Genomic DNA, 230686 nt, shown 5'->3' on the forward strand with positions numbered 1-230686 from the left:
CTCAGCCAATTCAAAAATATGAGGAAATTACGTTTCAACAATTCGTATTGTTTATCAAAACTCACAGCAAACAGATTGAAGAAAATAGCAATACCTATCTAAATCTAGAAGCTTCCATTTCGGAGACAGATCGAAAAATTATTGAGGCACTGCTGCAATCATTTTTACAACTATTAACTCATCCTAACACGGAAGTTAGCAAGGAAAATTATGCGGACCACTTAGATATTTGGCTTCAATCCCAGCTGTCCATTTTAAATAGGAAAAGTTTTAACCTGTTTCAACTGCTTTTCGAAAAGTCGCTAATTACATTAATGATTCAAATAAAATATAACCGAATCTCTGCTGTATTAATGTTTTTATTATCTATTTTTACTTACCTTGTCCAGAGTTACAACAAGTGGGCAGATGAGAGTTTTTCAGTCATTACCAATAAAAATCCCCATGAAAATAGGGAACTTAAAAGACTCCAACTGTTAGACAAATTAAATAAGCTCCTGATTCGCTCTTCAGGAGTTCAAGACTTGCCATATATATTAAAAAAGTGTGAAGACTATTTTCATTATAAACGATGTGTTTTTTACGCTTATATTCCCTGGTCAAATCAGTTCTATGGCGTCATAGGTGCCGAACTTCCAAAGGTGCAAAGCATGAAAGGACAAATAACCGAGGAGAATATCTTTTTAGTTAAAAAAACCAATTTATTTAAAGAGCCCCCAAAATTATATAAAAAAAGAGCATATCAAATTATTTAATCTGTCTTCTATTATTTTTTTACCGCTCACTCATAAAAATCAGTTGTTTGGGTGGCTTACTTTTGATAAGCTAGGGGAAGAATTTGATTGTTCGAAAGAGGAATTAGCTTTACTCGAGCAAGTGGGGAAACGTCTTGGATTATTTTTATCAAGAAAAGGAGACGCGGCAGCAAAAAACAGGACCCAAGTGGTTGCCTCTGCTTTTCGGTTAGGATTATTACATTAATTCTCAACCTATTTAGTATTTTTATCATTAAATGAGCGTTAAAAGAAGAGAAAATTGTAGATTTGAATTAATAAACATTTAGGTTTTAATATAGTTGTAGAATAAGTATAATTAAAGAGGTTGTTCAAAAAGAATTCTTAACACTTCAATTTATTCATCAATTGAAAACTATCTATTTTTGCCATGTTTTGTTTAAAATATATGTACTTACTGTATATTTATACTTTGTTTTTGACATCTAAAGAATGATCGCACCAAAAGAGGAGTGGAGAGATAAGTATGGAAAGAATTAAAAAATTCCTTTTATTATTGTTTCTGATGGTGTTTACTTGTTTGACAGTTGCTCCAACTGTTAGTTTTGCAGTTCATGGTAATGAGATAACAGCAAAAAATGGGGTACTTGATTTACGTGATATAAATTTTGAAGAGCACAATTATATAGAGATGAGTGGGGAGTGGGGTTTATATTGGAACAAATTCCTCAACCCAGAAAAAGTACCAGATAATCCCTCAACTTTTGTTTCATTTCCTCATATCTGGATGGGTTCTGAAATGAACAATGAGACATTACCAGGTGAGGGACATGCCACATATACACTTAAAATAAAAGTAAATGAAGAGAGCTTATCAACTCATAAGGGCCTTTATGTACCGCTTATTTCGAATGCATCGAAACTATGGATCAATGGGAAATTAGTGAGTCAAATTGGTGAAATTGGTATGAGCTCAAAAGATGAACGTCCAACCTATAATCCACAAGTCATCACTCTTGATTTAGATAAGCCAGAATTTGATCTAGTTTTACAGGTTTCCAATTACTCTGCACGAAACGGTGGAATTTGGGGAGAGTTTTTATTCGGAAATGCAGAAGAATTAATAAGTATGGCTGAGAAACGAATGCTTAAAGAAATGTTTATTATTGGTGGTTTAACTATTGTCGGATTTTACCATTTTGTTATTTATATTCTACGTAGAAAAGATCGAGCTGCTCTCTATTTTGGGATTCTTTGTTTACTAATTGCTCTTCGCTCGCTGATAGTCGGCGAGGTAATTTTAACCGATCTACTCCCTAATTTCTCTTGGGAATGGCTCAGAAAAATCGAATATTGGACGATTTCAATCGCGTTTCCAGTATTTTTATTGTTTCTTAATGCAATGTTTCTTAACTATATAAAAAAATCCATTTTACAAATGTTCCTTTTTATAAGTTTACTTTATTCTTTATTTGTCTTATTTACACCTGCTAAAGTTTTTTCGTATACGATTAACTTTTATCAACTGATCATGACAGCGATGATGTTGTATGTGTTTTTTGAATTGACCAAAGCGTGGAAGCGAAATGTTCCAGGTGTAAAGATTTTATTGATCTCAACCGTCATTTTTACTGGTACAGCCTTAAATGATGTCCTTTATTACAATGAATGGATTCATACAGGTGATTTTACAAGTGTTGGATTATATATCTTTATCCTTGCTCAGTCCATCGTTCTTGCTATTAAATATGCATCTACCTTTCAAAAAGTTGAAACCCTGTCTATTCGTCTAGGAGAACTAAATAACACCCTTGAGGAAAGAGTGCAAATAAGAACTTCTCAACTGGAGCGATCACAAAATGAACTAAAACAACTGAATCAGAAGCTCGAAATTCTTTCAAACATTGATACTCTAACAAATGTTCCGAATAGACGGTCACTCAACCAAAATTATGAAGAGGTTTGGGAGATGAACAAGGATTTATTGAAACCAATTACGGTAATTTTGATCGATATAGATTGTTTTAAGCTTTTTAATGATACATATGGTCATCAAAAAGGTGATGAGGTACTAAAATTAGTCGCTCAATCATTGAAAAATAGATTGGATATGGTTGGAGGATTCTTTGCAAGGTATGGTGGAGAAGAATTCTTTGCTTTATTAGATGGGAAATCCGTTGAAGAAGCCGTTGATATAGCTAAAGATATGAATGATGTCATTCATAAATTAAAAATCCAACACAAAACTTCAACGGTTACAGATACAGTAACAATTAGTATCGGAATTGCCCATTCTACTTCTGCAAATCTAGTAGAAAAAGAGCAACTAATCAGAAAGGCTGACGAAGCTCTTTATCATTCAAAACAAATTGGCGGAGATTCGATATCATTGTTTTATCAGAATGAAATTAAACATCTGTAAGCATCTCGATATTGTGGAGAAAATCTAACATAACAGACTAAATTATATTGGAATTCACAAGTATATCCCACAATATCTCGCTTGAAAAAGCATAGAGTTTATGGATCTGAGCTTTTCCAAATCTCTATCCTAATCTTTATATGGTATACTTTAATGGAATTTGAATATTGGGTAGTACTTTCTAAGTAGTGTTGATTCGTAAATGAAGAGCCTAACCCATTTTGATTAAGATTTAGGCTCTTTCTAGAATTGTTCTGTTAAATTATACGATGGCGTGCTAGTTCCTATGCATCATGTTCACTCAGTATTAACTATATTTCTATCCCCATCTAATTTAAATTCACTACATACCTGATATAATAATAATTTTAATGACCTTAAAAAAACTCATTTACTTATGGTACGGTTCTCCGTATGGATGGTAACTGCGGTTTTTTAATCGCTATTAAATCGTTACGGATGTCTTAACAAACATTGATTTTTTTATATTTAATTTAGCAACATGAATATTCGTTTTTTTTTATTCATCTCAATCAATATTTCTTTAAAATCTCTAAAATAGCAGCTCCGTATTTCTCTACTTTTCTTTCCCCAAATCCATTGATTTTAAGTAGCTCTTCTTTGTTTTTAGGCATAGCAGTAATAATATTCTCTAATTCACTGTTAGTAAATATATAATACGCTTTAATTTTTTCTTTGCGACTTTCTTTTAACCGGAAATTTTTTAAAGTCTTGTAAATTTCCGTTTCCTCTATAACATTGCTTTCTAGTTCCAGATTATTTAAATCATCCTCATCATCAGTATTTCTCAGATAAGCTTTATATTTTTGAGTGTAATCTTTTTCGATATCCTTATGAAAATATTTAAGGAAAGCTTCTGCCCACTCTCGCATTTCCTTATCAGATCTTTTTGGTTCCTTAGATGCTTTGTAAGTATCTTTAATATATGTAACTAGCTGATCGGATCGAATAACTTTCTCTTTAACTTCTTTTTTTGCATACCTTGTTTTCAAAATTGTTTTTGGGTTAGCCAATACAACAATTGAATTATAGCTATTGTCAAATAATTTATCTGCACTTATTTTCATCAAAAAACTCTTCTTGCGGCCTATTAAAAGCTTTCTAATTAAGTCCATGTGCCGTTGGTTCTGAGTAATTGGAGAGTAAATTCCTTCTCTTTTCTTATATCCATTAAATTCCATTGTCCTTATGAAATCACCATTATTGTTGATTTCAATATCTCCATATAAATTTTTACACTCAATAACAAAACAAATTTTCTTGGTAAACACTAGATAATCAATCTGAGCACCCAATCCTTTATGTTCAAGATATACATCATGGAGGACGTACATTGGCATATGACTATTTTTTAATTCAAATTCAATATTCTTTTCCCCCGCCATACCGTACTCTAAAAAATTAATATCACGATCAATCAATTTTTGGCCTTTTTTATTAAGTGTTGGCCTTAGTGCTTTCAAAGAATCAATCTTACTTTCTATATTACTATTCTGTTTTAGAAAAACTGGTTCCTTTTTTCCTATCAACCACTGCATATTCTTCCCTTCCTTCCACTTGTAATTTATTTTTTCTTCCACATTTAATTAAATCAATTTTAGGGAAGATATTCACTAACCCATTTAAACATGGGTCTTGTTTTAAAATCGTCAAAAGGTAAATAGAACTTTATATTTCCTCGATTGTCTGCTAAATCATTTATGATACGGCTCATTCATTGCCATTGAACACAATTGTCACAAGCTTTTAAAATCATAAAGCGAACCCGCATCAGTTTGAGCTGTGGTTTTACGTAAAAACCTCACTTATTTGTGGTAAGGCTCATTCTTCATAATCCGAAACGCACGATACACCTGCTCTACCAACACCAACCGCATCAACTGATGTGGGAATGTTAATTTTCCAAATGAAATCTCTTGGTTGGCTCTCTTGAGTACAGCCTTGCTTAATCCGAGTGAACCACCGATAATAAAGGTGAGGTCACTTTTGCCAGAAATGCCGAGTTGTTCGATGGTTTTGGCAAAATCGACGGAATCGTATTGTTTGCCGTTAATGGCAAGCGCGAAGACATAGCTTTGATCGCTTACTTTAGCTAGTATGCGTTCGCCTTCTTTGTCTTTGACCATTTCCATTTCTTTATCGCTGAGGTTCTCTGGTGCTTTTTCGTCGTTAACTTCGATGATTTGCATTTTGCAATAGCTACCGAGACGTTTGGTGTATTCGGCAATGCCTTGCTTCAAATACTTTTCCTTTAATTTTCCAACTGTTATAATCTTTATATTCATGTGCCTTGCCCCTTTTATATTTTCATCTTCATGTTAGTGAAAAACAAAGATAAGTGCAATCTATTTTTTGAAAGGAGTGGTTTTGTGCGCGACTGGATCTCTCGCTGGGGTATTTCTCAGAAGATTGTGGCGAGTTTTATTATATTGATTATGATTGGAACCTTTCTATTATCACTGCCAATCAGTCAACATCTGGGTTCTCAAGCAACTTATTTTGATCATTTCTTCCACGCTGCTTCTTTAGTAACGGTAACGGGGCTTGTGGATACGCCTATCGCTCATACGTATTCGTTTTTTGGGCAGGTGATTTGTTTAATTTTAATGCAAATTGGTGGGTTAGGAATTATGACCATTGTAGCTAGTGTGGTCACTGCTTTTGGTCGGAAGATGTCATTGAGTGAGCGACTGGCGGTTCAGGAAGGGTTGAATCGTGAGGATGCAACGGACTTTCGTTCTTTTCTGATTACCATTTTAAAATATGTGTTTGTAATTGAAGCAGTTGGTTTTTTTATTTTATCATTCCGATTTGTACCTGATTTTGGCTGGGCTGAAGGCTTATTTACAGCCTTATTCTTATCTATTTCTGGCTTTACGAATGCAGGTTTTGATACGTTAGGAAGCAATTCTCTCGTTTCTTATGTTCATGACCCCTTAGTTAACCTTGTTATTTCGATTTTAATTATTCTAGGTGGGATTGGCTTTCACGTCTGGTTCGATTTTGCTTTGGTATCGCGTAATTGGTTAAAGCGTAAGGGGAAAAAGAGAATACGTTACTTCTACCGTAAATTATCGCTCCACAGTCGCTTGGCTATTATGGTGAGCCTTATCTTAACAGTAGTGGGAACGCTGATGTTTTTAGTTGTCGAATATCAAAATCCTCATACCATTGGTAATTTTTCCTTTGGTGAAAAGTTATTGGCTAGTTTTTTCCAAACGGTTACTATGCGGACGGCTGGTTTAACTACGGTTGATTTTACGCAAGTTTATCCTTTTACTCTATTCTGGTTTGTCATTTCTATGTTTATCGGGGGATCACCGGGTAGTACGGCTGGTGGTGTGAAAACAACGACCATCGCTATGATTGTCATTTTGGTTTACAACGTCTTCCGCGGGCAGAAAAATGTGAACATTTGGAACCATACAATTCCTGAAACGACTGTTCGAAATGCCTTTGTTATCTTTTCAGTTTTCTTTTCGGCCTTCCTTTTAGGAACGGGCGTATTGTCACTATTGAACCCAGATGTGGACTTTATTATTTTGATGTTTGAAGCTGTATCGGCGATTACAACGGTTGGGATTAGCGCCCATCTGACGCCGACATTAGGGATTGCTAGTAAAATAACCCTGATTATCTTAATGTTTGCTGGACGGATTGGACCGATTACCATGGCTGAGAGTTTAGCGCGTAAAGATAAAGAAACAAAAAATATTACCTATGCTGCTGGGAAAATAATTATCGGATAGAATGGAGTAAAACTCATGAAACGAACGATTGGAATTTTAGGGTTGGGGATTTTCGGGAGAAGTATTGCCCGCACCCTTGCAGAATTTGATTATGATGTCATTGCCGTGGATAAAAGTGAGGACAACGTCAACGATTTGGAGACTCTCATTACAAAAGGCGTGATTGGTGACATTACTGACCGTGATTTATTGGAAACCATCGGCATTGGAGACTGCGATGCAGTTGTGATTTCTACCGGTACTGTATTAGAAGCGAGTGTACTTGCAGTGATGCATTGTAAAAAACTAGGTGTACCAAAAATCATTGCTAAAGCAAAAAATAATATGTATCGCGATGTTCTTCAAGAAATTGGCGCAAACGAAGTGATTTTGCCTGAACGTGAATCAGGAGTCCGTCTCGCAAAAAAATTGATGCGAAACAAAATTGAAGATATTGTGGAACTAGACGACCACACTTCCATTGTAGAATTTTCACCTCCTAAAAGCTGGGTTGGGAAGACGATTCAAGAACTGGATTTACGCAAAAGATATGACATCAACTTGATCGGCATGCGTGAATCAAAAAATGCGCCGTTAAACGTTAGTGTATTAGCAAATACACTTGTTCGAGAAGATTTAATATTTTTAGGAATTTCTGAGTCTGATATATTTGAGCGTCATGACTATTTGAAAGAACCTTATGAATAGAAAATAAGAGAAATTTAAAGAAGTTATTTCTTACACAATCTATGGAAGGTGATCTTGGTAACTATTTAGGTCATCTTCTTTTTTCCATTTTTTTACTTGAAGATTGATAATAACAACTGACTATATTATTTCTTATAAATTGAAAGAGGAATGAACAATATGAAAGAGCGGTTTTATACGTGGACAACTTCAAAAAAAATAGTAGCTAGTTTTTTGTTTTTAATTCTAGTTGGCTCTATTCTACTATCTATGGAGCAACTTCTTTAAACAATTATGATCATGATGTTTGCAGGCAGAGTTGGACCGATTACATTAGTTGATAGTCTGTTAAGAAAAGATGAATTCACAAAAAACATTACTTATGCAAAAGGAAAAATCATCATTGGTTGATGTAATGAAAGAATAGTACGAATGAATACTACCTAAGAAAAGCGGACAAGTCCGCCTTGACCTATGAAAAAAGGGGCCGGAAAAAAACTCCCGGCCCTCTAGTATTAACGAATAATAGTGGTGTAAACGTGCTCAAAAAGGCAGATCCGACACCCACTTCACGAATCATGCGCGGATGGTCTTCGTCCATCCTGTGCTTATTCCTTCCAGTGATTCGGATCTAAACGCCTTTTTTCCCACTCTTTTTTTTCTTATAAATGAATTTTTGCTTCTTTTGCAAGTGCCAAGCAACCGATTGTCCCGGCATTGTCTTCTAATTCCGGTGTAACAATGTAGTTTGTTAAATCAGGCGTTTTTACATAACTTTGCATTAAATCTTCGAATGCTTGATGAACTTTTTTAAGCATGTGGCGCTGTTTCATTACGCCACCGCCAAAAATTATGACATCCGGGGAGAGCATGAGTGTTGTGTTATAAGCACATTGCGCTATATAATAAGCCAGCATGTCCCATAGTTCATCATCTGGAGAGATATCTTGCCCTTTTTTACCGGTTCTTTTCTCAATTGCGGGGCCCGCAGTCATTCCTTCCAAACAATTACCATGGAATGGACAATTTCCTGTAAAAGAATCATTTTTGTGAGGTACTACCATCATATGTCCCATTTCCGGGTGGCTAAATCCTTCAACGAAACGACCTTCTTGTATAGCTCCTCCGCCCACTCCGGTTCCAATCGTATAATAAACGACACTCGACAACCCTTTTCCCTTACCAAATACGTATTCTCCGTAAGCTGCAGCATTAACATCGGTTGTCCAAGCGATTGGCAGAGAAAAATGTTTTTTCATTGTGCCAACGAAATCAAAATTTTGCCACAGTAATTTAGGAGTAGATGTAATAAACCCATATGTTGGAGAATTTCGATGAATATCAATGGGGCCGAAAGACCCAATCCCAATCCCTTCCAGCTTATCTTGATAGCCTTTAAAAAATTGAATAACCAACTCCATCGTTTCCTCTGGTGTTGTTGTAGGAAAGCTCACTCGGTCGATAATTTCTAAACTTTCATCAGCAACTGCGCAAACAAATTTTGTGCCACCTGCCTCTATTGATCCGTACATAATACACTCACTCCTCATTATATTTTTTTACTTTCTTTATACTCTGTGGGGGTCATTCCCATCTCTGATTTAAAAACTTTTGCGAAATAATTACCGTTGGAAAACCCAACCGCATGAGCGACATGATCAATCGTTTTATAATCCCATAATCGCTCTAATGATTTTAGAATTCTTATTTTTCTCAAGTAAGCCATCGGTGTGTATTGAAAAGCTTCTTCAAAAGATCGGATAATCTGAAACTTAGACATGTGGAAGTGGTTTTCCATTAAATCTAAACTGATGTCTTGCTGGTAGTTTTCTTCAATAAATGACCGAAGCACTTGAACTTCAGGATCCATTTTCTCTTTTTGTTGGGCAACTTCTTCTTTTATTTGTAAAAATAAATCAAAAGAGAGTTTCGCATTCTCATATAAAGACACTTCTTCATTTTCTAAAAGGAGAATCAGTTCAATTAATTTCTTTGAAAAACTTTCACTGCTTGAAGGGCAGGCTTGGTTAGGTAGTGCCAGCCATTGCTTTGTGATCGGCGAAAACTCTATATAAATAAATTTCCAATCTTCTCCAAAATAAGTAAATCTTCCGGGAATATCTGCCAAGAAAAAACTTCCAGCTTTTTGAACGTATTCTTTTCCGCCACTTTCAAAAATCCCCTTCCCGCTTAAGGTATACTGCATAACTACTAATTGATCTTTTCTTCTCATGCCGTCCCATATATAATCCGCATGTCCTGTCCCTACACCCAGACCTTGGATATAAGGTAGATTCTGATAATCCATATAATGAAAGCGGCGAATGAATGGATGCAATTTATTACCCGCTCTTACAATTTTTTCTTCTTGTTTCATTTCATCAGACTCCTTATGCTTGTTGTAACAAATAAGAAAGAAGGAATAATATGCCGATAACATTTGATTCTCAACAGAATATCTTTCATCTTAAAAATGATTACATAAGCTATATCATCGGGATTGAAAAAGGTAAATATATTACCCACCGTTATTTTGGAAAAAGTCTTACTAGCTACCATGGCAGCAATGAGCTGCAATTCATTGATCGTGGATTTGCCACAAATCCGATTCCTGACGAACGTACCTTTTCATTAAATGCCCTGCCTTTAGAAACGAGTACACAGGGAAATGGCGATCACCGTATACCAAATTATCAAATCCGTAACCAACAGGGTTTCAATATTACGGACTTCACCTATAAAGAACATCGAATTTACGAAGGGAAACGCGAATTAGAAGGACTCCCATATTTGCGAAAGGACAACACTACTTCGTTAGAAATCGTTCTAGAAGACGAAAGACAAACTATTCAAATGATCCTGACCTATAATCTCTATGAAAATGATGCGGTTCTCACTCGAAACGCGCGCTTTATCAACTCAGGTAATCAAGCAATCTTTTTAGAAAACGCGGGATCACTTTTGGTTGATTTCCCTCGTTGGGACTTGGATATGGTTACTTTGAATGGCTCCCATACAAACGAGGCCAATCTGCATCGTCAATCTCTGCATCCCGGAATCCAAAAAATCGAAAGCAGTCGCGGCACCAGTAGTCCGCAACATCAGCCGTTTCTTGCTCTAGCAAATCGAGAGACAACAGAATTCTCAGGAGAAGTTTTTGCTTTTCATTTTGTTTACAGCGGGAACTTCGTTGCCCAAGTAGAAGTGGAACAGTATGGCTCCAGCCGGGTACAGATCGGTATTCAACCGGATACTTTCAAGTGGAAGCTTGATAGTGGACAAAATTTTCAGACGCCCGAAGTTGTGATCAATTACAGTGATCAGGGATTCAATCAAATGTCTCAAAACTTCCATAAAATTTATCAAAAAAATCTCATTCCTAATCCCTTTACAGATAAAGCTCGCCCCATTCTTTTAAATACATGGGAAGCAAATTACTTTGACTTATCTGAAGAATCTCTTGTACAACAAGCCGAGTTGGCAAGCAAACTAGGTATCGAGCTGTTTGTGCTTGACGACGGCTGGTTTGGTGAAAGGAATGATGACACTTCCTCTTTAGGTGACTGGCAAGTAAATCCTGCAAAATTACCCAATGGAATTGCTCATCTCGCTGAAAGGATTCATCAACTCAATATGCAATTTGGACTATGGTTCGAACCCGAAATGGTCTCAAAGAACAGTGATTTATTTCGCAAGCATCCTGACTGGGCTCTACAAGTTCCGGGCTACCACCTTACAGAAGGACGCCAGCAATTGGTTTTAGACTTAAGCCGCGTAGAAGTGCAAAATTATTTGATTGATGTTCTTAGTGGATATTTAGCCACCGGTAAGATTGATTATGTGAAATGGGACATGAACCGACACCTAACCGAAGTTGGCAATCAAACATTGCCTTCTGACCAACAAAAAGAACTTTATCACCGCTATGTCCTCGGTCTTTATCGAATTTTAAAAACCGTGACCGAACGTTATCCTTATGTGCTTTTCGAAAATTGTTCAAGTGGCGGCGGACGTTTCGATCCAAGCATGATGGCTTATATGCCACAAACTTGGACAAGTGACAACTCTGATGCACTTTGTCGATCTGTTATTCAATACGGTTATAGCTATCTCTATCCGCCTGTTATGATGGGTGCTCATGTTTCAGACATTCCCAACCATCAAGTAGGACGCAATACTCCACTTGACACTCGTGGTTGGATTGCAATGAGCGGAAATTTCGGATTTGAATTAGACATAACAAAACAAACTACAGAAAATCTCCAAAAAATTACAGAACAAATTTCCTGGTATAAAGAACATCGCGAGCTTATTCAATTTGGTGATTTTTATCGTATTCAAGCACCATCCGAAACGGGTGCAACGGCTTGGCTATTCAAAAACCAAGAGGAAGCTTTATTGGTTTATTCCAATGGTCTCGCTCGGCCAGCCGTTCCCGTTCAGTATCTTCAGACTAAATTTTTAGATGAAAATGCTATTTACCAAGATTCTACCACAAAGAAATACTATAGTGGATCGGAATTAAATCATGCAGGTATTCTCGTTCCCCGTATTAAAGGCGATTTCGAAGTGATTGCTTACCATTGGAAAAAAACTGAAATTTCGAATAAATAAGTAAACTGAAGTATGTATCTCGAGATACATACTTCAGCTATTTTTATAGACTAGGGGATTATAAGTTCAGCCATCAATGTCTAGCTCCCAAGTCCTGACCTAGTGAAAAAAAGATAAATTTGCCCCATTGCGCGCTTCGCTGCTCATTCAGGGTCAAATTTCCTATTTTTTCATAGGCCAAGGCGGACTTGTCCGCTTTTTTTATTTTATTTTTATTGCAAAAGCTTCGTATGGAGCCAGGCTACTAGAGAGTTCTTCCGAATAATTTGTGATTAACCATTTTTTTACGCTAGGAACGAAATCTAACTGATATCTTTGATTGCTAGGACTAAAATTAACCATAACCAGCAATTTTTCGCCAGCCAATTCGCGCAAATAAGCTAATACATTGGTATTTCCAGTCTCTACCTTTGTGTAATCACCATCGACTATAACTGGTTCAGTTTTCCGTAAATCGATTAACTTTTTGTAAGTATACAGCAAAGAATTGCTATCTTCCAAAGCAGCTTCCACATTAATAGTCTCTGTGTTTCCTGTCGGAAGCCAGGGAGTTCCTTTCGTAAAGCCACCTTGAACGCCATTATTCCACTGCATCGGATGCCGTGCATTATCTCTTCCTTTTGCGTTTATCGACTTCATGATTTCTTTTTCAGAATAGCCCTGTTGAATTCTTTCTTTATACATACGTATGCTTTCGATATCGTCCACTTCAGCAATACTGGATACGGGATAATTGATCATCCCAATCTCTTCTCCTTGGTAAATATAGGGAGTGCCTTGCATAAAATGAAGATAGATCGCCAGCATCTTGCCACTCAGTTCACGATAACTTCCATCATGTCCCCAACGAGAAATAATCCTTGGCAAATCATGGTTGTTCCAAAATAATGAATTCCATCCTTTTCCAGATAGTTCCGTTTGCCATTTTGAAAAAACATCATGCAGTTCTTGAGGTTCGAGCGCCTTCAAATCCCATTTTCTTTTTCCCGTTTGCTTATCTAAGTTAATGTGTTCAAATTGAAAAACCATCGACAATTCTTGACGGTTCTCATCTGAATAGAGTTGCGCAATTTCAGGAGTCGCTCCCCATGTTTCGCCTACCGTCACGACATCATATTGTCCAAATGTTTTTTGATTCATTTCGCGAAGCAATTCATGAAGCTTCGGTCCATTTTTAGTAATTTCTTGGTCTGGTATTTTACCAATCAAATCAATCACATCCAGACGGAAGCCACCAATCCCTTTTTCTAGCCAAAAATTCATCATATCCCAAATGGCTTCTCGCATTTTCTCATTTTCCCAATTTAAATCGGGTTGCTTTTTAGAATGGAGATGCAAGTAATACTCGCCTAATTCTGGAACATAGGTCCAAGCTGAACCACCAAAGTTAGAAATCAATCCATTCGGTGGTCCTCCATTCTGGCCTTTTCTCCAGACATAAAAATCATGATAAGGATTGTCTGGACCTTTTAAAGATTCTTGAAACCAGCGATGTTCATCGGATGTATGATTCACTACTAAATCCATAATAATACGAATGTTCCGTTTTTTTGCTTGTAAAATCAGCTCATCCATATCTTCCATGGTTCCGTACTCTTCACCAATTTGTTCGTAATTACTGATATCATAGCCATTATCATCATTAGGGGACTCATAGACTGGACTCAGCCATAGAGCGTCTACCCCTAAAAAGGCCAGATAATCTAACCGTTGAACTATTCCCTTTATATCTCCGATCCCATCATCGTTCGTATCTTGGAAACTACGCGGATAAATTTGATAAATAACCGCTTTTTTCCACCAATTAGTTTGCATCCATCTTGCTCACTTTCAAAATGTCTTCTCCAGTTTGAACGCTTGTTTTTTCAAGTGCTTCGATTTGTTCGAATGAATCTGAGTTTGTAACAACCATGATTACTGTATCATCATAACCTTCATCTAAGATTCCTTCACGATTAATGATTGCTAACACATCTCCTTTTCTTACTTGCTCTCCTTGCTTTCTAGAAGTCTCGAAGTGTTTTCCATTCAAGTTAACCGTATCGATTCCAATATGGATAAGTACTTCAGCACCGCTTGCGGTCTGCAAACCGTATGCGTGTTTTGAAGCATTTACCACAGTAAGCAATCCATCAGCAGGAGCATAGATTTTATTCTCATTTGGTTTGACTGCGATTCCTTTTCCCATCATTCCAGAAGAAAATACAGGATCATTCACATTTTCCAAAGCAACAACTTCACCACTTACTGCTGTTCCAATTACTTCTTCTTTTGCTGATGCATGGACAGTTTCTGACACTGCAACTACAGAAGAATTGCTTTCTACACCTTCTGCAAGCGGCTCGCTCATTTTATTTTTTCCATAGACATATGTCATTCCAAAAGACAACACCAAACTTACAACTACACCGATCATGAAATAAGGAATAGATGCTGATGCAATAGAGATAAACCCAATAACACTTGCTGGTCCCATTGCAACCGATAGGACGTGGAAGAAACCAATTACCGCACAAGCAATACCTGAAGCAATCATCCCAATAATGAAAGGAAATTTAAGTTTCAGATTTACCCCAAAAATAGCTGGTTCAGTGATTCCCAGTAATGCTGAAGCACTGGCAGAAGAAGCTAAACTCTTTTGCTTTTTATCTTTCGTCAAGAAGAAGACTGCAAGCGCTGCTCCCCCTTGCGCAATGTTTGCCATAGCTGCAACCGGGAAAATGAAAGAACCTCCTGTGTTGGCAACATCAGCTAGTAATGTTGTTTCAATAGCTGGGAAACTTTGGTGTAGACCAGTAATAACCACTGGTGAGTAAATCAGGCCGAAAACGCCTAAACCAATTGCTCCTGTTGTATCATACAGCCAAACCAATCCATTGGTCATTCCATCAGAAACCATGCGCATAATGGGTCCCACTACAATAAATGTTAAAAATCCGGTAATAATGATTGCTAACATAGGGGTAAAAGTAAAGTCAAAGGCTTTATGTATTCTCTTATGGAAGAATTTTTCAAGATTTGCCAATATCCACGAAACAGCTAACACAGGCAAAACAGAACCTTGATAGCCTGCTTGTGCAACATTTAGACCAAACACATTCCAATAAGGCATACTGCCGTCCGCAATTGCATTCGCAACTCCGTAACCGTTCACAAGATCTGGCATTACCATTACCATACCCATTGCAGCTCCCAGATATGGATTCCCTCCAAAACGTCTGGTTGCAGAAAAACCAACTAAAATAGGGAGAAACGCAAATGGCGCAGAAGCTAACAAGTTAATAATACTCGCTAAATCCGTAATGCTTGGAAACATCTCTACTACTGATTGAGGTCCAAACAGATTAGGGGATGTTAAAACATTATTGATAGCCATCAATAAACCACCAGCAACTAATGCTGGAACAATTGGCACAAAAATATCAGACAGAACTTTAATGAGTGCCATTACTGGATTTACTTTTTTTCCATCAGCTGCCACGGCTTTTAAATCTTCTGTTGAAGCCTCTTTCACTCCAGCAAGTTTTACAAGCTCATCGTAGACATTATTCACATCTCCAGGACCAATAATAATTTGATATTGATTATTAGCTAAAAAAGTCCCTTTCACATCATCATTGTTATCCAATGACACTTGATTGATATTGTCATTGTCTTTTAAAACTAAACGTAACCTTGTAGCGCAATGAGCAGCTGCCTGGATATTGTCCTTCCCTAATGCAGCCAATATTTCCTCTGCGACTTTTTTGTGATTCATAAATTTTTCCTCCTTAATTTGAAATCGCTTTTTTCATCAATAGTATTACATGCTAAAACAAGAATGTCAAACGTTTATCAAAATATTTTTAGAATAAAAATAAATTAACTACTAACACTGATATTATAACTTTTGCATTGTTATACGTTTGACAATTTGCTTTGAAAAATGTATGATGTGGGCAAGAATACGCTTACGAAAAGGAGTAATTTTATGACTCTTATTAAAAATTGGACAACAGAGTTACGCTATCAACATTACGACAAATGGCCCGAGGATTATATAAAACAACTAAAGAAGCAAGTATCTCAATCGAAATGGCGCTTAAATTATCACGTTCAACCAGAAACTGGATTATTAAACGATCCAAATGGCTTTTCCTTTTTTAATGGAAAATGGCATCTATTTTACCAATCCTATCCAATGGGAGCTGTCCATGGACTGAAATCATGGTTTCATCTTACTTCCACTAATTTAATCGATTGGCAAAAAGAAGGAGCTGACTTGCTCCCTGATAGTCCATACGACAGCCATGGTGTCTATTCAGGTTCTGCGTTTCCACTAGACGATCGACTTTTTTTAGCTTATACAGGCAATGTTCGAGACAACGATTGGAATCGATTCTCTTATCAAATGGGAGCATGGATGGATCAAAACAATCAAATCGAAAAAGTACAGCTACCATTAATAGAACAGCCTCCAAAAGGATATACACAACATTTTCGTGATCCACAAATTTTTGTTTATCAAAATAAATATTTTATGGTAATCGGTGCTCAAAACGAAGCACTGGAAGGAAAAGTTTTGACATATATGAGTACAGATTTACAAAATTGGGAATTACAAGGAGAGCTGGATTTCTCTGAGCATCAAATGGGCTTTATGGTTGAATGTCCGAATCTAGTATTCGTTGATGGAAAAGCTTTGCTCCTTTTCTGTCCTCAGGGCTTGGAAAAAGAAATTTTACCGTATCAAAATATCTATCCGAATACGTACGTAGTCGCTAACGAGTTCGATTCAGAGAATAACCGTTTAACCAATCCTAGCAGTTTAAAAAATCTGGATGAAGGGTTTGATGTCTATGCAACTCAAGCCTTTAACGCTCCGGACGGACGGGCTCTAGCAGTTAGCTGGATTGGATTACCGGAGATTACTTATCCAACTGATCGTGAAGGCTGGGCTCATTGTTTAAGTCTCACAAAAGAGTTAACCATTAAGGACGGTATGCTTTTTCAAAATCCTGTTGCTGAAACGAAAGATTTGCGAGAAAAAGAATACAAGCTGCACGGACAGCTTCATGCTGAACCACAAGCAATCAGCACTTCAATAGAAAATCAATATGAACTGAATATAGAGTTCGAACAAGGTGCAAAAGGAAAACTGACACTGTTAGCAGACCAAAAAGAAAATACAGGATTAGAACTTTCTTTTGATACCGAGCGTGGTACAATGATAATCAACCGAGAAAATGTTGGAATCAGTTTTGGTGAAGAGTATGGTAATCAACGAGAATTCTCCATTCCACAAGGGCCGCTTTCATTGCGAGTATTTGTTGACTCGTCGGTCGTTGAAATTTTTATAAATGATGGAGAAAAAACCGCTACTGCTCGTGTGTTTCCTAAAGAATCAAAAAATGATATTTTGCTATCTGGCAGCCAAAGTTCATTTTCCGGTAAATTATGGACCTTGCGTTCAACGAAATGAGAGACAGAAATCAATGACAATCAAGTTAACAGACGTGGCAAAAAAAGCTGGTGTCTCTCCAACTACCGTCTCACGTGTGATTAATAATTACGGTTCACTCAGCCAAAAAACGATTGATAAAGTCCAAGCCGCTATGAAAGAATTAAATTATCAACCGAATTCCTTGGCACGCTCTTTGCAAGGAAAGAATACTCAATTAATCGGTTTAATTTTTCCTACTGTTGCCAATCCATTTTATGGAGAGTTAGTTGAAAAAATTGAAACCAAACTTTTTGAATTAGGTTATAAAACGATTCTATGCGACAGTGCAAATAATAAAGAAAAAGAACGAAGCTACATTAACATGCTTTCTGCTAACAAAGTAGATGGAATCATTGCTGGTGCTCATAATTTAGGCATTACAGAATATGAAAATATTGGACTGCCGATTGTTTCTTTTGACCGTTATCTTGCAGACGGAATTCCAATTATCGGTAGTGATAATTTTCGCGGAGGCTATTTAGCTACAGAGAACCTTTATCTCCATGGCGCTCGTAAAATAGCGATTTTGACAGGTAGTCAAGAGTCAGACTCTCCTACAAACCAGCGATTAAATGGATATTTATCATTTTTAGAAGAAAAAAATATAGATTCCCATATTTTTCAGTTCCATACAAAAGCGCGATCAACAATCCTTAAAAATCTTGAAATCAAACGTATTCTAGAGACAGAAGATATTGACAGTATCTTCTGTACAGATGACCTTACTGCTATCCTTGTCTATAATCTCTGCCAAGAATTGGATATCAATGTTCCTGAAGAAATGAAAATTATTGGCTATGATGGCACGAAGTTTATTCAGAATTACTTTCCATACTTATCAACAATCGCTCAACCGATAAGTGATTTCGCTGATTTACTAGTGGACCTGTTACTTCAACGAATCCAATCGCCTGATAAACCTTTAGCGAACAATTACGAGCTAGCTGTTAAATTAATCCAAGGAAAAACTTCTTAAAAATCTTGAGTTCAATTCAATTGTGAATTGAACTCTTTTTTTGCGAAAAAAGATTCTCTGTCAAATAAAGTTAGTGTGCTTAAAAGTATTGGCTTTACAATTTTTGATACGAATGGATTTGCTTGCTTTGTTAAGAGCCCGGAGAAGACCATCTGAATAGCTCGATTTGTCCCAACTTTGTTTTTTATCAGATAAAGATACCGATTAAAGTGGACACTTTCCTTGATAAAAATAACTTATCAGCTAAAGTCTTCTTTTTTACAACCCTCTTTCCTTGATAAATAATTCCTATCTTCCTAGTTGGGTTATGCACAGCATTTCAAATATATTTTCAGCCTTGATTTTAATGTTTACATTTAAGTAATTCGCATTTTCCATGAGTCTACAACAAGCACTCTTTGAAAGATGCGTTTTTTGGAATTATCTCTTTATTTTTTCTCTCTATTTCGTTTTTCTTTCTTAATTTTAGAAGTTATCCCAAGTATTGACACTCATATCACAGCTTATCCACAAAAGTTATCCACATGTACACATGTTCGCTCCCATATTTAGTGCTTTTTGAATTGTTAAGACTAAATGTAGGTTTTGTAAAAAAATTGTTAACTGGACAATTCGCCTACTTATCAACACAACAGATTCACAATTAAAATCCTTATTTAGATGCTTTTGTAGTCTTTTTTTCACAATCACATTAAAGTTATCCCCACAAACTGTGGATAAGTGTGGATAAGTCTCTATCTAAAAAAGGACGGTTTAACACCTTTCTTCTGACTTATCGACAAGAGATTTATTTTTCCCCAGTTTTTATCCACAATTTTTGACTTTCATCTTTATTTCCAAAAAAAGAGCGCCGAGATAAGCTCGACGCTTTAGTTGATCTTCATTAAATCACTATTTCTTGAACTTGGCCTGTTTCATCTTTTTGATAATATTGGGCTTGTGCCTGCCACAAGTCATAATATTTCCCTTCGGATTGGCGAACAAGCTCTTGATGGGAACCTAATTGAACCAATCTACCTTCGTCAAAAACAGCAATGCTATCACAGAAACGACAACTGGATAATCGGTGAGAAATATAAATAGTTGTTCGACTGCCCGTTACATCCGCAAAGCGTGTATACATTTCATATTCAGACAAGGGATCTAAGGCTGCTGTTGGCTCGTCTAAAATAACGATCGGTGCTTGTTTATAAATAGCTCTCGCCATTGCAATTTTTTGTGCTTCGCCACCGGATACCTCAATCCCATTTTCATCGTATTCTTTGTATAGATAGGTTTTGAGGCCATCCTTCAATGAAGCAAGTCGTTTAGAGAAACCAGAATGGTTTAGAGAAGTCACGATGCGGTCTTCATCTATCTCGCTACTTGCAGCGACATTCTCCCCTAACTTAAAGCCGTATAAATGGAAATCCTGGAAAACAACCGATAGTAACGACAAATATTCTTGCTCATTGTATTTTCGAATATCAATGCCATTGAGTAGAATTTGCCCTTCTGTTGGGTCATACAAGCGACAAATCAGTTTGATAAAGGTTGTCTTTCCAGATCCATTCATCCCCACAATCGCTAACTTTTCGCCGGCAGATAAACTGAGATTGATATCTTTTAAAATAAATTGATCGGTGCCTGGGTATTTAAAGGAAACATTTCTTGCTTCTAGTGTGTACTGATTGTCTAAGCGTTTTTCAACAGGGAGTGTCCCTTGGTGGCGCGTACTCTTCATGTCTAAGAAATCAAATAATTGTTCTAGCCCAACTGAATTATTAATAAATTCGGTTAGTTTTTCTAAGAAGGCTGGCATTTCACGAATTAACAAGCTTGAAGCGCCTGTATATTGGATGACAGCGCCCGTTGAAATTGCGCCGTTTAAGGTTTTGCCTATAATCCATAGGTAAGTGAATGACAGAATCAAATAGGATAAAACAACTGAAATGACGCTAACTCTGTTCACCGTTTGATTGATGTCACCCATGGTTTTTTCCACTTGATATTCACTTTTTTTGAAAAAAGAGTCATAAATCGGGCCTTGATGGTACATTCTAATTTCTTTTCCTGACCTGAAATTATTGAGAATGGGATAAATGGCACCCATTAAATTGTTAATTTGAACGCCATCTTGAATAAAGTTATTAAATCGTTCAAGCGACCATTTGTTAACGTATAGCACAATCATAATAAAGCCAATAAGACTTAAAAAGAACAAGACGATCAACCATGGTGAATCGACATTGATAAAAAAGCGTTGGATCGTTGACTGTGATCGGATTAAAGGGATGATGAATAGCAGACCAATTAAAATGGTAATGGTGTGTTTAACCATATCCTTGGTCGAGCCAAACAGGCGAAACATCCCGATACCACCCGTCATTTCGTTCATTCGAATGCTACTTAGTTTCTCTTGAACAGCGATATCTTCAACAAATTGGTAGTCCATATGAATCATCTTTTTATTCAATAGCATTTCTTTTTTGTCCATCGCACGGTAAATTAAACTCTCTCTGGTGTGAGCTAAGCCATTAGCGATGGCTGAGACGACAAAATTAATCAGTAAGGCTGCCACAACATAAGCCAGCAAGCGCTGATTAAACTGGCCGGTCATAAGTAAGTCTAAAATTCGGCTTGTAAAAAAGAATGGTAGGAAAGGAATGATTGCTTCTAGCGCTCCCTGTGACACACTTACCCACAGTAATTTGGGTTCTAATTGATGCATAAGCGCAATTCCTTTTTTATTAAGCAGTAGTGATTGAGTCATTTACTTTTCCCTCCCATTCTTCTTGATAGTATTGACTTTGGACTTGGTACATATCTGCATATTTTCCTTTTTTAGCTAGTAGCTCTTGGTGGCTGCCCTCTTCATAAATACTGCCGTTTTCTAGATACACAATCCGGTCACAGAACCGCGTTGAAGAAAGGCGATGTGAAATAAAGAGAGATGTTTTATTTTGAGAAATAGCGTTATAAGCCAAGTAAATCTCATTTTCAGCAACAGGATCAAGCGCAGCTGTTGGCTCATCCAAAATCAAAACGGGTGATTGTTTGTACAACGCACGAGCGAGCTGTAGTCGTTGCTTTTGACCGCCTGATAAATCAACAGCTTTTGGATGGACGCGCTTCACTAGTGGCGTTTTCCCGCCTAATGGTAATTTAGCCAAAATCTCCGCCATACCAGCTTGCTCGACAGCTTCTTCATAAGATAGACTATATTTTGTTTTCGCTTGTTGGATCGTTTCTTCAATCGTAATCGGTAGTTCAAAATAATCCTGAAATACAGCTGAAAAAAGATCGAGGTAGCTGTCTTGATCAAACTCTTGTTGCGGAATGCCATTGATTAGTATTTCCCCAGAAGTCGGTTGGTACAAACCGCATAACATCATAATAATAGTTGTTTTACCTGCGCCATTCACACCGACTAAGCCTACTTTTTCGCCTGCTGTAATTTTTAGGTTCAAATCATGAATGGTATCGCGGTCGGCATTAGGATAACGGTAGCAAACCTGACGAAATTCAATGTCAATCGGCAAGCTTAAATCATCTGTCTTACGGTCGCCAGTCGATTGAACTAAATCTAGCTCCATAAAATCACGGTAGTCTTGAACTTCACTGCTAAGATGGCGAAAGTCCGCTAAGTCAATAAACAAGCCATTTGTCCACTGTGAGATGCTAGCAATAATCCCAATGTAAAAGGAAAAACTAGCGACAGACAAACTGCCATCAATCACTTGATTAATCAATAACCAATAAGCTAATGCGTCACGAATCATGCCAAATAAAGAGGATAATAGCGTTCCCTTAAATTGACGTTTCACTAACTGACTCATCAGTGAAAAACGAGCCGCATAAATCCGTTGAAACTCATCCTCAAACCAACTTTCCATATGAAACAGTCGCATATCTTTAACTGCTTTAAAATCACCTGTATGGTCTACAAGGTATTTGGTTTTCTTTGATAAAGGTGCTTGTTGGCGTCTAATTGATTCTGATAGGCGGTTAGTGCCTAAACTATAGCCGTACATTAGGAGCGAGAAAATCGTGATAACCGCAATAATGAGCGGATGAAGTTGCCCAATTAAATAGCCATAAATAAGCAATCCTAAACTATCTCTTAAAAAATGATAGGATACCGTAAATATTTTTTGGAAAGCACCATTATTATTCTGAGTAGGCTCGCCTGCCTTTTGAAGCTTACTGATATTTTCAGGTTGCTCTAATTTTTGGAAAGGCAAATACAATAACTTGCGACTAAGTCCCATCATGTTCGAAACTCGAAACATGTTCCCGCCTGAATTTTCATAATTGCTCATCGTCTCTGAAATAATCATACAAACAGCCGTTAAAGCAAGTAAGGCGTAAAAAATAAGTTGTGCCTGATTCCAGCTTTGGTTACCACTGACAATCGAAATGATTAGGGCAATAGTTGCTGATGTTAATAGTGGCAGTAACATATCGGCAATAGCTCTCAAAACGAAGCTAATAATATGTTTAGGCCCTTCCCGCCACATTTTTTTATATAAGTAAGTCACATTTTGTAAAACAGAATATGTTTGTGTTTCTTCCATTTCTCTCACCTCTGCTATAGTTTACCAACAATTCTCGCTTAAATTAAAAAATGACCTTGAACGGTCATTTTTTGGGTATGAGTGGTTAAAGGGGTAAAAGAATCTCTGTCGCAAACACGCCTTCTTCATGCTGGCGATTGACATAACCGTTATATTTTTTCGCTGTTTGATCAATTCTCTTTAAGCCAAAACCGTGCTCTTTACCTGTTTTTGTTGTTGAATAACCACCAGCTATTTTTTTCAACACTTGATTCATACTATTGGTAACAGAAATATAGAGTTGCTGTTTCATCACCGTAATATAAACCCGGATAAAGCGTTCGTCCGCATCTTCAATGGTCAAACAGCCTTCTATCGCATTGGACAGCAAATTACCAATCAACACCCCTAAATCCACATTACTAACAGCTAAATTTGAAGGGATTTCGGCAGTGACATTTAATTGAATGTCGCGCGCTTCAGCGAGGGATAACTTACTATTTAAAATCGCATCTGCCATAACGTTGCCCGTACGAATGGATAAATCAATAGTTACTAGATCTTCATCCAAATCAGCTAAATAATTCTCCAATTGGGGTAATTGATCTAGTTCTAAATAGGCCTTCATCGACTGGATATGATTCTTATAGTCGTGGCGCCAGCCCCTCATCTGCCGATAAATATTTTCAACTTCTTCTGCATGCTGTTTAAGCATATCGGTTTGCGTTTCGACCAACTGCTCTTGGCGTTTTTTCTGAAGAAAATAAAGGGTTATCGTTAATACAATCAGGAGCACAACAAGTAGCATTAAAATAAGTTCTATTTTAGTCATTGGGCATCCTTCCTAAAGTAAGAAATGAAGGCTTGAGCCACGTCTTTTGAGTTCCTTCTCGAAATCGGAATGACCAGCTCATTAGCCATGATTACTTCTGACTTTTTTACACGTTCAATATGCTGGCAGTTAATTAGCCAGTTTCGGTTTGTTTGAATAAATTGCTTGTTGTCTAACTGCTTCATAAAATCCTGCATACTTGTTTTAAGGCTATAAGTGCTAGTTGTGGTGGTTATGACTAGTTCTTTACCGACGATTTCTGCACAAATTAGGCTAGATAGTGGGAGTTTTACTTGTTCATCCTCAATCGGTAAAATGATAACCGCTTCTTCCTTGGGGATGGTCGTCAGCACCCGATCCAATACGGCATAAAGCTGGTCTTTTTTGACGGGTTTAATTAAAAAGTCGCTAGCAGAAACACGGTAGCCTTCGCCGATACGTTCTGTCATTCCGGTAATAAAGACAATTTTTAATTGGTCTACTGTCTCGCGAATTTTTTCGGCTAAAGCAACACCATCCAGCTCTTCCATTTGAATATCGAGAAAAAGTAAATCGACAGCCTTATTTTCTGCGTATTCAAATAAAAATGCTTCCGCACTTTCAAAAATAGGTAAATGAAACTGAATACCACGCTCGGCCGCATAGTCTGCTAATATTTTTTGAATAAATTTGGCTTGAATCAACTCATTCTCACAAATCGCCAATGTATATGTCTGCAAAATGGTCACCTCTTTCTATTATTATAATGAACTAGGCTGATTTTTGACATGACTATTTTTAAATAGTAGATACAGCTCATTTTTACGAGCTGTATCGCACATGAGGCATAAAAAATAAGCAGGCTGAGTGTATCTCAACCTGCTTATTGAATCCTTTAATTAAAGTCGGGCTTGTCCATCGGTCAGGGTGACATCCAGTGTCTGCAATTCGCCATCTCGGTAGAAGGAAATGCTGACTGTGCTACCAACTTCTAAACTATAGAGAACTTTTCTCAGCTCAACCATGTTATTAACTTCTTCGCCGGCAATCTCAACAATAATATCGTATTGCTCAATCCCTGCTGCTTCTGCGGCAGAAACTGGTTGAACATCAGCAACGACAACACCTGACGTCACGTCAGCTGGCACTTTCAGAATAGCTTGTTGTTGAGAAACAGAAACTTGCGTCAAGTCTAGCATGCTAACACCTAGAACAGGACGGATGACTTCACCATGTTGTTCCAACTCGCTAATAATATGAACAACATCATTACTTGGAATGGCAAAGCCCATTCCTTCAACATTGGAATCAGCAATCTTCATTGAGTTGATTCCAATGACTTGTCCGGTAATGTTAATCAAGGCACCACCAGAGTTCCCTGGGTTAATGGATGCATCGGTTTGAATAGCTGTTACGTCCCAATCGACTACGCCGTCGCCGTCAATATCCGTTTCAACCGTCCGTTCTGTTGCAGAAATAATCCCTTGTGTAACCGATGTTGCAAATTCTGTTCCGAGTGGTGAACCAATCGCAATAGCTGGCTCGCCAACATTCAAGTTATCAGAGTTTCCGAACTCAGCAAGCACGCCAATATCTTCAGCTGGAATCGTCAAAACAGCCAAGTCAGTCCAGACGTCGCTACCGACTACTTGGGCTTCTTTTTTAGTACCATCTTTCATCATGACTTCGAGTGCGTCGGCACCATCAATCACGTGATTATTAGTTACCACATAGGCCAAATCGCCTTCAACTTTGTAGACAACCCCACTACCTGTTCCATTAGTCACCAGGTCACTTTCAGCTGTTTCAGATTGTGGAATCGTAAAACCAAATAAATTGCCTGAACTTTCGACCAAATTAATAACCGATACAACCGCTTCTTGAACAGTCTCTACTGCTTGTGTCGTACCTGTTTGCACATCCACATTAATGGTAGTTGTTTTAACGCCCGTCTCTTCATCAACGATCGTTGTCGATTCTGTGGGTGTTTGCCCAGTTTGATTAAGGTCTACAATGCCACTGCCTACTAGTACGCCCGTACCCAGTAACGCAACTGTAGCTCCCCCAATTAACCCTCCAAAAATACCACTTTTAATGGTGGACTGTTTTTTTATCTTTGGCTCTTGTTGCGGTTGACGACTGGTTTGTTGCTGTCTCATTCGCTCTCTCCTTTCCTCTTTTTTATCTGTCACTTCTTCAAATTCTGCTTCTTGTTCTTCCGTTCTAAATACATCTTCTGGATCTTTGTTTTCCCATTCATTCTTGTCCATATGCTCACATCCTCTTAGTTATCTTCTCAAAGAAATTATAGATTTTCTTTTTGAAAAAAATATGAAGAATTTAGGTATTTTTATTCTCTCTTACCTCTTATTATAGCAAAAAAGCAGGAGTTAGGCCTATTAGGAGCCTCTCCTGCTTGCTTACACTGTAAAAAGTTCTGTTGGTTGGTCTGGATCTGTATCGTAAACGTGAAAAGCCTCGTTGACACCCAGGCCTTTTGAACCTAGAATACCAACTGCCGTTTCGTGTGCCAACTGTTTAATATTATTATCACGGCTCAGGTGACCAAGGTAAATCCGTTTGGTCTTATCCCCCAGCATTTCTGCCACCGCAAGTGCACCGTCATCATTCGATAAGTGACCTTCATCTCCGAGTATACGTTGTTTGAGGGACCATGGATACCTTCCCATGCGAAGGAGTTCCAAATCATGATTGCTTTCAATCAAGTAAGCGTCAGCGTTACGTAATAATGCTCGCAAACGATCACTGACATAACCTGTATCGGTCAGCATGGCAAACTGTTTGTTTTCATAATGGAATGAATAAAATTGAGGCGCTGCTGCATCATGAGAGACGCCAAAGCTTTGAATATCAACGTCACCGAGTGTCATAACTTCGCCCATTTCAAAGATATGCTTTTGTTCGACTTTTATTTTCCCAACTGCATCTGGCATGGCGCGCCAAGTGGCTTCATTGGCATAGATATCAATATCATATTTTCGTGCTAAAACACCTAGGCCGTGAACGTGGTCGCGGTGTTCATGTGTCACTAAAATACTATCGACATCAGCCAGGTCTCGTCCAATCCCTGCCATCAGTTGTTGAATTTTTTTACCGCTTAATCCGCAGTCAACGAGTATTTTTCTTTCTGGTGTTTCAATATAAGTGCAGTTGCCCGAACTACCACTAGCCAACATACTCACACGAAATTGATTTGTTTGATCTAACTCTATCACTTACATTCCCTCCAATGTCTTCACTAGTTTAACGCATCTGAAGAGAAAAATCAGTAAGAAGATCTTAATTCTTAAGAAAAGCGGACAAGTCCGCCTTGGCCTATGAAAAAATAGGAAATTTGACCCTGAATGAGCAGCGAAGCGCGCAATGGGGCAAATTTATCTTTTTTTCAGTAGGCCAGGACTTGGGAGCTAGACATTGATGGCTGAACTTATAATCCCCCTAGTCTATAAAAAAAAGAGGCCTCTCAGCCTCTCCTTCTTTATTCATCTCTTTCAATATAAACCCGTTCGTTTGCTGCTTCCACATCAATCATGGTTTCATTCATAAAGGCTTCAATGGCTTTTAAATTCTGGAATCCATCTGCCACGTCTGCCTCCGACACCTCTGCTCCATTTGAGCTTTGAGAAGCTGGATCGGCTTCAGGTTCTACCATAACAGGCGCAGTAATCACACTTCCCGTTAAAGCATCCACACGTTTGATTTGAATCGGTATATTTTCACGGACAATCTCTACATACCACATTGGGCTGTAAATATTCATGTCATTCAAATTTAAGGTTTGGAAATAAGATAAGGTAATATTAGTCACCTTAGAATTATTCGGAATCTGATTGTTCAAATAGAGCGATTCAATCGCTGCCTTTTCTGAAATAACAGTCCGGTCCTTCCCTTGTGCTTCTGAAGCACCAACATGTGTCTGGTCATAGGAACTCACTTCACCATCTGAATTAATGTAGAAAATCAATGAAGCTGTCCCATCTGTAATGGGAATGTTGTTATGCTTTTGCACAAAAATAATCCGTTGGTTGATTGGTTGGTAAGAAAAATACGTATACTCTTCAGCCTTTAAAACATTACCATCTGACATAAATTTCAACAGAGGGGCTAGTTTGTCTAGTATCGTTCCTGCACCAGCCATATCTAACTCAATGGCTTCGGTCAGCACACTGATTAGCTTGCCATCTTCCATTTGAGTCGTCTGATTAGACAAATTTTTCATGTTTTCTTCTAAATAATTATCTTTTTCGGTTTTGATGACGGGTATTTGCTGCTGCACATTGCTGAGTTCATCGGCTTGGATACTATCATTCCGCATCCCTTCTTCCAAGTTTACCGAGGTACTGGGATCACCGAAATTAAGCTCATCGTTTTTTTCCAGTAAAACGGTAATTAAATAGATATTTAAAATAGAGAAAACGATGATTAAGGTGGTTTGTATTCGTTTATAATCCAACGTTTTCACCTTCCTCTAACGACTTCAGCCACGCATCAACTGTCCGCCAAGTATCATTCATTTTGACATACCAGGCGGGCGTTAATTCGGCAATCCGACTACTTTCCTCACTGCTCTTCCACCCGTAACCTACACGGACTGATTGGATGTCATTAAATAGGTAGCCTGCCTTTGTCAAACGATCAATAACATCAACGCCACTAGGTAACACAACTAACTCTTCTCGGTCTTCTAAAGGTGTTTGAATCACTTCAGTTGGATATTGAATTTCAACAGGACGCGTATTAGACATCGTTATTCTAATTAAACCACGGTCAGAGCTATTCATAATCGGATAACCATTCATATAGCGGTAGTAAGTAATCTCACCACTTTCTTCATCATAGCCATTAAAATAAGTGACACGTGTCCACGTATCAATAAATTTTAAGGCATGGAAACTGTCACGAATCTGTTGGTATGAGGAGCTCTCCACTTGATCCAAGCTATTTCTCAAATAAGAGAGAATACCGGTTTCCTTATGAATTTGTAGCTTGGAAATATTATCACTGTAAGCTGTATAAAATTCACTACTGTCATCCCGCAACTCAGTCGTATCATCAAATAACTCGTTAATGAAAAAACTGTTGGGCTGCTTTTCAACAAGATAAACAATGCGTTTTAATTCAAAGGAATCACGCGGTAAGAATTTAATGCCATTTTCAAAACCAAAGGCATCTGCTAAAGCAAAGGAATTTTTATTTTCCATATAAATAGCAACTAAATCATCCATCGCTGTTTCAGGTCTTCTAGCTGTATACACATGTTTATTGTGGTCATCTACTAAATAAATTGATTCCGATTTATCAGTAGGAATCAAAATCCGGGAAATGGTTTCACCATACATATCTTCAGATAGATTTTCAAAATAACGGGAAATTAATCCCAAAAGAATTGAAGCAGGAAACTTAATTTCAACTTTATTTAGCTCTAACACCAATTCACGGAACAGCTCATCAGAATAAACTGATTCAAAACGCGGGCTGCTCATTTTCCATTTGGCTAAAAAGTCATTGGCTTGACCGACCACTGTTTCATTTTGTGTGATAAAGGTACTCGAGCTCGTATGAACCAACATTTGATAAGGGGCGAAAATATCTTCAATATTTTTTACCGATGTTGCGGTTGAGGTTGATAGTTGAGTCGTGCTAATCGTCTGCATACTCGAATTATTAGATGGCACACTGAGTATTCGCCACGTTAAAATCAAACTCAACACAACCATACCATACAGGAGGATTGTCACTCGATTTGATTCAGTTTGTTTCATTCCCACTCCTCCTCATCGTCAAATGATTCATACGGCAAGGAAATAAAGAAGGTTGACCCTTTATTTTCCACACTCGTTGCCCAAATACGGCCACCATGGAGACCAAGAACTTCTCTAGAAATAGCCAATCCTAAACCAGTTCCTCCCATTGACCGAGCACGCGCCTTATCAACCCGATAGAAGCGTTCAAAGATGTGGTTCAAGTCTTTAGGTGGAATACCCATTCCTTCATCCGTCACGCTAAGAACAACACTGTTATGGGTTTCCATCAACCGACAGGTCACAGAGCCACCGTCTGGCGAATATTTAATGGCATTATTCATAATATTATCAATCACTTGTGTTATTTTATCTTGGTCAATCTCTACCCACAATGTCCGTTGGGTAAAGTCTCTAACAATTTTATAGTTCTTCTCTCGGTAAGCTTCAGATAGCAACATCATGTCAAAGCGGTCCAAAATATGCGTAAAGAGGTCGTTCATACTTACGTATTCTAGCTCTAGCTGCATATTTCCTTGGTCCATTCTGGATAGATGAAGTAAATCGGTTACCATCCGAATCATCCGGTCGGTTTCAGTTGAAATAACTTGCAGGAAGTTCGGCGCCACATCTTCATCTTTCCAAAAACCATCTTGCAAGGCTTCCGTATAACTCTTTACACTGGTTAGTGGTGTCCGCAGTTCATGAGAAACATTGGATACGAAGTTACGACGTTCTTGTTCCACTTTTTCTTGCTCGGTAATATCCGTTAGAACGCAGACTAAGCCGCTAATAAAGCCTGTTTCACGCTGGATAATGGAGAATTCACCTTGGAGGATACTCTCATCTTTCTCTTCTTCTTCAGGAATATGAAGAATGAGTTCTTCCTTAGTTTCTAGTAATTGACGGAAAGTAAACTCCCTTCCTAATTTCAATACCTTCATAATTGACTTACCGACAGCATCTTCTTGGGGCAAGCCTAGCAATTCCGATGCACGATTATTAATAATCATAACCTTACCACGACGATCAGTTGCAATAACCCCATCAGACATATGTTTCAAAACACTATCCAAGCGTTGACGTTCTGATTCGGTTGTTTCTTGGGCATCCCTTACCTTTAAGGACAAGTCATTAATGGTATCTGCCAACTGACCCAACTCGTCATCTCCGTAAATGCGAACCTTGCCCGAATAATCACCTTGAGCAATACTCATGGTTTGGCTTCTCATTTCTGAAATAGGTTTGGTAATCCCTCTCGATATAACAAAGGCCAAGGTAATGGTAATAGCAATAGCAAAGAAGGAGGCATTTAAGAAAATGGTCACGACATCACGAATTTGTGAGTAGACCGTTTCAATATTTGATTCCATCATAACAACACCAATAATTTCACCAGAGTTACTGGATGAGAAAATTGGTGAAACATTTTTTAATACTCGGCTGTTTTTATCTTCATCCAAGTATTGGTATTTACGATTACTTTCCAACAAGAGTGCTTGTTGAACATCACGGTCAGTTGACTTTAGGCCCACCACCGCTTGTCTCGTCTGGTCATTTGTACCCAAAATATAACCTTGATCATCAACGACTTGAATTTCCAAAAAATCCCCACCGATATAATCACGCAGGATATTTTGGATTAAACTCTCCGTTGTATCTTGGTCTTCATCCTCCAAGATTGGTGTTAGCGAGTTTTCCAAAAAACGGATATTCAAACTCATCTGATTATCAAAGTTATTAATCAATTCTGTTTCGAGCTGGCGAATAAAATACGCCCCAATAATTTGTAAAGATACCAATAGCAGAAAAATAAACAGCATTGGTATCTTAAAGTGAATGGATTGAAACCATTTAATTTTTTTATTCATGTTTTATTACTCCTGGTCTGGATTTTTCAAGAAGTAACCTACTCCTCTACGAGTAATCAACCATGTTGGATGACTTGGTGTATCTTCAATTTTTTCACGAAGACGACGAACGGTTACATCAACTGTACGAACGTCACCAAAGTAGTCATAACCCCAAACCGTTTGAAGTAAATGTTCGCGTGTCATCACTTGACCAATATGTTTGGCAAGGTAATGTAATAATTCAAACTCACGGTGGGTCAGTTCAATTTCTTCGCCACGTTTAGAAACAACATAGGCGTCCTCATGAATGGTGATCGCACCAATGTGAATGTCATTGCTTTTTTCTTCTTCTGGTTCAACAACTGGTGCTGCACTAACACGACGCAAGTTCGCTTTTACACGAGCAACAAGCTCACGGTTTGAGAAAGGTTTTGTGATGTAATCATCTGCCCCTAATTCTAGGCCAAGAACTTTATCAATTTCCGAGTCTTTTGCAGTCAGCATAATAATCGGCACTTCGCTTGTCTTTCTAATTTGACGGCATACTTCTAGGCCATCCATCTTCGGTAACATTAAATCTAATAGAATTAAATCGGGATTTACTTCCGCAAACTTCTCAACGGCTTCTTCTCCGTCAAATGCGGTATGAACTTCAAAGCCATCTTTGGCAAGATTGAAGTTGATAATATCTGAAATTGGCTTTTCGTCATCTACTACTAATATCTTTTTCATAAGCTTTTTATCTCCTTAAAGGGTTTACTCGACCTTTATATTCTCTCTAATTATACATGGGAAAATTAACAAGTGCAAAGCCCTTTTTGAAAGCGCTACAATCGCTTGAGTGGAAACTGATTAATCATCAATACATGAAAAGCTGAGATAAAATCCCAGCTTTTTTATAATTAAAACATTATAACTGGCATACCTACTTCTACAAGTTGGAAGAATTTCGTCATTGCTCCAGGTGGTGTATTAATACAACCGTTTGATCCGTTAGCTGCCCATTGATCAGATGCAAATGATGTTTGCCAGTTGGCATCGTGAATCCCTACACCATTCCAATCAACCGGAACCCAGTAGTTAACAGGCTGGGCATAGTCATTACCGCGACGTGGGTTATAGCCCACAAGTGTCGCATTTTCTTCTTTATTCCAAGCATAGAATACGCCAACTGGTGTTGGTGTTGTTGCATGACCGGATACAATCGGTGATTCAAATACCCGTGCACCATCTTTGTACATATACATCACTTGCGCTTGTAAATCGATTTCTACATAAGAATTGCCAATATCTGTACCGTCAGCGTGGTAGCCTGTTCCATTAATTTCTGGTTCAACCGTTACATCTTTACCAGCTAGGACATATTGGACAAGACTCTCTGCTTCGGCAATTGTTCCAATTGACCAACCATATGTACCCGGTGGGATTTCAACTGTTCCACGATTCGTACTATTAAATGTGCGTGTCTTATCATGGGTTGCATATTTATCATGCAACTGGTCTAAGTAAGCTTCTGCTGCAGCTTGATCAACAACGGGATTGCCTTCAGCGTCGATACTCATCCAGCTTCTAATTTGCTCAACTGGTACCACTTCTTCTTGACCAGCGATTTTATAAGTAATTACTGTACTTGCTAAGTCCTCTAGACGATCGATGATGGTTGTTAATTCTTCGCTGTCTGCTGTTAAAGTTGGCTTAATATAAGCTTCTTCAATTGTAACTGTTTCTTTTCCTTCAGAAAAAGCAGCTAGTAAACTTGCTTTGAGCGCCTCAATATCAACTTGTGTGCCTTGAACCTCGTCTTGAATGACGAAATTTCCAGCCTCAGTTACTACCTTGGCATTTTGAGAGGCAGCACGTTCTTTACTATCTAAATCCAAAGAAGCAAGTAAGTTGTTCAAAGCTTCTTCATTGTAATCAAATGTTGCTTGGCTTGTTTCTAAATTTTTGTCTTGGAAAGCCTTAATCGGCCAAATCCAGTTTCCTTGCTCTTGTTTAACTGTTTTTAAATAGGCGCTAATATCAACGCTTGCTTCCAATTCTAATGGTGTGATACTCGTTAATGTTTCACCGTTTTCGGTAATGGTGATGGTCTGGCTGTGCAGGTCTTTAGCAAACTTACGGTTTGCTTCTTCAACAGTGTCACCTGCTATACTAATCTTACCGACTTTAGTTTGTGGTAAGAAATGATCTTTAAAATAAATGCCGCCACCGATATATGCGATGAGAACAACTGCCAATACACTGATTCCCACCACGACTAATGATTTCTTTTTCAACAGAAACCCTCCATTTCTCTATTTCTTACAATTTATTACTGTTATGTTACATTTTGATTACATTGTGGATTTCTTTGCTTATTGTAACGCAAAATAATGCCTTTGGCTATATTTTTGCTCAAATTTATGAAAAACACATACTTTTTTCATATAAAAAAGAAGGATGAGGCGCGATACCTATCCTTCTATTGATTCACTTCTTCTATAATATATGAAAAATCATACTCTTCTTTTTTAACAATCATCAGCAAGCCATCACCTAACGGCACGACAGATGTTTCAAGGGCTGGATGATTAAGAACAGTCTCCATTAATTTATTCAATCGACGATGGATTTTACGCACGCGCTTAGGAATTTCTTTTTCATCATCTAAAATTGTTCCGCCTTGGAAGACGTCATCAATGACTAACATACCGCCTACCTTTAAGACATCCATACAATAAGGAAGAAACTCATAATACTTAGCTTTGGCACTATCCATGAAAATAAAATCATAGGGACCAGTTAAGGTCGGCAAAATATCAGCAGCGTCACCTTCTAGTAAGGTAACTTGATCTTTTAAGCCCATTCTTTCAAAGTTTGCTTTTGCGCGTTCAATCATAATGTCAAAACGGTCAATAGTCGTCAAGTGTCCGTCTTTACCAATATGCTGCGCCATCAAACTTCCTGAGAATCCAATCGCTGTTCCGATTTCTAGAATATGTTGTGGCTTAATTTGGCCAACAATCATATTTAAAAAAACAGCTGTTTCGTGAGGGATAATCGGAATCCGTCTCTCATTGGCATAGGCTTCAATGTCACCTAATTTCCCTGTAAATGGTTTTAACTCTTTACGCATGAAATCGACAATCTCTTCTTTAACAATTGGTCGATCCATCATTTCATTTTTCTTCATGACTCTTATCTCCTCAAAAAATCAATCCAACCTATTGCGCATCAGGGCGACATAGGCTGGATTGGTCGTTTATTCTTCCTCAGTTTTATCTTGCTCATCGTCTTCTTCAGCAACATGTTCCAAGTGAACCGATAAAACACGGCCACTCTCAACACGGGCTGTTGTCAGCATAAAGCCATTGATGCGAACAGTCACGCGTTCATTGTCAGCTGGGAAATAACCGATTTCTTCAATCATCAAGCCACCGATTGTATCCACTTCGTTGGATGATAACTCTGTTTTAAAAAGCTGATTGAATTTCTGCAAGGTCATTTTACCGCTAATAATATAATTTTTATCGTCCATCTTGCGTGATAGACGCTGAATTTCGTCATACTCATCTTCAATGTCACCAACAATCTCTTCTAAGACATCTTCTAGTGTAACAATCCCTTCTACACCACCATACTCATCCTTTAAGATTGCCATATGGGTTTGTAGTTTCCGAAACTCTACTAAAAGGTCATCAATAAAAATCGTTGCTGGCACAAACAATGGCTCATTTACTAAACTTCTTAAATTGAGTTGATCAAAACCTACTTCTTTTGAAGCTTTGAGGACATTCTTCATATGAAGGACACCAATTACTTCATCCTTATCGCCTTCATAAACCGGCATACGTGAATAAGGACTATTTAATATAATTTCCAAGTTTTCAGAAAGGTCATCTTCTAAATCAAGCATTAAGGTATCCGTACGTGGCACCATTAATTCACGAGCCAAACGCGTGTCTAAGGATAACACACCTTCCATCATTGTAAATTCTGATGGGTCAATTGCACCCTGTCCACGACTCTGTGCCAAAATCTGTCTCATTTCATCACGTGTTAACTTTTCTTCTTGTTTTGAAAAATCAATTGGTGATAACTTTTTCAAAATGTTAGTTGAAGCGGATAACAACCATACGAATGGTTTTACTACAACTTTAACGACAGAGATGGTTCCTGATGTCATTCGCGCCAGTTCTTCTGGCATTTGCAAGGCGATTTGCTTTGGATAAAGTTCACCTAGTACAAGTGTAATGTATGATAATAGAATTGTAATAATAATCGTAGCAATGGTTTGCCATCCTGAGATGCTACCTAACAAAGGCTCTAAATAAGGAACAAAGTTAGATGATGCGGAAGCACTGTTGAAGAATCCTGCTAGGGTAATGGCAACTTGAATCGTTGCTAGGAAATCGTCCGGCTCTTCCAGTAATTTTAGCACTCGTTTCGCTGTTTTGTCTCCTTCATCCGCCATATTTTCGATTTTCTGGCGATTGATTGATACATAAGCTAGTTCTGCGGATGCAAAAAAAGCATTTATTACGGTTAAAATGATGACGACCAAAATATTCATTAAAAAACTCTGGGCCTCGGGGTCTGCGTTCATATTTCTTTTCTCCTCTTTGATTATAAATTTAAGATACAATATCTCTATTTTATTTTTATGATAGTCAAATTTGCGCAAAAAATCAAGGATTTTTTTATTATTCGTGAACTATCACCTTCGCTGTTTCTATCATTTTTTTTTAATTATTTTAATTTAAAAAATAATTACGTAAGCGCTTATTTAGTTGTTATAAAGATGTTTATCTGTTTTTTATTTCATATTTTTTGCATTGCATTTTCTCATTTTAGTGTTATGATTTTACTGGTATAATTATTTATTCATAATTAGGAGGAAATACTCATGCTTATTCGTTCGCTTGCCATTGCAAAAAGAGATCTTACGGTGGTAAAGGAATCGGCGACTCTTCAAGAGGCAATCGACATCTTGGAAGAATCCGGTTTCCGCTGTGTACCGATTCTTGACGAGACTGGTACTCTTTTCAGAGGAAATATTTATAAAATGCACATCTATCGTCACAAGGCAAATGGCGGAGATATGTCTTTACCAGTCACTCACCTATTAAAAAATGCGACAAAGTTTATTTCAATTGACAGCTCATTCTTTAAGGTCTTCTTTACGATTAAAGAATTACCTTATATCGCTGTTCTAAATAAAGACAATACATTCTTCGGTATCTTGACCCACAGTAGCTTGTTAAATATGCTGTCACAAGCGTGGAGTGTAGATATGGGTAGTTATGTATTAACTGTTGTAGCACCGAGCCGTAAAGGTGATCTGTACCAAATTACAAAAATCATTAACAAGACATCTAGTATCGCTAACATCTTAACATTGGACGCGACACGCGATGATGTCCTACGCCGAGTCCTCGTGACATTGCCTGCTAGCGCGACAAAAGAACAACTTAAAACGATTGTTCAATCCTTAGAACGTCAGGACTACAGCGTCATTTCGATTGAAGATTTAAGATCAGAATAATCATATCACTAAAAAACAGTGCGTCTCCTTTTTTTAGGAGGGCACTGTTTTTGATTAGTTCTTTAAGAATGGGTTGGTTTCTAGTTCTGCTTGTACAGTTGTTGGGTTACCATGACCAGGGAATAAGACCATTTCAACTGGTAGTGGCATAATGTGCTCACGAATCCCCTTTAAGAGGCTCTCCTGATTACCGTATCCCGGGAAGTCTGTTCGACCAATACTTCCTTGAAAAATCACATCACCAACAATCGCAAAGCCGTTCTCTTTAAAAAGATAAACTAAGCTTCCTGGTGAGTGACCGGGAATGTGTTGCAATTCAAAGGTAAATGTTCCGATCGTATGAGTTCCCATTATATCTAAGTAGACGTCAGCTGGCTTATCGATGATAATATCGCCTATTTCAGGATGTCTGCCCGAGCCATTTAACATTGGATTTACTAGCCAGTCTTTTTCAATTGAGCTTTGGTAAACCGGAATGTCGTAAGCATCGCGCACTTGGTTCAAAGCACCAATATGATCATAGTGGGCGTGGGTTAAGGCAATAGCAATTGGTTTCAAGTTATTACTCTCAACAACGGCCATAATTTCATCTGCTTCAGCACCCGGATCAAAAATAAGCGTCTCACGATTATCATCGATTAAAAAATAACAATTTTCTTCAATGGGTCCAACTGTCAATACAAGTAGTTCCATTCTACTCCCCCCTCGGTTCCTTTTGTCTTCTCTATCATAGTCTAAATGTTTGTCTTGATACAACTAAAACCATGCTGACGAATGCGCATGGTTTCTTTACTTATGCATTCATACGTTCTGCAAACCCAATCAACTTATTCAAATAAGTCATTAGTGGGGCAGAAACAAGTAACACGACAACTTCACCAAAGGCAGTTGTTAGGAAGCTAAACCAAAACGGTAGCCCTAATACAAAATACAATTCAACTGCGACAAATACCATAGTGGCTGTAAAGACAATAGTGGTTAACATCATCCGTTTCATTTCAGAATCACCCGGTTTAAATAGCTTATCTAAAATAAAGAAAGCAATTAATGTCTGGCCAAATCCAAAGATAAGATCCCAGACTCCTAGTGTTGAAAATATAAGGTTTGAAATAAACACACCTGCCAACACGCCATATCGATATGAGCGGTGGTAGCCAAATAGATGATTCAACATTTCCGATAGCCTAAATTGGACTGCCCCAAAAGACATAAATGAGAAAATGCCGGTCATGGCTATATATAAGGCCGCTACGATGGTATTGGTTACCATTCTTCTTGTTTTCATAATTTCCTCTCCTCCTAGTTTTTTTACGTGGGATGGTCAACGAACCACGTGCTCACTCGTTTGCAAGCCTGACTAGTTTACCACACTCACAAGAGAGGAACAAGATGCTTATTGAATGGTTAGAGCTAGATCTTTATTTAAGAAGAAGGGACGGTAGTAAGCTAACGTACTCGCTAAGGGTAATAACTCTTCTGATAATTGAATATTCAACTCTGTTTTTAAGTAGTTGCGACGCTCTTGAATTCTTTCCCATAGTTCTGGATAATCTTCTTGAATGTTATGGCGCAAGTCCTCGTCTGCTATGGCGACAGTACTTTCAGCTGAGACGCCATTGTGACCAGCTTGGGATGGAATAAAATCTACTTGGAAAATCATACCCGATTGAACAGTCGCTTTTGACCCTGGGTAAAATGGTGACGACAACCACTCTTCGTTAGCCGTTAAATGACCTGGGCACAATTCCCAGCCATAGTTTGATTGAGGGTAAAAATCATTAAATTGTTTGAAGAAGTCGCCACCCTTTTGCCCAATTCGAATGGTCGTTAACCAATAGTGGTAGGCTGCAAAATAAGGTTTAACAACTTCTTCCAAATAAGCCGGATCAATTGATTCCATCTGCTCGTTTGTTTCTACCGCATAACCTGACCGACTAGACAATCCCCCACGATAAGCAACCGTTAAGGCAACTTTATCTGACAACTTTAATGGCTTATCTAACGGATAAAGATTGGCATTTAAAAACCGTTGGCCAAATGCCGCAATCGTGACTACTGTTTGATACTGGCCTTCTTTCGTTAGCAATTGGCCAATTTCCGTTTCACTTTTCCCTACACTTAGCTGGTTCATCGCATCCAAAACTGCATCTGACGCTAGTGATGAACCATATTCATAGTGAGCAATTTCATTAGCATTATTAGTTACACGGGCACCGTAGGCCGGATCAATATACAAGCCAGTAGCATTCACCAAGTTTTCTTTTCCAATACGGTTTTCTAAGGCATTGACGATAAAATGCGGCAGGTCATACTGATCGGTCATTGTCGGAATTAATTTCCAGCCGACTAGTCCTACTTTTTGACTGGTATCAATGGTTGTGTCTGCTAATAAGTTGTCCAGCTCGCTCACCTCTTGCATCGGTTGGTTAGGTAACGAAAAGAGGCTACATTTTTTTCCTTCCGATGGTGTACGGGAATAGCGTACCTTATTGTAGTTCTCATTTCCTAGGATGAGAGTGGATGAGCCATCTTGGTTGAGAATTTGCAGTCCTTCCTCAAAACGTGGGATAAAACCGGTTAAGTATTCAAAGTTACTGCCGTGCTCCTTATCGGCATAAATAACGAGGGCAGACAATCCTCGTTCCCCCATCCGATTTAAGAGAGCTTGCTTTCGCTCTTCCATCGTTTGATCCGTTAAGTGAACGAGTTGGCTGGAATGATCAGCTATGGGTTGCTTTACCTTATTTATTTCAACAGTCATTATTATCTTCCTTTCTTTTATTGACTTACTTAACTTGAGTATAGGCTAAAATGAAGCATTTTTCGAATAAAGAGAGGTTCAAACTATTTTTTAGGGCTGTATCAAAAAAAGGGGTTCTGTTGCAAAGTTGTAAAATAAAATACAAATGTTTTACCCAGTCTTGGGTTTATGCCGGAATTCCCAACAATACCTTGATTTCCGTGCAGACCGAAAAGTCGAAAAGAGTGCCTTCTTTTCGACTTTTTTATATAGTCCTCGAATGGTTTCCATGCCTTTAATCGTGGTAGAGGCCGTGCGTAAACTTCGATAGAATTTATTGCGTCGTTTGATTGGGCGGTGGTCTTGTTCAATCAAATTATTCAGATATTTAACGGTACGATGTTCCGTTGCTTGATAAAATCCCTGTTCTTTCAACTTCTTGAAGGCGCTCTTAATAGATGGTGCTTTATCCGTAACGAGAACTCTTGGTTCACCAAATTGTTTGACTAATCGTTTAAGAAAAGCATACGCTGCTTGTGTATTCCGTTTTTTACGTAACCAAATATCCAAGGTTAAACCATCTGCATCGATGGCTCGATACAAATAATGCCATTCCCCTTTAATTTTAATATAGGTTTCGTCCATTTTCCACGAATAAAAGGACTGTTTATTTTTCTTTTTCCAAATTTGATGGAGTAGTTTGCCGTATTCTTGTACCCAAAGATAAATCGTCGTATGAGAAACGTTAATGCCACGATCATATAGGATTTCTTGAACGTCTCGATAGCTTAGGTTATAACGAAGATAATAGCCAACGGCTACAATAATCACATCCTGTTGAAATTGTTTCCCTTTAAAATGATTCATCGTTATTCCTCCCACTATCTTTTTCTATCATTCTACCTTATTTGAAGCAGATTTTAAAACTTTGCAACAGAACCAATGGCTGTACTCCTGGAAAGGAATAGCTTTGACAGTATATGAAGCATTAACGCTAGCGATTCTACTCGCTACGTTGGTTGTCGAGATACTGAAATTTAACAAAAAAAAATAATCATCTTTTAACTTTGATCGGTTAAGATGATTATTTTTAATCTATTTAATTCAGTCACCGTCTTTAACGGTTCTGCTTGAGGGGATACGTTACAGCGTATCTCCTTTTCGTTTATATTGTAGCACAATCTGCTGTTTTTATTCAACTAATGAAATATCAACTATGTTCATAGGATCTATATAAAATTACATAATGATTTATATTAGTTGTGGGGTTATTTTTTTTTTATTGAATACATAAGTAACCAACAAACCGTGTATATTAGAATACCAATAATAGTTATTAAAAAATTATTACTGGTAGGAAAAGAATTTTTGCTTAAAATAATTAAAATGAGAATAATGACTTTCAAGACGCCTTCTTCCCAGGATGATATTAAATTTTTTTCATTCATTAATTTCCTCCTATATTTAAGTATTACATCAATAATAATAGACTGTTTTTTGTCCCAGCAAGCTTGTTCTGCTACTATTGGAGTACTGCTTTATAATCACCATTTCACCCATTATGGTAGGAACAGGAGTAGAATAATCAAAAATTCTATACACATCTTCAGAATTATATACGTATGTTAGATTCATAGAATAGGCTAAAGCTGCAACGTCGATTAAGTAAGCTGATATTTGCGTATATATATTTGGAATAGCACTAAGTACCTTTGAAATTGCTAGTGCAATTGCTCCCACACTTAAGCCTTTTATGTATGTATTTGTTTTAAATGTCTTTAAGTATTCCCAAGTACTATCCATAGCAGGGGTAACTAGCCCATTCTCTGATTTTTTCCCAATATCTTCTTTAGCTTCTCCCAACTCAATTACTTGACTAAATTCCTCACCGTTAAAAATTCCTTCTTGATGTAAAGAGTTATCTATTAACTCCGTTTTAACTGTAGATACCGTTATAGATTTGGTAGAATCATTTATTTCATAAGTGGTACTGTTTACTTCACCAGATTCAAAGTCAATTTCTTCAATTGTTTGATAATCTGTATTATTTTGAGAATAGTTATAAACTATTTCCGAATCACTTTGGCTAACAAGTTCAAAATTAGTTATATTATCATTAAAGTCTTCAAAAGTACTGTAGGTACTTTCTAAATCATTTTGAGTTGCAGATACTGTCACTGGTGTTGTTAAAATTGGTGCCGCTACTAATGTAACAATAGAACTTATAATTATAGTTTTTGACAACTTCATGTTTATTACCTCCATATTTAAATGATTTTTTAGAAAAAATTGATAGATCTGGCACACAGATATACTGATTAATCACAATTTAAAATAAACCACTATCCTCCTTTCCCTACTTTTACCAAAAAAATAATAACGCCTACACCTTTATTGTAGCATATATAATTTAAATTCTTACAAAATAGTCATATATGACTATTTTGTAACTTCACTATTAATTTTTTATGTAATATAGAGCCTATCTGAATATCCTAAGCATGAATAAATTATCCATTCATTCATCTGAAATGAGCTTAGAATACGCTACAAAAACGCCCTATAGATAATATAGGACGTTTTTTGTGATTAGAAAATTTTCTCAATAAACATGACTACCCAACCGATAATAGCTAGCATAAATGTAAACGAAAGTAGTCCTAAAACTATTCGAAAAAGAAATGCTCCAGTTGAAAACATAAACCTAATTGCCAACTTAAATCCGAAATATAGGACGATAAGCAGGAGGGTTCTGTTGCAAAGTTGTAAAATAAAACACAAATGTTTTACCCAGTCTTGGGTTTATGCCGGAATTCCCAACAATACCTTGATTTCCGTGCAGACCGAAAAGTCGAAAAGAAGGCACTCTTTTCGACTTTTTTTATATAGTCCTCGAATGGTTTCCATACCTTTAATCGTGGTAGAGGCCGTGCGTAAACTTCGATAGAATTTATTGCGTCGTTTGATTGGGCGGTGGTCTTGTTCAATCAAATTATTCAGATATTTAACGGTACGATGTTCCGTTGCTTGATAAAATCCCTGTTCTTTCAACTTTTTGAAGGCGCTCTTAATAGATGGTGCTTTATCCGTAACGAGAACTCTTGGTTCACCAAATTGTTTGACTAATCGTTTAAGAAAAGCATACGCTGCTTGTGTATTCCGTTTTTTTACGTAACCAGATATCTAAGGTTAAGCCATCTACATCGATAGCGCGATATAAATAATGCCACTTTCCTTTAATTTTGATATAAGTCTCGTCCATTTTCCATGAATAAAAGGACTGTTTGTTTTTCTTTTTCCAAATTTGATAAAGAATCTTTCCGTATTCTTGCACCCAACGGTAAATTGTGGTGTGACAAACGTGAATTCCTCGGTCATACAGAATTTCCTGCACTTCACGATAACTCAGGTTGTACCGAAGATAGTAGCCGACGGCTACGATAATCACGTCTTTTTGAAATTGTTTTCCTTTGAACTGAGTCATCTTCATTCCTCCAAGCTATCTTTTTCAATTATTTTACCTCAAAATGAGCTTATCGGAAACTTTGCAACAGAACCCATAATAGAGCGTGGCGTAAGGTCTACCAGTTGGGCAAGATATTCCTGTGTCCACCCTTTTGCTTCCCGAGCTTTTTTTATCGCTATACCTAACGGCTTAAAATCAAGTTTTCTTTCATCTTGGTACATTTTAATATCACCCTATATCATTGTACATTTCGGGTGATGATATTTGAACGAAGTATGATTTTATGTTTAGTAGTGTATAATTTCGTATTAGTGGAGAGAAACTTGCTATTATTCGTCATTCCGTATATAATAATTATATACTCTTTGCGAAAGGAAGTTGATATTATGGATTACATTTCTGTGAAAGCCGCTTCTGAAAAATGGGGCATATCGGAAAGACGGATACAAAAATTATGTGAGGAAAATCGCATTGACGGAACTGAAAAATTTGGTCGTGCATGGATGATACCAAAAGATGCAGAAAAACCCGTTGATGGACGTATGAAAACAAGGAACAAACAGGAGGAGAATCATGGAATTTAATGAAAAGCTACAACAGCTTAGGACTGGAAAGAACTTAACGCAGGAACAACTTGCGGAGCAATTATATGTATCAAGAACAGCCATTTCAAAATGGGAAAGCGGCAAGGGTTACCCTAACATTGAGTCGCTCAAGTGTATTTCTAAATTCTTTTCTGTGACCATAGATGAACTACTATCGGGCGAAGAACTGATTACACTTGCCGAAACTGAAAATCGTTCCAACTTGAAAAAGATTTACAACTATATTTATGGAATATTGGATATGATGGCAGTTGCGTTTATATTTCTTCCGTTATATGGAAACTCTGTTGGCGGTTATGTTTATGCGGTCAATCTACTATCATTTACAGCCACCACACCATTCAATCTTGCAGTCTACTGGAGTGCTTTTGCCGCCTTGATTGTAATAGGGATTGCTAAAATAATACTTACCCATTTAGATAAAGAAACATGGGGCGGCATTGCTACAAAATGCTCCCTTGGACTCACTGCTTTGGCTATCTGTTTCTTAGCAGCAGCAAGAGAACCATATATAACAGCACTTATGTTTCTGCTGTTTGTCGCAAAAATAGTTGTTTGGATTAAGCAGAACGGAACAAAGTAAAAACGATATAAATCCCTTGAAATAGGCTCTGACACGATAAGTGTCGGGGCTTTTTTTCATGTTGACATGATAGATGTAGGCGATGTGACGGTAGGTTTCTTGGCTTTTGATATAGCTCCTGTGATAATAAAATTGTGGTCAGTGAAAACAAGAACAGCAACCAACGGAAAGGAAAATCAAATATGGATTATATCATTGAAACAGAAAATCTTACGAAGCGATACGGAACAGCCACCGTTGTCGATAAGGTCAATCTTCATGTGCCAACGGGCAAAATTTATGGTTTGCTCGGCAGAAACGGAGCAGGCAAAACCACAGCAATGAAAATGATGTTGCAGCTTGCTCTCCCAACGGATGGAACGGTACGCTTGTTTGGCACAAACTATAAGGAAAATATCCATACCCTTTATAGCAAAGTAGGCTCTATTATCGAAACACCGGGATTTTACAGTAATTTAACAGGGTATGAGAATTTGCAAATTCTCGCTAAACTGCGAGGGGGAGTATCTAAAAGTGGAGTAGAAAAAGCTCTTGAAGTTGTGGGGCTGCATAAAGAGAAAAGAAAAGTCTTTTCCGATTATTCCCTCGGAATGAAGCAACGGCTTGGTATTGCCGCCGCCATTATGCACGAGCCGGAGCTTTTAATACTTGACGAACCGATTAACGGACTTGACCCCATTGGAATAGTTGAAATACGCTCATTTTTATCTGAACTTAGTCACAATCATGGCATTACCATTTTTATCTCAAGCCATGTTTTAAGCGAGATTGAACAGATAGCAGATATTATCGGCGTTATGCACGAGGGGCATTTAGTAGAGGAAGTGAATATATCCGAGCTTCACAAAAGGAATCGAAAATACATTCAATTTGATTTATCTGACAGTGAGATAGCTGGAAAGATTTTAGAAAGCCACTACCACATGACGGATTTTACAGTGCAGGACGGTACGGTGAGAATTTATGACTTTAGCCAAAGTGTTGGAGAAATCAATCGAGAATTTGCACGAAATGGACTGCTCGTGACAAGGATAGATGATAGTGAGGAAAACTTAGAGGACTACTTTTCTAAACTGATTGGAGGTGGCGGTATTGCTTAATCTTATTTCTTGTGAATTATTAAAACTAAAGCGTTCAAAAATGGTGCTAATTAGTGTGGCAGGGGTATTATCTACCCCACTTTTGATGTTAATAGAAGCCTTGCAAACACATTTTGATAAGCCGGAGATTATCTTTACCTTGTCTGACATATACAGCGACAGTGTACTGTATATCATGCTGCTGGTAAACATTATGATATATGTGGCAATTGCAGCTTACTTGTTTAGCAGAGAGTACACAGAAAGCACACTCAAAACCATATTGCCCATACCCATTTCAAGGACAAAACTATTAATTGGAAAATTTTGCACCCTGCTTCTTTGGATTGTTATGCTCACCCTTGTAACATGGGCAGGTATATTTATCGCTTGTGGGCTATATCACGCTGTCTTTACATTGGAGGGATATAGCTTACTAGTGGCAATAGTATGGCTCCCCAAGTTTTTGTTTGGCAGTATCCTGATGTTTTTAACAGTTTCTCCTTTTGTGTTTGTTGCTATGAAAACAAAAGGATTTGTCGCCCCGATGATTGGCTCTGCCGTGATTGTCATGGGAAGTGCCGCACTTTCAAATCAAGAATGGGGAGCGTTGTATCCGTGGACAGCCACCTATTTCTTGGTGCAGGGTAAACTTCAGAGTACCGGCTATCCTACACTGCTGTCTGTATCTATTATTATTCTTGTATCAGCAGTTGGTTTTCTTATGACCTTTCATCATTTTAAAAAGGAGGATTTGAAATAATGGTACTTGATTTTATAGAAATTTTAAAAGTTATTTTTCTTGGAATTGTTGAGGGTATTACTGAGTGGCTACCTATCAGCAGCACAGGACATATGATTCTTGCGGACAAATTTATCACACTTAATATGAGCGAAGCATTTAAAGAAATGTTTTTTGTTGTTATTCAACTTGGAGCTATACTCGCAGTGGTTGTAATGTTTTGGAACAAGATGTTTCCATTTCAGCTAAAGGATAAATCGCAGCCACTTGTTAAAAAGGATACTTTCTCGTTGTGGTTCAAGGTTGCAGTGGCTTGTATACCGTCAGGTATTATGGGGATTTTATTTGATGATTATTTGGATGCTTACCTCCAAACCCCCATTGTGATTTCAATCATGTTAATCTTTTATGGTTTGTTATTCATTCTCATAGAAAATTGGAATAAAAAGCGTACTCCTACTACTATGGCACTTTCTGACATCAGCTATAAAACAGCAATCTTGATAGGGGCATTTCAAGTGTTATCACTTATACCCGGCACATCACGGTCGGGAGCAACGATTATAGGTGCTTTACTCATAGGAGTTTCACGAGTGGCAGCAGCAGAGTTTACTTTTTTCCTCGCAGTACCTACTATGCTTGGAGCAAGTGCTTTTAAGCTGTTAAAATTCGGGTTTGATTTTACAAGTGCAGAACTGCTCGCTCTTGTTCTCGGTATGGCTGTGGCATTTGCGGTATCTGTCTTAGTAATTAAATTCCTAATGAACTTTATCAAAAAACATGATTTTAAGGTGTTTGGTTGGTATCGAATTGTGCTTGGTATACTTGTTGTACTTATAACAGTAATGTGATAGAAAAACAATTCCATAAGCAATAATCTGCCGCACGACGGCAAAAGAAAAAAGCCGTCGTACAGCAGACATATTTTCACGCCTATGAAACGGTGGCTTTGATTTTCAGAGCCGCCGTTTCTTTGCGTTTACACAAACCAATGGGTTCTGTTGCAAAGTCTCAAAAAGGTCATTAGTTTTTCAAGATGATTCTTATTTAAGCAGGGATTCCTAATAGTCCTTTGATTTCTGTACAGACGGAAAAGCCAAAAAGAGACCCTTCTTTTCGGCTTTTTTTATAAATTCCTCGAATCGCTTCCATGCCTTTAATCGTGGTTGAGGCTGTTCGCAAACTTTGGTAAAATTTGTTTCTTCGCTTAATTGGACGATGGTCTTGTTCAATCAGATTATTCAGATACTTGATTGTTCGATGTTCTGTTGTTATATACAGTCCATTTTTCTGAAGCTTTCTGAAGGCACTCTTAATAGAGGGTGCTTTATCCGTTACTAGAACCTTTGGTTCTCCAAATTGTTTGACTAATCGTTTAAGAAAAGCATACGCTGCTTGTGTATTCCGTTTTTTTACGTAACCAAATATCCAAGGTTAAACCATCTGCATCGATGGCTCGATACAAATAATGCCATTTCCCTTTAATTTTAATATAGGTTTCGTCCATTTTCCACGAATAAAAGGACTGTTTATTTTTCTTTTTCCAAATTTGATAGAGTAGTTTGCCGTATTCTTGTACCCAAAGATAAATCGTCGTATGAGAAACGTTAATGCCACGATCATATAGGATTTCTTGAACGTCTCGATAGCTTAGGTTATAAAGAAGATAATAGGCAACTGCTTGATTTAGCAGCTGCCTCCCTAACCTTATTGAACAATTGAATAGTAAATGCGTGCCGTCAGACGGTAAATCAGCCAGTAAAGAAGGCTGAATGCTACGATAACGACTGCCAAACAACTCAGCAAGGTCACATGAGATGTGACACCAAAGATAAAGAGTAATTTATGAACCATCGGATAGGCAAATGCGATATGGATAGTTGCGACAATGACAGGCAACATGAACATCCAAACCACTTGGCTACGACTGGTGCTACGAATCATGTCTTTATCCAATCCGACTTTCTGCATAATCTGGAATCGTTCTCTGTCATCATAACCTTCAGAAATCTGTTTGAAATAAGTAATCAAAATGGTTCCTAGCATGAAAAGTAGACTCAAGAAAATACCTAAAAATAGGAAACTACCATTCATAGCAAACCATTCTGCGCGACCTTCTTGACGCGTTTCATACCGAACAATAATCTCAACCGTTTCAAGGAGTGGGCGCAAACGGTCAGCGTAGGCCGCTTTTTGTTGGTCATCACCTGTTGTATTCCATTGAACCAAGCCAGACACACTTACCGATGTTGAGTCATCCACTTGATAGGCTTGAACCACTTGGTCAACAGCTTGACGGTTTGGTAAGATGACGAATAAACTCATACCGAAGTCTTGGTCTAAACCAAAGGACTCTACAGAATCATTAAAACGTAAAACCTCAAAGTCAATACCTGCTAAATCAAGATGACTATCAACTGGATAATCAATTTTTTCATGAATATAGACTTGGTTCGCTGACAAAGTTAAGTTTAATCCTTCCATCGCATTAAAATCGTCTAGTGCTACTAAAACAAGTGTCTTAATATCAGACGCAAAACTTCTAGAGCCTTCAAAACGCCCATCTATCAGGTATCCAAAAATATTCGCATAAGGATAACTCTTAAAATCAGTAATCTCTAAATCCTCTTTTTCAGCAACAATCATATCAATAGCTGTTGCCATATCCGCTTCAATAGCAGGAACAGAAATTTCTTCATCGTAATAAATCGTCGCGGCATTATCTGTTGGGTAGCGACTAGCCAAGACTGTTTCAGCTCCCACATATATAGACACCGTCGTCCCCAAAGCAATCATCACCATACAAGACAAAATCGTAATATTAGCCAACCCTGCAGCATTTTGTTTCATACGGTAGAGCATACCTGAGATTGAAATAAATCCGCGAGGCTGGTAGTAGATTTTTTTGTTTTTCTTCATGGCTTTTAAAATAAAGATTGATCCCGAGGTGAATAATAAATAGGTACCAATGATTACTAATAGTACCGCTAGGAAAAACTGAATCAGCGCAGCCAATGGATCCGATATCGTTACGGATATAAAATAACCCGCCCCTAATGTTACTAGTCCTAATAGAAAGAGAAATAGGTTACTTTTAGGCTCTTTCTCTCCCTCTTTTTGCCCCTTCAATAAATGAATAGGATTCGAAAAGGTCACTTGGCTCACATTATACAAATAAGCCAATAGGAAGATAGCCATAAATAATCCGATCGTTAGTAACAAGTTGGGCCAGTGGAAATGATAAGCCATTTCAGCCGGCATCCGTAAGAGATAATTTAATAGGAAGAAACAGAGTCGGCCAAACACCAGTCCAACAACTGTTCCTAAAGCAAGCGTCGCTAGAGTGACGAGAATCGTTTCAACAAACAGAATTTTAGCAACGTGTTTTTTCTCTAGTCCCAAAATCCCATAAAGGCCAATTTCCTTCTTTCGTTTCTTAATCAAAAAACTATTTGCGTAGAGCAAGAAAATAACTGAGAAGATGGCGATAACGATACTCCCAAATGACAGCATTTCCTTGACCGCATTGCCACCTCTAAATTGCGAAAAATCGTTGCTCATCACTGTCATCATTTGTAAAAACATGCCGACTGTTGCGACTGCCGACACCATATAGGGCACATAGAGCTGGCGGTTAGCCTTAATATTGCGAACAGCCATTTTATAAAAATAACTAAAGCGCATTGTGCTCACCTCGATTAGTCACCACTAACATGGATTGGGCGATTTTATCATGAAATGCTTCAGGGCTTGAATCTCCTCTGTAAACTTCATGGTAAACAACCCCATCTCGAATAAATAAAACACGATTTGAATGACTGGCAGCTTGCACACTATGGGTCACCATCACAATCGTTTGACCAGCTTGATTGATTTCTTCAAAGGTCTCTAATAAATTTTGAGAAGCCTTTGAATCTAAGGCGCCCGTTGGCTCATCGGCTAGTAGTATCTTTGGCTCGGTAATGAGGGCACGCGCCACAGCTGCACGTTGCTTTTGTCCACCAGACACTTCATAAGGGAAGTTTTCCAATTGATTTTCAATTCCTAAACGCTTAGCCAGTGGTTGTAAGCGACTTTCCATTTCACTAACTGCTGTCGATGATAATACAAGTGGCAAGAAAATATTGTCTTTTAAGTTAAAAGTGTCGAGTAAGTTAAAGTCTTGGAAAACAAAGCCTAACGTATCGCGGCGGAAACGAGAAATCTCTTTGTCTTTAATGTGAGAAATCGGTTGACCGTCTAAATAAACTTCACCCTCTGTTGGGCGGTCTAATGTCGATAGAATATTTAAAAGAGTTGTTTTTCCTGAACCCGATTCACCCATAATTGAGATAAATTCACCTTTTTCAACTGAAAAATTAACGTCAGATAGTGCCTCGGTTCCTTTTAAACTTTGTTTCGCACGGTATACTTTTTTTAAGTGTTTTACTTCTAAGAATGTCATCTTCATTCCTCCTCCCTTATAGTCTATGCGATTTTATCTTTTTTAGCCTGTACCTATCCTTACAATCAAAAAGTGGAACCTTACATTTTTGTAAGCTTCCACTGTTAGTCGTATAAAGAGAGGTTTTCTTGGTCAAGCGTCACACTCACACGCGTATAATCGCCAAGCGCTGATTCAACCTTAATCGAATGACCCAATCGCTGGCAAATGCGTTTCGATAAAAAGAGACCTAGTCCGGTTGATTTTTCCGTCAACCTACCATTTGTCCCACTATAGCCCTTTTCAAAAATCTTAGGTAAATCTTGGCTGCTAATTCCCATCCCATTATCCCAAAAGACCAGTGTCTGGCCTTCTTTATAAATATGAAGTTTTCCTTGCGTGGCATATTTTAAACTGTTTGAAATAATTAATTCAACTAAAACTTCTAACCATTTGCCATCACTGACAACCTTTAAATTTAAGGGCTGATAATCCAGTTGAACCTGATTATAAATAAACAAGACGGCATACTTTTTAATCACTTTTTTAACCACTAGGTCGACATCAACGACGCCTAAATCCAGCTCCTGACTGTGTTCGGATAGCTTGAGGTAGCTGAGCGCCATGTGAGTATAGTCTTCTACCCGAATCAGTTCTTGTTGAAACTGACGTTTTTGCTGGGCATCCGTCATACCTTGGTTTAACAAACTCATAGCTGCAATCGGCGTTTTAATCTGATGAAGCCACAAGGTAAAATAATCCAATTGTTCTTGTTGGACTTCCCGATTGGCTTGCATATCGCGGTAATACAGATCGGCTAATTCTAATAACTTAGCTTGATAGACCGATTCAATGGGGTCGTTCCCCTTGGCTAAAGCTTCCCATTCTGCACGTTGCGATACGTCTAAAGACTCTAAAGACTGGTAGTGTCGGTAGTAACCAATGGCTTGGTAAGTGAAATAAGCAAGATTGATAGCTGTAAAAACTAAGCTACTATACCAAAAAAATGATGATGAAAATCGTGTGAGAAAAGCAACTAAGCCAAAGCTTAAGAGTGCCACTAAATAAACAACTACAGCAGGCCGCATACTACGCCAAAAGGCTTTTAAAATTGTTAACTTTAGGCCCTTCTTCATTGCTCATCCTCCTGAACCGAATAGCCCAATCCTTTTTTAGTCACAATAAACTGGTCTAAGCCCACTTGTTTTAACTTTTTTCGTAAACGAGCGATTAAAACGGCTAGCGTATTGTCATCAATAAAGGATTCATCTTCCCACAAATGGACCATAATATCTTCGCGAGAAACATAGCGGTTCTTTTGTTGGAACAGCAACTCCATGACTTTAAGTTCATTGCGTGTCAGGTCAATACTGTGGTCGTGGAAAACCACTTTCGATTCGCCACTTCTCAAAACAACATCGCCTACTTTTAAAAAATTATCCAATTCATTAAAATCATAAGTCCGGCGCAAAACAGCTTGAATTTTAGCAAGGACTACTGATAGATCAAATGGTTTTTGAATGTAATCATCGCCGCCCATTTGAATCGCCATCACCACATCCATATTTTCTGAGCGACTGGAAATAAAAATAATCGGCACTTGCGATAGTTTTCGAATTTCCTGACACCAGTGGTAACCATTGAAAGCGGGCAGTTGAATATCCATTAACACAAGTTGTGGCTATTCTGCTTGAAATTGCTCTAAAATCGTTTGAAAATCAGTCACCTGATAAGGCGTATAGTGCCACTTTTCAAGTTCAGACGCCAAGATACCTGAAATCGTTCGATCATCTTCTACAATCAAGATTTTCAACAGTCATCACCTTCCTTACTCACTATCGATGTAATGTCTCGGAACACGGTGGCTAATACCACACAAAATTTCATAACCAATCGTACCAATATCAACTGCCATATCAGAGGGGCTATTGACTTGGCCATGGTTTTCACCTAATAAGGTTACTTTTGTGCCAATTGGGAATTCCTTCGGCAAACTAATCATACATTGGTCCATACAAATCACGCCTCGAACAGGACACGGGTGTCCTTCAACCAATAAGGTCTGTCCGCCTAAATCACGGCGCCAACCATCTGCATAACCAATTGGCAGCGTCGCTAACCATTCACCTTCATAAGCACGGTAGCGGGCACCATAACTGATGGTGTCACCCTCATGCATTTGTTTCACATAGCTCAATTCAGTTTCAAGTTTAAAGGCAGGTTTTAGCGGATATGGTAGTGAGATTGTTTTGTCAGATGGGTTGTAACCATACATAGCGATTCCTATTCTAACAGCATCCGTTTCAAAGTCTTCATGCCATAAGGTCATGGCTGAGTTTGCTAGATGAACAATTTCTGGACGCTTTTCCAAGGCAGCAACCTGCTCTTTAAATGTTTCATATTGAGTAGCTACTTGGCTGTCGTCCTCCCCATCTGCTGTTGCAAAATGAGTGAAGATTCCTTCTAGCAGTAGTTCATCATGGTCGTTACAAAATGCTTCAAAAGCCAAGATGTCTTGCTTTGTTCGTAGGCCTATACGCCCCATACCGGTATCAACGGCTAAATGGATCCGAAGCGGGTTGTCCGTTTTACGTAGTTTCAAGAGCGGTAAGGCTTGTTCTAGCCACTCGGTTGAAGACACGGTCGCAGAAATATTTTGATCTGCCATCAACGCAGCATCGCGGAGTTCCGTTATCCCCATAACGAGTAAGAAATCTTCTGTAAAGCCGCTATCACGAAGCTCCAAAGCCTCATCTAAAATAGCGACACAAAAGCCATCAACGCCGGCTTCCTTAGCTGCGTTAGCAATCGGGATAGCGCCATGGCCGTAACCATCTGCCTTAACGACTGCTAGTAGTTTTTTATCTGCTTTAATATGTGTTCGTATTGTTTTTATATTTGATTTAATGGCTCCTAAATCAATGGTTGCCACTGTCGGTCGGTGCACGCCTCTTACCATAAAATTCTCCTTACTTTTCTAAAATAACTTGCGCAATCACGATATTGGTTGAATGGGAAATCGATACCCACGCGTTGCCTTCAAATGGTGCTGCTGTGATCTCTGGCTTACCTATTTCGTCAGGCAGCACTTCAATATCACGAAAGCCCAATTTACCAATCCCTGTTCCATAGGCTTTTGAAAAAGCCTCCTTGGCTGCAAATCGCCCTGCTAAAAACTCCATCTGTCGGCTTCCTTTTAGCTGGTTAAAAATCATTTTTTCATTATCTGTTAAGACGCGATCTGCAAAGGTCGATCGTTTCTCATATGCTGCTGTGATACGATCTAACTCTGTCACATCGAGCCCAATACCTACAATCATACTTGTTCATCCCTTCTTATACACTGGGTTTATTTTACCATACATTCTTAGCTAGTCAGCTGCTTAACGTCAGCTAGCCATTTAATGGGGAATCACAATACTCAAATCATTCAAGTTTGTATCCTTTAACAATTGTTGGCTGTAGCGTTTTAAGAAATTGTTGCTGTTTTCTTGAATGACTCGGTAGCCGTCATGTTGGATATAGGCTGCTATTTCTGCGTCATCTTCTACATAATCTTCACCGGAAAAATAGCGCACATTCATTTGGCCAACATAATCCATAACTGCTTCCGCATAACTCTCGTCATACCATTGTTCTTCAAACATTTGCTGCAGAGCTAAGAGCTCGCCGTCTTCTTTAAAAATTTGGTAGCTTGTTTCAGAATAATTTAGCAATTCATCTTGAATTTGGGCTGTCTCATTCGCCCATCCTTCAACATCTAATGTCAAACGGTCGTATGCTAATTCTTCATTAGATAGCCTTATTTGACCAATGGCATTAGGGAAAATAGACAAGGCACCCGTTACAATTTCATAAAAAGGTTGGTTAGCTGTTAATAATTGGCTAATATTTTGAGCATGAATATGTCCTGCAAAGGCTGTTTTTATATGGTGATTCATAAAATAATCGATTGCTTGATCAGCTTCTTCCATTACTAAGCGACTACCTTCATTACCGCTATGGTTTAAGAGTGGGTGATGGCCTACTAAATAGATCTCTTCTTTTTCACCTTCTACCATTTGGAAATAACGGTCCAGCCACTCATAGGTTTGGGGGCGGATTTTACCTTCCGCGACGGGAGCCTTACTACTTTTCTCTTCTGGATAGGCATTGGTATCTACCATTAAAATCGGATAGCCCGCTTTTGGTTCAAAAATATAGCTGAGCGAGTTTGGGTCTTTGAAAACTGCTAGGTCATAGCCGTAATCGGCAAATAAGTCTTGGAAGTCAGCCGGCGTCACTTGGTCTACAACGGTCATCTGATCGCCTTCAAACTTACGAGCCCAACCGCTATGAATATCGTGGTTGCCCGGCATAACAGCAACTTGCGTACCGATTGCTTCTATTTGTTTAAAATAATCCGTTAGTTCGACCATACTTTGATATTCACCGTTAAAGGTCAAGTCGCCACTAACAATCAACAAATCGGGCTGCTCTTTTGCCACTTGCCAAACTAATGCTTCCATAATAGCTGGCATATTGGCTAAGTCTTTCCCCGCTGATGTGGCCTGCATTTTGCCAAAAGCCTCGCCATCATCAAAATAAAGCGGCGATAAATAGTGAATATCGGTTACCATCCAAATAGTGACTTCTTCTTCGTCTGTCACTAGTGGTGGCACAGTTATTAGTTCGGGACTAGCATCTATTTGATCGTTTTGAGTGGTTAATCCATATAAAAAAATACCTACTATGATTACACTGGCTAATAGAATGATTTTTTTCATATTCAGCCCTCCTTTATCATCTGTTTTATTATAAGACGACAGAGCTGGGCTTGTCGAATGGATTTTTAGCGAACAAATCTGATTTACTATAGGAGCGAGAGCTCGGTCATGTGAGATACAGCTAACTTTAATAGGCTGTATCTTACAACTAGAAAATAAGCACAAAAAAGAGGCCTCTTTCGAGACCTCTTTATCATTAATTAGTCGTTGTTACGAATTGTAAATCCTGGTTTTTTACCTTTGTTTTGGCCTTTATAACCAGATGATGAACGGTCATCGCGTTTGCGATCGTCACGACGTTTGCCGCCGCCTGAACGGTTTTTGCTACCTTCATTGTTACGTGAACGGTTGCCGCCTCTATCATTTCTGTCGCCTCTGTCACGACGGTCATTAGAACGGCCGCCGCCTTTACCTTTATATCCGCCACCGCTCTTACCACGGTAACCGCCTTTGCCACCTTTACGAGATGGTAATGGACGTTCTGGAGTGATATTTACAGGTACTTCAGACGCTTCTTTTGTTTGGCTCTTAAGGAATGCTGCAGCTAATTCTTCTGCTGTATACTTGTCCAATAAATGTTTAATGGCATTATCGTATTTATCAGCTTCTGTATCCTTAATAATGTCTTCGATTGTATCAATCGCATTTTTCAATTGTCCAACCATTGCTTCTTTATCTGAAGGTGGACGTAATGGTGACATTTCTTTACGTGTTAATTTTTCAATTGTACGTAGGTAGTCCATTTCGTTTGGTGTAACAAATGTTACTGACATACCTTCTTTACCAGCACGGCCTGTACGACCAATACGGTGAACATAGCTCTCTGGATCTTGAGGAATATCGTAGTTATAAACGTGAGTAACACCAGAAATATCTAGTCCACGAGCTGCAACGTCAGTCGCAACAAGAATATCTAGATTCCCATTTTTGAAGTCGTTTAGAACGCTCATACGTTTTTTCTGAGTTAAGTCACCGTGAATTCCTTCAGCGCGGTAACCACGTAGTTCTAATCCTTTAGCTAACTCATCAACACGACGTTTTGTACGTCCGAAGATAATTGTCAATTCTGGATTTTGAACATCGAATAAACGAGTCATGTTATCAAATTTCTCGAAATCTTTACATTTAACGAAATATTGATCGATCAAATTAGCAGTCATTTCTGATGCTTTAATTTGAACGTGCTCAGGATTTTTCATAAATTGTACACCGATACGTTTGATAGAAGGTGGCATTGTAGCTGAGAACAATAGTGTTTGACGAGTTTCAGATGGTGTTTCCGAAATAATTGCTTCGATGTCTTCCAAGAAGCCCATGTTTAGCATTTCGTCTGCTTCGTCTAAAACTAATGTTTCGATATTTTGCAATTTAAGAGCTTTACGACGGATAAGGTCTAATAGACGACCAGGTGTTCCAACAACGATGTGTGGATTATTTTTCAAGCCACGAATTTGGCGGCTAATATCAGCTCCACCGTAAACAACTTGTGTGGTAATACGTTTTTCGCGACCTAGGCGGTATAGCTCTTCTTGAGTTTGGATAGCAAGTTCACGAGTTGGTGCAATTACTAACCCTTGAATAGTGCGGTTGTTACGGTCGATTTTTTCAAGCATTGGTAGACCAAATGCAGCAGTTTTACCTGTACCTGTTTGTGCTTGACCAATAACGTCAAGCCCTGTTAGTGCCAACGGAATTGTTTGTTCCTGGATTGGTGTTGCTTCTTCAAAGCCCATAGCTTCAACGGATTTTAATAGTTCGGGAGATAATCCCAGTTCTGAAAATTTCATGTTTCCTCCTAATTTTTGAGAAACAATGGAGAGTCTTTTTTAACCCTATAAAAAATTTTTAAAAAAGCTTAGCAACAATCGCCAGCCTTTTTTAATCCTCTAGTCGGTAAATATCAAATTATATACAAAAGATATCTTATCGTTTTAAACCGGACACTTGTCGCCGGTCTGTTCGTTCATCTATGAAGAAAAACCCTCTTTTATTCCTCGTGATTTTTAACATCTGTAATCATAGCATGGTTTTCACTATTTTACAAATTTATTAGCCTCATTTTGAAAACTATTTTCCTCATCTAAATCTTATGAACCTTATTAAATAAATAAAAAAGAAGCATCTAGAGCCTTTCAGCCCGACATTTCTTTTGAAATCAACCAATCAATATTGTGCACCTTTTTTATATGGTTTTCTCTAGGCGCTTGGAGAATTTAGAAAGCGAGTAGCAGACAATCCAATACATTAACCCCATCATAAGAAACATCGGAATCACATAATTGGTATTTTGCCCGTATACAATACGTACATGGTGCGTTAATTCTGGCAAGGTAATAATCGTTGCCAATGACGTATCTTTAATCAAGGATACAATTTGACTGACAATCGGTGGCACCATCGCACGAAGCGCTTGGGGAATAATGATATACCATAATGTTTGAGCGTAAGTTAAGCCCGTCGACACACCCGCTTCTGTTTGTCCCTTTGGAATTGAATTCAAGCCACCACGGATAATTTCCGACAGCATTGCTGATTCAAAAATGGTTAACGGATGTCCTCATCAAATGGAAGGGATAGTTGGCATCTTGGATATGAAAGGCATTCAGACCTAAGTTGGCAAATTGACGCGCCGCGTAAGAAGCAATATCACCTGATGTACCTATACCAGCAGGATTGGTAAAGTTAATTAACCATGCATCGGGACATTGCACCTTCATATCGGCAATAATTTGACCAATAATTGGAATCGTTCGAAAAGCCTTAAAGATTCCACCGGCACCATTGGTTTCTTGACCTAAAACCCCGTGGGACAAAGGAATGCGTTCATCCTTTACCCGAGCATTGAGCAGACCGACCCGGAATTGCGTTGTAACAAAGTCTGCATCTTTCAAAGCCTCAAAGCGATCTAATGTTAAGTGGACTTCCCAATCGAGTCCGGCTGCACGAATTTGGCGTTTAGCCATCTCCCCTACAATTTCTAGCTTGTGGCGTCCTTCTTCAATATCAACCAACCAAATTTCTTTAATCGGTAATTGGTCTTTCCTCATAATATAGCCTTCAATTAATTCGGGTGTATAGCTGGAGCCACCGCCAATGGTGACAATCTTCAATCCTGTTCGAGTCATCTCTTTCCCTCCGTTTTTTGATAAGGTTTTCATAGCTTTACTTTAGCATATCAATACTGGCAAAAAAGCTTTTCGAAGTGGATTGAGACAAGTGTCTCGCCTTTGATTTTTGTTTCAGCTTTGAAACAAAAAAGCAGCCCTTTTAGGAGCTGCTCACAGGTTTAATCGACGCGGAGTTCTTTCACGACAGAAAGTAAATCCGTTCCGAAGCTTGATTTAATTAAAACTTGATCATGTTGCTTTAACTCTTTTTTCAAAGCAGTAATCAGCGGTGCTTTATCGCCACTAAAGTGGTGGATATCGCTTGCTTCGTAGGTATTGCTTAAAACATCAAACAAAGCAGTCATTTCTTCACCGTATAAATAAAGGCAATCAAAGTCGTGCGGTGTCAAAGATGGTGCCAACGATTCATGAAGTTCTTTAGACTGGTCACCTAGTTCACGAATATCGCCTAAGACAACAATACGACGTCCCTCCGCTTCACGCGGTACTTGACGAAAGGCATCTAAGACAGCACGCATAGCCGTTGGACTAGCATTATAAGCATCATTTAAAATATGTGACCCATTCACACCGTCTAACCATTGTGTGCGGTTTTCAGTCAGTGTGAAATTTTCTAAGTAAGCTTTCACTTCAATCATTGAGATGTCAAAATAAGCGGCTACTGAAAGAGCGATCAAGGCATTTTGAACGTTGTAATCACCTAAAACTGGAATCGATAATTCAGCTGTATCATCGAAATTCACTTTAAAATTAGTATGATCTTTGTGACTATCAATGCCGTAAGCAAATAGAGTAGCCGTTTTATCAATACCAAAAGTCGCTTTTTTATAACTGCCATCAATTGGCATTTCTTCACGAATCAGCGGCTCGTTGATCGGATAAATAAATAAACCATCATCCTTCAAGCCTTCTAAAATTTCCAGCTTAGCTTTCGCAATATTTCGGCGTGAACCAAGGTGCTCCAAATGACTCTCACCAATTAGAGTAATAGCTGCCACGTCTGGCTGAGCGATTTTGCTCAAGCGAGAAATTTCGTTAAAGCCTGACATGCCCATTTCTAATACAATAACTTCTGTGTCTTCTGGCATATCTAAAATGGTGCTTGGTAACCCAATATCATTGTTATAGTTACCTGCTGTTTTATGAACGCGGTAGCGAGCAGATAACACAGCTGCCGTCATGTCTTTAGTCGTTGTTTTCCCATTGCTACCAGTGATAGCGACCACCTTCGGATTAACCATCGCTAAATAAGCTTTTGCTAAATCTTGGAAAGCTTGTAAGGTGTCATCAACTAAAATAATGGCAATACCTTCAGGTGCTTCTGATTCTGGACGGCTCCAAAGCGCAGCCGTTGCTCCATTAGCAATGGCTGATTGAATGTAATCATGACCGTCTGTTTCGCCTTCTGTCAGTGGCACAAACAGGGTATTTTCTGTTGCTTTTCGTGAATCGAACACAACTGATTCGATTTCAGCAAAGCGGTTAGGTGAACTATAATCAATGGCATGGACAGCTTTTACAACGTCTATAATACGAATAGGCTTCATGTCTCGTCCTTCTTTCTGATGTGATAAAAGAAAATGCCGCCTCTCAAAGAGGGCAGCACCTATTCTTTTTTATTAGTCTAGTTCAGTAAAATCAATTTTTTCAGCATGGCGTTTTAAAGCAAGCTGGATCAGTTCTTCAACTAAATCGCTGTACTTCAAGCCTGTGTATTCCCATAGTAGTGGATACATCGAGAATTTAGTAAAGCCAGGTAAAGTATTGACTTCATTTAAATAAATTTCATGGTTGCTCGTTACAAAGAAATCACAGCGGCTCAAACCAGAACCATCTAAGGTACGGAAGGCTGTTGCAGCATAGTCTTGTAGCTTAGCAATCAAGTCTTCTGGTAGCTCTGCTGGAATTTGTAAATCAACAGAGTTGTTGATGTACTTTTCTTCATAGTCATAAAATTCAGTGGTTTTAACAATTTCACCAGGAGCTGATGTGTGAACATCGGCATTTCCTAAAATAGCAATTTCGATTTCACGCGCTTCGACGCCTTGTTCAACCACAATACGGTGGTCATAAAGGAAGGCTTTATTAATCGCCTCTGTTAATTCTTCGCGGTTGCTAGCTTTCGTAATCCCAACACTTGAGCCCATGTTTGCCGGTTTCACATACATCGGATAAATGAGTGAACCTTCACAGCGAACAAAGGTTGCTTCTTGGTTGCTGTCCCAATCAAACTTAAAGACTGGCACATAAGGCACTTGCGGTAATCCTGCTTGTTGGAACAATTGCTTGCTGACAATTTTGTCCATTCCTGCTGCACTAGCTAAGACGCCACAGCCAACATAAGGCATATCTAATACTTCAAATAAGCCTTGGACTGTTCCATCTTCACCATTTGGTCCATGTAAAACAGGGAAAATAACGGCATCGTCAGATTGGATAGCACCAGGATTGATTTTCTTACCATAAGAAGTAGCACCTTCTTCGCTAGCCATAACAGCTGCTTCTCCAGCAGTGAATCGTAACCATTCTGACTCTGCTACTGGTGCTTTTAGTGTTTCACCCTGTAACCAGTCACCTTTACGAGTGATGTAAACAGGAACAACGTCATAATAATCATAATAAATTTCTTTTACAATTGAGTGGGCAGTTAGGATTGAAACATCATGTTCCGCACTTTTGCCTCCATAGATTAGAAAAACTTTCATACTTTTTCTCCTTAGCATTGAATATAGGTATATTCAAATCTTTTTCATAGGTCATTGTATCACATCACAAAGAGCCATGACATCATAAAAAGAGCCCGACACTCTTTTTTTGCCAGACTCTAATCAAAATCATAGATAAGGGTCCATTCCCCTTTTTCTGCATGGTATTCGATGTAACCGACTGCTTCATCCTCGTCAAACAAGCGGTCAACCAAGGATAATTTATCCTCAGCAATAAAAATTGGAACACGGTAAAGGTTATCTTTAATGATAATTTGACGAAAAGAGAGACAGACACCTTCTCGAAAAACGAGTGCCAACTGGTCCATTTTGGTGATCGCGAACGGCGCCGCTATTCTGTCTTTTTGGAAAAATCGTTTCTTCTCATTCAGCTTATTAGTCATGCGTTGGGTGATAGAACCAACAAATTGATCAATAAACTCTTCCAAATAGCGATAGTAAACTTTATTAAAGCCATTTGGCAATGAAAGAAAAATATAATTATTCTGCAATTTGTAATAGAATGGCGAATGTAAATAGTTATGTGCATGAGCCAGGTATAGAATTTCAGAAATTTCAACTGGGGTTAATTGGTGTAGCATTTCCAGATTGGTGAAATCAATCCATGATGTTGTCCGCGCAACCGCTGATTGGCTATTTTCTAAAAAGGCTCTGACATTCTCTTGTCCTTTAATGACTTGAAAACCACTATGGTTATCGTAGTCACCAACACTGCCATCACTTTTAATCAACAACAGGTTATTCGGTGTTCGTTTTAGTAAGCTTTTTTGATTGATATTAACAATACCTTTACTTAGTACATTGTTTCCAACTGTATCGTAATAAATATAAACAACTTGACTTGGCACTTTACATCCTCCCTTCTTCTTTCTTTCCGAACTTATTGTACTACCTTCTGAAAATAGGTAGGTATCAAATCCGTGTTAATATTATTACAATCATATATCTTTTTTTAAATAAAAGCTCTAAGTTTTCTTTAATATTCTCCTAAATATTTTTATTATAAGACAAAAGTGATAAAATGTCGAAAAGTTGTCTTATACGGATACACTATTTTTGAAAAATAGTTTACACTATTCCTATCAAGCGTTTACAAAAGGAGGTTATTTTATGACAGTCATCAATTGCCCCATGGGAATCAACCGACCACTACTAATTGATTCTGCCACCCTAACCAATCGTTTAACAACGGAGGATTTGCCAGCAGCCTATTTGGACTTATTAGCTGAAAAAAATGGTGGCTATCTTCAAAATATGTGGCTGCCTACTCCTGAACCAACATCTGACGGTCTGGATTACGGTCTCATCCATTATATTTTCGGTTTACATCACGATCCTGAAACAAGTATCCTTCACCAGCAACGCCATGACTTCCCTGATTACTTTGTTATTTTTAGCGCCAACGAGCAGCAATTATTTGCCTTTGACTATGCTAACCAAGATGTCCAAAACCAACCTGCTATTCGTCATTTAGATATTGAAACTGATAATTGGCAAATTGTCGCTCCTAATTTCCAACGTTTTTTAGAGATGCTACAGCCTTATCAACTGACTATTCCTCTTGAAGGAAAACTGACGCGTCACGAAACAAATCACGCTTTTTTATTAGTTGACGATGCAGACTTTTTGGAAGAGTTATGGCTCCATGTGGAAGACTGGGAAGACAAGGAGTGGTTGTTGGGTTGGTTGGAACATTTCACCAAGCACCCAAAGCTTGCCTATCGCCGAGTCACATTAGCTGCCCTTGAGGTTCAACTGCTCTATTTTCGTTTATCTTTCCCTTCCTCCGGCGTTGATCTCCTCAATCGTTTCTTAGCGGACGAGGACGAGGGCTTGCGCAAGCAGGCAGAGGCCTTGATCACAGAGCTAGCTGAAGTGTGATAAAGTTGTGATAAAGTAATGTTAGACTAAATAGAAAGAAGGTTGATTCATGTTTTTAAGTGATGATTTGTTAGAGGCGATTCATAGTCGCGCAGCAAAATATGATAAGGAAAATACATTTCCTCATGAAGATTATGCGGCTTTAAAGGAAGCGGGCTATTATAAGGCATTTGTTCCAAAAGAATATGGCGGTTTCGGGCTTAATCTTAAAGAGATTGCTCACGAGCAAACACGGCTAGCTATGGCAGCACCTGCGACAGCTCTGGGGATTAATATGCACCAAATTATTGTTGGTGTTGCTCGCCATATGGTCAAGCACGGTAATCTGAAGGGTGAACAAATTTTAAGGGATGCTGCTGAAGGACATTTACTTTCCTTTGCAATTTCAGAACCAGCGAATGACCGTGTGTTGTTTGGCTCGATTTGTGAAGCCAAAGCTAACGAGGACGGAGGCTACCGCTTTTATGGTCCCAAAGTTTTCATTTCCATGGTCGGCGAATGTTCGCGGATGGTCACTTATGGCATGGACAGCCAAGGCGAGCAGCCACAATCTGTGTTTGCCTATCTCGAAAAAAATCCAGAAACTATTAAAATCAAACCAGATTGGGATACGTTAGGTATGCGTGGTACCCAATCCTATAGCGTTTTATTAGATGGTGCCTACGCAACCAGTAAGCAAATTCTAACAACAGTCAAGCCTGGTCCAAGCTTTGACCCGGTTGTCTTTGGGATTTTTTCTCACTTCGAATTATTGCTAGCTGCAACCTATCACGGGATTGGAAAACGTGCCTTGGAGTTGGGAATCGAAACGGTGAAGAAACGTCGATCCATTGCACAAGGGAAAACGTATGATCAAGATAAAAACATCCGCTGGCGGATTGCAGAAGCTGCCATCATTTTGGATAGTGTTCAACCACAAATTAATGTTTTAGCAACTGATATCGAAGAGGACGCTGATCATGGTAACCTTTGGCTGCCGCGTTTGTCAGCTATTAAAAATACAGCGGTCGAAGCCTCTATCAAAGCGGTCGAGGAGATGGTTCGTGCTAGTGGCGGGCGTTCTTACTATAATGATACCGAGCTATCTCGCTTGTTGCGGGATGTCTACGCAGGATTGTTCCAACCTTCTGACCAAGAATCGCTTCACGACGCCTGGGCAAGTTTATTATTAGGTCCGATTGAGTAGTTTTTATCCGATACAGCTTCTAAAAATTGGCTGTATCTTACATTCGGAGGTCTAAATGTAAGATACAAATGGACTTTATAGCGCTGTATCTTACATTCCAGCTACTAAATGTAAGATACAGCACCTTTATTTATTCTGTATGGTACAGCAAGACATAAAAAGACGGCGCCGGGACAAATTCCCAGCACCGTCTTTATTTTTTATCTTAGTGTTTTTAAAGCTGTTGCCCAAGCAACTGTTGTATTTAATACCGCTTGGATTGTTGGTTCGTGAACGTCTGCTGGTGCAAATGTTCGAACAGATACTGGTTTTATTAGTGTCATTCTTTACACTCCCTTCATATATATAATCCGCAAACAAAGTCCATTTCTGTTTTTTTAATTGCACTATTTTACCTCTAAAAATCATTGCATTTTGGAATGTGTAGTGGTATTATCTTAATGTTATGGGCGAGTGACCAATTCGTGTATAATAATCAACTCTGATTTAGGAAATATCTCAGGGCATAAAGGAGAGAAAATAGAATGAAACAAGAAATTCATCCAAGTTACCAACAAGTTGTCTTCATGGATACTACAACAGGTTTTAAATTCTTGTCAGGATCTACTAAAGGTTCTAGCGAAACTGTTGAATGGGAAGATGGAAATACATACCCATTAATCCGTGTTGAAATTTCATCTGATTCACATCCGTTCTATACTGGCCGTCAAAAATTTGCACAAGCAGAAGGACGCGTTGGTCGTTTCAACAAAAAATACGGTTTCAAAACAGAAACAGAAGAAGCTTAATTTCACAAACAAAAGAGCTGAGACAGCATTGTCTCAGCTCTTTTTGTCGTTTAGGGAGTTAGCATTGTAAGATACAGCTCTTCTTTTTGGTCTGTATCTTACATGGGATGGCTGATATGTAAGATACAGCCTCCCAATGACTAGCTGTATCTTACATTTTGACTAACAAATGTAAATTACAGCCGTATTTTTAGAGCTGTATCTACCATCTAGACACAAAGAACCCCTTCTAGGCACAGCCGAGAAGGGGTTCTTCCATTTAGTTAGCTAGTAATTCTGTTAGTCTTTCTTCAGAAGCACCACTATCAATGTTTAAGTTTGTAAAGGCATTTTCGCCATCAATCGTAACCACTTGAGGTACCAAAGGCACAGTCATTTTATCGCGTAATGCTTTCAATTCTGGATCACTCGGTGTATTCAAGCTATTCAAGTAGTGGACAGTTAAGCCATTTTGTTGGCGAACATTTTCCAATTTCGGTACAAACTTTTGACAGTATGGACAGGTTGGTTTTCCAATAAATAGGATTGTTTTTTCACCTTTAGCTAAACGGTTTTCAACGTCTTGCGCTGTAATTTCAATAAAGTTGTTAACAACTTCTTCGTATTGATCTTGACTCATTCCTATCTCTCCTTTAAATCATGCTACAGTCATCATAGCATGGATCATTATTTCATTAAAGAAATGCGGGTTGAGAATTCCTCATTATTTTTAGTCGTACGTAACTGTTTCAAGAATTCTTCTGTATATTCTAAGGCATCGCCACGCATGGTCTTACGCAACTTCCAAATGCCTTCCATTTCCTTGGTCGTCAGCAGCGATTCCTCACGGCGCGTTCCTGATTTCTTAATATCAATAGCCGGGAAAATACGACGCTCAGCCAATTCACGCGATAAGACAATCTCTGAGTTCCCCGTTCCCTTAAACTCTTCGTAAATCATATCGTCCATGCGGCTACCTGTATCAACAAGGGCCGTTGCTAAAATAGTCAAGCTCCCGCCATCCTCGATATTTCGTGCCGCCCCAAAGAAGCGTTTCGGCCGGTAAAGTGCAGCTGGATCAATCCCACCGCTCAATGTACGTCCACTTGGCGGAATCACTAAGTTATAAGCACGCGCAAGACGGGTAATACTATCCATTAAAATAACGACATCGCGTTTATCTTCGACTAGACGCATGGCACGTTCCAAAACTAATTCACTAACGCGAACATGGTTAGATGGTTGCTGGTCAAAGGTTGAATAAACCACGTCACCATCTACACTTCTTTCAATATCAGTTACTTCTTCTGGACGCTCGTCAATCAAGAGCATAATCAATTCGACATCAGGATAATTGGTCTTGATACCATTGGCAATAGCCTTCAATAAGGTTGTCTTTCCTGCCTTAGGTGGCGCGACAATTAAGCCACGTTGACCAAAGCCGATTGGCGAAATCAAATCAATCATGCGGTTGGATAGATTTTTTTGACTGGTTTCAATGACAATTTTTTTGTCGGGATAAATAGGCGTTAAGCCTGGGAAATGCGAGCGTTCCTTAGCTTCTTCTGGGTTTCTACCATTCACGCTATTAACTTGCATTAGTCCATAATAACGTTCAGATGCTTTGGGTGGCCGCGCTTTACCGCCTACTTTGTCACCATTTCTCAAATCAAATCGGCGAATTTGGGAAGACGATATATAAATATCTTCTTGGCTCGGCGAATAGTTGATTGGTCGCAAAAAGCCATAGCCCTCTTGAGAGATAATATCCAGAACACCTTCTGTCATAAAGAAGCCTTGTTTTTCTTCTTGAGCACGAATCACCGCATGGGCAAGTTCTTTTTTGGTCATCTGGCTATAATAAGGAATTTTATATTCCTTGGCATAGGTATAAATCTCTTTCAAGGTTTTCTGTTCCAGTTCTTGAAGGGATAACATATCTTCCATTTGTGGTCACCCACCTTCCTTTTCCTTCTATAGTCAACAGTTTTAGTCTTCAATCATTTGAATGTCTGCACCTAAAGCTGTTAGTTTATCAATAATATTGTCGTAACCTCTTAATATATTTTCAACACCTGAAATGGTGGTTGTTCCCTTAGCCATCAAGCCGGCAATAACAAGACAAGCTCCCGCACGCAAGTCAGTCGCTTTCACTTCTACACCGGTCAATTGATTTGGTCCTGTTAAAATAATGGTGTCACTTTCTACTTTTGCACGGGCACCCATGCGAACAAGTTCAGGAATATGGTTGATTCGTTTGGGGTAAATGGTATCGATAATCGTGCCATCACCATGAGCCTTCAGCATCAATGGGGTTAGTGGCTGTTGTAAGTCAGTTGCAAAGCCTGGGTAAGGTAATGTTTTGACATGTGTCATTGTTAGATCATCTGATTTGTGGACAAGAATACTATCTTCTCCAATTTCCATCTTAACGCCCATTTCTTCCATTTTTGCAACAAGACCTTCGATGTGCTCCACGATCACATTTTTCACGTGAACACGTTCGCCCATCGCTGCAGCTGCAGCTAGATAGGTCCCTGCTTCAATGCGGTCAGGAATGACGGTATGACGGCAACCACTTAGGCGACTCACACCTTCAATTCGAATCACGTCAGTACCAGCCCCACGGATTTTAGCACCCATATTGTTTAGTAGGGTACAAACATCAATAATTTCAGGTTCCTTAGCAGCATTTTCAATAATGGTTTTTCCCTTTGCCTTAACGGCAGCTAAGATGGTGTTGATGGTTGCGCCAATGGAAACAACATCCAAGTAAATGCGATCGCCAACTAACCCTTCTTCTGGTGTTGTTAAGTAAATGGCCCCTAATTCATTGCGGACATTAGCACCAAGCGCTTCAAATCCCTTGATGTGTTGGTCAATCGGACGAGGCCCTAAATAACAGCCACCTGGTAATCCAATAACGCCTTCACCAAACTTAGACAAAACTGCTCCCATGAAGTAATAGGATGCTCTTAAGTTCTTAATTTTCCCAGTTGGCATTGGAATAGAAACCATGTTTGATGGGTCAATGGTTAGGACACCACGATCGGCTTCAAAAGTCACTTCAACATTGAAATCACGTAAAATATCAATTAAAGAATGAACATCTTGAATATCAGGGATCCCCTCAAGAGTTACCACTGAATCTGCTAAAATTGATGCAGGAATAAGGGCAACCGTACTATTTTTCGCACCACTGATGGTGACTTCTCCATTCAATGGTCTATCACCATTGATGACTATCTTTTTCATGAAAAGACCTCACTTTATGATTTATCTCTTATTATAACGCTCTTTGCTTTCGCTATCTTATTCTAACAAAATAAGACAATGCTTGGCTATGATTTCGCAATTTATCCAGCAGAAAGGCGCCTTTTTTATTTATTTTTAAAGAAATGTCTCATTTCATCAGTCAAAGGTTTATTCTCAGTAAATAAATCACTGTTATGTCGAATCATTGGTTCAAGAACGTCATATAACTTCGCAGCATCACAAACTCGAACGGTTGCATCGCCGAACTTACCGATGGTCATAGCACCTTCTTCTACGAGAAGGTCGTCTACTTTCCAATAGTGCTCAGACCAAGATGGTCCAATATGACGCCTTGAAGGAACGGAATGTTTTACACCATCTGGTGAAATGCTATAGAGTTGCTGATGACTATCAGAAATGCGTCCCGGTACATTCAACCACTCTTCAATACCATGAATATAAGTATTTTTGGTTAAGTCGACACCCAACAAAACAATTTGGGCTTGGCGATCTAGCAATTTACCCCAAACAGAATCTCTTGCACAAGGGGTATCAAATGTTTCTGCCCCTTCTACAAAACTACTAGCTTCTTTACCCATAGCAGCCACCGAATGAGTGGGATGCCATGAACGAATAGCACCGTCACGCTTACGAAACAACTCCGTTAAAACGCCTACATTTGTCTTCGAATCTTCAACAGAAAAAACGGGATTATCTTCCTTAATGTATGCCCAAGTATGAGTCGGCAAAACAAGTAGCCCATCCTTCATATACTCAATAAAGCTATCCAAAACGGTATCTGGTCCGCCGTCGACGTCACCGATACTCTTATATGATGAATGAATTAAAACAGTACCATTTCTATCAATACCTAGGTTTTCGAGTTGCACCATGAAATCATTTTTTGTATACATAACAATTCCCCTTTAAACTCATCATTAATAAAAAAAAACCAGGGCCTAAGCCCCGGCTTTTGGATAGTTGCTATTACGCTTTTTGGCTTGATCCAAATACATTCATTGTATTTTTAACCAATTTAACGATTGCATCTTTTCCTGGCCCAATAATTTTACGTGGGTCATATTCTTTAGAGTCGTTAGCTAATTTTTCGCGAACTGCAGCTGTCCAAACTTGTTGACATTCTGTGTTTACGTTAATTTTGCTGTGACCGTATTCGATTGCTTGTTGGATTTGGTGTTGTGGAATTCCTGAACCACCATGCAATACTAATGGTGCATGTGTTAATTCAGAGATTTCTTTCATTTCGTCAAATCCAAGGTTTGGTTCACCTTCGTATGGTCCGTGAACTGAACCTAAAGCTGCTGCTAGAGCATCGATTTTTGCTTCTGTTACCATACGTAGACATTCTTGAGGATCTGCGTATTGGATTCCGCCTGTTACGCCATCTTCAGTACCACCCACAGTACCTACTTCTGCTTCAACTGAAGCACCTTTTGAATGAGCGTATTCAACAACGCGAATTGTTTGAGCGATGTTTTCATCGATTGGGAACTTAGAATTGTCAATCATAACTGAAGAGTATCCAGCGTCGATTGCATCTTTACAGTTCTCGTAACTTGATCCATGGTCTAAATGAAGTGCAACTGGAACAGTAATATCCATTGTTTCTAACAATGCACTTACCATTGAAGCAACAACCAAATGACCTCCCATATATTTTGCTGCACCTTCAGATACACCTAAAATTACTGGAGAGTTTTCTTCTTGTGCTGCTTGCAATACTGCTTGTGTCCATTCTAAGTTATTGATGTTGAATTGACCTACAGCATATTTACCTTCCAATGCTTTATTTAACATTTCTGTCATACTTACTAACCGACTCATGTTTTTTTGCCTCCTTGGAACTACCCATTTTGTTTGTTTCTTAGACTCACTAACAAGACTATTGTAACAAAATTTGTCCCGGATTACTACCAAATGAGCCTATTAAAATACAAAAATGAACACTTTATTACCGATTTATATGATTGATTTAATAAAACCGCTAAATAACGGGTGGGACGAATTAGGACCACTTAGAAATTCCGGATGAAATTGGGTTGCTAGAAAGTAAGGATGATTGTTTAATTCAATTATTTCAACTAATTGGCCGTCAGGTGATAATCCAGAGAACTGAAGGCCTGCTTGTTGGCAACTATCACGGTAGTCATTGTTAAATTCGTAGCGATGACGGTGGCGTTCTTCTATCAATTCTGCTTGATAAAGCGAGTAAGCGAGACTATCCGCTCTTAATTGACAAGGATAGAGTCCTAATCTTAAACTGCCGCCTAAATCACCGTTTTTCTCTTGATGATCCATTAAATCAATAATTGCGTGAGGCGTTTGAGGATTAAGTTCGCTTGAGTGGGCCTCCGAAAGACCCACTACGTGCCGTGCAAATTCAATACAAGCTAGCTGCATCCCTAGACAAATTCCTAAGAAGGGTAATTGTCGTTCTCTGGCATAACGGATAGCATCAATCATCCCTTCCGTCCCTCTCTCGCCAAAGCCACCAGGCACTAGCAAGCCGTCAACATCATCCAATTCACTGCTAATTGTTTCTGCAGTCACTGACTCTGCATCAATCCATTTGATGTCTATCTGTCGATCATAGCTATATCCAGCATGCTTTAGTGCCTCAACAATTGACAAATAGGCATCCGGCAACGCCACATACTTGCCAACAATACCAATGCGAATAGATTGAGTCGTTTGTTCTACCTTTTCAACAAAACCTTCCCACTCACTTAAAGTCCCCTCTAGAGCATTTAGTTTTAAACGACTTAAAACAGCATCATCCATCTTCTGATCTTTCAATAGCAAAGGGATACGATAAATATTGGCTGTGTCTGGCGATTCGATAATAGCATCTAAATCGACATCACAAAAAGCAGCTAATTTTTCTTTTGTAGACATCGGAAGAGGCTGTTCTGTACGTAAGACTAAGAAGTCGGGCTGAATGCCTAAGCTTCTCAGCTCTTTCACACTGTGCTGAGTCGGTTTAGTCTTAAATTCGCCCGCTGCCTTCAAATAAGGAACAAGGGTAACGTGAATGTATAAGACATTATCTGGACCAGCAGTTTTCTTCATCTGTCTTAAGGCTTCCCAAAACGGTAATGATTCAATATCCCCAACGGTTCCACCCACTTCGGTAATAACGATATCCGCATCTGTTGATTGGCCAGCTTTGACAATTTTTTCCTTAATCGCATCCGTTATATGGGGAATCACTTGAACGGTTTTACCTAAGTAATCACCCCTGCGTTCTTTTTCAATGACTTCTTTATAAATACGGCCACTGGTGACATTGGAATAGCGGTTCAGGCGGATTCCCGTAAATCGTTCATAGTGGCCCAAATCAAGATCAGTTTCCGTTCCATCATCAGTGACATACACTTCCCCATGTTGGAAAGGGCTCATCGTACCAGGGTCGACATTCATATAAGGATCAAATTTTTGAATGGTTACCTTTAATCCTCGTTCCTTCAATAATTTAGCTAACGATGCTGCGATAATTCCTTTCCCAATTGATGAGACAACGCCACCTGATACAAACACATACTTTGTCATAAGTAAAACCTCCTTTGATTTAGGAGGGAAAAATAAAAAAATCCCCATTCCAAAACTGGAACAGGGAGAATTATCATTTTATGTGCGCCTACGTAACCGTTTGGTTTGTAGTGAGCCCATCAATTATTTTACTCGCATTTAACTGTGAGGTCAATCAAAAGATTATAACTCTTCTTCTTCCTCTTCTTCATCAGCTTCAATATCATCGTCATCAATGAGCGTTAAGTCTTCTTCGATGCTTTCAGGCACATCATCTAACTCATCATCTAGATTATCTGCTAAATCATCGTCAATCTCTGCCTCATCATCTTCGATAACATCATCCGCTTCACTCTCGTCCTCTTCTTCATCTGAGACAAAAGTATCTTCTGGATCATCATCGTTGTAATCAATCACGTCATCATCTTCAGATGTCGCAAAGGCATTTAGTTTCTTACGTTTCTTACGACGTACACGTACTTCATCTTCATCAATAGAAGAAAGGATTTCCTCATCAATAGAATCAATCGGATACCAAGAACGTAGTCCCCAGCGGTTTTCTCCTAAAGAAATAAAGCTTCCGTCAACGTTTAAATTGGTATAGAAGCGAACCATACGGCCTTCCAATTCTTCTTCAGACAACTCAAGATACGCTTGAATACGTTCAAGCAAGTGGTTGAATTCCAACACTTCGCCGGTCTCTTCTAAAATCGCATGTGCCACTTCAATCATCGATAATTCATTTTTATTTATTCCGTCTAATTCCGCCAGCCTCACCGTGCCACGTCCTTTCAAAAATCTACTCTTTATCATACAATATTTAGGTAGTAAATTGCAACGTCATTCCGTAATTTCCCAATACTTCTTGATTTGATTCTAACGCATAATCTAATTGAATTGTACCAGAAAAAGGTTGATCATGATAATTTTGTAATAATCGTTTGGTTACTGTCTCTAATTCCAACAATCCAGCTGGTGTTGGCAGTAGCGCATTCCCCTTTTCACCGGCCTCAAAAGCCATACGTGTTGCTATGCCTTCCTCTGAACGTCGGATAATCGTTACTTTTCCTGCCTTAGACACTTTTAGGGTCACCTTATGCTTGGTTTCAGCTTCTTCATAACGTAAATAGAGCCATTCACCCATTTGCACCATTTGCCCATTGCCTTCGTAAAGGAAAATCTCACGTTCTCCTTCTTGTTCAATGATTGTTTCTAATCGGTACTCTACTACTGTACTCTTATCAATTGGCAAGTCTGTCACTCCTTTCTTGCCATTATTCCATTTTCACTCCTAGTATAACTTTTTCTTTCAAACAAGGTCAACTCTCCTTTATTAATAATTAGCTTAAAAATCTGCTATAATTAACTTATATATACTACTGATTTCACATAGATTGGACGCATTTTTATGACAGACTTTTTACATGAATCTATTTTTGAGTTATTTGACTCGTCAACAACACCTTTACGCTCACAAACTTATGCTCACTTTGCGCTCGGTGATGCCTTCATTCGGCGTGTTAACCAGCCTAATAGATCAGCAATCGCCCATTTTTGGCCAATCGAAAATATGGTTATTTTAGGCATGATGGATACCAAGCTACCTTACTTGGCTGATGGGGTTTCCTTTTTAGAAAACAAAGGCGCTCAAGTCGTCGTTCGGCCGGCAGGCGGATTAGCTGTTGTGGCCGATCCAGGTATTCTTAATTTTTCGCTTATTTTACCAGAAGCTGACGATGAAAAAATCAGTATTGATGATGGCTATCAAGTCATGGTTGATCTGATTAGCCAAGTTTTTGCGCCTTATGGCAAAGCAATTGAGGCTTATGAAATCGTTGATTCTTACTGCCCAGGTAAGTTTGACCTCAGTATTGATGGCAAAAAATTCGCTGGAATTGCCCAAAGACGATTTAAAAAAGGAATTGCTATTATGATTTATATGAGTGTCGAAGGCGACCAGAATGGCCGCGGCAAACTAATCCAAGTCTTTTATGAAGTAGGTTTAAAGGGTGAAGAAACCCAGTGGAGCTTCCCTCTCGTTAATCCAGATTCAATGGCTAACTTGTCCGATTTACTCGATACGCCACTGACAGTCGCTCAAGTGAAACAAATGATAATCGACACCTTAATAAAACAAGGCAATCACTTAGTTGAAGGTGACTATACAGCAGACATTATGACAGCCTACCATGACGCCTACACTAAAATGGAAAAAAGAAATCGCCAATTGTTTGGAAAATAAGAAAACGAGGTGACCCTATGCAAACCTATTATGTAACTGACATGCTGGCCAAAGAAAAAGTATTTCGTGATCCTGTTCACGGCTATGTCCATATCCAACACCGTGTCATCCTTGATTTAATCAATACAAAGGAATTCCAGCGCCTACGCCGGATTAAACAATTAGGAACAGCTTCCTTTACCTTTCATGGTGCAGAACATTCTCGCTTTAACCATTCTCTAGGCGTGTATGAAATTGCTCGACGGATTTGCGATAAGTTTATCCGTAATTACCCAAGTGTCGAAGACGGCGATGGTCTATGGGATGACCGCGAACGTTTAGTTACCCTTTGTGCGGCTCTACTGCACGACTTGGGACATGGTCCGTTCTCTCATACCTTCGAGAAAATTTTCGATACAAACCACGAAGAAATCACAGTTGCGATTATTACATCGCCTGAAACAGAGGTTAACCGGGTTTTGCGCAGTGTCGGACAAGATTTTCCAGAGCAAGTAGCATCGGTCATTGCCAAAACCTATCCTAACCCTCAAGTGGTTCAAATGATTTCTAGTCAAATTGATGCTGACCGAATGGATTACTTGTTGCGTGATGCTTATTATTCTGGAGTAACTTACGGAACCTTTGATTTAACGCGTATTTTACGGGTTATTCGTCCCTATGCCAATGGAATTACCTTCGACATTTCTGGAATGCACGCTGTTGAAGACTATGTGGTGAGCCGTTATCAAATGTATATGCAGGTTTATTTCCATTCTGTTTCACGTGGTATGGAAGTGGTCTTATATCATTTGATGAAACGCGCTAAGGATATTTACCTCAATGACCAGACCGACTTGCACCATTCGGCGACTTTTTTACAACCTTTTTTCAAAAACAGTTGGAGATTGGAGGATTACTTGCGTTTAGATGATGGCGTGTTAATGACTTATTTTAATCACTGGTGTGAAGATAGCGATCCAACCCTAAGTGATTTGGCTGGTCGTTTCTTAAATCGGAAACCATTTAAGTCTGTGCGCTTTAAACGGGATACTGATTTACCGACCATTGAACATTTGCAAGCTTTAATTGAAAAGATGGGCTACAATCCTGATTATTATACATCAACAAATAATAGCTTTGACTTGCCTTATGACCTTTACCGCGCAGGTGAAGCTGGTAGCAAAACGCAGATTGAATTTATTCAGAAAAATGGCGATATCATTGAACTGTCTCAAGTTAGTGCTATTGTCTCTTCTCTGACTGGAAAAATGCGTGGCGACGAGCGACTATACTTTCCTCGCGAAATCACACATGGTTTTTCTTCTGAAGGCGTCAATTTATTCGATAATTTAGCAGAGCAATTCCGCTCTTATATCGAAAATGAAGAGATTATTCGGTAAATAATCAGCAGCAACTTGAATCTTATGGATCAAATTGCTGCTGATTTTTATTTGTATCTCTAATCTTTTCAATAAGCGGACTATTCATTTAAAACTATCTTAAGGTATAATAGTTTTAAATGAGACTAAAGGAGTGATTGTTTTGGGTAAAAAAATGCCAATACTTGTTACCATCCTAAGCTCTTTCCTACTCGTTGCTTGCAGCGGAACGACTAAAGAAGTAAACAAAATTGAATCCGCTTTCGCTAAAAACGACACCTTAACGAGCGGGGCTTTTACGATTAGCTTAAATCAGGGTAACCATAATGAAGGCATCAAGCAAGAAACAAACGGTGTCTTTATCCAGACTGATAGCGACCCTGTTTTTTATTCTGAAACGATTTATAGTGATCGTATGTCAACAAAAGTCCTTTACCAAGACAAACAACGCTACGAGCAAGTCACTAGCGGCGACTTAGATTCGGAATGGTCGCTAACAAATAAAGATAGTGACCAGGAAATGAGTGACTTATTACCTAGCCTATTTGATAGTGATCTTGAAGAAAAACACATTCAAACCCTTGAGAAAGATGGCCAGATTTATACAGTCACCTTAAATGACCAATTTATTACTGACCAGATTGCTGACCTAAAGGAAGAAATGGCAGATGCCATGGATGATATTCGAGACTCTGATCTTGATTCCAAAGAAGATATACTCGCTGCTTATGAGCAGTCCTTAGAGTTCTCATTGCTACTACTAGAAAATACCAGCTCTTATACTATCACCTATACCATTGACCAAGACGGTTACTTAACAGAAACAAAAATCGAGCACCATTACCAAATTGACGACCAGGATACTTATCTCATTCATACAACTAGCCTAACCGACTATCCACTCGACAAGCCAGAATCACTTATTCCACAAATAGAAGGATGATTGTCATGCCCGCTTTTTTTAAGCAAACCATTGCCTGCTTATTACTGTTACTACTGCTACCTAGCCCAATACAAGCAGTCACAACTGAAGACATCACAATCAATGTTGTATCAGAGACAACTGTTGATGACATCGAACAGTTTGGTGAAAACGTAAGCCCGCCTAAAGATGGCTACTCTTATCTACCGCTTTATTATAAACAAGATAGTATTTCTTTAATTGAGCGTTATAAGCTCATTGACCAACTATCGGTAACCAATCAATCGTCTGGCGATGTAACGGTTCAATATTCTCAAATGACATTGGTTCCTGTTAACTGGCAAGTCGGTAGCGTCATGAAGCAATCTGCCTTTCAAAAACCGCTTCTCAAGCAAATCAGTGATGCCTTAGAACAAACTGCCAAAGATACGATTGTAACCAATCTTGACCAAGCCTATCCGCTTGATCCCGAAATTTTATTACCCGACGAAAATATTCGCATAGCCGTCTATCAGCAAGCAGCCGTTTCTAGCGGCACCCTTTATTGGAAAAAATACACACCTTCTGGCTCGCTGGTAGGCATTTACTCGCAACCTTCTGGACGACAGGCAGCACCTATTGATGCGATAACCATTGATATTGTGAAGTAGAAAAAGCTGAGACAATTTGCGTCTCAGCTTTTTTATAGTTCATTTTTTAAATAAATGGTTTTACTTTGTTTTTTCTTAGAATGGTGCAAGTGGATTTCGTTAATATCATCATAGTTAGATAGGCCTGTTAAAGGAATTTCAATGAAGAGATCTTTAGATGGATGGGCAAAAGAAAAATCTTTGTAGAGCTCAACTCTTGCAATTCGCTTGTCAACCGAACATTCTACTTCGTATCCGCCATAATCATAAAATCGATTGAAACCAACATGGAGCGTCACTATACTGTTCTCACTCAATGAATCCCCATTTAAGGAAACAGCAGCATTTTCCACATTGCCCAAATCAACAATCAAATTGCTCTCCCAACTTTGAACAATAAGGTAACCGATAGTCGGCACCGCAAATAGACATAATAGGGCAATCATCATTATTTTTTTGCTTACTCGATTTGTCATTTTCTCTGCCTTTTTCACTACCATCTTCTCCATTCTAAACTATTAGCTCTAGTGTATCACTCTCTTAGCAAAAACTCACAAAATAGTCATATATGAATACTTTTTATAAAAAAGGTGTAAATCATCCAAAAGCAAAGGTAAAAGAGATAGCCTGATTTAATCAAAAAACGGTCTGCTTTTTCTTCGGATAAGACTAACCGCAAGATCGCATAAAGCGCTAGACCAATGATGCCCCCAGATAGATTAGTGATGACATCGGTAATGTCACAGGCTCCTAGTGAAAATAAATACTGTGACCCTTCTAGCGCCATTGTGGTCGCCAGCATAATAATGATTTTTTTAAAGGTGGATAAGTGCTTGCTAACAACTGGAAACAACAAGCCATATGGAACGAAAATCAAAATATTGTAAATAATTTCCGTATAATCAATGCGGCCATTAATGCGTTTAGGCGCCTGAAACGGCTCTAAATTAACTGTGCCAAAATTTTCATCGCTCAATAGTTTAATGTCATCTGGATGAAGCTGAAATTTAAATAAAATAATCCAGATAATTGCGATGAGATAGAGAACGAATAGCCACTTCCCTAATTTTTCTTTATTCTTCAACGCGGCCACTCCTCGAATGTTTTCATTGCTTTAAAATAACAAAAAATACCTCTGATTTCTAGTATAGTCACTAAGATGTAACCTTTTTTTAAAAAAGGCAGGACATTTTGTTTGAAATTGTCGATACAGCTAGGTTAGAACTATTTTTTCTAAACTGTATCTTACATTGCTAGCAAAAACAGCCAAGGTGCAGAGCACCTTGGCTGTTTGAAAAGCTATTTATTGTTTGATAGGTCTTCCCCATTTGTAGCTATAACCTTTTTATACCAGTCAAATGATTTTTTCTTACTGCGTTTTAGCGTTCCGTTACCTTCATTGTCTCGGTCAACATAAATGAAGCCGTAACGTTTCTTCATCTCACCTGTTCCAGCTGAAACTAAATCAATACAGCCCCAAGTGGTGTAGCCCAATAAGTCAACACCATCCAAATCAACAGCATCTTTCATGGCTTTAATATGGGCTGCCAAATAATCAATCCGATAATCATCTTCGACATAACCATCTTCATCTGGCACATCAACTGCACCTAAGCCATTTTCGACAATAAATAATGGTTTTTGGTAGCGGTCGTACAAGTCATTCATAGTAATTCTTAAGCCCAATGGATCAATTTGCCAACCCCATTCGCTCGCTTCTAGATAGGGGTTTTTAACTGACGCAAAAATATTGCCTTCTGTTTTCGCTAACAATTCTGGGTCCGCAGTTGCTACACGAGAGGAGTAGTAAGAGAAGGAAATGAAATCAACGGTATGGGCTTTGAGAAGTTCCAAATCGCCCGCTTCCATTTCAATCTGAATACCTTGTCGTTCTAGCTCTTTCAATGCGTAGGCAGGGTATTCTCCGCGTGATTGAACATCAATAAAGAAATAATTTTCCCGATCTTTTTTCCGACTTTCAAAGACATCTTCGGGGTTTGAGGTGTAGGGATAGTAGCCGCCAGCTGCTAGCATACAGCCCACTTGGTTCTCCGGATCCACTTCATGAGCAATTTTGGTCGCAATGGCGCTCGCCACTAGTTCATGATGGGCTGCTTGGTATTTGACTTGCTCTTTGTTGTCACCTTCTTCGAAATAAAGGCCTGCCCCCATAAAAGGTGCGTGTAAAATCATGTTAATTTCGTTGAAAGTCAGCCAATACTTCACTAGCCCCTTGTAGCGGGTAAAAATAGCTCGGCATAAATTCTCGTAGAAGCCAACTAGCTTGCGGTTGCGCCAAGCCCCATAGTTTTCCACTAAGTGAATCGGACAATCAAAGTGGGTAATGGTAACGAGCGGCTCGATGCCATACTTGCGGCATTCGTTAAAGACATCTTCATAAAACTGCAAGCCTGCTTCGTTTGGCTCCGCTTCGTCCCCTTTTGGAAAAATCCGCGACCACGCAATCGACAAACGATAGGTCTTAAAGCCCATCTCCGCGAACAAGGCAATATCCTCTTTATAACGGTGGTACATATCAATGGCTTCTTTAGCTGGATAAAAATGCTCATCGTCAAAATCAACCATCTTCATCTGACCCGTGATAATGGGGTAGCGGTCCTTACCAATCGGCACCACATCCACATTGGCTAACCCACGGCCACCTTTATCATAACCGCCCTCGCATTGATTGGCCGCTGTTGCGCCGCCCCATAGAAAATCATGTCTAAATCCCATTCTTACAGTCTCCTTTATTGGATGAAATCGTTATCTCTCTTCCTTATAACCTAGATTTCAACAAAGGTCAATCGATTATAATCGGCTTTTATTTAAGAATTGAAACCGTTATACTATAAAAAAAGAGAAGGAGGTGTCCTATGTCAACGTTAATCGATCATTTGACTGTCGTATTCATTTTTTTAGTGATTTATTTTATAGTGTGTGTATTGATTGCGTTTATTGTCGCTCTCATCAAATGGCGCAAACACGGCTTCCTCTTAAGTTTCAAAGATACCTTTTGGACTTTTTTTCTCGAATTGCTCAATCCTTTTCATTATTTATAATAATCAAGCGAATCGAATCCTACTTAAAACTAATACGCCCTCAAAGTTAGACTATACACGCTAACTTTGAGGGCGTATTTTTTTGTTGGCAAAGTTTGTCGATACAGCCTAAAAATTTTCGCTGTACCGTACATTGCTAACAAAAAACCAAGGCGCTTTGCGCCTTGGTTTCAGAAATGGTTAATCCATATGTAGGATAAATGTTTTTTTGTCCATAATATCTTCGGTTTTTGGTCCGTAAGAAATATAGTCGACTTCCAAACCAAGTTCTTGTTCGATAAAGGTAATGTATTTCAAGAAATGAATATCAAAGACGTTTTTCCAACCTTTTAAGGTTTTGTAGATTGGTTTTGCGTGACGGAATTCGTCAGCAATCATCGGCATTGCCTTCACTTCGCCGTTGATTTCGTAGCCTACACAAACTTTCACAGTATCGTAACCGTCTAAAACGTCACCTTTTGTCAATACAATGCCATTTAATTTAGACTTGCGGATGGCATAGCGCAGCTGTGGTAAGTCTAACCAGCCTACGCGGCGATCTCGACCAGTCGTTGCACCGTATTCATTCCCTAATTGTCTCAATCGATCTGCTTCTTCACCATCAAGTTCAGTTGGAAACTCACCTTCACCAACGCGAGTGGTATAGGCTTTAACAACACCCATAACATTGTCGTCTTCGGTTAGAGTTAAATCAACTGTTGATGCACCATGTGCTGTTGTCTGGCTACTCGTCACAAATGGATAGGTACCAGAGTCGATATCGAGCATAATACCTTGCGCGCCTTCTAGTAAAACTTTTTTGCTTTGCAAGTCTTCATACAGTTCAGAACTAGATGTCAGCTGGCATCCCAATTCTTGAATACGGCGAAATTGCGCTAAAATGGTTTGATAAACCGTATCGGTATCCAAATTCAATTTACCTTGGTAGACATTATTTTTTAAGTAAATAATATTTTCTAGTCGTTCATAGAGACGGTCTTCGTCAAATAAATCAATTAAGCGAATGTTTTCACGGGAAACTTTGTCCGCAAAGCTAGGGCCAATCCCACGTTTGGTTGTGCCGATTGGGTATTTACGCATATCTTCTAAAACAGCATCTTCCTCTTTGTGATAAGGCAAGACTAAGAAGATTTCTTTATCAATGGCAAAGCGTTTTGAAATACCTTTAAAATCAGCTTCCAAGACTTCTAACTCTTTAATCATTTGTTCTAAATCTAAGGCCATACCTTTCGATAAGACTCCGATTGAGTTTGTTTCCGGTGAAATGGATGGCAACAAGTGGTTGACATATTTTTTACCGTTAAAGTAAATCGTATGGCCAGCGTTGGCTCCCCCTGAAAAGCGGATAATATAATCGTACGCTTTGGAAAAGTGGTTAACAATTTTCCCTTTCCCTTCGTCTCCCCATTGTGCTCCTACAATCGCTAATTTTTTCATTTGGTTTCCTCAAACTTTCTATAAACAGAGTGGATGTTTCTTGTATAAAATGTTGGATCAAATAAGTGATCTAATTCAGATTCCGTCAAGATTCCCATGATGTCTTCATCCTTCAATAAATAGTCTTTAAAGGATGATCTGCTATCCCAAGCCTGGAGGGCATTTTTTTGAACTAGTGTGTAGCTATAGTCACGACTGTGTCCCTTATCAATGAGTGCTAGCATAACGCGTTGCGAATAGACAAGCCCATAAGAGGCATCCAGATTCTCAAGCATACGGTCTTCATTAACAATCAGATTTTGGAGTAAGTCTTGTGCTTTTTCCGTCATATAAAACACAATCTGAGTAGCATCTGGGAAAATAAAGCGTTCGGTTGATGAATGCGAGATGTCGCGTTCATGCCACAAGACAATATTTTCATAAGCAATTGGCACCATCGAACGAACCATGCGAGACAAACCTGTTAAACGCTCTGACAAAATCGGGTTCTTTTTGTGCGGCATAGCTGATGAGCCACGTTGGCCTTTTTTAAAGCCTTCTTGAGCTTCTAAGACTTCTGTTTTTTGAAGGTGGCGTATTTCTACCGCAATACGTTCAATGGATGACGCTACAAGAGCTAAGACATGGATAAACTCCGCGTGAGTATCACGAGCAATCACTTGAGTGGCCGCCAATGTTGGCGTTAAGTCAAAGTATGCTAATGCCAATCGTTCAATTTCTGGGTCAATATTCGCGTAATTACCAACTGCGCCTGATAAAGTTCCAACAGAAAGGGCGGTGCGAACAGCTTTCATGCGGTCAATATTCCGGTCACATTCAGCCACATAGCCTAACAGCTTGAATCCAAAACTCGTTGGCTCGCCGTGAATTCCGTGTGTGCGTCCGACTGTAATGGTGTCTTTGTATTGACTGGCTTTTTGATACAAAACTTGGCGGTAATCGCTAAGAGATTTTAAAATAATGTCCAAAGCATCACGTAACAATAGACTAGTTGCGGTATCTTCCACATCTGAACTGGTTAAACCTAAGTGGAAAAAGCGACTTTCATCCCCCATTGGGCTTGTCACACAGTTAACGAAAGCGATGAAATCGTGGTTGACGATTTCTTCTTCCGCTAAAATAGCAGTTACGTCAATGGTTGCAGCAGCTTTGGCCTTATCGTGCGTGCCTGGTGGGCAGATTCCCACTTCCTCAAAAGCCGAGATAACTGCCAATTCCACATCCAACCATTTTTGGTACTTAGCTTCCAAATCCCATAATTCTTTTATGGGTGACAACGAATAGCGTTCAATCATTTGACCACTCCTTTTCGCAATTAGTTTACGTCAATTTAGGACCATTTTCAATGAAAAAATAATTCTGGTCAACATTCCAGTATTTTTTTCACATCCTTAACAGATGATTGATAAGTCGTATCTGCCTCAAACCGCCTTTGCTTAGATATTCATTTATTAAATAAATTAATTTATGAAAGAGTGATATTTTGTAAGAAAAAAGAGCTGGGAAAATTCTCCCAGCTCTCGTCTTATTCATGACTATTCAAAATCATATTCCAATCCCCATTGTGAACGAACCTCATCCATAATCGCTAAAACATCTAAGGAATAATCGATGTATGGATTTCCTTCTTTACTGATAATCAGTTTGGAAATTGCCTCTGCTTCGTAAGCCAGCCCTTCTTCCGATTTACCTTGTTCAAAGACACTCACTTCACCTGTGTTACGTGTTAGAACGGCGCGGTTTGAGCGTGGGTAATCCGTAATGGTAACATAACCTTCTTCGTAAGCGACAATCCCTTGCTTGGGCAATTTCGCTCGGAAAGTTAATGAAATATTAGCAAGTTCATTTTCTTTGTTTTTCAGCATAATGACAGAACTTTCATCAACACCTGATTGATGCAAGTGAGCCATCGACTGGATCTCTGTCGGCTGACTCGATAAGAACCAACGCGTAAAATGCAAAGCATAAACCCCAATATCAAAGAGTGCACCGCCCGCTAATTCTTTATTAAAGTAATAGTAACTTGGATCAGTGTCCTTGTAGCTACCAAAATTAACTTGCACCATTTTTAGAGGACCTAATTTTTCTTTCGCTAACCAATCAAAGAGGTTTTGGTAGAGTGGCATATAATGAATGGTCATTGCCTCAAAGAGGTAGACTTGTTTTTCTTTGGCTAATTGGTAGGCAGCATCTAACTGCTTTTTATTGATTGTAATTACTTTTTCACAGACGACATGTTTACCTGCTTCAAGAGCTGCCATCATGTAGTCGTAGTGGGTATTGTGGGGTGTCGCAATATAAACGACATCCACCGCTGGATCAGCTAGCAAGTTCTCAAAACTGCTATAAGCTTTTTCAAGTTTGAACTCTTGAGCAAATGCTTGGGCTGTTTCCTCACGACGCGAAGAGACGCCATATAAACGGGCATTAGTTGCCGAAAATTGTCCTGCGAACTCTTTGGCAATCGTTCCTGTTCCAACAATTGCCCAGTTTAGTGTTTGATTCGTCATCATTATTCCTCCATTATTATTGTAATTGTTGCCACTCTTTAATTTGATAATTTAATTCTCCCATAAATTCATCGACATTTTCTAATCCGTACGTTAGAACGACTAAAAGGTAAACTGCCTCTTCGTCTTCATAATAAATGCCTGTATCGTGCTGCCATGCGCCGTAACTCCCATATTTTGCTGCCATACCCGTCGTAACATATTGCTTTAAGCGGAAACCATCCTGCGCCTGTAGCATCACATCAATAATTGGTTGGTAACGCTCATCTTCTGTCAGGCGTTTTAAAATGGCGGCTAAAATATCAGCTGTCGTTTCGTTGTTCTCAAAGGCTTCTAGCGGAATATCTGTTTCACCACTGAAATCTAGAATTGCTTGGCGGTAGTCACTAAATGTGTCGCGATAGTAAAAGGCCAGTATATTGGTTGCTGTATTATCAGAATAGGTTAGCATTTGGTCAATTAATTCTTCAACCGTATAGGCGTATTGTTTCTCTGAATTGGTAATCGCGCCATCACCTGACTCATAGTAACTGTCGTAGTAAGGCAACTCGCTATCCCACGTTAAGTTTCCAGCCACAATTTGATCAACAAAAATCGCTGCAATACCTACTTTTATCGTACTAGCGGCTGTTACCAAATCGTCCTCATTCAACCGATAATCGTTACCTTTTTTAAGATCCTCATACACAATGGAGACTTGATCATCTTGAACATTAAATTCTGCCATAATTCCTTGAACGACATCTTCTATACTTGCAACTACTGGGTAGTCACCGTCTGACATTTTATTATGATCGATCATAATTTTAGCCGATGCGACTAGCTCATTTTTACTGTTTCCCAGTACTAAACTTTTCTTATGTGATAAAGCGAAAATAATGATTACTGATATGACTATCATCATTCCAGAAAATATAACATGGAATTTCCTTTTTTTACTCATAATTTACTCCTAAGATCGTTCTTCTATTAAAACGATACCATAAATCCCTTAATTCTACCTTAAAAACGATTATCTAATCATAAAAACTAGCCATATTCAAAATATGACTAGCTTTATTTATTCTATTTAATTTATCCAGTGAATCGGATAGCCTTTCATTGCCCGTCTAATCGAGGCATTTTTCATTACCCAGTACATAATCCCTACTTCGATAGGGAGGGTAATGATATTTTGAGCTAAACGAATCGGTAACATACCCCAGAAAGCTTGGTCGTATAAAATACGCAGCCATAATGAGTTCATACCAACATTGACGATAACCGTTACTGCCAAACACGCCATCATAATGCGTTTGAGAGTCAGTGGTTTACGATATAAAATCATACCATAAATAATCGGTGCTACCGCAGCTGAAATTGTAAAACCAGGTGAAAAGGCAAATCCTTTTGGAAAAAGGAAAAAGCCAGCAACATCAGCCAAGGCACCAGAAAAAGCTCCTACCCAAGGCCCATACATAATAGCCAACAAAATGGTTGGTATAAAGCTAAACCCAACTCTTACAAACTGGGTTTCGACTGCTAAAAAGCGTGTTAATACCACTTTCAAAGCAATCATTAAGCCAATGACAGCAATGTCTCTGGCCATGAACATGGACACGGATTTTTTATTTTCCATGAACCGCAACTCCTTTATAGAGCCGCTACACGATTTCTCATATGCAGCGAATGCAAGAACAAAACCGCAAATAAAGGTCTCCCTTTACTTTTCGTTCGGAGGCAACATCCCATCCATCCGACACTTAACGCTTCATTCTCTACTCTGATTTATTTCCCATATCGGGATTACATGCATTTTACAACGGATAGAGCTGAAATACAACCGCAAGATAGCAAACGGCGATGGATGAGTGAATAGAACCTACTTTTCCGATTCTATTCACTCTTTCCCATATAATTCGTTATCCGTTTCATCGCTTCTTCAATGCCTTCTTGCGACAGGGCGTAACTCATCCGAACATAGCCCTCTCCGCCAGGACCAAACACGCTTCCTGGAATCAAACCCACTTTTCCCTTTTCTGCTAAATCGCGACAAAAGGCCTGATCGTCCTTACCAAACTGTTGGGGTAATTTAATAAATAAATAAAATGCCCCGCTTGGTTTTGCTAATTCGAAGCCTAGATTGGTTAAGGCACCGACGCAATAATCTCGTCGTTTCTCATATTCTGCCTTCATCAAGGCAACGGCTTCTGCCCCATGATTGAAAGCTTCTTCTGCTGCTTTATAAGAAACAGTCACACCTGTCGTAATCGCCATTTGGTGTGTTTTAAAAATAGGTGGCAACCATTTTTCCTGAGTGGCAATAAAGCCGACACGCCAGCCTGTCATCGCAAAAGCCTTCGAAGCACCACTAATTAAAATAGTTTGTTCCGGCAACAAGCGGGCAATGGATAAATGCTCTTGGTCGTAAGTTAGTTCACTATAAATTTCATCACTAATGACAAAAACCTCATATTGACGAATGGCTTCAACCAGCGCTTGTAATTCATCCGGCGTATAAGTCACACCGGTTGGATTACTCGGATAGTTCAAAATAATCGCTTTCACATCATCATGGTCAGCCATTACTTGATGAACCTGATCAGCCGTTAATAGAAAACCACTCTCAGAAGTATTCACCTCAATCGTCTCACCATAAGCAATGGTTGCCGACAATTTGTATAAAGGAAAGCCTGGCGTTGGCACAATAATTTTCTCACCTGGATTCAAAATCGCTTTTAGAACGGTCGAGATTGCTTCGGTTGCGCCAACAGTCATTAAAATTTCACTTTCTGGATTATAGTCTAACTGATAGCGACGTTTTAAATAGTCAGCGACAGCTTGACGGACACCAATCGCACCCATCGAGTGAGAATAATGAGACTCATCTTCTTGGATTGCTTTAATAGCAGCATCCTTAACGTGTTCGGGCATACTAAAATCGGGTTCGCCAATGGTCATTAGAATACAATCGTCAATACTTCTGAACAGCTGGTCAAATACCCGAATTGCTGACGGTTGAATTTTATCTAATTGTTGATTAGTAGTTAGTGTCATAAGCATCGCCTCCGTATTTTTTTAAAGTTTCACCAGATAAACGGTGAACCGTCCAGTCAGTCATCCCAACTGCCCCTTGCGATTCATAGAATTGAATGCTCGGCTTATTCCAATCCAAACACGACCATTCCATCCGCTCACAGTCACGCGCAACAGCAATTTTAGCAACTTCTTGAAAGAGCGCTTTGCCGTAGCCTTTACCACGCTCATCCTCTAAAACAAAAAAGTCTTCTAAATAAATGCCTGCTTTACCTAAAAAGGTTGAATAATTATGGAAAAACAGTGCAAATCCTACCGCCTTTCCATCTCTTTCTCCGATTAAGACTTCTGCATGCTTGTCATCGAATAAGGACTTCTCCAAACTTTCAGGTGTTGCAACAACCTCATCTGACATTTTTTCGTAGTCAGCTAATGCTTTTATAAAGTTAAAAATAATATCTACATCCTGACGCTCTGCCAGTCGAATATGGAATGCTTGTTCTACCAACGTCTTCACTCTTTTCATCAAATTCTCATTTTTGTTATTTTTTCATTGTAGCAGTCTTTCCATTATTTTTAAATGATTAATTTTAATTGCTATATAATAAGGTTTAGACGTGCTTTTTCTGAAAAAGAAAAAAGATTTGAAAAATGATGTTGACAGTAAATGAGAAATTGGTTATAGTAAGCACATCGCAAAAACACTTTGAAGAGAAGAGTAAGGTATTCTTTCCTTTTTTAGAGAGCTTGGTTAGGTGAAAGCAAGCAAGGAACAGGTAGCTGAAGATGGTCTCTGAGTGGCTTATCCGAGTAGGGAAACCTTTAGGGTAGGACGGGAACGCCCGTTACAGTGTCCCAGTATCAGTCATGGCAATTCGTGGCGGTACTGATAGAGGCAAGAGTAGTGATACTTTTGTAAATTAAGGTGGTAACACGAGATGAAACGTTGACTCTCGTCCTTTCAGCACAGTCTATTTGTGTTGATTGGACGAGATTTTTTTATTATATTGATTTGACGCGTAGAAAAGGTAAGTACCGTTTAAGATGTTTCAAAGAGAGCCTGGGGTGGTGAGAACAGGTAGCAGAAAAACGAGAAAATGGCCTTGGAGCGGCAAAGGTGAGCGGAGACGTTAGCCTTTGGAGGGTTCGCCCTTTACAGCGATGAAGTGGCACAGCCACTTCCTAAGAGCTTTTCTGTGAGGAAAAGCTAAAACAAGGTGGTAACACGGTGCATCAGACACGCGTCCTTGGTATACTTCATATAACATATAGAAGGTACCAGACGGGTGTCTTTTTCATTAAACAGGAAACGAGGAACATATATGATTGACTTAAAAGATGTCTCAGTCATCTTCCAAGGTGACAAACAAAAAAAAATTAAAGCCGTACAAAATGTTTCACTACACGTTAATAAAGGTGACGTTTACGGGATTGTCGGCTACAGTGGTGCTGGAAAGAGTACACTCGTTAGAACGATTAACTTACTCCAACGTCCAACTAGTGGCAAAGTGGTGATTAATAAGAAAGTTATCACTGATTTGAGTGAAAAAGAATTACGACAAGCTCGTAAAAAAATCGGGATGATTTTCCAACACTTTAACTTGATGGGATCTCGAACTATTTTCGATAACGTGGCTTTCCCCCTAAAACGGTCGAAGCTCACAAAAAGCCAAATCAGTAAAAAAGTGCTCGAACTATTAGACCTTGTTGGGCTAGGCGATAAAGCAGATGCTTATCCGTCTCAACTCTCTGGTGGACAAAAGCAACGGGTTGCCATTGCGCGTGCCTTAGCGAATGATCCAGAAATTCTACTATGTGATGAAGCAACAAGTGCCCTAGATCCTAAGACAACTTCTTCTATTTTAGAGTTGTTGAAAAAACTAAATAAAGATTTAGGTCTGACGATTGTAATCATTACTCATGAAATGCAAGTGGTGAAAGAAATCTGTAACAAGGTTGCGGTTATGGAAGATGGCCATGTCATTGAAGAAGGCAGCCTACTAGAAATCTTTACTAGCCCACAAAATCAACTAACAAAAGACTTTATCAATACAGCGACTCATGTGGATCAAGGAATCGATACAGTATTAGCTCATCCAACCCTTCTTAACTTGAAGGAAAACGACGTATTAGCAAAACTGTCCTTCGTTGGCGGTTCAACGAGTGAGCCACTCATTGCTAAGTTGAATAATAGCTTCCAAGTTCAAGGAAATATTCTCTTTGGAAATGTGGAAATTTTACAAGAAACACCGGTTGGAACATTATTACTCGTTTTATCAGGATCAACTGAAAAAATTGCTGAAGCCATCGACTACTTGCAATCGAATGATGTGACTGTTTCAATTATTTCTGCAGAGTCTATCGAAGAACGTCAAAAGAAAGAAGATGGTGAATAACAATGACTGAATTTATTAATAACTTACTACCGAACGTTTCAAACATTTGGGATGTTGTTTGGGAAAGCTTATGGCAAACCCTTTATATGACAGGTATTTCTGGTGCAATTGCTGGATTTTTAGGTATTATCCTTGGTGTTATCCTATTAATAACAGATGAGGGCGGCTTAATACCAAATGCCCTTCTCTATAACATTTTAGACAAACTGGTTAATGTCTTCCGGTCACTGCCCTTTATTATTTTACTGACACTGATTTATCCAATCACGCGTCTAATTGTCGGCACAGCAATCGGAACAACCGCTGCACTTGTACCGCTTGTCTTCTCAACTGTTCCCTTCTATGCCCGTCAGATTCAAAATGCCTTGCTTGAAGTAGACCCTGGTGTCGTTGAGGCAGCTCAAGCAATGGGAACAAGCAAATTGGACATTATTTTCCGTGTTTATTTAAAAGAAGGCCTAGCTTCAATCATCCGTGTATCTGCTGTAACAATTATTAACTTAATTGGGTTAACAGCCATGGCTGGTGCGGTTGGTGCCGGCGGACTTGGAAATCTAGCCATCACAAGAGGTTATAACCGATTCCAAACAGATGTCATTTTTGTTGCAACAATCTTAATCTTAATCATCGTCTTTATCAGCCAAGCAATTGGTAATGCATTAGTTAAGAAAGTAAGCCACTAAAAAAAGAACAGCGGGACAAACCCGTACAAAAAAACTATATTGGAGGAATTTATCATGAATAAAAAATTAATTTCATTATCATCAGCAGCTTTGGTTTTATTTTTAGGAGCATGTGGCAACACATCAGACGCAGACTCAGCTTCATCAACAGAAGAAGTTGTCGAAGTATCTGTTGGGGTTGTTAGTGAAGTCGAAGTTGATGTTTGGGAAGACGTAAAAGAGCGTCTTGTTGCTGAAAATATCGATTTAAAAATTGAACAATTCACAGATTACGTGCAACCAAACGTTGCTCTATCAGATGGCAGCTTAGATTTAAATGCTTTCCAACACGTTGCTTACTTAGAAGAATTTAACGCTAATAATGGTTCTGACATTGTGCCGATCGGCTTTACTTATGTGTCACCACTTGGTCTATACTCAGATTCAGTTGACGATTACGCTGATATTCCAGAAGGCGCTGAAATTGCTATTCCAAATGACGTTACAAACGGTGGACGTGCCCTACTATTACTTCAAGCGATTGACTTGATTACATTAGATGAAGCAGCTGGTACAAATGCAACAGTTAGCGATATTACTGACAATCCAAAAAATATTACCTTTACTGAATTAGATGCTAGCCAAACAGCTCGTTCATTAGGTGATGTGGATGCAGCGATTATCAATACAAACTACGCAACAGACTCAGGTCTAAACCCAAGCGAAGATGCGTTATTCTTAGATACTGACAACATTGCAGAAGTTAGCGAAATCTACAAAAACGTTGTTGCAACGCGTTCTGAAGATAAAGACAACGCAACTTACTTGAAAGTTGTTGAAGCTTACCAATCAGAAGAAACAGCAGCTAAGCTTGAAGAAGTTACAAAAGGTAATGACGTTCCTGCATGGGAATAAGATAAGCTTTGAATAAACCGGGTTCCAGCTGTGTTGCAGCATAGCTGGTGTATCACCCACTATTCGATTTAATATTAGGAGGATATGGTTATGAGTTTAAAGAAATATTTAGGTGGATTTGTGGCAGCGAGTGCCCTATTATTAGCAGCATGTGGTGGTGGAAGTGGAACAACAGCTTCTGATGATGCAACAAGCGAAGCAGCAGCTAACGAGCCTATTCAGGTTAAAGTAGCGGTCGTTGGAGAAATCAACGAACCGTGGGAATATGTAGCGGAACAATTGAAAGAAAATGAAAATATCGAGATTGAGTTAGTAAAATATACTGACTATGCAACACCAAATAAATCATTAGCAGATGGAGACGTTGATTTGAACGCTTTTCAGACAGAAATTTTCATGGATAGCTTCAATGAAGATACTGGTTCAGACTTAACGACTTTGGGTTATACCGTTATTGCTCCACTTGGTATTTATTCATTAACGTATACTGACGTGGCGGATATTCCGGATGGGGCAACTGTAGGAATTCCAAACGACCCAACAAACAATGGCCGTGCGCTGCGACTGTTGCAAACAGCTGGTTTAATTACAGTTGACCCAGATACTGGCTTAACACCGCAAGTTGACGATATTACAGACAATCCAAAGAACCTGCAAATTACTGAACTTGATTCATCGCAAACTGCACGTGCTCTTCAAGACTTGGATATCTCTATCGTGAATAGCGGTATGGCTGTAGATGCTGGTTATATTCCAACAGAAGACGCAATCTTCTTAGAGCCAGTAAGTGACGATTCTCAACCTTACTACAACGTAATTGCATCACGCGCTGAAGATGCTGATAGTGAGTTGTATAGAACAATCGTTGAATATTACCAATCAGAAGGAACTGCTCAAGTAATTGAAGAATCTTCTAAAGGATCATCAATTCCAGTTTGGGACGAAGAGTAATTAAAAACAGACAGCCAACCGTGTTCGTTTAAGAACGCAGTTGGCTGTTTATTTTTTTATTAAACTTAAGTCATCCAACGTTTTTCCACACTCCTATCGCAATAATTACAATCCATCAGATTGAAAACTAAATCACTCAACTAGCCACTTTGTCAGTTGAAATACTAGTATTAACCTTTATCAATATAGAATCATTTCTTAATGACCGCAATCTTTGGTATGATTTAACTAACGATAAATAAAGGAGGAAAATCAATGACATATAAAGGAAAAGGAACTCTTTCTTTAAAAGATTCCTTATTTTTAAATTTAACACTAAGCACTAATAAGTATTTGATTTACGCTAGCTTCACGATGTTCCTTTGTTTCATTATTTTTATGCTCTTCATGGGAGACTATACAGTAAGTAGACAAATTGGTTTAAGTATTTTGATTTTTTTATTCATCTTCTCTTCTTTTATTCTTAACGAAGCGATCAGTTTAATAAAAAGTGTCAAAAAATTTCCTGAATCTATTGGGCATAGAGTATTCATCATTGATAATGAGGGCCTTCACATAACACAACCTAGCAATGATGAAACAAATTTTTTCTCGTGGAACGAAGTTGAGAGCCTGATTAATCGAAAGAACTTTTGGCTCTTACGATTAAATAATCAGCAAATTAAAGCAATTCCTCATGCTGCTTTCAAAGAGAATGAACTTCAGGAAATTAACCATTTTTTAGTGAATAAATTAGAATCTAAAACTAGGTTTTGAATCGTTTGTTCTTAACTAAAAAGGTAATGTACAAAGCTACTGATAAAAAGAGAATAACAATTCCTACTTTTCTATTATCTGGAACAATAAAGAATAACAGAAGATTCCAAATTTCAAAAAAAATAAGAAAAGAAATAAGCAATACAAAGGTTCTTTTCTTCAAAAAAATCTCTCCTTTCAACATATTTAATCTCTCTATCATTCATTTTACTACTTAGATAGTATGTCAGATAAAATGAAATAGTAATGAAAGAAAAAGTGACAAATTCAAAAAATAGACTAACGATATCAGAACTGCCATATCGATAAAGATTCTGGTTCTAGGACTTTAGAAGAGCTTAATAAGAAGTATCAAGAAAGCTGTCTGTCTAAACCAAAAAGTGTGATCTTAGTTGATTTGATAAATATACTTGGCAAAGAATACTATACTTGTGTTATTAACTTATCTCAGGTGGAATTAAACGAACGCACATAAATTCTAATCCACCAAAAATTAACAATCCCTACACGTTTTTGGTATGATAAATTTACAACAATAGAAGGGGGAGCTCAAAATGTATCAAGGAACAGCTAATTTTTCTTTAAAAGATTATCTCTTTATAAATTTAACAGTAAACACGAAAAAATATATAGCATATGCGGGGGCCACTTTAGTGATTTGCTTGTGGTTTATTCTTCTATTTATGAAAGGATATACATTGGAAAGACAAATTATTTCTACCATTTTTATTTTTATATTTATCTTTCTATCTTTTGTGGTTGCTGAAATCATTACCTTGATAAAGAAACTAAAAAAATACCCTCACTCTATAGGAGTTAGAGAATTCATTATTACCAAAGAAGGCTTTCAAACAAAGAACCTTGAAAAAAATGAAGCTATTTTCTTCATTTGGGATGAATTTCAATGCTTGATTAACCGAAAAAAATTTTGGCTATTAAAAATCAACGATCAGCAAATTAAAGTCATTCCCCATGCTGCTTTCAACGAAACCAAAATAAAGGAAATTACCCAATTTATAAGCGACAACATTGACATTTAAAAACAAAATAAATATTTACGGTTTTTTATAGTATTTAATTAACCATATCGAATAGGATATCGAAAGCAAGGCAATAATAAAATTAGCTAACTTTTCATTTTCTGGCATTATAAACATGACACTGGCATTATATATCCCATACACTATGAGAAGGAATATTAGTATCAGCAAACCTATTTTTTTCAATTTAATCTTTCCTCTCGTTATATATCTTCTTATACTTTAAAAGAAAAATGGTCCATCAACAAGATGTTTTTATTTCGTCGATTGTAAGATTAAGTTAGACAAATAAATAAGTCATTCATGGTACACTCAAATTGTAATTCCGACCAAAGAATACAGAGGAGTGATCACGAATGACCTGGTGATGATAGAATCTTATTACCACAAAAACGTCAAAGTTTGTCTCTTCAGTTGCGAATAAGCGAAACAATATCCCACGAAAATCGTTGAATTACCAGACACCACTGGAAGTGTTTTTGAGTTACTTAGATGAACCAATTTTGTCTAGCTTAAATTGACAAATTTTTTAATCTATTTAATTCAGTGACCGTCTTCAAAGGTTTTGCTAGAAAATATTTACTTTTCATTTGTATTGTAGCACAAGATGCAATTTTTTATTCAACTACTGAAATATCAATTATCCTAATAAAATAAATATCAGATTACATAACAATATATATTAGTTGTGGTATTGTTTTTTTATTGAATATATAAGTAGCCAACAAATTGTATATATTAGAATACCAATAATCGTTATTAAAAAATTATTATTGGTCGGGAAAGTATTTTTGCTTAACAAAATTAAAATGAAAATAATAACTTTCAAAATACCTTCTTCCCAAGATAAGATTAAGTTTTTTTTATCATTCATTAATTTCCTCCTACATTTAACTATTACATCAATAATAATAGACTGTTTTTTGCCCTAGTAAATTTGTTCTACCACTATTTGAGTACTGCTTTATAATCACCATCTCTCCCATTATAGTAGGAACAGGAGTAGAATAGTCAAAAATTCTATATACATCTTCAGAATTATATACATATGTTAGGTTCATAGAGTAGGCCAAAGCTGCAACATCGATTAAGTAAGCTGATATTTGTGCATATATATTTGGAACCGCACTAAGTACCTTTGAAATTGCTAACGCGATTGCTCCAACACTTAATCCTTTTATATATGTATTTGTTTTAAATGTCTTTAAATATTCCCAATTGCTATCCATAGCAGGAGTAACTAGGCTACTCGTTGATTTTTCCCCGATATCTTCTTGAGTTTTTCCCAAATCAATTATCTGACTAAATTCCTCACCGTTAAAAATTCCTTCTTGATGTAAAGAATTTTCTATTAACTCTGTTTTAACTGTAGACACCGTTATAGAATTAATGGAAGAATTTTTTTCATAAGTAATACTGTTCACTTTGCCAGATTCAAAGTCAATTTCTTCAACAGTTTGATAATCTTTATTATTTTCTGAATAATTATAAACTATTTCTTTATCACTTTGACTGACAATTTCAAAGTTCGTTATATTATCATTAAATTCTTTAAAAGTATTTCCCATACTTTCTAAATTATTTTGAGTTGCAGATACTGTAATAGGTGTTGTTAAAATTGGTGCCATTACTAATGTAACTATAGAACTTATAGTATAATTTTTGACAACTTCATATCTATTCCCTCCATATTTAAATAATTTTTTAGAAAACCTGATAAATATTGAACACCAATATATTAATTACTCACAAGTTCAAATTAACCACTATCCTCCATTCCATACTTTTACCAGGTTATAACAATACTTACAATTTGATTCTATCATATATAAATTAAAATTTTACAAAATAGTCATATATGACTATTTTGTAACTTATTTATTAATGTTTTATATACTAAAAAATTTCACTATAAATGATAAATAGCAAAGATTACTATATATATTTATATAAAAATAAATTCATAAAGTAAAAAGTAATATTGACTATGTCTGTCAAATAACCTAGCAGAGGTGAGAGAAGGAGCAAGTGGGCATAGTTGTACCCTAGCCATGCAAAATTAAAAAAATAATTCTGCAAACTAGGGTACAACATGTTTGTTCTTTAATTTCTAGCGTCGGATCAGTCAGTCGCTGCTTCACATCTGTATGCGTTGGTGTTGTCTAAAACCCTCTTAAAATCCTCCCTAAGAGCTTTGTTTTAGGTTACCAGGCTTTCGGCCCACCCGCCTTTCTGCTATACTTCTATTCAATAAGGAGGTTTTTAAATGGGCTTAGTGACTATGGTTCTTACTCTCAATGTCTTCATTTTATTCATTTTTCTTATTTACAGTATTCATACCCTATTAAAAAAGCGAGCGACTATGCTTACTCGCCCGCATCCTCTAACTATATTCTCGTTTTGCCTACTTGTATTACAGTGGATTTTATTTCTTATCGGCTTTTACACATGGCTACCTAACTCATGGTCTCTTTTTTTCTTTGACCTCGTTTGGATCTCAGCGTTTCTTATTTCAGTAGGAGCTCTCATAAAAGACAAGCGTTCGAATCCATGGTTTTGGAGGTTAAATGGCTTACTGACTATTTTCAGTTTTGAATTCTATCTACTCGCTTATTTTATTGGGCAAATGTAACTTAAAATGCTAGCTGCCATTTCCCATTTGTCTTCGTGAGTCTGTAAATTGCGACTTGTTGATGGGAAGCTTGAGATATTGAAATTTCAACATTAACGTTGCTATCATCTAGTTCATCTTCTAGTATTCTAACATCATCATAGTAGCGGTAAAGCAAAACAGCCTCTAAATCTTGCTCCGCTTGTCGACTTGTTACATAGGTATTCTGGAACTCTTCTAGTGTTTGTTGGGTATTTGTTAAGGCATATAATCCTTCTAAATCATTGTTACTCGCTAGATGTAAGTAAACTAATAACGTTTTTTCTGCAGATAGCTCTAATACTTGAATATCCTTACTAGTTTGAAATTGCTTATAAGCTGCGCGTTCTTCTTCTGACAAGTCATCTAAATAGGTAAATGGTTTTTCCAACGTCTGAATAGTCTTTTCTTGAACCGCTAACTCTTCTTTTAGTTCCTTGCGTTGTTCAATGAGATCAGCGATGATTTGCTGGTCTCTATCACTTTCCATACGAATCGTATCTACAATCACAGCCATATTGATAACTAAAACAACAGTAGCGAATATTTGCCATTTATCAGCCTTCATTTGTTCAGCTCCTTATTTTTCTCCTCTAATCTCACAATCCAATTGCTGTAGGAATGACTGCATAAAGGCAGTCCGTTCCTTGGCTAGTTTCTTGCCTTCAAGGGTATTCATTAAGCACTCTAAATGAAGTAATTTTTCATAAAAATGGTTAACTACATTATTCGATCCACGATAGCTATCTTGGGTTAGTTCTGTCACATGAACGGGCTTAGTATCGTCATACATAGCATGTCCTTTTGAGCCGCCATAATAAAAAGTCCGTCCGATTCCGATGGCACCAATGGCATCCAATCGGTCTGCATCTTGGACAATTTGTCCGATTTTAGTGAGTTCGTGCTTTTCAATTAGATTTTTAGAATAAGACATATGGTCAATGGTATCTAAAATAACCCCCTCTTGTTGGTCGGTGGCACCACTTGCCTGTAAAGCAGCAATGACTTGCTTTCTCGCTGTTTCGACATCATCGGTCAGTTTGTCATCGATTACATCGTGAAGTAAAACAGCTGCTCGGATCGTTGTGATATCAGACGCTGACATGCCTTCTTTTTGGGCAATGGTTATGGCTGATTGTTCCACTCGTCTGATATGGCTAAGGTCGTGTCCGGTGGTGTCTTGGCCTAATTTTTCTGCTACAAACGCTTCTAAATATGATAAGTCCATCTTAGTCTCCTTTATACTTTCATAAACGATACACACTTGAGGTCTTGCATCGTTTTAAATCCTAATGATTGGTAAAATTGGATGGTTCTTTCGGTATCATCTGTTGTTAAAATGATTTGTTGCATATCTTTAGCTCTCTCCAACATCTGCTTGACTAAGCTCGTCCCAATCGCTCGGCGTTGATAGTCAGGATGGACAAGAATATCTTGAATATAGAGAATATAACAGCCATCACTAATGGTTCGAATCAGGCCAACTAGCTGGTCATCTTCCCACGCACTAATGTAATGCCAAGCCCCTGGAAGAAGTTGGTTCATTATTGCGGGATTATTATAGTAATTTCGCCAACCAACACTTTGGTAGAGTTGCGTTAAGCTGTCGATTGAGATGGGTGTATTGTCTTTATAATGAATAGTCATTGGCTCACCTACTTTTTCATTGTTTCTTCATCTTATCATAAACTGCTAGTTAGTTAACTGTTGTTTTTCACATTATATTGCTATACTATACTCAAATTTATAAAAAATTAAGAGACAGAAAGAGGGAATTCAAATCGGACAACTATTATATATCGATGTCACAGACAAAACAGAATGGTTTGGTATCATTTCGCCTGATCAAGAATTCGTCTTTGCAGGAAGTCAGTTTGTGTTCCTAGATAAAGATGATGATATGTCAGTTATTGAGACATTTGCACATGACTATGACTGCCATTTTTTTCTAGAGGGTGACCAGCCTGCTCTTCCTTTTTACTCTGTTCCAGCTGTCGACATCGTGGCACGGGACAGCCAAGCTGGCTATATTTGTTTAGCAGCTGACAAGGTTCTGTATGTTAATAGTGACCATGCGGCATTTGAGATTGCTGAAAGTTGGGATGCTTTTCTTAGCAATCCTCATGATTGGCAAAAACGACTCGTTCCCTATGACGATATGCGTCTCTACCCCTCTAAAGAAGCTGCTGAAAAAGACATCCAGTTCTTTGACTTAGATGAATGGACTAAACAGCAGTAAAAATAACAGTAGCTATATACAAAAAAAGATTAAGCCACCACGGCTTAATCTTTTTTTCATACTAATAAGCGTAATCTTCATCCTTCATCGGCTCTACGTCGGATAATAGGTAACCATTTCCAACTGAACTAAAGAAGTCCATGTTACTTGTTGTTGTTGAAATACCGTTCATTACAATCGGATCAACATCTTCAACCGTTTCAGAGAAGAATGGCTCCAGTCCCAAGTTCATTAATGCCTTGTTTGCATTGTATTTCAAGAAGACTTTCACACTTTCCGTCCAACCAATCTCATCATACAATTCTTCTGTATAACGCGACTCATTGCGGTAGAGGTCTAGCATTAAATCATAAACCCAGTCTGTTAACTCTTGTTGCTCATCTTCTGGCAATTCCTCTAAACCAAGGCGGAACTTATAGCCAATGTAAGTGCCGTGGACACTCTCATCACGCAAAATTAAACGAATAATTTCGGCCACATTGACCATCTTCCCATTCCCCATATAGCGTAGTGGTGTATAAAATCCTGAATAAAACAAGAAGGATTCTAACATGACACTGGTTGCTTTCTTTTGTAGGGCTGTGCCGTTTAGATAGATGTCGCGAATTTTATGCCCTTTATATTGTAGGAACTCATTTTCTTCCGTCCAACGGAAAATATCACTAATTTCTGCCGGCGAACAAAGGGTACTAAAAATAGTCGAATAACTTTTAGCATGAACCTGTTCCATAAATTGAATGTTGGTCAGTACGGCAATTTCATGTTGGGTGCGAGCATCCTTCATGATTTCAGCATTACCGTCTTCTCCTTGCAAGGTATCTAGCATCGTTAAGCCACCAAACACTTTATTATAAAGGGTCTTTTCAACATCATTTAATTTGGACCAGTCTGCCTTGTCGTTTGACGGTACCATACGGGTATCTAGCCAAAACTGAGACGTTAGCTTCTCCCATGTTAATTTGTCGACCATGTCTTCGACAACATTCCAGTTGATTGATTTATAAGAAGCACTTGCATCGTACTCTCGTGTATTCATTCTAGCCATTGCGTTCTCGTCTCCTTATCTCTTCTTAAATTGAGCAGCTCTCACATTCGTTTACTGAACTGATTTCTGCATCATCCGTAAAGGTACGAACGTAGTATAAAGACTTAATCCCTTGTGTCCAAGCGTAGTTACGGAACATATTCAAGTCACGGGTTGTCTTTTTGGTTAGATACTTTGGATCTGTTTTCCATTCGTACATGCCTGGTTTAAATTCAGAACGAGTAAACAAGGTTAAACTCATTCCTTGATCCACATGTTTTTGAGCAGCAGCGTACACATCAATGATGCGACGTTGGTCAATATCATAAGCAGACGTATAGTAAGGAATGGTATCTTCAGACATATATGGCGCTGGATAATACACTTTCCCACGTGATCCTTCTACCCGTTCTTCAATCTTTTGAATGATTGGGTGAATAGATGCTGTTGATTCGTTAATGTAGCTGATTGATCCTGTTGGCGCAATCGCTTGTCGGTAGCTGTTATACAAACCATGTTCGCGAACGTTAGCGGCCAATGTTTCCCAGTCCTCACGACTTGGAATGTAAACATGGTCAAATAAAGCTTTGACACTATCATGTTTAATATCGTCACGTGTCGTAATACGATCTTGGTAACGAGCGAAGTAGTTGCCGCTATAGTAATCTGATTTTTCAAAATCGACAAAGCTCTCGCCTCTCTCGATTGCGATCTCATTTGAACCGACTAACGTCCAGTAGTTTAAGAGCATAAAGTATAAGTCAGTAAATTCAATCGACTCTGGCGAACCGTAATGAATCTTATTTTTAGCTAAGAAACCATGCAAGTTCATCGCACCTAAACCAACAGCGTGGTTACGCTTGTTACCATTTTCAATGGTCGGTACAGAAGCCGTATTTGTTTTCAAGCTCACATTAGTCAATGCGCGCATCGCCACTTTTACTGACTTACCAAAATCAGGTGATGCCATTAAGTTGGTCACGTTAGTGGATGCCAAGTTACAAATCACATCTGTCCCTAGAACATCATATTCCTGACGGTCGTTAATAACTGACGGTGTCATACTTTGGAAAATTTCAGAACACAAGTTACTCATCACAATACGGCCATCAATCGGATTCTCACGATTGGCTGTATCAATATTAATAATATAAGGGTATCCTGCCTCATTTTGAAGGTTTGAAATTTCTGTTTCAAGTTCACGGGCATTGATTTTTGATTTACGGATTTCTGGATTATTCACCATATTGTCATACTCAGCAGTAATATCCACATAAGAGAATGGTTGGCCGTAAACACGTTCCACATCATATGGGCTGAAGAGATACATCTTCGCATTTTGCTTGATTAATTCATAGAATTTATCCGGTACAACAAGGCCTAATGACAATGTTTTAATACGAACTTTTTCATCAGCGTTTTCCTTACGAGTTGCTAAAAAGTCCACAATATCGGGGTGGAAAACGTTCAAGTAAACCACACCAGCTCCTTGGCGCTGACCAAGTTGGTTTGCGTAAGAGAATGAATCTTCATAGAGCTTCATAATCGGAACGACACCTGCTGCGGCATTCTCAATCCCTTTGATCGGGTCATTTTTGGCACGGATGCTGGATAAGTTAATCCCTACACCGCCACCACGTTTTGATAACTGCAAGGCAGAGTTAATCCCGCGCCCAATAGCATTCATGTCATCTTCCAATGAGATTAAGTAGCATGATGATAATTCCCCACGACGTTTACGACCGGCATTTAAAAAGGTCGGTGTCGCTGGCTGAAGACGTTGTGAAATCATCTCATCTGCTAAGTCATTCGCTAAGTTCTCGTCTCCATCGGCTAGATACAAGGCATTAAAAGCAATACGGTCTTCGTAACGTTCTAAAATACGCTTGCCGTCATTTGTTTTTAAGGAGTATTGTTGGTAGAACTTGTAGGCTCCCATAAAGGTATTAAAGCGGAATTTTTTAGCGTAAATGCGCTTAAATAGACTTTTAATAAAATCAAAGCTGTACTGGTTAACCAATTCTTCTTCTATATAGTCATTATCTACCAGATAATCGATTTTTTCTTTTAAGTTGTGGAAGAATACCGTATTCGGATTCACATAAGTTAAGAAGTAAGTCCGTACGGCTTCTTTATCTTTGGCCAATTGGATTTTATTATCTTTTGGGATGTTCAATTGGTTATTTAATTCGAAGTAGTTGGCTTCTACTTTTTTATTTGCTGGAATAATTTTAGGCGATTGCATTGATCTTCTCCTTTACTCGTTCAATATCTGTGCTCGTTCCAAAATACTCAAAACTGTCTAGCAATGGTAATTGGTAATCTCTCGCTAAATCTTTTGCGGTATAGATATAGAGCGCATCAAAATTTAAGTTGCCACTGCCAATAACGCCCTTACAATAGGAGGCATTTTGGCCAGTCGACATAAAATCCCAAGCAATTTCTGTCACATCTTTTTCATAAGCTGGTACGATAAAGACGAATGGTTCATTGACTTCGATAAATGGGTTGGTTTGGGTAATTTCTAGTGATGGGTAATCCGCTAGTTTCTTAACGAAACGTCTTACATTGCCGGTTAACGAGAAAAAAACAACTTTCATAGGCTACCGAATAATGCTTCCAATTTATCAGGTTGGTGGCCGCTAAATACATCCTCTGCTGTTTTAATAATCGGCAATGTGGTAAAGCCTGTTTCACGGGCTTCATCCATATATGTTTCGTTTTCTTCAATGTTCTTTTCTACAAACGGAACACCCACCATTTTTAAATAACGTTTTGTATTTTTGCACATACCGCAATTGTTTTTTGTGTATAAAGATACTTCCATGATAAATTCCTCCTCTAATATCCTTGCCAGAGAACGACTTGTCCGCTAGCTAAGCTTTCTTTTACATTTATAATTCGTTGGTTTGAACTCCCTCTGAATTGAAGGGTCAAATCCATTTTATCTTGTTCAAAACGACCGTCTACTAAAACATCAATCTGAGCTAGTAGCTCTTTTTTATCAGCCGTTTCTACCATCATTTCTTCCCAACGGTAACCCGTCCAACTCCAAATGTCCTTTTGATCGCCGTAGATTTGGCGGACTTTTTGGACTAATGGGTTGAGAATAGTGGTGTTTAAAAATGGCTCTCCACCTAGCAAGGTCAAGCCTTGCACATAATCATGAGCTAAGTCAGCCAGTATTTGGTCTTCCAGCTCTTTTGTGTAGGGTTTGCCATAAGTAAAGGACTGGGCCGCCTTGTTATAACAGCCTGGACAGGCAAAAAGGCAACCACTCACATACAGACTATTACGAACACCTTCCCCATCAACAAAGTTAAACGGCTTATAATCAGCAATGTAGCCACGAGAGTAGGCTTCAGCCGTCCACTCGCCGGGCGCTGGATTTCTAATCATCACTCCCGCCCCCTACATGTGCTTTTCGCGTGCCGTAATTTCCTTATGACGGCCGCGTACCATCGGGCGTTTTTGTGGATTACCAAGATAACCACATGTCCGTTTAACGACATCACAACTATCTGGATTATGATTGCCACATTGTGGACACTCAAAACCGCGTTCAGTTGGATGAAACTCGCCGGCATAATCACATTCATAACACTTATCAATCGGTGTATTGGTTCCCAGATAGCCCACTTTATCGTAAGAGTAGTCCCAAACAGCCTCTAGTGCCTTGGGATTCTGACGAATATTAGGATACTCACAATAATGAATAAAGCCACCTGAACAGTATTTCGGATAGTCTTTTTCAAAATCAAGTTTCTCAAAAGGCGTTGGTTTTTTACGGACATCATAATGGAAACTATTAGTGTAATACTCCTTATCCGTAATGTCTGTTATTGTACCAAATTTTTCCTTGTCAAGACGACAAAAACGATCGGTCAAACTTTCACTTGGTGTGGAATAAACACTAAAATGGTATCCCTGTTCGATTCCCCACGCATCACAATTTATTTTTAGTTGTTTTAAAATATCTAGCGTTAATTGTTTCGCTTCTGGATTTGTTTCCCAATTAGGTCCGTAGAAGGTCGTTGCAACTTCATAAAGGCCAATATACCCCAGTGAAATGGTCGCCCGCTTCTGTTTAAAGAGTTGATCAACATCTTCGTCTGCTGCCAGTTTATGACCCCAAGCACCATTCATATATAAAATAGGTGCTTGATCAGGCTTAGCTTCCTTCACTCTCTCAATACGGTAAAGTAGAGCATCCTTTACAATCGCCACACGTTCTTGGAACAATTCCCAAAAGGCTGTTAAATCACCTTTTGATTCCATGGCAATGCGAGGTAGATTCAGAGTCACAACGCCCAGATTCATACGACCGCTATTGACTTCTCTTCCCTCTTCATCCTTCCAACCTTGTAAAAAAGAACGACAACCCATTGGTGCCTTATAAGAACCGGTTAACTCAACCAATTTATCATAGTTTAAAATATCCGGATACATCCGTTTTGTCGCACATTCCACTGCCAGTTGCTTAACATCGTAGTTAGGATCTGTTGGTCGGTAATTAATCCCTTTACGAATACCAAAAACAAGTTTAGGGAAAATAGCCGTTCGTTTCTCCTTGCCGAGCCCATCTAAACGGACGCGTAAAATCGCTTTTTGGATTTCACGTTCATAACGGTTGGTTCCTAAACCAAAGCCAAATGTAACAAATGGTGTTTGCCCATTAGAGGTGTAAAGAGTATTCACTTCATACTCTAAACTTTGCATCGCATCGTAAATATCTTTTTTGGTCTTTTCCCAACTATAAGTTTCACGTTGTTCAGCTAATACCCATTTTTCAGCATCTTCCATATGCTTGTTGTAATTTAATTCAGCGTAAGGAGCCAGTAATTCATCCACTCGGTCCGCACTCGTTCCACCATATTGGCTACTTGCCACATTGGCAATAATTTGGGCCATTTGAGCAGCTGCTGTTTGGATTGATTTTGGTTGTTCAACTTCAGCATTTCCAATTGAAAAGCCCGTTTCAAACATATATTTAAAATCGATCAAGCAACAATTGGTCATCGGTGAGTAGGGATGGTAATCTAAGTCGTGGAAGTGAATATCGCCTCTCAAGTGAGCATTTTCTACATGAGCTGGTAGCATTCTGAGTCCAATCGCCTTTGCCGTTACGCCCGCTGTTAAATCACGAATTGTATTAAAGACACGACTATCCTTATTGGCATTCTCATTTAAAATCGTTTCATCCGCTTGAATTAATTGTTGAATACGTGATTCAATATCACGTTGCGCAATACGTTGTTCTTGTTTACGGATACGATAGGCGTGATAAGCTTGTGCGACATCTAATTCATCTTGTTTAATGAGCGCTTGTTCAACCCATTCATGGATATCTTCCGTTGACGTCATCGACACATCTTGCAGATAAAGTTGCTCAATAACAGCCGTTAACAACTCTTTCATCCGCTCTGGCGACGATAATGACTTTCCCTCATTCGCTTGTAAAACAGCATCCACAATCTTCTGTTTATTAAAAGAAACAATTCTCCCGTCTGATTTCTTCACACTTAGCTGCTGGATAAACGCTTGTATTCTAGACTGATCTACCACACTTTCCACTTGCTTGCCCTCCTTATGTTAAAACCGCTTGTCTATACTATATATAGTGTCAATTAAAAACAATCATCCTATATATTGTGCTGAAACCAGTTTATCATACTCTCTTAAATGAGTAAACGATAATAAATTGCTAAGGAAAAGCATTGAGGAATGGGCTAGTCCCATAGCTTCAGAGACATTCTATTAATTTATTAGTTATTTAATCCTCTACTCTTGACAAATTCTCCAACATAAAGACGGTTAGGATTTATCAAGCCTTTACTAATTTGAGTGGTCCATTTATCTTGGCGATTACCATTTGTTCTTTCTTTGTAGTAATCCATAGTTGTTTGGTTATAGTCTTCTAGTTGGTTTTTATAGTGAGTTGGATCAGACTCATAGCTATTTTCATGATAGACATTTACTCTCGGCAAACGTGGTTTTTTATCATTAATAACAGCTGGATAACCAACTGCTAAGCCAAATAGCGGCACACAATGGTTCGGAAGGTTTAGAATTTCGCTCACCAAGCCCATGTCATTGCGAAGTCCACCAATATAACAAATACCCAGTCCCATCGACTCTGCTGCCAAAGCCGTATTTTGTGCTGCTAAGGCTGCATCAATCGAGCCAACCATAAACATTTCGGTACTTTCAATTGATGGTGTTACGTCAACCTCTTCCATTTCACCAATCATTTGGTGGCGGTACATATCCGCACAAAAAACAAAGAAGTGGCCACTATCGACAACGGTGTTACTATTAATCGCTAATTTAGCTAAGGCTTGTTTTTTATCCGGGTCGGTTACTCCAACAATCGAGTACGCTTGTAAATAGGACGATGTCGAAGCTGCCTGCGCGCAATCAACTAGCGTTGCAATTTGATCCTTAGTTAATGCCTTATCTTCAAAATCTCTCACTGATCGGTGATTTAAAATAGTTTCAATCGTTTGATTCATTCTATTTCCTCCCTATAAATTAAAAAGCTGAGAACAGGTTCCCAGCTCGCTTTATTTTTATTAAACGTATTCCAAAGGCAGCCCCACGACGTTGTTTCACGAATAATGCTCGGATGTTCTGCGACATCCTGTGCTGATTCGTTCCAGTTGCCATAGCCGTTGTAGCTTTAGCTGCTTACGGATATGGTATGCGTTAGAAGATTCGGGGCTAAACGCCTTTTTTCCCACTCTCTTGTTAATAACCTGGTGTTAAGTCATCACGGTCAACGCTATTATAAAAATGACGCCAATCCATATAGCCGCTATCTAAACCGCGAAGCAATACTTCAGCCGTTCCAATATTAGTTGCTAATGGAATTTCATACACATCTGACAAGCGAATAAGGGCTGTCACATCAGGCTCATGAGGCATCGCTGCCAATGGATCACGTAAGAAGATCACTAAATCCATTTGATTTTCAGAAATCATGGCACCAATTTGTTGGTCTCCGCCCAAAGGTCCAGACTTGAAGCGTGTCACTTCTAAGCCAGTAGCTTCAGAAATTTTTGACCCTGTTGTGCCGGTAGCATACAATTCATGCTTTTCCAAAACAGGTTTATATGCTGTACATAAACGAATGATTAAATCTTTTTTTCTATCATGTGCAATTAATGCGACTTTCATAAATACCCTCCTTAAAATGACCTTCCTTACAATTAGTATAACATGTTCTTAAACGTTGCAACCGAAGAAATATTTCTTACAATCATTACAAACAATTCATATTTTCTTCATATTTAGGGGTTACTATACAAATAAGCCAATCACAAACAATCTTTTTATTCTTTGCTCCTCCAAGTAAAGAAAACTCCTTAAGAAAAGATGCTGGGTTCTATCCCAGCATCTTTTTTAGTGTCGTCTATTTATAGTGAAAACGTGCTCCAAAAGTCAGCCCCGACATGCGTTTTGTCGCACTCTCTCTTTTTGTGTCTATCTGTATCGTCTTTTTTGTTTAAATTGTAAGGCGGGTATGAGTGTTAATCCTGCTACGAGAGCGAGTAAATCACCGGTATTTAAGGTGGTTACTAACCATTGAACCTCTTCTGGTAAAACTAATGGCAGTTGTTGAACCACGACTGGTAATAAAGATAATACTAACGCCGGTATCGCAATAACCGCTAAAAGAGAGACGTCAACAGCTTTAAACCCACTCCAATAGAATAACAGAGAAAGGTATAAGCCTGTCAAAAATGGCAAGAGAAATAATAAAATGGCCTGCAGAAATAATTCTTTATTTTCGAGTCGAAGTTGCCACAGAATATGATTCTCGACATAATCTCTCCCCAATATGACTAAAATTAATCCTGCTAACCAAACAATCTTTCCAAGCCACGATGAAAAATCAATCTTTCCCATTTTGTCCCCTCTTTAGCTGTTTTTATTATCAATCATCATCCACACTGATTTGACTATCGAGCATCTCAGCTCTACCAGTAGATGTTATCACATTTGACTGCATAGCGTCTGTCATATCGACTATTGTTTCCGCTGAGTGATCCTGAACGACTGCTTCTTTTTCTTTATTGGGTTGGTACTTTGCGCCATTCACTAATAAAACGATGCAACCACTCTCTACTTGTTCTTGATAATGATAGAGCGGATCATCGTCGGTTTTATAATCAGGGTCCGTTCGTTGAGCAATTTGCTTTTCAGAAGAACTAACTAAAACGTCCTTTTCTGTTTGAATCGGAATACCTAATTTTTCCGAATAGGCCAATACCTTATCTTCACGAGTGACCAGTGTCATGTCCGAATTTGTAAACTGTTTTGACCGAAGTTCTTCTATGACAGCAGCAACATCATCCACACTATCGTAGCAACCGTAAACGAGTCTATTTTGTTCAGTCATCTTTCTTCCTCCTTCGTCATGCCTAACTCTATTATACCGCCTCATAAAAACCAACCCAAATAATCTTACTATTTCTTTATCAAAAGCTTCATATTTTTTTCATATTATTGGATTATTATATCCTTAAGCCAAAAGAAATAACCATCTTTTTTATTCTTTACTCCTCCAAAATAAAGAATAACTCCTTTGAGAAACCCCTGCTGAACAGCCAATCAGTAGGGGTTTTTATTTCTTTCGTATTACTTTTTCCATGTGCGTGGTGTGAAAAGAATAAGGATTGGAAATAGTTCTAAGCGCCCTGCTAGCATAGCAAATGACAATGTCACTTTCGATAAATCACTTAGTTCAGCGAAACTGAAAAGTGGCCCCACTTGTCCCAATCCAGGGCCAATGTTATTAATCGTTGCGGCAACTGCACTAAAGGTTGTTAAAAAATCAAACCCCTCCAAACTCACAATCAGAACTAGAAAAGCAAATAATACCATATAGACGACAAAGTAATTCGCTACAGCATGTTTCACAAGTTTATTTAATGGTTTTTTATCATATTGAACACTTATAATTCGATTGGGTTGACCAACACGCTTAATTTCCGCCATAAAAAGCTTCCCAAAAATAACAATCCGTGAAATTTTCAGACCGCCTGCTGTAGAACCCGCACTTCCCCCGAAAAACATTAACAACAGAAGAATCATTTGGGAAAACATCGGCCATGATCCAAAATCAGCCGTAGAAAAACCAGTTGTTGTTATAACAGAAGAGACCGAGAAGAATACGTCACGCACCATTGTTGAAAATGATGTATAGGAGTTTGCTAGATTTAAACAGATCATTCCTACTGCACCTCCTACAATGAGTAGATACCATTTCAATTCTTCGCTCTTGAAGACTTGTTTAACTTGCCCAATTAAAATCAAATAGTACAAGTTGAAATTAACCCCAAACGCGAGCATCCCCCATCCAATCACCCATTCACTATAAGGGCTTTGATAAGGAGCCACGCTACCGTTCTTAATCCCAAATCCACCGGTACCTGCCGTTCCGAATGCATGAAGTAATGCGTCAAATAAATCCATGCCCCCAAGTAGTAATAAAACGACTACCACAGCTGTCATTGCAAGGTAAATAATATACAAAATCCGTGCTGATGAAGACAATTTGGAAACCAACTTTCCAAAAGTTGGACCCGGAGTTTCGGCTCTCATAATATTAACCGACTGAGAATCCATTTGCGGTAAGACTGCTAAAGCAAATGCCAAAATCCCCATCCCACCGGTCAAATGTGTGAAACTCCGCCAAAACAAACTTGAGTGCGCGAGCAACTCGACATCGACCAAAATACTTGAACCTGATGTGGTAAACCCACTACTTGTTTCAAAAAAAGCGTCAACTAATGACGGGATATCACCATTAATAACGAACGGTAACCCGCCGAAGAAGGAAAATAATATCCAGGACAAAGCCACGATAACTAATCCTTCGTGGGCCGTTAACCGTTTACTCTCTGGTTTCTTCCAACTTAATAGTTGCCCTAACACTATTAAGAGTAAGGTAACTGACAAAAAACTCCACTTATAATGCCACGTTTCTTGATAGATAAAGCTGACTAAGAGAGGAAAAAGAAGAAGGACTGCTTCAACCTGCAATAGTCGAGCCGTAACGTATCGAACCATTCCAATATTCATATACATTCCCTCCTATTTCAAAATATCATCGATATCATCAAAGTATTTCTCTTTGGTAATAATAATGATACGGTCATTTGGTTTAATGATATCTTGACCAGAAGGAATAATTAATTTTTTATCGCGAATGATATACGCAATTAACAAGTCGTCTCTTGTTTTTAATTGTTCAATTGGTTTATTCGTCACGCGACTCGTTGCTTTAACTTTAAACTGAATGGCTTCAGCTTGATTGTCTGCTATGCGGTACAATGCTTCTACATCAGAAACAGACGTATTCCCCAAGCTACGAACAAAATGAAGAATGGTATTAGCAATCACACGTTTAGGTGTTACGATACTTTCCATACCAATTGTGTCGAATATTTTCAACAATAACTCGCGGTTTACTTTTGTGACGATTTTACCGACTTTTTGTTGCGCAGCATATAGCGAAGCAATAATGTTCTCTTCATCCACGCCTGTCAGGGAAATGAAGGCATCATAGTTCTCAATTCCTTCTTGTTGCAAAAACTCTTGATCAGTTCCGTCTCCTAAAATGACTTCTACGTTCGAGAAACCAGCACCTAACCCTTCAGCAACTTCACGATTATGTTCAATCACCTTGATGTCCATCCGTGACTCTTCTAGCAGCTCCAGTAAATAATAGGTCAAACGTCCACCACCAATAATGAGTACCGATTGAACTTGGTTCTTTTTGGAACGGACTTTTCGATAAAACTTCCGCAAGGTTGTTGCTCCACCAATTAAGTAAACATGGTCACCAACTCTTATTTGATTCTGTCCAGATGGAATAATCGTTTCACCTTGACGGCGAATAGCTCCCACTAAAATATCACCATATTTTGGTCGGAAATCATTTAAGGGTAGATTCGCTAACGGACTTCGTTCGGTAACTTCAATTTCAATTAATTCAACCTGATTATCCCCAAACGTCTGAATACTCAGAACTGTTGGATATTTAATAATCCGAGCAATGCTACGAGCCGATTCTAGTTCTGGGTTAATCATCAAGTTTACTCCCAAACTCTCCCTTACATATTGGAAATGATTAGAGTACTCTGGGTTCCGTACACGTGCGATTGTATAACGAGCCCCTAAACTCTTCGCTAAAATACAAGCCATGATATTTACTTCGTCTTGGGGCGTTACCGCAACAAAAATATCACAATTACTTACACCAGCTTCTTGTTGGATATCATAACTAGCGCCATTACCGACAATACCTGATATATCATTCATATTAATTAAATTCTCTAAGCGAGTCTCATCTTTTTCTATTAAAATAATATCATTTTCACCTGTAGATAATTCTTCACAGAGAACTGAGCCAACCTTACCACCGCCTGCAATGATAATTTTCATGTCAAACGTCCTTTCTATTACAATGCTATTATTATGATACAATTAGCGTATTTTTGCACATGATACCTTCTTTTGCAACAACATAATATTAACTGTCAAAAAACAGCTACTAATTCCGATTATTAATAACAAAATTTATTTATTTCATTATACCTCATCAACCTGAATTATCTTCATTAATGCTGTCATACGGTGCTCAAGTATTCCAGCGTCAGTTGTTCGTAGCAGTTTAATGTTTAAACTAAAACAACAAATACCAATCCGTTTTAAATAACGAATTGGTATTTGCTGTCGTGTTCTTTTTTACCATTTAGATAAAAATCATATTGAAATAATCCTTTCTGAGATAAAACAAAAAAGCTATTTTTTGTCACAATCCTACCCGCTTCTCCAATTCTGGTGTGTAGCGGTTCCCAACAATCGTAATTTGGCGGGTCGCTTCATCAATCTGCGTTAACTCCTTTGCTCGCCGCAATTCCCTTTAATAACTCTACGAAGGCTTGGTTTGCTTTCAGCGCCTCGGGTTTGAAACGCGGGTAGATACGACGGCCATCCTTTTCGTCAAACTGAGTATGTTCATCAAAGCTCCCCGTCAAGAATCCTTTACCCAAAGGACTGAAGGTTACTAGGCCGATACCCAATTCTTCTAAAACCAGAAATAGTTCTTTCTCAGGCTCCCGCCACCAAAGTGAGTATTCGTTCTGTACAGCCGTAAGTGGCTCTACTTGATGGGCTTTGCGAACAGTCTGCACACCTGCTTCAGATAACCCCCAATGTTTGATTTTGCCTTCTTTCCGAAAATCTTGCATGGTCTGAGCTACATCCTCAATTGAGACATTTGGATCCACTCGGTGCAGGTAATAGAGATCAATAGCTTCCACCTATAGTCGTTTCAAGGAACCCTCAACTGACTTCCGAATTTCTTCCGGCCGACCGTCAACTACTTGCTCACCGTTGACTAGCTTAATCCCACACTTAGTGGCAATCTTGACCTGTCCTCGGTACGGCGCCAATGCCTCGCCCACGAGTTCCTCATTCACAAAAGGACCATAGATTTCTGCCGTGTCGAAAAAGTCTACACCCCTGTCTACCGCTGCACGACTCAAAGAAATCATTTCATCCCTATCACCAGCAGACCATGTCCGTGGCTCATCCCCATACAGCCTAACCCTAGTTCCGAAATGGTAAAGTCGTTCCCAAGTTTACGTTGCTTCATCAGCTTCTCCCTTTCCTTGTTTACTCCTAGTTACATTTATATCCCGATTTTCCGACTAGCCATGCGCCTGATGGTTTCAGGATCGGTATGGGAGAAGAACTGGCTCTCACTCTCATCCAAACTAGCGATTTCAACTCGGTCCTCTTCTGTCAATTCAAAGTCGAAGACCTCAATGTTTTCAACCATCCTTTTTGGACTGACCGATTTAGCCAAGACAATAATGTCTTGCTCAACTAGCCATCTGATAATGACCTGTGCTACCGATTTCCCATACTTTTGGCCAATTTTCATCAAAATCGAATGATTAAAGATATCATTCTTCCCTTCGGCAAAGGGAGCCCACGCTTCAGGAGCAATTCCTTCTTGCCTCAAATTCGCAATCGCTTCCATTTGCTGGTGAAAAGGATTAATTTCTATCTGATTGACTTGCGGAGTAACACGATTGAACTCGGCCACATCGACGGCCCGATCCACACTAAAATTCGAAACACCAATGGCTCTTACTTTTCCTATTTTCTGTAATTCCTCCATGGCCCGCCATGCACCATAGATGTCATTATAAGGCTGGTGAATAAGCAATAGGTCGACATAGTCCATTCCCAATCGCTTCAAAGAACGGTCAAAAGAAGACAATACACCTTCATAGCTCACATTTTCCACCCATATTTTAGTTGTGATAAACAGCTCTTCGCGGGGCACTCCCGACTTGCTAACACCCTTACCGACTGCCTCTTCGTTCATGTAGCTCTGGGCGGTATCGATATGACGGTAGCCCGCTTTAATAGCTTCCATCACTGCTTGCTCGGCATCGGTACCGGTGATTTGGAAAGTACCAAATCCTAAAATTGGAATCTCTACTCCATTATTCAACCGAATTGTTCTCATTTGATTTTCCTCCTCTGCTTCGTGTTTTCCAGCTTACCTACTACTATAAACGTTGGAGTTCAGTCCATAGCAAGCGTTTTCCTACTATTTTTTTATTTCTTCCCAGAGCTTCTCTAGGTCGTCATCGGTTCTCTCTCCCGACCTGAACTTTGCCATGTGGTCATCGTAAGTAGCTATTTTGTACTCGAGAACCGCTCTCGCTTGCTGAAGTTCTGCTAAACGTTCATCCAACTCCTCTAATTGCTCATTCAAAATCTGTTTTTGTGCCTCTTCGACATACTGCGTGTCCCTCACTTGTGACAGTGCGCAGAATGAAATCAGGGATTCGATAGGAAGTCCGACTCCTCGCAAGTTTTTCACCAAGTAAATCCAGTTCAAATCTCTGGTCTGATAATCCCTATAGCCCGATTTGTTGCGTGTTACAGGTGGGATAACACCTACGCGCTCGTAATAGTGCAAGGTATCTGGGGTAAGATTAAATAATTCAGCAGCTTGCTTGATATTCATTGTATTCATTCCTCCATTCATATAGTTACAGTATAGACTACAAAACGGTCTCTAAGGAATCGCTCCTCTTATTGGGGTATATTATCACAAAAGAGATATATGATTTATAATTATGCTATATTATTAGTTTGAAACGAAAGGAGTGTAAAAATGAAACAGTCTAACAATGAATATATCCCTAACCAAGGATGCGGGATTTTATTCTTATTGGTTATCTCAGTATTTTTTCTTGTGAGCATCCCTATTTTCAAATTTACACATGATATATTCCTTTATTATACTGAAACACAAATTCTTCTAACCAGTGATTCTCCCGATGAAACCTATCATATAGAAATATCAACAACAGGACCTTCAACCACCATTTTAATTGAAGAAGATACAACTTCTTCCGAGTTTACTACCGATATTGTGAAAGATGGGAAGGCAGATGTTCAGCCTCGAGATATTGAAATCAAATGGCTTAATGATACCGTTGCTGAAATAATTGTGGAAGGTAGCAGAGACACCTTTTATTATTTTTTGTTTGACGCTAACGGTGAGGGAGATAAAATAGAAAGAGTGCTTGATTATTCTACTGATTAGGCAAGATTTTCAGAAAATATATTGCGTTTATCTTAACAACTGATTTGCTATTCTCATTTTTAATATGTTGTAAATAAGCACTAATATTAGTAAATACTTAAACGAAAACCTCAATATGACTCATCAAAGTTAGATGGGTCTGTTGAGATTTTTCCTTTAACAAGGATTACGATAAGGGCATTTTCATGCAAGTAATCACGCGATTTATGCAAGTTACCCAAATTAGGTTGATTCACATGAAACTGATTTGTAAACTACATTTAAGTCATACGAAAAGGAGGACCGACATGAAATTAATTTTACAAGAAAATAAAAATCTAAAAGAGACTATTATTGATATCACTTACAACGTATTGGACAGACGTGTTAAAAAAATTATTGAAGTGATAGAAACACAATCTGTTCAATTGGAAGGTAGAAAAGAGGAACAAATCTATCTTCTGAATAGTTCTGATATTTACTATATTGAGAGTGTTGATAGTCTTTCATTTCTGTATAAAGAGTCCGATGTTTTTGAACGCTATAATGAGACAGCAACGGCTCAATCAGTTAGCTAATGCTATAAATGAGCATCTCTCCAGAAGGGAACGCCTGTAAGTAAAATACCCCTGAAAAGTTAAACTCTAACTTTTCAGGGATATTTTATGACTTAACTTAGTTCCTGACTACCTTCTTCTTGGCTCTTTAAATAAGCCTCTCTCGTTATGCCATAAAAAAGGGTATCTACCATCTCGCCGTTTACTTCATGAGTATTTTCCGTGAGATGCTCGAAGGACATACCGATTTTTTTTAATACATTTCCTGAAGCCGTGTGCCCTTTATCATGTCCAGAATTAATATGTTCTAAACCGAGTGTATGGAAACCAAGCGATAAGATTCGTAAGCAGGCTTCTGTGGTGAAGCCTTGCCTCCAATATTTTTTATTCAACATGTAGCCAATTTCACCTTCATGCTCTTTATCATCGATTCTAAACTCAACAACACCAATCATTTTTTTGTCATCTTTATGTTCGAGTGCGTAAAAACCTAATAGCGATGCTAAGTAATAATTCGCAATAAACTCTGCTGTTTGCTGCAAGTTTGTATGTGGTTTAAAAATATATCTCATCGTTTCTTCGTCACTAACATATTCAAAAACATCTGCGGTGTCTTCTAACGTTAGTGGTCTTAAAATTAAACGGTCTGTTTCTAATACAGCATGTTCTGCTAATAATAATTTACGGCTTTTTTTATTCATAAATTCTCCTCGTCCAGCCTATCTGATTCATCAATAGGGGTGTGTTATTTTTAAATCATAGCATGTTTTTTTAACATAGAAAATAACCCCCAAAAACTAATTTTGGGGATTAACTTATTCATTTTTATTCAGTAAATCCAGCTGGCATATCTAGTGTGCTTGTTTCAGCAACAGTCTTGAACCAGTGACCTGATTTTTTAATTGTACGAACTTGTGTATGAATGTTAACTGAGATGAAGCCGTAACGGTTACGGTAAGCATTCATCCATGACCAGCAGTCAATTGGTGTCCACAGGTGGTAACCAAAACAGTTTGATCCTTCTTCCATCCCTTTATGAACCCAGTATAAATGTTCTTGGATAAAGCGGATGCGGTAGTCATCTTCAATAACGCCTTCTTCGTTCAAGTAACGTTCTTCGCGTGACACACCCATACCATTTTCAGATACGAACCAAGGAATATTGCCATAGTTTTCTTTGATGTTGATAGCAATGTCGTACAATGCTTTTGGATAGATTTCCCATCCTTTATCAACGTTCATACGGCGACCTGGCATATCGTAATCGTCATAATATTTTGTTGGCATCCAATCAACCGTTAAGCTGTTTGGTGAAATTTCAGGTTGCTCTACACGGTGTGGGTGGTAGAAGTTAATCCCTAATACATCAACTGTATTTTCGCTTAAGATAGTCGCTTCATCTTCTGTTGCTTCCCACATCACGCCATCAGCTTCTAGTACAGATGTTAATTCTGGGTCAAAGTGACCTTTAACAGCAGAATCTAAGAACAAGCCATTTAGCCATAGGTTAGCAAATTTAGCAGCTGCTTCATCTTCCGGGCTATTTGTTGCTGGGTATGATGGTGTTAAGTTTAAAATAATCCCAACACGGCTATTTGGATTTTGGTTAATTTGGCGGAATGAGCGAACTGCTTTCGCCGACGCCACTGTAATGTTATAGGCTACCTGCACTGCTTTCTTTCCGTCTACAATGTTTGGGTAGTGGAATTGGTGAAGGTATTCGCCCTCAACGATAACCATTGGCTCGTTAAAGGTAAACCAGTCGTTGATGCGGTCGCCAAATAGACGGAAACATTGCTCCGCAAATTTTACGAACAGATCCCCAACGTGTTTTGATTCCCAGCCACCGTATTTGTGGTAAAGCTCAACTGGCAAGTCAAAGTGGCACAAGTTAATAACCGGACGGATGCCATTTTTAATAAATTCGTCGATAACTTCGTTGTAGAAACGTGCGCCATCTTCGTTAACTGTTCCTTCTTCTAAATCGTCGATTAAACGTGTCCATTGAATCGATGTGCGGACAGAGTTCAATCCGATTTCTTTCATTAAAGCAATGTCTTCTTTAAATGAGTGATAGAAGTCAGATGCGGTATCAGGTCCAACTTGGTTGTAGAATTTCTCAGGTTCGATTTCGTACCAGTAGTCAAAAACGTTAGCATGTTTCTTGTTGAAACGGCCTTCGCTTTGCGGGCCTGATGTTGCTGCGCCCCACCAGAAGTCTTTAGGGAATGTTAGTGTCATGGTTCTGCTCCTCTTTTTTAAAAGTATATATTTTATAGGTCTTTTTCACTAATAAGTATAGGCATTGTAACTTGTTTTGTAAAGTCTTTTCATTGAAATAGCACGGATGGTTAAAAAATAGCTAGCCGCTGCTTTAAATTCCAAGCTTTCCTCTTATAATTTGTTAGTTTCCGTGTTAGTATAGGCAATGATAGAGTGGTTTATTAAAATCCATTAAGAGAAAAATGAGGAATTAATATGACGATTAAACGAGAAACAATAGGAGCTAGTAAGCGTATCGTCATCAAAATTGGCACAAGCTCGATTATGATGGCGGATGGAACGGTTAATTACCAACAGTTTGACCGCCTCGCTTATGTCTTAAGTAGCTTAAAACAAGCAGGAAAAGAAATTATTTTAGTGTCTTCAGGTGCTATCGGTGTGGGGATGGATAAGCTTTATCTAGCAGAGCGTCCTAAAACGATTCGCCAGCAACAAGCTGTTGCTGCTGTTGGACAAAGCGAGATGATGAATCTATACAGTCGCTTCTTCTCACACTACAAACAAACCGTTGGGCAAATTCTGATGACCCGTGACATTGTGGAGTTCCCCGAAAGTCATAAGAATGTCGTCAACACCTTTGAAACACTACTCGATATGGGCATTATTCCTGTCGTGAATGAAAACGATGCGGTAGCTGTTGATGAATTGGAACATGAAACCAAGTTTGGCGACAATGACCAATTATCAGCCATCGTTGCGGAGATTACTCATGCTGATTTATTAATTATGTTATCGGATGTGGATGGCTTCTATGATAAGAACCCGTCTAAGTTCGCTGATGCAACACTATTCCATACGGTTCATAATGTCGATGATTCAGTCATGGCACTAGCTGGTGACGTGGGATCAAACTTTGGTACAGGTGGGATGATCACTAAATTGAAAGCAGCAAAACATTTGTTAAAAAATAACCAGTCAATGGTGCTGGCTTCTGCTGCAGACCCCACGATTTTATTTGATATTCTAGCCGGCCTTGAAATCGGCACGTACTTTACCCCTCAGTCAAAATAAGGAGGCATTAGGATGATCGAAACCTTACATACAATGGGACAGCAAGCAAAAACAGCTGCTAACCAACTTCGAAAAACAAAAGCAACTATTAAAAATCAAGCTTTGCTAGCCATGGAGGCAGCACTTTACAAGCACGAAGCTTTGATAATCAAAGCCAACCAAGACGATATTAATCGCGCCAAAGAAAACGGCCTAACAGCGCCAATGATTGAGCGACTCACTTTAACCCCCGACCGGATTAAAGGAATGGCAGATTCCATTCATCAGATTGCACAGTTGGCTGACCCTGTTGGCTATATCGAAGAAATGAAGCTATCGGAAGATGGGCTTAAAATCGGTAAGCAGCGTGTGCCTCTCGGCGTTATCGGTATTATTTATGAATCACGTCCAAATGTGACGGCAGATGCGGCAGCGCTTTGCTTTAAGTCGGGGAATGCTGTGATTTTAAGGGGTGGCAAGGAGGCCTTGCAGTCGAATCAAGCGATTTTGGCTGCTCTTCAAGAGGGCTTAGTTTCGGCAGGTCTTTCGGCAGACACGATTCAGTTGATTACGGATCCGTCTCGTGAATTGGCAGCTGAGTTTATGCGACTAAATCAATACTTGGATTGTTTGATTCCTCGTGGTGGTGCTGGCTTAATTCAAAATGTGTTGAAGAATGCGACTGTTCCTGTCATTGAGACAGGCGTTGGTAACTGCCACCTTTATATTGATAAGGATGCAGATTTGAAGATGGCGACACGGATTTTGGTTAATGCGAAAGCAGACCGCCCTTCTGTGTGTAATGCCATTGAAAGTTTAATTGTTCATCAATCTGTAGCTGATAAGTATTTGCCAGTATTTGCTGAGGCTTTGTCTGCATACCATGTTGAGATTCGTGGCGATGAAAAAACGTGCGCGCTTCTCCCAAATGCGATTGCAGCAACCGAAGAAGATTACGATACTGAATTTTTAAGTTTCACTTTAGCTGTTAAAGTGGTGGATGATTATGATCAAGCGATTGCGCATATCCAAGCTCATTCGACTGGGCATTCAGAAGTCATTGTGACCGATAATTATCAAACAGCCCAAGATTTCTTACAAGACATTGATGCTGCTGCAGTTTATGTTAATGCATCATCTCGATTTACCGACGGCGGCTGTTTCGGCCTAGGTGGCGAAATTGGAATCAGCACACAGAAATTACACGCGCGCGGACCAATGGGCCTAGAAGCGCTAACCTCTTACAAATATATTATTTTCGGCGAAGGCCAAATTAGAGGGACAACTGGTAACGAAAGCTGTTAATAGCTGATTATAGAGAGGTTCACGTTCATTTTGAGCGTTGAACCTCTTTTTTGTGTCTGATTTAAGAGGTTCGAGGAGGTTTTTGGTGTTGAAGCTCTGGATTCTTAGAAAATTAAGAGCTTCAAGATACTTTTCGACACTGAACCTCTCGATTCTTGGAAAATTAAGAGGTTCAAAGTACTTTTCGATGCTGAACCTCTCCATTATTAGAAAATTAAGAGGTTCAAGACACTTTTAGGCTCTGAACCTCTCCATTATTGGAAAATTAAGAGGTTCAAAGTACTTTTCGATGCTGAACCTCTCCATTATTAGAAAATTAAGAGCTTCAAGGTACTTTTCCGTGCTGAACCTCTGCATTATTAGAAAATTAAGAGGTTCAAGATACTTTTAGGCTCTGAACCTCTCGATTCTTGGAAAATTAAGAGGTTCAAAGTACTTTTCGACTCTGAACCTCTGCATTATTAGAAAATTAAGAGGTTCAAGGTACTTTTAGGCTCTGAACCTCTCCATTATTGGAAAATTAAGAGGTTCAAGCCACTTTTTAGCGCTGAACCTCTCCACTTTAAACAAATAATGCAACAACTAGCTCTCTTATTTTTCCGCTACAATCAAAATGGTATAATAAAGCTACTATTTTCGAAAAGAGGACGATTCATGACACAATCTATTGCAATTATCGGTGGCGGCATCGTTGGCTCAACGGCTGCCTACTATCTCAGTCGTTTTGGTCATCAAGTTACTGTTTATGACGAGGGCACTGGGCAAGCGACTTCTGCGGCGGCAGGTATTATCTGCCCCTGGCTATCTAAACGTCGCAACAAACCTTGGTATCGCTTAGCTGCAGGCGGCGCTGCTTTTTACCATCAAATGTTAGCCGATTTAAATGCTGACGGACAAGACACCTCATTTTACAAGCAATCAGGTGCCGTCTTACTAAAGAAAAAGGCAAAAGCAACCCAGGACCAATACCACCTTGGCGTCAGCCGACGACAAGATGCGCCTCAGATTGGCGACTTAACTATTTTGTCAGAAGAAGAATTAGAACAGCTTTTACCTGGCTTAAAAGAACAAGAACATGCACTCTATGTTGCTGGCGGTGCACGAGTAGATGGCCAGCAACTCGTTGCTACTCTTCTTAACTACGTTGTTGAAAATGGTGGCAAACGATTAAATGAGCGCGCTCATTTAATGGCAAACAATATTGTGGAATCAGCTAGTGGACAGCACTCTTTTGACCATATTATTTTAGCAACAGGTGCATGGTTGCCGCACATCTTACAGCCACTTGGTTTTGAGGTCGACATTCGTGGGCAAAAAGGACAGCTAGCTGTTTTACAAACAGCCGATTTAGATAATAGAAATTTGCCTGTTATTATGCCCGAAGGCGAAATTGATATTTTGCCACTTGGTAATGGCCGTGTTTTCGTAGGAGCTAGCCATGAAAATGACCTGGGCTATGACTTAACCAAAGACGATACCATTATCCAAAGCATGATTCAAAATGGACAAGCGTTATTTGATGACTTGAAAGATGCTGAATTAATAGAAGTAAAAGTTGGTACCCGCGCCTATACCTCCGATTTCAGTCCATTTTTTGGTTATCTGCCAACTAGTGAGACCATATTAACAGCCAGTGGTCTTGGTTCATCTGGTTTAACAACTGGGCCGTTAATCGGTTACCAATTGGCGCTTTTAGCAAGCGGCCAGGAAGCTAGCTTGCCGCTAGATGATTATTCGCCGGCACCTTATATAAAGCTAATGGGATAATTTATTTTTTTCCTACCTTTTCCTTTGCTTGTTGATAGGTTCATTGTCTATAATGAAGATAATTATAGGAGGTGAAAAAATGATTAAAGAATTTAAAGAGTTTATTATGCGTGGTAATGTTCTTGATTTGGCTGTAGGGGTTATTATTGGGGCTGCCTTCTCAGCAATTGTGAATTCACTTGTTGAAGATTTGATTTCTCCGATTATTGTATCATTGACTTCTCAAGCAGCAATCGAGGACCTATCCGTGAAGATCGGAACAGCGACATTACGATACGGAAACTTCCTACAAGCTATTATTGATTTCCTTATTATTGCACTAGTGCTATTCCTTATCATCAAAGCTGCTAACAAATTCAAACGTCAAAATCCAGAAATGGATGTTGAAGAAGTTGAGATTCCTGCAGCTGAACTATATCTAAAAGATATCCGTGACTTACTTGCAGCAGAAAAAGTTGAAACAGTTGGGACTGTAGACGAAGATCAGTTAATATAATCATTAAAACATCCAAGCCCTATGAACTGCCCCCTGTCAAGTAGACAGGGGGCAGTTCACTTTTTCACCGAGAGGATTTTTTAAAACGGCGCGACCTTGGTTCAAGTCTGTAAAATGTAAGCCGTCTTTACTGATACTAAAATAAACTTGTTCACTATCCGGTTGTTCACCAATAAAATGTGCAAATAGGTATGCTGTCATCATTATCCTCTTTCTATTCTCATTATCCGATGATACTTACCTTTATTGTAAACGGATTCTTTTAAAATGGTATCAGTTATTGAACATTCTTCTATAAGATTTTGAAACAATTGGCTGGTGCTTGTAAGACCATAAGAAAAGCGGACAAGTCCGCCTTGGCCTATGAAAAAAGGACTGAGCAATGGCTCAACCCCTAGAAAACACATAAAAATATCCCAAACAAAAAACCAGCTACAACCGCATGATAGTAGCGGTAAATCAATAATAAGGCGATGTACTCTCTGCCAACTGAATAAGGAAATTGCATCCATGGTGTTGGTGCGCCAATACCATCAGCCGCAATGCCAGCCTGGCGAGCATAGAGTTGACTACGAGGAACATGAAAATCATTAGTCACAAATAAGCCATTTTTGCCAATTTGGTAGCGATCAATCATTCGACTACTAAAAAGAAAATTTTGGTGGGTATTGATGGAATCTTTTTCTAACAAGATGTCGTCAGATGGTATACCCTTGGCCATCAAATAATCTCGCATGACCTCTGCCTCAGAACAAGGTGCAGTAGGCCCCCTGCCACCACTCACAATCAGTTTAGCGGGTTTTTTATGCTGACTTTTTTGCTTATTGTAAAAAGTTAAGGCCTTATCCAAGCGGTATTGGAGAACTAAGCTCACAGTGCCATCTGGCAAGACGCCGGTTCCTAATATTAGCAAATAATCTTGGTTTAAAGAAACTGGGCGCCATTGGAGCATAAAGACATATAGAACAAATAATCCAAATGATAGCATCAAATACAGTAATAAATAAACTAACCCTTTCTCCAACAATACAAGTGGATAAGGATTACCCCTCATCTTATTCCATATAACGAGTCCTGCTAAGCCAGCCAATAAGCTACTCAGCACTGCTAGTGCCATGTATTTTCGTGACCAACCTCTTTTAATAATACGATTGACACCATGGGTTGCAGCAAACAAGCTTAAGGTAAGCAAGACATAAGGTGAGATGGTATGAAGCCCGTTTAAATTCATCCGATCTCCCCCTTTTAAATCTGGTGGTAAGCTTGGTAAACCTCTTGTTTTTTAATATTACGTTGCTTAGCAACTTGTTTAATGGCATCTTTCGACGACAATTGTTCTGCTGCCATTACTTCTTCAACATGTTCTTTTAAGTCTTCTGGAAAATCAACTACTTCGGCAACTTCCTCAGCGTCCGGGTTGCCTCCAACCATCAGACAAATTTCGCCTTTAACGACGTTTTGGTCTAGCCATTCGAGGACTTGTCCTGCTGTTCCACGAATAAATTCTTCGTAACGTTTCGTTAATTCACGACAAATAACAATCTGTCTATCCGTTCCTAATTCGGCGGCTAGATTTTCAACAGTTTCTTTCAAGCGATAAGGTGATTCGTAAAAAATCATCGTTTCTTGCTTGTTCTTCAATAATTGCCATTGTTGACGTTGGTCTTTTTTCTTACGTTTTAAAAAGCCAATAAAGGTAAACGGCTGTGGTGATAAACCGGATGCAATTAGAGCTGTAATCCCTGCGTTGGCACCTGGTAGTGGGACAACAGGAATAGCCGCTTCGATACAGGCAAGGACCAATTCATGTCCTGGGTCACTAATGGATGGCATGCCGGCATCACTAACTTGAGCGATGGAATCGCCTGCATGTAAGAGCGTGATTAGATGCGGAATGCGTTCTTTCGTATTATGTTCATGGAAACTAAGTTGCTGGGTGTCGATGTCAAAATGGGTCAATAGCTTTCTCGTGTTGCGTGTATCCTCTGAAGCAATCCAATTCACTTCTTTTAATACTTCAACCGCGCGAAAGGTCATATCACCCAAATTACCAATCGGTGTTGGGACCAGATAAAGGGTTCCAGTTGGGTGTGTTTCATAACTTTTCTGTGTTTCCATTTCTTCCCACCTTCTCTTCCTTTTGTTTGCGTGTTAGTTTTTTAAAGGCTGCTTCTGCCTTTGTGGCTTCGCTGCGCGTGGCAAAGTCTTCATGGTAAATCATATTGACTGGTCGTCTACTCTTTGTGTATTTACAGCCGATACCGGCGTTATGTTCTTTTTCCCGGCGAAGTAAATCTGTTGTATAACCGGCATAAAAAGACTGGTCACGGCATTCTAAAACATAAAAGTAGTGACGGCTCTCTTCTTTATTCGCCAAACAAAATCGCCTTCACTTCTGTTGAATAATCGCCCGTCTCATCATGAACATAAAATGGTGGTAGTATCTTCAAGCCATCTGGTTTCCCGTCTTTAATCGCTTCAATTAAGATCATATTAGCGTCTTTATTTGTCTTTGGATAAATAAATTGCAGGCGTTTAGGTGCTAAACGGTTCGCTCGCATCGTATCTAAAATCTCCAATAAGCGGTCTGGTCGATGAACAAAATAGGCTTTACCATTCATCTTCAATAAGTGGCTTGTTTTTTTCATTAGTTGGTCTAAATTCAGCTTCACTTCGTGGCGCGCAATGGTGTAGGCTGAATGGGTATTTTTCGTACTCGATGGGATGTCCTTAAAATAAGGAGGATTACAACTAATCACATCCACTGAGTCAGCTGGAATGTGGTCAGTAATATTATTAATATCGGCGTGTACGAAAGAGACACGCTCTTCCAATTCATTTAATTGAACAGTACGTCTAGCCATATCGATTAAACGGTCTTGAATTTCAACTCCAATAATGGGATTTTTAGTCTTTCCGGTTAATAAAAAAGCTACCGCACCATTTCCCGAGCAAAAATCAACAATTTTTGCCTGACGGGTTTTAGGTACGGAAGCAAAGTTCGCTAGTAATACCGCATCCAAAGAAAAGGAAAAAACGGATGGACTTTGGATAATCTGAATATTTTCCTTTTTAAGTAGATCCAATCGTTCGTCCGCTTTTAATAATACTGGTTTCTTTTGATTTGATTCACTCAATGACGTTGCTCCCGTTCTCCGTAGATGACATCCAAACAGAATACGCATGATTCATCATCCATGCGTCGGCTGCCGTAATAGACATTACAGACGTGGAAGCCATCTTCATATAATTTTTGCAGATTCAATCGTGATTTAGACATTTCCGGTTCAATGGTAGCTGCGTTTTCTTCCATTTGTTTGGTTAAGAAATCGACACGATCCCGTAAATGCTGATTTTCAATCTGCAAGGTTGTATTTTCTTCGATTAGCTGATTTAATTTCGCCTGAATATCAATAATGTCTTCTCCAACTGCTGAGACGCGACTCTCCATCCGGTGAAACTGATCAAACAAGGCTCGTTTATCCATTTTACTCACTCACATTTTTCGTTTTCTTCTTAGCTACTATAACTATACTAATTCGCCTTTTAACTCTTCCCAAGTGTAATCGGCTGTTTTCTTATTTTTAAAAAAGCGAACGGTCACAACTTGAGATAGAATATTAAGAGCTATCACTTTGCCACGACCTTCTGGTGTTTCAATTTCTTGTCCATAATCAGGCATGCTACGTTTTAATTCTTCATAGGTATCATTTTCAAAATTCAAGCAACACATTAAACGACCACAGATACCTGAAATCTTAGTGGTATTTAATGATAAGCCTTGATCTTTAGCCATTTTAATGGATACTGGTGAGAAATCGCCTAAGAATGTTGAACAACAAAGGGGACGTCCACATGGACCTATACCGCCTAATAGCTTAGCTTCGTCACGAGAACCAATCTGACGCAATTCAATCCGTGTTTTAAAAACGGCTGCTAACTCGCGAACGAGAACACGGAAATCAACACGGCCAGGTGCGCTAAATAAAAAGATTAGTTTTTGACGGTCAAAGGCATATTGTGCTTTAATCAGTTTCATATCTAACTGATGTTCACGCGCACGTTCCTTGGCTATGCGAAGGGCTGTGTTGGCATCATCTTTATTCTTAGCTTCCCACTCTAAATCATCGGTCGTTGCACGACGGATAATCGCTTGACTGGGATAGGCTGTATCTTTTTGATGACAACGTTTTGATGCAATGACAACTTTGGCTATTTCCAAAGTTTCACCGTACTGGACGACTACTTTATCATTCACGGCATAGGTTTCATTGCCTGTTTCATAATAATGGATGGTTCCATTGGTAATAAACCTAAGCCCCATAACTTCCTTCATGATTTTGCGCTCCTTTTAGCGACGTGATGTTTGAATCACGATACTCTCTAATAATCCTTGAACTTGAACATTGGCATTTATTGCTTGCTTAGCTTCTAAAATACTCTCAATTGCCAAAATAATCGCTTGACTGCCTCTTAACTGGCGGCCAACCATCTGATAATCCTCTAATCGATTGGCATGGACAATATCAGCTTGGTTGCCAAAGCTAGCATACAATAGATCACGATAATGAAACAAGAGCAAGTCCAAGAAAAATAAACTATGGCTTTTTTCTTTTAAGGCATCCATCACATGGGTTTGCACATAGATAAATGCCATATCATCGCCAGTTGCTAACAATTTAAACCACTGCCAACTCAACTCACGCAGTAAATGAAAGTGTTCATCAGCTGCTAAAGCTTTAGCTTCCTCACTATCATTAGTAATAACTGCTAAAACATCCGCATCCGTTTGGTTTAAACCTTCAGCTAAGAGCAATGCCGTCATCATTTGCCGTTTCAATGGCTGAAAATGAATAATCTGACAGCGTGACCGAATAGTGGGCAACATATTTTCTTTTACAGTGGTTAATAAAAATAAATAAGTGTCTTTACCCGGTTCTTCTAGAAAGGTCAGCAAGCTATTGGCTGCACTGACCGTCATTTTTTCGGCATCATCAATGATATAAACTTTCTTATTGCTTTCAACTGCACTCTTTGAAAATTCAGCCTTTAGATGGCGTATCTGATCGACCTTAATAGATTGGCCGTCTGGCTCCAACTCAATCAAGTCGGGCAAGTTGCCTTCCTTCAATCGTTGGCAGTTTCGACAACTTAAACACGCTTCGCCATTTGTTGGCTGTTCACAGAAAATACAGCCGGCAATCCATAGGGCTAGCTCTTTCTTGCCTGTTCCTCTTGTCCCTTCAAACAAATAGGCATGACCTAAGCGTTTATTTCGGATCGAGCGGGAAAAAAGCGCCATCAGCTCTGGCTGCTTTTGTTTAATGGCCATCTCGCTCATTAGAATCTATGGAAACTTTCTACTGGTAGAACGAATACTGTTGCGCCACCAACATGAACTTGCATTGGGTAAGGAATGGTACTGTCTAAGGATACATCCAAGTTAACAGGCGATGTGGTATATTGCTCTCTTGATTCACAGTTAACTTTGATAATGTTTAGGACCTCTTCAACACGGTCGTCTTCGACCCCGATCATAAATGTTGTATTTCCGGAGCGTAGAAACCCACCACTTGTAGATAATTTCGTTGCACGAATATTTGCCTCTACTAACTCGTCTGATAGTAATGCACTATCTTTATCTTGAATTACAGCCATGATCAGTTTCATATCAATCTCCTCTTTCTACGTTTCATTTTTTATCTGTTGATAGGTACTTGGTAATATGGTCGATACAGCTTTTTGCTACCTCTTCGGGGGTCTGGCTGCCATCGATTTTTACAATACGATCCGGATGCTGGTCAAGTAATTGCAAGTAACCTTCTCGTACTTTTTCATGAAAAACAAGTGTTTCGCGGTCCAAGCGGTTATTTTCTCGGCTATCTTGATTCTTTTGAATCCGTCTTAGTCCTTCTTCTGGGCTAATATCGATATAAAGAGTCAAATCCGGTTGTATTCCGCCTGTTGCGAAGTCATTAATTTGAAAAATACCTGCTTCACCGATGCCTCTGGCGTGGCCTTGATAGGCAATAGAACTGTCAACGAAGCGGTCACACAAAACAAGGTCGCCCTGCTCTAAAACGGGAATAACCTTTTCAACCAGATGCTGGCGGCGACTTGCTGCGTACAACAAGGCTTCCGTTCTAGGATCCATTTCAGTATGTTCTGGATCTAGAACAATCGTGCGGATTTTTTCTGCAATTGGGCTGCCACCCGGTTCACGAGTTGTGACAATTTTTTTGTCCGTATAAGCAGGCAGTGCGCGAACAATCGCTTGAAGTGCTGTTGTCTTGCCCGATCCATCTGGACCTTCTAAGGTAATAAATATGCCGTTCATGTTATGCTCCTTGCTTGTATAGTCTCATTATACGCTACTCATCACTCTTTTTATAGGCAGTAGCGTCTAGTCTTGCGTAAATAAATGATCTTTTTGATAACCTCTTTTTTTAATACGAAAGGCTTTTGCTTTTTTAGGGGCAGACATATCTGCTGATATGTGGCGTTTGCGCGCTTCCTTCAACAAGCAGAGGTATTTTGCACCTTCGATTTTTCTTGCCATATATAACTCATCGGATACATCATAAGCGGCCTCTTCCAGCTCTTTTAGCAACTGATACTTTTGATAAATATCTTGCATAGTCGCTTTGAGTTGCTCATCCACTAGCCGTTTTTGATGGTTATGCTTGCGTTTTTTCAGTAAGTGGAAAGGCATGGCCTGATCGTCTCCTTATCTTTTATAGCTCTCTTCTGCCATCAATGGCTCTAAACAAGGTCATTTCATCTGCATATTCAATGTCACTGCCGACTGCTAAACCGTAAGCCAAGCGCGTCACCTTAATGCCAGCTGGTTTAATCAGACGTGACAGATACATAGCTGTCGCTTCGCCTTCAGCTGTTGCGTTAGTCGCAATAATCACTTCATCAATGGCCTCTTCTTGCAGCCGTTTAATCAAGTTAGGAATATTCAAATCTTCCGGACCCGTTCCTTCCATCGGCGATAACACACCGTGAAGAACATGGTAGCGACCATTGTATTCCCGAATTTTTTCCATCGACATAATGTCGCGTGGGTTTTCGACTACGAGTACTGTTGCGGCGTTTCGCGTCTCATCCGAACAAATCACACACGGATCACTTTCGGTGATGTTGCCACATTTCGAACAATAATGGAGATCTCGCTTAGTTGATAGCAGCGCATTAGCAAAGTGAACAACCTCATCTTCAGCCATATCCAAGCAAAAGAAAGCGAGACGTGCTGCGGTTTTTTGGCCGATACCAGGCAACTTCATAAAGCTCTCAATTAACTTTGCAATTGGTTCTGGGTATTGCATGTCTTCTACGCTCCTTTATCTTGTTTATTGGTTTAGAATCCTGGCATTCCCTTAGCAAACTTACCTAATTTTGCTGTTTGGTCTGCTTCTACTTTTTCTAAAGCAGCGTTAGTTGCCATTAAAATTAAGTCTTGTAACATGTCAACATCATCTGGGTCAACGGCTTCTGGTTTAATTGCAACATCAACGACTTTTTTATCGCCTGTCATGGTCACTAAAACTAATTCGTTAGCTGCAGCTCCGACATATTCTGTTTCATTTAAAGTTGCTTGAGTTTCCTCGATTTGTTTTTGCATTTTTTGCATTTGTTTCATCATACCTTGCATATTTCCCATATTTCCACGCATATATTATTCGCTCCTATTCATTAATAACTGTAATATTTTCTTTTCCAAACATACTGATGGCTTGTTCCACCACTTCTTGTTGTTTTTGCTCGTCTTCATCAGCTGGACTCATCTCGATAGCCATATCCTCATCGAAGAGTGGTGGCGCATCGTTATCATCGTAGTCTGCCAACGGACCTGCTTGTGCAGCAGTTTGCGGCTCGTTTTCGGTTACGGCTGGCGCAGCTTGTTGACGTGACTTCAATTCTTGTACATAGCTCTTACGCAGAGAGGCCCATTGTTCAGCCGTTACGCAAACAAATTCACCTGGTCGATTAGACATACGCCCAATTGCCTCTTCGAGAGCTACTTGTAACTCCATATCTTCACTAGCTTTTTGACATAATATTTCATAATCAAAGGACAAAATACAGGCTTCGCTATTCGCTGCTACTGGCTCTGCTTGTCGTAAGACAGCACGTTGTGTGACAGACAAAACATCCAAAATATCAACCCAATTATCTTTGATGCTGACTAATTCTTTTTTAGATGCTGTTTTCATAATAGCTTGAACCCGACCTAAATTAGGTTTAAATCCTGCCGCATTTTTAGCAACGGCTGGTCGTGGCCTGGCTGGTTTTACTGGCTCAGCTGCAACTGCTCCATTCTTCATCGCTGCTAAAGCTGTCGTTAATTCTTTCTTTAAGGCAGCTAGTTCCTTTTCAAGTCGGCTTACTTCTGCTGAATCAGCAGGAGCCGCCGTTTCGTTAGTAGTCTGAGGCTTAACTTTTTGTTTAGCTAGCTTCACCGCCAAGACTTCTAAATATACGTCTGGCTGAGTTGAAAAACGCATATCCTTTTGCGTTTGGCTAAACTCTTCAATCGCTTGATATAAAAAAGTCGGCTCAACCGCCTGTGAGAACTCACGAAAAGCTTGGCTATAACGCTCTTCTAAATCAGACTGACCTGCTTGCTTGTAAACTAATAAGTCGCGGGCAAACAATATCATTTCTTCAATAAAGCGCCCTGCTTCTTTGCCTTTTTCTAAAATATCGTGAAGGATATGAAGGGCTTCTTCCGCTTCAGATTGGGATAATGCTGATAAAAAGTTCAACATCATCTCTTCTGTTAGGCTGCCTGACACTTGAATGGCATGGTCAAAAGATACAAAATCAGAATCATAGGAAATGACTTGATCCAGCAAACTTAAGGCATCCCGCATCCCACCATTGGCAGCACGGGCTACCACATGAAGCGCTTGGCTGTCGTATTTAATAGCTTCTTGTTCTAAGATATAAGCCATACGATTAATAATGGCTTGATACGTAATTCGTTTAAAGTCAAACCGTTGTGTCCGCGAAATAATCGTCAGCGGAATTTTATGCGGTTCAGTCGTCGCTAAGATAAAAATAACATTGGCCGGCGGTTCTTCGAGTGTCTTCAATAGCGCATTAAAAGCGCCAGTTGATAACATATGAACCTCGTCAATAATATAAATTTTATATTCTGCTTGGGTAGGGGCATAGCGCGCTTTGTCACGAATATCTCTGATTTCTTCAACACCATTGTTGCTGGCAGCATCAATTTCAATGACGTCGTTCAATCGGCCTTCTGTAATTGACTGGCAGATATCACAATGGTTACAAGGTTCGCCATCTTCTTGGTTAGGGCAGTTAATTGCCTTGGCGAAAATCTTAGCCGCACTTGTTTTCCCGGTTCCTCTTGGCCCAGTAAACAGGTAGGCATGGCTGTTTTTCCCTTGTATTAAAGCATTCTTCAATGTTCGGGTGACCGCTTCTTGGCCTGCGATATCGTCAAATCGCTGTGGACGCCAAACACGGTACAGTGCTTGATAGCTCATTCTTCCCCCTCTTTCCCTTTGGTCTTCATTTCTTCATTATACGTTAAAAACAGGAAAATAGAAAGGGTTCCCTCTTTGGCAAAATCTTTTAAAATCATTGATAAATCAAGGATTTTTCTCTTTAAAAGCTTAGTGCTAGCGTATTTTTACTTTTCATTGGATAATAGACTTATAAGATCTAATGGAATCATTTTGATTGCCCGATTTGAGGAGGGATAGACATGAAACTGGAACTCATGCACCGATCAACATCTATTGCTGACGTGATGGCTGTTGTCGACCGTTTACGAGAAAATGGCGTTAACAAAGATGCGATTTATGTTATCACTAACCAAGCGACTAAAGAAACCATCCACCGTAACTATGACCTTAGACGACAAGACGGCTCTGTTTTTTCATCTCACCGTCTCTTAGCCAATATCAATTGCATCCTTCATCTACAGGAATATGAAAGCTACTTCAACAAACAACCTTTATTTGACACTGAAAACAATCCGCTAACAGACTATCAACAGGCCATTGGCTATGGTAGCATGGTCGTCTTAGTCGCAACGACTCACTGACCCTTATTCTTTGCAGTCCCATCTTTTTTTCGATAAACTGATAGTGTAAATGATTCATAATCGAGCTTTAGGAAAGTTGAGGGATTAAGATGACCTATTTTATCAAAGGACCCTATACAACCGTTACCGAAGTAAGAGACGCCATCACGCAATTACAAAAAGAGGGCTATCCAGACAGCTCCTTGACTATTGTTGCTGACAAAAAAGACCATCTTCTCCAAATCCAAAAAGAAACCCACGTTGCCGTTAGACAAGATGATCTTGCTGACCTTACCGAAGAAAAGGATTTACCTTTGTGGGAGCGGTTCGCCCATACCTTTACCGGTTTCTTTACTAATCAAGATACGATTGACCGTGAAAGTCAAATGGAAATGGATGAGGACCGAGAGGAATCACCTGATGAGTTATTGCTTCCTTATCACCGCGACTTAGAAGATGGAAAAATTCTCATTCTAGTTGAGGATTTATTGAATCGCGATGCGAAATTAAATTTGGATCGTCAGCCAGATGATGTCCAATACAATGTGCCACCATCAGATGCGATGATTGATGCTACATTCGAAACAGAATCACATCCAGACGTCACCCATAAGGAAGATGTTTTAGATGAGGAAACAACGTATACGCCGCCAAGCGAAGGCGATCGTCACTAACCTTAGTAAATCCCCTTTTAGCCAAGCCGATGAAACGTCATCAGCTTGGCTTTTTACATATAAGAAAAGCGGACAAGTCCGCCTTGGCCTATGAAAAAATAGGAAATTTGACCCTGAATTGTCAGGAGACTTCACGCTTCAGCGGGTTAGTCGAATGATATGCGTTAGTGAGCAGCGAAGCGCGCAATGGGGCAAATTTATCTTTTTTTCACTAGGTCAGGACTTGAGAGCTAGACATTGATGGCTGAACTTATAATCCCCTAGTCTACAAAAAAACCCAAGACAGCTGTCTTGGGGTTAAAGTTTATTTAAATAGAAATACTTACAGCACATGGCGGATCAAGTTTATAGCTGCTTCCTTCCGGACCTGACTCGATTCACAAGACCACCATTGCCATAAGGCCTTTCGGCAAAACTTAGTATAGCATAAGTCTAAGCCCTTTTGCAAGCTCATGACTCGTTTTCAAGTTGCTGTTGGTGAACGCGTTTTAAGTGATTACGGCGCTCTTCTTTACGTTGCTTGCGTAAATTTCTAAAAAAATCTTGTAGCAAAGCTTTGCACTCCGCTTCTAAAATCCCTACTTCTACTTGCGACTGGTGATTAAACCGCTCATCCTCTAATAAATTCATTAATGTTCCAGCAGTCCCGCCTTTTAAATCGGCAGCGCCATAGTAGACTTCTTTAACGCGAGACAATATAATTGCGCCGCTACACATGGGGCATGGTTCTAAGGTAACAAACAAACTGGCATCTTCTAACCGCCAATTTTTCAAATGGTGATTAGCTTGACGAATGGCACTCATTTCTGCATGGGTCGTTGCATCATGGGTTGTTTCACGTTCATTATGGCCACGACCAATGATTTCGCCATCCAAAACCACCACCGCGCCAATCGGAACTTCACCCAATTGTTTGGCTTTTTCCGCTTCTTTTATAGCTTCTCGCATAAAGCCTTCTTTTTCTTCTTGATTCATACGACACCATCCTTTTTCATCCCTAACTATAGCATATTTTCTTTCCAAGATTTAGCAATTCTGCCAGGATAATGATAAAATAAAGCTATTATGATTTGATTGTGAGGGAGCATTTTGATTGAAGACTTACTAGAAGACCTATTTCCAGAATTAATCATTAACCACTCGTCCCGAATGGGTGACGGCTACTTTAGTGTTCCCTACGAAGATAACTGGCTGCACTTCCCGGCTGATTCCATTTCTGACCGTGAAAAAAAACTAATTGTCCAACTAACAACACCAGAAGTGATTCATTTCAAAAAACAAACTAATCGCTGGGCGCGGTTTCTGCTTGAACAGTCTAGTGATATACCTACTAACGCTAACAAGGTCCAACTCTTACAGGTGTCCATCAAACACGCCGATGATGACAGCTTCGACTACCAACTATGGTTAGATGCTTTTAAAAATACCTTGAGTTTTGTAAAAGACGGCTTCTTTATAACCGAGACGTATGGTGTGTTAGTCATTGATAACCCTAGCCATATTGACCTCTTAGAAGAAATTGAAGGCATTTTAAATGTCTTGGACGATGATTTTACTGTTCAAACTACCGTTTATTTAGGACAAAATTGGCCAGTTGATAACCAACTGCCTGCCTTATTCGCTGAGGAACAGCAGATTTTCATGAACCGCCGTTCTCACTACCAGCACAAAAAGATTGCCACCTTAGCCGAACACGCTATTACCTACTTTACTTATGAAGCTGCTTCAAAAAGCACGATTCTTCACCATTTGAAAGAAGCAATTTTTGCCATTGATGGTGGCAATGAATTAGTCATGGCCATGTGGCAAAATCTTGGTAATATTTCTAAGGCTGCTAATGACTTGTATGTTCACCGCAATACTTTGCAATACCGTATTGATCGTTTTTTCCAAGAGACGGGTGTTAACTTAAAAACCATGGATGATCTATTGCTCAGCTACCTAGCCATTCATGCCCGCTTTGAAAAATAAACTTTTTTACTTCAATTAAGTAAAGATTTTTGCTTTTTTCAAAAATGAGCGCATAATACATAAGGTGTGTAGTGATATTTAACCTTGAGGTGACTAATTAAAATGATTGAAGAATGTATACAATTACAAATCGACCAAGCTATTGATGCCTTAGCAGAAGGCGAAGTGGTCGTTTTCCCAACTGAAACAGTTTATGGCATTGGTGTCGACTCAACAAACTATGAGGCGGTTGATCGTTTATTTGAAGTGAAACAACGACCAAAAGATAACCCGGTTACCCTTCATGTTTCGGATGTTGATATGGTAAAGGCAGTCGCATATGTGACGGATGATGCGCAAACGTTAATGGCTGACTTTTGGCCAGGAGCATTAGCAATCATTCTTGAAGTCAAAGAAAATACTGTTTCGCCAAACGTTAATGCCGGTAAAAAGACAGTCGGTTTCCGCTTACCCGATAATGATATTGCCAAACAACTGATTGCAGGGTTAGGCAAACCTGTCGCTGGCACATCAGCTAATGTATCGGGACAATTGTCTTCGACTTCTTTTAAACAGGTAACGGAATATTTCCAAGATAATGTGGCGGCCTTTATTGATGGTGGTCCATCCCAAATTGGAATCGAGTCAACCGTTATTGATTTAACGACTGATGTACCAACGATTATTCGACCAGGTAGCATCACTAAAGAACAAATCGAGCAGTCTATCGGAAAGTCGATTGCCGAAAAAACAAGCGATATTGCCCAAAAGTATGCTCATTATACAGTTGAGAGTGATGTCCTTTATGGATCAGCTAGCGACATCTTAGCTTCTATCGACCTTTTGAAAGAAAAGAATTTTGGTGTTCTAGCTTCAGAATCAACGATTAACCAGTTGCCAGCTGAACTAGCGGAAAAAAGTTTAGCGATTAGTGACGATATTCAAGAAGCATTGAGCCAGCTATATAGCTCTATTGCCGAAATGAATACTCATCCAGACATTAATGGCTTCGTGTTAGAAACTCGTTTGAATGACGATTCAGCCTTTAACAATCGGGTCATTTCTGTTGCGCAAAATCAAGCATTGCTTCACTAGAAAGCGCTTGGGCTTAGGCCCAAGTGCTTTTCATCTGCCTTAGTGTAAGATACAGCTGATATTTGCCGGCTGTATCTTACTTCTCTACAAAAAAACGACCAGCTCTCGGCTGGTCGTTTGTTAGTTTCGAGTAAAAATCATTTGAACGGCATAAAAGTCATAACGATGGACTGATGTTGATAGCTCAAAGGCTTCGCCAGTATTGAGGTAACCAACTTGCTCTGCTACCGCAACAGGATCACCTTTTTCTAGACCTAGCTTTTCAGCCTCAAAGTCTGTTGCCTTACGGACACTAACGGTTCGGTGGGCACTTTGGATGACTAATTTCAATTCGCTCTCAATATAGTTATATATCGAACTCTGAACGTGTTCCATTTTTAAAGAAGGAATCACATCAATCGGCATGTAAGTTTGTTCAATAACACGCGGCGTCCCGTCAACTAGACGGACACGGTAAACGTCGTAAATAAAACTGCCTTCTGTGACATTTAGTTGAGAAGCGATTTCCGGTGACGCTGTTCGAACTGAAAAATTCAATACATTACTGCTGATTGCTTTGTCCTGATTCATGGCCGACATTCCTCGGAATTGGTTGGCCATGTGAATATGCTTCATCTGGCTCTCACCCAAATCCTTCACAAATGTACCTGAACCTCTTCGCTTAATCACAAGTCCTTCTGCCACTAAGATATCTAAAGCGCGTTTAATAGTCATTTTACTGACACCATAATCGACACACATTTCTTTTTCTGACGGCAATTGCTCATTAATCGCATAGACCCCTGTCATAATTTTATCGCGGATATCATTGGATATTAAGACATATTTTTGCATATTTCACCTCTTTCGACCTGTTTTACAATCCCTATCTATTTTACTCTATTTTTAAACATTGTCGACTTTTTTTAAAAAATTAATCAATTATGAGCTCTTGCAAGTGATCTGGCAGATTAAAGCCATTGTCGTCAGCCATTTGTTTATACCAGTAGCCAGATTTTTTAATGGTTTTAACTTGCGTATGAATATTGGTCGAAATCAAACCATAGCGGTTGCGGTAGGCATTTTGCCAAGACCAACAATCAATCGGTGTCCATAGATGATAACCAAAGCAAGCTGAGCCTTCTGTTATCCCTTTATGCAGCCAACTCAAGTGTTCTTGAATAAACTGGATACGGTAGTCATCTTCAATTTGGCCGTCTGTGTTCAAATAGCGCTCTTCGCGCGACACACCCATGCCATTAACCACTCAGCCTCTTCTATCTGAGAAGGTCGAATATCGTTACCTTGATTATCTGTTTCCCATTGATTCATCTTATTCACCCAAATACGTGGAAATTCCACCAGTTGGAATTCTGAAAAAGGTAGCTCACTGTCTATAAATAGGCTTCTTTGGATGGCTGCGCTATTGCCTTCAACAGGATAGTAATGAAGATAAATTTGATAAAGACCAGACTCAGCGACTTCAAACTCATATTCGACTAAACCCGCTTCATCAACGAGTAAGGCATCACCACTTACCCCTTCATAATCCGTTAGAATAGTCGTATCCATTCCTTCTGCTCTTGAAAAATCGGTTGCCGGTATCCTTATCTCTGGAACAGCATGCCCATCTAATAAGTGGTTAGTGATATAACTTTGATAGTTTTCAACTGTTGTGTAGGCATCCAATTCGGCTTCAAATTCTTCCAAACTTTGCACTTCCCGAATACGGCCATGAATACTTACCTAAGATTAACGATGATTACAGACATTTTTTAATGGATTAAGACAAAAAAAGGAAGCTGAGATATTTTTCTCAACTTCCTTTTTAAGTTATAAAACTCTTTTTTACTTGTTAAAAATGTCTTCAACCGTATCAACGACATTGCCTTTGTAGTCTGATGCTTTATCTTTTACGTCTGAGAATGCATCTAGAGCAGCGTCTTTCCAGTTGCCAGTGTGGTCAAAAATCTTTAATAAGGTGTCGATTTCACGATCACTCATGGCATCCACAGCCTTTAAGACTTTTGCACTTCCTTTGAATTTATTTTTAACGAAACTTTTTACACGGTGGCGATTAATATACGAACCAATTCGATCCACTGTGTCTTCTTCATAGGCAACGACAGCAGCAACTGCAGCAACCGCCGCTGTGGCAGCAAGTCCAACTAATAATGCTTTTTTTGAATTTTTCATACTCATACTAATCGCTCCTTCTATCTTTATGCTATCATTTTAACATAGATCAATGAGAACACTAAATGATATGAAAAACTAGACATCTCCTATAACTTATAGGATAATATGAAAATTATCTCTTTTTTGGAGGGCGTGTACATGTTAACAAAATGGCTTCAACGGTATCTTAGTAAAAAAGTCAAAACAGATAACCGTGTGCAATTGGGAATTTTATCCGGAAAAGTTGGATTAGCTTCCAACCTTGTTTTATTTGCGATTAAGTTATTAGCAGGGGTCCTATCAGGTAGTATTTCCATTATTACCGATGCTATGAATAACTTATCTGATACGGCTTCTTCTATTCTAGCCCTTTTTGGTTTTTATGCTGCTGCTAAACCTGCCGACCAAGAACACCCTTACGGTCATGAGCGTTATGAATATATTAGTGGGCTTTTAATTTCATTAGTCATTATTTTTGTGGGAGGCCAGTTTCTCGTCTCTTCAATCGATCGCATCATTCATCCCGGCACTCTAAAAATGAATCCCTTAATTGTCATCTTACTACTTTTTTCTATTATCGCTAAGTTATTTCAAGGGAAATTTTACCAAGTCATTGCTGATGCCATTCATTCCAATACCTTAAAGGGCGTTGCACAGGATAGCTTCAATGATGTTTATTCAACCATCGTTGTTCTCTTAGCCTCTTTAGTGGAGTATTGGTTGGATTGGAAAGTGGACGGTATCGCCGGCGCTGTATTGGCTGTCTTCATTATTTTTAGCGGCCTTCAAATGATTCATCATTCTATTAATGATCTGTTGGGGATTCGACCTGACGAGGACGCTATTCGGAAAATGATTGGTTTACTCGACCAGTATGAGATGATTGTGGGCTACCATGATTTGTTAGTCCATAATTATGGGCCTAATCAAACCCATGCGACCATTCATATTGAGATTGATGATAGTTGGAGCTTATCGCGTGCGCATCAACTAATTGACCAGATTGAAAAACGCTTTTTAGAGGAACTTGATGTGGAGTTAGTTTGTCATGTGGATCCGATTGCGATTCAAAACGAACGGCATACAAAAGTCTATCAACAGATTAAAGCGATTTTAAAATCCTATTCTATGAATTTGAAATTCCATGATTTTCGCATTGTGGAAAACAATGATCGACCCTTAATGCAATTCGATATTGTGGTTCCTTCTAGTAGCTCAGAAACAAACGAGACGTTATTAAAATCAATTACTCACGATATCCACACTCAAATTGGGGATTATGATGTTGAAATTGATTTTGATCGCTTGTATATTTTAGAAGATGTGCAAAAGTAAAAACAAAACCCGTTTATCCACATGTGGACAAACGGGTTTTTATTTTTAGTTGTTAACAAGTTCTCCCTTTTCTTCCATTATGGGAGTCTCCTTTTTTTCTTTAACTGTCATTCTAATCGTACCATTTCGAGCACCCAGCATGACATGGTCTCCGTACTTAATCGCTCCGCTTAATATTTCTTCACTCAAGCGGTCTTCGATTTCTTTCTGAATCGCACGGCGAATTGGACGTGCCCCATATTCTGGGTCAAAGCCAGCTTTAGCAATCACTTGAATGGCTGCTGGGGTTACTTTAACGTGAATATCAAGGTCTTCTAAACGTTTGACAATATTATTTGCCATCAGTTTAACAATTTCAGATAATTCTTTTTCACCTAATGAATGGAACACAATGGATTCATCAATTCGGTTTAGGAATTCTGGTCGGAAGCTGTTCTTCAACTCTTCACGAATTCGTTTCTCCATAGCTGTATAGTCGTGTTTAGCATCCTTAGCATTGAAACCAACCATTTTCTCATCTCTTAAGGCTGTTGCACCTAGATTAGATGTCATAATTAAAATGGTATTTCTAAAGTCCACTTTTCGACCTTTTGAATCCGTTAAATGACCGTCATCTAATACTTGAAGTAAAATATTAAAGACATCAGGATGTGCTTTTTCAACCTCATCTAACAGAATAACAGAGTAAGGTTTTTGGCGAATTTTCTCAGTAAGCTGGCCGCCTTCATCGTAGCCTACGTAACCAGGAGGTGAGCCGACTAACCGACTCGTTGAGAATTTCTCCATGTATTCAGACATATCGATTCGAACAAGGGCATCTTCTTCACCAAACATGGCTTCAGCGAGTGTTTTCGCTAATTCGGTTTTCCCAACACCTGTTGGTCCTAAGAATAAGAATGAGCCAATTGGACGGGCTGGATCTTTCAAACCAGATCGCGCACGGCGTATCGCTCTTGCAACAGCACTCACTGCAGTTTCTTGACCAATAACGCGTTCGTGAAGCACTTTCTCAAGTTTCATGAGTCGGTCACTTTCTTTTTGCTCCATTTGATAAACAGGGATACCTGTCCACAGAGCAACAACTTGAGCAACATCAGTTTCATCAACACTTAAAGTGTAATGACCCTCGTCCTGAGTAGAAGACTGGGCACGAACCTTTTCTAATCGTTGCTTTCTTGATAATTCTTTTTTTCGAATACGGGCTGCTTTTTCAAAATCTTGAGCAAGAATTGCTTCTTCTTTTTCTTGAGCAAGACGCTCGATTTCATCTTCTAGTTTACCAGCAGGCGTATCGCCATGAGTCACATCAAGACGGACTTTAGCTGCTGATTCATCAATTAAATCAATGGCTTTGTCTGGTAAACGACGGGCCGTAATATAGCGAACAGATAAGGCTACCGCAGCTTCAATCGCTTCATCCGTGATTTCAACATGATGGTGTTCTTCATAACGGCTACGAAGTCCTTTAAGAATTTGAGTTGTTTCTTCAGCAGTCGGTTCGTCAATCGTAATAGGAGCAAAGCGACGTTCCAAAGCGGCATCTTTTTCAATATACTTTTGATACTCATCTAATGTTGTCGCACCAATCGTTTGTAGCTCTCCACGAGCAAGCGCTGGTTTTAAGATATTAGATGCATCGATTGCTCCTTCAGCACCACCAGCTCCAATTAAGGTATGCAATTCATCAATAAATAGAATAACATTGCCATCGTGGTACACTTCATCAATGATTTTCTTCATCCGCTCTTCAAATTCACCACGGTATTTGGTCCCAGCTACAAGTGAACCCATATCGAGCATCATTAAGCGTTTATTCGCTAATGTTTCTGGGACTTCGCCGTTCACAATTTTTTGAGCCAATCCTTCCACAATAGCTGTTTTACCAACTCCTGGTTCACCTACTAAAACAGGATTGTTCTTTGTACGACGTGAAATGACTTGCAGAATACGTTTCACTTCACGGTCTCTGCCGACAATTGGATCTAGTCGTCCGCTTCGAGCAAGGTCTGTCATATCACGCGCTAAGGCATCTAGGGTTGGTGTTCCCTCAGCTGCCTTTTGAGCTTTTTTAGCCCCTTTAGTTGCTGATTTCGGTACATCTTTTAATCCAATCTTTTCATAAAGAGTACGTTGTAATTGATTTAAGTCTACTCCGATATTTTTAAGTATTTTAACTGCTAAGATTTCTTCTCTTAAAATCCCCAGTAAAATATGCTCTGTGCCAACTTGAGGCACACCTAGCTTTTGAGATTCTGCAGTTGCATACATCATTACTTTTTTAGCGCGAGGCGAAAATGGCATCGGTGCAAATTGATTTGCTAGTGGACGTGCCGTACCGTAGCCTGTTAGATGTTCAACTTCATCACGAATAATCGCTTCATCAATATGGAAGCTACGTAAAACTTTACCAGCAATTCCTTCTGTTTCACGAATCAGCCCAAGTAAAATGTGCTCTGTGCCAATCGTTTGGTGTTTAAAATAATGAGCTTCTTCTGTTGCTAGTGACAGTGCCCGACTAGCTTTTTGTGTAAATAGTTCATCCATTCATAACGCCTCCTTTACAGCATTTTTGTATTCTTTATCAGTTATGCTTCATAACGTAAGCTTGTTAGTAATTTTTTCAATAATCCTGCCCGAACCGCATCTTCATTTTCTTGCAGCGCTTGTAAAAAGGCTTTATCCATAACGGCCAGTATCAAGTTTCCTTCTCGCTTAGAAATAATCTTTTGATTGTAGAGATTTTGGACAACCGCATAGGCGTCTCTTTCACTAATGCTATTCCCAACAATCCGAATCATTTCATTAAGCAAATCGACTTCTTCTAAAAATTTAACTTTCATAATACGAATATAGCCACCACCACCGCGTTTACTTTCCACTAAGTAACCATGTTGCTCAGTAAAACGGGTATTGATCACATAATTAATTTGTGAGGGTACACAGTTAAAATGAGTTGCCATTTCATTACGGCGAATTTCAACCTGTTCCTCAGTATTTAAAATCTGTTTAATATAGGCCTCGATAATATCGGACATATTTTGGTTTTGCAAAGGAACTGCCTCCTCTCACCTGACTAATTTTGACTATTACAATTAAATAGTACGGCATTCAGTCTTAAGTGTCAAATACTTGGCTTGATTTGCTGACCTATTTCTATTGTATGACTTATAATTATAGCCTAATTCATCATAAATTTAAACTCTTCTTCTTTTATTTAAAAAAGCGTATCTCTACTCAGTAGAAATACGCTTGTTATTGTTATGATATGCACTCAGCAGGAGTCGAACCTGCAACCGCCTGATTCGTAGTCAGGTACTCTATCCAATTGAGCTATGAGTGCTAAAAAAAGTAGGAAGTGAAGGTCTAAGGATAGATCTCCACTTCCTTAATGATGCCGGCTAAAGGACTTGAACCCTCGACCCTCTGATTACAAATCAGATGCTCTACCAACTGAGCTAAGCCGGCATTAAATGAGTCATGTAGGGCTCGAACCTACGACCCTCTGATTAAAAGTCAGATGCTCTACCAACTGAGCTAATGACTCAAGACAATAAAAAAAACAAAATATTGCGCGGCAGCGTCCTACTCTCACAAAGGGAAACCCTTCACTACAATCGGCGCTAAGAAGCTTAACTTCTGTGTTCGGGATGGGAACAGGTGTGACCTTCTTGCCATCGCCACCGCACATATTTTGTTGTCTTGCTGAGGTTGTTCCCTCAAAACTGAATAGTTAACATGAAACCTTTGGTTTGAAACCCATTTTACTTGATTACCGTTTTATTATTGGTTAAGTCCTCGACCGATTAGTACTAGTCCGCTCCATACATCGCTGCACTTCCACTTCTAGCCTATCTACCTGATCGTCTCTCAGGGGTCTTACTCATTTAAAATGATGGGAAATCTCATCTTGAGGGGGGCTTCACGCTTAGATGCTTTCAGCGTTTATCCCGTCCACACATAGCTACCCAGCAATGCCCTTGGCAGAACAACTGGTACACCAGCGGTGTGTCCATCCCGGTCCTCTCGTACTAAGGACAGCTCCTCTCAAATTTCCAACGCCCGCGACGGATAGGGACCGAACTGTCTCACGACGTTCTGAACCCAGCTCGCGTGCCGCTTTAATGGGCGAACAGCCCAACCCTTGGGACCGACTACAGCCCCAGGATGCGACGAGCCGACATCGAGGTGCCAAACCTCCCCGTCGATGTGAACTCTTGGGGGAGATAAGCCTGTTATCCCCAGGGTAGCTTTTATCCGTTGAGCGATGGCCCTTCCATGCGGAACCACCGGATCACTAAGCCCGACTTTCGTCCCTGCTCGACTTGTAGGTCTCGCAGTCAAGCTCCCTTCTGCCTTTGCACTCTACGAATGATTTCCAACCATTCTGAGGGAACCTTTGGGCGCCTCCGTTACATTTTAGGAGGCGACCGCCCCAGTCAAACTGCCCGACTGACACTGTCTCCCCACCCGATAAGGGTGGCGGGTTAGAGTGGTCCTGCTACAAGGGTAGTATCCCAATGGCGCCTCCATCGAGACTAGCGTCCCGACTTCAATGGCTCCTACCTATCCTGTACATGTAGCAGAAACAATCAATATCAACCTGCAGTAAAGCTCCATGGGGTCTTTCCGTCCTGTCGCGGGTAACCAGCATCTTCACTGGTACTATAATTTCACCGAGTCTCTCGTTGAGACAGTGCCCAAATCGTTACGCCTTTCGTGCGGGTCAGAACTTACCTGACAAGGAATTTCGCTACCTTAGGACCGTTATAGTTACGGCCGCCGTTTACTGGGGCTTCAATTCAAAGCTTCGCCGAAGCTAACCTCTCCTCTTAACCTTCCAGCACCGGGCAGGCGTCAGCCCCTATACGTCATCTTTCGATTTTGCAGAGACCTGTGTTTTTGATAAACAGTCGCTTGGGCCTATTCACTGCGGCTGACCTTGCGGTCAGCACCCCTTCTCCCGAAGTTACGGGGTCATTTTGCCGAGTTCCTTAACGAGAGTTCGCTCGCTCACCTTAGGATGCTCTCCTCGACTACCTGTGTCGGTTTGCGGTACGGGCAGTTGGTTTCTAACTAGAAGCTTTTCTTGGCAGTGTGACATCAGGAACTTCGGTACTTAAATTTCCCTCCCCATCACAACTTGTCCGTATAGTAGAAAGCATTTGACTCTCCACAAGACTTGTTGCTTGGACGTGCTCTTCCAATCGCACGCATTTCCTTAGCCTCCTGCGTCCCTCCATCGTTCAAACAAAAACAACTGGTACAGGAATATCAACCTGTTGTCCATCGCCTACGCCTATCGGCCTCGGCTTAGGTCCCGACTAACCCTGGGAGGACGAGCCTTCCCCAGGAAACCTTAGTCATACGGTGGACGGGATTCTCACCCGTCTTTCGCTACTCATACCGGCATTCTCACTTCTAAGCGCTCCACCAGTCCTCACGGTCTAGCTTCAATGCCCTTAGAACGCTCTCCTACCACTCAACCTATTGGTTGAATCCACAGCTTCGGTGATCTGTTTAGCCCCGGTAAATTTTCGGCGCAGGGTCACTCGACTAGTGAGCTATTACGCACTCTTTGAATGATGGCTGCTTCTGAGCCAACATCCTAGTTGTCTGTGCAACCCCACATCCTTTTCCACTTAACAGATACTTTGGGACCTTAGCTGGTGGGCTGGGTTGTTTCCCTTTCGACTACGGATCTTATCACTCGCAGTCTGACTCCCGGACTTGAATCCATGGCATTCGGAGTTTATCTGAATTCGGTAACCCGAGAAGGGCCCCTAGTCCAAACAGTGCTCTACCTCCACGATTCGTTTATCCGAGGCTAGCCCTAAAGCTATTTCGGAGAGAACCAGCTATCTCCAGGTTCGATTGGAATTTCTCCGCTACCCACACCTCATCCCCGCACTTTTCAACGTGCGTGGGTTCGGTCCTCCAGTGCGTATTACCGCACCTTCAACCTGGACATGGGTAGGTCACCTGGTTTCGGGTCTACGACCACATACTCATTCGCCCTATTCAGACTCGCTTTCGCTGCGGCTCCGTCTTTTCAACTTAACCTCGCATGGGATCGTAACTCGCCGGTCCATTCTACAAAAGGTACGCCATCACCCATTAACGGGCTCTGACTACTTGTAAGCACACGGTTTCAGGTACTATTTCACTCCCCTTCCGGGGTGCTTTTCACCTTTCCCTCACGGTACTGGTTCACTATCGGTCACTAGGGAGTATTTAGCCTTGGGAGATGGTCCTCCCGGATTCCGACGGAATTTCTCGTGTTCCGCCGTACTCAGGATACTGGTAGAGCTGCTTTAGATTTCGCATACGGGGCTTTTACCCTGTTTCGCGTGGCTTTCCAGCCAGCTTCTGCTATCCATTACAGTCTCACGTCCCAGTCCTACAACCCCAAAGAGCAAGCTCTTTGGTTTGGGCTTTTCCCGTTTCGCTCGCCGCTACTCAGGGAATCGAATTTTCTTTCTCTTCCTGCAGGTAATGAGATGTTTCAGTTCCCTGCGTGTACCTCAAACACGCTATGTATTCACGTGTTTGTAATATCCTATCAAAGATATTGGGTTTCCCCATTCGGAAATCTCCGGATCATAGCTTACTTACAGCTCCCCGGAGCATATCGGAGTTAGTCCCGTCCTTCATCGGCTCCTAGTGCCTAGGCATCCACCGTGCGCCCTTATTCACTTAACCTATGGTCAAGTTTCAGCCATTGCTGGCCTTTACTATCAAACTGTTTTCGTTAAAAAACTGTTCAACGTGTAACGCGGTAAAATGTTTTGGTTTCTTACTTTATATTTCATGTTATACTATTCAGTTTTCAAGGAACAATTGGTTTGAGAGTTAACCTCTCAAAACTGAACAAGAATGTGAACATCGGCAGGTTCCATATAATTTCCTTAGAAAGGAGGTGATCCAGCCGCACCTTCCGATACGGCTACCTTGTTACGACTTCACCCCAATCATCTATCCCACCTTAGGCGGCTGGCTCCCATAAGGGTTACCCCACCGACTTCGGGTGTTACAAACTCTCGTGGTGTGACGGGCGGTGTGTACAAGACCCGGGAACGTATTCACCGCGGCGTTCTGATCCGCGATTACTAGCGATTCCGGCTTCATGCAGGCGAGTTGCAGCCTGCAATCCGAACTGAGAATGGCTTTAAGAGATTCGCTTGCCCTCGCGGGTTTGCTGCTCGTTGTACCATCCATTGTAGCACGTGTGTAGCCCAGGTCATAAGGGGCATGATGATTTGACGTCATCCCCACCTTCCTCCGGTTTGTCACCGGCAGTCTTATTAGAGTGCCCAACTGAATGCTGGCAACTAACAATAGGGGTTGCGCTCGTTGCGGGACTTAACCCAACATCTCACGACACGAGCTGACGACAACCATGCACCACCTGTCACCTTGTCCCCGAAGGGAACGTCCTATCTCTAGGAGTGTCAAGGGATGTCAAGACCTGGTAAGGTTCTTCGCGTTGCTTCGAATTAAACCACATGCTCCACCGCTTGTGCGGGTCCCCGTCAATTCCTTTGAGTTTCAGCCTTGCGGCCGTACTCCCCAGGCGGAGTGCTTAATGCGTTAACTGCAGCACTGAAGGGTGGAAACCCTCCAACACTTAGCACTCATCGTTTACGGCGTGGACTACCAGGGTATCTAATCCTGTTTGCTCCCCACGCTTTCGAGCCTCAGCGTCAATTACAGACCAGAGAGTCGCCTTCGCCACTGGTGTTCCTCCATATATCTACGCATTTCACCGCTACACATGGAATTCCACTCTCCTCTTCTGCATTCAAGTTCCCCAGTTTCCAATGACCTTCCACGGTTGAGCCGTGGGCTTTCACATCAGACTTAAGGAACCGCCTGCGCTCGCTTTACGCCCAATAAATCCGGACAACGCTTGCCACCTACGTATTACCGCGGCTGCTGGCACGTAGTTAGCCGTGGCTTTCTGGTTGGGTACCGTCAAGGTAAGAGCAGTTACTCTCCTACTTGTTCTTCTCCAACAACAGAGTTTTACGATCCGAAAACCTTCTTCACTCACGCGGCGTTGCTCCGTCAGACTTTCGTCCATTGCGGAAGATTCCCTACTGCTGCCTCCCGTAGGAGTTTGGGCCGTGTCTCAGTCCCAATGTGGCCGATCACCCTCTCAGGTCGGCTACGCATCATCGTCTTGGTAGGCCGTTACCCTACCAACTAACTAATGCGCCGCGGGTCCATCTCCAAGTGACAGCACAAAGGCCGTCTTTCCTTCGGCTTCCATGTGGAAGCTGAAACTATGCGGTATTAGCACCCGTTTCCGGATGTTATCCCCCTCTTGAAGGTAGGTTACCCACGTGTTACTCACCCGTTCGCCACTAACGTCATAAGGAGCAAGCTCCTTAATCAATTCGTACGACTTGCATGTATTAGGCACGCCGCCAGCGTTCGTCCTGAGCCAGGATCAAACTCTCATGTTAAATGTGGGCTCTTGTACAGAAACCCGACATGAAAAGCTGAATAGCTCTTTTTTGCTGACTTAATGTTTTTGCGATTATTATCGCGATTCGTTGTGTAATCCTTATAAATAAGAATTACCCTGCACGTTTGGTTCGTTCATTCTTTGTTCAGTTTTCAAAGGTCAAATCCGTTGTCACGTGTTACGTTAAGTTCGTGTCGTGACAACTTCTATATATTAACACGGTGTTAATTATGTGTCAACAGTTTTTTAAAAGTTTTTTGAAAAGTTTTTTTCGTGTTGTGCTCATATGCCTCATCGGCAGCGGCAACTTTTATATAATACCACCGGCTCAAGTCGACGTCAACAGTTTTCTTTATTTGATAGATTGTCAAATTAAGTGCAACACTTAGGGGAAAATAAAAGAAACCCATGACCGCTCTAAACCGACCGAAGAGCAATTGATAAACTTTGAGTTGAAGAAAAGAACGTATGTCGAGCAACGCGAATCTGCGAATCTCATTGAGGAAGAAAAACGGGAAGCAATCAAAACTGAGAAACGCCTGAAACAAGAACAAGTTGAAGCACAAGAAGAGCAAGAGTTACTCGAATTTTTTGCGGAATAGAAGGGATGGTTGAAAATGAAGAAATGGCGCATAACAATCATGACGGGCATGACGTTTTTGTTAACGGCATGCGGGGGATTTAATCCGGAAACGGCACTGAATGACAGCCGAGAACAATTGAATACCTTCTTTACCAGTCATGAAGATAAGGAAATCGTAGCGGACTACACGCAGGAAAGCGTCCTAACCTTTTTAGAAGGTGACCTATCAGAATACTTTAGTGATAACTTTAAAGAAGAAATTTCAGGATTAGTGGAAAAAATTCCGTTTGAGGAGACGACATTAGATCCTATACCAAATAAAATCGATTTTTTAGATGACTCAAACAACCAAATACTCTGGACTAAATATGTTATTGATGACTATGAAATAGATTCTGATAATAAACAGGTGATTTTCGAAGTGAGTAGTGAGGAGTTTGGTATGCATTCAAATGATTTAAAAATTACAATGTACCAAGACAATGGCAATTGGAAAATATTCAGTATTAGTGAATAAGGGGTGCCATAATGGGTGACAAAATTTTACGGATGTTTCAAGAATGGGTGGAAGATGGGACAACGATAATATTTAATATTCTATCAGAGTTTATTTTTGGATACGAGGGTTTGAATGGCTTTGCTACAAACCTGTATGGTGTCCTTGTTTTCTTTGGCGGCATATTATTGGTGGTCATGGTTCTGGTAAAGATTATAATTTACCAACTTAGTGAAGCCGAGGGGTCTACTGAAGCCGATATTTGGTCCATTATTATAGAAATAATGAAATCATCTTCAATGGTTTTAATATTATAAACACTCTTGTATTTCATTATGGATCGATTTGTTCAACCTTTAGGCAATTATATGTTTGGTTCTATTGGCATACTAACTATTGAAGACTTAAAATCACTTCAGGACTCAGAAAAATTTGTACAAATATTCAATACAACCTTTAGTACTTTAGTGGCCAGCACCCTCATTATGGTGGTTATCGGTGTGTTCTTGGTGAAGGTCTGCATTGTTCATGCGGAACTCTTGATATTGGAACTCACGAGCGTTTTTGCGGCAATAACTATTATTAATGATGAATACAACTATATGGGGATTTGGTGGCGGGAATTCTTGAGTCAGATTGTGACCTTGTTGCTAGAGATCGTGTCGATGTTGTTGTTTACGCAAATTCTCATGTCTGATGACTTTAATTGGGTGAAGTTAGCCGGATTAATTGGGATGGGCTTCGTCATTATAAAGGGTCCTAGTGTTGCAAAATCGATGTGGTTCACGACTGGTAGTGGAAGAAGTACCATTTCCGGAGCTAAAATGGTGGCTAGTGCTGCTATTCGTAGAAGATAAACATGTGAAAGATAATAGCCCCTTGAGAGTAAGGTAAACTTTACTATCAAAGGGCTATTTCTATGTCGAGTAAAAAAGAACTTTAATGGTAAAAGATTGTGATTTAGAAGAGATGAGTCAGTTTTATAGTAAAAATATAAAAGATGCTTGTCATTAGATAGATAAAGGTCTATATTGTACATAGATGATTATCTATGTATAGGGATGCATAGTAAAAAGGAGATAATTTGATGAATAAACTGGAATTATTCGAACCAGCCATGTGTTGCAGCACCGGCGTATGCGGCCCTTCTGTAGATGAAAACTTGATCCGTATCACTGCTGTCATGCAACATGTTCGGAAAGTAGAAGGAAAGCAAATGGTCCGTTACAATCTAAGTGCGAATCCAAATTCTTTTATTCGCAATGAAGCCGTTCAGCAAGTGCTCCAGGAAAAAGGAATAGACGGTTTGCCAGTGACTGTTTTGAATAACGATACCATAGTGAAAGTCGGCGATTATCCAACTAACCAGGAGATTGCTGATTGGTTAGGTGTATCCTTAGAAAAAACAACGGCCTCTACCGTAAAGTAGAAAGGAGATTGAAAATGACTTACGAATCGTATGCAAAGATTGCCAAAGCCCTTTCTGAACCAAAACGTGTCAAAATATTAGACATGCTCTCATGTGGGGAAATGTGTGCCTGTGATATTTTAGAACACTTTGATTTTACGCAGCCAACCCTATCCCACCATATCAAGATACTGACTGAAGCTGGAGTGGTGACTTCAGAAAAAAAGGGGACCTGGCATCATTATTCCCTTAACGAAGAAACAGCAAAGCAGTACATTCAGGAAACGGTTCACTTGCTAACACATGCCGCGGATTGTATTTGTATCAAAGAAGGAAATAAGACCGATAAGACAAACCTTGGCGTTCTATAATAATATCGGTCTAACCTCATTTAAAAGGAGATAATTATGACGACGAATTCAGAAAAGAAACATAATAAACTAGCTATAAGTATTTGGGAGAAATATTTATCGTTGTGGGTAGGATTAAGTATGATTGCCGGGATATTGATTGGCTATTTTTTACCCGGTGTTCCAATAGCTTTAGAGGGAATGACATTTTATAACGTCTCCATACCAACTTCCATTTTACTTTGGATTATGATATTTCCAATGTTTTTAAAAATAGATTTTTTTAGTGTAGTAGGAGCTTTAAAGAAACCTAAAGGTATTGCGTTGACTAGCTTCATTAATTATGCAATTAAGCCTTTTACAATGTTCGCTATTGCCGCATTTTTCTTCTATGTTGTATTTAATCAGTGGGTTAGTTCAGAGTTAGCTGGAGAATATATAGCTGGTGCTGTTTTACTAGGAGCAGCGCCTTGTACAGCAATGGTATTTGTTTGGAGTAAACTTACAAATGGTGATCCAGCCTATACCCTGGTCCAGGTTTCGGTAAATGATATTTTAATCCTATTACTATATGTTCCAATCGTTTCGTTGTTACTAGGTGTCACAGACATTGATGTTCCAATGGAAACGTTAGTTTTATCATTGGTATTATTCATAGTTGCGCCATTAGTAGCTGCTATTTTTACACGTAACGTAGTAGTAAATAAAAAAGGAAAAGAGTATTTTGAAAATACTTTTATTGGAAAATTTGATGGTTATACAAATTTGGGTTTGGTTTTAACATTAATTATTATTTTTACAACTCAAGGACAACCCATTATTGAGAATCCTCTCCACATTTTACTTATTGCAGTTCCTTTAATTATTCAAAATATTTTGATTTATGTTATAGGGTACGGGGGATCCAAAGCCTGTCGCTTGCCATACAATATTGCAGCCCCAGCATCTATGGTGGGCACTAGTAATTTCTTTGAACTAGCGGTAGCGGTATCGATCTCAATGTTTGGATTAGATTCAGGCGCAACTCTTGTGACCGTTGTTGGTGTTCTAATTGAAGTACCAATGATGTTATTGTTAGTCAAATTTTCAAATAAAACAAAACATTGGTTTGACGGGTATGAATACTAAATAAAGAATAAAATGATGGAAAAGAGGCAGACAACATGAAAATAGTTATTATTGGTTCCGTTGCAGCCGGCACATCCGTAGCGGCAAAAGCTAGAAGAAATACTGAAGAAGCTGAAATTGTTGTTTATGACCAAGGAAAAGATATTTCTTATTCTGTTTGCGGGATTCCTTATCAAATCGGTGGAGAAGTCGAAAGCACTGACCAACTGACACCCCGGAATGCTGCTTGGTTCAAAAAGCGTTATAATGTTGATATTTTTACTGAACACAAAGTAACCAAAGCCAATCATGAAACGAAAACGTTGGAAGTGTTGAATGTCGTAACAGGGGAAACGAAAGAGGACCACTATGATGTATTGGTGCTTGCCACTGGTGCGTCCCCATTCACACCACCGCCCTTCAACCAAAATGAATACGATAATGTCTTCCAGGTGCGGAACATTCAGGATAACCGCGACATCACTGCTTACCTTTCCCTGAAGCAACCGAAGAAAGCTGTCGTAGTTGGTTCTGGTTTTATCGGCTTGGAAATGACCGAGCAATTGGTACATAAAGGGATGGAAGTAACCTTGGTGGAAATGCAGGATCAAGTGATGCCGCCAATGGATGCCGATATGGCATTCCGCGTCGAGGAACACTTGCGTGCTCATGGCGTTCGTCTCCTTTTGAGTGATACCGTGAAGACCATTGACGGTAAAAATTCAGTTAAGAGTGTCACCACCACCAAGGGCGAAACCCTTGAAGCTGATATCGTCTTCCTCTCGGTTGGAGTTCGTCCCAATACTGAGTTGGCCAAACAAATGGGCGTGGAGATTGGCACTACAGGCGCTATTGCCGTGAATAAAAAAATGCAGACCAATGTGCCGGATGTGTATGCGGTCGGCGATGTGGCCGAAAGCTTCAGCGTCATTACCGGCAAACCGATTTACCGTCCATTGGGCTCGACGGCCAATAAAATGGGCCGCATTGCTGGGGATGTTATCACCGGTGGCAATTTGGAGCATCGGGGCGTACTCGGCACCGGCATTTTCCGTCTCTTTGACTTGCATGTCGGCCAAAGCGGTTTAACCGAAAAAGAAGCGATTCAGGAAGGCTATGAATACGAAACGCTTTATAACTTGAAACCCGATCACGCTGAATATCTGGGCGGACAGGAATTAACCATTAAAGCTTTGGCAGACCGCAAGACGGGCCGTGTCCTAGGCGCGCAAGTTATTGGCAAAGGTGGTGTTGACAAGCGGGTTGACGTGCTTGCTACCGCCATTACTTTCGGCGCCAAAGCGGAAGACCTTTTCCACTTAGATTTGGCTTACGCACCGCCGTTTGCAACGACAAAAGATCCCGTTCTTTATACCGGTATGGCATTGGATAATGCCATCAAACGTAACCCGTTGATGACGCCGACTAAGATATTAGCCGCTCAAGAAAAAGGCGAGGCAATCCAAATCATCGACACCCGTTCGAAAAAGGATTATGAAAAATCCCATGTGAAGGGTGCCGTCCATATCCCGCTAGGGGAACTAAGAATCCGTGCGGAAGAATTAGACAAGGAAGTACCGACCGTCACTTACTGTAATAAAGGCGTGACCGGGAATGCGGCCCAAAACGTTTTGATTAATCATGGCTTCAAGGAAGTCTACAACCTATCTGGCGGAAACAAGAACTACCAGAGTTACGTAACTATGTTGGACGCTAAAAAAACATACTAAGATTAGCAGGTAGAAACCCCGACGGGGGTTACTGCCTGCTATTTTCTTTTTTTGCCACTTGTGAAGGATGCTCCTTTTTCCCAATAAAAAAGGCTGCTCAAAAGAGCAGCCTTTTATACAGGTTTAGTTTTGGTGCTTGCCACCCGCCGGACCCTTATGTTCCGGATTTATATCAAGTTGACTATGAGCCTACTCTCATTTGTATATATAATTACCAAAAAAAGGTTGATTTGTCCAATACTGTGGGTGATTATAACCGTCTTACTGTGGTGCTTATCTACTATATAATACAATCAAAAACCTAACCGAAAATTTAATAACGTTTCACTAATCTCGTCTTCATTAATCCCGATGTAGCGTTTGGTAATCTTCTCGCTACTGTGACCAAAAATTTCCATGAGGGTGGTCACGTCTTTGGTTTTTTTGTAATAGTGGTACCCAAAGGTTTTTCGTAGGGTGTGGGTGCCGATATCGTCCCTTCCTAACAGCTTCGCGACCTTTTGAAACATCTGGTAGACCGTATTGACTTCTAAATGTCCGCCCTTAGTACTGGGAAACAAGTAAGCCTCCAGATCTAAGGGTGCGGTATAGCCGTGAATCAAGTCCTGTAAGCTGCTTAAGTATAAAATGCGTGTTTTCCCTGTCTTTTGCTCCACGATGCGCGGTTTTTTTGAGGTAATCACGTCTTTTTTCTTGAGTTTGACGATGTCGGACATGCGCAGACCGCTGTTAATTCCGATTAGAAACAAGAAAACGTCACGTTCCGCATTTTTATTCCGTCGTAGGCAAAATAAGAAATCATTAATCTCCTGTTGCGACCGTAGTGGCTGAACATTATAGCCCATGACAATCCCTCCTTTTTAGTCTGTTCGAATACATGATTTTATCCAATTTCATGTATTAAAAGCAACCTATTAATTCAAAGTAATGGGTTGTTTCTTTGTCATCTTATATCAAAATAAAATTAAAAAATATAGAAAATAACTATTATGCTTTACAAGCTAGATTCTATTTGGTATAACTAACTTGTAAAACATTCTAGATGATGGGAGGGATGGCATGGATAATAAAATAAACTCTCAAATGTTGAAAGGAATTTTATCAGGTAGCATTTTACTTTTACTTTATCAAGAAGAATTATACGGTTATAAACTGAGCGAAAAACTTACTAAGTTTGGCTTTACTGATATTCCTAAAGGGACAATCTATCCTCTTTTGCTCTCACTGGAAAAAAAAGAATTAATAAAAGGGACCTTGCGTGATTCTGATACAGGTCCAAAAAGAAAATATTATTCTCTTACCGAAAAAGGGCTAATAGAAAAAAATGAATTTACAGTGCAATGGAATAAGTTGAAAGAAAGTGTTGATAATCTGGTAGAAGGAAGTGAATGAATTGAAAGAAAAAGAATTGATTGAGACAAATGCTGTCTTACAAGAATCGTTGACAAAAGAAAACGAAAAATACTATGGAAACTTACTTATTTATATTAGAATAATGGCTTTTTTCAGAGATGTGAAAAAAAGCGAAGAATTATTATTAGAAGTTTTAAGGGATATTTTAGATGCTCAAGAACAAGGTCTTTCCGCAGAAGAATATTTTGGAGAAAATCCAAAAAAAGTCGCTGACGACATTATTAAACAGCTGCCTATTAATCTTTTAGATACTGTAAAAATAATTCTAATTGCTTTAGCAAGCTATAGTATTTTTAGTATTTTACCTAAAATTATTTTTCCAGATGAAGACCTAGATATTGGAAGTCTATTAATAAGCGGATTCTACTGGACTGTTATGGTTATCTTTGCTCTATGGCTTTTAGGGATTAGCTTATATCGATTTAAAGACAAATTATCTAAACTAGTTTTACTTTTATTAGTTGGATTAGGCGTCTCAGTTGGCTTTTATATAAGTTTTGTAGTATCTACATCATTCAAAGTAAATCTTAGTGGAAATTTAGGCATAGTTACCATCATTCTTATATCTGGAATAGTCCTCTATCTGTTTTATAAAGAAAAGGATAAAAAATTATGGGCACCTTTTCTTCCGTTTATAGTTACTTATGGTATTTTGGGAATTCTTACTAGAATAGACATTTTTTCAGAATTATTAAGTTCAAAAGAAGGTAAAATAGGTGTAGGTGTTATTTTAGGAATCTTACTTCTCCTTCAATACGTATTCATTTACTTAACTAGCAAACAATTAAACAAATAATTTTTCTGATAACTTTAAAATAACTGTAATGTAATAATTTTTAAGAAAAGATAAAAAAAGAACCTTGATAAATCAAGGTTCTTTTTACACTATTCTATGTAATTTCATGTGTTACAACTTAATAGGAATTTAAATTTTATTATTAAATTTTTTAATCATTTACACGAAAATTAATTTTATAAAGAGCATACTCTATACTCTTATTTTTTTCAAGAACTCAAAAAAGCGGAAAATCCCAGATTTAAAAATCTGAGTTTCCGCTTTTGTCATTTCAAGGATGGACTATTGTCTCAGCCTCTTCTAATTTATTCTTAAGATATTTTTACTTTCTCTGCAGGTGCTGATACTTCTTTTTGTTCTTTTCGACCTTTCAACTTATACTTCATTAATCTCATGCCGTTGAAAATTACCACCAAGATACTACCTTCATGAACCAACATTCCGATAGACATATTCATCCATTCGCTAAAGAAGACGCTGGTCAACAAGATCAACACTACTCCAATTGCAATCACGATATTTTGTTTCATATTATTTGCGGTGGCTTTTACTAATCCTAATGCGTGAGGCAAGTTGCTGAAGTTCGAGTTCATTAAAACGACATCGGATGTTTCAATCGCTACGTCCGTTCCGCTTCCCATTGCGATGCCAATGTCTGCTAAAGCTAAGGACGGACTATCGTTAACGCCATCTCCAACAAAGGCTACAATTTGACCACGTTGTTGAAGTTTTCCGATATAAGCCGATTTGTCTTCCGGCAACATGTGGCCGTGAGCTTCGGTCAAACCAAGTTCGCCGGCGACCACATCAACGGTTCCTTGGTTATCTCCTGAAAGAACGACTAGATTTTTCACGCCCAAGTCTTTTAATTCCTGCAAATTAGCTTTCACACCCGGACGGACTTGATCGCGAATGCCCATCAGTACTTTTAATTCACCGTCGACCGCTGTCAAAACGAGAGAGTTCCCTTGTTGTTCAAACCGTTTGACATCTTTTTGCACTTTTTTGCTGAGAGTGACATTTTCTTTTTCCATCAAGGCCACATTCCCAACAGCCACTCTATGTCCAGCTACACTTGAAACGATTCCACCGCCTTTCACGACTTCAGTTCCTTCAACAGGATAAAAGTTTGTTTCTCCAATTTGATTTAAGACCGCTTTTGCTAATGGATGATCTGATTCCCGTTCCACACTGGCCAGATAGCCAAGCGTTTCAGCAGAATCTTTTTCATACAGTTCAGTCGCTGCAACGGTTGGGTTTCCGACAGTTAAAGTACCTGTCTTATCAAATACAATTGTATCCACATTGCTGAAGTCTTGAATGACTTCGCTCCCTTTTAAAAGAACACCGTTACGAGCACCATTCCCAATACCGGCAACGTTTGAGACAGGCACTCCGATAACTAATGCGCCTGGGCAACCTAGAACCAAGATGGTGATTGCTAACTCAATATTTTGACTGAACGCCCATACAACAATTGCCAGAACCAAGACAGCTGGTGTGTAGTATTTAGAAAAGCGATCAATGAACCGTTCCGCTTCGGATTTAGAATCTTGTGCTTCTTCCACGAGTTCAATAATTTTTCCAAATGTGGTGTCCTCACCAACTCGGTCAGCTCTGATTTGAATCGTTCCGTTTTCTAAAATGGTTCCTGCAAAAACTTCTGCATCAGCTAGCTTGTTGACCGGAACAGCTTCCCCTGTAATGCTAGCTTCATTGATATGCCCTTCACCCGTAAGGACTGTGCCATCCACTGGAATTTTCGCACCCGTTTTAACGAGCAAGATATCCCCTTCATCTACATCATCCACTTCTACTTCTTCAAATTCGCCATTATCCATTTGTTTCAAGGCGCTTTCGGGTGCCATTTCAGTCAATTCTTTGATAGCAGATCGCGTTTGGTTCAATGTTCGTTGTTCCAAGTAGTGTCCGAATAAGAATAAGAATGTGACAATAGCCGATTCTTCATAATTTTGAATAAAAAGCGCACCAATCGCTGCAATACTGACTAAGACATCAATACTGATGACTTTGACTTTTATTGCTTGAAACGCTTGAATGGCAATTGGCGTAATCCCAAAGACAGAGGCGATGATCAAAGACCACTCTGAAAGTCCTACGTTTTCTAAAACAAAGTGACTGAAGAAACCGAGTGCGATTAACAATCCACTGATGACGGTGATAACATTTTTCTTGCTTAATATATATTGTTGCATGCTTTTTCCCTCCAAATTTAATTTCTCTTTTATTGATAAACACAGTATAAGATAATTGCCTAAGTAATTAATTGACTGACATCAAGTTTTGAAAAAATACGTGTCCCTTTTCACTATTTTTTTGATCTAACAGCCTCAATGACACTTATTCCTCTTTACAGTTATAACGATACCCTCTTTTTATCGAATAAAAATTTACGACTATCAAGTTTAGAACGTTCTCTTTTATCGTTTCTAAGTACCTCGAATCGGATTGCAACAAAAAAGCAATCCCAGAAAAATAGCTTTTCTTCCAGAATTGCCTAGTTCATTTAATCTGTTAAGCGGCCTTGACTTTTGCTTTAAGGACCGGATAGCCTACGTTTTCGATAGCTTTTTGAATCTCTTCAATCGAAGTGACAGCTGAATCAAAATTGGTTTTGACTTTGCTGGAGTTGAATAATACTTTAATGCTGTCTTTATCAATACCGTTAACTGATTTCAAGGCACCTTCAATTTTTTGCATACAACTTGGACAAGACAACGTTTCTAATTGCAATATAGCTTTTTCCATAATTCCTATCTCCTTTATGTGTTTTTATTTTATCGGCAGCAGATTAATGAACACTGCCTTTTCCTCTTTACAACTGTAGTATAGCTCACTTTTAGCAAACGAAAATTGACGCATATCAAGTTTTGCACTCTTTTTATCTTTTTGCTCAATTCACCATCTTAATAGTCTTTTTCTGCCCCTTATTGCCATCAGAATAATAAGAAATTGGTGGATAGTCTTGTCTGCGTATAAACCATACTACAATCGCGCCAATAAACAGGGCCAGGGACAAGGCTTGCGAAACGCGGATCCACTCGCCAATCCATAAACTGTCCGTTCGCATACCTTCAATGAAGAACCGACCCACTGAGTACCACAAAACGTAACTCAAAGCGACTTCTCCTTGACGCAAAAGCTGTTTTCGGTTCCGTATAGTGACGATGAGGATAAAGCCCAACAAACTCCACAATGACTCGTATAAAAAAGTCGGATGGTAGTAGGTACCATTGATATTCATTTGTTCAATGATAAATTCAGGTAAATAAAGATTTTCCAAGAATTGACGAGTAACCGGTCCACCATGAGCTTCCTGATTCATAAAATTGCCCCAACGACCAATGGACTGGGCTAACAATACATTGGGCGCTAAAATATCAAGAACGAGTGCCAAAGAAGTACCTTTTTTCTTTGCATACCAATATAGCGTACCCCTTCCTGCAATCAATCCCCCATAAATCGCAATGCCGCCATTCCAAATCGCAAGGATTTGTCCTGGATTTTGCAGATAATAACCAAGTTCAAATAACACATAATAAAGCCGAGCGCCGAGGAGTCCAATCGGAATTGCCCATAAGGCCATATCGATAATGGTATCCTCTTCCAGTCCTTTTTTCTTTGCTTCCTTGGTGCTCAACTGGAGAGCCGCTAATATGCCCACTGCAATAATGACTCCATACCAATGAATCACAACAGAACCAATCTCCACCGAATGGGGATTCAAAACGCCTAATACGAATTCCATTCTATTTGCTCCATTTCTTCAATTTTTCGCGTCATTCTAGTCAGGGTGATGCTGAACAAGATTCCGGCTAAGCTCCATGGAAACCAAACAGTGAATACACTTTTATCTCCCTGGTCACTCGATTCGTAATACGCCACTTTTCCGTGTCCGATTACGCCGGCTCCTTTTACAACTTCCTCTTCTTTTTCCATAGCTAACCTATCTGCCTCAACAACGTTAGACGTTTTTGCTTCGCCGCCAATCGTGTTCTTGGTGAAAGGGATGACAAAGAATGCACCCGCTGCTGACAACGTGATGGCAACGATTACCCAAAAATAATGCACATTCACCCCTACTTATTTTTACGTTTTGTTCGACAACCCTATCTTAAAGAAAAATAAAACAAAAAAATTGAGGGTTATCATGTTTGTGCTTTTATTTTTCCAATGAATGAAGGTCGTTCTGTCTTAAAAAAACCAAAAACGGACAGATGGAAGCAAAAGCATTGAGTTCTGTCCCCTTGTTAATGAAGAGCGACAGAACACCAACGTGTAGAAAAAAGTGTGTCCGATTATACGCTGTAAAGCAATAAATCATCTAAATCCTGAATCTTGATCCTTTTCCCAGACAGCTGTTGAATCAATCCCTCGTCCTCCAATTCTCCAAATTTGCGACTGATGGTCTCAGGTGTCGTTCCTAAATAGGAAGCAATGTCCTTTTTTGCCATCGGCAGGGTGATGGTGGGAGAGTTGCCCATTTCAGGTTCCACATTTTCTGCCAAAAACAAAACTAAACGGGTAATGACGCTCTCCACGGCTACTTGTGCGGTTTGACGTTCGGAGCTTTCTAACCGCTGCGATATCTCTCCTAGCAGCTTTAACGAAATTGCAGGATACTCTTTTAGAAACTCTTGTACATCATGTTGTTGAATCATGCAGACAGACGTATCTCGAGTAGCTTCTGCGTATTCCTCGTGCACAGCATCAGGATTGAACAACGTCCATTCTCCCGTAAAGTCACCCGGATTCAAAATACGAACTAGTTGCTCTTTGCCAGAATCAGACAAGCGATAGATGCGGACTTTTCCGCGATTCACAATATACAGGGCATCATCTTTTTCTTGCGAGCGAAACAGAAACTCCCCTTTTTGATAGTGATTCGTGTGAGCTTTTCCAGCGATGCGATCCATCGAGCTTTCCTCCAAATGATTGAATATCGGGACTAAGCGGATACAAGCTGAGTGGTTTCCTGCTGCATGTGGTTGGGTATATTGAGTCAATTCGTTCTTCCCCTTTATCAGTTTATTGTCCTTTTTTAACTTTCCTATATTTAGTATAAAGGCCCCCTACCTCAAAAAAATTGACGCTCATCAAGAAAAGTCTTTATAACGGCAAAAAAATAGGAGCTGGAAAGAGTCCCAACCCCAAAATCTTTAATTTTTAAATGTATGTTTATGAAAAACCTAATCTTCATCCTCATCAAACGCATCGTCGTCTTCCAATGCCTCTTTGCCAATGAACGCTTGCAGCATCCAAATGTTTTTATCTAAGTCATTTTTAAAAGCAATCAGTGTATCTTCTAAAGCATCGTCACCCTCATCTTGTACTAAACGAATAGCACGAATCGTTAATTCACGGGTACTTCTGAAATCGTCGATAATATTTTCAACCATGTCTTCTGCTTTAGCGTATTTATTGATGGCATCTTCTGAAAGCATGGAATATTTTTCAAATTCAGCGGTGGTTGAAGCCGGTTTATGACCGGAAATAATCAAGCGTTCTGCTAGTTTGTCGAACCATTCTTCGTTTTGATTATACAATTCTTCAAATTTTTCATGCAGGGTGAAGAAATTAGCGCCCTTTACATACCAGTGATATTGGTGCAATTTCACATGTAAAGTATGCATGTTCCCTAAAAGATGATCCGAAATGGCCGCTGCATTAATTTTTGTATGATGGACATGTTCCTTGTGTTCTTGTTCTTCTTGAAATCTTTCTTGGGGTGTTCTTTCTTGAGAAGCTTTATTTTCAGTCATGGTCTATTCCTCCTATAATTTTGGTTTGTTTAAAATAGCTTCCTTTGATTCCTCCTTTTCCTTTACTGAATTTAGTATAGGATAGATTTCCGTTAAAAAAATTGACGCTCATCAAGAAAAGAATTTTTTTATTTATTTTTAGTAGATCGATTAATAGGAGTTTTAGCTTATGGAATACCTATATTATTATTAGTTTTGACTGGTTGTTATTTTTATGACGGTTTGTCAAATTAATCTCTTATTTTGCAATACATGATTCTATTCAATTTCATGTATTAATTTGGTTTATAAATTTTGATATTTATTATTTAAGGTCTTAATATTATTTTTGAATCTATAGACTAAAAATAGAGAACGTAAAGATAAGTCTATAGCGATTGACAACCACACACCGGCTATACCTAGATTAAATATTTTTGATAATACAATGACTCCAACCACTCGAATAACCCACATGCCAAATGCCGTGCTGTACAAAGGTGATTTGGTATCCCCCATACCTTGCAATGAACCAGTGGTAATCAAACTGATAGCTAAAACAGGCTGTGCGAATGAATCGATTCTAAGAGCTGTTACTATCTGATTAATTGCTTCTGTATCATCGGTAAATAGTGTAGCGAATAATGGTGAACCGAAAAATAAAATGACGCCTAAAAAGGACATAAATATCACTCCGTATTTAGCAGATGAATAAGCGTAATGGTTAGCTTTCGGTAAGTCCTTTGCCCCAATACTATTTCCAACCAAAGTAGCTGCTGCTGTAGCTAACCCATATGCAGGCATATAAGTGAAGCTCTCAATATTTCCAGCTATTGAATGAGCAGCAAAAGTTTTTGCGCCAATACTTATAATTAAACCAAAATAAAGAACTTGACCTAAGCGCATAACTAGGCGTTCTAGAGTAGCTGGAATAGTAAGCTTAATTAATGACTGATAATTCGATTTTTTAAATATAGTTAAGAAATCTATAGGACTGCTAGATTTTTGAACCCTATTTAACAACAAAATTGTACCCATTAATCGTGAAATCGCAGTACCAATTGCTGTTCCAACCACACCTAATGCTGGAATGGGACCTAAACCGAAAATGAGAATATAGTCTAATATTATATTTCCTATATTTACGACAGCTGTTACCTTCATGGGTGTTTTTGTATCTCCAGTTGCTCTCAAGATGCTGCCTAATACAGTCATGAGGGAGATAAAGACTGAACTTCCGCCGACAATATAAAAGAATTGTTTTGAATACGTTAAAACTTCAGATGAAGCACCCATAGTCGCTAACAAAGGTTCTCCAAGAAAAAGAGAGCCAAGAGAGAAAACAAGGCCTACACCAGTCGCTAAAACAACCGATTGGTTGGTGACTTTTTGGGATTCTTTTTCTTTATTTGCTCCTAGATATTGAGCAATTAAAGCAGATGAACCCACCCCTAAGGCAATAAAAACAGCTAAATAGACATTTAGTATAGTGTTGGCAACTCCAACAGCGGTTACGGCCAGTAATCCAATTCTAGAAATCATCAGAGTATCGATAAAACCAACGAGTGTCTGTAAAATGTTTTCAATCGTGGCTGGAATTGCTAAAGAAAGGACTTTATTTTCTTTTAATTTTTTCATGAATGATTAACCTTCCTAAATCATCTTACTGTATTGTTTAACAGCACGACGTAAACTCTCTAGTTCTTTTTCAGTTTGACCGCTCGCAATAGCGTCCCTAAAGGTATGGTCGGCATGAGCTTCCAATAAAATCTGACTAATCTTTTGTAATGCAGATCGTGAAGAGTTCAACTGAACAATCACCTCGTCATAAGGCCGCTCGTCAATAATCATGTTTTTTATCCCGCCAATTTGACCTTCAATACGATTCAGGCGTTTAATTATACTCACTTTGCTGTGATCTGGATGATGTGTCATAAAATGCCTCCTATAGTTCTAATAGGGTATGCCCCTATACCCTATTAGAACTATAGGATTGGGTAATAAAAAAGTCAACCGTTAATCAGTAATGTCATTGATCAGTCAAATAAATCTATTGCAGTATTAAACCCTGCTTTCTATCGGGTTACACTTTTCATATAAATGGCGATTATTGCGAAATTATGCTCATCAGACATAGCCAAAGACATAATCGCTCAACGTTGTATTTTTCTTCTCCTTTTTATCATAAACGGTGGGTAAAGATACATAGATAATGAGATATCCTTTAAAACTAAAAAGAGACACTTTTCTTTTGATAGATTGTCAAATTAAGTGCAACAGTTCTTCACTAAATGCCTCGTGTGGTGTTTTCCAGTCTAAGCATTTTCGTGGGCGATTAATGATTAATGCCACTGCCTCCTGGAGTTGGTTTTGAGATACAAAATCAAAGTTTGTCCGTTTAGGGAAAAATTCCCTCAACAGTCCGTTGCTGTTTTCGTTGCTGCCTCTCTGCCAAGCGGAATAGGCATCGCAAAAATAAACAGGGATCTTCAAGTCAGATTCGATTGTGGCATAACAGCTGAATTCCTTTCCCCAGTCGGTTGTGAATGTTTGGAACGCTATTTTGGGGAGAACGTGATAGAGTTTGCGAATAGCCGCGTCCATGGACGCGGCAGAGCGATTGGGCATTTTAATACCGATGTACAAACGCGTTTTCCGCTCGACAAACGTAGCGACACAGCCTTTGGCTTGACCACGTCCCGACATTAAAGCGCCCACGTGTTTCCTTTGGGTTCTGTCTTTTTCCTTTCTGTCGCAAGGCAGTCAAAGGAAGGTCAATCATCTCGGCATACAGCCAACGCTAAATGGTTTTAAAACTCAGTTTCCCCTTGAACAACCGGCCTATAATTTGTTCGTTCGGCTATGGTAAAATGAGTGTAATTCATGACGATCCCTCCGTTCGAATGTTAGTGTGGTAACTTCATTCTACACGAGGGCGTCATGGGTTTCTTTTATTTTCCCCTAAGTGTTGCACTTAATATTACAATTCATCATTTTTTTAAAAAATAAAAAAAACAGCCGACTTCTCGCATGAGGTCGGCTGTTTAGCAGTATTAATCTCTTGAATATTTATCTTCTATTTTACTAAACCATAATGAAAAGACTGTTCCTAGTGCAAACATAATCACCGAGAATAAAATAGCAGTAGTCAATGTTAAACCAGATTCTGCTAAACCAGCTGTTGTCAATGATGGAAAAACGGTTGTTGGGAAAATAGCAATTGATGATCCGACAACCATTCCTAAAATAAAATGATACATTTTAGAATAGTAACGGCCAAATAACCAGTTCACCAACTTAGCAAATAATAGCACACAGCCAATTAGTCCAATTGCTAATGGAATCGTAACTGAAAAATCAAAAGCAGAGATACCCGCCGCCATTTTATCGTAGAGGCCAAAATAAATTAAGAAGTTACTTGGACTCATACCCGGAACAATCATACCTAAACCGACCATAGCTCCAGAGAAAATCCATGCCAAGAAACTTGGCTGTATTTGGGTCAGTTTTGCACTACCCATCATCATAATTAATAAAATAAAGATAGCAGACACAATAAGGGTTAACCAATCGCCACCATTTCGGCCTTCTTTACCAGCCGTTCTAAATAACGATGGAAATGTTCCTGCTACAAATCCAATAAATAAACAGGTAAATTGAGCAGCGTATTGTCCAAATGCCTTTTCAACAAATACAGAGAAGACAACAACTCCTAAAACGCCTCCGATACCAATTGGAATAAAGTAACGGACGTTAGCCATAAAGTTCTTTTTAATATTTCCTAAGAATTTCAATAATGGGTCATAGATATTAAAAATAACAGCTAGTACGCCTCCTGATAGTCCGGGTAAAATAGCTCCGATTCCTACAGCGACTCCCTTTAACATTCGAATCAACCATCTTGTTGGGTTATCTTTTTCTAAAATAATTTGATTTTCTTCCACTCAATCTCACCTTCACTCTTTTATTCTTATCTTCTGTAGTATAGCCTATTGCGTCTTATTTTGTACGTTTAAGCTAACTCTTTTTATTATAGCCTTTTTTTCCATGATGAAAAGATAAGTTTCCTTTTAAAATAAACGCTTTTTCTCTTTTTTAGCGGATTATATAGATGAAAGGGTGTGACAAGATGCGTTTAATGTTGATGATTTATTATTTTTTTATTGGAAGTTGCTTTGCTTCCTTTTACTGTGTAATAGCTGACCGATTACCGAGAAAAGAATCCCTCATGGCTCAGCAGTCGTTTTGTTCTAGCTGTAAGCATCCATTAGCTTTCTTTGACTTAATTCCTGTGCTTTCATTTCTAAGTTTGAGAGGACGCTGCCGTTATTGTCAGAAGAGGATTAAAAGTAATCTCTTACTATTTGAAGTGATAGGGGGCAGCATCTTCATAATAACTGCGTCTCATTATCAGGGTTTTACATTTGTTTTTTATAGTTGCTTCTATAGTATTCTTTTTTTAGTAGCCGTGATTGATTATTATTACTTCTATATACCTGACTGCTTACAACTACTTCTTTTTATCTTTACTTTCTTCTATCACTTTGCCAACGATAGCCTCAATCAGCTACCGATTTGGTTTGGTATTGTTATGATGTTAATCGTAGGGATTTCAGCTAGTTGGTTTGTTCCAAATGGATTAGGTGGCGGTGATATGAAACTAATGGCTATCTTTGGTTTTTACTTTGGGTTTTATGCGTCTTCAGCTACGCTTTGCTTAGCGTCACTGATGGGGATTGTTTATCTCTTTATTTTATCGCGCTATAAATCCACTCTTTTTCAGCCGCTTATTCCCTTTGGACCGTTTCTAGCATTAAGTTTTTTTATGATTAATGAGTACTTTTATTTATAAGCTACACAAAAAGGCAGGAGGAAATTAAAATTCCCTACTGCCTTTTTTACTCATTATTCTTCAGTTAAATCTGTTGAACCGATTAAAGAATCTTCTGCATTTGCTGAATCAGCAATGCTGTAAACACTAGATGTACCAATATTAACAGCTTGTGGATCCATCTTGCGGTAACGAGCCATACCCGTACCTGCAGGGATTGTCTTACCGATAATAACATTTTCTTTCAGACCTAATAAGTCATCTGTCTTACCACGTAATGCAGCATCAGTAAGAACACGTGTCGTTTCCTGGAATGATGCAGCAGAAAGGAAGCTGTTTGTTTCCAAGGAAGCTTTAGTGATCCCTAATAATACTGGACGAGCTGTTGCTGGAACTTCTCCTGCACGAATGCTAGCAGCATTTCGGTCAGTAAAGTCAGCAATATCCATCAATGTACCTGGCAAGATTTCTGTTGAACCTGGGTCCATGATACGTACTTTACGTAACATTTGGCGAACCATTACTTCAATATGCTTGTCTCCGATTTCTACCCCTTGCATACGGTATACTTTCTGAACTTCGCGTAGTAAGTATGTTTCAACCGATAACACATCACGAACACGTAACAATTCTTTTGGATCGATTGAACCTTCTGTTAATGGCGCACCACGGTGAACGAAATCACCTTCTTCTACTTTCATACGTGCTGTATAAGGCACGGAATAAGTACGTGTATCTGTTACACCTTTAACCGTTACTTCTTTCGAACGTTCTGCAGCATTCTCGTCAATTGAGATTACTTCTCCCGTTACTTCCGTAACAACTGCTTGTCCTTTCGGATTACGTGCTTCGAAAATTTCTTGGATACGAGGTAAACCTTGAGTAATATCATCTCCGGCAACCCCACCCGTATGGAATGTACGCATGGTCAACTGAGTACCTGGTTCACCGATTGATTGAGCGGCAATTGTACCAACTGCTTCCCCAACTTCAACTTCGTTACCAGTTGCTAAGTTCATACCGTAACAGAACTTACATACACCATGACGTGTGTTACATGTAAAGACTGAACGAATCGTTACTTTTTCAATACCTGCATCAATGATTTCTCTTGCTTTATCTTCTGTAATTAGCTCGTTATGTGCAACTAAAACAGCACCTGTTTCAGGGTGAATAATTGATTTTTGAGCGTAACGTCCGATTAGGCGTTCTTCTAGTGATTCGATGATTTCATTTCCTTCACGGATAGCCATGATATCCAAACCACCATCAGTTCCACAATCATCATCACGAACGATAACATCTTGTGCAACGTCTACTAGACGACGTGTTAAGTAACCTGAATCGGCAGTTTTCAGAGCCGTATCGGTCATACCTTTACGGGCACCGTGAGTAGAAGAGAACATTTCTAAGACTGTTAGTCCTTCACGGAAGTTAGAAATAACCGGTAACTCCATGATTTTACCAGATGGTGATGCCATCAAACCACGCATACCAGCAAGCTGTGTAAAGTTGGAGATGTTACCACGGGCACCTGAGTCACTCATCATGAAGATTGGGTTTTCTTGACCTAGAGATTTCATCAGTTCAATTTGGATCAAGTCTTTTGCTTGATTCCAAGTGTTAATAACACTGTTGTAACGCTCATCATCAGAGATCAAACCACGACGGAACTGTCTTGTCGTTGCTTCAACTTGTTTATGAGCTTTTTCGATAATTTCTTTTTTAGATTCCAATACAAGAATGTCAGCCATACCTACTGTAATACCTGAACGAGTAGAGACGCTGTAACCCAAGTCTTTCATCTTATCAAGCATGCGTGATGTTTCAGTAACATGGAATTTTTTGAAGACAGCAGCAATGATATTACCAATGTTTTTCTTCTTAAATGGTCCTACAATTTCTTGTGCTTCAATAAATTCTTTCACGTTTGTACTTGCATCGATAAAGTACTTATCTGGTGTTGCTTCTTCTAAGTTTTCTTGAGTTGGTTCGTTTAAATATGGGAACTCATCAGGCATAATAGCGTTGAACATAACTTTACCAACAGTTGTTACAAGAAGGGCATCTTTTTGGTGATCCTTCCATGGTTTAGCTGGTAATGATTTTGTATACAAGGCAATACGCGTATGCCAGTGTACATAACCATTTTGGTATGCCATTTCTACTTCATTTGGATTAGAGAAAATCATACCTTCTCCAACCGCACCTTTTTCTTCCATTGTTAAGTAGTAGTTACCTAGAACCATATCCTGAGATGGTGTAACAACTGGTTTACCATCTTTAGGGTTCAAGATATTTTGTGCTGCAAGCATCAATAGACGTGCTTCTGCTTGTGCTTCTTCACTTAACGGAACGTGAACGGCCATTTGGTCACCGTCAAAGTCGGCATTGTAAGCCTCACATACTAACGGGTGAAGACGAATCGCTTTACCTTCAACTAAAACAGGTTCAAAGGCTTGGATACCTAGTCTGTGTAGTGTCGGTGCGCGGTTCAATAGAACCGGATGTTCACGGATAACTTCTTCTAAAACGTCCCACACATCATCGTCCATACGTTCGATTTTGCGTTTCGCATTTTTAATATTTCCTGCTAATTCACGTTGAACTAATTCTTTCATCAAGAAAGGTTTAAATAGTTCTAGTGCCATTTCTTTTGGAAGTCCACATTGGTACATCTTCAAGAATGGTCCTACAACGATAACCGAACGACCAGAATAGTCTACACGTTTACCAAGTAAGTTTTGACGGAAACGACCTTGTTTCCCTTTCAACATATGTGATAGAGATTTCAATGGACGGTTTCCTGGTCCTACAACTGGACGACCACGACGACCGTTGTCAATCAAAGCATCAACTGCTTCTTGTAACATACGTTTTTCGTTTTGAACAATAATATTTGGTGCATTTAAGTCTAACAAACGTTTCAAACGGTTGTTACGGTTAATGACACGGCGGTATAAATCGTTCAAGTCACTTGTTGCAAAACGGCCACCCTCTAATTGAACCATTGGGCGCAAGTCTGGTGGGATAACTGGAACAACGTCCATAACCATCCACTCAGGTTTGTTGCCAGATACGCGGAATGCATCCAAGATGTCTAAACGACGGATAGCACGCGTACGCTTTTGGCCTGTTGCTGTTTTTAGTTGTTCTTTTAATTCTTCACATTCTGCTTCAAGGTCAACGCGTTGAAGTAATTGTTTAATTGCTTCTGCACCCATTGCAGCATGGAAGCTATTTCCATATTGTGCACGTTTTTCGCGATATTCACGTTCAGTTAACAATTGTTTTGCTTCTAATGTTGCGTCACCTGGTTCGATAACCACATAGCTTGCAAAATAAATGATTTCTTCTAGCGCACGCGGACTCATATCTAATACAAGACCCATACGACTTGGAATACCTTTGAAGTACCATACGTGTGTAACTGGTGCTGCTAATTCGATATGCGCCATACGTTCACGACGAACTTTAGAGCGCGTTACTTCTACACCACAGCGGTCACAAACGATACCTTTATAACGGATACCGTTATATTTTCCACATGAACATTTCCAATCTTTTTGTGGTCCAAAGATTCTTTCACAGAACAGACCCTCTTTTTCAGGCTTCAATGTTCTATAGTTAATTGTCTCTGGTTTTTTAACTTCCCCGTAAGACCAGCTACGGATTTTATCAGGTGAAGCCAAAGAGATTTGCATTTGTTCGAAATTATTTACATCTATCAAGGGGCTTCCCTCCCTTTTCTGCTGAGCTGCCCAATATGCTCATCCTACTTTAACAGCCAATCTGAACGTTTTAGAAACAAAAAGCAGATAGGAACAAGGAACAGACAGTTCCTTGTTCGGCTATGTTTACTCTCTTGTTTCTCCTGCCTCAGTTTCTGCATCTTCTTTTTTAACTTCAGTTTGTTTGTTTAAACGTTCGAAATTCACAACGTCATCTTCTTCGTCCATATCGCGTAATTCGATTTCTTCTCTATTTTCGTCTAATACTTTCATATCTAGACCTAGAGCTTGCAATTCTTTTACTAATACGCGGAATGATTCTGGAACACCAGGTTTTGGAATTGATTCACCTTTAACAATCGCTTCGTAAGTTTTCACACGTCCGACAACGTCATCTGACTTGTAAGTCAAGATTTCTTGTAGTGTATAAGCAGCACCGTAAGCTTCCAGTGCCCAAACTTCCATCTCTCCGAAACGTTGTCCACCAAATTGAGCTTTACCTCCAAGTGGTTGTTGTGTAACAAGAGAGTATGGTCCTGTTGAACGAGCATGTAACTTGTCGTCTACCATGTGGGATAGTTTCAAGTAGTACATAACCCCAACAGAAACGCGGTTGTCAAATGGCTCACCAGTACGACCATCATAAAGGACAGTCTTAGCATCTTTCGCCATACCAGCTTCTGCTACTGTTCCCCAAACATCTTCTTCACTTGCCCCATCAAATACTGGTGTTGCAATATGAATACCAAGTTGGCGAGCAGCCATACCTAAGTGTAATTCCAATACTTGTCCAATGTTCATACGAGAAGGAACCCCTAGTGGATTCAACATGATATCAACTGGTGTACCATCTGGTAAGTATGGCATGTCTTCTTCCGGCATAATACGGGATACAACCCCTTTATTACCGTGACGTCCCGCCATCTTATCCCCTTCGCTAATTTTACGTTTTTGAACAATGTAAACACGAACGAGTAAGTTAACACCAGGTGATAATTCATCGCCTGCTTCACGTGTAAAGACTTTAACGTCATGAACGATTCCGCCGCCACCGTGTGGTACGCGTAGTGATGTATCACGAACTTCACGTGCTTTTTCACCGAAAATAGCATGAAGAAGACGTTCTTCAGCAGATAATTCAGTTACTCCCTTAGGTGTTACTTTACCAACAAGAATATCGCCATCGCGAACTTCAGCACCGATACGGATAATTCCGCGCTCGTCTAAATCTTTCAAAGCGTCTTCTCCGACGTTTGGAATCTCACGAGTGATTTCTTCAGGTCCAAGTTTTGTATCACGAGCTTCTGATTCATATTCTTCAATATGAACAGATGTATAAACATCATCTTTAACAAGACGTTCATTCATGATAACCGCATCTTCATAGTTGTAACCTTCCCAAGTCATGAAGGCTACTAAGATGTTTTGTCCAAGTGCCATCTCACCTTGTTCCATAGATGGACCATCAGCAAGAATGTCACCTTTTTCTACTTCTTCGCCTAAGCTAATGATTGGGCGTTGGTTGTAACATGTTCCAGAGTTTGAACGTTGGAACTTAATCACATTGTATTTATCAAGTGCGCCGTCTGGACGACGTACGCGGATTTCGTTAGCATCAACATACTCAACAACACCATCGTTGTTACACAATAAGGCTGCACCAGAGTCATGCGCTGCTTTGTATTCCATACCAGTACCGATAAGCGGAGCTTTAGGATTGATCAACGGAACAGCTTGACGCTGCATGTTGGCACCCATCAATGCACGGTTGGAGTCATCGTTTTCCAAGAACGGAATACATGCTGTCGCTACCGCAACTACTTGTTTTGGTGAAACGTCCATGTAGTCAACACGTTCAATCGGCACTTCCAAGTTATCATGGATGTAACGTGCCATAACAATGTCGTTAACGAAGCTACCATCTTCATTTAATATTGAGTTTGCTTGGGCAACAACAAAATTATCTTCTTCATCAGCTGTTAGATAGTCGATGGTATCTGTTACTTTATGTGTATTCCAGTCAACACGACGATATGGTGTTTCAATAAAGCCGTAGTCATTAATTTTTGCATATGAAGACAAACTGTTAATCAAACCGATGTTAGGTCCCTCAGGTGTTTCAATCGGACACATACGGCCGTAGTGAGAGTAGTGAACGTCACGAACTTCATAGCCGGCACGGTCACGCGTCAAACCACCAGGTCCAAGTGCAGATAGACGGCGTTTGTGCGTCAACTCACCTAATGGGTTTGTTTGGTCCATGAACTGTGACAACTGAGAAGATCCGAAGAACTCTTTAATAGAAGCCACTACTGGACGAATGTTAATTAATTGTTGTGGTGTAATCGTTGAAACATCTTGAATAGACATTCTCTCACGTACTACACGTTCCATACGAGATAAACCGATACGGAATTGGTTTTGCAGTAATTCACCTACTGAACGAATACGACGGTTACCTAAGTGGTCGATGTCGTCAATGTTTCCTAATCCTTCATATAAGTTGAAGAAGTAGTTGATAGATGCAAAAATGTCAGCTGTTGTTAAATGTTTAACTTCTGCGTCAATTTCGCCGTTACCAATCACATTGATAATTTTTTCAGGGTCTGCTTTTGAAAATACTTTAACAACTTGGATGTGAACTGGTTCTGTTACAACACCATCTTCAGATGGGTGTAAAACAACTTCGTTCAAACCATTATCAAGATGGCTACTTAATCTATCCATTACTTCACGGTTTAATTCTGTACCTGATTCAGCAAGAATTTCGCCTGTTTCTGGATCAACTAATGTTTCAGCCAAGATTTGGTTGTAAAGTCTTGTTTTAATGTTTAGTTTTTTATTTAGTTTGTAACGTCCAACAGGAGCTAAATCATATCTTCTTGGGTCGAAGAAACGCGCATATAGTAAGTTACGAGAACTGTCTGCTGTCTTTGGCTCACCTGGGCGAAGACGCTCGTAGATATCTTTCAAGCCTTCTTCTGTTCTTGAGTCAGAAGATACTTTATGAACATCTTTTTCGATTGTCAGCTTCAAGCTGTCATTGTTTCCAAAAATTTCTAAAATTTGGTCATCTGATCCAAACCCTAACGCACGAATTAAAACAGATAGGGGGATTTTACGCGTACGGTCAATACGTACATAAGAAATATCCTTTGCATCTGTTTCAAATTCCATCCATGCACCACGGTTTGGAATCATTGTATTTCCGAATGTTTCCTTACCATTTTTATCAATCTTATTGTGGTAGTAAACACCTGGTGAACGTACTAATTGCGATACAATAACACGTTCTGCACCATTGATGATGAATGTTCCCATTTCTGTCATCAATGGGAAGTCTCCGAAGAAAACTTCTTGGTCTTTAATTTCGCCCGTTTCTTTATTGATTAAACGAAGCTTAACATAGATAGGAGCTGAGTAGTTTGCATCGTGTTGACGAGCCTCTGCTACTGTGTATTTTGGCGTATGAAGTTCATAATCCAAAAAATCTAAGGCTAAGTTACCTGTATGATCTTCAATTGGAGAAATATCGCTAAACATTTCTCTTAGTCCTTTTTCCAAGAACCATTTGTAAGAATCTGTTTGAAGTTCAATCAGGTTTGGAAGTTCTAAAACTTCACTGATACGTGAGTAACTTCTGCGGGTACGATGTTTCCCGTAATTAACATTGTGTCCTAACAACTTCTTCACCCCTCATAAAATTTGACTAGAGATACTGAAACTAACTTATTACAATTGCGTTACAAGTGTGACAATTAGCTAACAATCGACTGCAACGACCTGATTTTTGACAAAAAAAAACCAAAAGATCGATGCAATTTCCATAAAAATTACTCTGTCTTTTGTTTTTTGCCGTTTAGAACCGCGGTTGGACAATATTTCAACCTGATTCCCATATATCTTATGTGTCTACAGTACTTAACAGTTTAACAAAGCAGCTTGAATTTGTCAATACTATTTTAGGCTTTGAAGAATCCAATAACCTTTATCTTTGGCAATCACTTCAACGTTGCCAAAAACCTCTTCCATCAGCTTTTGTGCGCTTGGCGCCCCTTGCTTTTTCTGGATAACAGCAGTTAGACTTCCATTGTCTTCTAAGTAGTCATAGGCTTCACTTAATATTTGGTGAACGACTTGTTTACCGGCACGAATAGGTGGGTTTGTCACTATGGCAGCAAACCGATTCTTGCCCTCAACGCTAGCATAAGCAGAAGATTCATAAACTTTGATGTTGGTAATATGATTTGCTGCTGCATTACGTCTAGCCAAAGCCATTGCACGTTCATTCACATCAACCATTTCAACCATACGATCGGGATAGGCATAAGCCAAAGATAGCCCCATCGGACCATACCCACAACCAACATCTAAAATTGGCCCTGTCGTTTCTTCTGGAAGCTTGAATGTATCAATCAACAATCGTGATCCAAAATCAACTGTCCCTTTTGAAAATACACCTGCATCCGTAATAAAGCGGAAGTCTTTTCCTTTTAGTGGAAAGGTCCAAGTTGTTTCATCGCTTTTTACATTAGGATTCTTTGTATAGTAATGATCTGACATAGCGATCACTCCTCATCATAGACTCTATTTAACTACATCCTATCTTATTTTTAGGTTTTAGTCCAAAAAGAAAGGCCGGAACATAATGTTCCAGCCCTTAAGCACTTTAACAGACTATTTAACTGTTACAGATGCTCCAACTTCTTCTAATTGAGCTTTCAATGCTTCAGCGTCTTCTTTAGAAAGACCTTCTTTGATTAGTCCTGGTGCTCCATCAACTAATGCTTTAGCTTCTTTCAGACCTAGACCAGTTGCTTCACGAACAACTTTGATTACTTTAATTTTTGAATCTCCAGCAGAAGTTAATTCTACGTCAAATTCAGATTTTTCTTCAGCTGCCGCTTCTCCAGCGCCACCAGCTGCCGCTACAGGAGCTGCTGCAGTTACACCAAATTCTTCTTCGATAGCTTTTACTAAGTCGTTCAATTCAAGAACTGTTGCTTCTTTAACGTCAGCAATAATTTGTTCAATATTCAATGCCATTTTAAATTCCTCCGTTTGTTTTGTTTTTTGGATTTTTTTGTTAGACAACCCAACTAAGTGAGTGTCTGTTTGATCGGTTGTTATGCAGCTTCGTTATCTTTTTCAGATACAGCTTTAACAGCCAATGCAAAGTTGCGAATAGGTGCTTGCAATACTGAAAGTAACATAGATAGCATACCTTCGCGGTTTGGTAGTTTAGCAAGAGCTTCAATTTCTTCTTTAGAAGAAACTTTACCTTCGATAACGCCACCTTTAATTTCTAGCTTAGTTGCTGTTTTAGCAAACTCAGCCATAATTTTCGCAGGTGCTACAACGTCTTCTGTACTAAATGCTACAGCAGTTGGTCCTTTGAAAATATCTTCCATTCCTTCTAGACCTGCAGCTTGTGCAGCGCGAGAAATGATTGAGTTTTTCAATACTTGCATTTCAACGCCAGCTTCACGTAATTGTTTTCTTAGTTCTGTCACCTCAGCAACAGTAAGACCTAAGTAGTCAACTACGACAACTGAAGCAGATCCTTGCAATTTAGCAGTAGCTTCTTCAACTAGTAGTTGTTTTTTAGCAATAGCAGCTTCACTCATCTTATCGTTCACCTCCTGAGATTTTGATAGAATTTTTTGAATAAACAAAAAACTCTATGCCACCTAGACATAGAGGATCCGTTGTTATGAACTGGATTCTTCCTCGGCAGGTTATTAAGACTTGCGTCCCCTGCTGTCTACGGTAAGACATATAATTAACCTAGATGATTGTAACAGAGACAATCATCTAGGTCAAGTTATATTTAAAATTATTTAACTGATGTTGCGTCTACTTTAACACCAGGGCCAAATGTAGATGTTACACTCACGTTTTTGATGTATTGACCTTTTGCAGATGCTGGTTTAGCACGCAAAACAACATCGTGGATAGTTTTTAAGTTTTCGATTAATTTTTCGTTATCGAAAGAAACTTTTCCGATTGGAGCATGGATGTTACCTTGCTTGTCAGCACGGTATGTAACTTTACCAGCTTTGATTTCTTCAACAGCTTTTGTTACGTCCATTGTAACTGTTCCAGTTTTAGGGTTTGGCATCAAGCCTTTAGGTCCTAAGACGCGTCCTAGACGACCTACTTCACCCATCATGTCAGGTGTTGCAACAACAACGTCAAAGTCGAACCAGCCACCTTGAATCTTTTGAGACAAGTCTGCGTCGCCTACGTAGTCTGCTCCAGCTGCTTCAGCTTCTTTAGCTTTGTCACCTTTAGCAAATACTAAAACGCGTTGTGTTTTACCTGTACCATGTGGCAATACAACTGCCCCACGGATTTGTTGATCATTTTTACGAGTGTCGATTCCTAAACGGTATGCAACTTCAACTGTTGCATCGAATTTAGCAAAATCAATTTCTTTTACCAATGCGATTGCTTCTTCAATAGTATATTGTTTTGATGTTTCTACTTTCTCAAGAGCAGCACGGAATTGTTTACTTTTTTTAGCCATGATATTTCCTCCTTGATTGTGGTTTTAACGGATTTACCTCCCACTTGCAACCTGAATCCTTCTTAACGAAGTAACAAGCTGCATGAGAAGCTGCCTGATTATTAGTCTTGAACAGTAATACCCATTGAGCGAGCAGTACCTTCGACCATACGCATAGCAGCTTCTATATCTGCTGCATTTAAATCTTGCATTTTTGTTTCAGCAATTTCTTTTACTTGATCACGAGTTACAGAGCCAACTTTGTTTTTGTTTGGTTCTCCAGATGCTTTGTCCAATCCAGCAGCTTTTTTAAGTAAAACTGGAGCTGGAGGAGTTTTTGTAATGAAAGTGAATGAACGGTCTTCAAACACAGTGATTACAACTGGAATAATTAAACCTGCTTGTTCTTGAGTGCGAGCGTTGAATTCTTTACAGAATCCCATAATGTTAACGCCAGCTTGACCTAACGCAGGACCTACCGGTGGAGCAGGAGATGCTTTACCTGCAGGAATTTGCAACTTAACTAATTTCATAACTTTTTTAGCCACGATACATACCTCCTTGATTGTTCGTGATGTGGTTTAATGGGGTTAAGATTTCCCCTCCCACACTTACAATGCGCCTAAACGCACTGATAGATTATAACAGGTCATTTTCAGTAATGCAATAGCATTTATAAAAAAAGCGGAAAATCCGCTTTTTAAATCTTATCAACTTGATCGTAATCGAGTTCTGCGATTGTTTCACGACCGAACATTTCGATGAGAACTTTCAACTTACCTTTTTCTGCATCCACTTCTTCAACTGTACCTGACAAGTTATTGAAGGCTCCTTCAGTGATTGTCACGCTCTCGCCTTTTTCAAATGTCATATTGTGAATACGTGTACTCATACCCATACGTTTCAGAATCCATTCAATTTCATCTGGTAGTAATGGTGCTGGTTTACTTCCTGCTCCGTGAGAGCCAACAAAACCTGTTACACCTGGTGTATTACGAACCACGTACCAAGATTCATCTGACATAATCATTTCCACTAATACATAACCAGGGAATGTTTTATGGGTTTTTTTCTTTTCTTCGCCGTCTTTCATTTCAATTTCTTCCTCTTCAGGAACAACAACGCGGAAAATATAATCTTCCATATTCATGCTTTGTGCACGTGACTCAAGGTTCATTTTAACTTTGTTTTCGTAACCAGAGTAAGTATGTAGAACATACCAACTTTTTTCATTTTCGATTGTTTCCATCCTTTTTCACTTCTCTCCTATTATTTGTCTCAAGTTATTTACCGTATAATAAAAAACCTTTCTTCTAAGAAAGGTTTTCTTTATCGACCACATTATAGCAAAACAAGCATTATTTTACCATATGCACTCACTGATGGGCAGTAAAAATTAGTTTAAAAGTAATCCTAACAATTCACTAATCCCAAAATCAACTACTGCAAAAAATACAGCGAATAAAAGAACGGTCACAACAACTGTACTTGTGTATTGCGTTAATTCTTTTCCTGTTGGCCAAGTTACTAATTTCATTTCGTCCTTAACACTCTTTAGAAATTTCACCGTCTGTCCCACTCCTCTTATTAAAAATTACTTCGTTTCTTTGTGTAACGTGTGTTTACCACAATATCTACAGAACTTTTTAACTTCTAAACGTCTCGTGCGACTTTTTTCAGTAGGTGTAATGGTATAATTTCTCGAACCACATACAGTACAAGCTAGCGCAGTATTTCTTTGAACCATCGTCGCTCACCTCTCTTCAATTATTACTCTTTATTAAATCCGTTAACTAAAAATAGATATACCCCTTTATAGTAGAGCTATCGAGCTTTCTTGTCAATCGACTTTTTCAAATTATGAGAATACTAAAGCTAACACTAGGGCTACAATTTGAACCCCATGAATCAGAACAAGATTCTTAATTGCAATCGCAAATGTCGTTGCTTTATCCGGATTAGCTTGGAAAGTTTTAATATTTTTTTGAACAAGCGGGAATAACAAAACAACAAGCAGCATCCATATGGTCGTCACCCTCAACACTACGGCTAAGATGACCGCCGCAAAAACACCATAGTACAACAAGCCATATAACTTCAACGCAAGTGGTTTACCTATATAGTAGACTAGCGTATAGCGGTGATTACTCACATCCGTTTCAAAATCACAGGTGTTATTAGCAAGCATGATATTAGCAATCGTAAAGACAAGCGGCAAAGCATTTAGAAAGACAATTAAAACATTCAACAAATGTCCCTCTAAACGAAAAGCGGGCCAATCAATCACCAACGTCATCAGTTCATTTCCCGGCACATTAATAAAAACTGCAATAAAGAAAATACCAAAGCCCATGGTCAAGCCAGACAGCACTTCACCAAGCGGCATACGGGAAATCGGAAACGGACCAAAGGTATACAAGATACCAATTAAAAAGCAAATTGCTCCAATAACTAACAACAAACTATTTGTTCGGTAAGTTAAGACAATCCCCATAGCAGCTGCCACCATCACCATGGTCACGATGAGACGCGTTGCCTTTTCGACTGAAATACCTGCTCGACCTAGAATGTTCTCACCGTCACGGTATTCCGTATTCTTAGCTTTGACATAATCCATGGTGTTGTTAATAGCTGTCGTTGCCATATCAAAAATAATCATCGCTACAAAAAACAAAAGGGTGTTCCAGCCGTCAAAAGACGAAAAATAATACGCTGAAAACAAAGTACCTAATAAAAAGGGAAATAAACTCGCAAGCTTCGTCTTAATTTCAACGAGTTCTAAAAAAACGGGCATGGTTAACATATTTACTCTACTCCTCTACCAATGTGTATGATTGATTTGTCAGTTCAAAATTATTCTTAATACCTTCTGATAAATAGACTTTATTATCCTTCGTAATAAAGACAGCATCCACATCATCACGGCTATTAATATAATCCAAGCCTGCCTCAACTCCTAAACCAAACACAAGGGTCGACAAGGTATCTCCATCAACAGAGTCTTCCGAAATAATAGAAACGCCTGCGATTTCATTGTCAAAGGGATAACCTGTTTTCGGATCCATTAAATGATGGTAGAGCTGACCGTCAACCTCTAAATAACGCTCATAAATACCTGACGTCACAATTGAGCGATCCGATTGGACAGTGGAGCCAACACTCGACCCGCGAACACCTAATGGGTCTTGAATACCAACACGCCAAACTTCGCCGTCACGACTTGGTGAACCACCCATAACAAAGACATTCCCGTCTAAATCAATAATTGCGCTCGTTATACCTTCTTCTTCAAACAAATCACGAACTTGGTCTGCAATGTATCCTTTAGCAATCGCACCTAAATCGAGAGCCATCGCCTCATTAGGCAAGTAGACCGATTGCTCTTCATCGTTAAAGGTAACTTCTGTAAAATCAATAGCTAATAAAGCTTGGTCAATCTCTTCTTGGCTCGGTTTCCGAGCATCATCAAAGCCGATTCGCCACAAGTTAGTAATCGAACCAATAGCATAATTAAACTGACCATCCATCTCATCACTATAGCTATCAGCAATCTTCAATAATTCATAAACTGGTTCTGATACAACTACCGCATGGTCACCTGCCGCGGCATTGATTTTTGAAATATCAGATTCAACCGTTTCTCCGGTAATCTTATCTGCCAACTCGCGTACCACATTAAAACCGTCCTCAAGAACGTCTTCTTTGCCTTCATTATAAATTCTCAATGACACATAGGTCCCCATTAAAAATTCTGTGTCTTCATACGCTTGCTTACGCAGTTCTACTTCTTTTTCATTTGAACAGCCCGCTAATACAAGCCCCAACATCACAACCAAAACGCCTAACAGTCGTTTGGACTCTTTCATCTCAACCACCTCTTATATATTTCTCTCGCTATTTTACCATGTTATACCCTAAAATCAGCAACACTAAGAAAAGCCGACAAGTCCGCCTTGGCCTATGAAAAAATAGGAAATTTGACCCTGAATTGTCAGGAGACTTCACGCTTCAGCGGGTTAGTCGAATGATATGCGTTAGCGAGCAGCGAAGTGCGCAATGGGGTAAATTTATCTTTTTTTCACTCGGTCAGGACTTGGGAGCTAGACATTGATGGCTGAACTTATAATCCCCTAGTCTATAAAAAAAGAGAGCTGGACACATGTCCCAGCCCTCTTTCCGCTATTGTTTCTTAGTTATCGATTTCGATTGTGTCTGTGTTTCCAGCTTCAGCAGCAGCTACTAATTCTTCTGCATATTTAACGAAGCCTTCTGAAGAACTTGTTGCACCAGATACAACTTCCACTGAAGAAGGATCTTGTGTTTCAACTAATTGTCCGTTTAATTCTGGAATAAAATCTTGTGGACCTACACCAGTTTCAGTTTTAGCAGACATCATTGCTTGGTAGTCATCATTTTCAGATTTTCTTTCACCAGCTTCATTAACATAGTCGAAGTCTGAAGTTGTGATTTTGCCGTTAGCAACTTCAATTGTGAAGTTAACTTTCCAACCATTCTCATCAAAGTTCTTTTCAACTAATGTGTAAGTACCGTCTTGTAAACCAGTTGCTGCTTCTGAGCTAGCTACTTCTGAACTTACTGCTTCTGATGATGCTTCAGTTGTGTCTGTATCGTTACCGCCACATGCTGCTAAAAGCAATGTAGAAGCGAATGTTAATGTTAATGCTGAAAATTTTTTATTTAAAGCCATGTCATATACCACCTTTTTATTTTTTCTGCAAAGAACTCGGCCCACCTGCCAAAAACTTCACAAATTCATTACATCGTAATATTACCACCGTATGTAACCTATTGCAAACAAAATGTAATTAATATGAGAAAAAAAAGCATTCTTTTTTCTCATATTTTTATCTTTCTTTAACTTAAAAAGATGTAAACCCTTTATCTTTAGCTGTTTTTCTAAAATTTTCTGGCAAGCATTTGTTCACTAATGCGCGATATAGTAATTTTTACTTGGTTTTCTGGCAATTGATTAATTTGTTTTAATGCTTTATTGGTGTACTTTTCAGCTAATGTTCTAGCTTTCTCAATCCCTCCAGCTTCCTTAACCAACTCTAACACTTCTTGCACTTCAGAATCGGAAATGGCTGCTCCTTTTAAGAGATAAGGTTCAATTTCTTTTTTATGGGTTTGCATCGCATATAAGAGCGGTGCCGTGTAGATACCATTGCGAACATCTTGCATGGCAGGTTTGCCAATCACAGCACCCGTCTCGGAATAATCTAAAATATCATCCATAATTTGAAAGGCCATTCCGATGTTACTACCAATTTGATAAGCTTGCCTAGCAATTCGATCATTAGCCTGATAGGCACCAGAGTAACAACTTAGGGCAAACAGCTGAGCCGTTTTCCCTTTGACTTGACTCAGGTAATCCCGCATCCGCATATTAACGGCATACTTACGAGACATTTGATTCAATTCGCCAATTAAAATGGTTTCCATACCTTTCGTATTTAAGGGTACTTCGTTCGAATCTGTCACATAATCTTGCAGGAGACCAAAACAAACCGTAAATAAATAGTCTCCTGTGTAAACAGCAACTCGATTACTATAAGCTGTATTCAAAGTATCTTGCCCGCGACGCGTTGCCGATTCATCAATCACATCGTCATGAATAAGCGTTGCCATATGCAACACTTCCACAGCCGCTGCTAATGCTCGTGACTTCTCCACATTACGATCAGTAGCGAATTGGGAAAACAGTAGCGTGTAGGCCGGTCGGAGTAATTTACCTCCTGAAGCAAGCATTTCTTTTATTTTATCTTGAACATCTCTATTATTAATCGTTAAATGTTGTTCAATCAGAGATAGAGTGGCTGCTAATTCATCACGCAGGGCTGGGTATTCATTCCACATTGGATGGACGTTCATCATTAACTTTCCCTCCCTGTTACATGCCGGCTGTCTGAAAGGACATCTAGGCTATCTTCCGGTTGATCGACCGGTTCGTCTGATGTTACTTCTACTAATAATCGGTGTGGCAAACAAAGAATCGTTTCACCAACAGCATCGACAGCATTCATACGCACACACACTTGGTCGCCACAATTGGCTTCTATCATCTCAACGGATGCCCCGTTGCGAACAATCGTATTTTCGTGTCCATGATCATCGTGATAATGGAATATTTCTGTTTCACCATCATCAACTAAATCAAAAACTTTTACAACCTCACCATCTACCTTTACCACAGCTTGTATCGTTGCTTCATCAGCCGTAGCCTGACGATAACTAAAGACACCTAATGGTAAAAAAGAGGCGATCATCAACACGACAACAATAATAACGTCCCCTCGACGTATCATCTTTATATATTTCATCTTCTATCCCCGCCTCCATCTGAGACCACTTTCATATTTCTTCCTTAAAGATAAACAAAAACAGAGATTAAGGCAAGTTTCCCTACCTTAACCTCCGTTGGTTTTATTTTTGCTTCTTATTTAGCTTCGCCTGGCTCGTAAATTGACTTAATGTCACCATACCACCATTTACCAAGCTTATTGGAAATCCATGGAATCACATAATAATCTAGACCGAACGCACGACCTGATCCGTTCATCAATGAGATTGCGACTGGCACGAACCACATATTTACCCAGTAGAACATACCTGACAAGCAGAATGATACAACAAGCGCTACTGTAGCAGCATTTGCTAACCATGTAAACAAGCCAAAAATAATCGCTAAACCAATTGCAATTTCAACAAGTGTCATGAATTTTTGGAAGAATAGAGCAACTTCCACGTTTGGAATCATGAATTCCATGATCTTAGCAAACCAACCTGGCATTTCTTTCAATACCATCATTGGTTCTTCACCGTAAACATAGTTTAATCCAAAGACTGCTTTAGAAACTTCTTCAACTGTTTCAGATGCACCAGAGGTTGGGTCTTGCAACCATGAGAAGGGTAGGACAACCTCATTACCAAACCAAGATGTTGAGCCGAATAGACCAAACATTTTCTTGACCCCTTCAAAAAGCCACATACTACCATAGAATACACGTAGTGGTAAATTCCACAATACATTACCATAACGAGATAAGTGTTTACGGAAAATACTACGGCCATCTCTAATATGGAAGAATTCGTGATGGATATATTTAACAAAGTAGAACAATGAACCAATTGTTAGGAAGTAAACCAAGTTAATTAAATGTTTAACTGCCATCGCTAAGAAACCGCTCAAATGGATTTTATCCATCAAGTAAGCAACACCGTAGCGTGAACCAATTGAAATCATGAAACCTTGGTAGTTTCCTTTATGTTCTGTCTTTTCTTTACCTTCGATTTTAGCAATAATGTTAGCTGCTGCTGTGTGTCCTGTTTGTTCAGCACTCTGAACAATTTGAGGAACAGGGCGGTTGTCTTTGTCTGGTTCTTCGTAGTAAACGATATCCCCTGCCAAGTAAACATCCTCAACACCTTGAGCTTCCATGTATTTATTAGCAACTAAACGTCCTGCGCGTGCCGATTCAATGCCATAATTTTCAGCATCAGAGTTCGCTTTAACACCTGCTGTCCAAATCAGTGTATGAGTTGGAATAACTGTGCCATCTGTTAACTCAATTGCATCTGGATCAACTTTAGCAACACCGTTACCTTTGATGATATTTACGCCATTTTTAGCTAAGTAACGTTCTGCTTTAGATGCTTCTTTCTCCGTTACCATCGCTAGAATGTTTGGCGCTGCTTCAACTAAATGGAAGTTAAATTCGGCTGGGTCAAGTTTGTTGTCTTTTGCCAAGCGGTCTTTCCATTCCATCAAGTCACCAATCATTTCAACACCAGTAAATCCAGCACCTGAAACAACCATCGTTAGCATTGCTTGACGTTTTTCTTTATCATGTTCAATTGCTGCTGCTTCTACCGTATCTTTAATATGACGACGGATAGTGTTAGCATCTTCCCATGACCATAAAGTGAAGCCGTGTTCAGCTACACCAGGAATGTTAAATGTATTTGGCTCTCCACCCATTGCTACGATTAAGTGGTCGTAGTTAAAGGTTGTTTTCGCTGTTGTCACAACTTTTGTTGCATGATCAACATGGGTCACTTCGTCTGTCACGATGTCGACATTTCTATTGCGATTAAATAAACGATTTAAGTCATACTGAATTGCGTCGGGCTCAACACGTCCCGCTGCTACTTCGTGAAGTTCTGTCATATATGTTTGATAAGAGTGACGGTCAATTAACGTGATTAAAACATCGTCATTCTTTTTAAAGTGTTTAGCAAGTTTCTTCGTTGCTGCTACCCCAGCAAATCCAGCGCCAATCACAACAATATTTGTTTTAGCCATTGTATGCTCTCCTTTATAATTCCTAAAATAAAATAAGTGCCTAGCCCTTTCGAGCCTGTATATTTTTTAACAAACTAGAGTTCACTTACTATTTATCAACTCACCCCAATATTATAGAATACTTGTGAAAAGATGTCCATGTAAATTTGAATGAAAACTTGATTATTAAGACTTTTTAATTGGTACCGTTTGCTTGACTGGCTATGTTTATTCTATTATCTTTTTATTTGGCTGTTTTATCGCAAAAAAAGAGCAGGTCGTTATTCGACCTACTCTTTTCACTCTAATTGCTGATATTCTTTTGTATAATTCGCCTGATACCATGCTCTCGTTAAACGGTCATTTTCCGCTTCTTGACGTTGAAAGTTCTGGATAGTAACCACATGCTCCATTAAATAATTAGCTGCAATACCTACCGCAATACCAGAAAAAATACCCGTAAACGCTAAAACTGGTAAATAAAGCATGACACTGAAAGATTGGGCGATAGTGGATGCAACAATCAACTGCCCCACATTATGTAAAATCCCACCCGTCGCACTCACACCAATTAAACTAACCCGTTTTGGTCCCAATCGTCGAACCGCAATCATACCAAAATAACTTAAAAACGCACCCGAAAAACTATACATAAAAGTCGATAAAGTTCCACCTAAAAAGGTAGAAATAATTAACCGCATCCAAACCACTTTAAAACTGTCTTTATAAGGCAAGGTAAACAAGGCTAGAATAGTGACCATATTAGCCAAACCTAATTTAGCTCCCGGCGCAAAGGCAAATGGAAAGGGAATGGAACGCTCAAGTAGCGTAATCACAACGCCTTGTGCTGCTAACAAGGAAATATATATTAATCGTTTATTTTTATTCATTATCAGACCTGATCTTCCTAATGTAATTGAATTCTTTCCTTAGTTTAGCATATTTTTGACTATTATAGAATTACCAGAGAATCACTTTTAACTTTTGTAAGCATCGATCGTAGGCATGCTTAACTTGCTTTGGAGACTTAGCCGTTTTAGCAGCTATAGCCTCATAACTATCCCCTTTAATAAAGTAACGGAAGACCTCTTGTTCAAATACAGATAATGTCTCGAAGTAACCACTCGACACTTCTCTGACATGAATAATATCCTCTAGTCCTTCGTATTCGATTTGACGCGCTTCATCTACACAAAAATCTAGCAACTGATCATCTGGCCTTTGTGAATAAGAGATATCATTATATTCATTTTTTCTTTTCAGTGCTTGCTCACGCCTAATTAAACTGTAAATACGATTTCTCAGCATCAATTTGTAGAAACCAGGAAAATTAAGCCCTCGTCTGCCATCATATTCTTTGATGCAATGTAAGAGAATGATTCTTGCTTCTTGAAAAATATCATCTGCATCAAAATCTTTTATTTTGTACTTTTTTGAAAAATAATGGACGAGCGGAGTGAAACAGTTGAAGACATCCTCATAAGAAGACATATCCCCTTCCTTCATTAGCTGAATCGCCTCTTCCATTTGGAAAGCGTTATCATTATTGCGCACTAATTCTTCTTTTAGCATTATTAAAGTCCCCCCAGATTTAATATGGCTTTATTTGTTTGTCAACTGCTCCCTCAAATCCTTCAACAAATCCAACTGGTCTTCTGACAGTGATCCGCGCTTGCGCTGGGATGTGGTTTTGAAGTGCCGGCTTTCTTGTTGAATGGCTTGCTTGGAGCGTTTAATTTCCTTAGCAAGGTCATTGGCAGACATGCGGTTAGCGCCTCTTGCGAAGACGAGCTGCTGTTCGGCTAAGTCACTGGTTGCAACTGTCACTTCAGACAGAACCGTTTTTAGCTTGTCTACCATGCCTTCAATATAGGTATCCGCTGTCTCACCTTGTGCAGTGAAGACAACTTTTACCCGATACTTGGTATACTCTTTCGTAATACCTGGTACAAACTGGGCATCAAACACAACCCAAACTTCTCGTCCTTCAAACTCTTGGTAGTTTGAAAGAATTTGAAGAAGACGATCTCTCGCCTCTTCGATGAGATCACGATTTTTTAAATTTACCAACTCAGGCCATGCCCCAATCATGTTGTACCCATCCACAACTAAGATGTCCTTCTTCTTCATGATCTCACCTCTTTTCTTTTTTAAGATAAGTGTCGTTTTCGGAACACTTCATACATCATTAAGCCTGCTGCTACAGAAGCATTTAGACTTTGAACGTGTCCAGTCATCGGAATCGTTAGCAAGTCATCTGCGGCATCTTTTAGAAGACGTGAAACACCTTTTCCTTCATTACCAATGATAAGAGCTAGCGGTAGTGTCGCATCCCATTGTTGGTATGCTTGGCCCTTCATGTCGGTAGCAAACACCCAAACACCGCGTTCCTTTAAGTCTGCAACCGTTTGGCTTAGGTTGGTAACGCGGACAACCGGCACATGTTCAATGGCACCTGTCGATGTTTTAGCAACCGTTCCGGTTAATCCTACTGCGCGACGTTTAGGAATAATGATACCGTGGCAACCACTTGCATCAGCTGTTCGTAAAATGGATCCCAAATTATGTGGATCTTCAATGCCATCTAAAATTAAGAAGAAAGGATCTTCTTCCTTTTTAGCAGCAATAGCGAATAAGTCATCCATCGTCGCATACTGATAAGCTGCTGTTGCTAGCATAATCCCTTGATGAACACCGTTATCTGATAGTAAATCCAATTTACTTTTAGGAACGGTTTGGATTTGAATACGTCGCTCTTTAGCTAGCTCTAAAATTTCTCCAATTTTATCGCCACCGATACCCTCTTGTAAAAACAACTTGTTAATATCACGATCTGATTTTAAGGTTTCGAGAACAGCATGTTTACCAACAACGAAATCCTCGCTCTGTTGTTCAACACGCTCATCTTTTTTATCAGCCTGTGCCGCACGATTTGGGCGCGGGCGACGCTTTTGATCCTTATCAGGTCGTTGGCGGTTTGGTTTTCTATTTTGTTTGCTCATTATTTTTCATCCTCAACTTCTTTAATACACCAATCGACAAGTTCCTTTAGCCGATCATTTTGGTTTGTCATATGCAAATAACCCATAACAGCCTCGAAGCCTGTTGAAATCCGGTAAGTAGTCACATCTGCATTTTTAGCAATCGTATGACTCTTAGCATTACGACCTCTTTTGTAAATAACCGCTTCGTCTTCAGTTAGGAAGCCATCTAGTTCTAACATTTTATGCATTAGTGCAGCCTGAGCCTTAGCAGATACATAATGGGTTGCGCGTTTATGTAAATCATTCGGCTTAGTCCACCCTTTTTCAAGTAAGTGTTGGCGAATAAATACTTCATAGGCAGAATCCCCTATATAAGCTAGTGCTAGGCCATTTAGTAAATCCCATTGCTTATCTGTCATGCTCGTCTCCATCTCGTTCCTTGCGGCGTATCATCCAAGATAATCCCTTGCTCTTTTAAGTAATCACGAATGTCATCACTACGTCCGAAATTACGGTCAAGGCGGGCTTGTGTACGCTCATCAATCAGTGCTTGAATGTCATCATCTAGCATGCCCTCTTCTTCAAACGTAATACCAAAGACAGCCATCATATTTGCCAACAATGCCATCGCTTGCTTCAGAACCGCTTCAGAAACAATTGAACGCTCTGTATAAAGGTTCATTTCTTTAGCATAAAGGTAAATAACCGACATGGCATTATCCGCTTGGAAGTCGTCATCCATTTCCTGAACAAACTTAGCTTCTAAAGCTGTAAAGTTTGCCACTATAGCTTGGTCATCCTCTGCCGATTCAACAGCATCATTTAAACGGTAGCTAGCGTTTGAGTAAGCATGTTTAATTTTTTCAAAATTAATACGAGCTTCTTCGACTGCCTTATCACCAAATTTAATCGGACGGCGGTAGTGAGACGTTGCTAGTAAAAAGCGTAAGATTTGTGGGTCTAATTCTTTCAAAATATCATGAACTAAAATAAAGTTCCCTAGCGACTTACTCATTTTCTCGCCATCATCACCCAATGTCACAAAGCCATTGTGCATCCAATAATTAGCGAATGTTTTGCCTGTTTTGGCTTCACTTTGGGCAATTTCATTTTCATGGTGAGGGAAGGTTAAGTCATGTCCGCCCCCATGAATATCAATAGTATCCCCCAAGTATTTAGTTGCCATCACCGAGCACTCAATATGCCAGCCCGGACGACCTTTACCCCATGGTGAGTCCCAAGAAATCTCATCCGCTTTAGCGGATTTCCACAAGGCAAAATCAATTGGATTTTCTTTTTTCTTAGTTTCTTCGTCTTCTAAACGCTCACTTGCGCCAATTTTTAGATCTTTGATGGATTGATCACTCAATTTACCATATCGTTCAAACTTTTCTGTCCGGTAATAGACATCGCCATCAACGGCATAGGCATAGCCTTTTTCAACCAATACATCAATAAATGAAATAATATCAGGGATATTATCCATAACGCGAGGATGCAAAGTGGCGGTTTTAACACCTAATGCTTGGGTATCTTCTTCAAACGCCTTGATAAAGGTATCGGCTACTTCCGCCGGTGTTATCTTCATCTCTTTTGCAGCCCGGATGATTTTATCGTCAACGTCTGTAAAGTTAGAAACATACTCAACCTCATAACCGCGGTATTCAAAATAACGACGTACCGTATCAAAGGCTACTGTGCTGCGTGAGTTACCAATGTGAATATAATTGTAAACAGTCGGACCGCAGACATACATCTTCACCTTTCCTGTTTCTATAGGCTGAAATGCTTCTTTTTCTCGACTTAGCGTATTGTATATTTTAATCATCCGTCGCTCCTTTCTGTTTAACCTTAACAGAAGCGGACCCCTTCTAGTCTGAGGAAAGAGCCCGCATTCTGTTACTATTAATCATGTTTATTTTTTAATTAAATTTAGTGCTTGTTCTAAATGGTTCAAGCTCTTTTCTCTACCGAGAACTTCAATCGTTTGACCTAATTCTGGTCCATGCATTTCGCCACTAATCGCGATACGGATTGGCATAAATAAGTTTTTACCCTTCACACCAGTATCTTTTTGAACTTGTTTAATGGCTGCTTTAATACCAGCTTCTTCAAACGGTTCTACTGTTGGTAATAATGCTTTAAACGTTTCTAAGACAACAGGAACCGTTTCACCGCTCAAGACTTCTTTTTCTGCTTCATCGAATTCCAATGTTTCAGAGAAGAATAGCTCTGATAGGTCTACGATTTCAGCTGCATAACTCATTTGCTCATGGTAGAGCGATACAAGTTTCTTAACCCATTCCTTACGTTCAGCAGAAGCATCTGCTTCAACACGTCCTGCAGCAACCAAGTGCTCTAAGGCAAGTGGTGTCACGTCATCAAGGTCTGTTACTTTCATGTATTGGTTGTTAACCCATTCCAATTTCTTAGAATCGAAAGCAGCTGGTGATTTACTCAAACGAGCTGGATCGAAAATCTTAATTAATTCTTCACGGCCAAAGATTTCATCTTCTCCGACTGGTGACCAGCCTAGTAATGTAATAAAGTTAAACATCGCTTCTGGCAAGTAACCTAAATCACGGTATTGGCTGATGAATTGTAGAATTGACTCATCACGTTTACTTAGTTTTTTACCCGTTTCACTGTTAATGATTAATGTCATATGACCAAATTCAGGTACTTCCCAACCAAACGCTTCATAAATCATCATTTGTTTTGGTGTGTTAGCGATATGGTCATCGCCACGTAATATATGGCTAATCGCCATCAAATGGTCATCCACAACAACGGCAAAGTTGTAAGTTGGGAAACCATCACGTTTACGGATAATGAAGTCGCCACCGACACTGCTTGCTTCAAAGTTGATTTCACCTTTAACAATGTCATTAAATGAGTAAGTGTTATCTTTTGGTACTCGGAAACGAATAACCGGTGTAATTCCTTGAGATTCTTTTTCTTGCTGTTCAGCAGCTGTTAAGTGAGCACAACGACCTGCATAATGTGGCATTTCGCCACGAGCACGTTGCGCTTCTCTTTCTTCTTCTAACTCATCTTCTGTACAGTAGCACTTATAAGCGCGGTTAGCGAGTAAGAGTTGATCAATGTAAGAATCGTAAATATCTTTACGTTCTGATTGGCGGTAAGGACCGTATTCACCTGGTTTGTCTGGACCTTCATCCCAATCCATACCTAACCACTCTAAGTTTTCTAACTGGCTTTCTTCACCACGCTCAATATTACGTTTTAAGTCAGTATCCTCAATACGAATAATGAACTCTCCATCATTGTGACGAGCGAATAAGTAGTTAAATAGGGCTGTTCGTGCATTACCGATATGTAAATGGCCTGTAGGGCTTGGTGCATAACGAACGCGAATTTTTTTAGACATGGGTTTACTCTCCTTTATTTGCTTTAAAAATCAATTTTATTTTAGACCTTTTTGTGAATGAGCAGGTTTCGCAAAAATCATGCGACCCGCTGCTGTTTGAAGGGCACTGGTTACAACAACACTAATGGTTTTATTCATATAGTGTTGACCGTCTTCGACAACAATCATCGTGCCGTCATCGAGGTAAGCAACCCCTTGATGACGTTCTGTTCCGGCTTTAACAATGGTTACCGTCATGTTTTCACCTGGAATCACAACTGGTTTAACGGCATTAGCCAATTCATTAATATTTAAAACAGGAACATTTTGAAACTCACTTACTTTATTTAGATTGTAGTCATTGGTTACAATAACACCATCGATTAACTTAGCTAAACGAATCAGCTTACTGTCTACTTCAGCAATTTCTTCAAACTCACCGTCATAACTCTCAACTGGCATCACTTCTTCTTTTTGAAGGCTGTTTAAAATATCTAGACCACGGCGACCTCTGACACGTTTTAAGCTGTCAGATGAGTCAGCAATGTACTGCAACTCACGAAGCACAAAGTTTGGAATTACCAATATACCTTCCAAGAAGCCTGTCTTCGCAATCTCATAAATACGTCCATCTATAATAACACTTGTATCAAGGATTTTGTATTTACGGAAGTCACTATCAGCTTTTCTCTCTAGTAAAACACCCTCATCCGGACGCTTTTTAGGCACAAATAATTTACGAAAATCTTCAATCCGCGTTGTTCCCACGTAAAAACCAAGATAGGCGAATACAATCGATAAAATAGATGGCAAAACATTACTAATGAAAGAAATATTAAAAGCAGCGAGTGGGATACTCACCAACCAAGCTAAAATAAGACCGATAATAATCCCTAAAGCACCAAATAGCAAGAAGCTAGCAGACTGCTTACTGAAGTAATTCTCTATTTTCTTGAAGAGATCTAGAATAGCATTCGTCATTAATAAAGAAAGTAAAAAGAATATAAGTGCGCCAATTCCAAAGTTGACGAATTGATTGTTTAAAAATATCTTTTCAATAGTCGCTAATTCCCATAGGTAAGGCATGATACTTAAACCAATACTGCCCCCTACAATTAAAAATATGATTGAAATAATTTTCTTCTTCACGTTATTCCTCCTTTCTAATTTCGATTTGGAAATACCTTTCTCAGCGTTTCTTGAACAGATGCTACCCCTACAATCGTAATACCTTCTGGATGTTTCCAACCAGCAAAATTATTTTTAGGGATATAGATCTTATTAAAGCCCAGTTTAACAGCTTCGTTAACCCGTTGTTCAATGCGGTTAACTCGTCTAATTTCACCAGTCAAACCAATCTCGCCAACAAAACATTCAGTAGCTGACGTATCTGTATCATAATAACTAGATGCCACACTAACGGCTAATGCCAAATCAATGGCTGGTTCATCCAATCTAACCCCACCCGTTGATTTGAAATAGGCATCTTGGTTTTGAAGCAGAAGTCCCGCTCGTTTTTCCAAAACAGCTAAAATCAAGGATACTCGGTTATGATCTAAGCCTGACGCAGTGCGACGGGCATTTCCGAAAACAGTTGGTGTAATCAAACACTGAATCTCAGCTAAAATAGGTCTCGTTCCTTCCATAGAAGCAACAATCGCTGATCCCGAAGCCCCTGCTAAGCGTTCTTCAAGAAACATTTCAGAAGGGTTCGACACCTCTCTTAAGCCGCCTTCATTCATTTCAAAGACACCAATTTCATTAGTTGAGCCGAAACGGTTCTTAACTGCCCTTAAAATCCGGAAGGTATGGTGACGATCACCTTCAAAGTACAATACTGTATCCACCATATGCTCCAGCATTCTTGGTCCCGCAATATTTCCTTCTTTAGTAACGTGTCCAACAATGAAAATAGCAATATTATTCGTCTTGGCAATACGCATAAAGTCTTGCGTTGCCTCACGAACTTGTGACACACTACCTGCTGAACTGTCATTACTGCCCTTTATCATCGTTTGGATAGAGTCAATAATAACAAGTCTTGGTTTTAACTTTTCAATAGTCGTGCTAATGGCGTCCACATCGGTTTCTGGATAAATATAAAAATCAGCACCCTTTACACCTAGACGCTCTGCCCGCATTTTAATCTGTCCTGAGCTTTCCTCACCGGACACATAGAGAACGGGGATGTTTTTGTTGTTAATTTGAGCTGAAACTTGTAGTAGTAAGGTTGATTTCCCAATTCCGGGATCACCCCCGATTAGAATAAGGGAACCTGGAACAATTCCACCACCTAAAACGTGGTTGACTTCTTCCATATCTGTTGGAATACGCGGAATATCTTCAACTTTAATATCTTGAATAGCCACAGCTTCTGCTGTTTGTCCGGTAAAATTCACACGCGGCTGATGATTAGCTGATGCAACGAGTGCTTCTTTTTCTTCTTCCATTTGGTTCCAGCCACCACAGTTAGGGCATCGACCCAACCATTTTGGAGATTCGTAACCACAGGCTTGGCAAACATATTTAATGGAGCGTTTCTTAGCCATTTATCCCTCTCCTCTTTTTATTTTTTCATAGTTATTTTACCATATTTAAGCCTATTGGTCGTCAGATGAACCAAATCCGCCTGTTCGAGTTTTATCGGTTGGCTCGTCTTGATCAGCCTTTAAGAACGGTAGGAAGATACCTTGTCCAATACGGTCACCTTTTTTAATAAGCTTGTCTTTTAAACCGAAATTCAAGAGTTGGAAAAAGATTTCGCCCTCGTTCGATTCATTATTATAATAATCTGCATCGACTACACCAACACCATTCGGTAATACAAGAAAATGTTTAATCGGGTTACTTGAACGGTTAGTCAGTTGCAAATATTCGTCTTCTTTCATATATGCTTTAATACCGGTTGGGACTAAAACAGGTGTAATGCCTTTGGGAGAAGCATTTTTATTATGCTTAAAGAAGGTATTCCAAATGGATGGCAACACGGTGTCTGCAGCTGCTTCAAAATCGTATCCAGCTGAATGCGATGTCGCACGCTTCGGCAATTTGATGCCTGCCCCTTCATATTTACTTACGATTTCAAATCCTCTGCTTCTCATTTAATCTTCCTTTCAATGGTCATTTTCATAGACTGATTAGATTATAACAAATAATAAGGTAAATGACGCTAGAAAGCCTCAAAAACTATTTGTTTTTCTCTTAATTTATAGACGCTTCGACCATTTTAGTGTCTTTGGTCATCTTGCACAAAAAATCGCTTTCATTTTTAGTCAGATTGACTTAGCAATGTGATACGCTTTCATTTAAGATAGGTCTTGTAAACAAACATTCAAAAAGGACGGTAATTCATAATGGTAAATATGGAACTAAATAACATATACAAAAAATATGATAATGCTGAAAACTATTCAGTTACTGATTTCAATTTAAAAATCCAAGACCGCGAGTTCATCGTATTCGTTGGTCCATCTGGATGTGGGAAATCAACAACACTTCGTATGATTGCTGGATTGGAAGATATTACAGAAGGTGAATTGAAGATTGGCGAAACAGTGATGAACGACGTGGCTCCTAAAGACCGCGATATCGCAATGGTTTTCCAAAACTATGCGCTATATCCTCATATGACTGTATTCGATAACATGGCATTTGGTTTGAAACTTCGTAAATACAAAAAAGAAGAAATCAAAGAACGTGTTGAAAATGCTGCAGACATCTTAGGATTACGTGAATACTTAGACCGTAAACCAGCTGCTTTATCCGGTGGACAACGTCAACGTGTTGCTTTAGGACGTGCAATCGTTCGTGATGCAAAAGTCTTCTTAATGGATGAGCCTTTATCAAACTTGGATGCAAAACTACGTGTAGCGATGCGTGCTGAAATTGCAAAATTACACCGCCGCTTAAATACAACAACTATTTATGTTACCCATGACCAAACAGAAGCGATGACCATGGCTGACCGTATTGTTATCATGAAAGACGGATTCATTCAACAAATTGGTAGTCCAAAAGAAGTTTATGATACACCAGTGAACTTATTCGTAGCTGGATTCATCGGATCCCCTGCAATGAACTTCTTCAATGTTACATTGAAAGATGGTGTCATTTCAGATGGAAAAGGATTAAACCTGAAACTTCCTGAAGGTAAATGGAAAGTACTCGAACAAAAAGGATACAACAACAAAAAAGTTGTATTTGGTATTCGTCCAGAAGACATTCAAAGTGAACAAGTAGTAATCGACGCAAACCCAGGTTCCACTGTTAAAGCAGAAGTTTCTGTATCAGAATTACTTGGTGCTGAAACAATGCTATACAGTAAAGTGGGCGACACAGAGTTTATCTCTCGTGTAGATGCACGTGACTACCATGAGCCAGGTTCTGTTATAGAACTTGCCTTCAACATGAATAAGATTCATTTCTTCGATGCAGATACTGAAGAAGTAATCACTATTCCTTAATTTATTATCTCTATTTTCTTACTATATACCATCCTCCACCTGAAAGAAGCCCAAGACTCGTTCTTGGGCTTCTTTCTTTGCTTTAAATAATCTCTTCGTTATAAGCTTCTTCTGGTGTGACGGCATCCTTTACCCAAACTGAAACAGAATTACCTGCTACGGGGAATTGACCACACCCATTTTCATCAATCACAATCTTATCCTCCAGATGTCCAAGATAATCAGCGAATGTTTCGCCGGCATATTGTTCGCCAACATGCATCTCCTTAACTCCGTCTTGGTCTTTATTTGCAATGACGACGGCCATACCATAAGGGTGCTCCTCATCTCCCATACGTGTCCAACCGACATAGTTAGCATCGTCAAAATAATCCTGTTGTTCACCGTAAGCATGGTTACTTCTTAAATAAAGTAATTTATTCAAGCTATCTGTAAAAGGTTCAATCGGATTTTCACCACCGATGCCATAATAATCCCCATAGAATAAGCATGGGAAGCCCTCACGTCTCAGTAAAATAATGGCATAGGCTAATAGTTTAAACCATGGCTCTACGTAGGATTCTAAGGATTGACCCGGCTGTGAATCATGATTATCGACGAATGTAACAGCATTGACCGGATCCTTGTTAATTAAGGCATCCTTAAAAATCTGCCGCAAGTCATAATCAGCACCCGCCTTTGACGCTTGGTGAAGATTGTAATGCAAGGTCACATCAAACAAGTCAATTGAAAATTCCGTTGCTTCTAAATAATCTTGAATCGTCCCGTAGTCATTCTTCCAATACTCACCAACGACAAAGAAATCAGGACGGCCGTTCCCTCGAATGTCTGCCACTAATTCTTTAATGAAGTTACGATTAATGTGTTTAATAGCATCTAAACGGAAACCATCTACGCCTGTTTCCTCAATATACCAGTGCGCCCAACGTTTAATCTCTTCAACAACTGCTGGATTTTGAAAATCAATATCAGCGTACATCAAATAGTCATAGTTACCAAATTCATCATCAACTAAGCCGTTATCGCTCCAACCTTTGTTCAAGCCTTTAATAAGATAGATGGCTTCCTTCTCATTTTCTTTATTAAAGTCTGTCCCTGTAAAATGTTCCCAATGCCATTGGAAATCAGAATAAGTCTTTCCTCGTCCAGGGAAGGTAAATTTAGTCCAGCCTTCGATTTCATAAAAATCTGTTAGTTTTTCTTGACGGTTATCTGGATTGACCTCAGCTGCATAGAAGCGCTCTGCCTCATCAGCAGCAGCTTTGTGGTTTAAAACAACGTCTGCATAGACAGAGATATTATGTTCATGAAGCGTTTCAATAGCTGCCAAGTACTCCTCTTTCGTACCGTATTTTGTGCGAACAGTCCCTTTTTGGTCAAATTCACCTAGGTCGTATAAATCATACACACCATAACCGACATCCTTTTGTTCCGTTCCTTTATAGGCAGGTGGTAGCCAGACTGCACTCACCCCAATTTCTTTTAAGTGCGGAGTATCTTCTTTTAGTTTTTTCCATAATTGCCCATCATTCGGTAATTCCCATTCAAAATACTGCATCATAATTCCATTTTCAAGCATCGTGCCACTCTCCTCTTTGATAAAGGTGATTTTTCGTTTTTTGAAAATTTAATGAGATACCTTATTATACATCAACGAATTATTTTTTCCTTTTACTTGCATTTACTTCGAATTCGAGATATAATTTATTTGTTACGAATTAGAAGTATTTGACAGCCGCTAATTTGAGAGGAGATTTTTTATTTATGAAACCATTAATCGGTATCCACCACATCACTGCTATTACGAGTAGTGCAGAAAAAAACTATGACTTTTTTACAACTATTCTCGGTATGCGTTTAGTTAAAAAGACGATTAACCAAGATGATATCCAAACTTACCACCTATTCTTTGCTGATGACCGCGGAAATCCAGGAACAGATATTACCTTCTTTGACTTCCCAGGTATTCAAAAAGCCCAACGCGGAACAAACGAAATTTTCCGTTCAGGACTACGTGTGCCAAATGATCGCGCCTTAGATTATTGGATAAAACGCTTCGACCACTACGCCATCAAACACTCAGGTATTTACGAGCAATTTGGCCGTAAAGTGCTTGATTTTCAAGATTTTGACGAACAACTTTACCAGTTAATTTCAGATGAAAAAGACACTGGTGTCGCATCTGGTACAGCATGGCAAAACGGTCCCGTACCAACAGAATTTGGTATTACTGGTCTAGGACGTGTACACGTTCGTATCGCTGACTTTGATTTCTACAAACAAGTTCTTGAAAATGTTCTAGGCTTTAGAGAAACTGCTACAGATGGTTCATTACACTTGTTTGAAACTGGCGAAGGTGGAAATGGCGCTGCTATGTTAGTGGAACATAACACTATGCTGCCACAAGCTGGACAAGGGTTTGGCGGCGTTCACCATATGGCATTTAGAGTGGAAGACCGTCAACATTTAGAAGAATGGATTGAACGGATGCACAGCTTTAACTTCCGCACATCTGGCTATGTAGACCGCTTCTACTTCGAATCACTATACGCGGTTATCGCTAACGGTATTCTGTTTGAATTCGCAACAGATGAGCCTGGCTTTATTGACGATGAAGAATCGTACGAAATCTTAGGTGAAACACTTGCTTTACCACCTAAATTCCGCAATAATCGCCAACAAATCGAAAAATTAGTCCGTCACTTCGATACAACACGCTCCACTAAAACATTTGAAAAAGAATACTTTGGTTTTGAATAGATAGGATGAAACGATGCTGGGTATCCCCTAGCATTGTTTTTTTGTTACAGAAGTTTATCAATTTCAAAAGTTTTCTAAAACCCCTTTCAAATTATTGTCTTCTTATGTAGAATGAAAACAATGATGTTGAAAAGTGAGGGCAAGTCAATTGAATTACAAACGTTTATGTTCATTCGTATTTCCAACGGCGGTCATTTTATCTGCTTGTCAGCAAGTTTCAGCTAGCGACCATCTCCCGACTGATCCGTTGACTATTTCCAATAATATTGAGAATTACCATCAAATTATTGCAGTGACCAATCAAACTGACACCATTAATCAGATTGGTGTCGCTGAAACAAAACTAAATTATGCAGTAACTGAATCGACCGTTTTCCCTGATGAAGCGATCGCTTATGGGTCAAGAATTACAAAAGGATCGTCTTCAACCCCATCTAAAAAAAGGATCTATGATAACGCCCAAGTGGCTTATCAGCAAGTTGATAACGGCGAATGGGAAGCTGCCGCAACCGTTGGCGCCTTTTTTACAAGTATTGAGGTCATTCCTTACGATCGTTTTGTAGAAATGACACAATTATTTGAAGAAAAAGGAACCATTAGTTTAGACGACAACAGCTATACGATTTCTTATAGTGGTGTTGATGCTGACATCCAGACCGAATTAGCCAATATTCTGCAACAATTCCCATTGTCAGATACCCACTACTCTGCAAACGTTGTCGTGGATAAGGCTGACAAACGAATCACTGATTTTCATTTAGTCGTGGAAGTAACTAATCAATCTTCCCAACAAAAAACAACCCAAGATATTAAAGCAAGCTTTTCAAAATATAACAGCAATATAGCCCGTGAGTTTATAGACAAATAATTAGAAAAGCGGACAAGTCCGCCTTGGCCTATGAAAAAATAGGAAATTTGACCCTGAATTGTCAGGAGACTTCACGCTTCAGCGGGTTAGTCGAATGATATGCGTTAGCGAGCAGCGAAGCGCGCAATGGGGCAAATTTATCTTTTTTTCACTAGGTCAGGACTTGGGAGCTAGACATTGATGGCTGAACTTATAATCCCCTAGTCTATTAGAAAAGCGACATCACTCGATAAAAGAGTAATGTCGCTTTTTTTGATATTAATTAATGTCTGATCCAATGTCATACTTTTCTAAAAAAGATTCTAAAGTGATTGCAGGATCGAACATATAGTGACGCTGCATAATAACAATTAAATCGTCAATAACGATATTTTCATAAAAATCTTCGTAGTCAACAATTTTGACAAACAACTCTCTCAGATTGTTATTTTCAGCATTTAGATAGTCTTGCTCGACCTTTTCTTTAATCACTTTCTCAAGCTTCTCATCTATAATCAATTCATCATTGCAGATGAAGGGCGATAATTCACCAATTAAAATATATTCTGTAAAAGTAAAACTCCTATCTCCCATGCCCTCAATAAAGCTTTGAGTAAGAATCTTTAACGTATACACTCTTGTTTTCATTATGCCACACCTCAGTTAAAGTGACTTCTTATTGTGTTACTAAACGGTAAATTGCTTCTGCGTAAATAGCCATCGCTGTATAGATATCTTCCAATGCCATACGTTCATTTGGTCCATGAAGAGTTGCCTCAGCATGGGGCATTTGTGCTCCGAAAGCAACACAGTTTTCCATCGTACGGGCATAAGTTGCGCCGCCAGAAACCATAGCTTCACGCATATCACCTGTTTTTTCTTGGTAAACAGACATCAATGTTTGCACTAATGGCATTTCTAATGGTACATAAAGAGCGCGTAAGAAATCATATTCTTCGTATTCTAAACCATATTTGTCAGCTGCTGCTTGTAAGTGATTAACAATCAGATCTTTTTCAATTGTGACAGGGTAGCGAATGTCGATACCGATAACTGTTTCATCTGTGCCAATTGCTAGTGTCGCTGCATTACAAGTTAGAACACCCGATACATCATCTTGAAGCTCGCCAAAAATAGCCAATCCGCGTGCATCATGTTGAACTGCTTCACTCAAGAACGTTAATGCTGGTGATTGATCCACTTCTTTTAAAGCGTCTGCTAACTTAACAATGGCATTGATGCCGTTTGGTGCATTTTTACTGTGAACAGATTTCCCTTTTACCGTTAGTTTTTGGCCATCTTGAACAAAGTCTGTGCCTGCCGCTTCTAAGTATGGTGCAAGTTGGTCTGCCCATTCGCCTTCATAAGTCGCTTCTTCTGGCACAACGTTCATCGCTTCGCCCGCTTTTAGTGTATAAGCAGAGGCTTGTTTGCTATGAAGTTTCACTTGTAATAGACCTTTTTCGGCGTAAGTCACTGGGAAGGTCGCATCAGGAGCAAATCCCATCGTTGCTTTCTCTTCGTTTTCATTATATTTACTCAAACAACGCCATAAATTCTCTTCATCGACTCCGAAAATAAAGCGAACACGTTTATTAAATGTCACGTCTGCATCCATTAAGGCCTTCATTGCATATAATGCTGCAATAGACGGCCCTTTGTCATCTTGCGTACCTCGGCCAATAATAAAACCATCTTTAACAACTGCTTCAAATGGCCCACTGTGCCACAATTCAGGATTTCCCGGCGGTACAACATCTAAATGGCAAAGCACTGCTAATAGCTCTTCACCTTGGCCAAATTCTGCATAGCCATAATAACCTTCTGGATCTAAGTGCGTACGGAATCCTAATCCTTGGCAAATGTCTAAGGTTTTTTCAAGGACGTCTTGAATATCTTTACCAAATGGTGTTTCACCACTTGGGTCTTCTTGTAAATAAGATGGGTAAGAAATAATCGTTTTCAATGCTTCAATGGCATCTTGTTTATGTTTATCTTGAATAAAAGATTGCATCGTATATCCTCCACTCTTTTTCATAGTCCCTCTATTCTATCACTGTCCTCCTAAACCTAGCAATTAACAGCATAGAAAAAGACCAAGCTAGCTTGATCTTTCTCTTGTTTTATTCTGTTAGATAGTCTTCTGCCTTTTCTGCTATACTTTCTAAATTTTCAAGGCTTGTAAACATTGTCGCGCAATCTTTATATACTTGGGCTAACACTAAAAAGCGTTGCTCAGAGAAGTCATCGGGATATGAATCGGTCTTCCAATTGAAACGAAGAGACGTATTTAAGTTATTTGCTGTTTTCGCAATTGTCTTTAGTGTCTCGAAATGAAGCGGCGTCACGCGTTCTTGCATATCTTTTGAGATTGCAGATAAATCACAAATACTCTCTTGATAAAATAAAATAGTTTCGTAAACACGGGTGCGGAAGGTTATACTCACTCGATTGTAGTAGCCGCATTTAATCAGTTCACGTAGTTTCGTATTAATGTCGTCAATGGTTGTTTTTAAGTCTTGTTCAATAGAAGCGATACTCTCAATATAGTCACAGAGAGATTGGACTTCTAATTGGTTTAGTTCTTTGTATTCTGCGCTCAATTTAATCTCTCCTTTAATCTTTTGTTTTTAATTGATATCAGTTAAAATAGAACTGAAAGCACCTTCCCACTTTTGCATTTTGCCATGAATGTTTCTGTTAGTGGGGAGGCTGCTTCTTTTAATTATCGATCATTGCCATTATCGATGGTCTGACTAATCAGACCCCACCAATTAACCATGCATCACCTAAAGTAGACGCTACATTAATCAAAAACGGAGATGCAACCAACGCTAGTGCACTTGCCAACATGATGAAACGTTTGCCTTTATTAACAAATTTTTTCATATTAAAGCTTCCTCCTTTTTTTGGGGGATTCTTGATGTACACCTATTATAATACAAAAGTTTAGTTTTCTTACCAAATAGTCATATATGAATATTTTTTAGGGAGGTTGGCTAAAAAACATGATTAAACCAGCTTTTGATAAGCCGACATCCGGCGAAACATTGAAAAAAATTCGTATGAGTAAAAAATATACTCAAAAATTTGTCACCGAAGGCATTATTAGTCAGTCTACTTATTCAAAAATCGAACGTGGTGAGGTAGAACCGACTTATTCTAAATTTATGGCGCTATTAAAACGACTGGATGTAAGTCCAGAAGAGTTTAATTACTTGTCGAACGACCATTCACAAACTGACCGTGACAAGATTATTAACGATTTTTTCCTACTTAATTACAATAACAGTGCTGACTTAGTATTGATCCGTTCACGCATCAAGCGCTATCTAAACAGCCATAAAGACTACGTTTTACAAGATATTTTTTATATTTGTGAAGCTCTCATTCTCATTAATGAAAATCGTGATTATGATCAAGCCGTTATTTTTGCCAATAAAGTATGGAAGCGATTGGAGAAATTTGATCGTTGGTTTTTAATGGAGATTCGTCTCATTAATACCATATTATTTATTTTCCCCATTGAAACAGCGATTAACATTTCGGAAAAAACAGTTGGTATTCTTGAAGAATACAGTTCTCGTGAGGGAAAGGTCTTACTCAATAATATTCAAATCAATCTTGCCCTCCTTTTAATTCGTAACAAGCAGTACAAAGTCGCCAATAAAATGCTAGATACAGTGATTAAACGGCTGAAAGATGAAAAGAATTATTATCTACTGGCTTTTGCCTATATTCGAAAAGGCATTGCACTTCGCTTACTAACCTATAAAAAGTCTGATTTTTATTTGGAAAAAGGTCTAAGCCTACTCGAATTGTTTGAAGATCCTAAGCTATATGAGGTTCTATCAACGGAAATTGATTTCTACACAAAAAAAACGCCAAACGCTCATTAACTATAATGCCCCTCAAAATTATAATTTTGAGGGGCATTATAGTTCTACTCAGATTTACTCTTTATTCTTTTTTAGTGAGCTAACATATCTCTGACTATCTCTTCTTCTCCATACTCAGCAGGATAAAATGTTGGCCAATGCGTTACTTCCTCTAATAGTTGCATGCGATCATCCCCCCAGTATAGGTGATAATGGCCTGATTTCTCTGGAGAAATAATATGATCACTGAATTGAATATACTGAGGCATCGCTGTATCACCACTTTCTTTTTTGTAAGTAAATCGTACACCACGATTACCTTTCTCATAGACCAGAATTTCAAATCCGTCATAGATGTAATCAGCAGTTGTTGTTTCACCGCTTATATCTGTAAAGCTAACCGTATCATTTTGAATAGAAATATGTTCAATATCCGTGACATAACCAACTTCATAGTATTCTTTATACTCATCAAAATTCATTGTGTCACTTTTAGATGATTTGGCCTCAAACACAGGGTCTAGAGCACCCTTTTCTAAATAGGGATAAACGGATTGCCATTCACCTTCCCAATCCTTTAATGTACGATCAGCAACCTCCGTGTTGTAGAAAAAGCCGTTATAAATTCGACTGGTGTCCTCATCGCTTCCGTGATGGTCATCAACACTTACTTTGACAGTTTTTGATTCGAGAACAATTTTTTCATTATTATCTAGGAGTGCAGCTTTAACTTCTAACTCATCTATCGTCGCTTCACGAGAAAACACTTCTGTTGTGAGCCCTACAACTTTTTGCCATTCCCCTTCTTCCTCACGAATAAACCAAGCCCACCGATTCTCATTCGATACAGTGTCTAACGATGCTGTTAACGTTACTTCATCGCCTGTATGATAATGTTTCGCCAGCCCTCCAATCTCTATTTCTTTTTCTACTGAATCTGTTAGCTGTGTACCGCATCCAGCTAACAAAACTGAAAAGACCAAGCCTCTAGCTAATAATTTAAATTCTTTTATCATCTAATCTCCACCTAAATATTATTCCGGTTATTTTAAATCGTAATGATTACGATTTGTCGACATAAAAAAGAATAACAAGTGTATAAAAATAAGTCAACAAAAACTAACATGAAATTTCATTCAAATGAGCGATAATTCATATTGAATGCTTAGCCAGAAACATTCCCCGCATTTCAACACAAAAAGGAGTGGATTTCTCCACTCCTTAAAAACTAACTTTTTTGTGATACTAGAATCAACTGTTCAACTTTTGTTTATTTTTTTAATAACGCAAAATGGCAGCGACATCTTTTAATCCTGGCATCTTCGCACGGTCTAAAACATAGACTTTACCATTGGTTGCTAACACATTGAGCGCGAGTTGGTTTAGGAAGTTTTCATTTCCTTCGTAACCCAATCGGCCATTCTCATCGATACTTCCTTTTATCTCCACATCTTTTTCGATAAATAAGGATTCGATGCGCCCTTCTAAACTTGCGCTAGTTAAATCTTGGTACTGATCGCCTAGTTTATATTGTGGCGTTGTTTCTTCGTAACGGCGAATGGTTTCGCTATGACGTTGTGTCATCAAGTCACTAATGAGTTTAGCTGCTTCTTTTTGAATGGCTTTTTCATCTAATTGTGCCGGAGAAGCTTCAATTTTATTGTCACGTAAATACGAATTCTTGGATAATTGTCTAAAAACAGCTTGGTTTTCAGTTAGAGCAAATAGTACAAGTGGTAATTGCTCATCTCTTGAAAAATGTTCAAACACATATTTATCAACGGCACGATAGTAATTCTCCTGATCAATATCTAATTCGTCACTCTTTTCATTAGTGCCGTGAATCATACCGGAACCACCGCCGCCTGCATTTAATTGCTGGCTTCGTGTCAATTCTTCGCCGAGCGCAATTTCTAACGTTGTAGGAGCATCATCTGGTAATTCGACACGCTCAATTTGGTCGAGTGCTCCGCGGTATAAGCTCATTTCACGATTACTTAAGCAGAGTAAATAATAATTTTCAATATATTGGAATTCTTCAATAATAGGTAAAATCGTTGGCCGATCACCAAATTCAATTAAATCCTTCACCGGTGTTTGCAAACGGTAGTAGAAGGTCTCTTTTGGTGTGAAGAAAAAGGCCACGCTTCCTTTCTTAATAGACCAAAACTTCTTATCATTAGGAGCTTGGTCCAACTGATGAAGTAAGCCGTCACAATCATCACCCAGACATTCATTTTTTACTTGAGTCTGCGCCTTTTTGAGCTGGTTTTTAAATTTCACCTGCTCTGCTTCAGCGTTCGGTAGTGTGAGTTCGACTGACTGATAGATGGTAACGAATGGTCCTTGTGCAGCTAATAGTTCTTCGTTTGGAAATTTAATGAGTTGCTTCATTCTAATTCCTCCTTCAGTTAACTTCTTCCCTTATCCGAAGCCCCTAAAAAAAGAAAGGGCTTCCTTATCTTCATTGTAATTAAAAAATGACGAGATGTAAAACAAAGCCCATTTGCTAATAAGATTAAACGAAGAAGGATTGTGTTGCTACTCAATTCATTGGTATAGGACTAAAATAAAACAATTTTTGTGAGACATTGATTGCTATTTAATAGCTTAATCATTACAAACATATTAAGTTTAATCATTTTAAAAATATCTCTGTACTTTCTTTTTGAAAGCAGGTATACTTACATCTATATCAATGATGTAACCGCTTTACAAAAGTGGTTTTATCCTTAAAAGGTGGTGAAGCAATGGAGAGGAGTCTTTTGTTTACGCAACTGGCTAGAGCTGTAAAATATAAAATCCCAGTAAATGACGATTTATTTTTACGTCAATGTGCTTCGGGTCGGAATCTTTTCCATTTGCCTGATTCGTATCGCTATCCTACAGGAAATATACCGGGTTATTTTATTAGCTTAAACTGGAACGATGACTTTGTGATTCTTGAAAAAGAACGCAAAGAACATAATGAATACTATATTATTAATCGTCATAAAGAAGTTGTAGAAGGTCCATTTTCTGTAGAGGATTTTGATGAGAGATGCTACGAGCTAGCAATTAATCTTTCATTAGTTCCGATGGCAGAACTCGATTGGGTCATTAATATTTAACAGTATAAGAAAAGCTTGATAAGTCTACAGCTTATCAAGCTTTTTTGTTATAATTAATTATATTTCGAATTATCAGGAGGTCTTATGTGGACTTTAAAATCATTTGATAACTTAACAACTCGTGAACTGCATGCTATTTATAAGTTGCGGACACAAGTATTTGTTGTTGAGCAAAATTGCCCTTATCAAGAAGTTGATGATACCGACTTAAACTGTCAGCACTTATTTCAGATGGATAATGAACAGCTGACTGCCTATGCCCGTTTAATCACAGATTCTGATTGCGTTCGCATCGGTCGTATCCTCGTTCATATCAATTATCGTAAATCTGGCTTAGGAAAAGCCTTAGTTCGAGAAGCCATCGATGTCCTTCAAGCTGAATATCCTCGTTTACCTATCCATATTTCAGCTCAAGCCTATTTAAAACAATTTTACGAGTCATTTGGCTTTCAAGAGCAATCTGATGTGTATTTAGAAGACGACATTCCCCATATTGATATGGTTCTTAATTAACAGAAAGAGAGGTAACATCATGAATAAATACCTAACAGCTATTTTAATTTCACTTTGTAGTTTAGCCATTAATTTATGGATTATTAAACAACAACGCGCTGGCATCGAGATTGACCCAAATAAGAAAAAGAACTTAGAGCGCCTTTCTTATGCCCTAATCGTCGCAGCTATTTTATTTTTAACGATTGGATGATAAAATCCAGAGCTTCACAGTCTAAATTCAGACTGAAGCTCTGGATTTTTTGTTTTTTAAGAGGTTCGAGGCCGTTTTTAGCACTGAACCTCTGAATTTAATACTTTTTAAGAGCTTCAAGGTCGTTTTTAACGATGAACCTCTGGATTCAGGCACAAATAAACAGGAGAAGTCCTAGACTCCTCCTGTTTATGTTTTAGTAGGCACTTAGATATTGTTTCAATTCCCAATCGGTTACTTGTGACAAGTAAGTTGCTACTTCGATTTCTTTTGCTTCAAGGAAGCTTCTACTGATGTGCTCTCCTAATGCTTCTAGGACAAGTTCATCTTTTTGTAATTCAAGCAAGGCATCTTCCAAGTTCGTTGGCAGATCATGAATGTCGTTAGCATAACGCTCCTCTTTATTCATCACATAGATATTGCGATCAATTGGTGCCGGCGCAACCAGTTTGTTTTTAATGCCATCCAAACCTGATGCCAATAATACTGCTAGGGCTAGGTATGGGTTAGTTGATGGGTCAACGCTTCGTAACTCAACACGTGTTGATAGGCCTCTTGATTCTGGAATACGAATCAGTGGCGAACGGTTGTGTGTGCTCCAAGCAATATAAACCGGTGCTTCAAAGCCTGGAACTAAGCGTTTGTATGAATTGATAATCGGGTTACAAATTGCGGTGTAACCTGATGCATGTTTCAATAATCCTGCTAGGAATTGATATGCTGTTTCACTCAAACCACATCTGTCAGACTCTTCATAAAATGCATTACCTTCTTCTGTAAATAAAGACATGTTACAGTGCATACCTGATCCTGCAATACCATAAACGGGTTTCGGCATAAATGTTGCATAAAGACCATGTTTACGTGCGACTGTTTTTACGATCAATTTGAATGTTTGAATATTATCACAGGCTTCAACAGCATCTGCGTACTTCCAATCAATCTCATGTTGGCCAGTCGCTGCTTCGTGATGACTTGCCTCAATTTCAAAACCTAATGCTTCTAGTTCTAAAACGATATCGCGACGGCAGTTTTCTCCTAAATCTGTCGGTGCTAAGTCAAAGTAGCCACCTTCGTCATTAAGATCCATTGTCGGTTTACCATTTTCATCTAGTTTAAATAAGAAGAACTCTGGTTCAGGTCCCAAATTAAATTCGGTGAATCCTAAATCACGCATTTCTTTTAAAATACGTTTCAAGTTACTGCGGGGGTCTCCAGCGAATGGTTGACCATTTGGTTGATAGACATCACAGATTAAGCGCGCAATTTTGCCTTGTTTAATTTCCCATGGGAATACTAACCAAGTGTCTAGGTCTGGATGAAGATACATATCGCTCTCTTCAATACGAACAAATCCTTCAATAGAAGATCCATCAAACATCATTTTATTGTCCAATACTTTTTTTAATTGGCTGATTGGCACTTCAACGTTTTTAATCGTTCCTAAAATATCTGTGAACATTAAGCGTAAGAATCGGACGTTTTCTTCTTCTGCCATTCTTACAATATCTTCCCGCGTATACTTTGTCATTTTTCATTCCTTCTTTATCCTAGTTTTTTTATCGTTTCCATTTAGTCTTATCCAATGAGTTAAACCCACTGGCATCAAGAATTTCTTTATAGAGAATACGGCGTACATCTTCGTCTGTTAAGTGATGTTCTTGTTCACCTTGGCTTCGATTCGTACTTTCTCTATTTTCTTGATAAATGCGACGAATCGCAGTAATGTTCAAGCCCTCTGACAAATAATCTTTTATTTCTAAAAGACGATCAATGTCACTAAGCGAGTACATCCGCCGATTTGTTTCTGTGCGCTGCGGCTGCACGAGCTGTTGCTCTTCATAATAACGAATTTGACGCGCTGTTAGATCCGTTAACTTCATGACAGTTCCAATTGTAAACACAGCCATCGAACGACGTAATTCTTTTTCTTTCATGAACCCACCTCCGCTTATAAAAAAATGCCATAAAGTTGTATTTAGTTGCTTTAATGTCGTTTAATTGTGAATACTGTATTAGGATAAAGCACAATGTAACATCAGTCAAAACTTTCTTTACATCTTATGTTATGTTTTCTAACATACTCTAAAACCAAGGCGATTACAAGCTTTTTCTACAAAAAAAGATGCGATTTTTTAATCGCATCTCTTCGTTCACTATTATTTAAATACGCGGAATCTTTCTTGGTCATCCATGTATGATTTTTCTGCTGGAAGTGTTTCAATCGAACCAAATGGCATTTGGCCACGTAGTTTCCAACTTGTTGGCAGATCCCATTCTTTTTGAACATCTGCATCAATCAGCGGGTTGTAGTGTTGTAAGCTTGCACCGATATTGTTATCAGTAAATGCTGCCCATACATTCATGCTGGCAATACCTGAACTTTGCTCAGACCAAATTGGGAAATTTTCTGCATATAAGGCAAACTGTTCTTGTAATCCTTCAACAACTGCTTGGTCCTCGAAGAATAAAACTGTTCCGTAACCTGCACGGAATGTATTTAGCTTCTCTTGCGTTCCTTTAAATGCTTCTTCATCAGGAACTTGTCCACGCAATTGATTTTCAGTGATATCCCATAATTTATTATGCGCATCGCCGAATAAAACAACAACCCGAGAAGATTGAGAATTAAATGACGTAGGACTTTCCTTAACTGCTTCTTTTACTAGCGTTGAAATATCGTCATCAGAAAGTGAGACATTTTTTCCTAGATTATAAATTGAACGGCGTTTTTTTAGTAAATCAATAACATGTGTTTGCATACTGTTACCTCCAAATTGAATAATTCTACTTCGAACATTGTATAGTATATCACTTATTTTTAGAAAGTAAAATACTTGGCACAAAGTCTATTATTTATAGTACAATCGGTAGGGCAAATATGACGGTTAGATTGGAGTTATTATTTTGAAAACAGAGAAGAAACATTACGGACTAGGTACTGCTGTCTCAATGATAGTTGGTATTTGTATCGGTTCAGGCATTTTCTTTAAGGCGGACGATATTTTAGGATACGCCGGCGGAAATGTCGGTTTAAGCATTCTGGTCTTCTTTATCGGTGCTTGTTGTGTCATTTTTGGGAATATTACACTCTCGCAACTGGCCGCTCAGACAGATCGGTCTGGCGGGATTGTCGCTTACTTTGAAACCTTTATTTCACCTAAAGCAGCTGCTGCATTTGGTTGGTTTCAAATGTTTGCTTATTATCCTTCCATTGCGGTTGTTGTCAGCTGGGTAGCAGGTATTTATACGGTTATGTTATTTCATTTTCCTAACACGCTAGAAGTTCAAGTAGGAATCGGAACGTTCTATTTAATTGCCTTCCATTTTCTGAACTACTTCTCCTTGCGTTTAGGCGGTATTTTCCAAAACATGGCTACCATTACCAAACTCATTCCTTTGATTGGAATAGGGATCATCGGCTTTTTCTGGCGTGCGCCTTTACCGGAAACAACTGAAATATTAACGGTGCCAGCTCAAAACATTGGCTGGGGGTGGTTAGCTGCTTTAGCGCCAATTGCCTTTTCATTCGATGGTTGGGCGGTTTCAACTAGCATTACCCATGAAGTGAAAAATGCGAAACGAACGATGCCGATTGCATTAACAATTGGACCGCTAATTGTATTAGCTGTTTACGTGGCTTATTTCCTTGGTATGGTCGCTATTGTTGGACCTGACTATATTTTACAGCACCAAGATGCAACCATCTATCATGTTGGAACGATGCTATTCGGCCCATATGGTGGTTCATTGATTCTCATCTTTATTTTAATTGCTGTTTTAGGAGTTGTTAACGGGTTAGTATTGGGGAACCTTCGCTTACCACAAGCTTTAGCTGAAAAAGGAATGATTCCGAATAGTCAGCGTATTAAACTAATTGATAAGCGCACCTTGTTATCACCCTATGCTGCCCTAACATCTGCAGGCATTTCCCTTGTTTGGATGCTTGTTCACTACCTTAGCCAAAAGACAGCCATTTTATCTGGTGGCGATGTGAGCGAGATTGCGATTGTTTTTAGTTACATCACTTATATTTTCTTATATCACAAGGTGATTAAAATGAGCCAAGCCGGTGTGATTACGAACCCGATTTTTGGAAAAGTATTTCCTATCCTTGGCATGATCGGTTCAGCTATTATCGTCATTGGTGGGATTATTTCCAACCCAACCTTTGTTCCTATCTTCTTATTAATATGCGGCTGTATTTTTACTGGCGGCTACCTTTATCATCGAAAAGCAAAAAGCTGAGAGCCTTCTCAGCTTTTTTTGTTATACTGAAGCAAATAATGAAAGGCGGTTATGTGATGTGCTTAATAACCTTTAAAATTGCGCAAGATCCCCAATATAAATTAATACTGGCTGCTAATCGCGATGAAGCCTATTCCAGACCAACTGCTCATGCACAATTTTGGGAAGAAGCCCCTCATTTGTTAGCGGGAAAAGACTTACTGGCAAATGGCACTTGGCTTGGGATAACTAAACAAGGTAAGCTAGCAGCTATTACAAACTGCCACCAAGACAATCAATTCAGCCCAGACCCCTCTAAGTTATCACGGGGTTCGATTATGACTGACTATTTGCTAACAGACGATTCGGCTGAATCTTATCTCAGTAAGATACAAGAAAAGACAGCCAACTACCAGCCCTTCAATGTTATTTTGGGCAGCGTTGACCATCTTTATCACTTAAATTCTTTAGACAATCAGATTCAGCTTTTGCACGACGGCATCCATAGCGTTAGCAATGCTAGCTTAAATACCCCTTGGCCAAAAGTTGAGCGAACGCGAGCGGATTTAGCCAAAACGAACGACAAGACTATTAATCAGCTATTCGCTATGATGATGGATCAAAAACCCGCTGCTGACAGCCAGTTGGATTATCTAAGCAATATCCCCTTAGAGATGAAGCGTGCGGTTTCAGCTCCCTTTATTAAAACGGACGCATTTGGTACCCGATCAACAACGCTTATTTTAGTTGATTATGCTAATCATGTTACTTTTATCGAGCGAACTTACTATGGCGACAGCTACTCGGACCATTCTTTTCAGTTTACGATTGAATAATACTCTATAAATGAGGCCGAAATGTCGAGTGGACCCTACTTTTTTGGTCGACTCGACATAAAAAGCGAAAAAAGTGTCGAGTAGGCCGATTATTTTAGGCCAGTCGACACTTTTAGCATAAAACCTGTCGAGTGAGCGCATTTTTCCGCTTCACTCGACAGGTTTTTCTAAATATAAGCTAACAGCCTTTGCTTAGCTAACTTAAGCAGGAAACTGATAAAGGCAGTTACCCCAGTTACAAGGGCAATCATGCCCGCAATAGCGACATCAAACTGAAACGCTAGATAGACGCCAACTAAACTATTAAAAATAGCAATGACTATAGTTAATCCAATCATTTTTTTCAAGGTTTTGGTATGTAAATATGCAGTCACTGCTGGACCAACCATAAAGCCAACAACTAAAATAGAACCGACTGAATCATAGGCACCGACTGCCGTAACCGAAACAGACGTCATCAAGCCATAATGGATAAGGGTTGGTGAAAATCCTAATGCGGCGGCATAAGCTGGATGGAAAGTCGACACCTGCAACTCTTTATAAAAAATAACAATCAGTAATGCATTTAAAAGTAAGATGAATAAGTTAATCCATAAGGCCTGTGGTCCTAAATCGAGACCAAATAGGCTAAAACGGGTAAAGGGTGTAAAGCCTATTTCTCCCATCATGACGCTATCAACATCCAAATGAACATAACCAGCGTAGCGGCTAATGAGGATGATCGCGATACTAAAGAACAAAGGATAAACCAAACCAATGGCAGCATCCTTCTTCATTAAATCGGTTTTTTGAAGAGCTTCGGTTAGCCACACTGTGACAATTCCAATTAAGACGGCGCCTATGAACAACATGGGCGAACTCAAGTCTTGAGTAACGAAGAAGGCTAAAACGATACCCAGTAAAACCGAATGGGTAATAGCATCTGATAGCATAGTCATCCCTCTAAGCACTAAGAAAACACCCGGCAATGTACAGCCAACAGATACGATCATTGCAACGAACATAATTTCAGTCATCATGGTCATTATATAGCTCCCCCTTCCCCATTTTCTAACGCTTTTGCTGCCTCTAATAGCTTATTTTTGTGTTTGCGCTGATTGAAAAAGCGCGCCAGTAGCCCGCGTTTAGGTGCCACTAATAAACTGACTAAGACAAATAAGCTAGCAACTAAGACAATGGTCGGCCCGGTTGGAATTCTAGCCCCAATAGAGCTAATAAATGAGCCAATTAATCCTGATAGAAAACCAAAGATCCCTGCCAAAACAGCAACGACTCCCATGCGGTCAGACCATTGGCGTGCGGCAATTGACGGTGCAATGAGGAGGCTACTCATTAAAACAACCCCTACTGATTCTAAGCCAATTACAATTGTCACCACAATCATCAGCGACACAAGTCCATTTAAAAAGACTGCAGAAAATCCCATCGTATGCGCAAATGTCGGATCAAAAATAAACACCTTAATCTCTTTCCAAAATAAGACCAATATAATAAGAAAAACACTCGCAATCACAACAGACAATTTGATGTCTCTCATCAACATAGCAGATGCTTGTCCATAAATAAAATTCTCTAATCCAGCTTGGTGGCCATTTGGCTGACGTTGAATATAAGTCATTAACACTAATCCCAAACCAAAAAAGCTTGATAAAATCAGTGACATAGCACTATCACCTTTAATGATACTTTTTTTCTTCATCCAGTTAATCAAAACGGTCGCCAGTCCGCCTGCTAATGCAGCGCCTATTAACATGATAATCAGATTTTTTTTAGATAATAAGATAAAAGCAATCCCAATCCCTGGCAGAGCAGAATGGCTCAGCACATCTCCTAATAAACTTTCCTGCTTTAATGTTGCTAATGTTCCAACTACGCCACTCAACAGCCCTAGAAAAGCTGTTCCTAGTGCGACAACTTGAAAAGTATGGTCAAGGAACAAGTCACTCAATGACTGTATCATTTAAACCACCCTCTTCTCCTAAGTTATGGTCGACACGGTAGGTTTCTTCAATGGCTTCCTTTGTAAAAACAGTCTCGACTGGTCCACTCGCCACAATGTGACGGTTTACAAAAATAACCTCATCAAAGTAGTCTTCAACGGTTTGTAGGTCGTGATGAACTACAATAATTGATTTACCGGCTTCTTTTAATTCTTTCAACAAATCCATAATAATTTTTTCTGTCTTTTGGTCGACTCCTGCAAATGGCTCATCCATTAAATAAATCTCTGCCTCTTGCGCAAGTGCGCGTGCCAAAAAGACCCGTTGTCGTTGTCCTCCAGAGAGTTGACTAATTTGGCGATTAGCAAAAGTAGGCATGCCTACCTTCACTAGCATTTCTTTTGCCAGCTCAAAGTCTTTCTTAGTCGGACGTTTCAACCAACCTAGATGGCCATAGCGACCCATCACAACGACATCCAAAACAGTCGCTGGAAAATCCCAATCAACACTGGTATTTTGTGGCACATAAGCAATTTTCTTTTTCACTGCTTTATATTTTTCTGGCTGGTCAGCTAGATGATAGTCAATGTCACCATTTAATGGTTTAACTAAGTCCAGCATGGCTTTCATCATCGTTGACTTGCCAGCACCGTTGGGACCAATCACAGCCGTCAAAGCGCCCTTTTTAAAGCTTACTTGAATATCCCATAAAACAGCTTTAGCATCATATGCCACTGTCACATGATTTAACGTCATAATATCTGTCATTTGTTTCGTCCCCTTTATTTTAAACCATCCACAATCGTATCGATGTTACGGCGGAACATCTTCACATAGGTTTCAGCATCTTGAGAAGAGTCACCTAATGCATCTGAAAATAGCTCGCCACCAATTTCAACTTCCCAACCTCTCGTTCTAACCGCTTCTTGTAGGGCCTCAATCGTCCGCGTTGAAACAGAACTTTCAATAAATAAAGCTTTAATTTCCTTTTCTGTTATAAACTGAGCCAACGCACTCACATCAGCTGTTCCGGCTTCTGTTTGTGTATTAATGCCTTGTAAACCAACGACTTCAAAATCAAAGGATTCACCGAAATAACGAAAGGCATCATGAGCCGTTACTAAATAACGTTGGTCTACAGTCAATTCGCTAATACGTTCAGTCACATAGGCTTCTAAGTTTATAAGTTCCTCTTTATAGCTCTCATGGTTGCTACGATAGAAGGCTTCATTATCAGGGTCAGCTTCACTTAACTGATTGGTGATGTAATCTGCTGCTAACTGCCAATTCTCAATACTGAACCAAATATGAGGATCTACTGCACCATCTTCTGACAAAAGTAAGTGTTCATCAGCAATAGCGTCCTCTAAAACAAATAGTGTTTTTCCTTGTTTTTCTAAATTCTCGAACACTTCACCTAGCTTACCTTCTAAATGTAGACCGTTAAAGGCAACCACATCTGCTGACATTAGCTTATTAACATCCGACGATGAGGCTTGATAGCCATGAGGATCAATTCCTGGCCCCATTAAACCTTCTACCTCAATCGCATCGCCACCAATTTGGTTGATTAAGTCTGTTAGCATAGTAGTTGTGGCAACCACTTTTAATTTTCCGCTCTCTTCTTGACTTGTTGCTTCATTCTGCTGGCAGCCTGCTAAAAACAGGCTAATTCCTAATAGAAAGATTGTTATTTTTTTCATTTATAGACAACCCCTAGTTATGTTTAATTATAAGTTTAAGTATACTTAAACTTATAATTAAGTCAACCTTATGGATTTGTCGACAAACTTTTATTGCCCTATTTTGAATTAATCCGTATACTAATAGATATAGATTATGGATGAGAGGAATGGCAATATGACTCCAAGTAAAGGAGATTTTTTGAAAGCAATTGTTAAACTTGGTGGTGGAGAACGTCGCGTCAATAACAAGGATTTAGCAAATGAGCTAAAAATCTCTTCCGCAGCCATTACCGATATGGCATTAAAATTAATGGAAGATGGTTATATTCATTACATTCCTTATAAAGGCATTGAAATTACTGAGATTGGATTAAAAGAAACAAATAAATTAATTCGTAAGCACCGATTATGGGAAGTTTTCCTCCATGAAAAATTGGGTTACAACTGGAATCAAGTGCATGAAGATGCAGATTTGTTGGAACACGCTTCTTCTGATTTTTTAATTGAACGATTAGATGAATTTTTAGGCTTTCCAACGATGGATCCTCATGGGGAGTTTATTCCTAATTCTGAGGGGCACGTAACTCACTCAACAGCTTTACCTCTAAATGAAATAGAGGCTGGAACAGCCTTTACCATTACAGAAGTTTCTGATAACCCTGCTTTTTTAAATTATTTACTACGTAAAAAAATCACCCTTCATGACCACTATTACTTAGTCGAGATTGAAGATTACGAAGGCGACTTTTTACTAGAAGATGATACTGGCCATCAAAAACGAATTAGCGCCAACACTGCTTCACAAATTAAAGTCACGCTAAATTAAAAAGAGTAGCAAAACCTATTTCTATTAGGTTTTGCTACTCTTTTATTAATTTTTAAATGAATGAAGTGGTGCTGGTATTCTTCCGCCACGTTCAATTAGATCAAAGGATGAGAATTCACTCACACCAAGAATTGGTGCGCGTCCTAGTAGACCACCGAATTCAACTTCATCACCAACATCCATACCTGGAACAGGAATCAAACGAACCGCAGTTGTTTTGTGATTCATAATCCCGATAGCAGCTTCATCGGCAATTAATGCTGACAATGTAGAAGCAGTCGTTTTACCTGGTACAGCAACCATATCTAATCCAACTGAACAAATGGCTGTCATAGCTTCTAGCTTGTCAATGGTAATCGCGCCTAATTCAACTGCCTCAATCATTCCGATATCTTCAGAGACAGGAATAAATGAACCGGATAAACCACCAACATGTCCACAAGCCATCAACCCGCCTTTTTTAACGGCATCATTCAAAACAGCTAAAGCTGCTGTTGTTCCATGTGTTCCCACACGTTCAACACCCATTTCTTGTAAGATATAAGCAACAGAATCACCAACTGCTGGTGTTGGGGCTAATGATAAATCTACAATACCAAATGGTACATCTAGCTTTTCAGCAGCCATTGTTCCAACGAGTTGTCCCATACGCGTAATTTTAAAGGCAGCTTTTTTAATGGTTTCAGCAACCACGTCAAACGGCTCTCCTTTTACTTTTTCAAGCGAACGTTTCACTACTCCTGGTCCACTAACACCAACGTGAATGACAACATCTGCCTCACCTACACCATGGAAGGCTCCAGCCATGAATGGGTTATCATCAACAGCGTTAGCAAAGACAACCAATTTCGCTGCGCCTAGGCCATCTGTATCTGCCGTTAGTTCAGCTGTATCTTTAATCACTTGTCCCATTTGCTTAACAGCATCCATGTTAATTCCTGCTTTAGTCGAACCAATATTTACGGATGAACAAACCACTGATGTTTCAGCCAAAGCTTGTGGAATCGAATCAATTAAAATTCGGTCGCCTTTTGTGTAGCCTTTTTCGACAAGCGCACTGAATCCACCAATAAAGTCCACACCGACTTCCTTAGCAGCTTGATCAAGTGTCTTTGCAAATGCCACATAGTCTGTGTCATCAGAAGCACCAGCAACTAAAGCGATTGGCGTCACAGAAATTCGTTTGTTAATAATTGGAATACCTAAATCTTGTTCAATTTCAGTTGCTACTTTTACTAAATCTTTCGCATAGGTCGTGATTTTTTTGTAAATTTTTTCTCGTGCTTTCACACCATCAGAATCCGCACAGTCAAGTAAAGAAATTCCCATTGTTACTGTCCGAATATCAAGTTTGTCTTCCGCAATCATTTGAATTGTTTCTAAAATGTTTTCTTGACGGTTCATCATATCACCTGCTTATAAGCTGTGCATCGCATTAAAAATATCTTCAGATTGAATGCGAATCACAAGCTGCTCTCTTTCTTCGACTTCTTTCATTTGTTGTTGAACTTCTGGAATACTGTGTGGCGATTCCGAAAAATCACAAAGTAAAATCATTGTAAAATACTCTTCCATCAGTGTTTGAGAAATATCTAAAATATTTACTTCTACTTCTGATAGTTTTGCGCTCACGCTTGCCACAATTCCCTTATGGTCTTTTCCTGTAACCGTAATAATTGCTTTCATGTTTTCTCCTCGCTTTTTAACCTAGTTAATTTGACCGTCATTATACCACAACATCAGTCAATTAATTCTAATTGTAATTTAATTTTCAAAATACGCAAGACCGATTCGTTAATTCGTTCCTCAGAGAGACGTCCTTCTGCTACAGCTGCTAAAACAGCCTCTCTTTGAATGGTGACTTCTGAACTGATTAACACATCATTCCCGGCTAAAACAGCTTGGACAGCCGCCTCTTCTGGCTCCAAAAATTGCTGCACACCTTCCATCACTAAATCATCCGTCATAATAATGCCGTTAAAGGCTAAATCATTCCTCAACAAATCAATCACTGCCGGCGATAAGGAGGCAGGTAAGCGCTCATCAATAGCCGTCACAACATTATGCGAGACTAAAATTGCTGCAACATCTTGGGCAACTCCTGCTTGAAAAGGTAAGAAATCACGGTCATAAAAATTATCCAAGGCTCGATTATCATAAGCGACCCCTGTATGAGTATCAACATTATCGCCATAACCTGGAAAATGTTTTAGCACACTTCCTACCTTTTCTTCTTGGCTTATTCTCACTTCCGTTTCGACATACTGAGAAACCTCAAGGGGATCTGTTGAAAATGCGCGCTCATAAATAAAATCATCCTGAGAAATAGGAATATCCGCTACCGGTGCTAAATTTAAATTAAATCCCAGCGAAGCAAGTAGCAGTGCTTTGTCTCTTTCAATTTGCTCTACATCTTCCCAACTACCCTCTGTAAAGGCCACACTTGGTGCAGGAAAGGCTTGCTCACGAAACTGAGGAAACTGACTAATCCGAGTCACACTACCACCTTCCTCATCAACCGCTTGAAAAAGAGGAATCTCACTCATTTGTTGAAGACGATTAATGTCATCTTGGACTTGTTCGGGTGTTTTCTCTGAAAAATCTTTTGCAAACCAAATTTAGCCTCCAATACTGTTAGATTCAACCAACTCGAGCATGCCTTCATCAGGCAAACGAACTAAAAACATCTGACCAACTTTTTCTTCTAATGTCATCTCCTGAAGGATGGCTTCTGCTACATCAACCTCCGTTGGCTCACTGCTTTCTATCATTTCTTGCGATGAATAGTGTTGGCTGCTTTCGCTACTGCTATCATTCGAATCTGCATGACTACAAGACGCCAATAGACCTAGTGCTACGACCATTATCAGTTTTCTCATAAAAGTACTCCTTACTTCTTTATGCTAACAATACCGCTAATTTATAAAATAGGCGAACAAAAAGAAGTAAGTGGACGCCCACTTACTTCTCCTCTAATCTAATACAGCCTTTAAATCCGCGATCAAATCATTCTCATCTTCAATACCAACTGATAGTCGGACTAAATCTGGCGTTAACCCATACGATTCTCTTAAGTCTTTTGGAACATCCGCATGTGTTTGGCTAGTCGGATAGGTAATTAAACTTTCTACCCCACCCAAACTCTCAGCAAAGGTAAATAGTTTTACACCTGCTAGAATTGATGGAACTTGTTCAGCATCATGAAGACGAACACTAATCATCGCACCTTTTCCTGGATAAAGAACCTCTTTCACTTGAGAGAAAGTTTTCAAAGCCGATACAATTGCCTTAGCATTCTTTTCTTGTTTATCTAAACGAAGCGGCAACGTTTTTAAACTTCTAATAAAGAGCCAACAATCAAACGCCGATAAAGTTGGACCAGTTGTATTCGCTAACCATTTCAACTTTTCACCTATTTGCGAATCACTAGTCACAACAACGCCTGCTAAAATATCGTTATGACCTGTTAGATACTTGGTTCCAGAATGAACAACAATATCTGCACCTAGCTCTAATGGCCGTTGCCGCAATGGCGTTAAGAAGGTATTATCAACGATTACACGAGCACCTAATGCCTTCGCTTGTTCGCTGAGTGAAACTAGGTCAATTTCTTGCATAAGTGGATTAGTGGGTGACTCTACGAATACGGCAGTGGTTTGCTGGTTTAACTGCTGAGTAAATTCTTCTTCCGTTGCAAAATAAGAGAAGCTCGCTATACCTTTAGCTTCTAATTCATTAAAGTAGCGGAAGCTGCCCCCATATAAGTCTCGCGACACTAAAAAATGACTCCCTACATCAAATAACTGAAAAACAAGTTGGATCGCACTCATACCTGAACTTGTCGCAACAGCAGCACTACCACCTTCTAAAGTCGCCAGTCCTTCTTCTAAAATATCCCGTGTTGGATTGCAAGTACGGCTATAGTCATAACCTGTACTTTGTCCTAAGCCAGGATGGGCAAAGGTTGAAGACAAATGAATAGGCGGGCTGATTGCTCCTGTTGCAGGATCCGAATGGTTGCCTAGTTGGGCTAGAAAAGTATTAAAGTGACTCATTTATTTTCCTCCTTAAAGGTCCTAATAGCGTTTGTAAGCTGTTCTAATGCAAGTGTGATTCTATCTGGTGTTGTAGCTAGATTAAGACGTATAAAGCCTAAATAGTCTTCAGAGAACCATTCGCCATAATCAACTGCTAGCTTTGCTTTTTCTTGAACAATATCTTTAACTTTATCTTTAGGAATAATGGCTCGTAAATCAATCCAAAGTAAGTACGTTCCTTCTAAATCAGATACAATAAGTTGTGGAAACTCAGCTAATGCTTCTCGGACTAACAAATCGTTCGACCGAATGACCGTTAGCAATGAATCAAACCACTCCTCACCACCGCGATAAGCAGCTTCTCCTGCCACTTGACCTAATAAGTTAACCTCAGTTTGCTGATAACGAATCATTTTTTGATCAAATTGTTCTCTTAGTTCTTGATCTGGAATAATGATATGAGAGTGAAGCAAGGATGCTAAATTAAAACTTTTAGACGGCGCGTTACAAACAATTAAACGATTGTGAAATCGCTCCTCCTCAATAGACAATACCGATTTAAAAGGATGAGCAGAAAATTCAAAGTCTTGGTGAATTTCATCTGCAATCACAATAACATCGTAACGCTCGCACAAAGCCAACATGCCTTCAAGCTCGGATTCCTTCCAAATACGACCAACAGGATTATGAGGCGAACACAATATAAATAATTTCGGTTGTTCCTTCTTTAGTACTTCTTCTAAAGCAGTTAAATCGACGCTGTAAGCCCCGTTATCATTTATCAAAGGTGATAATACCAATTTCCGATTAGTATCTTTTACAGCATTAAAAAAGGGGTAATAAACAGGCGGCTGGATTAACACACCTTCACCTTCATTAGAAAAACACTGGATCAAATGATAGAGTGATTGAACAACCCCATTTGAATAACGTAACCATTCTTCTTTTAAATTGATATTATGCCTTTTTTTTTGCCAATTTGAAAAAGCTAAAAAATAGGCTTTATGAGGTAAAGAATAACCAAAAACACCATGACTCACCCGTTCAAACAATTCCTGAACGACTACTTCAGGCGCCTGAAATTCCATATCAGCTACCCAAAGTGGTAGTAACTCCGCATTACCAAACCGTTTATCCAATGCATCCCATTTTAATGACTGGGTATGACGTCTTTCTTTTTGATACCGTTCAATGAAACTGTTGATTGTCATTCATCCGACCTCCTATTTTTAGAAAATAAAAAATCCGTCCCTTTGTCCTACTAATCGTAAGACAAAGGGACGGATTGATTCCGTGTTACCACCCTAATTTATGTTAGTTAGAAAACCCAACACCTCTAAAGCTCCTATGAAGCTTGGCAATATAACGGTTGCTACCGTCTAAAAAGCGTTAACCTTTCAGAAACTCAGAGTTCATCTTCACTCACTTCATCAGTCCTCTTTTTCACCATGCAGAGGTCTCTAATAACTGATTATGATAAGCTACTCTTCTCTTCTTCGTTTAAATGAATTTTAAATGAGATAATGATGAAATTATAGTGATAATAACAAAAAATGTCAATAGTCATTTTAAATAAGAAAAGCGGACAAGTCCGCCTTGGCCTATGAAAAAATAGGACATTTGACCCTGAATTGTCAGGAGACTTCACGCTTCAGCGGGTTAGTCGAATGATATGCGTTAGCGAGCAGCGAAGCGCGCAATGGGGCAAATTTATCTTTTTTTCACTAGGTCAGGACTTGGGAGCTAGACATTGATGGCTGAACTTATAATCCCCTAGTCTACAAAAAAAGCTCAGCTATCAGCTGAGCTTCAACGTATACCGGCGGCCGGGGTCGAACCGGCACGCCCTCGCGGGCACTGGATTTTGAGTCCAGCGCGTCTGCCTATTCCGCCACGCCGGCAATTTATTATGCAAGTTTTCATCCCTTTTGGGAAAGGCGGTAACCGGATTTGAACCGGTGATGAAGGTTTTGCAGACCTCTGCCTTACCACTTGGCTATACCGCCGAAAAACTGGGGTAGCTGGATTCGAACCAACGAGTGACGGAGTCAAAGTCCGTTGCCTTACCGCTTGGCTATACCCCATTAATAAAAGGGCGACTGATGGGAATCGAACCCACGAATGCCGGCGCCACAAGCCGGTGCGTTAACCACTTCGCCACAATCGCCATAATCCAAAACAGGGGTAGCAGGAATTGAACCCACACCAACGGTTTTGGAGACCGTTGTTCTACCTTTAAACTATACCCCTAAGGACTTAAAAAAAAATGGAGGGGGGCAGATTCGAACTGCCGAACCCGAAGGAGCGGATTTACAGTCCGCCGCGTTTAGCCACTTCGCTACCCCTCCATGGTGGCTTGGGACGGAATCGAACCGCCGACACCTTGAGCTTCAATCAAGTGCTCTACCAACTGAGCTACCAAGCCATTAAGAAGTAATACTTTATTTAATTAATACAACTGTATTAACGGTTCCGACGGGATTTGAACCCGCGATCTCCTGCGTGACAGGCAGGCATGTTAACCCCTACACCACGGAACCAATGGAGGTTAACGGGATCGAACCGCTGACATCCTGCTTGTAAGGCAGACGCTCTCCCAGCTGAGCTAAACCTCCATGATATAAAACATACAGCTTATAAATCATCAATTAAATGACGATATGACCCGTACGGGATTCGAACCCGTGTTACCGCCGTGAAAGGGCGGTGTCTTAACCGCTTGACCAACGGGCCAGTTAAAAGTAAAAATGGGCCTAAATGGACTCGAACCATCGACCTCACGCTTATCAGGCGTGCGCTCTAACCAGCTGAGCTATAGGCCCATAAAATAAAAAAGCGGGTGAGGAGAATCGAACTCCCGACAACAGCTTGGAAGGCTGTGGTTTTACCACTAAACTACACCCGCGTGGCGGTTCCGACGGGATTTGAACCCGCGATCTCCTGCGTGACAGGCAGGCATGTTAACCCCTACACCACGGAACCATTTTAAAAAAATTGCGGGGGCAGGACTTGAACCTGCGACCTTCGGGTTATGAGCCCGACGAGCTGCCAACTGCTCCACCCCGCGATAATATTAATAGATAACTTTTAAAAAAGTTATAAAGGAGGATAAGGGATTCGAACCCTTGCACGCTTTTACACGCCTGACGGTTTTCAAGACCGTTCCCTTCAGCCGGACTTGGGTAATCCTCCGAGATGTTAATGATATTCAATTTACCATAAAAATATGATAATGACCCGTACGGGATTCGAACCCGTGTTACCGCCGTGAAAGGGCGGTGTCTTAACCGCTTGACCAACGGGCCTTTGTTTAAAACGGAGAAGGAGGGATTTGAACCCTCGCGCCGGTATGATCCGACCTACACCCTTAGCAGGGGCGCCTCTTCAGCCACTTGAGTACTTCCCCAATCAAAGATAGCTTATGCTGCAAGTAAGTTTGCTGCAATGGACCTTGCAGGACTCGAACCTGCGACCGGACGGTTATGAGCCGTCTGCTCTAACCAACTGAGCTAAAGGTCCAGGCTCTTAATGTGACCTTTTTTGAACGTCCATTTTTAAAAATAGCGGCGGAGGGGATCGAACCCCCGACCTCCCGGGTATGAACCGGACGCTCTAGCCAGCTGAGCTACACCGCCAAAAAATATTAAATCGGGAAGACAGGATTCGAACCTGCGACCCCTTGGTCCCAAACCAAGTGCTCTACCAAGCTGAGCTACTTCCCGTAATTTAAATGCACCCAGCAGGAGTCGAACCTGCAACCGCCTGATTCGTAGTCAGGTACTCTATCCAATTGAGCTATGGGTGCATATTAAAAATGCCGAGGATCGGGGTCGAACCGATACGGTGAGAACTCACCGCAGGATTTTAAGTCCTGTGCGTCTGCCAATTCCGCCACCCCGGCATTACAATATTATAAAACTTTAAGGATATGATCCTTAAAGCGGAAGACGGGGTTCGAACCCGCGACCCCCACCTTGGCAAGGTGGTGTTCTACCACTGAACTACTTCCGCAAAAAGATGCCGGCTAAAGGACTTGAACCCTCGACCCTCTGATTACAAATCAGATGCTCTACCAACTGAGCTAAGCCGGCAAATTTTTAAAATGCGGGTGAAGGGACTTGAACCCCCACGCCTTGCGGCGCTAGATCCTAAATCTAGTGCGTCTGCCAATTCCGCCACACCCGCGCATCTTTTTATGCAATTGATAAAAAGAAATGAGTCATGCAGGGCTCGAACCTGCGACCCTCTGATTAAAAGTCAGATGCTCTACCAACTGAGCTAATGACTCAACTAAAGAGTTGAATTGTGAGTATTACTCACTTTGTCATATTACTATGACTATGGAGGTTAACGGGATCGAACCGCTGACATCCTGCTTGTAAGGCAGACGCTCTCCCAGCTGAGCTAAACCTCCGAAAATGTAAATATTATGTAAAGAACAGTTCTTGAACATAATACAATATTTTTTGCTAATCTGCAAGTTATTTTCTTTTGAAAACTTATTTTTAAAAGAAAATATATGCGCGGCAGCGTCCTACTCTCACAAAGGGAAACCCTTCACTACAATCGGCGCTAAGAAGCTTAACTTCTGTGTTCGGGATGGGAACAGGTGTGACCTTCTTGCCATCGCCACCGCACATATTGTCATGGCTGTTGCTGCTTTAGCAGTTTACAGACATGATACACTTGGGCTATGCCCACAGTGTTCTTTTGAGGTTGTTCCCTCAAAACTGAATAGTTAACATGAAACCTTTGGTTTGAAACCCATTTTACTTGATTACCGTTTTATTATTGGTTAAGTCCTCGACCGATTAGTACTAGTCCGCTCCATACATCGCTGCACTTCCACTTCTAGCCTATCTACCTGATCGTCTCTCAGGGGTCTTACTCATTTAAAATGATGGGAAATCTCATCTTGAGGGGGCTTCACGCTTAGATGCTTTCAGCGTTTATCCCGTCCACACATAGCTACCCAGCAATGCCCTTGGCAGAACAACTGGTACACCAGCGGTGTGTCCATCCCGGTCCTCTCGTACTAAGGACAGCTCCTCTCAAATTTCCAACGCCCGCGACGGATAGGGACCGAACTGTCTCACGACGTTCTGAACCCAGCTCGCGTGCCGCTTTAATGGGCGAACAGCCCAACCCTTGGGACCGACTACAGCCCCAGGATGCGACGAGCCGACATCGAGGTGCCAAACCTCCCCGTCGATGTGAACTCTTGGGGGAGATAAGCCTGTTATCCCCAGGGTAGCTTTTATCCGTTGAGCGATGGCCCTTCCATGCGGAACCACCGGATCACTAAGCCCGACTTTCGTCCCTGCTCGACTTGTAGGTCTCGCAGTCAAGCTCCCTTCTGCCTTTGCACTCTACGAATGATTTCCAACCATTCTGAGGGAACCTTTGGGCGCCTCCGTTACATTTTAGGAGGCGACCGCCCCAGTCAAACTGCCCGACTGACACTGTCTCCCCACCCGATAAGGGTGGCGGGTTAGAGTGGTCCTGCTACAAGGGTAGTATCCCAATGGCGCCTCCATCGAGACTAGCGTCCCGACTTCAATGGCTCCTACCTATCCTGTACATGTAGCAGAAACAATCAATATCAACCTGCAGTAAAGCTCCATGGGGTCTTTCCGTCCTGTCGCGGGTAACCAGCATCTTCACTGGTACTATAATTTCACCGAGTCTCTCGTTGAGACAGTGCCCAAATCGTTACGCCTTTCGTGCGGGTCAGAACTTACCTGACAAGGAATTTCGCTACCTTAGGACCGTTATAGTTACGGCCGCCGTTTACTGGGGCTTCAATTCAAAGCTTCGCCGAAGCTAACCTCTCCTCTTAACCTTCCAGCACCGGGCAGGCGTCAGCCCCTATACGTCATCTTTCGATTTTGCAGAGACCTGTGTTTTTGATAAACAGTCGCTTGGGCCTATTCACTGCGGCTGACCTTGCGGTCAGCACCCCTTCTCCCGAAGTTACGGGGTCATTTTGCCGAGTTCCTTAACGAGAGTTCGCTCGCTCACCTTAGGATGCTCTCCTCGACTACCTGTGTCGGTTTGCGGTACGGGCAGTTGGTTTCTAACTAGAAGCTTTTCTTGGCAGTGTGACATCAGGAACTTCGGTACTTAAATTTCCCTCCCCATCACAACTTGTCCGTATAGTAGAAAGCATTTGACTCTCCACAAGACTTGTTGCTTGGACGTGCTCTTCCAATCGCACGCATTTCCTTAGCCTCCTGCGTCCCTCCATCGTTCAAACAAAAACAACTGGTACAGGAATATCAACCTGTTGTCCATCGCCTACGCCTATCGGCCTCGGCTTAGGTCCCGACTAACCCTGGGAGGACGAGCCTTCCCCAGGAAACCTTAGTCATACGGTGGACGGGATTCTCACCCGTCTTTCGCTACTCATACCGGCATTCTCACTTCTAAGCGCTCCACCAGTCCTCACGGTCTAGCTTCAATGCCCTTAGAACGCTCTCCTACCACTCAACCTATTGGTTGAATCCACAGCTTCGGTGATCTGTTTAGCCCCGGTAAATTTTCGGCGCAGGGTCACTCGACTAGTGAGCTATTACGCACTCTTTGAATGATGGCTGCTTCTGAGCCAACATCCTAGTTGTCTGTGCAACCCCACATCCTTTTCCACTTAACAGATACTTTGGGACCTTAGCTGGTGGGCTGGGTTGTTTCCCTTTCGACTACGGATCTTATCACTCGCAGTCTGACTCCCGGACTTGAATCCATGGCATTCGGAGTTTATCTGAATTCGGTAACCCGAGAAGGGCCCCTAGTCCAAACAGTGCTCTACCTCCACGATTCGTTTATCCGAGGCTAGCCCTAAAGCTATTTCGGAGAGAACCAGCTATCTCCAGGTTCGATTGGAATTTCTCCGCTACCCACACCTCATCCCCGCACTTTTCAACGTGCGTGGGTTCGGTCCTCCAGTGCGTATTACCGCACCTTCAACCTGGACATGGGTAGGTCACCTGGTTTCGGGTCTACGACCACATACTCATTCGCCCTATTCAGACTCGCTTTCGCTGCGGCTCCGTCTTTTCAACTTAACCTCGCATGGGATCGTAACTCGCCGGTCCATTCTACAAAAGGTACGCCATCACCCATTAACGGGCTCTGACTACTTGTAAGCACACGGTTTCAGGTACTATTTCACTCCCCTTCCGGGGTGCTTTTCACCTTTCCCTCACGGTACTGGTTCACTATCGGTCACTAGGGAGTATTTAGCCTTGGGAGATGGTCCTCCCGGATTCCGACGGAATTTCTCGTGTTCCGCCGTACTCAGGATACTGGTAGAGCTGCTTTAGATTTCGCATACGGGGCTTTTACCCTGTTTCGCGTGGCTTTCCAGCCAGCTTCTGCTATCCATTACAGTCTCACGTCCCAGTCCTACAACCCCAAAGAGCAAGCTCTTTGGTTTGGGCTTTTCCCGTTTCGCTCGCCGCTACTCAGGGAATCGAATTTTCTTTCTCTTCCTGCAGGTAATGAGATGTTTCAGTTCCCTGCGTGTACCTCAAACACGCTATGTATTCACGTGTTTGTAATATCCTATCAAAGATATTGGGTTTCCCCATTCGGAAATCTCCGGATCATAGCTTACTTACAGCTCCCCGGAGCATATCGGAGTTAGTCCCGTCCTTCATCGGCTCCTAGTGCCTAGGCATCCACCGTGCGCCCTTATTCACTTAACCTATGGTCAAGTTTCAGCCATTGCTGGCCTTTACTATCAAACTGTTTTCGTTAAAAAACTGTTCAACGTGTAACGCGGTAAAATGTTTTGGTTTCTTACTTTATATTTCATGTTATACTATTCAGTTTTCAAGGAACAATTGGTTTGAGAGTTAACCTCTCAAAACTGAACAAGAATGTGAACATCGGCAGGTTCCATATAATTTCCTTAGAAAGGAGGTGATCCAGCCGCACCTTCCGATACGGCTACCTTGTTACGACTTCACCCCAATCATCTATCCCACCTTAGGCGGCTGGCTCCCATAAGGGTTACCCCACCGACTTCGGGTGTTACAAACTCTCGTGGTGTGACGGGCGGTGTGTACAAGACCCGGGAACGTATTCACCGCGGCGTTCTGATCCGCGATTACTAGCGATTCCGGCTTCATGCAGGCGAGTTGCAGCCTGCAATCCGAACTGAGAATGGCTTTAAGAGATTCGCTTGCCCTCGCGGGTTTGCTGCTCGTTGTACCATCCATTGTAGCACGTGTGTAGCCCAGGTCATAAGGGGCATGATGATTTGACGTCATCCCCACCTTCCTCCGGTTTGTCACCGGCAGTCTTATTAGAGTGCCCAACTGAATGCTGGCAACTAACAATAGGGGTTGCGCTCGTTGCGGGACTTAACCCAACATCTCACGACACGAGCTGACGACAACCATGCACCACCTGTCACCTTGTCCCCGAAGGGAACGTCCTATCTCTAGGAGTGTCAAGGGATGTCAAGACCTGGTAAGGTTCTTCGCGTTGCTTCGAATTAAACCACATGCTCCACCGCTTGTGCGGGTCCCCGTCAATTCCTTTGAGTTTCAGCCTTGCGGCCGTACTCCCCAGGCGGAGTGCTTAATGCGTTAACTGCAGCACTGAAGGGTGGAAACCCTCCAACACTTAGCACTCATCGTTTACGGCGTGGACTACCAGGGTATCTAATCCTGTTTGCTCCCCACGCTTTCGAGCCTCAGCGTCAATTACAGACCAGAGAGTCGCCTTCGCCACTGGTGTTCCTCCATATATCTACGCATTTCACCGCTACACATGGAATTCCACTCTCCTCTTCTGCATTCAAGTTCCCCAGTTTCCAATGACCTTCCACGGTTGAGCCGTGGGCTTTCACATCAGACTTAAGGAACCGCCTGCGCTCGCTTTACGCCCAATAAATCCGGACAACGCTTGCCACCTACGTATTACCGCGGCTGCTGGCACGTAGTTAGCCGTGGCTTTCTGGTTGGGTACCGTCAAGGTAAGAGCAGTTACTCTCCTACTTGTTCTTCTCCAACAACAGAGTTTTACGATCCGAAAACCTTCTTCACTCACGCGGCGTTGCTCCGTCAGACTTTCGTCCATTGCGGAAGATTCCCTACTGCTGCCTCCCGTAGGAGTTTGGGCCGTGTCTCAGTCCCAATGTGGCCGATCACCCTCTCAGGTCGGCTACGCATCATCGTCTTGGTAGGCCGTTACCCTACCAACTAACTAATGCGCCGCGGGTCCATCTCCAAGTGACAGCACAAAGGCCGTCTTTCCTTCAGCTTCCATGTGGAAGCTGAAACTATGCGGTATTAGCACCCGTTTCCGGATGTTATCCCCCTCTTGAAGGTAGGTTACCCACGTGTTACTCACCCGTTCGCCACTAACGTCATAAGGAGCAAGCTCCTTAATCAATTCGTACGACTTGCATGTATTAGGCACGCCGCCAGCGTTCGTCCTGAGCCAGGATCAAACTCTCATGTTAAATGTGGGCTCTTGTACAGAAACCCGACATGAAAAGCTGAATAGCTCTTTTTTGCTGACTTAATGTTTTTGCGATTATTATCGCGATTCGTTGTGTAATCCTTATAAATAAGAATTACCCTGCACGTTTGGTTCGTTCATTCTTTGTTCAGTTTTCAAAGGTCAAATCCGTTATCACGTGTTACGTTAAGTTCGTGTCGTGACAACTTCTACATATTACCACGCTGTTGATTAAGTGTCAACAGTTTTTTAAAACTTTTAAAAAAGTTTTTTCAGCTGTTTTTTGAGAAACAACTTTTATATCTTATCATCTTAACAACCTTTTGTCAAAAGTTTTTTTACTTTTTCAGATGTTTTGAAAAGATGTATTTGCGCTCCTTAAACAAGCGACTTCGTTATAATAACATCTGATTTACAAAAGGTCAACATATTCTGGTGTATTAATATCGACTAAATTTACCGACACCGCGTTTAGTTCTATTATATTCTTCTTTTAAATCTATACCTTTTGTTTATAATAGATATGTAAACTATATCCCGTTTATAACTTAAGGAGGATGAACATGCAAGAACCATTATTTATGAACCCTAAGCTTCAAGAAAAAATCTGGGGTGGAACAAAGCTACGTGATATCTATGGCTATGAAATCCCAAGTGAGCATACTGGTGAGTGCTGGGCAATTAGTGCCCATTTAGATGGCGTTGGCACTATTTCGTCAGGTAGCCACGCTGGTGTGCCTTTAAATGAATTATATGAATCACATCCTGAGCTATTTGGTAATCCCTCGTCACCTGTGTTTCCTCTATTAACTAAAATTATTGATGCTACTGAAGACTTGTCCGTTCAAGTTCACCCTGATGATGAGTACGGATTAAAGCATGAGAATGACCTAGGTAAGACAGAATGCTGGTAT

214 protein-coding genes, 30 tRNA genes, 6 rRNA genes, 1 other RNA gene, 7 pseudogenes, 2 riboswitches and 4 other annotated features (2 of these 264 only partly in view) are annotated in these 230686 nt (G+C 39.5%); of the genes and pseudogenes, 61 read left to right on the top strand and 197 right to left on the bottom strand.

Annotation, left to right across the window (positions count from 1 at the left end; genetic code table 11):
• Both G7057_RS04040 and G7057_RS04045 read left to right on the top strand, forming a co-directional pair.
• Positions 1-755, top strand: partial view of a hypothetical protein gene (locus G7057_RS04040; protein WP_227004653.1) — the 3' portion only. 4 nt of this gene lie to the left of the window's left edge; the window shows 755 of its 759 coding nt (coding positions 5-759); its start codon lies off the left edge, out of view; its stop codon occupies positions 753-755.
• 505 nt (positions 756-1260) lie between these two features.
• Complete coding sequence (locus G7057_RS04045) at positions 1261-3156, top strand: sensor domain-containing diguanylate cyclase (protein WP_166161534.1); 1896 nt, start codon at positions 1261-1263, stop codon at positions 3154-3156.
• Between the two features lie 533 nt (positions 3157-3689).
• Here G7057_RS04045 and G7057_RS04050 read toward each other — a convergent pair.
• Both G7057_RS04050 and rlmH read right to left on the bottom strand, forming a co-directional pair.
• The gene (locus G7057_RS04050; protein WP_166161536.1) at positions 3690-4715 is read right to left on the bottom strand and encodes an HRDC domain-containing protein; all 1026 of its coding nucleotides are present in this window, start codon (positions 4713-4715) and stop codon (positions 3690-3692) included.
• 267 nt (positions 4716-4982) lie between these two features.
• Positions 4983-5462, bottom strand: coding sequence for a 23S rRNA (pseudouridine(1915)-N(3))-methyltransferase RlmH (gene rlmH, locus G7057_RS04055; protein ID WP_166161538.1), 480 nt, complete (start codon positions 5460-5462; stop codon positions 4983-4985).
• Between the two features lie 84 nt (positions 5463-5546).
• Between rlmH and G7057_RS04060 the strand changes: the two genes are divergently transcribed.
• Together G7057_RS04060 and G7057_RS04065 are read left to right on the top strand one after the other, a co-directional pair.
• Complete coding sequence (locus G7057_RS04060) at positions 5547-6926, top strand: TrkH family potassium uptake protein (RefSeq protein WP_227004654.1); 1380 nt, start codon at positions 5547-5549, stop codon at positions 6924-6926.
• Between the two features lie 15 nt (positions 6927-6941).
• The gene (locus tag G7057_RS04065) at positions 6942-7613 is read left to right on the top strand and encodes a potassium channel family protein (protein WP_166161542.1); all 672 of its coding nucleotides are present in this window, start codon (positions 6942-6944) and stop codon (positions 7611-7613) included.
• A gap of 641 nt (positions 7614-8254) precedes the next feature.
• On the opposite strand, the gene scrK is transcribed toward G7057_RS04065, so the two are convergent.
• Positions 8255-9127, bottom strand: coding sequence for a fructokinase ScrK (gene scrK, locus G7057_RS04070; RefSeq protein ID WP_166164062.1), 873 nt, complete (start codon positions 9125-9127; stop codon positions 8255-8257).
• 14 nt (positions 9128-9141) lie between these two features.
• Complete coding sequence (locus G7057_RS04075; RefSeq protein WP_166161544.1) at positions 9142-9969, bottom strand: helix-turn-helix domain-containing protein; 828 nt, start codon at positions 9967-9969, stop codon at positions 9142-9144.
• Positions 9970-10019: 50 nt separating this feature from the next.
• Between G7057_RS04075 and G7057_RS04080 the strand changes: the two genes are divergently transcribed.
• Positions 10020-12206: an alpha-galactosidase gene (locus G7057_RS04080; RefSeq protein WP_166161546.1), complete on the top strand. Its 2187-nt coding sequence runs from the start codon at positions 10020-10022 to the stop codon at positions 12204-12206.
• Positions 12207-12407: 201 nt separating this feature from the next.
• On the opposite strand, the gene G7057_RS04085 is transcribed toward G7057_RS04080, so the two are convergent.
• A complete protein-coding gene (locus G7057_RS04085; RefSeq protein ID WP_166161548.1) occupies positions 12408-14021 on the bottom strand; it encodes a glycoside hydrolase family 13 protein in 1614 nt (537 codons plus the stop codon).
• A complete protein-coding gene (locus G7057_RS04090) occupies positions 14011-15963 on the bottom strand; it encodes a sucrose-specific PTS transporter subunit IIBC (protein ID WP_166161549.1) in 1953 nt (650 codons plus the stop codon). The genes G7057_RS04085 and G7057_RS04090 overlap by 11 nt, the downstream gene beginning before the upstream one ends.
• 213 nt (positions 15964-16176) lie before the next feature.
• Between G7057_RS04090 and G7057_RS04095 the strand changes: the two genes are divergently transcribed.
• Both G7057_RS04095 and G7057_RS04100 read left to right on the top strand, forming a co-directional pair.
• Positions 16177-17667, top strand: a complete 1491-nt coding sequence (locus G7057_RS04095; protein WP_166161551.1) for a sucrose-6-phosphate hydrolase — start codon at positions 16177-16179, stop codon at positions 17665-17667.
• Between the two features lie 13 nt (positions 17668-17680).
• The gene (locus G7057_RS04100; protein WP_076768281.1) at positions 17681-18664 is read left to right on the top strand and encodes a LacI family DNA-binding transcriptional regulator; all 984 of its coding nucleotides are present in this window, start codon (positions 17681-17683) and stop codon (positions 18662-18664) included.
• Between the two features lie 883 nt (positions 18665-19547).
• Here the strand turns inward: G7057_RS04100 and G7057_RS04105 are convergent.
• The 13 genes from G7057_RS04105 to G7057_RS04165 all read right to left on the bottom strand — a co-directional run bounded on the left by G7057_RS04105 (position 19548) and on the right by G7057_RS04165 (position 36213).
• Positions 19548-21416: an ABC transporter ATP-binding protein gene (locus G7057_RS04105; protein ID WP_166161553.1), complete on the bottom strand. Its 1869-nt coding sequence runs from the start codon at positions 21414-21416 to the stop codon at positions 19548-19550.
• On the bottom strand, positions 21394-23220 hold the full coding sequence (locus tag G7057_RS04110) for an ABC transporter ATP-binding protein (protein ID WP_166161555.1): 1827 nt from the start codon (positions 23218-23220) through the stop codon (positions 21394-21396). Before G7057_RS04110 ends, G7057_RS04105 begins: the two co-directional genes overlap by 23 nt.
• A gap of 85 nt (positions 23221-23305) precedes the next feature.
• Positions 23306-24031, bottom strand: a complete 726-nt coding sequence (locus tag G7057_RS04115; RefSeq protein ID WP_227004655.1) for a sensor histidine kinase — start codon at positions 24029-24031, stop codon at positions 23306-23308.
• On the bottom strand, positions 24028-24750 hold the full coding sequence (locus tag G7057_RS04120; protein WP_166161557.1) for a LytR/AlgR family response regulator transcription factor: 723 nt from the start codon (positions 24748-24750) through the stop codon (positions 24028-24030). The genes G7057_RS04115 and G7057_RS04120 overlap by 4 nt, the downstream gene beginning before the upstream one ends.
• Positions 24751-24909: 159 nt before the next feature.
• Complete coding sequence (locus G7057_RS04125) at positions 24910-26280, bottom strand: S1C family serine protease (protein ID WP_166161560.1); 1371 nt, start codon at positions 26278-26280, stop codon at positions 24910-24912.
• Positions 26281-26430: 150 nt separating this feature from the next.
• Positions 26431-27207: an MBL fold metallo-hydrolase gene (locus G7057_RS04130; protein ID WP_166164066.1), complete on the bottom strand. Its 777-nt coding sequence runs from the start codon at positions 27205-27207 to the stop codon at positions 26431-26433.
• 302 nt (positions 27208-27509) lie between these two features.
• Positions 27510-28484, bottom strand: a complete 975-nt coding sequence (locus G7057_RS04135; protein ID WP_166161562.1) for a two-component system regulatory protein YycI — start codon at positions 28482-28484, stop codon at positions 27510-27512.
• A complete protein-coding gene (locus G7057_RS04140) occupies positions 28474-29793 on the bottom strand; it encodes a YycH family regulatory protein (protein ID WP_166161564.1) in 1320 nt (439 codons plus the stop codon). Before G7057_RS04140 ends, G7057_RS04135 begins: the two co-directional genes overlap by 11 nt.
• The gene (walK, locus tag G7057_RS04145) at positions 29790-31643 is read right to left on the bottom strand and encodes a cell wall metabolism sensor histidine kinase WalK (protein ID WP_166161566.1); all 1854 of its coding nucleotides are present in this window, start codon (positions 31641-31643) and stop codon (positions 29790-29792) included. Before walK ends, G7057_RS04140 begins: the two co-directional genes overlap by 4 nt.
• A gap of 6 nt (positions 31644-31649) precedes the next feature.
• Complete coding sequence (yycF, locus tag G7057_RS04150) at positions 31650-32357, bottom strand: response regulator YycF (RefSeq protein WP_166161568.1); 708 nt, start codon at positions 32355-32357, stop codon at positions 31650-31652.
• Between the two features lie 170 nt (positions 32358-32527).
• Positions 32528-33904 carry a L,D-transpeptidase family protein gene (locus G7057_RS04155; protein ID WP_166161570.1) on the bottom strand — a complete coding sequence of 459 codons (1377 nt, stop codon included), beginning with the start codon at positions 33902-33904 and terminating at the stop codon, positions 32528-32530.
• 185 nt (positions 33905-34089) lie between these two features.
• On the bottom strand, positions 34090-34800 hold the full coding sequence (locus G7057_RS04160; RefSeq protein WP_076768261.1) for an O-methyltransferase: 711 nt from the start codon (positions 34798-34800) through the stop codon (positions 34090-34092).
• A gap of 69 nt (positions 34801-34869) precedes the next feature.
• Positions 34870-36213, bottom strand: coding sequence for a hemolysin family protein (locus G7057_RS04165; RefSeq protein ID WP_166161572.1), 1344 nt, complete (start codon positions 36211-36213; stop codon positions 34870-34872).
• Between the two features lie 300 nt (positions 36214-36513).
• Here G7057_RS04165 and cbpA point away from each other — a divergent pair, with 300 nt between their 5' ends.
• Positions 36514-37152: a cyclic di-AMP binding protein CbpA gene (gene cbpA, locus G7057_RS04170; RefSeq protein ID WP_076768257.1), complete on the top strand. Its 639-nt coding sequence runs from the start codon at positions 36514-36516 to the stop codon at positions 37150-37152.
• A gap of 54 nt (positions 37153-37206) precedes the next feature.
• On the opposite strand, the gene G7057_RS04175 is transcribed toward cbpA, so the two are convergent.
• The 8 genes from G7057_RS04175 to G7057_RS04210 all read right to left on the bottom strand — a co-directional run bounded on the left by G7057_RS04175 (position 37207) and on the right by G7057_RS04210 (position 43579).
• Entirely contained in the window at positions 37207-37845 is a 639-nt protein-coding gene (locus G7057_RS04175; protein ID WP_166161574.1) for an MBL fold metallo-hydrolase, read from the bottom strand.
• A 100-nt stretch (positions 37846-37945) separates the two neighbouring features.
• Positions 37946-38437 carry a QueT transporter family protein gene (locus G7057_RS04180; RefSeq protein WP_076768253.1) on the bottom strand — a complete coding sequence of 164 codons (492 nt, stop codon included), beginning with the start codon at positions 38435-38437 and terminating at the stop codon, positions 37946-37948.
• A gap of 8 nt (positions 38438-38445) precedes the next feature.
• Positions 38446-38491, bottom strand: a riboswitch (PreQ1 riboswitch).
• Positions 38492-38545: 54 nt separating this feature from the next.
• Positions 38546-39913: a M24 family metallopeptidase gene (locus G7057_RS04185; RefSeq protein WP_166161576.1), complete on the bottom strand. Its 1368-nt coding sequence runs from the start codon at positions 39911-39913 to the stop codon at positions 38546-38548.
• Between the two features lie 166 nt (positions 39914-40079).
• A protein-coding gene (locus tag G7057_RS04190) for an IS6 family transposase (RefSeq protein WP_166161578.1) occupies positions 40080-40759 on the bottom strand; the annotation gives its coding sequence in 2 pieces (ribosomal slippage) (positions 40080-40153 and positions 40153-40759; 681 coding nt in all).
• Positions 40760-41160: 401 nt separating this feature from the next.
• Positions 41161-41340 (bottom strand): hypothetical protein, encoded by a 180-nt coding sequence (locus G7057_RS04195; RefSeq protein ID WP_166161580.1) that lies wholly within the window; start codon positions 41338-41340, stop codon positions 41161-41163.
• Positions 41341-41368: 28 nt separating this feature from the next.
• A complete protein-coding gene (locus tag G7057_RS04200) occupies positions 41369-42142 on the bottom strand; it encodes a hypothetical protein (protein WP_166161582.1) in 774 nt (257 codons plus the stop codon).
• A 552-nt stretch (positions 42143-42694) separates the two neighbouring features.
• A protein-coding gene (locus G7057_RS04205) for an IS6 family transposase (protein WP_166161584.1) occupies positions 42695-43376 on the bottom strand; the annotation gives its coding sequence in 2 pieces (ribosomal slippage) (positions 42695-43060 and positions 43062-43376; 681 coding nt in all).
• Positions 43377-43414: 38 nt separating this feature from the next.
• Positions 43415-43579, bottom strand: coding sequence for a helix-turn-helix domain-containing protein (locus G7057_RS04210; RefSeq protein WP_001808810.1), 165 nt, complete (start codon positions 43577-43579; stop codon positions 43415-43417).
• A 36-nt stretch (positions 43580-43615) separates the two neighbouring features.
• On the opposite strand from G7057_RS04210, the gene G7057_RS12040 reads away from it, so the two are divergent.
• The 5 genes from G7057_RS12040 (at position 43616) to bcrD (ending at position 47218) form a co-directional block, all read left to right on the top strand.
• Positions 43616-43942 (top strand): DNA-binding protein, encoded by a 327-nt coding sequence (locus G7057_RS12040; RefSeq protein WP_002367753.1) that lies wholly within the window; start codon positions 43616-43618, stop codon positions 43940-43942.
• Positions 43932-44546 carry a bacitracin resistance transcriptional activator BcrR gene (gene bcrR, locus G7057_RS04220; protein ID WP_000395511.1) on the top strand — a complete coding sequence of 205 codons (615 nt, stop codon included), beginning with the start codon at positions 43932-43934 and terminating at the stop codon, positions 44544-44546. The genes G7057_RS12040 and bcrR overlap by 11 nt, the downstream gene beginning before the upstream one ends.
• Positions 44547-44728: 182 nt before the next feature.
• On the top strand, positions 44729-45646 hold the full coding sequence (gene bcrA / locus G7057_RS04225; protein WP_002346952.1) for a bacitracin ABC transporter ATP-binding protein BcrA: 918 nt from the start codon (positions 44729-44731) through the stop codon (positions 45644-45646).
• Positions 45639-46388, top strand: a complete 750-nt coding sequence (locus tag G7057_RS04230; protein WP_000933358.1) for an ABC transporter permease — start codon at positions 45639-45641, stop codon at positions 46386-46388. Before bcrA ends, G7057_RS04230 begins: the two co-directional genes overlap by 8 nt.
• A complete protein-coding gene (gene bcrD, locus G7057_RS04235; RefSeq protein WP_000242080.1) occupies positions 46388-47218 on the top strand; it encodes a bacitracin resistance undecaprenyl-diphosphatase BcrD in 831 nt (276 codons plus the stop codon). Before G7057_RS04230 ends, bcrD begins: the two co-directional genes overlap by 1 nt.
• 196 nt (positions 47219-47414) lie before the next feature.
• On the opposite strand, the gene G7057_RS04240 is transcribed toward bcrD, so the two are convergent.
• The 14 genes and pseudogenes from G7057_RS04240 to G7057_RS04305 all read right to left on the bottom strand — a co-directional run bounded on the left by G7057_RS04240 (position 47415) and on the right by G7057_RS04305 (position 62258).
• Positions 47415-48078, bottom strand: a protein-coding gene (locus G7057_RS04240; RefSeq protein WP_166164068.1) for an IS6 family transposase whose coding sequence is annotated in 2 segments (ribosomal slippage) — positions 47415-47780 and positions 47782-48078 — 663 coding nt in all. Because the reading frame shifts where the segments join, the coding sequence is not laid out codon by codon here.
• Complete coding sequence (locus tag G7057_RS04245; RefSeq protein ID WP_166161586.1) at positions 48075-50051, bottom strand: FtsX-like permease family protein; 1977 nt, start codon at positions 50049-50051, stop codon at positions 48075-48077. Before G7057_RS04245 ends, G7057_RS04240 begins: the two co-directional genes overlap by 4 nt.
• On the bottom strand, positions 50041-50811 hold the full coding sequence (locus tag G7057_RS04250) for an ABC transporter ATP-binding protein (protein ID WP_076768249.1): 771 nt from the start codon (positions 50809-50811) through the stop codon (positions 50041-50043). The genes G7057_RS04245 and G7057_RS04250 overlap by 11 nt, the downstream gene beginning before the upstream one ends.
• A 104-nt stretch (positions 50812-50915) precedes the next feature.
• The gene (locus tag G7057_RS04255) at positions 50916-51926 is read right to left on the bottom strand and encodes a sensor histidine kinase (protein ID WP_166161588.1); all 1011 of its coding nucleotides are present in this window, start codon (positions 51924-51926) and stop codon (positions 50916-50918) included.
• Positions 51923-52606: pseudogene (locus G7057_RS04260) on the bottom strand (response regulator). The gene G7057_RS04255 and the pseudogene G7057_RS04260 overlap by 4 nt, the downstream one beginning before the upstream one ends.
• A gap of 12 nt (positions 52607-52618) precedes the next feature.
• Complete coding sequence (alr, locus tag G7057_RS04265; RefSeq protein ID WP_166161590.1) at positions 52619-53749, bottom strand: alanine racemase; 1131 nt, start codon at positions 53747-53749, stop codon at positions 52619-52621.
• A gap of 10 nt (positions 53750-53759) precedes the next feature.
• The gene (gene acpS, locus G7057_RS04270) at positions 53760-54110 is read right to left on the bottom strand and encodes a holo-ACP synthase (RefSeq protein ID WP_166161592.1); all 351 of its coding nucleotides are present in this window, start codon (positions 54108-54110) and stop codon (positions 53760-53762) included.
• Between the two features lie 81 nt (positions 54111-54191).
• A complete protein-coding gene (locus G7057_RS04275) occupies positions 54192-55556 on the bottom strand; it encodes a metallophosphoesterase (protein WP_166161594.1) in 1365 nt (454 codons plus the stop codon).
• A gap of 200 nt (positions 55557-55756) precedes the next feature.
• Entirely contained in the window at positions 55757-57343 is a 1587-nt protein-coding gene (locus G7057_RS04280) for a DEAD/DEAH box helicase (RefSeq protein ID WP_166161596.1), read from the bottom strand.
• A 395-nt stretch (positions 57344-57738) separates the two neighbouring features.
• Positions 57739-58104: pseudogene (locus G7057_RS04285) on the bottom strand (amino acid ABC transporter permease); the annotation flags it as partial.
• Positions 58105-58198: 94 nt separating this feature from the next.
• Positions 58199-58681 (bottom strand): annotated as a pseudogene (locus G7057_RS04290) (family 4 glycosyl hydrolase); the annotation flags it as partial.
• A 161-nt stretch (positions 58682-58842) separates the two neighbouring features.
• On the bottom strand, positions 58843-60231 hold the full coding sequence (locus G7057_RS04295) for a UDP-N-acetylmuramoyl-tripeptide--D-alanyl-D-alanine ligase (RefSeq protein ID WP_166161600.1): 1389 nt from the start codon (positions 60229-60231) through the stop codon (positions 58843-58845).
• 72 nt (positions 60232-60303) lie between these two features.
• The gene (locus G7057_RS04300) at positions 60304-61389 is read right to left on the bottom strand and encodes a D-alanine--D-alanine ligase (protein WP_076768233.1); all 1086 of its coding nucleotides are present in this window, start codon (positions 61387-61389) and stop codon (positions 60304-60306) included.
• A gap of 119 nt (positions 61390-61508) precedes the next feature.
• Entirely contained in the window at positions 61509-62258 is a 750-nt protein-coding gene (locus G7057_RS04305) for a hypothetical protein (protein WP_166161602.1), read from the bottom strand.
• 262 nt (positions 62259-62520) lie between these two features.
• Between G7057_RS04305 and G7057_RS04310 the strand changes: the two genes are divergently transcribed.
• The gene (locus G7057_RS04310; protein ID WP_166161604.1) at positions 62521-63291 is read left to right on the top strand and encodes an SMI1/KNR4 family protein; all 771 of its coding nucleotides are present in this window, start codon (positions 62521-62523) and stop codon (positions 63289-63291) included.
• A 49-nt stretch (positions 63292-63340) separates the two neighbouring features.
• Positions 63341-64477: an acyl-CoA dehydrogenase family protein gene (locus G7057_RS04315; protein ID WP_076768227.1), complete on the top strand. Its 1137-nt coding sequence runs from the start codon at positions 63341-63343 to the stop codon at positions 64475-64477.
• Positions 64478-64677: 200 nt separating this feature from the next.
• On the opposite strand, the gene G7057_RS11925 is transcribed toward G7057_RS04315, so the two are convergent.
• The gene (locus tag G7057_RS11925) at positions 64678-64800 is read right to left on the bottom strand and encodes a hypothetical protein (protein WP_257787739.1); all 123 of its coding nucleotides are present in this window, start codon (positions 64798-64800) and stop codon (positions 64678-64680) included.
• Between the two features lie 201 nt (positions 64801-65001).
• Here G7057_RS11925 and G7057_RS04320 point away from each other — a divergent pair, with 201 nt between their 5' ends.
• Positions 65002-65265, top strand: coding sequence for a type B 50S ribosomal protein L31 (locus G7057_RS04320; protein WP_076768223.1), 264 nt, complete (start codon positions 65002-65004; stop codon positions 65263-65265).
• A 259-nt stretch (positions 65266-65524) separates the two neighbouring features.
• On the opposite strand, the gene traF is transcribed toward G7057_RS04320, so the two are convergent.
• The 8 genes from traF to G7057_RS04360 form a co-directional block, all read right to left on the bottom strand.
• Positions 65525-65884 carry a conjugal transfer protein TraF gene (traF, locus tag G7057_RS04325; RefSeq protein WP_076768221.1) on the bottom strand — a complete coding sequence of 120 codons (360 nt, stop codon included), beginning with the start codon at positions 65882-65884 and terminating at the stop codon, positions 65525-65527.
• 47 nt (positions 65885-65931) lie between these two features.
• The gene (rho, locus tag G7057_RS04330) at positions 65932-67191 is read right to left on the bottom strand and encodes a transcription termination factor Rho (RefSeq protein ID WP_076768219.1); all 1260 of its coding nucleotides are present in this window, start codon (positions 67189-67191) and stop codon (positions 65932-65934) included.
• A 42-nt stretch (positions 67192-67233) separates the two neighbouring features.
• Complete coding sequence (locus tag G7057_RS04335) at positions 67234-68499, bottom strand: UDP-N-acetylglucosamine 1-carboxyvinyltransferase (protein ID WP_076768217.1); 1266 nt, start codon at positions 68497-68499, stop codon at positions 67234-67236.
• 125 nt (positions 68500-68624) lie between these two features.
• The gene (locus G7057_RS04340; RefSeq protein WP_076768215.1) at positions 68625-69413 is read right to left on the bottom strand and encodes an AAC(3) family N-acetyltransferase; all 789 of its coding nucleotides are present in this window, start codon (positions 69411-69413) and stop codon (positions 68625-68627) included.
• Between the two features lie 73 nt (positions 69414-69486).
• On the bottom strand, positions 69487-70344 hold the full coding sequence (gene fba / locus G7057_RS04345; protein ID WP_076768212.1) for a class II fructose-1,6-bisphosphate aldolase: 858 nt from the start codon (positions 70342-70344) through the stop codon (positions 69487-69489).
• 135 nt (positions 70345-70479) lie between these two features.
• Positions 70480-72069 (bottom strand): CTP synthase, encoded by a 1590-nt coding sequence (locus G7057_RS04350; protein WP_166161606.1) that lies wholly within the window; start codon positions 72067-72069, stop codon positions 70480-70482.
• Positions 72070-72231: 162 nt separating this feature from the next.
• Positions 72232-72825 (bottom strand): DNA-directed RNA polymerase subunit delta, encoded by a 594-nt coding sequence (gene rpoE, locus G7057_RS04355; protein ID WP_319592860.1) that lies wholly within the window; start codon positions 72823-72825, stop codon positions 72232-72234.
• A 43-nt stretch (positions 72826-72868) separates the two neighbouring features.
• Positions 72869-73300, bottom strand: a complete 432-nt coding sequence (locus tag G7057_RS04360) for a DUF1934 domain-containing protein (protein ID WP_076768206.1) — start codon at positions 73298-73300, stop codon at positions 72869-72871.
• A gap of 156 nt (positions 73301-73456) precedes the next feature.
• Between G7057_RS04360 and G7057_RS04365 the strand changes: the two genes are divergently transcribed.
• The 4 genes from G7057_RS04365 (at position 73457) to G7057_RS04380 (ending at position 77220) form a co-directional block, all read left to right on the top strand.
• On the top strand, positions 73457-74290 hold the full coding sequence (locus G7057_RS04365) for a lipoate--protein ligase family protein (protein ID WP_166161610.1): 834 nt from the start codon (positions 73457-73459) through the stop codon (positions 74288-74290).
• 17 nt (positions 74291-74307) lie between these two features.
• On the top strand, positions 74308-75669 hold the full coding sequence (locus tag G7057_RS04370) for an HD domain-containing protein (protein ID WP_166161612.1): 1362 nt from the start codon (positions 74308-74310) through the stop codon (positions 75667-75669).
• 142 nt (positions 75670-75811) lie between these two features.
• Complete coding sequence (locus G7057_RS04375; protein ID WP_166161614.1) at positions 75812-76591, top strand: hypothetical protein; 780 nt, start codon at positions 75812-75814, stop codon at positions 76589-76591.
• A gap of 5 nt (positions 76592-76596) precedes the next feature.
• The gene (locus tag G7057_RS04380) at positions 76597-77220 is read left to right on the top strand and encodes a hypothetical protein (protein ID WP_166161616.1); all 624 of its coding nucleotides are present in this window, start codon (positions 76597-76599) and stop codon (positions 77218-77220) included.
• A gap of 32 nt (positions 77221-77252) precedes the next feature.
• On the opposite strand, the gene G7057_RS04385 is transcribed toward G7057_RS04380, so the two are convergent.
• From G7057_RS04385 to G7057_RS04430, 10 genes are all read right to left on the bottom strand, one after another.
• Positions 77253-77699: a hypothetical protein gene (locus G7057_RS04385; RefSeq protein WP_166161618.1), complete on the bottom strand. Its 447-nt coding sequence runs from the start codon at positions 77697-77699 to the stop codon at positions 77253-77255.
• A 62-nt stretch (positions 77700-77761) separates the two neighbouring features.
• Entirely contained in the window at positions 77762-78283 is a 522-nt protein-coding gene (locus G7057_RS04390) for a VanZ family protein (RefSeq protein ID WP_166161620.1), read from the bottom strand.
• 215 nt (positions 78284-78498) lie between these two features.
• On the bottom strand, positions 78499-79935 hold the full coding sequence (locus G7057_RS04395; RefSeq protein ID WP_166161622.1) for a 6-phospho-beta-glucosidase: 1437 nt from the start codon (positions 79933-79935) through the stop codon (positions 78499-78501).
• A 506-nt stretch (positions 79936-80441) separates the two neighbouring features.
• A complete protein-coding gene (locus tag G7057_RS04400; RefSeq protein WP_166161624.1) occupies positions 80442-81698 on the bottom strand; it encodes an adenylosuccinate synthase in 1257 nt (418 codons plus the stop codon).
• Positions 81695-82993, bottom strand: a complete 1299-nt coding sequence (purB, locus tag G7057_RS04405) for an adenylosuccinate lyase (protein WP_166161626.1) — start codon at positions 82991-82993, stop codon at positions 81695-81697. Before purB ends, G7057_RS04400 begins: the two co-directional genes overlap by 4 nt.
• A gap of 240 nt (positions 82994-83233) precedes the next feature.
• Complete coding sequence (locus G7057_RS04410; protein WP_166161628.1) at positions 83234-84208, bottom strand: Gfo/Idh/MocA family protein; 975 nt, start codon at positions 84206-84208, stop codon at positions 83234-83236.
• A 16-nt stretch (positions 84209-84224) separates the two neighbouring features.
• Complete coding sequence (locus tag G7057_RS04415; RefSeq protein ID WP_166161630.1) at positions 84225-85151, bottom strand: serine hydrolase; 927 nt, start codon at positions 85149-85151, stop codon at positions 84225-84227.
• 126 nt (positions 85152-85277) lie between these two features.
• On the bottom strand, positions 85278-85826 hold the full coding sequence (locus G7057_RS04420) for a folate family ECF transporter S component (protein WP_166161632.1): 549 nt from the start codon (positions 85824-85826) through the stop codon (positions 85278-85280).
• Positions 85827-85868: 42 nt separating this feature from the next.
• Positions 85869-85975: riboswitch (THF riboswitch) on the bottom strand.
• A gap of 108 nt (positions 85976-86083) precedes the next feature.
• The gene (locus tag G7057_RS04425) at positions 86084-87244 is read right to left on the bottom strand and encodes an aminotransferase class I/II-fold pyridoxal phosphate-dependent enzyme (protein ID WP_166161634.1); all 1161 of its coding nucleotides are present in this window, start codon (positions 87242-87244) and stop codon (positions 86084-86086) included.
• A complete protein-coding gene (locus tag G7057_RS04430) occupies positions 87228-87731 on the bottom strand; it encodes a GNAT family N-acetyltransferase (protein WP_227004656.1) in 504 nt (167 codons plus the stop codon). Before G7057_RS04430 ends, G7057_RS04425 begins: the two co-directional genes overlap by 17 nt.
• Positions 87732-87920: 189 nt before the next feature.
• Positions 87921-88187, top strand: a binding site (T-box leader).
• A 47-nt stretch (positions 88188-88234) separates the two neighbouring features.
• Positions 88235-88475 (top strand) — a binding site (T-box leader).
• Positions 88476-88545: 70 nt separating this feature from the next.
• Here G7057_RS04430 and G7057_RS04435 point away from each other — a divergent pair.
• The 7 genes and pseudogenes from G7057_RS04435 to G7057_RS04465 form a co-directional block, all read left to right on the top strand.
• Complete coding sequence (locus tag G7057_RS04435; RefSeq protein ID WP_166161638.1) at positions 88546-89619, top strand: methionine ABC transporter ATP-binding protein; 1074 nt, start codon at positions 88546-88548, stop codon at positions 89617-89619.
• A gap of 2 nt (positions 89620-89621) precedes the next feature.
• A complete protein-coding gene (locus G7057_RS04440) occupies positions 89622-90302 on the top strand; it encodes a methionine ABC transporter permease (protein ID WP_166161640.1) in 681 nt (226 codons plus the stop codon).
• Positions 90303-90356: 54 nt separating this feature from the next.
• Positions 90357-91196, top strand: coding sequence for a MetQ/NlpA family ABC transporter substrate-binding protein (locus G7057_RS04445; RefSeq protein WP_166161642.1), 840 nt, complete (start codon positions 90357-90359; stop codon positions 91194-91196).
• An 84-nt stretch (positions 91197-91280) separates the two neighbouring features.
• On the top strand, positions 91281-92147 hold the full coding sequence (locus tag G7057_RS04450; protein WP_076768168.1) for a MetQ/NlpA family ABC transporter substrate-binding protein: 867 nt from the start codon (positions 91281-91283) through the stop codon (positions 92145-92147).
• A gap of 255 nt (positions 92148-92402) precedes the next feature.
• Positions 92403-92903: a YcxB family protein gene (locus G7057_RS04455; protein ID WP_166161644.1), complete on the top strand. Its 501-nt coding sequence runs from the start codon at positions 92403-92405 to the stop codon at positions 92901-92903.
• A 554-nt stretch (positions 92904-93457) separates the two neighbouring features.
• Positions 93458-93943, top strand: a complete 486-nt coding sequence (locus G7057_RS04460) for a hypothetical protein (RefSeq protein WP_166161646.1) — start codon at positions 93458-93460, stop codon at positions 93941-93943.
• A 401-nt stretch (positions 93944-94344) separates the two neighbouring features.
• Positions 94345-94464 (top strand): annotated as a pseudogene (locus G7057_RS04465) (IS30 family transposase); the annotation flags it as partial.
• 161 nt (positions 94465-94625) lie between these two features.
• Here G7057_RS04465 and G7057_RS04470 read toward each other — a convergent pair.
• The 5 genes from G7057_RS04470 to G7057_RS04490 all read right to left on the bottom strand — a co-directional run bounded on the left by G7057_RS04470 (position 94626) and on the right by G7057_RS04490 (position 98240).
• Complete coding sequence (locus tag G7057_RS04470; RefSeq protein WP_166161648.1) at positions 94626-94817, bottom strand: hypothetical protein; 192 nt, start codon at positions 94815-94817, stop codon at positions 94626-94628.
• Between the two features lie 28 nt (positions 94818-94845).
• The gene (locus tag G7057_RS04475; RefSeq protein WP_166161650.1) at positions 94846-95571 is read right to left on the bottom strand and encodes a hypothetical protein; all 726 of its coding nucleotides are present in this window, start codon (positions 95569-95571) and stop codon (positions 94846-94848) included.
• A 1005-nt stretch (positions 95572-96576) separates the two neighbouring features.
• Positions 96577-97161, bottom strand: a complete 585-nt coding sequence (locus G7057_RS04480; RefSeq protein ID WP_166161652.1) for a hypothetical protein — start codon at positions 97159-97161, stop codon at positions 96577-96579.
• A 12-nt stretch (positions 97162-97173) separates the two neighbouring features.
• Entirely contained in the window at positions 97174-97821 is a 648-nt protein-coding gene (locus G7057_RS04485; RefSeq protein ID WP_166161654.1) for an HD domain-containing protein, read from the bottom strand.
• Positions 97822-97832: 11 nt separating this feature from the next.
• The gene (locus G7057_RS04490; protein WP_166161656.1) at positions 97833-98240 is read right to left on the bottom strand and encodes a GNAT family N-acetyltransferase; all 408 of its coding nucleotides are present in this window, start codon (positions 98238-98240) and stop codon (positions 97833-97835) included.
• A 229-nt stretch (positions 98241-98469) separates the two neighbouring features.
• Here G7057_RS04490 and G7057_RS04495 point away from each other — a divergent pair, with 229 nt between their 5' ends.
• On the top strand, positions 98470-98832 hold the full coding sequence (locus tag G7057_RS04495) for a hypothetical protein (protein WP_166161658.1): 363 nt from the start codon (positions 98470-98472) through the stop codon (positions 98830-98832).
• Positions 98833-98893: 61 nt separating this feature from the next.
• On the opposite strand, the gene nrdF is transcribed toward G7057_RS04495, so the two are convergent.
• The 15 genes and pseudogenes from nrdF to G7057_RS04570 form a co-directional block, all read right to left on the bottom strand.
• Positions 98894-99868 carry a class 1b ribonucleoside-diphosphate reductase subunit beta gene (gene nrdF, locus G7057_RS04500; RefSeq protein WP_166164070.1) on the bottom strand — a complete coding sequence of 325 codons (975 nt, stop codon included), beginning with the start codon at positions 99866-99868 and terminating at the stop codon, positions 98894-98896.
• Between the two features lie 34 nt (positions 99869-99902).
• Positions 99903-102101 carry a class 1b ribonucleoside-diphosphate reductase subunit alpha gene (nrdE, locus tag G7057_RS04505; RefSeq protein WP_166161660.1) on the bottom strand — a complete coding sequence of 733 codons (2199 nt, stop codon included), beginning with the start codon at positions 102099-102101 and terminating at the stop codon, positions 99903-99905.
• A complete protein-coding gene (nrdI, locus tag G7057_RS04510) occupies positions 102088-102456 on the bottom strand; it encodes a class Ib ribonucleoside-diphosphate reductase assembly flavoprotein NrdI (protein ID WP_076768136.1) in 369 nt (122 codons plus the stop codon). Before nrdI ends, nrdE begins: the two co-directional genes overlap by 14 nt.
• Positions 102453-102683 (bottom strand): glutaredoxin family protein, encoded by a 231-nt coding sequence (locus G7057_RS04515; RefSeq protein WP_076768135.1) that lies wholly within the window; start codon positions 102681-102683, stop codon positions 102453-102455. Before G7057_RS04515 ends, nrdI begins: the two co-directional genes overlap by 4 nt.
• 14 nt (positions 102684-102697) lie before the next feature.
• Positions 102698-103252, bottom strand: a complete 555-nt coding sequence (gene nrdG, locus G7057_RS04520; RefSeq protein WP_166164072.1) for an anaerobic ribonucleoside-triphosphate reductase activating protein — start codon at positions 103250-103252, stop codon at positions 102698-102700.
• Between the two features lie 15 nt (positions 103253-103267).
• Entirely contained in the window at positions 103268-105430 is a 2163-nt protein-coding gene (nrdD, locus tag G7057_RS04525) for an anaerobic ribonucleoside-triphosphate reductase (protein WP_166161662.1), read from the bottom strand.
• 191 nt (positions 105431-105621) lie between these two features.
• The gene (nfsA, locus tag G7057_RS04530; RefSeq protein ID WP_166161664.1) at positions 105622-106368 is read right to left on the bottom strand and encodes an oxygen-insensitive NADPH nitroreductase; all 747 of its coding nucleotides are present in this window, start codon (positions 106366-106368) and stop codon (positions 105622-105624) included.
• Between the two features lie 235 nt (positions 106369-106603).
• Positions 106604-107032, bottom strand: coding sequence for a methylglyoxal synthase (gene mgsA, locus G7057_RS04535; protein WP_166161666.1), 429 nt, complete (start codon positions 107030-107032; stop codon positions 106604-106606).
• A 306-nt stretch (positions 107033-107338) separates the two neighbouring features.
• Complete coding sequence (locus G7057_RS04540) at positions 107339-107764, bottom strand: hypothetical protein (RefSeq protein ID WP_166161668.1); 426 nt, start codon at positions 107762-107764, stop codon at positions 107339-107341.
• A gap of 28 nt (positions 107765-107792) precedes the next feature.
• Positions 107793-108257, bottom strand: a complete 465-nt coding sequence (locus G7057_RS04545; protein WP_166161670.1) for a hypothetical protein — start codon at positions 108255-108257, stop codon at positions 107793-107795.
• Between the two features lie 239 nt (positions 108258-108496).
• Entirely contained in the window at positions 108497-109942 is a 1446-nt protein-coding gene (locus G7057_RS04550) for a TrkH family potassium uptake protein (protein WP_166161672.1), read from the bottom strand.
• A 12-nt stretch (positions 109943-109954) separates the two neighbouring features.
• Positions 109955-111307, bottom strand: coding sequence for a Trk system potassium transporter TrkA (gene trkA, locus G7057_RS04555; RefSeq protein ID WP_166161674.1), 1353 nt, complete (start codon positions 111305-111307; stop codon positions 109955-109957).
• A 443-nt stretch (positions 111308-111750) separates the two neighbouring features.
• A pseudogene (locus G7057_RS04560) lies at positions 111751-112422 on the bottom strand (aldo/keto reductase).
• 137 nt (positions 112423-112559) lie between these two features.
• Positions 112560-113408 (bottom strand): aldo/keto reductase, encoded by an 849-nt coding sequence (locus G7057_RS04565; protein ID WP_166161676.1) that lies wholly within the window; start codon positions 113406-113408, stop codon positions 112560-112562.
• Positions 113409-113492: 84 nt separating this feature from the next.
• Complete coding sequence (locus G7057_RS04570) at positions 113493-113915, bottom strand: MerR family transcriptional regulator (protein ID WP_166161678.1); 423 nt, start codon at positions 113913-113915, stop codon at positions 113493-113495.
• Positions 113916-114065: 150 nt separating this feature from the next.
• On the opposite strand from G7057_RS04570, the gene G7057_RS04575 reads away from it, so the two are divergent.
• Complete coding sequence (locus G7057_RS04575; protein ID WP_076768115.1) at positions 114066-114500, top strand: hypothetical protein; 435 nt, start codon at positions 114066-114068, stop codon at positions 114498-114500.
• A 287-nt stretch (positions 114501-114787) separates the two neighbouring features.
• Positions 114788-115057 (top strand): hypothetical protein, encoded by a 270-nt coding sequence (locus G7057_RS04580; protein ID WP_166161680.1) that lies wholly within the window; start codon positions 114788-114790, stop codon positions 115055-115057.
• A gap of 92 nt (positions 115058-115149) precedes the next feature.
• On the opposite strand, the gene G7057_RS04585 is transcribed toward G7057_RS04580, so the two are convergent.
• Entirely contained in the window at positions 115150-115737 is a 588-nt protein-coding gene (locus tag G7057_RS04585; protein ID WP_166161682.1) for a GNAT family N-acetyltransferase, read from the bottom strand.
• Positions 115738-115861: 124 nt separating this feature from the next.
• A complete protein-coding gene (locus G7057_RS04590) occupies positions 115862-117277 on the bottom strand; it encodes a glycoside hydrolase family 1 protein (RefSeq protein ID WP_166161684.1) in 1416 nt (471 codons plus the stop codon).
• Between the two features lie 237 nt (positions 117278-117514).
• Here G7057_RS04590 and proB point away from each other — a divergent pair, with 237 nt between their 5' ends.
• The 4 genes from proB to mscL all read left to right on the top strand — a co-directional run bounded on the left by proB (position 117515) and on the right by mscL (position 121877).
• The gene (gene proB / locus G7057_RS04595; RefSeq protein ID WP_166161686.1) at positions 117515-118330 is read left to right on the top strand and encodes a glutamate 5-kinase; all 816 of its coding nucleotides are present in this window, start codon (positions 117515-117517) and stop codon (positions 118328-118330) included.
• Between the two features lie 12 nt (positions 118331-118342).
• The gene (locus G7057_RS04600) at positions 118343-119614 is read left to right on the top strand and encodes a glutamate-5-semialdehyde dehydrogenase (protein ID WP_193566102.1); all 1272 of its coding nucleotides are present in this window, start codon (positions 118343-118345) and stop codon (positions 119612-119614) included.
• Positions 119615-120268: 654 nt separating this feature from the next.
• Positions 120269-121381 carry an NAD(P)/FAD-dependent oxidoreductase gene (locus G7057_RS04605; protein ID WP_166161688.1) on the top strand — a complete coding sequence of 371 codons (1113 nt, stop codon included), beginning with the start codon at positions 120269-120271 and terminating at the stop codon, positions 121379-121381.
• Between the two features lie 79 nt (positions 121382-121460).
• Positions 121461-121877: a large conductance mechanosensitive channel protein MscL gene (mscL, locus tag G7057_RS04610; RefSeq protein ID WP_166161690.1), complete on the top strand. Its 417-nt coding sequence runs from the start codon at positions 121461-121463 to the stop codon at positions 121875-121877.
• A gap of 36 nt (positions 121878-121913) precedes the next feature.
• On the opposite strand, the gene G7057_RS04615 is transcribed toward mscL, so the two are convergent.
• The 14 genes from G7057_RS04615 to dnaX all read right to left on the bottom strand — a co-directional run bounded on the left by G7057_RS04615 (position 121914) and on the right by dnaX (position 131395).
• Entirely contained in the window at positions 121914-122078 is a 165-nt protein-coding gene (locus G7057_RS04615; protein WP_227004658.1) for a hypothetical protein, read from the bottom strand.
• A gap of 193 nt (positions 122079-122271) precedes the next feature.
• Positions 122272-123108, bottom strand: coding sequence for a YdcF family protein (locus G7057_RS04620; RefSeq protein ID WP_166161692.1), 837 nt, complete (start codon positions 123106-123108; stop codon positions 122272-122274).
• A gap of 14 nt (positions 123109-123122) precedes the next feature.
• Complete coding sequence (gene rsmI, locus G7057_RS04625; protein WP_166161694.1) at positions 123123-123995, bottom strand: 16S rRNA (cytidine(1402)-2'-O)-methyltransferase; 873 nt, start codon at positions 123993-123995, stop codon at positions 123123-123125.
• Positions 123973-124254, bottom strand: a complete 282-nt coding sequence (locus G7057_RS04630; protein WP_166161696.1) for a GIY-YIG nuclease family protein — start codon at positions 124252-124254, stop codon at positions 123973-123975. Before G7057_RS04630 ends, rsmI begins: the two co-directional genes overlap by 23 nt.
• Complete coding sequence (locus tag G7057_RS04635; protein ID WP_227004659.1) at positions 124244-125014, bottom strand: tRNA1(Val) (adenine(37)-N6)-methyltransferase; 771 nt, start codon at positions 125012-125014, stop codon at positions 124244-124246. Before G7057_RS04635 ends, G7057_RS04630 begins: the two co-directional genes overlap by 11 nt.
• The gene (locus G7057_RS04640; protein ID WP_166161700.1) at positions 125011-125364 is read right to left on the bottom strand and encodes a DNA replication initiation control protein YabA; all 354 of its coding nucleotides are present in this window, start codon (positions 125362-125364) and stop codon (positions 125011-125013) included. Before G7057_RS04640 ends, G7057_RS04635 begins: the two co-directional genes overlap by 4 nt.
• 42 nt (positions 125365-125406) lie before the next feature.
• Positions 125407-126213 (bottom strand): PSP1 domain-containing protein, encoded by an 807-nt coding sequence (locus tag G7057_RS04645; protein WP_076768089.1) that lies wholly within the window; start codon positions 126211-126213, stop codon positions 125407-125409.
• Positions 126214-126228: 15 nt separating this feature from the next.
• Positions 126229-127209: a DNA polymerase III subunit delta' gene (gene holB, locus G7057_RS04650; RefSeq protein WP_166161702.1), complete on the bottom strand. Its 981-nt coding sequence runs from the start codon at positions 127207-127209 to the stop codon at positions 126229-126231.
• An 8-nt stretch (positions 127210-127217) separates the two neighbouring features.
• Positions 127218-127547, bottom strand: a complete 330-nt coding sequence (locus G7057_RS04655) for a cyclic-di-AMP receptor (RefSeq protein WP_166161705.1) — start codon at positions 127545-127547, stop codon at positions 127218-127220.
• A 22-nt stretch (positions 127548-127569) separates the two neighbouring features.
• Positions 127570-128214, bottom strand: coding sequence for a dTMP kinase (gene tmk / locus G7057_RS04660; protein WP_166161707.1), 645 nt, complete (start codon positions 128212-128214; stop codon positions 127570-127572).
• A 66-nt stretch (positions 128215-128280) separates the two neighbouring features.
• A complete protein-coding gene (locus G7057_RS04665) occupies positions 128281-128589 on the bottom strand; it encodes a DUF2508 family protein (protein WP_166161709.1) in 309 nt (102 codons plus the stop codon).
• Positions 128590-128611: 22 nt separating this feature from the next.
• Positions 128612-129208 (bottom strand): recombination mediator RecR, encoded by a 597-nt coding sequence (gene recR / locus G7057_RS04670; RefSeq protein WP_166161711.1) that lies wholly within the window; start codon positions 129206-129208, stop codon positions 128612-128614.
• 32 nt (positions 129209-129240) lie between these two features.
• Positions 129241-129555 (bottom strand): YbaB/EbfC family nucleoid-associated protein, encoded by a 315-nt coding sequence (locus tag G7057_RS04675; protein WP_076768076.1) that lies wholly within the window; start codon positions 129553-129555, stop codon positions 129241-129243.
• 13 nt (positions 129556-129568) lie between these two features.
• A complete protein-coding gene (dnaX, locus tag G7057_RS04680) occupies positions 129569-131395 on the bottom strand; it encodes a DNA polymerase III subunit gamma/tau (RefSeq protein ID WP_166161713.1) in 1827 nt (608 codons plus the stop codon).
• A gap of 221 nt (positions 131396-131616) precedes the next feature.
• Between dnaX and G7057_RS04685 the strand changes: the two genes are divergently transcribed.
• Positions 131617-131958: a general stress protein gene (locus tag G7057_RS04685; protein WP_166161715.1), complete on the top strand. Its 342-nt coding sequence runs from the start codon at positions 131617-131619 to the stop codon at positions 131956-131958.
• Between the two features lie 89 nt (positions 131959-132047).
• Complete coding sequence (locus tag G7057_RS04690; RefSeq protein ID WP_166161717.1) at positions 132048-132611, top strand: general stress protein; 564 nt, start codon at positions 132048-132050, stop codon at positions 132609-132611.
• 316 nt (positions 132612-132927) lie between these two features.
• Here the strand turns inward: G7057_RS04690 and ffs are convergent.
• Both ffs and tadA read right to left on the bottom strand, forming a co-directional pair.
• An RNA gene (gene ffs, locus G7057_RS04695) (signal recognition particle sRNA small type) lies at positions 132928-133014 on the bottom strand.
• A 47-nt stretch (positions 133015-133061) separates the two neighbouring features.
• Positions 133062-133586, bottom strand: coding sequence for a tRNA adenosine(34) deaminase TadA (tadA, locus tag G7057_RS04700; protein WP_166161719.1), 525 nt, complete (start codon positions 133584-133586; stop codon positions 133062-133064).
• Between the two features lie 114 nt (positions 133587-133700).
• On the opposite strand from tadA, the gene G7057_RS04705 reads away from it, so the two are divergent.
• Together G7057_RS04705 and G7057_RS04710 are read left to right on the top strand one after the other, a co-directional pair.
• Positions 133701-134582, top strand: coding sequence for a helix-turn-helix domain-containing protein (locus G7057_RS04705; protein ID WP_166161721.1), 882 nt, complete (start codon positions 133701-133703; stop codon positions 134580-134582).
• Positions 134583-134684: 102 nt separating this feature from the next.
• Entirely contained in the window at positions 134685-135656 is a 972-nt protein-coding gene (locus tag G7057_RS04710; protein WP_166161723.1) for an L-threonylcarbamoyladenylate synthase, read from the top strand.
• A gap of 120 nt (positions 135657-135776) precedes the next feature.
• On the opposite strand, the gene G7057_RS04715 is transcribed toward G7057_RS04710, so the two are convergent.
• The 4 genes and pseudogenes from G7057_RS04715 to G7057_RS04730 form a co-directional block, all read right to left on the bottom strand.
• Entirely contained in the window at positions 135777-136490 is a 714-nt protein-coding gene (locus G7057_RS04715) for a GntR family transcriptional regulator (RefSeq protein ID WP_166161725.1), read from the bottom strand.
• Positions 136491-136569: 79 nt separating this feature from the next.
• Positions 136570-136896, bottom strand: a pseudogene (locus G7057_RS04720) (family 1 glycosylhydrolase); the annotation flags it as partial.
• Positions 136860-137345 carry a carbohydrate-binding protein gene (locus G7057_RS04725; RefSeq protein WP_166161726.1) on the bottom strand — a complete coding sequence of 162 codons (486 nt, stop codon included), beginning with the start codon at positions 137343-137345 and terminating at the stop codon, positions 136860-136862. The gene G7057_RS04725 and the pseudogene G7057_RS04720, both read right to left, overlap by 37 nt.
• Positions 137346-137483: 138 nt before the next feature.
• On the bottom strand, positions 137484-137837 hold the full coding sequence (locus G7057_RS04730) for a hypothetical protein (protein WP_076768059.1): 354 nt from the start codon (positions 137835-137837) through the stop codon (positions 137484-137486).
• 135 nt (positions 137838-137972) lie between these two features.
• Here G7057_RS04730 and G7057_RS04735 point away from each other — a divergent pair, with 135 nt between their 5' ends.
• Positions 137973-139148 carry a cation diffusion facilitator family transporter gene (locus G7057_RS04735; protein ID WP_166161728.1) on the top strand — a complete coding sequence of 392 codons (1176 nt, stop codon included), beginning with the start codon at positions 137973-137975 and terminating at the stop codon, positions 139146-139148.
• A gap of 45 nt (positions 139149-139193) precedes the next feature.
• Here the strand turns inward: G7057_RS04735 and G7057_RS04740 are convergent, their stop codons facing one another.
• The 8 genes from G7057_RS04740 to G7057_RS04775 all read right to left on the bottom strand — a co-directional run bounded on the left by G7057_RS04740 (position 139194) and on the right by G7057_RS04775 (position 147613).
• Complete coding sequence (locus tag G7057_RS04740) at positions 139194-141692, bottom strand: ATP-dependent Clp protease ATP-binding subunit (RefSeq protein WP_166161730.1); 2499 nt, start codon at positions 141690-141692, stop codon at positions 139194-139196.
• Positions 141693-141733: 41 nt separating this feature from the next.
• Positions 141734-142198 (bottom strand): CtsR family transcriptional regulator, encoded by a 465-nt coding sequence (locus tag G7057_RS04745; RefSeq protein WP_166161732.1) that lies wholly within the window; start codon positions 142196-142198, stop codon positions 141734-141736.
• A gap of 216 nt (positions 142199-142414) precedes the next feature.
• Positions 142415-142488, bottom strand: a tRNA-Arg gene (locus G7057_RS04750).
• A 52-nt stretch (positions 142489-142540) separates the two neighbouring features.
• Positions 142541-142613: transfer RNA gene (locus tag G7057_RS04755), tRNA-Thr, on the bottom strand.
• Between the two features lie 6 nt (positions 142614-142619).
• Positions 142620-142692: transfer RNA gene (locus G7057_RS04760), tRNA-Lys, on the bottom strand.
• A 25-nt stretch (positions 142693-142717) separates the two neighbouring features.
• Positions 142718-142833: ribosomal RNA gene (rrf, locus tag G7057_RS04765) — 5S ribosomal RNA — on the bottom strand.
• A gap of 98 nt (positions 142834-142931) precedes the next feature.
• Positions 142932-145847: ribosomal RNA gene (locus G7057_RS04770) — 23S ribosomal RNA — on the bottom strand.
• Positions 145848-146057: 210 nt separating this feature from the next.
• Positions 146058-147613, bottom strand: a 16S ribosomal RNA gene (locus tag G7057_RS04775).
• Together the 16S, 23S and 5S rRNA genes with 3 tRNA genes alongside form the textbook arrangement of a ribosomal RNA operon.
• Before the next feature lie 439 nt (positions 147614-148052).
• On the opposite strand from G7057_RS04775, the gene G7057_RS04780 reads away from it, so the two are divergent.
• From G7057_RS04780 to G7057_RS04815, 8 genes are all read left to right on the top strand, one after another.
• On the top strand, positions 148053-148217 hold the full coding sequence (locus G7057_RS04780; RefSeq protein WP_166161733.1) for a hypothetical protein: 165 nt from the start codon (positions 148053-148055) through the stop codon (positions 148215-148217).
• A 15-nt stretch (positions 148218-148232) separates the two neighbouring features.
• Positions 148233-148715, top strand: a complete 483-nt coding sequence (locus tag G7057_RS04785) for a hypothetical protein (protein ID WP_166161735.1) — start codon at positions 148233-148235, stop codon at positions 148713-148715.
• Between the two features lie 11 nt (positions 148716-148726).
• A complete protein-coding gene (locus tag G7057_RS04790; protein WP_166161737.1) occupies positions 148727-149011 on the top strand; it encodes a hypothetical protein in 285 nt (94 codons plus the stop codon).
• Between the two features lie 6 nt (positions 149012-149017).
• Positions 149018-149551: a conjugal transfer protein TrbL family protein gene (locus G7057_RS04795; RefSeq protein WP_405002642.1), complete on the top strand. Its 534-nt coding sequence runs from the start codon at positions 149018-149020 to the stop codon at positions 149549-149551.
• 230 nt (positions 149552-149781) lie between these two features.
• Complete coding sequence (arsD, locus tag G7057_RS04800) at positions 149782-150123, top strand: arsenite efflux transporter metallochaperone ArsD (protein WP_166161741.1); 342 nt, start codon at positions 149782-149784, stop codon at positions 150121-150123.
• A 14-nt stretch (positions 150124-150137) separates the two neighbouring features.
• A complete protein-coding gene (locus G7057_RS04805) occupies positions 150138-150473 on the top strand; it encodes an ArsR/SmtB family transcription factor (RefSeq protein WP_166161743.1) in 336 nt (111 codons plus the stop codon).
• A gap of 36 nt (positions 150474-150509) precedes the next feature.
• Positions 150510-151580 (top strand): ACR3 family arsenite efflux transporter, encoded by a 1071-nt coding sequence (arsB, locus tag G7057_RS04810; protein ID WP_166161745.1) that lies wholly within the window; start codon positions 150510-150512, stop codon positions 151578-151580.
• Positions 151581-151615: 35 nt separating this feature from the next.
• Entirely contained in the window at positions 151616-153289 is a 1674-nt protein-coding gene (locus tag G7057_RS04815) for an FAD-dependent oxidoreductase (protein ID WP_166161746.1), read from the top strand.
• A 293-nt stretch (positions 153290-153582) separates the two neighbouring features.
• Here the strand turns inward: G7057_RS04815 and G7057_RS04820 are convergent, their stop codons facing one another.
• Positions 153583-154134: a tyrosine-type recombinase/integrase gene (locus G7057_RS04820; protein ID WP_166161748.1), complete on the bottom strand. Its 552-nt coding sequence runs from the start codon at positions 154132-154134 to the stop codon at positions 153583-153585.
• Positions 154135-154348: 214 nt separating this feature from the next.
• Here G7057_RS04820 and G7057_RS04825 point away from each other — a divergent pair, with 214 nt between their 5' ends.
• Positions 154349-154681, top strand: coding sequence for a PadR family transcriptional regulator (locus G7057_RS04825; protein ID WP_166161750.1), 333 nt, complete (start codon positions 154349-154351; stop codon positions 154679-154681).
• Complete coding sequence (locus G7057_RS04830; RefSeq protein WP_227004661.1) at positions 154674-155498, top strand: DUF1129 domain-containing protein; 825 nt, start codon at positions 154674-154676, stop codon at positions 155496-155498. Before G7057_RS04825 ends, G7057_RS04830 begins: the two co-directional genes overlap by 8 nt.
• A gap of 311 nt (positions 155499-155809) precedes the next feature.
• Here the strand turns inward: G7057_RS04830 and G7057_RS04835 are convergent, their stop codons facing one another.
• From G7057_RS04835 to G7057_RS04880, 10 genes and pseudogenes are all read right to left on the bottom strand, one after another.
• A complete protein-coding gene (locus G7057_RS04835) occupies positions 155810-157714 on the bottom strand; it encodes a heavy metal translocating P-type ATPase (protein WP_166161754.1) in 1905 nt (634 codons plus the stop codon).
• Positions 157715-158033: 319 nt separating this feature from the next.
• Positions 158034-158267 carry a heavy-metal-associated domain-containing protein gene (locus G7057_RS04840; RefSeq protein ID WP_003125439.1) on the bottom strand — a complete coding sequence of 78 codons (234 nt, stop codon included), beginning with the start codon at positions 158265-158267 and terminating at the stop codon, positions 158034-158036.
• A gap of 145 nt (positions 158268-158412) precedes the next feature.
• Positions 158413-159267, bottom strand: a complete 855-nt coding sequence (gene lgt, locus G7057_RS04845) for a prolipoprotein diacylglyceryl transferase (protein ID WP_166161756.1) — start codon at positions 159265-159267, stop codon at positions 158413-158415.
• Positions 159252-159590 (bottom strand): hypothetical protein, encoded by a 339-nt coding sequence (locus tag G7057_RS04850; protein ID WP_166161758.1) that lies wholly within the window; start codon positions 159588-159590, stop codon positions 159252-159254. The genes lgt and G7057_RS04850 overlap by 16 nt, the downstream gene beginning before the upstream one ends.
• Before the next feature lie 227 nt (positions 159591-159817).
• Positions 159818-160525: a Crp/Fnr family transcriptional regulator gene (locus G7057_RS04855; RefSeq protein WP_193566103.1), complete on the bottom strand. Its 708-nt coding sequence runs from the start codon at positions 160523-160525 to the stop codon at positions 159818-159820.
• A gap of 183 nt (positions 160526-160708) precedes the next feature.
• Positions 160709-161281, bottom strand: a complete 573-nt coding sequence (locus G7057_RS04860; RefSeq protein ID WP_076768361.1) for a Dps family protein — start codon at positions 161279-161281, stop codon at positions 160709-160711.
• Between the two features lie 285 nt (positions 161282-161566).
• Positions 161567-162898 (bottom strand): MATE family efflux transporter, encoded by a 1332-nt coding sequence (locus G7057_RS04865; RefSeq protein ID WP_166161762.1) that lies wholly within the window; start codon positions 162896-162898, stop codon positions 161567-161569.
• Positions 162899-162913: 15 nt separating this feature from the next.
• A complete protein-coding gene (locus G7057_RS04870; protein ID WP_166161764.1) occupies positions 162914-163195 on the bottom strand; it encodes a metal-sensitive transcriptional regulator in 282 nt (93 codons plus the stop codon).
• A gap of 327 nt (positions 163196-163522) precedes the next feature.
• Positions 163523-164114, bottom strand: a pseudogene (locus G7057_RS04875) (IS30 family transposase); the annotation flags it as partial.
• Between the two features lie 199 nt (positions 164115-164313).
• A complete protein-coding gene (locus G7057_RS04880) occupies positions 164314-165204 on the bottom strand; it encodes a DUF368 domain-containing protein (RefSeq protein WP_227004663.1) in 891 nt (296 codons plus the stop codon).
• Between the two features lie 200 nt (positions 165205-165404).
• On the opposite strand from G7057_RS04880, the gene G7057_RS04885 reads away from it, so the two are divergent.
• Positions 165405-166112 carry a prepilin peptidase gene (locus G7057_RS04885; protein ID WP_227004691.1) on the top strand — a complete coding sequence of 236 codons (708 nt, stop codon included), beginning with the start codon at positions 165405-165407 and terminating at the stop codon, positions 166110-166112.
• Positions 166113-166165: 53 nt separating this feature from the next.
• On the opposite strand, the gene rpoC is transcribed toward G7057_RS04885, so the two are convergent.
• The 26 genes from rpoC to G7057_RS05015 form a co-directional block, all read right to left on the bottom strand.
• A complete protein-coding gene (rpoC, locus tag G7057_RS04890) occupies positions 166166-169822 on the bottom strand; it encodes a DNA-directed RNA polymerase subunit beta' (protein ID WP_166161767.1) in 3657 nt (1218 codons plus the stop codon).
• A gap of 126 nt (positions 169823-169948) precedes the next feature.
• Positions 169949-173515: a DNA-directed RNA polymerase subunit beta gene (rpoB, locus tag G7057_RS04895; protein ID WP_193566104.1), complete on the bottom strand. Its 3567-nt coding sequence runs from the start codon at positions 173513-173515 to the stop codon at positions 169949-169951.
• Between the two features lie 264 nt (positions 173516-173779).
• The gene (locus G7057_RS04900) at positions 173780-174385 is read right to left on the bottom strand and encodes a class I SAM-dependent methyltransferase (RefSeq protein ID WP_166161769.1); all 606 of its coding nucleotides are present in this window, start codon (positions 174383-174385) and stop codon (positions 173780-173782) included.
• Positions 174386-174499: 114 nt separating this feature from the next.
• Positions 174500-174868: a 50S ribosomal protein L7/L12 gene (gene rplL, locus G7057_RS04905; RefSeq protein ID WP_076768018.1), complete on the bottom strand. Its 369-nt coding sequence runs from the start codon at positions 174866-174868 to the stop codon at positions 174500-174502.
• An 80-nt stretch (positions 174869-174948) separates the two neighbouring features.
• Positions 174949-175449, bottom strand: a complete 501-nt coding sequence (gene rplJ, locus G7057_RS04910) for a 50S ribosomal protein L10 (protein ID WP_076768016.1) — start codon at positions 175447-175449, stop codon at positions 174949-174951.
• A 36-nt stretch (positions 175450-175485) separates the two neighbouring features.
• Positions 175486-175610, bottom strand: a sequence feature (ribosomal protein L10 leader region).
• Between the two features lie 48 nt (positions 175611-175658).
• Positions 175659-176351, bottom strand: coding sequence for a 50S ribosomal protein L1 (gene rplA / locus G7057_RS04915; RefSeq protein WP_166161771.1), 693 nt, complete (start codon positions 176349-176351; stop codon positions 175659-175661).
• A 101-nt stretch (positions 176352-176452) separates the two neighbouring features.
• The gene (gene rplK / locus G7057_RS04920) at positions 176453-176878 is read right to left on the bottom strand and encodes a 50S ribosomal protein L11 (protein ID WP_156892225.1); all 426 of its coding nucleotides are present in this window, start codon (positions 176876-176878) and stop codon (positions 176453-176455) included.
• A 152-nt stretch (positions 176879-177030) separates the two neighbouring features.
• A complete protein-coding gene (gene nusG / locus G7057_RS04925; protein ID WP_166161773.1) occupies positions 177031-177579 on the bottom strand; it encodes a transcription termination/antitermination protein NusG in 549 nt (182 codons plus the stop codon).
• Positions 177580-177726: 147 nt separating this feature from the next.
• Positions 177727-177897, bottom strand: a complete 171-nt coding sequence (gene secE, locus G7057_RS04930) for a preprotein translocase subunit SecE (protein WP_227004664.1) — start codon at positions 177895-177897, stop codon at positions 177727-177729.
• Between the two features lie 27 nt (positions 177898-177924).
• A complete protein-coding gene (rpmG, locus tag G7057_RS04935; RefSeq protein WP_076768006.1) occupies positions 177925-178077 on the bottom strand; it encodes a 50S ribosomal protein L33 in 153 nt (50 codons plus the stop codon).
• A 111-nt stretch (positions 178078-178188) separates the two neighbouring features.
• Complete coding sequence (menA, locus tag G7057_RS04940; RefSeq protein WP_166161777.1) at positions 178189-179133, bottom strand: 1,4-dihydroxy-2-naphthoate polyprenyltransferase; 945 nt, start codon at positions 179131-179133, stop codon at positions 178189-178191.
• Between the two features lie 7 nt (positions 179134-179140).
• Complete coding sequence (locus tag G7057_RS04945) at positions 179141-180196, bottom strand: FAD:protein FMN transferase (RefSeq protein WP_166161779.1); 1056 nt, start codon at positions 180194-180196, stop codon at positions 179141-179143.
• 323 nt (positions 180197-180519) lie between these two features.
• Positions 180520-181038, bottom strand: coding sequence for an FMN-binding protein (locus tag G7057_RS04950; protein ID WP_166161781.1), 519 nt, complete (start codon positions 181036-181038; stop codon positions 180520-180522).
• Positions 181039-181247: 209 nt separating this feature from the next.
• Entirely contained in the window at positions 181248-182225 is a 978-nt protein-coding gene (locus tag G7057_RS04955) for a polyprenyl synthetase family protein (RefSeq protein ID WP_227004665.1), read from the bottom strand.
• On the bottom strand, positions 182225-182671 hold the full coding sequence (locus G7057_RS04960) for a NusG domain II-containing protein (protein WP_076767998.1): 447 nt from the start codon (positions 182669-182671) through the stop codon (positions 182225-182227). Before G7057_RS04960 ends, G7057_RS04955 begins: the two co-directional genes overlap by 1 nt.
• 116 nt (positions 182672-182787) lie before the next feature.
• Complete coding sequence (locus G7057_RS04965) at positions 182788-184653, bottom strand: FAD-dependent oxidoreductase (protein WP_166161783.1); 1866 nt, start codon at positions 184651-184653, stop codon at positions 182788-182790.
• A gap of 278 nt (positions 184654-184931) precedes the next feature.
• A complete protein-coding gene (locus tag G7057_RS04970) occupies positions 184932-185522 on the bottom strand; it encodes a Gx transporter family protein (RefSeq protein WP_076767994.1) in 591 nt (196 codons plus the stop codon).
• Between the two features lie 70 nt (positions 185523-185592).
• Complete coding sequence (locus tag G7057_RS04975; RefSeq protein ID WP_166161785.1) at positions 185593-186204, bottom strand: RNA polymerase sigma factor; 612 nt, start codon at positions 186202-186204, stop codon at positions 185593-185595.
• 30 nt (positions 186205-186234) lie between these two features.
• The gene (locus G7057_RS04980) at positions 186235-186762 is read right to left on the bottom strand and encodes an NYN domain-containing protein (protein WP_166161787.1); all 528 of its coding nucleotides are present in this window, start codon (positions 186760-186762) and stop codon (positions 186235-186237) included.
• A 20-nt stretch (positions 186763-186782) separates the two neighbouring features.
• On the bottom strand, positions 186783-187634 hold the full coding sequence (rlmB, locus tag G7057_RS04985) for a 23S rRNA (guanosine(2251)-2'-O)-methyltransferase RlmB (protein ID WP_166161789.1): 852 nt from the start codon (positions 187632-187634) through the stop codon (positions 186783-186785).
• Complete coding sequence (locus G7057_RS04990) at positions 187634-188035, bottom strand: Mini-ribonuclease 3 (protein ID WP_166161791.1); 402 nt, start codon at positions 188033-188035, stop codon at positions 187634-187636. The genes rlmB and G7057_RS04990 overlap by 1 nt, the downstream gene beginning before the upstream one ends.
• Positions 188032-189444, bottom strand: coding sequence for a cysteine--tRNA ligase (gene cysS / locus G7057_RS04995; protein ID WP_166161793.1), 1413 nt, complete (start codon positions 189442-189444; stop codon positions 188032-188034). Before cysS ends, G7057_RS04990 begins: the two co-directional genes overlap by 4 nt.
• Positions 189445-189531: 87 nt before the next feature.
• Positions 189532-191007 (bottom strand): glutamate--tRNA ligase, encoded by a 1476-nt coding sequence (gltX, locus tag G7057_RS05000; RefSeq protein WP_166161795.1) that lies wholly within the window; start codon positions 191005-191007, stop codon positions 189532-189534.
• 36 nt (positions 191008-191043) lie between these two features.
• Positions 191044-192135, bottom strand: coding sequence for a PIN/TRAM domain-containing protein (locus G7057_RS05005; protein ID WP_166161797.1), 1092 nt, complete (start codon positions 192133-192135; stop codon positions 191044-191046).
• A 14-nt stretch (positions 192136-192149) separates the two neighbouring features.
• Complete coding sequence (gene radA / locus G7057_RS05010; RefSeq protein WP_076767974.1) at positions 192150-193535, bottom strand: DNA repair protein RadA; 1386 nt, start codon at positions 193533-193535, stop codon at positions 192150-192152.
• Positions 193536-193586: 51 nt separating this feature from the next.
• Positions 193587-194087: a dCTP deaminase/dUTPase family protein gene (locus tag G7057_RS05015; RefSeq protein WP_166161799.1), complete on the bottom strand. Its 501-nt coding sequence runs from the start codon at positions 194085-194087 to the stop codon at positions 193587-193589.
• A gap of 252 nt (positions 194088-194339) precedes the next feature.
• Here G7057_RS05015 and G7057_RS05020 point away from each other — a divergent pair, with 252 nt between their 5' ends.
• Positions 194340-195449 carry an ABC transporter ATP-binding protein gene (locus tag G7057_RS05020; protein ID WP_076767970.1) on the top strand — a complete coding sequence of 370 codons (1110 nt, stop codon included), beginning with the start codon at positions 194340-194342 and terminating at the stop codon, positions 195447-195449.
• 82 nt (positions 195450-195531) lie between these two features.
• On the opposite strand, the gene G7057_RS05025 is transcribed toward G7057_RS05020, so the two are convergent.
• Positions 195532-197028: an alpha-amylase gene (locus tag G7057_RS05025; protein ID WP_166161801.1), complete on the bottom strand. Its 1497-nt coding sequence runs from the start codon at positions 197026-197028 to the stop codon at positions 195532-195534.
• Between the two features lie 185 nt (positions 197029-197213).
• Here G7057_RS05025 and G7057_RS05030 point away from each other — a divergent pair, with 185 nt between their 5' ends.
• The gene (locus tag G7057_RS05030) at positions 197214-198209 is read left to right on the top strand and encodes a VOC family protein (protein ID WP_166161803.1); all 996 of its coding nucleotides are present in this window, start codon (positions 197214-197216) and stop codon (positions 198207-198209) included.
• A 148-nt stretch (positions 198210-198357) separates the two neighbouring features.
• On the top strand, positions 198358-199077 hold the full coding sequence (locus G7057_RS05035) for a hypothetical protein (RefSeq protein ID WP_166161805.1): 720 nt from the start codon (positions 198358-198360) through the stop codon (positions 199075-199077).
• 258 nt (positions 199078-199335) lie between these two features.
• Here G7057_RS05035 and G7057_RS05040 read toward each other — a convergent pair whose 3' ends face one another.
• The 4 genes from G7057_RS05040 to G7057_RS11930 all read right to left on the bottom strand — a co-directional run bounded on the left by G7057_RS05040 (position 199336) and on the right by G7057_RS11930 (position 201945).
• Complete coding sequence (locus G7057_RS05040; protein ID WP_166161807.1) at positions 199336-199704, bottom strand: hypothetical protein; 369 nt, start codon at positions 199702-199704, stop codon at positions 199336-199338.
• A 28-nt stretch (positions 199705-199732) separates the two neighbouring features.
• Positions 199733-201070, bottom strand: a complete 1338-nt coding sequence (locus G7057_RS05045) for a M20 family metallopeptidase (RefSeq protein WP_166161809.1) — start codon at positions 201068-201070, stop codon at positions 199733-199735.
• Positions 201071-201179: 109 nt separating this feature from the next.
• Positions 201180-201659 carry a hypothetical protein gene (locus G7057_RS05050; RefSeq protein WP_166161811.1) on the bottom strand — a complete coding sequence of 160 codons (480 nt, stop codon included), beginning with the start codon at positions 201657-201659 and terminating at the stop codon, positions 201180-201182.
• 157 nt (positions 201660-201816) lie between these two features.
• Positions 201817-201945: a hypothetical protein gene (locus G7057_RS11930; RefSeq protein ID WP_264372189.1), complete on the bottom strand. Its 129-nt coding sequence runs from the start codon at positions 201943-201945 to the stop codon at positions 201817-201819.
• A 119-nt stretch (positions 201946-202064) separates the two neighbouring features.
• On the opposite strand from G7057_RS11930, the gene G7057_RS05055 reads away from it, so the two are divergent.
• Positions 202065-202955, top strand: a complete 891-nt coding sequence (locus G7057_RS05055; protein WP_166161813.1) for a helix-turn-helix domain-containing protein — start codon at positions 202065-202067, stop codon at positions 202953-202955.
• Positions 202956-203026: 71 nt separating this feature from the next.
• Here the strand turns inward: G7057_RS05055 and G7057_RS05060 are convergent, their stop codons facing one another.
• The gene (locus tag G7057_RS05060; protein ID WP_166161815.1) at positions 203027-203950 is read right to left on the bottom strand and encodes a ZinT family metal-binding protein; all 924 of its coding nucleotides are present in this window, start codon (positions 203948-203950) and stop codon (positions 203027-203029) included.
• Between the two features lie 262 nt (positions 203951-204212).
• Positions 204213-205328 carry a baeRF6 domain-containing protein gene (locus tag G7057_RS05065; RefSeq protein WP_166161817.1) on the bottom strand — a complete coding sequence of 372 codons (1116 nt, stop codon included), beginning with the start codon at positions 205326-205328 and terminating at the stop codon, positions 204213-204215.
• 356 nt (positions 205329-205684) lie between these two features.
• Here G7057_RS05065 and G7057_RS05070 point away from each other — a divergent pair, with 356 nt between their 5' ends.
• The 3 genes from G7057_RS05070 to G7057_RS05080 all read left to right on the top strand — a co-directional run bounded on the left by G7057_RS05070 (position 205685) and on the right by G7057_RS05080 (position 206750).
• A complete protein-coding gene (locus G7057_RS05070) occupies positions 205685-206044 on the top strand; it encodes a hypothetical protein (protein WP_166161819.1) in 360 nt (119 codons plus the stop codon).
• Positions 206045-206128: 84 nt separating this feature from the next.
• Positions 206129-206557 carry a GNAT family N-acetyltransferase gene (locus G7057_RS05075; protein WP_076767948.1) on the top strand — a complete coding sequence of 143 codons (429 nt, stop codon included), beginning with the start codon at positions 206129-206131 and terminating at the stop codon, positions 206555-206557.
• Positions 206558-206576: 19 nt separating this feature from the next.
• Positions 206577-206750: a hypothetical protein gene (locus tag G7057_RS05080; RefSeq protein WP_166161821.1), complete on the top strand. Its 174-nt coding sequence runs from the start codon at positions 206577-206579 to the stop codon at positions 206748-206750.
• A gap of 196 nt (positions 206751-206946) precedes the next feature.
• Here G7057_RS05080 and glnA read toward each other — a convergent pair whose 3' ends face one another.
• From glnA to G7057_RS05095, 3 genes are all read right to left on the bottom strand, one after another.
• Entirely contained in the window at positions 206947-208281 is a 1335-nt protein-coding gene (glnA, locus tag G7057_RS05085; RefSeq protein WP_076767946.1) for a type I glutamate--ammonia ligase, read from the bottom strand.
• 28 nt (positions 208282-208309) lie between these two features.
• Positions 208310-208687 (bottom strand): MerR family transcriptional regulator, encoded by a 378-nt coding sequence (locus G7057_RS05090; protein WP_166161823.1) that lies wholly within the window; start codon positions 208685-208687, stop codon positions 208310-208312.
• Positions 208688-208909: 222 nt separating this feature from the next.
• Positions 208910-209512 (bottom strand): nitroreductase family protein, encoded by a 603-nt coding sequence (locus G7057_RS05095; RefSeq protein WP_076767942.1) that lies wholly within the window; start codon positions 209510-209512, stop codon positions 208910-208912.
• A gap of 145 nt (positions 209513-209657) precedes the next feature.
• On the opposite strand from G7057_RS05095, the gene G7057_RS05100 reads away from it, so the two are divergent.
• Together G7057_RS05100 and G7057_RS05105 are read left to right on the top strand one after the other, a co-directional pair.
• Positions 209658-210998 carry an APC family permease gene (locus G7057_RS05100; protein ID WP_166161825.1) on the top strand — a complete coding sequence of 447 codons (1341 nt, stop codon included), beginning with the start codon at positions 209658-209660 and terminating at the stop codon, positions 210996-210998.
• A gap of 56 nt (positions 210999-211054) precedes the next feature.
• Positions 211055-211813, top strand: coding sequence for an NRDE family protein (locus G7057_RS05105; RefSeq protein ID WP_166161827.1), 759 nt, complete (start codon positions 211055-211057; stop codon positions 211811-211813).
• Between the two features lie 167 nt (positions 211814-211980).
• Here G7057_RS05105 and G7057_RS05110 read toward each other — a convergent pair whose 3' ends face one another.
• The 4 genes from G7057_RS05110 to G7057_RS05125 are packed head-to-tail and all read right to left on the bottom strand — an operon-like array spanning position 211981 to position 215456.
• On the bottom strand, positions 211981-212838 hold the full coding sequence (locus tag G7057_RS05110) for a metal ABC transporter permease (RefSeq protein WP_166161829.1): 858 nt from the start codon (positions 212836-212838) through the stop codon (positions 211981-211983).
• The gene (locus G7057_RS05115; RefSeq protein WP_166161831.1) at positions 212838-213773 is read right to left on the bottom strand and encodes a metal ABC transporter permease; all 936 of its coding nucleotides are present in this window, start codon (positions 213771-213773) and stop codon (positions 212838-212840) included. Before G7057_RS05115 ends, G7057_RS05110 begins: the two co-directional genes overlap by 1 nt.
• Positions 213754-214521: a metal ABC transporter ATP-binding protein gene (locus G7057_RS05120; protein WP_166161833.1), complete on the bottom strand. Its 768-nt coding sequence runs from the start codon at positions 214519-214521 to the stop codon at positions 213754-213756. Before G7057_RS05120 ends, G7057_RS05115 begins: the two co-directional genes overlap by 20 nt.
• 14 nt (positions 214522-214535) lie before the next feature.
• Positions 214536-215456, bottom strand: coding sequence for a metal ABC transporter solute-binding protein, Zn/Mn family (locus tag G7057_RS05125; protein WP_166161835.1), 921 nt, complete (start codon positions 215454-215456; stop codon positions 214536-214538).
• Between the two features lie 157 nt (positions 215457-215613).
• Here G7057_RS05125 and G7057_RS05130 point away from each other — a divergent pair, with 157 nt between their 5' ends.
• The gene (locus G7057_RS05130) at positions 215614-216264 is read left to right on the top strand and encodes a metal-dependent transcriptional regulator (RefSeq protein ID WP_166161837.1); all 651 of its coding nucleotides are present in this window, start codon (positions 215614-215616) and stop codon (positions 216262-216264) included.
• A 45-nt stretch (positions 216265-216309) separates the two neighbouring features.
• Here the strand turns inward: G7057_RS05130 and G7057_RS05135 are convergent, their stop codons facing one another.
• From G7057_RS05135 to G7057_RS05310, 36 genes are all read right to left on the bottom strand, one after another.
• Positions 216310-217668, bottom strand: coding sequence for a PFL family protein (locus G7057_RS05135; protein ID WP_166161839.1), 1359 nt, complete (start codon positions 217666-217668; stop codon positions 216310-216312).
• Positions 217669-217680: 12 nt separating this feature from the next.
• On the bottom strand, positions 217681-217950 hold the full coding sequence (locus G7057_RS05140) for an ACT domain-containing protein (RefSeq protein WP_076767922.1): 270 nt from the start codon (positions 217948-217950) through the stop codon (positions 217681-217683).
• Between the two features lie 53 nt (positions 217951-218003).
• Entirely contained in the window at positions 218004-218882 is an 879-nt protein-coding gene (locus tag G7057_RS05145; protein WP_227004692.1) for a glycoside hydrolase family 3 protein, read from the bottom strand.
• Positions 218883-219143, bottom strand: a complete 261-nt coding sequence (locus tag G7057_RS05150; RefSeq protein ID WP_166161841.1) for a hypothetical protein — start codon at positions 219141-219143, stop codon at positions 218883-218885. It abuts the gene before it with no gap.
• Between the two features lie 93 nt (positions 219144-219236).
• A complete protein-coding gene (locus G7057_RS05155) occupies positions 219237-220319 on the bottom strand; it encodes a PLP-dependent transferase (RefSeq protein WP_166161843.1) in 1083 nt (360 codons plus the stop codon).
• Entirely contained in the window at positions 220316-221512 is a 1197-nt protein-coding gene (locus tag G7057_RS05160; RefSeq protein ID WP_166161845.1) for a MalY/PatB family protein, read from the bottom strand. The genes G7057_RS05155 and G7057_RS05160 overlap by 4 nt, the downstream gene beginning before the upstream one ends.
• Positions 221513-221574: 62 nt before the next feature.
• Positions 221575-221807, bottom strand: a binding site (T-box leader).
• Positions 221808-222118: 311 nt separating this feature from the next.
• Positions 222119-222202: transfer RNA gene (locus G7057_RS05165), tRNA-Leu, on the bottom strand.
• 34 nt (positions 222203-222236) lie between these two features.
• Positions 222237-222307, bottom strand: a tRNA-Cys gene (locus G7057_RS05170).
• A 6-nt stretch (positions 222308-222313) separates the two neighbouring features.
• A tRNA-Gln gene (locus G7057_RS05175) sits at positions 222314-222385 on the bottom strand.
• A 10-nt stretch (positions 222386-222395) separates the two neighbouring features.
• Positions 222396-222468: transfer RNA gene (locus tag G7057_RS05180), tRNA-His, on the bottom strand.
• Between the two features lie 12 nt (positions 222469-222480).
• Positions 222481-222551, bottom strand: a tRNA-Trp gene (locus tag G7057_RS05185).
• A 17-nt stretch (positions 222552-222568) separates the two neighbouring features.
• A tRNA-Tyr gene (locus G7057_RS05190) sits at positions 222569-222649 on the bottom strand.
• A 1-nt stretch (position 222650) separates the two neighbouring features.
• A tRNA-Phe gene (locus G7057_RS05195) sits at positions 222651-222726 on the bottom strand.
• 42 nt (positions 222727-222768) lie between these two features.
• Positions 222769-222841 (bottom strand) — tRNA-Asp (locus tag G7057_RS05200).
• A 2-nt stretch (positions 222842-222843) separates the two neighbouring features.
• Positions 222844-222916: transfer RNA gene (locus tag G7057_RS05205), tRNA-Val, on the bottom strand.
• 46 nt (positions 222917-222962) lie between these two features.
• A tRNA-Glu gene (locus G7057_RS05210) sits at positions 222963-223034 on the bottom strand.
• A 15-nt stretch (positions 223035-223049) separates the two neighbouring features.
• A tRNA-Ile gene (locus G7057_RS05215) sits at positions 223050-223123 on the bottom strand.
• Between the two features lie 12 nt (positions 223124-223135).
• Positions 223136-223206, bottom strand: a tRNA-Gly gene (locus tag G7057_RS05220).
• A gap of 1 nt (position 223207) precedes the next feature.
• Positions 223208-223283 (bottom strand) — tRNA-Asp (locus G7057_RS05225).
• A 12-nt stretch (positions 223284-223295) separates the two neighbouring features.
• Positions 223296-223368: transfer RNA gene (locus G7057_RS05230), tRNA-Met, on the bottom strand.
• Positions 223369-223403: 35 nt separating this feature from the next.
• A tRNA-Ser gene (locus G7057_RS05235) sits at positions 223404-223493 on the bottom strand.
• 41 nt (positions 223494-223534) lie between these two features.
• Positions 223535-223606, bottom strand: a tRNA-Glu gene (locus tag G7057_RS05240).
• A gap of 11 nt (positions 223607-223617) precedes the next feature.
• A tRNA-Ser gene (locus tag G7057_RS05245) sits at positions 223618-223707 on the bottom strand.
• 39 nt (positions 223708-223746) lie between these two features.
• A tRNA-Ile gene (locus G7057_RS05250) sits at positions 223747-223820 on the bottom strand.
• Positions 223821-223862: 42 nt separating this feature from the next.
• Positions 223863-223936 (bottom strand) — tRNA-Met (locus G7057_RS05255).
• 13 nt (positions 223937-223949) lie between these two features.
• Positions 223950-224023 (bottom strand) — tRNA-Pro (locus G7057_RS05260).
• Between the two features lie 9 nt (positions 224024-224032).
• Positions 224033-224106 (bottom strand) — tRNA-Arg (locus tag G7057_RS05265).
• A gap of 10 nt (positions 224107-224116) precedes the next feature.
• Positions 224117-224202: transfer RNA gene (locus tag G7057_RS05270), tRNA-Leu, on the bottom strand.
• Positions 224203-224240: 38 nt separating this feature from the next.
• Positions 224241-224312: transfer RNA gene (locus G7057_RS05275), tRNA-Gly, on the bottom strand.
• A 7-nt stretch (positions 224313-224319) separates the two neighbouring features.
• Positions 224320-224392: transfer RNA gene (locus G7057_RS05280), tRNA-Thr, on the bottom strand.
• A gap of 12 nt (positions 224393-224404) precedes the next feature.
• Positions 224405-224486: transfer RNA gene (locus G7057_RS05285), tRNA-Leu, on the bottom strand.
• A 30-nt stretch (positions 224487-224516) separates the two neighbouring features.
• Positions 224517-224589, bottom strand: a tRNA-Lys gene (locus G7057_RS05290).
• Positions 224590-224642: 53 nt separating this feature from the next.
• Positions 224643-224715 (bottom strand) — tRNA-Val (locus tag G7057_RS05295).
• Positions 224716-224822: 107 nt separating this feature from the next.
• Positions 224823-224938 (bottom strand): 5S ribosomal RNA (gene rrf / locus G7057_RS05300).
• 154 nt (positions 224939-225092) lie between these two features.
• Positions 225093-228007: ribosomal RNA gene (locus G7057_RS05305) — 23S ribosomal RNA — on the bottom strand.
• Between the two features lie 210 nt (positions 228008-228217).
• Positions 228218-229773, bottom strand: a 16S ribosomal RNA gene (locus G7057_RS05310).
• 562 nt (positions 229774-230335) lie between these two features.
• On the opposite strand from G7057_RS05310, the gene manA reads away from it, so the two are divergent.
• Positions 230336-230686 carry the 5' end (the start) of a mannose-6-phosphate isomerase, class I gene (gene manA, locus G7057_RS05315; RefSeq protein ID WP_166161847.1) on the top strand. 609 nt of this gene lie beyond the right edge of the window, so 351 of the gene's 960 nt are visible here — the first part of the coding sequence; its start codon is at positions 230336-230338; the stop codon falls past the right edge of the window.

Origin of the sequence: Jeotgalibaca arthritidis, from assembly GCF_011100465.1 — a bacterium.
Lineage (GTDB): Bacteria > Bacillota > Bacilli > Lactobacillales > Aerococcaceae > Jeotgalibaca > Jeotgalibaca arthritidis.

What these genes read in the sequence shown, in the direction of transcription:
- rplA (WP_166161771.1), bottom strand. Translation starts at nt 176,351, where the DNA reads ATGGCTAAAAAAAGTAAACAATTCCGTGCTGCTCTTGAGAAAGTAGAA.
- G7057_RS04195 (WP_166161580.1), bottom strand. Translation starts at nt 41,340, where the DNA reads ATGAATGAAAAAAATTTAATATCATCCTGGGAAGAAGGCGTCTTGAAA.
- rho (WP_076768219.1), bottom strand. Translation starts at nt 67,191, where the DNA reads ATGGAAGATATGTTATCCCTTCAAGAACTGGAACAGAAAACCTTGAAA.
- G7057_RS04590 (WP_166161684.1), bottom strand. Translation starts at nt 117,277, where the DNA reads ATGACACTAACATTCCCTAAAGACTTCTGGTGGGGCGCAGCAACATCA.
- G7057_RS05040 (WP_166161807.1), bottom strand. Translation starts at nt 199,704, where the DNA reads ATGAAAACAAGAGTGTATACGTTAAAGATTCTTACTCAAAGCTTTATT.
- G7057_RS04440 (WP_166161640.1), top strand. Translation starts at nt 89,622, where the DNA reads ATGACTGAATTTATTAATAACTTACTACCGAACGTTTCAAACATTTGG.
- bcrA (WP_002346952.1), top strand. Translation starts at nt 44,729, where the DNA reads ATGGATTATATCATTGAAACAGAAAATCTTACGAAGCGATACGGAACA.
- G7057_RS04585 (WP_166161682.1), bottom strand. Translation starts at nt 115,737, where the DNA reads ATGAATAAAAAAAGCCGTAAATTATTATTAGCAGAACATGCTGTATTA.
- G7057_RS04545 (WP_166161670.1), bottom strand. Translation starts at nt 108,257, where the DNA reads ATGACTGAACAAAATAGACTCGTTTACGGTTGCTACGATAGTGTGGAT.
- G7057_RS04315 (WP_076768227.1), top strand. Translation starts at nt 63,341, where the DNA reads ATGTTTTTAAGTGATGATTTGTTAGAGGCGATTCATAGTCGCGCAGCA.
- G7057_RS04640 (WP_166161700.1), bottom strand. Translation starts at nt 125,364, where the DNA reads ATGGATAAACGAGCCTTGTTTGATCAGTTTCACCGGATGGAGAGTCGC.
- gltX (WP_166161795.1), bottom strand. Translation starts at nt 191,007, where the DNA reads ATGTCTAAAAAAATTCGCGTTCGTTATGCACCAAGCCCTACAGGCCAT.
- G7057_RS05045 (WP_166161809.1), bottom strand. Translation starts at nt 201,070, where the DNA reads ATGCAATCTTTTATTCAAGATAAACATAAACAAGATGCCATTGAAGCA.
- G7057_RS04110 (WP_166161555.1), bottom strand. Translation starts at nt 23,220, where the DNA reads ATGGAAGAAACACAAACATATTCTGTTTTACAAAATGTGACTTACTTA.
- G7057_RS04870 (WP_166161764.1), bottom strand. Translation starts at nt 163,195, where the DNA reads ATGACACATCATCCAGATCACAGCAAAGTGAGTATAATTAAACGCCTG.
- G7057_RS04365 (WP_166161610.1), top strand. Translation starts at nt 73,457, where the DNA reads ATGACAGACTTTTTACATGAATCTATTTTTGAGTTATTTGACTCGTCA.
- G7057_RS05105 (WP_166161827.1), top strand. Translation starts at nt 211,055, where the DNA reads ATGTGCTTAATAACCTTTAAAATTGCGCAAGATCCCCAATATAAATTA.
- G7057_RS04115 (WP_227004655.1), bottom strand. Translation starts at nt 24,031, where the DNA reads ATGACTAAAATAGAACTTATTTTAATGCTACTTGTTGTGCTCCTGATT.
- G7057_RS04885 (WP_227004691.1), top strand. Translation starts at nt 165,405, where the DNA reads ATGATTTATTATTTTTTTATTGGAAGTTGCTTTGCTTCCTTTTACTGT.
- G7057_RS05155 (WP_166161843.1), bottom strand. Translation starts at nt 220,319, where the DNA reads ATGAGTCACTTTAATACTTTTCTAGCCCAACTAGGCAACCATTCGGAT.
- G7057_RS04835 (WP_166161754.1), bottom strand. Translation starts at nt 157,714, where the DNA reads ATGCAACAATATATATTAAGCAAGAAAAATGTTATCACCGTCATCAGT.
- G7057_RS04515 (WP_076768135.1), bottom strand. Translation starts at nt 102,683, where the DNA reads ATGGAAGTATCTTTATACACAAAAAACAATTGCGGTATGTGCAAAAAT.
- walK (WP_166161566.1), bottom strand. Translation starts at nt 31,643, where the DNA reads ATGAATAAAAAAATTAAATGGTTTCAATCCATTCACTTTAAGATACCA.
- acpS (WP_166161592.1), bottom strand. Translation starts at nt 54,110, where the DNA reads ATGATTGTAGGTATTGGGCTCGATGTGACAGAGTTAGATCGTATCACA.
- G7057_RS05095 (WP_076767942.1), bottom strand. Translation starts at nt 209,512, where the DNA reads ATGCAAACACATGTTATTGATTTACTAAAAAAACGCCGTTCAATTTAT.
- G7057_RS04825 (WP_166161750.1), top strand. Translation starts at nt 154,349, where the DNA reads ATGGATAATAAAATAAACTCTCAAATGTTGAAAGGAATTTTATCAGGT.
- rplJ (WP_076768016.1), bottom strand. Translation starts at nt 175,449, where the DNA reads ATGAGTGAAGCTGCTATTGCTAAAAAACAACTACTAGTTGAAGAAGCT.
- G7057_RS04740 (WP_166161730.1), bottom strand. Translation starts at nt 141,692, where the DNA reads ATGGATGAACTATTTACACAAAAAGCTAGTCGGGCACTGTCACTAGCA.
- G7057_RS04735 (WP_166161728.1), top strand. Translation starts at nt 137,973, where the DNA reads ATGTTAACAAAATGGCTTCAACGGTATCTTAGTAAAAAAGTCAAAACA.
- G7057_RS04615 (WP_227004658.1), bottom strand. Translation starts at nt 122,078, where the DNA reads ATGACAGCATACCTATTTGCACATTTTATTGGTGAACAACCGGATAGT.
- G7057_RS04860 (WP_076768361.1), bottom strand. Translation starts at nt 161,281, where the DNA reads ATGACTGAAAATAAAGCTTCTCAAGAAAGAACACCCCAAGAAAGATTT.
- G7057_RS04300 (WP_076768233.1), bottom strand. Translation starts at nt 61,389, where the DNA reads ATGAAAGTTTTTCTAATCTATGGAGGCAAAAGTGCGGAACATGATGTT.
- G7057_RS04805 (WP_166161743.1), top strand. Translation starts at nt 150,138, where the DNA reads ATGACTTACGAATCGTATGCAAAGATTGCCAAAGCCCTTTCTGAACCA.
- G7057_RS04335 (WP_076768217.1), bottom strand. Translation starts at nt 68,499, where the DNA reads ATGAAAAAGATAGTCATCAATGGTGATAGACCATTGAATGGAGAAGTC.
- cysS (WP_166161793.1), bottom strand. Translation starts at nt 189,444, where the DNA reads ATGATTAAAATATACAATACGCTAAGTCGAGAAAAAGAAGCATTTCAG.
- G7057_RS04200 (WP_166161582.1), bottom strand. Translation starts at nt 42,142, where the DNA reads ATGAAGTTGTCAAAAACTATAATTATAAGTTCTATTGTTACATTAGTA.
- G7057_RS04955 (WP_227004665.1), bottom strand. Translation starts at nt 182,225, where the DNA reads ATGATGAACGTCCATCCAATGTGGAATGAATACCCAGCCCTGCGTGAT.
- dnaX (WP_166161713.1), bottom strand. Translation starts at nt 131,395, where the DNA reads ATGAGCTATCAAGCACTGTACCGTGTTTGGCGTCCACAGCGATTTGAC.
- rlmB (WP_166161789.1), bottom strand. Translation starts at nt 187,634, where the DNA reads ATGAGCAAACAAAATAGAAAACCAAACCGCCAACGACCTGATAAGGAT.
- nfsA (WP_166161664.1), bottom strand. Translation starts at nt 106,368, where the DNA reads ATGAATCAAACGATTGAAACTATTTTAAATCACCGATCAGTGAGAGAT.
- nrdI (WP_076768136.1), bottom strand. Translation starts at nt 102,456, where the DNA reads ATGAAAGTTGTTTTTTTCTCGTTAACCGGCAATGTAAGACGTTTCGTT.
- G7057_RS04655 (WP_166161705.1), bottom strand. Translation starts at nt 127,547, where the DNA reads ATGAAACTGATCATGGCTGTAATTCAAGATAAAGATAGTGCATTACTA.
- G7057_RS04455 (WP_166161644.1), top strand. Translation starts at nt 92,403, where the DNA reads ATGACATATAAAGGAAAAGGAACTCTTTCTTTAAAAGATTCCTTATTT.
- G7057_RS05030 (WP_166161803.1), top strand. Translation starts at nt 197,214, where the DNA reads ATGAAACCATTAATCGGTATCCACCACATCACTGCTATTACGAGTAGT.
- G7057_RS04575 (WP_076768115.1), top strand. Translation starts at nt 114,066, where the DNA reads ATGAAACAGTCTAACAATGAATATATCCCTAACCAAGGATGCGGGATT.
- G7057_RS05150 (WP_166161841.1), bottom strand. Translation starts at nt 219,143, where the DNA reads ATGAGAAAACTGATAATGGTCGTAGCACTAGGTCTATTGGCGTCTTGT.
- G7057_RS11925 (WP_257787739.1), bottom strand. Translation starts at nt 64,800, where the DNA reads ATGACACTAATAAAACCAGTATCTGTTCGAACATTTGCACCAGCAGAC.
- arsD (WP_166161741.1), top strand. Translation starts at nt 149,782, where the DNA reads ATGAATAAACTGGAATTATTCGAACCAGCCATGTGTTGCAGCACCGGC.
- bcrD (WP_000242080.1), top strand. Translation starts at nt 46,388, where the DNA reads ATGGTACTTGATTTTATAGAAATTTTAAAAGTTATTTTTCTTGGAATT.
- G7057_RS04565 (WP_166161676.1), bottom strand. Translation starts at nt 113,408, where the DNA reads ATGAGAACAATTCGGTTGAATAATGGAGTAGAGATTCCAATTTTAGGA.
- G7057_RS04480 (WP_166161652.1), bottom strand. Translation starts at nt 97,161, where the DNA reads ATGAAGGCTGATAAATGGCAAATATTCGCTACTGTTGTTTTAGTTATC.
- G7057_RS05130 (WP_166161837.1), top strand. Translation starts at nt 215,614, where the DNA reads ATGACTCCAAGTAAAGGAGATTTTTTGAAAGCAATTGTTAAACTTGGT.
- rsmI (WP_166161694.1), bottom strand. Translation starts at nt 123,995, where the DNA reads ATGGAAACACAGAAAAGTTATGAAACACACCCAACTGGAACCCTTTAT.
- G7057_RS04140 (WP_166161564.1), bottom strand. Translation starts at nt 29,793, where the DNA reads ATGAAACAAACTGAATCAAATCGAGTGACAATCCTCCTGTATGGTATG.
- G7057_RS05075 (WP_076767948.1), top strand. Translation starts at nt 206,129, where the DNA reads ATGTGGACTTTAAAATCATTTGATAACTTAACAACTCGTGAACTGCAT.
- glnA (WP_076767946.1), bottom strand. Translation starts at nt 208,281, where the DNA reads ATGACAAAGTATACGCGGGAAGATATTGTAAGAATGGCAGAAGAAGAA.
- G7057_RS04960 (WP_076767998.1), bottom strand. Translation starts at nt 182,671, where the DNA reads ATGAAATATATAAAGATGATACGTCGAGGGGACGTTATTATTGTTGTC.
- rplL (WP_076768018.1), bottom strand. Translation starts at nt 174,868, where the DNA reads ATGGCATTGAATATTGAACAAATTATTGCTGACGTTAAAGAAGCAACA.
- G7057_RS04255 (WP_166161588.1), bottom strand. Translation starts at nt 51,926, where the DNA reads ATGAAGAAGGGCCTAAAGTTAACAATTTTAAAAGCCTTTTGGCGTAGT.
- G7057_RS05025 (WP_166161801.1), bottom strand. Translation starts at nt 197,028, where the DNA reads ATGCTTGAAAATGGAATTATGATGCAGTATTTTGAATGGGAATTACCG.
- G7057_RS05110 (WP_166161829.1), bottom strand. Translation starts at nt 212,838, where the DNA reads ATGACCATGATGACTGAAATTATGTTCGTTGCAATGATCGTATCTGTT.
- G7057_RS05060 (WP_166161815.1), bottom strand. Translation starts at nt 203,950, where the DNA reads ATGATAAAAGAATTTAAATTATTAGCTAGAGGCTTGGTCTTTTCAGTT.
- G7057_RS04945 (WP_166161779.1), bottom strand. Translation starts at nt 180,196, where the DNA reads ATGAAAGAGTCCAAACGACTGTTAGGCGTTTTGGTTGTGATGTTGGGG.
- menA (WP_166161777.1), bottom strand. Translation starts at nt 179,133, where the DNA reads ATGTTAACCATGCCCGTTTTTTTAGAACTCGTTGAAATTAAGACGAAG.
- G7057_RS04165 (WP_166161572.1), bottom strand. Translation starts at nt 36,213, where the DNA reads ATGAACGCAGACCCCGAGGCCCAGAGTTTTTTAATGAATATTTTGGTC.
- G7057_RS12040 (WP_002367753.1), top strand. Translation starts at nt 43,616, where the DNA reads ATGATATTTGAACGAAGTATGATTTTATGTTTAGTAGTGTATAATTTC.
- G7057_RS04410 (WP_166161628.1), bottom strand. Translation starts at nt 84,208, where the DNA reads ATGACGAATCAAACACTAAACTGGGCAATTGTTGGAACAGGAACGATT.
- nrdF (WP_166164070.1), bottom strand. Translation starts at nt 99,868, where the DNA reads ATGAATACACGAGAGTACGATGCAAGTGCTTCTTATAAATCAATCAAC.
- G7057_RS04450 (WP_076768168.1), top strand. Translation starts at nt 91,281, where the DNA reads ATGGTTATGAGTTTAAAGAAATATTTAGGTGGATTTGTGGCAGCGAGT.
- proB (WP_166161686.1), top strand. Translation starts at nt 117,515, where the DNA reads ATGACGATTAAACGAGAAACAATAGGAGCTAGTAAGCGTATCGTCATC.
- G7057_RS04105 (WP_166161553.1), bottom strand. Translation starts at nt 21,416, where the DNA reads ATGACTCAATCACTACTGCTTAATAAAAAAGGAATTGCGCTTATGCAT.
- G7057_RS04050 (WP_166161536.1), bottom strand. Translation starts at nt 4,715, where the DNA reads ATGCAGTGGTTGATAGGAAAAAAGGAACCAGTTTTTCTAAAACAGAAT.
- G7057_RS05090 (WP_166161823.1), bottom strand. Translation starts at nt 208,687, where the DNA reads ATGAAAGAAAAAGAATTACGTCGTTCGATGGCTGTGTTTACAATTGGA.
- G7057_RS04975 (WP_166161785.1), bottom strand. Translation starts at nt 186,204, where the DNA reads ATGCTAAAAGAAGAATTAGTGCGCAATAATGATAACGCTTTCCAAATG.
- nusG (WP_166161773.1), bottom strand. Translation starts at nt 177,579, where the DNA reads ATGGAAACAATCGAAAATGAAAAAAGTTGGTATGTTCTACATACTTAC.
- G7057_RS04785 (WP_166161735.1), top strand. Translation starts at nt 148,233, where the DNA reads ATGAAGAAATGGCGCATAACAATCATGACGGGCATGACGTTTTTGTTA.
- G7057_RS04175 (WP_166161574.1), bottom strand. Translation starts at nt 37,845, where the DNA reads ATGGAACTACTTGTATTGACAGTTGGACCCATTGAAGAAAATTGTTAT.
- lgt (WP_166161756.1), bottom strand. Translation starts at nt 159,267, where the DNA reads ATGGAATTCGTATTAGGCGTTTTGAATCCCCATTCGGTGGAGATTGGT.
- G7057_RS05020 (WP_076767970.1), top strand. Translation starts at nt 194,340, where the DNA reads ATGGTAAATATGGAACTAAATAACATATACAAAAAATATGATAATGCT.
- G7057_RS04790 (WP_166161737.1), top strand. Translation starts at nt 148,727, where the DNA reads ATGGGTGACAAAATTTTACGGATGTTTCAAGAATGGGTGGAAGATGGG.
- G7057_RS04665 (WP_166161709.1), bottom strand. Translation starts at nt 128,589, where the DNA reads ATGCCTTTCCACTTACTGAAAAAACGCAAGCATAACCATCAAAAACGG.
- G7057_RS04435 (WP_166161638.1), top strand. Translation starts at nt 88,546, where the DNA reads ATGATTGACTTAAAAGATGTCTCAGTCATCTTCCAAGGTGACAAACAA.
- G7057_RS04600 (WP_193566102.1), top strand. Translation starts at nt 118,343, where the DNA reads ATGATCGAAACCTTACATACAATGGGACAGCAAGCAAAAACAGCTGCT.
- mgsA (WP_166161666.1), bottom strand. Translation starts at nt 107,032, where the DNA reads ATGAAAGTCGCATTAATTGCACATGATAGAAAAAAAGATTTAATCATT.
- purB (WP_166161626.1), bottom strand. Translation starts at nt 82,993, where the DNA reads ATGATTGAACGCTATTCGTTGTCACCCATAAAAGAATTATGGGATTTG.
- trkA (WP_166161674.1), bottom strand. Translation starts at nt 111,307, where the DNA reads ATGAAAATTATCATTGCAGGCGGTGGTAAGGTTGGCTCAGTTCTCTGT.
- G7057_RS04185 (WP_166161576.1), bottom strand. Translation starts at nt 39,913, where the DNA reads ATGACTGTTGAAATAAATAAGGTAAAGCAACCCATAGCTGATCATTCC.
- G7057_RS04400 (WP_166161624.1), bottom strand. Translation starts at nt 81,698, where the DNA reads ATGAAAAAATTAGCGATTGTAGGAGCACAATGGGGAGACGAAGGGAAA.
- G7057_RS04180 (WP_076768253.1), bottom strand. Translation starts at nt 38,437, where the DNA reads ATGAAAACAAGAAGAATGGTAACCAATACCATCGTAGCGGCCTTATAT.
- G7057_RS04820 (WP_166161748.1), bottom strand. Translation starts at nt 154,134, where the DNA reads ATGGGCTATAATGTTCAGCCACTACGGTCGCAACAGGAGATTAATGAT.
- G7057_RS04460 (WP_166161646.1), top strand. Translation starts at nt 93,458, where the DNA reads ATGTATCAAGGAACAGCTAATTTTTCTTTAAAAGATTATCTCTTTATA.
- arsB (WP_166161745.1), top strand. Translation starts at nt 150,510, where the DNA reads ATGACGACGAATTCAGAAAAGAAACATAATAAACTAGCTATAAGTATT.
- G7057_RS04715 (WP_166161725.1), bottom strand. Translation starts at nt 136,490, where the DNA reads ATGCAAAAATATGTCTTAATATCCAATGATATCCGCGATAAAATTATG.
- G7057_RS04490 (WP_166161656.1), bottom strand. Translation starts at nt 98,240, where the DNA reads ATGACTATTCATTATAAAGACAATACACCCATCTCAATCGACAGCTTA.
- G7057_RS04990 (WP_166161791.1), bottom strand. Translation starts at nt 188,035, where the DNA reads ATGACAGATAAGCAATGGGATTTACTAAATGGCCTAGCACTAGCTTAT.
- G7057_RS04395 (WP_166161622.1), bottom strand. Translation starts at nt 79,935, where the DNA reads ATGGGATTTAGACATGATTTTCTATGGGGCGGCGCAACAGCGGCCAAT.
- G7057_RS04275 (WP_166161594.1), bottom strand. Translation starts at nt 55,556, where the DNA reads ATGAAAAAAATCATTCTATTAGCCAGTGTAATCATAGTAGGTATTTTT.
- bcrR (WP_000395511.1), top strand. Translation starts at nt 43,932, where the DNA reads ATGGAATTTAATGAAAAGCTACAACAGCTTAGGACTGGAAAGAACTTA.
- G7057_RS04100 (WP_076768281.1), top strand. Translation starts at nt 17,681, where the DNA reads ATGACAATCAAGTTAACAGACGTGGCAAAAAAAGCTGGTGTCTCTCCA.
- G7057_RS04245 (WP_166161586.1), bottom strand. Translation starts at nt 50,051, where the DNA reads ATGCGCTTTAGTTATTTTTATAAAATGGCTGTTCGCAATATTAAGGCT.
- G7057_RS04690 (WP_166161717.1), top strand. Translation starts at nt 132,048, where the DNA reads ATGACCTATTTTATCAAAGGACCCTATACAACCGTTACCGAAGTAAGA.
- G7057_RS04475 (WP_166161650.1), bottom strand. Translation starts at nt 95,571, where the DNA reads ATGGCACCAATTTTAACAACACCTATTACAGTATCTGCAACTCAAAAT.
- nrdE (WP_166161660.1), bottom strand. Translation starts at nt 102,101, where the DNA reads ATGCAATCGCCTAAAATTATTCCAGCAAATAAAAAAGTAGAAGCCAAC.
- G7057_RS04280 (WP_166161596.1), bottom strand. Translation starts at nt 57,343, where the DNA reads ATGAAATTTTCAGAACTGGGATTATCTCCCGAACTATTAAAATCCGTT.
- G7057_RS04965 (WP_166161783.1), bottom strand. Translation starts at nt 184,653, where the DNA reads ATGGCTAAAACAAATATTGTTGTGATTGGCGCTGGATTTGCTGGGGTA.
- G7057_RS04075 (WP_166161544.1), bottom strand. Translation starts at nt 9,969, where the DNA reads ATGAAACAAGAAGAAAAAATTGTAAGAGCGGGTAATAAATTGCATCCA.
- rlmH (WP_166161538.1), bottom strand. Translation starts at nt 5,462, where the DNA reads ATGAATATAAAGATTATAACAGTTGGAAAATTAAAGGAAAAGTATTTG.
- G7057_RS05055 (WP_166161813.1), top strand. Translation starts at nt 202,065, where the DNA reads ATGATTAAACCAGCTTTTGATAAGCCGACATCCGGCGAAACATTGAAA.
- G7057_RS04645 (WP_076768089.1), bottom strand. Translation starts at nt 126,213, where the DNA reads ATGAAGGAAGTTATGGGGCTTAGGTTTATTACCAATGGAACCATCCAT.
- G7057_RS05135 (WP_166161839.1), bottom strand. Translation starts at nt 217,668, where the DNA reads ATGAACCGTCAAGAAAACATTTTAGAAACAATTCAAATGATTGCGGAA.
- G7057_RS04415 (WP_166161630.1), bottom strand. Translation starts at nt 85,151, where the DNA reads ATGAGTAAAAAAAGGAAATTCCATGTTATATTTTCTGGAATGATGATA.
- G7057_RS04980 (WP_166161787.1), bottom strand. Translation starts at nt 186,762, where the DNA reads ATGAAGAAGAAGGACATCTTAGTTGTGGATGGGTACAACATGATTGGG.
- G7057_RS04085 (WP_166161548.1), bottom strand. Translation starts at nt 14,021, where the DNA reads ATGCAAACTAATTGGTGGAAAAAAGCGGTTATTTATCAAATTTATCCG.
- G7057_RS05120 (WP_166161833.1), bottom strand. Translation starts at nt 214,521, where the DNA reads ATGACAGATATTATGACGTTAAATCATGTGACAGTGGCATATGATGCT.
- mscL (WP_166161690.1), top strand. Translation starts at nt 121,461, where the DNA reads ATGATTAAAGAATTTAAAGAGTTTATTATGCGTGGTAATGTTCTTGAT.
- G7057_RS04865 (WP_166161762.1), bottom strand. Translation starts at nt 162,898, where the DNA reads ATGAAAAAATTAAAAGAAAATAAAGTCCTTTCTTTAGCAATTCCAGCC.
- G7057_RS04970 (WP_076767994.1), bottom strand. Translation starts at nt 185,522, where the DNA reads ATGAATAAAAATAAACGATTAATATATATTTCCTTGTTAGCAGCACAA.
- yycF (WP_166161568.1), bottom strand. Translation starts at nt 32,357, where the DNA reads ATGAAAAAGATATTAGTAGTAGATGACGAAAAGCCAATTTCAGATATT.
- cbpA (WP_076768257.1), top strand. Translation starts at nt 36,514, where the DNA reads ATGCTTATTCGTTCGCTTGCCATTGCAAAAAGAGATCTTACGGTGGTA.
- G7057_RS04320 (WP_076768223.1), top strand. Translation starts at nt 65,002, where the DNA reads ATGAAACAAGAAATTCATCCAAGTTACCAACAAGTTGTCTTCATGGAT.
- G7057_RS04125 (WP_166161560.1), bottom strand. Translation starts at nt 26,280, where the DNA reads ATGGACAAGAATGAATGGGAAAACAAAGATCCAGAAGATGTATTTAGA.
- G7057_RS11930 (WP_264372189.1), bottom strand. Translation starts at nt 201,945, where the DNA reads ATGAAAAAATTTGTTAATAAAGGCAAACGTTTCATCATGTTGGCAAGT.
- G7057_RS04350 (WP_166161606.1), bottom strand. Translation starts at nt 72,069, where the DNA reads ATGACAAAGTATGTGTTTGTATCAGGTGGCGTTGTCTCATCAATTGGG.
- G7057_RS04160 (WP_076768261.1), bottom strand. Translation starts at nt 34,800, where the DNA reads ATGAAGAAAAATGAAATGATGGATCGACCAATTGTTAAAGAAGAGATT.
- G7057_RS04340 (WP_076768215.1), bottom strand. Translation starts at nt 69,413, where the DNA reads ATGTATACAAAAAATGATTTCATGGTGCAACTCGAAAACCTAGGTATT.
- G7057_RS04065 (WP_166161542.1), top strand. Translation starts at nt 6,942, where the DNA reads ATGAAACGAACGATTGGAATTTTAGGGTTGGGGATTTTCGGGAGAAGT.
- recR (WP_166161711.1), bottom strand. Translation starts at nt 129,208, where the DNA reads ATGCAATACCCAGAACCAATTGCAAAGTTAATTGAGAGCTTTATGAAG.
- G7057_RS05065 (WP_166161817.1), bottom strand. Translation starts at nt 205,328, where the DNA reads ATGAAGCAACTCATTAAATTTCCAAACGAAGAACTATTAGCTGCACAA.
- G7057_RS04295 (WP_166161600.1), bottom strand. Translation starts at nt 60,231, where the DNA reads ATGAAGCCTATTCGTATTATAGACGTTGTAAAAGCTGTCCATGCCATT.
- G7057_RS04370 (WP_166161612.1), top strand. Translation starts at nt 74,308, where the DNA reads ATGCAAACCTATTATGTAACTGACATGCTGGCCAAAGAAAAAGTATTT.
- G7057_RS04210 (WP_001808810.1), bottom strand. Translation starts at nt 43,579, where the DNA reads ATGTACCAAGATGAAAGAAAACTTGATTTTAAGCCGTTAGGTATAGCG.
- tmk (WP_166161707.1), bottom strand. Translation starts at nt 128,214, where the DNA reads ATGAACGGCATATTTATTACCTTAGAAGGTCCAGATGGATCGGGCAAG.
- G7057_RS04605 (WP_166161688.1), top strand. Translation starts at nt 120,269, where the DNA reads ATGACACAATCTATTGCAATTATCGGTGGCGGCATCGTTGGCTCAACG.
- G7057_RS04685 (WP_166161715.1), top strand. Translation starts at nt 131,617, where the DNA reads ATGAAACTGGAACTCATGCACCGATCAACATCTATTGCTGACGTGATG.
- G7057_RS04730 (WP_076768059.1), bottom strand. Translation starts at nt 137,837, where the DNA reads ATGAGTATGAAAAATTCAAAAAAAGCATTATTAGTTGGACTTGCTGCC.
- G7057_RS05015 (WP_166161799.1), bottom strand. Translation starts at nt 194,087, where the DNA reads ATGAGAAGCAGAGGATTTGAAATCGTAAGTAAATATGAAGGGGCAGGC.
- G7057_RS04045 (WP_166161534.1), top strand. Translation starts at nt 1,261, where the DNA reads ATGGAAAGAATTAAAAAATTCCTTTTATTATTGTTTCTGATGGTGTTT.
- G7057_RS04425 (WP_166161634.1), bottom strand. Translation starts at nt 87,244, where the DNA reads ATGACACTAACTACTAATCAACAATTAGATAAAATTCAACCGTCAGCA.
- G7057_RS04710 (WP_166161723.1), top strand. Translation starts at nt 134,685, where the DNA reads ATGATTGAAGAATGTATACAATTACAAATCGACCAAGCTATTGATGCC.
- G7057_RS05160 (WP_166161845.1), bottom strand. Translation starts at nt 221,512, where the DNA reads ATGACAATCAACAGTTTCATTGAACGGTATCAAAAAGAAAGACGTCAT.
- traF (WP_076768221.1), bottom strand. Translation starts at nt 65,884, where the DNA reads ATGAGTCAAGATCAATACGAAGAAGTTGTTAACAACTTTATTGAAATT.
- G7057_RS04385 (WP_166161618.1), bottom strand. Translation starts at nt 77,699, where the DNA reads ATGGTAGTGAAAAAGGCAGAGAAAATGACAAATCGAGTAAGCAAAAAA.
- G7057_RS04310 (WP_166161604.1), top strand. Translation starts at nt 62,521, where the DNA reads ATGACAGTCATCAATTGCCCCATGGGAATCAACCGACCACTACTAATT.
- tadA (WP_166161719.1), bottom strand. Translation starts at nt 133,586, where the DNA reads ATGAATCAAGAAGAAAAAGAAGGCTTTATGCGAGAAGCTATAAAAGAA.
- G7057_RS05140 (WP_076767922.1), bottom strand. Translation starts at nt 217,950, where the DNA reads ATGAAAGCAATTATTACGGTTACAGGAAAAGACCATAAGGGAATTGTG.
- G7057_RS04080 (WP_166161546.1), top strand. Translation starts at nt 10,020, where the DNA reads ATGCCGATAACATTTGATTCTCAACAGAATATCTTTCATCTTAAAAAT.
- G7057_RS05080 (WP_166161821.1), top strand. Translation starts at nt 206,577, where the DNA reads ATGAATAAATACCTAACAGCTATTTTAATTTCACTTTGTAGTTTAGCC.
- G7057_RS04900 (WP_166161769.1), bottom strand. Translation starts at nt 174,385, where the DNA reads ATGTCAGATCATTACTATACAAAGAATCCTAATGTAAAAAGCGATGAA.
- G7057_RS04950 (WP_166161781.1), bottom strand. Translation starts at nt 181,038, where the DNA reads ATGGCTTTAAATAAAAAATTTTCAGCATTAACATTAACATTCGCTTCT.
- G7057_RS04540 (WP_166161668.1), bottom strand. Translation starts at nt 107,764, where the DNA reads ATGGGAAAGATTGATTTTTCATCGTGGCTTGGAAAGATTGTTTGGTTA.
- G7057_RS04250 (WP_076768249.1), bottom strand. Translation starts at nt 50,811, where the DNA reads ATGACATTCTTAGAAGTAAAACACTTAAAAAAAGTATACCGTGCGAAA.
- G7057_RS04095 (WP_166161551.1), top strand. Translation starts at nt 16,177, where the DNA reads ATGACTCTTATTAAAAATTGGACAACAGAGTTACGCTATCAACATTAC.
- G7057_RS04090 (WP_166161549.1), bottom strand. Translation starts at nt 15,963, where the DNA reads ATGAATCACAAAAAAGTCGCAGAGGAAATATTGGCTGCATTAGGGAAG.
- G7057_RS05125 (WP_166161835.1), bottom strand. Translation starts at nt 215,456, where the DNA reads ATGAAAAAAATAACAATCTTTCTATTAGGAATTAGCCTGTTTTTAGCA.
- G7057_RS04815 (WP_166161746.1), top strand. Translation starts at nt 151,616, where the DNA reads ATGAAAATAGTTATTATTGGTTCCGTTGCAGCCGGCACATCCGTAGCG.
- G7057_RS04675 (WP_076768076.1), bottom strand. Translation starts at nt 129,555, where the DNA reads ATGCGTGGAAATATGGGAAATATGCAAGGTATGATGAAACAAATGCAA.
- G7057_RS04470 (WP_166161648.1), bottom strand. Translation starts at nt 94,817, where the DNA reads ATGAATGATAAAAAAAACTTAATCTTATCTTGGGAAGAAGGTATTTTG.
- fba (WP_076768212.1), bottom strand. Translation starts at nt 70,344, where the DNA reads ATGAGTCGGTTAGTAAGTATGACAGAAATGTTAAATAAAGCATTGGAA.
- G7057_RS04620 (WP_166161692.1), bottom strand. Translation starts at nt 123,108, where the DNA reads ATGAATTTAAACGGGCTTCATACCATCTCACCTTATGTCTTGCTTACC.
- rpmG (WP_076768006.1), bottom strand. Translation starts at nt 178,077, where the DNA reads ATGGTTCAAAGAAATACTGCGCTAGCTTGTACTGTATGTGGTTCGAGA.
- G7057_RS04420 (WP_166161632.1), bottom strand. Translation starts at nt 85,826, where the DNA reads ATGGAAAATAAAAAATCCGTGTCCATGTTCATGGCCAGAGACATTGCT.
- G7057_RS04485 (WP_166161654.1), bottom strand. Translation starts at nt 97,821, where the DNA reads ATGGACTTATCATATTTAGAAGCGTTTGTAGCAGAAAAATTAGGCCAA.
- G7057_RS05115 (WP_166161831.1), bottom strand. Translation starts at nt 213,773, where the DNA reads ATGATACAGTCATTGAGTGACTTGTTCCTTGACCATACTTTTCAAGTT.
- G7057_RS04380 (WP_166161616.1), top strand. Translation starts at nt 76,597, where the DNA reads ATGCCCGCTTTTTTTAAGCAAACCATTGCCTGCTTATTACTGTTACTA.
- G7057_RS04840 (WP_003125439.1), bottom strand. Translation starts at nt 158,267, where the DNA reads ATGGAAAAAGCTATATTGCAATTAGAAACGTTGTCTTGTCCAAGTTGT.
- radA (WP_076767974.1), bottom strand. Translation starts at nt 193,535, where the DNA reads ATGGCTAAGAAACGCTCCATTAAATATGTTTGCCAAGCCTGTGGTTAC.
- G7057_RS04580 (WP_166161680.1), top strand. Translation starts at nt 114,788, where the DNA reads ATGAAATTAATTTTACAAGAAAATAAAAATCTAAAAGAGACTATTATT.
- G7057_RS04130 (WP_166164066.1), bottom strand. Translation starts at nt 27,207, where the DNA reads ATGTTGGCTAGTGGTAGTTCGGGCAACTGCACTTATATTGAAACACCA.
- alr (WP_166161590.1), bottom strand. Translation starts at nt 53,749, where the DNA reads ATGGTAAGAGGCGTGCACCGACCGACAGTGGCAACCATTGATTTAGGA.
- G7057_RS04445 (WP_166161642.1), top strand. Translation starts at nt 90,357, where the DNA reads ATGAATAAAAAATTAATTTCATTATCATCAGCAGCTTTGGTTTTATTT.
- holB (WP_166161702.1), bottom strand. Translation starts at nt 127,209, where the DNA reads ATGGCCATTAAACAAAAGCAGCCAGAGCTGATGGCGCTTTTTTCCCGC.
- G7057_RS04550 (WP_166161672.1), bottom strand. Translation starts at nt 109,942, where the DNA reads ATGAATATTGGAATGGTTCGATACGTTACGGCTCGACTATTGCAGGTT.
- G7057_RS05070 (WP_166161819.1), top strand. Translation starts at nt 205,685, where the DNA reads ATGGAGAGGAGTCTTTTGTTTACGCAACTGGCTAGAGCTGTAAAATAT.
- G7057_RS04570 (WP_166161678.1), bottom strand. Translation starts at nt 113,915, where the DNA reads ATGAATATCAAGCAAGCTGCTGAATTATTTAATCTTACCCCAGATACC.